152 protein-coding genes, 2 tRNA genes, 2 pseudogenes and 2 other annotated features are annotated in these 191,828 nt (G+C 45.9%); of the genes and pseudogenes, 123 read left to right on the forward strand and 33 right to left on the reverse strand.

Features of this window, described 5'->3' with window-relative positions:
- Positions 1–364: 364 nt before the first annotated feature.
- Genes B5G33_RS05180 through B5G33_RS05190 form a run of 3 tightly spaced genes read right to left on the reverse strand, consistent with a single transcriptional unit; the run spans position 365 to position 2,291 of the window.
- The gene (locus tag B5G33_RS05180) at positions 365–1,231 is read right to left on the reverse strand and encodes a hypothetical protein (protein WP_087416933.1); all 867 of its coding nucleotides are present in this window, start codon (positions 1,229–1,231) and stop codon (positions 365–367) included.
- Positions 1,225–1,923: an ABC transporter ATP-binding protein gene (locus tag B5G33_RS05185; RefSeq protein ID WP_087416934.1), complete on the reverse strand. Its 699-nt coding sequence runs from the start codon at positions 1,921–1,923 to the stop codon at positions 1,225–1,227. The genes B5G33_RS05180 and B5G33_RS05185 overlap by 7 nt, the downstream gene beginning before the upstream one ends.
- Positions 1,920–2,291 carry a GntR family transcriptional regulator gene (locus tag B5G33_RS05190; RefSeq protein WP_087270013.1) on the reverse strand — a complete coding sequence of 124 codons (372 nt, stop codon included), beginning with the start codon at positions 2,289–2,291 and terminating at the stop codon, positions 1,920–1,922. Before B5G33_RS05190 ends, B5G33_RS05185 begins: the two co-directional genes overlap by 4 nt.
- A 255-nt stretch (positions 2,292–2,546) precedes the next feature.
- On the opposite strand from B5G33_RS05190, the gene B5G33_RS05195 reads away from it, so the two are divergent.
- Positions 2,547–3,311 carry a nitroreductase family protein gene (locus tag B5G33_RS05195; protein WP_087416935.1) on the forward strand — a complete coding sequence of 255 codons (765 nt, stop codon included), beginning with the start codon at positions 2,547–2,549 and terminating at the stop codon, positions 3,309–3,311.
- A gap of 124 nt (positions 3,312–3,435) precedes the next feature.
- Here B5G33_RS05195 and B5G33_RS05200 read toward each other — a convergent pair whose 3' ends face one another.
- The 4 genes from B5G33_RS05200 to B5G33_RS05215 all read right to left on the reverse strand — a co-directional run bounded on the left by B5G33_RS05200 (position 3,436) and on the right by B5G33_RS05215 (position 7,087).
- Positions 3,436–4,761 (reverse strand): amidohydrolase, encoded by a 1,326-nt coding sequence (locus B5G33_RS05200; protein WP_158229580.1) that lies wholly within the window; start codon positions 4,759–4,761, stop codon positions 3,436–3,438.
- Positions 4,762–4,917: 156 nt separating this feature from the next.
- Positions 4,918–4,990, reverse strand: a tRNA-Gly gene (locus B5G33_RS05205).
- Between the two features lie 110 nt (positions 4,991–5,100).
- Positions 5,101–5,766, reverse strand: coding sequence for a potassium channel family protein (locus B5G33_RS05210; protein WP_087270022.1), 666 nt, complete (start codon positions 5,764–5,766; stop codon positions 5,101–5,103).
- 16 nt (positions 5,767–5,782) lie between these two features.
- Complete coding sequence (locus B5G33_RS05215; RefSeq protein WP_087270024.1) at positions 5,783–7,087, reverse strand: TrkH family potassium uptake protein; 1,305 nt, start codon at positions 7,085–7,087, stop codon at positions 5,783–5,785.
- 351 nt (positions 7,088–7,438) lie between these two features.
- Here B5G33_RS05215 and B5G33_RS05220 point away from each other — a divergent pair, with 351 nt between their 5' ends.
- The 3 genes from B5G33_RS05220 (at position 7,439) to B5G33_RS05230 (ending at position 9,317) form a co-directional block, all read left to right on the forward strand.
- A complete protein-coding gene (locus B5G33_RS05220; RefSeq protein ID WP_087270029.1) occupies positions 7,439–7,777 on the forward strand; it encodes a cyclic-di-AMP receptor in 339 nt (112 codons plus the stop codon).
- Between the two features lie 143 nt (positions 7,778–7,920).
- On the forward strand, positions 7,921–8,307 hold the full coding sequence (locus B5G33_RS05225; protein ID WP_087270032.1) for a 4Fe-4S binding protein: 387 nt from the start codon (positions 7,921–7,923) through the stop codon (positions 8,305–8,307).
- A 95-nt stretch (positions 8,308–8,402) separates the two neighbouring features.
- Positions 8,403–9,317, forward strand: a complete 915-nt coding sequence (locus B5G33_RS05230) for an alpha/beta hydrolase (RefSeq protein WP_087270035.1) — start codon at positions 8,403–8,405, stop codon at positions 9,315–9,317.
- A 144-nt stretch (positions 9,318–9,461) separates the two neighbouring features.
- On the opposite strand, the gene B5G33_RS05235 is transcribed toward B5G33_RS05230, so the two are convergent.
- Entirely contained in the window at positions 9,462–9,950 is a 489-nt protein-coding gene (locus B5G33_RS05235; RefSeq protein WP_087416937.1) for a VanZ family protein, read from the reverse strand.
- Positions 9,951–10,144: 194 nt separating this feature from the next.
- Positions 10,145–10,400 (forward strand) — a binding site (T-box leader).
- An 86-nt stretch (positions 10,401–10,486) separates the two neighbouring features.
- Between B5G33_RS05235 and B5G33_RS05245 the strand changes: the two genes are divergently transcribed.
- From B5G33_RS05245 to B5G33_RS05255, 3 genes are all read left to right on the forward strand, one after another.
- Positions 10,487–11,839: a sodium-dependent transporter gene (locus tag B5G33_RS05245; RefSeq protein WP_087417023.1), complete on the forward strand. Its 1,353-nt coding sequence runs from the start codon at positions 10,487–10,489 to the stop codon at positions 11,837–11,839.
- A gap of 83 nt (positions 11,840–11,922) precedes the next feature.
- On the forward strand, positions 11,923–12,774 hold the full coding sequence (gene thyA, locus B5G33_RS05250) for a thymidylate synthase (RefSeq protein WP_087416939.1): 852 nt from the start codon (positions 11,923–11,925) through the stop codon (positions 12,772–12,774).
- Positions 12,775–12,840: 66 nt separating this feature from the next.
- Positions 12,841–13,332 carry a dihydrofolate reductase gene (locus B5G33_RS05255; protein ID WP_087416940.1) on the forward strand — a complete coding sequence of 164 codons (492 nt, stop codon included), beginning with the start codon at positions 12,841–12,843 and terminating at the stop codon, positions 13,330–13,332.
- 68 nt (positions 13,333–13,400) lie between these two features.
- Here the strand turns inward: B5G33_RS05255 and B5G33_RS05260 are convergent, their stop codons facing one another.
- A complete protein-coding gene (locus B5G33_RS05260; protein WP_087416941.1) occupies positions 13,401–14,426 on the reverse strand; it encodes a branched-chain amino acid aminotransferase in 1,026 nt (341 codons plus the stop codon).
- 195 nt (positions 14,427–14,621) lie between these two features.
- Between B5G33_RS05260 and B5G33_RS05265 the strand changes: the two genes are divergently transcribed.
- From B5G33_RS05265 to B5G33_RS05285, 5 genes are all read left to right on the forward strand, one after another.
- A complete protein-coding gene (locus B5G33_RS05265) occupies positions 14,622–15,890 on the forward strand; it encodes a 5-bromo-4-chloroindolyl phosphate hydrolysis family protein (RefSeq protein ID WP_087270047.1) in 1,269 nt (422 codons plus the stop codon).
- 6 nt (positions 15,891–15,896) lie between these two features.
- Positions 15,897–17,039, forward strand: coding sequence for a toxic anion resistance protein (locus tag B5G33_RS05270; RefSeq protein ID WP_087416942.1), 1,143 nt, complete (start codon positions 15,897–15,899; stop codon positions 17,037–17,039).
- Between the two features lie 84 nt (positions 17,040–17,123).
- Complete coding sequence (gene ispG, locus B5G33_RS05275; RefSeq protein WP_087270174.1) at positions 17,124–18,176, forward strand: flavodoxin-dependent (E)-4-hydroxy-3-methylbut-2-enyl-diphosphate synthase; 1,053 nt, start codon at positions 17,124–17,126, stop codon at positions 18,174–18,176.
- A 19-nt stretch (positions 18,177–18,195) separates the two neighbouring features.
- Positions 18,196–22,755 carry a PolC-type DNA polymerase III gene (locus B5G33_RS05280; protein ID WP_087416943.1) on the forward strand — a complete coding sequence of 1,520 codons (4,560 nt, stop codon included), beginning with the start codon at positions 18,196–18,198 and terminating at the stop codon, positions 22,753–22,755.
- Between the two features lie 158 nt (positions 22,756–22,913).
- Positions 22,914–23,783: a phosphoribosylaminoimidazolesuccinocarboxamide synthase gene (locus B5G33_RS05285; RefSeq protein ID WP_087270056.1), complete on the forward strand. Its 870-nt coding sequence runs from the start codon at positions 22,914–22,916 to the stop codon at positions 23,781–23,783.
- A gap of 751 nt (positions 23,784–24,534) precedes the next feature.
- Here the strand turns inward: B5G33_RS05285 and B5G33_RS05290 are convergent.
- The gene (locus B5G33_RS05290; RefSeq protein ID WP_087416944.1) at positions 24,535–25,635 is read right to left on the reverse strand and encodes a pyridoxal phosphate-dependent aminotransferase; all 1,101 of its coding nucleotides are present in this window, start codon (positions 25,633–25,635) and stop codon (positions 24,535–24,537) included.
- Between the two features lie 154 nt (positions 25,636–25,789).
- On the opposite strand from B5G33_RS05290, the gene B5G33_RS05295 reads away from it, so the two are divergent.
- The 8 genes from B5G33_RS05295 to B5G33_RS05330 all read left to right on the forward strand — a co-directional run bounded on the left by B5G33_RS05295 (position 25,790) and on the right by B5G33_RS05330 (position 37,693).
- Positions 25,790–29,317, forward strand: a complete 3,528-nt coding sequence (locus B5G33_RS05295) for a DUF5717 family protein (protein ID WP_087416945.1) — start codon at positions 25,790–25,792, stop codon at positions 29,315–29,317.
- A gap of 15 nt (positions 29,318–29,332) precedes the next feature.
- On the forward strand, positions 29,333–30,580 hold the full coding sequence (locus tag B5G33_RS05300; protein ID WP_087270065.1) for a DUF5716 family protein: 1,248 nt from the start codon (positions 29,333–29,335) through the stop codon (positions 30,578–30,580).
- A gap of 12 nt (positions 30,581–30,592) precedes the next feature.
- Entirely contained in the window at positions 30,593–31,366 is a 774-nt protein-coding gene (locus B5G33_RS05305) for a DUF3808 domain-containing protein (RefSeq protein ID WP_087270068.1), read from the forward strand.
- A gap of 71 nt (positions 31,367–31,437) precedes the next feature.
- Complete coding sequence (gene purB, locus B5G33_RS05310) at positions 31,438–32,871, forward strand: adenylosuccinate lyase (RefSeq protein ID WP_087417024.1); 1,434 nt, start codon at positions 31,438–31,440, stop codon at positions 32,869–32,871.
- A 156-nt stretch (positions 32,872–33,027) separates the two neighbouring features.
- Positions 33,028–34,320, forward strand: coding sequence for a Na+/H+ antiporter NhaC family protein (locus B5G33_RS05315; RefSeq protein WP_087416946.1), 1,293 nt, complete (start codon positions 33,028–33,030; stop codon positions 34,318–34,320).
- A gap of 200 nt (positions 34,321–34,520) precedes the next feature.
- A complete protein-coding gene (locus B5G33_RS05320; RefSeq protein WP_242974510.1) occupies positions 34,521–35,033 on the forward strand; it encodes an RNA polymerase sigma factor in 513 nt (170 codons plus the stop codon).
- Positions 35,027–36,217 carry a DUF4179 domain-containing protein gene (locus tag B5G33_RS05325; protein ID WP_087416947.1) on the forward strand — a complete coding sequence of 397 codons (1,191 nt, stop codon included), beginning with the start codon at positions 35,027–35,029 and terminating at the stop codon, positions 36,215–36,217. Before B5G33_RS05320 ends, B5G33_RS05325 begins: the two co-directional genes overlap by 7 nt.
- Positions 36,218–36,412: 195 nt before the next feature.
- A complete protein-coding gene (locus B5G33_RS05330; protein WP_087270079.1) occupies positions 36,413–37,693 on the forward strand; it encodes an adenylosuccinate synthase in 1,281 nt (426 codons plus the stop codon).
- A 184-nt stretch (positions 37,694–37,877) separates the two neighbouring features.
- Here the strand turns inward: B5G33_RS05330 and B5G33_RS05335 are convergent, their stop codons facing one another.
- Positions 37,878–38,870 (reverse strand): Fic family protein, encoded by a 993-nt coding sequence (locus B5G33_RS05335; RefSeq protein ID WP_087270081.1) that lies wholly within the window; start codon positions 38,868–38,870, stop codon positions 37,878–37,880.
- A gap of 299 nt (positions 38,871–39,169) precedes the next feature.
- Here B5G33_RS05335 and B5G33_RS05340 point away from each other — a divergent pair, with 299 nt between their 5' ends.
- The 15 genes and pseudogenes from B5G33_RS05340 to B5G33_RS05415 all read left to right on the forward strand — a co-directional run bounded on the left by B5G33_RS05340 (position 39,170) and on the right by B5G33_RS05415 (position 54,957).
- Positions 39,170–40,864, forward strand: a complete 1,695-nt coding sequence (locus B5G33_RS05340) for a M14 family metallopeptidase (RefSeq protein ID WP_087416948.1) — start codon at positions 39,170–39,172, stop codon at positions 40,862–40,864.
- A gap of 220 nt (positions 40,865–41,084) precedes the next feature.
- The gene (locus tag B5G33_RS05350) at positions 41,085–42,506 is read left to right on the forward strand and encodes an ABC transporter substrate-binding protein (protein ID WP_242974511.1); all 1,422 of its coding nucleotides are present in this window, start codon (positions 41,085–41,087) and stop codon (positions 42,504–42,506) included.
- A pseudogene (locus B5G33_RS05355) lies at positions 42,427–43,089 on the forward strand (ABC transporter permease); the annotation flags it as partial. The gene B5G33_RS05350 and the pseudogene B5G33_RS05355, both read left to right, overlap by 80 nt.
- Positions 43,086–43,712: an ABC transporter permease gene (locus B5G33_RS05360; RefSeq protein ID WP_087416950.1), complete on the forward strand. Its 627-nt coding sequence runs from the start codon at positions 43,086–43,088 to the stop codon at positions 43,710–43,712. The pseudogene B5G33_RS05355 and the gene B5G33_RS05360, both read left to right, overlap by 4 nt.
- A 21-nt stretch (positions 43,713–43,733) precedes the next feature.
- The gene (locus B5G33_RS05365; protein WP_087416951.1) at positions 43,734–44,651 is read left to right on the forward strand and encodes an ABC transporter ATP-binding protein; all 918 of its coding nucleotides are present in this window, start codon (positions 43,734–43,736) and stop codon (positions 44,649–44,651) included.
- On the forward strand, positions 44,648–45,286 hold the full coding sequence (locus B5G33_RS05370) for an ABC transporter ATP-binding protein (RefSeq protein ID WP_087416952.1): 639 nt from the start codon (positions 44,648–44,650) through the stop codon (positions 45,284–45,286). The genes B5G33_RS05365 and B5G33_RS05370 overlap by 4 nt, the downstream gene beginning before the upstream one ends.
- Positions 45,287–45,379: 93 nt before the next feature.
- The gene (gene nikB, locus B5G33_RS05375; RefSeq protein WP_087416953.1) at positions 45,380–46,324 is read left to right on the forward strand and encodes a nickel ABC transporter permease; all 945 of its coding nucleotides are present in this window, start codon (positions 45,380–45,382) and stop codon (positions 46,322–46,324) included.
- Entirely contained in the window at positions 46,324–47,190 is an 867-nt protein-coding gene (gene nikC / locus B5G33_RS05380) for a nickel transporter permease (RefSeq protein WP_242974513.1), read from the forward strand. Before nikB ends, nikC begins: the two co-directional genes overlap by 1 nt.
- Positions 47,187–47,972, forward strand: a complete 786-nt coding sequence (locus B5G33_RS05385) for an ABC transporter ATP-binding protein (protein WP_087416954.1) — start codon at positions 47,187–47,189, stop codon at positions 47,970–47,972. The genes nikC and B5G33_RS05385 overlap by 4 nt, the downstream gene beginning before the upstream one ends.
- A 4-nt stretch (positions 47,973–47,976) precedes the next feature.
- Positions 47,977–48,732, forward strand: coding sequence for an ABC transporter ATP-binding protein (locus B5G33_RS05390; RefSeq protein ID WP_087270184.1), 756 nt, complete (start codon positions 47,977–47,979; stop codon positions 48,730–48,732).
- A 52-nt stretch (positions 48,733–48,784) separates the two neighbouring features.
- Positions 48,785–50,374, forward strand: coding sequence for an ABC transporter substrate-binding protein (locus tag B5G33_RS05395; RefSeq protein WP_087270108.1), 1,590 nt, complete (start codon positions 48,785–48,787; stop codon positions 50,372–50,374).
- Positions 50,375–50,388: 14 nt separating this feature from the next.
- Positions 50,389–51,060: a response regulator transcription factor gene (locus B5G33_RS05400; RefSeq protein WP_087416955.1), complete on the forward strand. Its 672-nt coding sequence runs from the start codon at positions 50,389–50,391 to the stop codon at positions 51,058–51,060.
- A 10-nt stretch (positions 51,061–51,070) separates the two neighbouring features.
- Positions 51,071–52,063: a sensor histidine kinase gene (locus B5G33_RS05405; RefSeq protein ID WP_087270114.1), complete on the forward strand. Its 993-nt coding sequence runs from the start codon at positions 51,071–51,073 to the stop codon at positions 52,061–52,063.
- A 90-nt stretch (positions 52,064–52,153) separates the two neighbouring features.
- The gene (locus B5G33_RS05410; protein WP_087416956.1) at positions 52,154–52,915 is read left to right on the forward strand and encodes an ABC transporter ATP-binding protein; all 762 of its coding nucleotides are present in this window, start codon (positions 52,154–52,156) and stop codon (positions 52,913–52,915) included.
- Entirely contained in the window at positions 52,912–54,957 is a 2,046-nt protein-coding gene (locus B5G33_RS05415; protein WP_087416957.1) for an ABC transporter permease, read from the forward strand. The genes B5G33_RS05410 and B5G33_RS05415 overlap by 4 nt, the downstream gene beginning before the upstream one ends.
- On the opposite strand, the gene B5G33_RS05420 is transcribed toward B5G33_RS05415, so the two are convergent.
- Both B5G33_RS05420 and B5G33_RS05425 read right to left on the reverse strand, forming a co-directional pair.
- Entirely contained in the window at positions 54,917–56,443 is a 1,527-nt protein-coding gene (locus B5G33_RS05420) for a response regulator transcription factor (protein ID WP_087416958.1), read from the reverse strand. The genes B5G33_RS05415 and B5G33_RS05420 overlap by 41 nt on opposite strands.
- Positions 56,444–56,447: 4 nt before the next feature.
- Positions 56,448–58,235 carry a sensor histidine kinase gene (locus tag B5G33_RS05425; protein ID WP_087416959.1) on the reverse strand — a complete coding sequence of 596 codons (1,788 nt, stop codon included), beginning with the start codon at positions 58,233–58,235 and terminating at the stop codon, positions 56,448–56,450.
- Between the two features lie 237 nt (positions 58,236–58,472).
- Between B5G33_RS05425 and B5G33_RS05430 the strand changes: the two genes are divergently transcribed.
- From B5G33_RS05430 to B5G33_RS05475, 11 genes are all read left to right on the forward strand, one after another.
- Positions 58,473–59,777 carry an ABC transporter substrate-binding protein gene (locus B5G33_RS05430; protein ID WP_242971294.1) on the forward strand — a complete coding sequence of 435 codons (1,305 nt, stop codon included), beginning with the start codon at positions 58,473–58,475 and terminating at the stop codon, positions 59,775–59,777.
- Positions 59,770–59,985 (forward strand): hypothetical protein, encoded by a 216-nt coding sequence (locus B5G33_RS21610; protein ID WP_204247339.1) that lies wholly within the window; start codon positions 59,770–59,772, stop codon positions 59,983–59,985. The genes B5G33_RS05430 and B5G33_RS21610 overlap by 8 nt, the downstream gene beginning before the upstream one ends.
- Positions 59,986–60,009: 24 nt before the next feature.
- The gene (locus tag B5G33_RS05435; protein WP_087270131.1) at positions 60,010–60,912 is read left to right on the forward strand and encodes a carbohydrate ABC transporter permease; all 903 of its coding nucleotides are present in this window, start codon (positions 60,010–60,012) and stop codon (positions 60,910–60,912) included.
- A 5-nt stretch (positions 60,913–60,917) separates the two neighbouring features.
- Positions 60,918–61,763 carry a carbohydrate ABC transporter permease gene (locus B5G33_RS05440; protein WP_242971295.1) on the forward strand — a complete coding sequence of 282 codons (846 nt, stop codon included), beginning with the start codon at positions 60,918–60,920 and terminating at the stop codon, positions 61,761–61,763.
- 9 nt (positions 61,764–61,772) lie between these two features.
- On the forward strand, positions 61,773–63,758 hold the full coding sequence (locus tag B5G33_RS05445; RefSeq protein ID WP_204247340.1) for a glycoside hydrolase family 20 zincin-like fold domain-containing protein: 1,986 nt from the start codon (positions 61,773–61,775) through the stop codon (positions 63,756–63,758).
- Between the two features lie 168 nt (positions 63,759–63,926).
- On the forward strand, positions 63,927–64,955 hold the full coding sequence (locus B5G33_RS05450) for a metalloregulator ArsR/SmtB family transcription factor (RefSeq protein ID WP_087416961.1): 1,029 nt from the start codon (positions 63,927–63,929) through the stop codon (positions 64,953–64,955).
- A gap of 323 nt (positions 64,956–65,278) precedes the next feature.
- Entirely contained in the window at positions 65,279–66,073 is a 795-nt protein-coding gene (locus B5G33_RS05455; protein ID WP_087416962.1) for a hypothetical protein, read from the forward strand.
- Between the two features lie 364 nt (positions 66,074–66,437).
- Entirely contained in the window at positions 66,438–67,691 is a 1,254-nt protein-coding gene (locus B5G33_RS05460) for an MFS transporter (RefSeq protein ID WP_087416963.1), read from the forward strand.
- A gap of 162 nt (positions 67,692–67,853) precedes the next feature.
- The gene (locus tag B5G33_RS05465) at positions 67,854–68,696 is read left to right on the forward strand and encodes an HAD hydrolase-like protein (protein WP_087416964.1); all 843 of its coding nucleotides are present in this window, start codon (positions 67,854–67,856) and stop codon (positions 68,694–68,696) included.
- 24 nt (positions 68,697–68,720) lie between these two features.
- A complete protein-coding gene (locus B5G33_RS05470) occupies positions 68,721–70,430 on the forward strand; it encodes a glycoside hydrolase family 3 protein (protein ID WP_087416965.1) in 1,710 nt (569 codons plus the stop codon).
- Between the two features lie 20 nt (positions 70,431–70,450).
- Complete coding sequence (locus B5G33_RS05475) at positions 70,451–72,733, forward strand: glycoside hydrolase family 2 protein (RefSeq protein WP_087416966.1); 2,283 nt, start codon at positions 70,451–70,453, stop codon at positions 72,731–72,733.
- 77 nt (positions 72,734–72,810) lie between these two features.
- On the opposite strand, the gene B5G33_RS22195 is transcribed toward B5G33_RS05475, so the two are convergent.
- Together B5G33_RS22195 and B5G33_RS05480 are read right to left on the reverse strand one after the other, a co-directional pair.
- Positions 72,811–72,942, reverse strand: coding sequence for a hypothetical protein (locus B5G33_RS22195; RefSeq protein WP_275532786.1), 132 nt, complete (start codon positions 72,940–72,942; stop codon positions 72,811–72,813).
- Between the two features lie 155 nt (positions 72,943–73,097).
- A complete protein-coding gene (locus B5G33_RS05480) occupies positions 73,098–73,931 on the reverse strand; it encodes an HAD family hydrolase (RefSeq protein ID WP_087274962.1) in 834 nt (277 codons plus the stop codon).
- A 59-nt stretch (positions 73,932–73,990) separates the two neighbouring features.
- Here B5G33_RS05480 and B5G33_RS05485 point away from each other — a divergent pair, with 59 nt between their 5' ends.
- Positions 73,991–74,935 carry a M14 family zinc carboxypeptidase gene (locus B5G33_RS05485; protein WP_087416967.1) on the forward strand — a complete coding sequence of 315 codons (945 nt, stop codon included), beginning with the start codon at positions 73,991–73,993 and terminating at the stop codon, positions 74,933–74,935.
- Between the two features lie 338 nt (positions 74,936–75,273).
- On the opposite strand, the gene B5G33_RS05490 is transcribed toward B5G33_RS05485, so the two are convergent.
- The gene (locus B5G33_RS05490; protein WP_087416968.1) at positions 75,274–76,101 is read right to left on the reverse strand and encodes a MerR family transcriptional regulator; all 828 of its coding nucleotides are present in this window, start codon (positions 76,099–76,101) and stop codon (positions 75,274–75,276) included.
- Positions 76,102–76,235: 134 nt separating this feature from the next.
- Here B5G33_RS05490 and B5G33_RS05495 point away from each other — a divergent pair, with 134 nt between their 5' ends.
- From B5G33_RS05495 to B5G33_RS05535, 9 genes are all read left to right on the forward strand, one after another.
- On the forward strand, positions 76,236–76,907 hold the full coding sequence (locus B5G33_RS05495) for a YitT family protein (protein WP_242974515.1): 672 nt from the start codon (positions 76,236–76,238) through the stop codon (positions 76,905–76,907).
- 74 nt (positions 76,908–76,981) lie between these two features.
- Positions 76,982–77,662, forward strand: a complete 681-nt coding sequence (locus B5G33_RS05500; protein WP_087417028.1) for a response regulator transcription factor — start codon at positions 76,982–76,984, stop codon at positions 77,660–77,662.
- 1 nt (position 77,663) lies between these two features.
- Complete coding sequence (locus B5G33_RS05505; protein WP_087416969.1) at positions 77,664–78,593, forward strand: sensor histidine kinase; 930 nt, start codon at positions 77,664–77,666, stop codon at positions 78,591–78,593.
- A 98-nt stretch (positions 78,594–78,691) separates the two neighbouring features.
- On the forward strand, positions 78,692–79,384 hold the full coding sequence (locus B5G33_RS05510) for an ABC transporter ATP-binding protein (RefSeq protein ID WP_087416970.1): 693 nt from the start codon (positions 78,692–78,694) through the stop codon (positions 79,382–79,384).
- Positions 79,368–81,884, forward strand: coding sequence for an ABC transporter permease (locus B5G33_RS05515; protein ID WP_158229581.1), 2,517 nt, complete (start codon positions 79,368–79,370; stop codon positions 81,882–81,884). Before B5G33_RS05510 ends, B5G33_RS05515 begins: the two co-directional genes overlap by 17 nt.
- 124 nt (positions 81,885–82,008) lie before the next feature.
- Positions 82,009–83,358, forward strand: coding sequence for an MATE family efflux transporter (locus tag B5G33_RS05520; protein ID WP_087416972.1), 1,350 nt, complete (start codon positions 82,009–82,011; stop codon positions 83,356–83,358).
- Positions 83,359–83,515: 157 nt separating this feature from the next.
- The gene (locus tag B5G33_RS05525) at positions 83,516–86,086 is read left to right on the forward strand and encodes a PEP/pyruvate-binding domain-containing protein (protein WP_087416973.1); all 2,571 of its coding nucleotides are present in this window, start codon (positions 83,516–83,518) and stop codon (positions 86,084–86,086) included.
- An 86-nt stretch (positions 86,087–86,172) separates the two neighbouring features.
- Positions 86,173–86,679, forward strand: coding sequence for an SEC-C metal-binding domain-containing protein (locus B5G33_RS05530; protein WP_087274954.1), 507 nt, complete (start codon positions 86,173–86,175; stop codon positions 86,677–86,679).
- A 63-nt stretch (positions 86,680–86,742) separates the two neighbouring features.
- On the forward strand, positions 86,743–87,513 hold the full coding sequence (locus B5G33_RS05535) for a YdcF family protein (protein WP_087416974.1): 771 nt from the start codon (positions 86,743–86,745) through the stop codon (positions 87,511–87,513).
- A 3-nt stretch (positions 87,514–87,516) separates the two neighbouring features.
- On the opposite strand, the gene B5G33_RS05540 is transcribed toward B5G33_RS05535, so the two are convergent.
- The gene (locus B5G33_RS05540) at positions 87,517–88,365 is read right to left on the reverse strand and encodes an AraC family transcriptional regulator (protein ID WP_242971416.1); all 849 of its coding nucleotides are present in this window, start codon (positions 88,363–88,365) and stop codon (positions 87,517–87,519) included.
- A gap of 110 nt (positions 88,366–88,475) precedes the next feature.
- On the opposite strand from B5G33_RS05540, the gene cysK reads away from it, so the two are divergent.
- The 3 genes from cysK (at position 88,476) to B5G33_RS05555 (ending at position 92,105) form a co-directional block, all read left to right on the forward strand.
- The gene (gene cysK, locus B5G33_RS05545; protein WP_087417029.1) at positions 88,476–89,405 is read left to right on the forward strand and encodes a cysteine synthase A; all 930 of its coding nucleotides are present in this window, start codon (positions 88,476–88,478) and stop codon (positions 89,403–89,405) included.
- Between the two features lie 70 nt (positions 89,406–89,475).
- Positions 89,476–89,684 (forward strand) — a binding site (T-box leader).
- A 103-nt stretch (positions 89,685–89,787) separates the two neighbouring features.
- The gene (gene thrS / locus B5G33_RS05550) at positions 89,788–91,716 is read left to right on the forward strand and encodes a threonine--tRNA ligase (protein ID WP_087416975.1); all 1,929 of its coding nucleotides are present in this window, start codon (positions 89,788–89,790) and stop codon (positions 91,714–91,716) included.
- 71 nt (positions 91,717–91,787) lie between these two features.
- Positions 91,788–92,105: a DUF1540 domain-containing protein gene (locus B5G33_RS05555; protein ID WP_087274951.1), complete on the forward strand. Its 318-nt coding sequence runs from the start codon at positions 91,788–91,790 to the stop codon at positions 92,103–92,105.
- A 70-nt stretch (positions 92,106–92,175) separates the two neighbouring features.
- Here the strand turns inward: B5G33_RS05555 and B5G33_RS05560 are convergent, their stop codons facing one another.
- Positions 92,176–93,444: a helix-turn-helix domain-containing protein gene (locus B5G33_RS05560; protein ID WP_158229582.1), complete on the reverse strand. Its 1,269-nt coding sequence runs from the start codon at positions 93,442–93,444 to the stop codon at positions 92,176–92,178.
- Positions 93,445–93,619: 175 nt separating this feature from the next.
- Here B5G33_RS05560 and B5G33_RS05565 point away from each other — a divergent pair, with 175 nt between their 5' ends.
- Complete coding sequence (locus B5G33_RS05565) at positions 93,620–95,014, forward strand: MFS transporter (protein WP_087416976.1); 1,395 nt, start codon at positions 93,620–93,622, stop codon at positions 95,012–95,014.
- A 132-nt stretch (positions 95,015–95,146) separates the two neighbouring features.
- Positions 95,147–96,952 (forward strand): beta-glucuronidase, encoded by a 1,806-nt coding sequence (gene uidA, locus B5G33_RS05570; RefSeq protein ID WP_087416977.1) that lies wholly within the window; start codon positions 95,147–95,149, stop codon positions 96,950–96,952.
- A 57-nt stretch (positions 96,953–97,009) separates the two neighbouring features.
- Here the strand turns inward: uidA and B5G33_RS05575 are convergent, their stop codons facing one another.
- Together B5G33_RS05575 and B5G33_RS05580 are read right to left on the reverse strand one after the other, a co-directional pair.
- A complete protein-coding gene (locus tag B5G33_RS05575) occupies positions 97,010–98,272 on the reverse strand; it encodes a sensor histidine kinase (RefSeq protein WP_087416978.1) in 1,263 nt (420 codons plus the stop codon).
- Between the two features lie 19 nt (positions 98,273–98,291).
- Positions 98,292–99,155 (reverse strand): LytR/AlgR family response regulator transcription factor, encoded by an 864-nt coding sequence (locus B5G33_RS05580; RefSeq protein WP_330396644.1) that lies wholly within the window; start codon positions 99,153–99,155, stop codon positions 98,292–98,294.
- Between the two features lie 92 nt (positions 99,156–99,247).
- On the opposite strand from B5G33_RS05580, the gene B5G33_RS05585 reads away from it, so the two are divergent.
- The 3 genes from B5G33_RS05585 (at position 99,248) to B5G33_RS05595 (ending at position 103,297) form a co-directional block, all read left to right on the forward strand.
- Positions 99,248–100,003: an ABC transporter ATP-binding protein gene (locus tag B5G33_RS05585; protein ID WP_087416979.1), complete on the forward strand. Its 756-nt coding sequence runs from the start codon at positions 99,248–99,250 to the stop codon at positions 100,001–100,003.
- Positions 99,990–102,107 (forward strand): ABC transporter permease, encoded by a 2,118-nt coding sequence (locus B5G33_RS05590; RefSeq protein ID WP_087416980.1) that lies wholly within the window; start codon positions 99,990–99,992, stop codon positions 102,105–102,107. Before B5G33_RS05585 ends, B5G33_RS05590 begins: the two co-directional genes overlap by 14 nt.
- Positions 102,108–102,268: 161 nt before the next feature.
- Positions 102,269–103,297, forward strand: coding sequence for a CPBP family intramembrane glutamic endopeptidase (locus B5G33_RS05595; protein ID WP_087416981.1), 1,029 nt, complete (start codon positions 102,269–102,271; stop codon positions 103,295–103,297).
- A 233-nt stretch (positions 103,298–103,530) separates the two neighbouring features.
- Here the strand turns inward: B5G33_RS05595 and B5G33_RS05600 are convergent, their stop codons facing one another.
- Positions 103,531–104,886 (reverse strand): sodium-dependent transporter, encoded by a 1,356-nt coding sequence (locus B5G33_RS05600; RefSeq protein WP_087269086.1) that lies wholly within the window; start codon positions 104,884–104,886, stop codon positions 103,531–103,533.
- Between the two features lie 401 nt (positions 104,887–105,287).
- Here B5G33_RS05600 and infC point away from each other — a divergent pair, with 401 nt between their 5' ends.
- The 7 genes from infC (at position 105,288) to B5G33_RS05635 (ending at position 111,470) form a co-directional block, all read left to right on the forward strand.
- Positions 105,288–105,782, forward strand: a complete 495-nt coding sequence (gene infC / locus B5G33_RS05605) for a translation initiation factor IF-3 (RefSeq protein WP_087269081.1) — start codon at positions 105,288–105,290, stop codon at positions 105,780–105,782.
- Positions 105,783–105,812: 30 nt separating this feature from the next.
- On the forward strand, positions 105,813–106,010 hold the full coding sequence (rpmI, locus tag B5G33_RS05610) for a 50S ribosomal protein L35 (RefSeq protein ID WP_087269077.1): 198 nt from the start codon (positions 105,813–105,815) through the stop codon (positions 106,008–106,010).
- Positions 106,011–106,072: 62 nt separating this feature from the next.
- Entirely contained in the window at positions 106,073–106,429 is a 357-nt protein-coding gene (gene rplT, locus B5G33_RS05615) for a 50S ribosomal protein L20 (protein ID WP_087269075.1), read from the forward strand.
- 621 nt (positions 106,430–107,050) lie between these two features.
- Positions 107,051–108,430: an electron transport complex subunit RsxC gene (rsxC, locus tag B5G33_RS05620; RefSeq protein ID WP_087416982.1), complete on the forward strand. Its 1,380-nt coding sequence runs from the start codon at positions 107,051–107,053 to the stop codon at positions 108,428–108,430.
- Positions 108,427–109,374 carry an RnfABCDGE type electron transport complex subunit D gene (locus tag B5G33_RS05625; protein WP_087416983.1) on the forward strand — a complete coding sequence of 316 codons (948 nt, stop codon included), beginning with the start codon at positions 108,427–108,429 and terminating at the stop codon, positions 109,372–109,374. The genes rsxC and B5G33_RS05625 overlap by 4 nt, the downstream gene beginning before the upstream one ends.
- A gap of 11 nt (positions 109,375–109,385) precedes the next feature.
- Positions 109,386–110,681, forward strand: a complete 1,296-nt coding sequence (locus tag B5G33_RS05630; RefSeq protein WP_087416984.1) for an FMN-binding protein — start codon at positions 109,386–109,388, stop codon at positions 110,679–110,681.
- Between the two features lie 18 nt (positions 110,682–110,699).
- Entirely contained in the window at positions 110,700–111,470 is a 771-nt protein-coding gene (locus tag B5G33_RS05635) for a hypothetical protein (RefSeq protein WP_087416985.1), read from the forward strand.
- 116 nt (positions 111,471–111,586) lie between these two features.
- Here B5G33_RS05635 and B5G33_RS05640 read toward each other — a convergent pair whose 3' ends face one another.
- Positions 111,587–112,621, reverse strand: coding sequence for an FAD:protein FMN transferase (locus B5G33_RS05640; protein ID WP_087416986.1), 1,035 nt, complete (start codon positions 112,619–112,621; stop codon positions 111,587–111,589).
- A gap of 508 nt (positions 112,622–113,129) precedes the next feature.
- On the opposite strand from B5G33_RS05640, the gene B5G33_RS05645 reads away from it, so the two are divergent.
- The 7 genes from B5G33_RS05645 (at position 113,130) to B5G33_RS05675 (ending at position 122,625) form a co-directional block, all read left to right on the forward strand.
- A complete protein-coding gene (locus tag B5G33_RS05645; RefSeq protein WP_087269056.1) occupies positions 113,130–114,452 on the forward strand; it encodes a replication-associated recombination protein A in 1,323 nt (440 codons plus the stop codon).
- Between the two features lie 51 nt (positions 114,453–114,503).
- A complete protein-coding gene (locus tag B5G33_RS05650; RefSeq protein ID WP_087269053.1) occupies positions 114,504–115,718 on the forward strand; it encodes an aminotransferase class I/II-fold pyridoxal phosphate-dependent enzyme in 1,215 nt (404 codons plus the stop codon).
- A gap of 26 nt (positions 115,719–115,744) precedes the next feature.
- Positions 115,745–117,163 (forward strand): MATE family efflux transporter, encoded by a 1,419-nt coding sequence (locus tag B5G33_RS05655; RefSeq protein ID WP_087416987.1) that lies wholly within the window; start codon positions 115,745–115,747, stop codon positions 117,161–117,163.
- Between the two features lie 9 nt (positions 117,164–117,172).
- Complete coding sequence (locus B5G33_RS05660; protein WP_087269047.1) at positions 117,173–117,967, forward strand: shikimate kinase; 795 nt, start codon at positions 117,173–117,175, stop codon at positions 117,965–117,967.
- 183 nt (positions 117,968–118,150) lie between these two features.
- Positions 118,151–118,621 (forward strand): MarR family winged helix-turn-helix transcriptional regulator, encoded by a 471-nt coding sequence (locus B5G33_RS05665; protein ID WP_242974518.1) that lies wholly within the window; start codon positions 118,151–118,153, stop codon positions 118,619–118,621.
- Positions 118,622–118,625: 4 nt separating this feature from the next.
- Positions 118,626–120,794, forward strand: a complete 2,169-nt coding sequence (locus B5G33_RS05670; RefSeq protein ID WP_087416989.1) for an ABC transporter ATP-binding protein — start codon at positions 118,626–118,628, stop codon at positions 120,792–120,794.
- The gene (locus B5G33_RS05675) at positions 120,787–122,625 is read left to right on the forward strand and encodes an ABC transporter ATP-binding protein (RefSeq protein ID WP_087269038.1); all 1,839 of its coding nucleotides are present in this window, start codon (positions 120,787–120,789) and stop codon (positions 122,623–122,625) included. Before B5G33_RS05670 ends, B5G33_RS05675 begins: the two co-directional genes overlap by 8 nt.
- Positions 122,626–122,895: 270 nt before the next feature.
- Here the strand turns inward: B5G33_RS05675 and B5G33_RS05680 are convergent, their stop codons facing one another.
- Genes B5G33_RS05680 through B5G33_RS05690 form a run of 3 tightly spaced genes read right to left on the reverse strand, consistent with a single transcriptional unit; the run spans position 122,896 to position 127,324 of the window.
- The gene (locus B5G33_RS05680) at positions 122,896–125,235 is read right to left on the reverse strand and encodes a transglutaminase-like domain-containing protein (RefSeq protein ID WP_158229583.1); all 2,340 of its coding nucleotides are present in this window, start codon (positions 125,233–125,235) and stop codon (positions 122,896–122,898) included.
- A 15-nt stretch (positions 125,236–125,250) separates the two neighbouring features.
- Complete coding sequence (locus B5G33_RS05685) at positions 125,251–126,357, reverse strand: DUF58 domain-containing protein (protein WP_087416991.1); 1,107 nt, start codon at positions 126,355–126,357, stop codon at positions 125,251–125,253.
- A gap of 10 nt (positions 126,358–126,367) precedes the next feature.
- Entirely contained in the window at positions 126,368–127,324 is a 957-nt protein-coding gene (locus tag B5G33_RS05690) for an AAA family ATPase (protein ID WP_087416992.1), read from the reverse strand.
- 393 nt (positions 127,325–127,717) lie between these two features.
- Between B5G33_RS05690 and aroF the strand changes: the two genes are divergently transcribed.
- Positions 127,718–128,728 (forward strand): 3-deoxy-7-phosphoheptulonate synthase, encoded by a 1,011-nt coding sequence (gene aroF, locus B5G33_RS05695; RefSeq protein WP_087269025.1) that lies wholly within the window; start codon positions 127,718–127,720, stop codon positions 128,726–128,728.
- Positions 128,729–128,739: 11 nt separating this feature from the next.
- Here aroF and B5G33_RS22200 read toward each other — a convergent pair.
- Positions 128,740–129,009: pseudogene (locus B5G33_RS22200) on the reverse strand (aryl-sulfate sulfotransferase); the annotation flags it as partial.
- A 179-nt stretch (positions 129,010–129,188) separates the two neighbouring features.
- On the opposite strand from B5G33_RS22200, the gene B5G33_RS05705 reads away from it, so the two are divergent.
- The 7 genes from B5G33_RS05705 (at position 129,189) to B5G33_RS05735 (ending at position 136,411) form a co-directional block, all read left to right on the forward strand.
- Positions 129,189–131,375: a DNA topoisomerase III gene (locus B5G33_RS05705; protein ID WP_087416994.1), complete on the forward strand. Its 2,187-nt coding sequence runs from the start codon at positions 129,189–129,191 to the stop codon at positions 131,373–131,375.
- Positions 131,376–131,563: 188 nt separating this feature from the next.
- Positions 131,564–132,925 (forward strand): citrate/2-methylcitrate synthase, encoded by a 1,362-nt coding sequence (locus tag B5G33_RS05710; RefSeq protein ID WP_087416995.1) that lies wholly within the window; start codon positions 131,564–131,566, stop codon positions 132,923–132,925.
- 67 nt (positions 132,926–132,992) lie between these two features.
- Positions 132,993–133,505 (forward strand): YqeG family HAD IIIA-type phosphatase, encoded by a 513-nt coding sequence (locus tag B5G33_RS05715; RefSeq protein ID WP_087269015.1) that lies wholly within the window; start codon positions 132,993–132,995, stop codon positions 133,503–133,505.
- An 85-nt stretch (positions 133,506–133,590) separates the two neighbouring features.
- The gene (gene efp / locus B5G33_RS05720) at positions 133,591–134,148 is read left to right on the forward strand and encodes an elongation factor P (protein WP_087269012.1); all 558 of its coding nucleotides are present in this window, start codon (positions 133,591–133,593) and stop codon (positions 134,146–134,148) included.
- 221 nt (positions 134,149–134,369) lie between these two features.
- Positions 134,370–135,254: a DUF5688 family protein gene (locus B5G33_RS05725; RefSeq protein ID WP_087416996.1), complete on the forward strand. Its 885-nt coding sequence runs from the start codon at positions 134,370–134,372 to the stop codon at positions 135,252–135,254.
- A 136-nt stretch (positions 135,255–135,390) separates the two neighbouring features.
- A tRNA-Arg gene (locus B5G33_RS05730) sits at positions 135,391–135,463 on the forward strand.
- Between the two features lie 51 nt (positions 135,464–135,514).
- A complete protein-coding gene (locus B5G33_RS05735) occupies positions 135,515–136,411 on the forward strand; it encodes an SH3 domain-containing protein (RefSeq protein ID WP_087269006.1) in 897 nt (298 codons plus the stop codon).
- 187 nt (positions 136,412–136,598) lie between these two features.
- Here the strand turns inward: B5G33_RS05735 and B5G33_RS05740 are convergent, their stop codons facing one another.
- A complete protein-coding gene (locus B5G33_RS05740; RefSeq protein ID WP_087416997.1) occupies positions 136,599–137,762 on the reverse strand; it encodes a cell wall-binding protein in 1,164 nt (387 codons plus the stop codon).
- A gap of 189 nt (positions 137,763–137,951) precedes the next feature.
- Between B5G33_RS05740 and B5G33_RS05745 the strand changes: the two genes are divergently transcribed.
- The 4 genes from B5G33_RS05745 to metA all read left to right on the forward strand — a co-directional run bounded on the left by B5G33_RS05745 (position 137,952) and on the right by metA (position 143,360).
- Complete coding sequence (locus tag B5G33_RS05745) at positions 137,952–138,746, forward strand: pseudouridine synthase (RefSeq protein WP_087416998.1); 795 nt, start codon at positions 137,952–137,954, stop codon at positions 138,744–138,746.
- Entirely contained in the window at positions 138,746–140,701 is a 1,956-nt protein-coding gene (gene ligA, locus B5G33_RS05750) for an NAD-dependent DNA ligase LigA (protein ID WP_087416999.1), read from the forward strand. The genes B5G33_RS05745 and ligA overlap by 1 nt, the downstream gene beginning before the upstream one ends.
- Before the next feature lie 82 nt (positions 140,702–140,783).
- Positions 140,784–142,343, forward strand: coding sequence for a cardiolipin synthase (cls, locus tag B5G33_RS05755; RefSeq protein WP_087268996.1), 1,560 nt, complete (start codon positions 140,784–140,786; stop codon positions 142,341–142,343).
- Between the two features lie 87 nt (positions 142,344–142,430).
- Positions 142,431–143,360: a homoserine O-acetyltransferase MetA gene (metA, locus tag B5G33_RS05760; RefSeq protein WP_087268993.1), complete on the forward strand. Its 930-nt coding sequence runs from the start codon at positions 142,431–142,433 to the stop codon at positions 143,358–143,360.
- Between the two features lie 142 nt (positions 143,361–143,502).
- Here the strand turns inward: metA and B5G33_RS05765 are convergent, their stop codons facing one another.
- Complete coding sequence (locus tag B5G33_RS05765) at positions 143,503–144,699, reverse strand: YibE/F family protein (RefSeq protein WP_087417000.1); 1,197 nt, start codon at positions 144,697–144,699, stop codon at positions 143,503–143,505.
- A gap of 4 nt (positions 144,700–144,703) precedes the next feature.
- Positions 144,704–146,332 (reverse strand): alkaline phosphatase, encoded by a 1,629-nt coding sequence (locus tag B5G33_RS05770; protein ID WP_087268988.1) that lies wholly within the window; start codon positions 146,330–146,332, stop codon positions 144,704–144,706.
- Between the two features lie 198 nt (positions 146,333–146,530).
- On the opposite strand from B5G33_RS05770, the gene crcB reads away from it, so the two are divergent.
- The 9 genes from crcB (at position 146,531) to B5G33_RS05815 (ending at position 151,342) form a co-directional block, all read left to right on the forward strand.
- On the forward strand, positions 146,531–146,896 hold the full coding sequence (crcB, locus tag B5G33_RS05775; RefSeq protein WP_087268985.1) for a fluoride efflux transporter CrcB: 366 nt from the start codon (positions 146,531–146,533) through the stop codon (positions 146,894–146,896).
- A 26-nt stretch (positions 146,897–146,922) separates the two neighbouring features.
- On the forward strand, positions 146,923–147,396 hold the full coding sequence (locus tag B5G33_RS05780) for a DUF3990 domain-containing protein (RefSeq protein WP_204247342.1): 474 nt from the start codon (positions 146,923–146,925) through the stop codon (positions 147,394–147,396).
- Complete coding sequence (locus B5G33_RS05785) at positions 147,374–147,817, forward strand: hypothetical protein (RefSeq protein ID WP_087268982.1); 444 nt, start codon at positions 147,374–147,376, stop codon at positions 147,815–147,817. Before B5G33_RS05780 ends, B5G33_RS05785 begins: the two co-directional genes overlap by 23 nt.
- 61 nt (positions 147,818–147,878) lie before the next feature.
- Positions 147,879–148,157, forward strand: coding sequence for a hypothetical protein (locus tag B5G33_RS05790; protein WP_087268979.1), 279 nt, complete (start codon positions 147,879–147,881; stop codon positions 148,155–148,157).
- 11 nt (positions 148,158–148,168) lie between these two features.
- Positions 148,169–148,699, forward strand: a complete 531-nt coding sequence (locus tag B5G33_RS05795; RefSeq protein WP_087268976.1) for a putative ABC transporter permease — start codon at positions 148,169–148,171, stop codon at positions 148,697–148,699.
- Positions 148,700–148,952: 253 nt separating this feature from the next.
- Positions 148,953–149,480 (forward strand): QueT transporter family protein, encoded by a 528-nt coding sequence (locus tag B5G33_RS05800; RefSeq protein ID WP_087268973.1) that lies wholly within the window; start codon positions 148,953–148,955, stop codon positions 149,478–149,480.
- A 73-nt stretch (positions 149,481–149,553) separates the two neighbouring features.
- Complete coding sequence (gene queF, locus B5G33_RS05805) at positions 149,554–150,051, forward strand: preQ(1) synthase (protein WP_087268970.1); 498 nt, start codon at positions 149,554–149,556, stop codon at positions 150,049–150,051.
- An 11-nt stretch (positions 150,052–150,062) separates the two neighbouring features.
- The gene (gene queC, locus B5G33_RS05810) at positions 150,063–150,752 is read left to right on the forward strand and encodes a 7-cyano-7-deazaguanine synthase QueC (RefSeq protein ID WP_087268969.1); all 690 of its coding nucleotides are present in this window, start codon (positions 150,063–150,065) and stop codon (positions 150,750–150,752) included.
- Between the two features lie 188 nt (positions 150,753–150,940).
- Complete coding sequence (locus tag B5G33_RS05815; protein ID WP_087268966.1) at positions 150,941–151,342, forward strand: response regulator; 402 nt, start codon at positions 150,941–150,943, stop codon at positions 151,340–151,342.
- A gap of 284 nt (positions 151,343–151,626) precedes the next feature.
- Here the strand turns inward: B5G33_RS05815 and B5G33_RS05820 are convergent, their stop codons facing one another.
- Both B5G33_RS05820 and uxuA read right to left on the reverse strand, forming a co-directional pair.
- On the reverse strand, positions 151,627–153,237 hold the full coding sequence (locus B5G33_RS05820; RefSeq protein ID WP_087268963.1) for a mannitol dehydrogenase family protein: 1,611 nt from the start codon (positions 153,235–153,237) through the stop codon (positions 151,627–151,629).
- 26 nt (positions 153,238–153,263) lie between these two features.
- Positions 153,264–154,343, reverse strand: a complete 1,080-nt coding sequence (uxuA, locus tag B5G33_RS05825; protein ID WP_087268960.1) for a mannonate dehydratase — start codon at positions 154,341–154,343, stop codon at positions 153,264–153,266.
- 155 nt (positions 154,344–154,498) lie between these two features.
- On the opposite strand from uxuA, the gene B5G33_RS05830 reads away from it, so the two are divergent.
- Positions 154,499–155,404: a helix-turn-helix domain-containing protein gene (locus tag B5G33_RS05830; protein WP_087268958.1), complete on the forward strand. Its 906-nt coding sequence runs from the start codon at positions 154,499–154,501 to the stop codon at positions 155,402–155,404.
- A 93-nt stretch (positions 155,405–155,497) separates the two neighbouring features.
- Here the strand turns inward: B5G33_RS05830 and B5G33_RS05835 are convergent, their stop codons facing one another.
- Complete coding sequence (locus B5G33_RS05835; protein WP_087417001.1) at positions 155,498–157,129, reverse strand: ABC-F family ATP-binding cassette domain-containing protein; 1,632 nt, start codon at positions 157,127–157,129, stop codon at positions 155,498–155,500.
- Positions 157,130–157,345: 216 nt separating this feature from the next.
- On the opposite strand from B5G33_RS05835, the gene B5G33_RS05840 reads away from it, so the two are divergent.
- Positions 157,346–157,744 (forward strand): RrF2 family transcriptional regulator, encoded by a 399-nt coding sequence (locus B5G33_RS05840; protein WP_087417002.1) that lies wholly within the window; start codon positions 157,346–157,348, stop codon positions 157,742–157,744.
- Positions 157,745–157,971: 227 nt separating this feature from the next.
- Positions 157,972–161,511 carry a pyruvate:ferredoxin (flavodoxin) oxidoreductase gene (gene nifJ / locus B5G33_RS05845; RefSeq protein ID WP_087417003.1) on the forward strand — a complete coding sequence of 1,180 codons (3,540 nt, stop codon included), beginning with the start codon at positions 157,972–157,974 and terminating at the stop codon, positions 161,509–161,511.
- A 146-nt stretch (positions 161,512–161,657) separates the two neighbouring features.
- Here the strand turns inward: nifJ and B5G33_RS05850 are convergent, their stop codons facing one another.
- Positions 161,658–162,974: a hemolysin family protein gene (locus B5G33_RS05850; protein ID WP_087417004.1), complete on the reverse strand. Its 1,317-nt coding sequence runs from the start codon at positions 162,972–162,974 to the stop codon at positions 161,658–161,660.
- A 229-nt stretch (positions 162,975–163,203) separates the two neighbouring features.
- Here B5G33_RS05850 and B5G33_RS21055 point away from each other — a divergent pair, with 229 nt between their 5' ends.
- From B5G33_RS21055 to B5G33_RS21060, 21 genes are all read left to right on the forward strand, one after another.
- Complete coding sequence (locus B5G33_RS21055) at positions 163,204–163,449, forward strand: hypothetical protein (RefSeq protein ID WP_143276498.1); 246 nt, start codon at positions 163,204–163,206, stop codon at positions 163,447–163,449.
- A complete protein-coding gene (locus B5G33_RS05855; protein ID WP_087268944.1) occupies positions 163,424–164,071 on the forward strand; it encodes a phosphoribosyltransferase in 648 nt (215 codons plus the stop codon). The genes B5G33_RS21055 and B5G33_RS05855 overlap by 26 nt, the downstream gene beginning before the upstream one ends.
- A 140-nt stretch (positions 164,072–164,211) precedes the next feature.
- The gene (locus B5G33_RS05860) at positions 164,212–167,130 is read left to right on the forward strand and encodes an insulinase family protein (protein WP_087417005.1); all 2,919 of its coding nucleotides are present in this window, start codon (positions 164,212–164,214) and stop codon (positions 167,128–167,130) included.
- 17 nt (positions 167,131–167,147) lie between these two features.
- Positions 167,148–168,053 carry a GTPase Era gene (gene era / locus B5G33_RS05865; RefSeq protein ID WP_087417006.1) on the forward strand — a complete coding sequence of 302 codons (906 nt, stop codon included), beginning with the start codon at positions 167,148–167,150 and terminating at the stop codon, positions 168,051–168,053.
- Entirely contained in the window at positions 168,053–168,796 is a 744-nt protein-coding gene (recO, locus tag B5G33_RS05870; protein WP_087417007.1) for a DNA repair protein RecO, read from the forward strand. Before era ends, recO begins: the two co-directional genes overlap by 1 nt.
- 128 nt (positions 168,797–168,924) lie before the next feature.
- Entirely contained in the window at positions 168,925–170,319 is a 1,395-nt protein-coding gene (locus tag B5G33_RS05875) for a glycine--tRNA ligase (protein ID WP_087417008.1), read from the forward strand.
- 154 nt (positions 170,320–170,473) lie between these two features.
- On the forward strand, positions 170,474–171,757 hold the full coding sequence (locus B5G33_RS05880; RefSeq protein WP_087417009.1) for a CapA family protein: 1,284 nt from the start codon (positions 170,474–170,476) through the stop codon (positions 171,755–171,757).
- 161 nt (positions 171,758–171,918) lie between these two features.
- The gene (locus tag B5G33_RS05885) at positions 171,919–173,166 is read left to right on the forward strand and encodes a 6-phosphofructokinase (protein WP_087417010.1); all 1,248 of its coding nucleotides are present in this window, start codon (positions 171,919–171,921) and stop codon (positions 173,164–173,166) included.
- Positions 173,167–173,305: 139 nt separating this feature from the next.
- Positions 173,306–175,936, forward strand: a complete 2,631-nt coding sequence (ppdK, locus tag B5G33_RS05890) for a pyruvate, phosphate dikinase (protein WP_087417011.1) — start codon at positions 173,306–173,308, stop codon at positions 175,934–175,936.
- Positions 175,937–176,184: 248 nt separating this feature from the next.
- On the forward strand, positions 176,185–176,376 hold the full coding sequence (locus tag B5G33_RS05895; protein ID WP_087266967.1) for a hypothetical protein: 192 nt from the start codon (positions 176,185–176,187) through the stop codon (positions 176,374–176,376).
- Complete coding sequence (locus B5G33_RS05900; RefSeq protein ID WP_242974523.1) at positions 176,373–176,714, forward strand: hypothetical protein; 342 nt, start codon at positions 176,373–176,375, stop codon at positions 176,712–176,714. The genes B5G33_RS05895 and B5G33_RS05900 overlap by 4 nt, the downstream gene beginning before the upstream one ends.
- A 120-nt stretch (positions 176,715–176,834) precedes the next feature.
- Complete coding sequence (locus B5G33_RS05905; RefSeq protein ID WP_087417013.1) at positions 176,835–177,662, forward strand: ParA family protein; 828 nt, start codon at positions 176,835–176,837, stop codon at positions 177,660–177,662.
- A complete protein-coding gene (locus B5G33_RS05910; protein WP_087417014.1) occupies positions 177,616–178,551 on the forward strand; it encodes a ParB/RepB/Spo0J family partition protein in 936 nt (311 codons plus the stop codon). The genes B5G33_RS05905 and B5G33_RS05910 overlap by 47 nt, the downstream gene beginning before the upstream one ends.
- Positions 178,552–178,732: 181 nt before the next feature.
- On the forward strand, positions 178,733–182,878 hold the full coding sequence (locus B5G33_RS05915; RefSeq protein WP_087417015.1) for a SpaA isopeptide-forming pilin-related protein: 4,146 nt from the start codon (positions 178,733–178,735) through the stop codon (positions 182,876–182,878).
- 151 nt (positions 182,879–183,029) lie between these two features.
- Complete coding sequence (locus B5G33_RS05920; protein WP_087417016.1) at positions 183,030–183,332, forward strand: hypothetical protein; 303 nt, start codon at positions 183,030–183,032, stop codon at positions 183,330–183,332.
- Between the two features lie 11 nt (positions 183,333–183,343).
- Positions 183,344–183,619, forward strand: a complete 276-nt coding sequence (locus B5G33_RS05925) for a hypothetical protein (RefSeq protein WP_087417017.1) — start codon at positions 183,344–183,346, stop codon at positions 183,617–183,619.
- Positions 183,609–183,755, forward strand: a complete 147-nt coding sequence (locus tag B5G33_RS21490; protein ID WP_162614062.1) for a hypothetical protein — start codon at positions 183,609–183,611, stop codon at positions 183,753–183,755. Before B5G33_RS05925 ends, B5G33_RS21490 begins: the two co-directional genes overlap by 11 nt.
- Positions 183,748–184,350: a hypothetical protein gene (locus tag B5G33_RS05930; RefSeq protein WP_087417018.1), complete on the forward strand. Its 603-nt coding sequence runs from the start codon at positions 183,748–183,750 to the stop codon at positions 184,348–184,350. The genes B5G33_RS21490 and B5G33_RS05930 overlap by 8 nt, the downstream gene beginning before the upstream one ends.
- A 1-nt stretch (position 184,351) precedes the next feature.
- Positions 184,352–185,047 (forward strand): hypothetical protein, encoded by a 696-nt coding sequence (locus tag B5G33_RS05935; RefSeq protein ID WP_087417019.1) that lies wholly within the window; start codon positions 184,352–184,354, stop codon positions 185,045–185,047.
- 13 nt (positions 185,048–185,060) lie between these two features.
- A complete protein-coding gene (locus tag B5G33_RS05940) occupies positions 185,061–185,267 on the forward strand; it encodes a hypothetical protein (protein ID WP_087417020.1) in 207 nt (68 codons plus the stop codon).
- Between the two features lie 61 nt (positions 185,268–185,328).
- Positions 185,329–191,727, forward strand: coding sequence for an LPD25 domain-containing protein (locus B5G33_RS21060; protein ID WP_143276499.1), 6,399 nt, complete (start codon positions 185,329–185,331; stop codon positions 191,725–191,727).
- The last annotated feature ends 101 nt before the right edge of the window (positions 191,728–191,828 follow it).

Genomic DNA, 191,828 nt, shown 5'->3' on the forward strand with positions numbered 1-191,828 from the left:
GAATGGCAGGGGAATCGGAGCTGCCCACAGTTCCGATTCCCCTGCCATCACCATTTTTTACATGGATATGGTGCAATACGGTTAAACAGAGATTTTCGAGATTTCAACCGTAGTTTTGAAGAAGATTGTACGGTTAAAATAGAAGATTTGAAGATTTCAACCGTACTTTAAAGAAAATTATACGGTTAGAAAGTGCAATATAGGAAATTTAACCGTAATACTACGTGGAATTATACGGTCAAAAATGGATTTTGAAGATTTTAACCGTATAGGGAGGGGAAAGCTGCGGCATTAAGCAAGATTGAAAATGCTTAATGCCGCAGCTTTTATCTAGTGCGCCTGGCGGCGCAGATTTCCAGAAGTGTTAGTCAAGATTCAGTTTCTTTGTCATGATATACCGGCTTCCCAGGTAGAAAACAATAGATAAGATCAGGTACCATGACAGCAGGAAGATTGTCTGAGCGTTTCCGCTTCCTCCTGTACTTGAAATAACCTTTCCGCTTTCAGTAGTAACGACTGTACTGATAGGACTGAGAGGAGGAATGATAAACATTAAAATCAGCATGACTATACTCTGGCCCATATTGATTCCGAAGAAGGCCACAAGAGCTCCAAGGGTCTTGTGTGTTTTAAACAGACTGCCCAGACAGATGGAGAACAAGATCAAAGCAGTAAAGTAGAAGAAGTATTGTATGAGAAGTCCGAGAACTACTCCAAGAGCTTCCAGCATAGCATTAAAGCCACCGAGTCCAAAAAGACTCCCAAAGAATGAATGAAAGCCTTCTACAATATCCGGCATTGTATCAGGATAGCTGACCAATATGAAAATCGATAGAGCTACACATAAAAAGTCAATGATTGACCAGGTCCAGAATACCAGGATCTTGGACCAGAGTATCTTGTCACAAGATACAGGAAGGGTATTGGTGAGATATCCCTCTTCAGAGAATAAGCTTTTCTGCATCCGTACGGCCAGATAGAGGATGGTAGCCAAAACTATACCGATAATAAATATAGCATAGATCATGATATAAGCTACGGCCCCCAGGCCAAAGATGGTGGTAGAAAGAGATAGGTGGGTATCGAAATTCTCCCCTCTTCCTGAGGCCATATTTTCCCCAATGGTGATGGCAAGTCTTCCGATGATACTGTAGGCCAGCAGTACCCCATGAAGGATCAGAAGGATCATGGAGACAGATTTCCAGTCATATTTATATAATTTTTTCAGCATTTAAACACCTCCCTGAACAGTGCGTCCACAGATTTTCCCTGATTGAAGCGGATATTTTCTACACTGTCAACCATACGGATATGCCCGTTCTGAATAAAAACCACATCATCCAGGATATTTTCTACATCAGAAATCAGATGAGTGGATATAATAATCGTAGCGTTTTCATCATAGTTTTGAATGATGGTAGAGAGAATATAATCCCTGGCAGCTGGGTCTACTCCGGCAATAGGTTCATCCAGACAGTACAGCCGGGCCCGGCGGCTCATGACCAGGATAAGCTGGACTTTTTCCTTTGTACCTTTTGACATAGTACGGAGTCTGTCAGAGGGATTGATATTCAATCTTTTCAGCATGTCGTAGGCTCTGGCTTTGTCAAAGTTTTCATAGAAATCCTGGAAGTAATCAATGATATCACAGACCTTCATCCAGGAATTCAGATAAGTTCGCTCAGGAAGATAAGAGACAAATTTCTTAGTCTCTACGCCCGGTGTAAGACCATCTATAAAAATGTGCCCCTCTGTAGGAACCAGAAGACCATTTAAAAGCTTGATCAGAGTAGTCTTGCCGCTGCCGTTTGGCCCCAGAAGACCGATGATCTTTCCAGGCATAAGGGAAAAGGAAATCTGATCCAGAGCGGTCTTGTTGCCGTAGCGCTTGGTAAGGTCTTTACATTCTAAAATAGGGTTCATGACTGCTCCTCCTTATCAATTTTTTCAATAAGCCGTATGGTGGCCTGTTTTGTAAAGCCGATATGCTCCATTTTTTTCAGGAATTCTTTTACCTGCTCTGAGGCGATGGTATTTTTTGTCTGTTCTATCATAACTAAATCCTCCGTGATAAAGCGTCCGCTGGTCCGCTGGCTGTAGAGAAGTCCTGTTCGTTCCAATTCGGACAAAGATTTCTGCATTGTGTTGGGATTTACCCCTGCCTCCTGAGCCAGCTCCCGTACAGAGGGAAGTTTGCTTCCAGGAGGGTATGTGCCGGAAATAATGTCCATAGTAATCCGTTCCATGATCTGGGGATAGATGGGACGGTTTGAGTCCAGATTCCAAGACATATGCGCAGCACCTCCTTTTTCTGCGTGTCTGTTGCGTGGCTTCGGTGTTTTTCCGGAACCACAAGTATATTTGGTCATCATAGTAATTGTACTACTGTACTAATTGCTTAATACAATAATACGAAAATAAAAAGAATTTGTCAATAAAAATTTTATAAAAACTTTTCGGAGAATTAAAAATTCTCTGGGAAATAGGCATTGCATTTCAAAGAATGTATGTTACAATATTGTTACACAGAGAATAAGGGTGATAATATGAATTTATACGAAGCAATTTTTCTGAGAAAATCTGTACGAAACTATGAAATGGAACCGGTAAGCGGGGAGATTCTCCAGGAAGTGAGGGAGTTTTATGGAGAGATTGAAGGACTGAATCCGGGAATCCATACAGAGATTTCTATTATAGATAATACAAAAGGAAAGAACAGGATGATGCATATACTGGGAGTAAAAGCGCCTTATTATTTGGCTTTTTATTCCGAGGAGAAGGACCTGACCCAGATGAATGCTGGATATATTATGGAGCAGATCGCACTATTTCTATGTACCAAAGGCTTGGGAACCTGCTTTCTGGGAGGAGTAAAGCCCAGGATGACAAATAACCGCAGAGGCAACCTGAAATTTATCATCATGCTGGCTTTTGGGAAAAGCAAGGGGAGCTATACCAGAAAGGCAGTAGACGCCAAGAGGATGGAGCTGAAAGAGCTTTGCGTCTACAAAGAGGTGCCCAGACAGTGGATGAAACAGCTTTTAGAAGCAGCCAGACTGGCCCCGTCCAGTATGAACAGCCAGCCATGGCGGTTTGTGGTATATGACAATCGGATCCATGTTTTTGCAAAGAAACACAATATGAATCATTTGGGGAAATTTGAAGAGCTGAATTTCGGTATTATGTTTTCTCATCTGATGGTCGTGGCCGAGGAACTGTGGCTGGATGTGGATTTGATCCGGCTGGAAGACATCACTCATAAAAATTTTCCGAACAATCAGTATGTATTAAGTGCAATTCTGAGAACCTGAGAAGTACAAAAATAAAAAGTCCGTGAAAAGTGGAAACTTGCAGTTCACTTTTTACGGACTTTTTTGCTGCTTCAGGCAGCAAGTTAAGGGAAATATCTGGCTAATGCAGCAAAAGGAAGGCCGTCTAAGGAGCTGCTGTATAGAGACCTTTGGCTTTTTGAAAGGCTTTCTGTACCTGAAGCAGAAGTCCAGGTTCCGTGAGCAGCTCTAAAGCACAGGAGGACAGGATTTTTCCTGCGGCCAACATTCCTTTATGAGCTGCAGAAGATTTTCCTTGAGCGGTTACGGTCCAGTGATGAAGAGGGGAACCGTTGGCGTAACAGCAAACCATAAAGGCAGTACAGGGCAGAATCTGACTTACATTGCCCACATCAGTGGAAATACCGGTTTTCCTGGTGGGGGAGAGGTCAGGGATATCGTCAAAGCCCCTGTCTGTTTCAGGCAGATTTCCATAAGGAAGAAAATTTCTGGCATAGGCCTCTTCACTGGGAGCGTGGACAGGGGTATAAAGCTTCAGGTATTTCAAGACAAGCTGGTCTAAGACAGGATTTGGCAGAAGGCTGTCATAGACGCAGGCAGTTTCAATGTCTACAGAAGTTCCGGTCATCAGGGCAGCTCCACGGGCGATGTCGTCCACCCGCTCTCGCAGCAGCCGGGCGTCTTCACTTTTGGGGGCCCGCACGGCATAAAAGACCTGGGACCGGGAGGGGATAATATTAGGCGCAGTTCCCCCGGCGTCAGTATAAGCGTAATGAACCCTGGCTTCATCGATCATGTGCTCCCGAAGATAATTGACTCCAACATTCATCAGTTCACAGGCATCCAGAGCGCTTCGGCCTAAATGGGGAGACTGAGAAGCGTGGGCGCTGGTACCGTGAAAAGTGTAGTAGACTCTGTGGTTGGCCAGGGCCTGATTAAAGATTCCGGATTGGTAGTGGGGATGCCAGGAAAAAGCAGCGTCCACATCTTTAAAGAAGCCTTCTTCGATCATGAAAGCCTTGCCAGCCGCGTTTTCTTCGGCAGGACATCCAAAATACAGGATAGTGCCGGGAAGCTTTTCCTGTTCCATGATATCTTTCAGGAAAAGAACCCCTGCCAGAACTCCGCAGCCCAGGAGATTATGTCCGCAGCCGTGTCCTGCAGAAGAACTTGTGGGAGCTGGAGCGGCGATATCTGCTTTCTGAGACAAGCCGGGAAGGGCATCATATTCCCCCAGAAAACCCAATATGGGTCTGCCATAGCCCCAGCGGGCAGTAAAAGCGGTGGGGAGCTTTTCAGAAGGTGCTGATATGGAAAATCCCTGCTCTTCCAGAATCGATTTCAAAAGACTGCTGGAGCGGTGTTCCTGGAAAGCAGTCTCTGCAAACTCCCAGATAGAATCTGCGGCAGAGATAATGAGAGACTGATATTTTTCAATGAGAGAAGTATAGTCGATTTTTGATATGTTCACTCTGATCGTACCTCCTTTTCAGGTATGCTATGACTACTATCATAACACATATAGATAAAAAGAGATAAGGAGCATTACAAGAAAGAGAGAATTTTTGAAAAATTTCTGGGGAAATATAGCAGAAGGAAAATAGAAAGGAAATTTGGACATGAAAAAAGCGCGAGACGGGACTCGAACCCGCGGCCTCGACCTTGGCAAGGTCGCGCTCCACCAACTGAGCCACTCGCGCATGTTACCTGTGCTCTCGTGAGCACAGGTAACAATATACTATATCTGGAATGGTTTGTCAATGTTTTTTTGAAAATTTATATTGAAAAATTTTCAGCCAATCTTTGAAGCTTAAATATCGTGTTCAAACTTCCAGATGTTATCCATTTTTCCGATTACTACCAGGATGTCCTCTTTACGGATCCGATATTCCGGAGAAATCTCTGTTTCCGTGCTGCCATCACTTTCAATGGCAATGATGTTCAGACCATATTTTTTTCGGATATCCAGACGTTCTATGCTGATCCCGGCGATACGGTCTGTAACAGGAATCTGCTGGATTTCAACCTCATTGCTCAGAGTGATAAAGTCCAGAAAATTGTTATTGGCGATCAGGCGTTTGCCAAGGCGGAGAGCCATATCCCGCTCCGGATATACTACCTCTGCACCGATTTTTTCCAGTACCGTTCCGTGGTCACTGCTGATCGCTTTGGAGATCACATGAGGAACGCCAAGACTTACCACATTTAGTGTAGTGAGAATACTGATATCAATTTTTTCACCGATGCATACGATAACAGTATCACAGTTCTGGATACCGATCTCCTGAAGCGCTTCCTTTGAAAGATTGTCTGTGACAAAAGCATATTCCGTATAGTGGCGGAGCTCTCTTACTTTTTCTTCATTGCAGTCTACTACGATGACATCTTTTCCTGCTTCAGACAGGCTCATAGCAAGAGCTGTGCCAAAACGTCCAAGACCAATTACACCAAAAGTTGAAGATTTTGTATTTTTCATAACTGTATTTTCTCCTTTAACCAATTGTAATAGATTCTTCTACATACCGGGCGGAAGGTGCCGGACGGTCTATCCACATGGAAAACAGGGTGAAAGCCCCCAGCCTTCCGATAAACATAACAAGAATAATGATAAATTTGCTCAGAGGGATCAGATTCGGCGTGATTCCTGTAGAAAGGCCTACAGTACCGAAGGCCGATACCACTTCAAACAAAATTTGTACAAAATCCAGGTCCGGTTCCAGGATACACAACAGGAAAGTGGCAATGCACACTACCAGGATGGACAGCAGGGAAATGACATAAGCCTTGCTGATTCTGTCTGCCGGTATGGAACGATGGAAGGCTTCAAAATTTTTCTTTGTCACCAGGCTGCGCACAGATTGCACCAGAACAAAGAAAGTGCTGGTCTTAATACCGCCTCCGGTGGATCCGGGGGAAGCACCGATAAACATCAGGATGATAAGGACAAAAAGTCCTGCATTGGTAAAGTCTCCTATAGAATAAGTGGAAAAACCTGCCGTTCTTGCAGAAACACTGTGGAAAAAGGCACCCAACCAGGAAATATTTTCTGTTGCTTTTAAGAGCAGGGTCCCCACTGCCAGCAGGATGACCGTAGTGGTGATCACCACTTTGGAGTGGAGCGTAAGTTTTTTGAAAGAACGGTTCTTCAATATATCCAGTATTACCAGGAAACCCAGACCTCCGAAAATGATCAAAAAGCAGGTGGTAAAGTTCAGAAGGATATCCGATTGATAGGGAATCATGTTTCGGAGTCCGCCGAAAATATCAAAGCCGGAATTATTAAATGCGGCAATGGAGTGGAAAATACTGGTACCAATGGCCCTTGGCAGAGGATAATCCTGAATGAAAACAATAAAGCTCAGCACTGCGCCGGCAAGTTCAAAGCAAAGGGTCATAAGAAGCACAGATTTTACCAGGCGTATGATTCCTTTTACTCCAGTTACATTCAGCCCCTCCTGGGCAAGAAGACGTCCCTTTATTCCAATGTGCTTTCCCACTGCCAGAATCAGGCCTACACCTACGGAAGTGACTCCCAGGCCTCCGATCTGAATGAGAAAAGCTACAACACCCTGGCCAAAAGGCGTAAAATGATCCGCAGTGTCTATGGCGATCAGGCCTGTGACACATACGGCGCTGGTAGAAGTAAACAGGGCGTCAATGAAGCTGACCTCTGCATCCGGTTTCACGGAGATTGGAAGCAGCAACAAGAACGTACCAAACAGGATTGCTGCGGCAAAGCCAAGGGTGATCAGCCGTCCTGCGGGCTGCCTTTTAAAAAAGTTAATGATGCGGTTCATGAGATTTCTGCCGTTTGCTGCGGCAAGTAACTCCTCCTCTCTGCTGTTGCATTTTTTTATGCCTGAAAGGCTGTTTTTTCAGAATCTTTCAGGATAGGACGATTATAGCAGAAGATATAAAAAACTCAAGACATAATGAGGAAAATTAACAAAGACTTTACTTTTGAATTTTTATAGATTCTGAAAAATTTTAAAAGGATGAAAAGAGGGGAAGCGGTCTCTTTACTGGGATAAAGTCTTTGCTTTCAGAATAAATTGTGCTATAATGAAATACAATAAAAATGGGGGCGAATATCAGCGCTTTCTGAATGAAAAGGCGGGGAAATCCGTTGAGAAGGAGGTTACTTGGCGATGAAAATGATTTTTGCGATTGTGCGGAAGGAAGACGAAGGTTTTGTAATAGAACGTTTGAATAAAGAAAAAATCAGCGTAACGAAACTTTCCAGTACCGGAGGTTTTCTGAGAAAGGGAAATGCTACACTTATGATCGGTACAGAGGATGATAAAGTAGACTTTGTTATAAATGTGATCAAGGAGGAGTGCTCCAGGAGACAGGAAGTTATGATCAACCCATCTTATTCTTCAGGCTCAAAAGGTCCGGTACTGGGGTATACGGCACCTCCGGTAAGCGTTGAAGTGGGGGGCGCTACGGTCTTTGTGGTAAACGTGGAACAGTTCCTGAAATTATAGAAAAAATATCTCTGGGAAACCGGCAGATTTTCCAAATGCACCTTGAGAAAATCTTTCTGAAATGATAGAATTATCTGACAGACTAATCTGTGAGACTGTGCGCTGCATAAGTCTTGAATACTAAGGAAAACGGAGGATTTTCTATGAAGAAACTGAAAGTAGTAAAGGGTGCAAAATGTATGGCCTGTCTGGAATGTGTAAGAGCCTGTTCCACAAGCTTTTATAAGGAATTTGATCCGGACAAATCCTGTATTCAGATCGTGGACAAAAACGGCGATGCCAAGCCTATGGTCTGTGTACAGTGCGGCAAGTGTGCAAAAGCCTGTCCAGAAGAAGCCATCACACAGAATGCAAAAGGTGTGTATATGGTAAACAAGAAAAAATGTACAGGCTGCGGCAAGTGCGTAGAGGCCTGTCCATTCGGCGTTATGGTAAAGGCAGAGGAATCACCGGTGAGCAGCAAATGCATCGCCTGCGGTATCTGTGCAAAAGCCTGTCCAGCAGACGTTCTGGAGATTGTAGAAGCGTAATTTCAGCAAAAGAATACATAGGAGCATGCCATATTCTCTCAGGGAATGGTATGCTCCTGAATTTTTTTAGAAAGGAAAGTGTGGGGTGAAAAGTTATGGAGAAGAAGGCAGAATGGCTTTGGTCCTGGTTTGACGGATTGAGACTGTCGCTGTTATGGACAAAACCGGAAGGCGAAGTAAAAGGTGTTCTCCAGATTTCCCATGGAATGTGTGAGAATAAAGAAAGGTATCTGCCGTTTATGGAATATCTGGCAGAAAAGGGATTCGCAGCAGTGATCCATGATCACAGAGGTCATGGGAAAAGCGTAAAGGAAAAAGAGGACCTGGGATATACGTATGGCGGCAGAGATAAGGGAATTGTGGAAGATCTTCACCAGGTAACCTGCTGGATAAAAGAACATTTTCCAGGAACCCCTGTTTATATGCTGGGGCACAGTATGGGTTCTCTTGCAGCCAGGACGTATCTCAAGGAATACGACGGAGAACTGAAAAAGCTAATACTGACAGGGCCTCCCAGTGCAAACCCTGGAGTAGATATGGGACTGGCGCTGGCTGGAATCCAGAAGAAGTTCAGGGGAGGGAGATACCGGAGCAAAGAGCTGCAGGTTCTTGCCTTTGGTCCCTATGCCGCTAAATTTCCAGGAGAGGGTACCAGTTCGGCATGGATCTGCTCAGATAAAGAAGTAGTAAAGGATTATGATGATTCAGAATACTGTGGATTTATCTTTACTGCCGACGGTTTCCAGAGTCTGTTTCTTCTCTTAAAAGAAACCTACAGCAGGAAAGGATGGAAGATGAGAAATCCTGATCTGCCTGTTCTTTTTCTGGGAGGAGAGAAGGATCCATGCATAGGAGGGGGAAGACGGTTTGTAAAACAGCTTCAGTTTCTGCAAACAGTAGGATATAGAAAAGTAACCGGAAAGATGTATCCGGATATGCGTCATGAAATCCTTAACGAGACAGGAAAAGAGACAGTTTACAAAAATATTGTATCTTATCTGAACAAATGAAATTTCTAAAACGAGACTGTCGCATTAGTCATATGTTAGGAATATTTATACATTTTATGCGAATTTGCCGAGCATAGCTTTGAGACTATAGGCTCAAAGCGGCACAGGCTGAGCAATAAAATGTATAAATATTCTCGATTTTGCTTAATGCGACGGCCCCGTAAATCCGTGACAGAAGAGCTGGACCAGAATAATACCGAAAAGAGCGCCCATACTGTCAATGGCCACGTCTGTTTTGGAAGGACCCCGTCCGGCCACGAAGGACTGGTGGAATTCATCTGTACAGGCAAATGCCACGCAGAAGAGTCCGGCGAAAATAAAAAGCCAGAAGCCTCTCAGACCATACACATACAAAGGAAAAGAAATGCATATGGCCAGAATACAGTATTCTGTCATATGGGCCAGCTTTCGTACTGGAAGTTCGATTTGGCCAGCATAGTATTCTTTGTCCGTCTCTGAAAGATTTTTTTCAAGGATCCGGTCTGCAACAGAAACAATACCGTAGCTGACTTTATAGCTGAGATTTCCAGAATCCACTCCCGTCTGGCTGGAAAAAGAGAAAATCATATACATGACCAGAAGGGCAGGGAGAAAGGAAAAAGGCTTTAAAAGATAGATGATAAATTTTTTCATACGCTTCCTTTCTGCTGCAAGAGAGAGATTATACAAAAATCCAGAACTCTTTTTGTGCAGCAATGAAAATGCCGATAGATAGATTTACTAAGAAAGAGTAACATTTTTTGTAGAAAATGTAAAGAATTCAAAAGAAGTCAGGAATGAATTGACAATATCTATTCAGAGATTTATACTGTGTACCAGAGAAAAAGACAACGGCAGTGAAGAGAAGAGTACATTTACAGGTACGTTACAGAGAGCTTCGGCAGGTGAAAGGAAGCACGGGGAAGTAAATGGAAGATGGTCTCGGAGCCTCGCACCGACTGGGGATAATTCTCCACAGGCTGCGATGGGAGCGCCCATTACAGCGCCAGGGTATAAGGAAGATTCCCGTACCCGCAGAGGTCTTTGCCGCAAGGCGGAGATAAAGTAAGGTGGTACCGTGAGGCATATGCCCTCGCCCTTATGTTTGAAAGATGTCTTTCAGATATAAGGGCGGGGGCTTTTTTGTTCCTACAGGCGAAGAACCCTGCTGCCGAAAAGGAGGAAAAGAAATGGACAAACAAGAAAAGAAAAAAACTGGGGAGGCCAAGTGGTCCGGAAGTCTGGGCTTTATCATGGCAGCGGCAGGTTCCGCCGTAGGTATGGGAAATTTATGGAGGTTTCCTATGCTGGTAGGGGAGAACGGAGGAGGAGCCTTTGTTCTGATTTATCTGATCTGTATTGTTCTGGTGGGAATCCCCATGATCATTGCAGAAGTTACTATTGGCCGGGCCGGAGGAAAAGATGCTTTCGGAAGCTATAAAGCTCTGAATCCAAAATGGGGCGGTGTAGGTATCCTGGCAGTGGTCACAAGTTTTATCGGTCTGTCTTATTATGCAGTATTAGGTGGCTGGGTAATCCGGTATATTTTTGCATCTGGGGCAAATACATCCAAAGACGGAGCAGCCTTTTTTGCAGATTTTACCGCCAATACAGAAAGTCAGATCATTTATTATCTGATATTTATGGTTCTTACTGTGCTGATCGTTGCCAGAGGGGTTCAAAAGGGAATTGAAAAGGCATGTAAGATTATGATGCCCCTTCTTCTGGTGTGTATTATCGTTGTTGCTATTCGTTCTTGTACCCTTCCCGGAGCAGGAGCCGGTATTGAGTTTTTCCTGAAACCAGATTTTTCCAAGCTGACACCGGGAGCCTTTCTGGGAGCTTTGGGACAGGTGTTCTTCTCTCTGTCTCTGGGAACAGGAGCTACGATTACTTACGGCGCTTACCTGGGAAAAGACCAGAAGATTGTCAACAGCGCCTGCTGTATTGCAGGGTGTGATACTCTGGTAGCAATGCTGGCAGGATTCGCTATCCTTCCTGCTGTTTTTGCCTTCGGATTTGATCCGGAAAGCGGTCCAAGCCTGATGTTCCAGACCCTTCCTACAGTGTTTGGTGAAATGCCGGGAGGTCAGATCTTTGGTGTGATCTTCTTTATCCTGGTGCTGTTTGCAGCAGCTACCACAAGTATTGCTTATCTGGAAGTAGTGGTATCTTTTGCCATGAATACCTTTAAGGTTTCCAGGATAAAAGCATCGGTAATTTCTGGAATCTTGATTTCTATTGCAGGAGTTCCCAGTGCTCTCAGTTTTGGCCTCTGGAGTGATATAAAGATTGCAGGAAAAGGATTTTTTGACCTGGCTGACCATCTGGTTTCCAATGTTTCCCTGCCTATCGGAGCTATTCTGGCCTGCGTGTTCATTGGCTGGGTATGGAAGACCAAGAATGCAGTGAAAGAAATTACAAACAATGGAAAAGCTGCCTTCAAGCTGGCACCGGTGTGGTCTGCTCTGGTAAAATATGTTGTTCCTGTTCTTATTGGGATCATTTTCGTTACTTCCAGCGGCGTTCTGGATATATTTTAATGTGCTTTTCCTGAAATTTTATGATATGATAGTAGGCAGAAAATCTTATTAAGGGATAAAATGATGTTAGAGAGGAGAAGCCTATGAGTTTGGCAGACAAACTGTTTATTGATATGTGCCGGGATATTCTGGATAATGGTACAGATACAAAAGGAGAGAAGGTACGGCCTCATTGGGAGGATACCGGAGAGGCAGCCTATACCATCAAACGTTTTGGTGTGGTGAATCGTTATGACCTGAGAAAAGAGTTTCCAGCTTTGACTCTGCGGAAGACAGGGCTGAAAACCTGTATGGACGAGATCCTCTGGATCTATCAGAGAAAATCCAACAATATCCACGATTTAAATGCCCATATCTGGGATGCCTGGGCAGACGAAGATGGCTCTATCGGTACCTGCTACGGAGATGTGGTGAGACGAAAATTCCTCTACAAAGGGGAAGAAGTAGACCAGATGGATTATGTGCTGAAGCAGCTGAAGGAGAATCCTTACAGCAGGAGGATCATGACCAATCTGTATCAGTTTGAATATCTTCACAGCGGCGCCCTTGACCCATGCTGTTACAGTATGACCTATAATGTGACCAAGGATAAAGATCAGGACAGACTGGTCCTGAACGGAGTGCTGAATCAGCGTTCTCAGGACGTGCTGGCGGCCAATAACTGGAATGTGTGCCAGTATGCTATCCTGCTTATGATGGTGGCTCAGGTTAATGACATGATTCCCGGAGAACTGGTCCATGTGATCGCCGACGCCCACATTTATGACAGGCATGTGCCGGTAATCGAGGAACTGATCAGCAGAGAGACCTATCCTGCTCCAAAGGTTTACCTGAACCCTGAGATTAAAAACTTCTACGACTTTACTACAGCAGATCTGATCGTGGAAAATTATCAGGCAGGGCCTCAGATTAAAAATATACCGATTGCGGTGTAAGTATGTTTTTTGAAAAAGACTGCTGAGAATACAGCAATATGGAACAGAGAACAGGAGAAAACAGACATGAATTTAATTGTAGCTGTGGATTCCAACTGGGAAATCGGAAAAGATAACAAACTGCTGGTGAGCATTCCCGCAGATATGAAGTTTTTCAGGACAACTACTACAGGAAAGGTAGTGATCATGGGAAGAAAAACTCTGGAGAGTTTTCCGAACGGACTGCCGCTGAAAAACAGAGTCAATATTGTTCTGACAGGAAATAAAGATTATAAGGTGAAAGACGCTGTGGTGGTCCACAGCGTGGAAGAAGCTCTGGAAGAAGCCGGCAAATATCCTGCGGAAGATGTATATGTGATCGGCGGCGACAGCGTTTACCGCCAGATGCTTCCCTACTGCAGCAAGGCTCATGTGACCAAGATTGATTTTGCCTACCAGGCAGATACTTTCTTCCCAAATCTGGATGAAATGGAAGAGTGGAAGATTACAGAGGAAAGTGAAGAACAGACCTATTTTAATCTGGAGTATGCTTTTGTAACTTATGAAAAGAAAGAATAAGAGCCTGTATATCAGGCAATTATTAAAAACAGGGGCCGCAGCCCCTGTTTTTACGTCAAAAGAAATGTTTACTCAATCACTTTGATCCAGCCTTCCGGTGCTTCGATCCTTCCCATCTGGATGCCGGTCAGGGTATCGTACAGCTTCTGGGTAACAGGTCCCATAGCTTCCATACCGCTTGGGAAGCAGATGTCTTTTCCGTGGTCTACAATCTTTCCTACAGGAGAGATAACGGCGGCAGTTCCGCACAGACCGCATTCTGCAAATTCCGGTACTTCTTCAAAGAAGACTTCTCTTTCTTCTACTTCCATTCCCAGGTATTTCTCAGCTACATATTCCAGAGAACGGCGGGTGATAGAAGGCAGGATACTGTTGGATTTTGGTGTTACCAGCTTGTTGTCTTTGGTGATAAAGATAAAGTTGGCGCCGCCGGTTTCTTCTACCTTTGTTCTGGTGGCAGCGTCCAGATACATGTTTTCATCAAAGCCCTGGTTGTGAGCGTCTACGATAGCATGAAGGCTCATGGCGTAGTTCAGTCCTGCTTTGATATGTCCGGTTCCGTGAGGAGCAGCCCGGTCAAAATCACAGACACGGATGGTAATGGGTTTTGCCCCGCCTTTGAAGTAAGGGCCTACCGGTGTGGTAAATACACGGAACTGGTATTCATCTGCAGGTTTAACGCCGATCACAGGATTGCTTCCGAACATATAAGGACGGATATATAAAGTGGCTCCTGATCCGTAAGGAGGCACATAAGCTGCATTTGCTTTTACAGTCTGAACCACAGCGTCTACGAAACGGTCTGCGGGGAATACGGGCATTTCCAGTCTCTTTGCGGAATTTACCATACGCTCTGCGTTTAAGTCAGGACGGAAGGTCACAATACGTCCGTCCTCTGTGGTGTAGGCTTTTAATCCTTCAAAGACAGACTGAGAATACTGGAGCACTCCTGCGCACTCGCTGATGGTTACCATATCATCCTGTGTTAAAACACCATCATCCCAGGCTCCATCTTTAAAATTAGATACATAACGGTAATCGGTCTTCATATAAGCAAAGCCCAGATTTGACCAGTCAATGTTCTTTTTTTCCATTTTAGGTTCCTCCATTCCTGCCGCCAGATTGCGGTATGTATTATTTATAGATATAGTAAATTAAGTTTTTATCATTATAAAACTTTAATGTGTGAATTGCAAGAGAAGTTCCGTTGCTTTTTTATATTCTTTCATATATAATCAAAAGTAAAAGCAGCCTTTCGGGGCGAAAATCTAAGATCAGGAAGTGAAATTATGGCTGGAAATGACTGGAACAATCTAGGACGGGAAGTAAAGGATATTGTACAGCATGCAATAGATACAGGAGACTTCGGGAGACTGAACCGGGACCTGGGCGTGACACTGGAGAATGCTCTTGGAAATGTGGCGGACAGCCTAAAAAATGCGGGACGGCGGGGAATGGGAAACTATGGGAACTATTCTCAAAATCCCGGCGGCCAGCCCTATGGACCGGGTAACGGGTACAGTACAAAATACAGTTACCGTCCCTTTGGAAGAAGCCATTCTTATGAAAAATATGACAGTTCATCCAGAAGGATGAAAGAGGCCAGAGAAGAATTTGCCCTTTTTGTAAATACGGGATGGGCCAGAGCTATGGGGATCTTGTTTACTACTCTGGGAATTGCCCTTACGCTTATGTTTGGGATAACTGTGGCATCTCTTGGGATTGCTTCTATTTTTATTGGCCCCCTGGCGGCAAAGATGGGCACAGTTCTGATGATTTTTCTCCCGGCTATGGCTATCAGCCTTATCATGGCCATTTGCGGCAATCATCTGAGAAAGAAGATAAAAAGATTCCGTTCTTATGTAAAGACCCTGAACGGAAAACCTTATGGAACCATTAAAGAACTGGCCAAAGGCGTCAGAAAATCAGAAAATTTTGTACGGAAAGATCTGAAGAAAATGATCAAAAAGCAGATGTTTCTGGAAGGCCACCTGGATAAGGGGGAGACCTGCCTGATTGCCAGTGATGATGCTTATGACCAATATCTTGCAGCGGAGAAAAACGCTCAGCAGATGAAGGAGCAGGAGGCCGCAGACCCCAGGAAAAAGCTCTCAGAAGAAGTGAAGAAAGTCATTGAAGAGGGAGATCGTTATATCGAAGAAATCCGGAGAAGCAACGACGCTATTCCAGGAATCGAGGTTTCCAATAAAATGTACCATCTGGAAAATGTGATCCGCAGGATCTTCCAGAGAGTAGAGCAGCATCCGGAGCTCATTGATGACCTGCATAAATTTATGGACTATTATCTCCCCACTACTATGAAGCTCCTGAAAGCCTACGAGGAGCTGGATAAACAGGATGTAGAGGGTGAAAATATCAAGACGGCAAAGCAGGAGATTGAAAATACCCTGGATACTATTAATACAGCCTTTGAGAATCTTCTGGACAGTTTTTATAAGGACACTGCATGGGATGTATCTACAGATATTTCAGTGTTGAAGACCATGCTGGCCCAGGAAGGCCTTACAGGAGACGATGATTTTAATAAGAAAGGATAAATAGCCATGAGTGATGAATTAAAAGATTTTACGGTGACGCCTACACTGACATTTGAACCTCTGAAAGAGGAGGCTCCTGTGGCAGAGATGAAAAAAGAAGAGCCTAAGGCTCCTGAAATGGATGACAGTATTCTTTCTCCGGAAGAGAGAAAGATGGTAGATGATTTTTCCAAGCAGATCGATATCCGTAATTCTGCGGCAATCCTTCAGTACGGAGCAGGAACCCAGAAGAAGATGGCGGACTTTTCCGAGGAAGCGCTGGATAAGGTTCGGACCAAGGATTTAGGCGAGGTGGGAGATCTGCTGGAAAATGTGGTCACCGAGCTGAAAAGCTTTGATGCTGAAGAAGAACGGAAAGGTATTATAGGATTCTTTAAAAGAGGAACCGATAAGCTGGAGTCCATGAAGAATAAATATGCCAAGGCAGAGACCAACATCAGTAAAATCGTGGAGGTCCTGGAGAAACATCAGATTCAGCTTATGAAGGATGCGGCTACCATGGATAAAATGTATGCCCTGAACCTGAATTATTTCAAAGAGCTTTCCATGTATATCCTGGCAGGAAAGAAGAAACTGGAGGAGATCCGTACTACAGAACTGCCCCAGCTTGTAAACAAAGCACAGATGACCAATCTGCCGGAGGATGCCCAGGCGGCTAAGGATCTGGACTCCATGTGCACTCGTTTTGAGAAAAAAATTCATGACCTGGAGCTGACCAGGATGATCTGTATTCAGACAGCTCCTCAGATCCGTCTGGTTCAAGGGAACGATACCCAGATGGCAGAGAAGATTCAGTCTACCATTGTGAATACCATTCCTCTGTGGAAGAGCCAGATGGTCATAGCTCTGGGAATCGCCCATTCCACAGAAGCGGCAAAAGCTCAGCGTGAAGTAACAGATATGACTAATGCCCTTCTTCAGAAAAATGCAGAGACTCTCAAGCTTGCTACAGTGGAAGCTGCCAGAGAGTCAGAGAGAGGAATTGTGGATATTGAAACACTGAAAAAGACTAACGAATCCCTTATCAGCACCTTTGATGAAGTGATGAATATCCAGAAGGAAGGACGAGAGAAGAGAAGAGCTGCAGAGGCGGAGATCTATCGTCTGGAGGGTGAATTAAAGGAAAAACTTCTGCAGATACAGAAATAAGGGACAGAATTTTGAACGGACAGGAGTTCCCCAATATTCTGGAAATATGAAATATAAGCTTTCATGGGAATGGAGGAAAAGGACATGTATCGTGATCATACCAGAGTGGTGCAGATCGGAGACAGGAAGATCGGAGGAGGAAATCCTATTCTGATCCAGTCTATGACCAATACCAAGACGGAAGATATAGAAGGAACCGTAAAACAGATCCTGGCCCTGGAGGCGGCTGGATGTGAGATTATCCGCTGTACGGTGCCTACCATAGAGGCGGCCAGAGCTGTAAAAGAGATAAAAAAACAGATCCATATCCCCCTGGTGGCAGATATCCATTTTGATTACAAGATGGCTATAGCGGCTATGGAAAACGGCGCCGATAAGATTCGGATCAACCCGGGAAATATCGGGGGAAAAGAAAAGATCAAGGCGGTAGTGGACACTGCCAGGGAGAGAAATATTCCCATACGGGTAGGGGTCAACAGCGGTTCTCTGGAAAAGGAACTGGTAAAAAAATATGACGGGGTTACGGCAGAAGGACTGGTGGAAAGCGCCCTTGATAAGGTGAAGATCATTGAAGACCTGGGGTATGACAACCTGGTGATCAGTATCAAATCTTCAGATGTGATGATGTGCGTAAAAGCCCATGAACTTCTGGCAGAGCAGACCAGCTATCCTCTTCATGTGGGAATCACAGAAGCCGGGACTCTTTATTCCGGAAATATCAAGTCTGCCGTGGGACTGGGGATTATCCTTTACCAGGGAATCGGAGATACCATCCGGGTATCTCTTACGGGAGATCCTGTGGAGGAGATTAAGTCTGCCAAGAGGATCCTGAAGACTCTGAACTTGAGAAAGGGCGGGGTGGAAGTAGTGTCCTGTCCTACCTGCGGACGGACCCAGATCGATCTTATCGGACTGGCAAATCAGGTAGAGACCATGGTACAGGAGTTCCCTCTGGATATTAAGGTGGCGGTCATGGGCTGTGTGGTAAACGGTCCGGGAGAAGCCAAAGAGGCAGACATCGGCATTGCAGGCGGCAAAGGCGAGGGCCTTCTGATCAAGAAGGGAGAAATCGTCAGAAAGGTACCTGAGGATCAGCTTTTGCAGGTGCTCCGTCAGGAACTGGAGAATTGGAAGTAAACAAAGGAGGCATTGCTTCATGGAGAAAGCATTTCTGGAGGTGTTCCGGAATCTGGAGCTTGTGGGAGAGCTGCGGGCTCTCCTGGAGGAAGTAGTGGTAACGAAAGTTTCCATTAACCAGAAAAGGGATCATGTCCGGATTTATATCCGCAGCAGGCAGTGGATTCATAAGAAATATATTTACACCCTGGAGCATACCATTGCATCCCAATGTTTTCCAGGGGTGCCTATGAAAGTGAAAATCCTGGAGAGGTTTGACCTCTCCAGTCAGTATACGCCGGAAATCTTTCTGGATGCGTACCGCTCTTCCATGGCGCTGGAACTGAAACATTACAGCATTCTGGTATTTAATATGTTCCGGAATGCTGTTATTACGTTTCCCCAGACAGATACCATGCACATGGTCCTTGAATCCAATGTGCTGGCAAAAAGCAAAGAGAATGAGCTTATCCAGTACATAGAAAAGGTCTTTTGCGAGCGCTGCGCCTTTTCTTTGAAGGTGGAGGCAGAGTACCAGGAAGCCAAAGAAAGCAAGGTTCGGAAAAACAGTGAGCTCCAGCTTCAGCAGGAGGCGGCTCATATTATAGAGATGTCCTCTTTCGGAAAGCATCAGGAAGAAGACTCCATGGAGGCTGAAGGAGAGGATATCAGGGAGAAACAGGAGGCTGCAGGGACAGAGAATAAAACTGGAGAGAAAAAAGAAAGTTCCGGAGATGGAACAAAGAAGACAGAGAAAAACGGGAAGCAGGAAAAGGAAGGAAAATCCGGGAAATCCTTTAAAGGTGATAAAGGAAGAGCCAGAGGAGACCGGAGTTTCTCTGACTTTAAGAGGAGCGTAAAGCGTTCCGACAATCCCGACGTGCTCTACGGAAGGGACTTTGAAGACGAGGCTATTCCCTTGGAAAATATCCAGACGGAGATGGGAGAAGTCTGTGTCCGGGGACAGATCATGACACTGGAGACCAGAGAAATCCGGAACGAAAAGACCATTATCATCTTTTCCATTACGGATTTCAGCGACTCTATTACTGTGAAAATGTTTGCCAGAAATGACCAGGTAGGAGAAATCCTGGAAGGGATCAAGGCCAAGGCTTTTATTAAACTGAAGGGAGTCACTACTATTGACCGGTACGACAGTGAACTGACCATTGGTTCTGTAGTGGGGATCAAGAAAATCCCCAGTTTTGAGAACAGCCGGACAGATAACAGCCCGGAGAAAAGAGTAGAGCTCCACTGTCATACCAAGATGAGCGATATGGACGGAGTGTCCGATGCAAAAGCAATCATCAAAAGAGCTTACGAGTGGGGCCATAAGGCCATTGCCATTACAGACCATGGTGTGGTCCAGGCCTTTCCGGAGGCCAACCACTGTTTCGACGCCTGGGGAGGTGTGGTTCCTCAGGATTCAGATTTTAAGGTGATCTATGGCATGGAGGCTTATCTGGTAGACGATCTGAAAGGAATCGTAGACAACAGCCAGGGCCAGTCCCTTCAAGGAACCTATGTGGTCTTTGATATAGAGACCACGGGTTTTTCTGCCATGAAAGATAAAATCATAGAGATCGGCGCTGTCCGGGTGGAGGATGGAAAAATCACAGACCGGTTTTCTCAGTTTGTGAATCCACAGATTCCCATTCCTTTCCGGATCCAGCAGCTTACCAGCATCAATGACAGTATGGTACAGGACGCGTCCACTATCGACAAGGTACTGCCGGAATTTGAACAGTTCTGCCAGGGGGCAGTGATGGTGGCCCACAATGCCGGTTTTGATATGAGTTTTATCAAAAAGAATTATGAAGACCTGGGAATTGACAGAGATGATACCATTGTGGATACTGTGGGAATGGCCCGATTCCTCCTTCCACAGTTGAACCGGTTTAAGCTGGATACAGTGGCAAAAGCTGTGGGTGTATCTCTGCAGAACCATCACCGGGCAGTAGATGACGCCGAGTGTACGGCAGAGATTTTTGTGAAATTTATTAAAATGTGTGAGGAGAGAGACATTTTTAATCTGGACCAGCTCAACGAGAAAGGGGCAGTGTCTGTCCACACTATCCAGAAAATGCCTACATATCATGCTATTATCCTGGCGAAAAATGATATAGGAAGGGTAAATCTTTATCATCTGGTATCGGATTCCCACCTGATCTACTACAACCGGAGGCCAAGAGTGCCCAAGAGCCTGTACCTGAAATACCAGGAGGGGCTGATGATTGGTTCAGCCTGTGAGGCGGGAGAACTTTACCAGGCTGTATTAAACGGCAGACCAGATGCTGAGATTGCCAGAATCGTAAATTTCTATGATTATCTGGAAATCCAGCCCATTGGAAACAACGCCTTTATGCTCCGGGATCCGGACCGTGATGATATTCAGACAGAGGAAGACCTTCAGGAAATCAACCGGAAGATTGTGAAGCTGGGAGAGTCTTTTAATAAGCCGGTAGTGGCTACCTGTGACGTCCATTTCCTGGATCCGGAAGACGAGGTATACCGTCGTATCATCATGGCAGGAAAGGGCTTTGACGATGCGGACCAGCAGGCTCCGCTATACCTGCGGACCACAGAGGAAATGCTGGAGGAATTTTCTTATCTGGGAAGAGAAAAGGCAGAAGAAATCGTTATTACCAATACCAATAAGATTGCAGATATGGTGGAGAAAATATCCCCTATCCATAAGGGAAAATGCCCGCCGGTTATCGAGAACTCCGACAATATGCTCAGAGAAATCTGCTACAATAAAGCTCATGAGATTTATGGGGAAAACCTTCCCAAGGTGGTTGAAGAGCGTCTGGAGAGAGAGTTGAATTCCATTATCTCCAACGGCTATGCAGTTATGTATATGATCGCACAGAAGCTGGTGTGGAAGAGCAACAGTGACGGTTATCTTGTAGGGTCCAGAGGTTCAGTAGGATCCTCTTTTGCGGCTACTATGTCGGGAATCACAGAGGTAAATCCTCTAAGTCCCCATTACTACTGTCCCAACTGCCACTACGCAGATTTTGATTCCGAGGAAGTCCGGGCCTACTCAGGAAGAGCAGGATGTGATATGCCGGATAAAAACTGTCCCGTGTGCGGACAGCCTTTAAAGAAAGAGGGATTTGACATTCCCTTTGAGACTTTCCTGGGATTTAAGGGAGACAAGGAGCCGGATATCGACCTGAATTTCTCCGGCGATTACCAGGGAAAAGCCCACCGCTATGTAGAGGTTATTTTCGGCGCAGGACAGACTTTTAAGGCCGGAACCATCGGCACCCTGGCGGAGAAAACAGCTTTCGGATATGTAAAGAATTACTATGAAGAACGGGGACAGAGAAAGCGGTACTGCGAGATCAACCGTATTGTCCAGGGCTGCACAGGTGTGCGCCGGACCACAGGCCAGCACCCAGGCGGTATTATCGTTCTTCCCATTGGATGGGACATTGAAGAATTTACCCCGGTGCAGCATCCGGCCAACGATATGAACAGCGACATTATCACCACCCATTTTGATTACCATTCCATTGATTCCAACCTGCTGAAGCTGGATATTCTGGGACACGATGATCCAACCATGATCCGTATGCTGGAGGACCTGACAGGGATCAATGCCAGGGAAATACCCCTGGATTCCAAGGAGGTTATGTCCCTGTTTAAGAATACAGACGCCCTTGGAATCACCCCGGAGGATATCCGTGGCTGCCCTCTTGGCTGCCTGGGAATTCCAGAGTTTGGAACAGAATTTGCCATGCAGATGTTAATTGACGCAAAGCCTACTTCTTTCTCGGATCTGGTCCGTATTTCAGGACTTTCCCATGGTACGGACGTATGGCTGGGAAATGCCCAGGATCTGATCAAATCCGGGACAGCGACCATTGCCACCTGTATCTGTACTCGAGACGATATTATGATCTATCTGATCAACAAGGGGCTGGAGCATGGTCTGGCATTTACCATTATGGAAAGTGTCCGTAAAGGAAAAGGACTGAAGCCGGAATGGGAAGAAGAAATGAAAAATCACGGAGTCCCGGACTGGTATATTGGTTCCTGTAAGAAGATTAAGTATATGTTCCCAAAAGCCCATGCGGCGGCTTATGTTATGATGGGGTGGAGGATCGCTTACTGCAAGATTTTCTATCCGCTGGCTTACTATGCGGCCTATTTCAGTATCCGGGCCACTGCCTTTTCCTATGAGCTGATGTGCCAGGGAAAGGAAAAGCTGGAATATTTCATGGATGACTATGAGAAGAGAAAAGATACCCTCAGCAAAAAGGAACAGGATACTTATAAGGATATGAAAAATGTCCAGGAAATGTATGCCAGAGGTTTTGAGTTTATGCCTATTGATATTTACAAGGCAAACGCCCACACCTTCCAGATCATAGAGGGAAAACTTATGCCCGCTCTGGATACCATAGAGGGACTGGGAGATAGGGCGGCAGACGCCGTGGTGGCTGCAGCAGAGGAGGGACCCTTCCTGTCCCTGGATGACTTCCGGAACAGGACAAAGGTGACGGCTTCTACCATAGATCTGATGAACGACCTGGGCCTTTTCGGGAACCTGCCCAAGTCCAATCAGTTGTCATTATTTGATTTCCAATAAATTTTCAGCAGCTATCAGAGAGAGCAATGCGAGAAAAGTGGGTATTGGAGATCCTTTATGTAAGAAAATCCACTTTTTTTCGCTTTTCTATTCCCTTTTTCGAGAAATTTGGTACAATAGTAGGGGTAAAAAATAAATCATAAAGAAAGGTGAATAATATGCAGGAGTACAAACCATTTAAAGAAGGAAAAGTTCGTCAGGTCTTTGATATCGGAGAAAATCTGGTAATCTATGCAACAGACAGAATTTCCGCATTTGACTATATTCTGAAGAACACCATTACAAACAAGGGCGTGGTCCTTACAAAAATGTCCAAATTCTGGTTTGACTTTACAAAGGATATCGTTCCGAACCATATGATTTCCACAGATGTAAAAGACATGCCGGAATTCTTCCAGAAACCGGAGTTTGAAGGACATGTGATGATGTGCAAGAAGCTGGAAATGCTTCCTATCGAATGTATCGTAAGAGGTTATATTACAGGAAGCGGCTGGGCCAGCTATCAGAAAGACGGCACTGTCTGCGGAATCAAGCTGCCGGAAGGTCTGCAGGAATCAGACAAGCTGCCGGAGCCTATCTACACACCAAGTACAAAGGCTGAGCTGGGAGACCATGACGAGAATGTTTCCTTTGAGGCTACTGTAGAAATCCTGGAGAAATCTTATCCGGGAAAAGGAAGAGAGTATGCAGAAAAAATCCGTGATTATACTCTTGCATTATATAAAAAATGCGCAGAATACGCTCTTACAAAGAACATTATCATTGCAGATACTAAATTTGAGTTTGGTTTAAATGAGAATGGAGAAGTAGTTCTGGGCGATGAAATGCTGACACCGGACAGCTCCAGATTCTGGCCTCTGGAAGGCTACAAGCCGGGACAGGGACAGCCTTCCTTTGATAAGCAGTATGTTCGTGACTGGCTGAAGGCACATCCGGACAGCGATTTCTTACTGCCAGATGATGTGATTGAAAAGACAGTAGATAAGTATGTAGAAGCTTACGAACTGCTTTCCGGCGAGAAATTCTAAAGAGAAAAAGTGCTTTCAATAAAAATTAAAAATGCAGAGATGGAACCCCTCGAAGGCCATAGGCCTTCGGGGGGTTCTTACATAGAAGGATATGGTAGCTGCTTTATTCTGAGCGTATGCCAGGATCTGCCCTGCGGCGGTTTTTATACCGTCCCCAAAGAAACACCAGAGTCATTCTTCCATTATGAGGGATGGGGAGTCTTTAAATCAAAAGAAATCCTGGCCGCTCAGCTCCGCAAAACAGGCCGTAGCATGCCGCTGTTCGCAAAGAGTATATCATATGCGAAACAGATTCTTTTCATTAAAATTTCTCCTATTATCTTATTTATGAAATACATATTGTACTTATTTTCCAGCTTATGCTATAATGACACCGTTGCCCCTCCTATATTGGCACAGGAAGGAGGGTTGTCATATGGGAGATTTTTTCATCACTTTTATTATCTCTGTTACGGCAGGTGTGGCTTGCCACCTCATCTGCAAATGGCTGGACAGAGATAAGAGGTAAAAGCAACCAGCCTAGGGCATAAGCCACCCTGCCAAAACGGAATAGAAAACCCTGGAGACCGCCATCTCCAGGGTTTTCATTTTGCCATATGGGCTTGGGCTTTCATCACTTTTGCCTATTGGCATTATAGCATATGTGCTTTTTCTTTGCAATATACCCTTATACTATAAAAACCCGGAAAACGCATTTATTGTAATTGCAAATTGGATGAGAAACTACTTTCTCAGATTTTTTAAAAGATATCTATTCCCCTAAAACCTCCCGAAAGGCTTCCAGCAGTTCATCATTTTTCTCCGGGCTCATGACGCAGAACCGGATATAAGAGGAATCCAGGAATGGGAAAGTTGCACAGTCCCGGATCATCAGTCCTTTACGGATACAGTGGTCGAAGATCATATCGGAAGTTACATCTTCCCGGAGAATCCTGACCAGGAGAAAGTTGGTGCAGGAGGGGTAGACTTTCACAGTTTTCCAGGAGGACAGAGTCTCATACATCCGCTGACGCTCCTCGGTAATGAGTGCTTTAGTCTTATCAATATAATCTTTATCTGAGAACATAATGCAGCCGGCGATTTCCGCCAGACTGTTGATGGTCCAGGGATTTTTCTTGGTATTGATATACTTCAGAAGATCCGGGTTTCCTGTTACCGCATAGCCCAGCCGCAGGCCGGGAGCGGCGAAAAATTTGGAGATCCCACGAAGGACAATAAGATTGTTATAGTTGTTGGTGAGAGGGATTGAGGAAATCTTGCTTCCTTCAGGAGTAAATTCCTCGTAGGTCTCGTCCACCATTACAGAGATTCCATGCTGGAGGGCGCAGTCCAGGATCTTCCGCATGTCTTTTCTGGCAACAGCGGTGGAAGTGGGGTTGTTGGGATTGCACAGCACCAGCAAATCCAGGCTGTCATTGAGCTGTCTGCAGAAATCCTCCACATCCATCTGGAAATTATTTTCTTCTTTCAGAGGATAGTAGAGAGTATGTCCCCCTTCCAGAGAAATCTCCCGCTCATATTCTGAATAGGTAGGTCCCAGGATCAGGGCTTTTTTAGGATGAGTCGTCTGGATAAAAAGGGAGATCAGTTCTGTGGAGCCGTTGCCCACGATGATGTTTTCAAAGTTTGCCCCGGTATAGGCGCAGATACTTTTCCGAAGCTGAGTGTACTCCCGGTCCGGGTAGCTGGTAATGGCATCTACATGTTTCGCCAGGGTATCCCGAAGAAGAGGGGAGATCCCCAGGGGATTCACATTGGCGGAAAAACTGGTAATATCTTCTTTCTTTATATGGTATATTTCTTCGATTTTTTCCAGGTCGCTGCCGTGGAAATGGTCTTTATGTTTCAGCATGATAGCGCCTCCCTGCAAGGTTTTTCCAAGAGCCATGTCGTGTATTCGAGTTGCACGGCAGACCTTTGTAGTGTATAATCCATAGTAGCAGAATATTGCGGAGAGTTCAATAAAAATATACAGACAGGGTAAGGGTGATAATTTGAAAGCACGAATGGAACAACTGATAAACGGAAGATTTGAATATGAAGTGCCCGGGCTCCTTCTCTCCCAGGAAAAGCTGGTGTTTTCCGTAACGCCGGAGGAAAAATTTAAAGGAGAGCTGCAGTTTGCGGCAGAAGATAAAAGAAGAATTAAGGGAATGGCCTATTCCTCTCACAGGAGGCTGCTCCTTGGAAAAGAAAGGTTCTCCGGAGAGCAGCCGGTGCTGCCCTATGGGGTAGATGCCAAAGGTTTAAAAAGTGGTGATAAAATAGAGGGGGAAATCGTTTTAAGCACCAGTATCGGAGAATACAGGGTGCCTTTTTCGATTGCGGTAAAAACCCCGGAAGTCAGGACTTCTCAGGGGGCTGTACGGACCCTGGAAGATTTCGTGAAGCTGGCAAAAGAAGACTTCAGAGAAGCCTATCAGCTCTTTGTGGAGCCTTCTTTTATCAGTCTTCTGGCAGGTCGGGAGGGTTTGCTCCCCTGTTATCGGGCTATGGTAAAAACCCCTGCGCCCTATCAGAATCTGGAAGAGTTTCTCATAAGCGGTGATTTAAAAGAACCGGTAAGTCTGAGCCTGGAAAGGGACAGTCTGGAGCTTTATGAAGTTCAGTCTTCTTTAAAGGACACCCTGAGGATACGCCGCAGCGGCTGGGGCTTTTTAAGAGCGGAGATTTCTGTAGAAGGAGATTTCCTGGAAGTAGAGAAAAAGAATATTCACGACGGGCACTTTATCGGAAGTGTCTATGAACTGGAATATATCATCCGCCGGGAGTATCTGGGAAGAGGGAATAATTTCGGCAGGATCCGGATTAAAACAGTATACCAGACCCTTACCTATGAGATTATGGCCTCTAAGGGGAAGAAGCTTCAGGTAAATGTGGCTTCTTATGAGAAGAAGAAATGTTTGGAAGCCTCCAAAGATTTCCTTATGATGCGGATTGGAAAACTGCCTCTGGAACAGTGGGGTGCCAGGACAAAGGAACTGCTGGCAGATATGAAGGATAAGGGCTACTATTCTGTGGAATGCCAGCTGTTCGAAGCTTATGCAGCAGTTCTGGATAAGCGGCCTTACGAGGCAAAAATCCTCTTGGATTCCCTGGAGAATAATCAGAGGGTGAAGAATGAAGAGATTCTGGAAGGGGCCTTTCTTTATCTGTGTGAATTGGCAGGCAGAAGCGTTCTTCCCAGAAAGGAAGTTCTGGAAAGACTCCGCCAGCTTCACCAGAGAAGAAATGACAGCTACCTTCTTCTGGCTATGATCTTTGAGCTGGATTCCCAGGAGATAAGGCCACAGTCTAGAAAGATGTTTCTCCTGGAGGAGGAGTACCGTACAGGATGCAGAAGCCCGTTTCTGTACCTGGAAGCCTGCAGTTTGGCGGCCCAGGACGGCTCTGTGTTCCGGAAGATGAACAGCTTTACCCTTCAGGTCTATATGTTCGCAAAGAAATACGGACTTCTCACAGAGGAGATGGCTTTTCGGGCAGTGGATCTGGCCGGCCAGATGAAGCATTTTTCCAGACCAGTCTATAAGATTCTGGAATACATTTATGACCTGTATCCCTCTTCCCATACTGTGTCAGGAATCTGCCAGCACATTATGAAGGGAGAGCCCAGACGGGAAGAATATTTTAAGTGGTATGAATTGGCAGTAGAAGCAGATCTGAAGATTACAGGGCTCTATGAGTATTATGTGGAGACCATGAGCCGGAACTATCAGAAAGTGCTGCCGAAGGTCATACGGCTGTATTTTGGATATAATAATACATTAAGTGATAACAAGAAGGCATTTGTTTACAGCAATGTGATCCGGAATAAGGAGCTGGATAAAGAGACCTACAACGCCTACCGGAGCAACATGGAAAAATTTGCCTGTGAAAAGATTAAAGAGGGCAGGATTAACGAAGATTTTGCTGTTGTATATCAGGAATTCTGCGTGAATTCCCAAGATGAAAATATAAGAGCAGCTCTGGCCAGAGTGCTCTTTACCTACAGACTGTACTGCGATGATCCCAAGATCCGGAAGGTGATCGTCAGCCATGGGGCTCTTAAAGAAGAGCAGGTTTATCTGTGTACAGACAGGACTGCTTACATTTCTCTGTATACAAAAGATGCAGCAGTTATTTTTGAAGACAGCAGTCAGAGACGCTATGCCGGCACAGTGGACTACAATATCCACAGTCTTTTGGACATTGAGGAGCTGGCGCCTAAACTGGCCAAAGATGGCCTTCGGAATCCGGGTATGCTGCTCCACACCTGCGGAGAATACAGCCATGAAAATCAGGTGACCAGTGAGAATATTTCCAGCTTTCAGGCAGTCCTTAACCAGGAAGTTTTCCGGGAGGATTACCGGCAGGAAATCCGCAGACGCCTTCTGATGTATTATGAGACAAATATGGATAACCGGAATCTGAGAGAGTCTCTCAGAGAAATGGATTTCCGGGGATTTGCCAGAGTAAATAAAAGCCTTCTCATCACCATCCTGGTAAAGCAGGACATGTTTGTGGGAGCCTATGACTTAATCTGTGAGTATGGTTATGAGGAAATAGAAATGCCCATCCTCCTCAGACTCTGCAGCCAGATGATCCTGAACCTGGAGTACGAATACGAGGAAGAACTGCTGCTTTTGACAGAATACATTGTAAAAAACGGGATTTACGATGAGGTGCTTCTAAGATATCTGGTAAAACACTTTGAAGGCCCTGTAGAGGAAACCCTGAAACTGTGGAAACGAGCCATGGGATTTGGGGTGGATTGTTACCAGTTAGAAGAAAAAATCCTGGTGTACAGTATGTTTACCAGGTGTTATCCCCAGGAAGGACTTACAGTTTTGAAGGAGTATATCCGTCAGGGAGGCAGAGAACAGGTGATCCTGGCCTATCTGACCTTTGAATCTTATGGATATTTTGTGGGAGGAAGACAAGTAGATCCATTCCTGTTCGAAGCCCTGGAAAAGATTACGGAAAAAGACTGGGAGAGCGATATTATCTGCCGTCTGGCCCTTTTGAAAAACTATGCATCTGAGAATGAATGGAATCAGGAAAGAAAGGAAAGGGCGGAAAAAATCCTTCAGGAATGTGCCGGCCAGCGGCTGAAATTTGCCTTTTTCAGAAACCTTCCTAAGGAGCTTCTCCAGTTCTGCCAGATGGAAGATAAGGTTTTCGTACAGTGCAAGGCAGGTCCCGGGGCTAAGGTCACTCTTCATTACTTTGTAGAAGACTCTCAGGGTACAGGAGAAGAAAGAGCAGAGCCGGTGAAAGAGAGATATCAGGGGATTTATAATAAAGAGTTTGTTTTGTTCTACGGAGAACGGCTCCATTATTACTTTGAAATCAATAGGAAGGGAGAAATTTCCCGAACACAGGAAGAAGTGCTTACTGTAGAAGAAGGAGAGACATCTGGAAGCAGCAAATATCAGATGCTCAACGCTATGCTGAAAATGAAAGACCAGGGCCGGCAAAAAGAGCTGGAAACCATGACCGCAGAATACGTAAAGAAGGAATATCAGGCTTCTGCCCTGTTTCCCCTTATGGACTAAAGGAGGCGAGAGAATATGAATGAGACAAGAAACATCATTGCAGGACTGGAAATCGGAAAAGAACAGTCTCAGCTCTGCTATTTTGACCGGAAAGAGCGGGAGCCTATCTCTGTTTCCGTAAAGGCAGGCAGCAATCAGTATCTCTTTCCGACTCTGCTGTCCAAGAGGCAGGGAAAAGAAATCTGGCATTATGGGATAGAAGCGGAATATTTTTCCAGACAGGAAATGGAACTTCCAGTAACAGGCCTGCTGGGAATCTGGAATCAGGACCAGGAAGTGGAAATAGACGGTGAAAAATATACACCGGGAAAACTGATGGAAATTTATCTCAGAGGATGCATCTCGCTTCTGGGGATCGGAGAGCCGGTACGGCAGATCAAGGCAGTGATGGTTACTGTTCCCAGGCTTTCTCCTGCTGTTATCCAGGCGGTTTATCAGGCAGGAGCTCAGATGGGATTTTCCAGAAGTCAGATCTGGGTCCAGGATTATGATGAGAGCTTTTATTATTATGTAATGAATCACAGGAAGGACAACTGGACCAGGAAGATTGGCTGGTTTCTTTTTGAAAAAGATAAGGTGTCTTTTGCCAGACTGGTGGTGGATAACCAGCGGAGACCGGCAACGGCATGGATCGAGCATGGAAAGAGCGCAGAGCTTGCCCAGGACCCTCAGGAAAGAGATGAGAATTTTTTCCGTCTGATTTCTCAGTCCTGCGGAAACGATACTTATTCCAGCATTTATATGGTGGGAGATGGGTTTGACCAGGAGTGGGCAAAACGCTCTACCCCTTATCTCTGCCGGAATCAGCGCCATGTATTTTACGGCAATAACCTTTATGTAAAAGGGGCCTGCTACGGCGGCAAGGAGAAATGCGGAGAGGAAAATCTCAAGGGATATCTTTATCTCAGCCCTTCTCTGGTAAGAAAAAATGTGAGCATGGATGTGATTACAGGGGGCTCTCTGAAATCATATCTGCTGGTGGAAGCAGGGAAGAACTGGTATGAGATCCATACCTATCTGGAGATAATCTTAGATGATAAGGAAGACTTGGAATTTACGGTGATCCCCATGGAAGGCGGCGCCAGGACCAGATTTTCCATGAAGCTGCCGGGACTTCCAAAACGCCCCAACAAGACCACCAGGATTGGCCTGACGATCTATTATGAATCAGAAGAGATGTGCGTGGTCCGGGCTGAAGATATGGGATTTGGAGACCTTTATCCTTCTTCAGGAATGGTCTGGACAGAAAAGGTATCGTGGTAAAGGAGGCGCACAATGGGAAGTTATATTTTATGTCAGGTGAAACGGGCCTCTATGCCCTATTACATTGAGAACATCAGTACAAACATCTACAGCATTGAAGAGCTGTGTTATTATTTTTACCACAATATTTATCTTTTAGATGAAACAATCTTAAATGAGCACCTGTGTGACTGGATACGGAAGGAACTGGGACTGGAAAGACTTTACCGGAGGTTGTATAAGGTGCTGGAAGACGAGGAAGGAACCTCAGAATTTATTCTGGCGGTGTTTAAAGAAATCAATTATCTGTCCCACCAGGAGTTTAAGAAGCTCAATGAAAATCTGAACCTGCTTCAGCAGCAGCCGGCAGTCCAGAGAGAGAAGAAAAAAGGAGACTATCTGGTAGAGAATAAAATGTATGTAAATGCCCTGCGGATTTACGAAAATGCGCTGAGAAAAGAGGATAAAGAAGGCCTGGGACAGCAGTTCAACGGAGGGATCTACCACAATATGGGCTGTGCCTATATGTATCTTTTCCAGTTTAAAGAGGCTTCTGAATGTTTCCTGAAGGCCTACAGGCTTCTGAACACCCGGCAGGCTCTGAAACATTATCTTACGGCCTGCTGTCTGATGGATGAAAGTTCTTTTTCCAGCATCTGCCGGGAAATGGAAGCCTCCGGGGAGCTGGAAGAAGAGGTAAGGAACAGTCTGAAAGAGGCGGGAGAACAGGCGCCGCCTCCCCAGGGAGAGCCTCAGGAACTTTTGGGACAGTTTATCCGTGATTATCACCGGAGCACAGGCTTTTAGTGTTGTGTTTTTTTCGATGATGATATATAATGCAAGAAGTTTTGAAAAAAGAAAGCAGAGAGGTAGATAGTATGAGTACAGACAGATATGTAAGTCCATTGTCCGAGCGTTATGCCAGCAAAGAAATGCAGTATATTTTTTCTCCGGATATGAAATTCCGCACCTGGAGAAGACTGTGGATCGCTCTGGCAGAGACAGAGAAAGAGCTGGGACTGAACATTACCCAGGAACAGATCGATGAGCTGAAAGCCCATGCAGACGACATTAATTACGATGTTGCCAAAGCCAGAGAAAAGGAAGTGCGCCATGACGTAATGTCTCATGTATATGCTTACGGCGTACAGTGCCCCAAGGCGAAGGGAATCATTCATCTGGGCGCTACAAGCTGCTACGTAGGAGACAATACAGACATTATCGTTATGACAGAGGCATTAAAACTGGTTCGGAAAAAACTGCTCAATGTGATTGCCGAGCTGGCTAAATTTGCCGATGCAAATAAGGACCTTCCTACACTGGCATTTACTCATTTTCAGCCTGCACAGCCTACGACAGTTGGAAAAAGAGCTACTTTGTGGATGCAGGAATTTTTAATGGATTTAGAGGATCTGGACTATGTGCTCAGCACTATGAAACTTCTGGGCTCTAAAGGAACTACAGGAACTCAGGCCAGCTTCCTGGAGCTTTTTGACGGAGATCAGGAGACTATTGACAAGATCGATCCTATGATTGCTGAGAAAATGGGATTCAAAGCCTGCTATCCTGTATCCGGACAGACTTATTCCAGAAAAGTAGATACCAGAGTCCTGAATATTCTGGCAGGAATTGCTGCCAGCGCCCATAAATTCTCCAATGATATCCGTCTTCTTCAGCACCTGAAAGAAGTGGAAGAGCCTTTTGAAAAGAGCCAGATCGGTTCCTCTGCTATGGCTTATAAGAGAAATCCTATGCGCAGCGAGCGTATTGCCTCTCTGTCCAGATTTGTAATGGTAGACGCATTAAATCCTGCGATCACCTCTGCTACCCAGTGGTTTGAGAGAACCCTGGACGATTCCGCTAACAAACGTCTTTCCATTCCGGAAGGATTCCTGGCTGTTGACGGTATCCTGGATCTGTGCCTGAACGTAGTGGACGGACTGGTGGTATATCCTAAGGTTATTGAAAAACGGTTAAGAAGCGAGCTGCCTTTCATGGCTACAGAGAACATTATGATGGATGCTGTAAAGGCAGGAGGGGACCGTCAGGAACTTCACGAAAAAATCCGTGAGCTGTCTATGGTTGCAGCAAGAAATGTAAAGGCAGAAGGAAAAGAGAATAATCTTCTGGAGCTGATCGCTGCTGATCCAGCTTTTAATATGTCTTTGGAGGACCTGGAGAAGACCATGGATCCTGCAAAATATACAGGACGGGCTTCTGTACAGGTAGACGCTTTCCTGAAGAACGTGGTAAATCCTGTGCTTGAGGCTAACAAAGAGGTCCTTGGCATGACAGCAGAGATTAATGTATAAGCAGGAAAACAGTGACCGGGATAACTGAATAATACCATCAATGAAATAAAGAAAAATGGATAAGGCTGCCTGAAGAAAAGCAGGAGAGGAAAGCAACTGGTATTTCCTTGTCCGGCTTTTCGGGCGGCCTTTTTCCTTCCAGAAAAGGAGAGAAATATGAGAGATAAAAGCAAGGGGAATCCCCGGGCACTGCTGCCCATCGGGGTGTTTCTGGTAATCTTTTTAGGCGCAGGGATTTTGTCCGGGGATTTCTATACAATGCCTGCTATTGTAGGATTCCTGATCGCCTTGACCGTAGCTTTCTGCCAGAACCGGCGGCTGCGGTTTGCAGATAAACTGACTATTATATCTAAAGGTATCGGAGAAGAAAATATTGTGACCATGTGTCTGATTTTTCTGGCTGCAGGTGCTTTTTCAGGAACTATCAGTGCAGCGGGAGGAGTAGAGAGTACCGTAAATCTGGGACTTTCCCTGATGCCTCCTTCTGTGGCGGTAATGGGGCTGTTTATTATCGGCTGCTTTATTTCCGTGTCTATGGGAACCTCTGTTGGGACCATTACGGCCATGGCCCCTATCGGTGTGGGAATTGCCCAGGAAACAGGTCTGGGAGCTCCTCTCTGCCTGGGAGCCGTGGTCTGCGGAGCCATGTTCGGAGATAATCTGTCTATGATCTCAGATACCACCATTGCGGCAGTCCGTACCCAGGGCTGTGAGATGAAGGATAAATTTAAAGAAAACTTTCTCATTGTCCTTCCGGCGGCAATTATTACTGCTATAATCTTTTTCTTTGTGGCGAGAGCCCAGTCAGGAAATCTTGTGCTGGATAAATCTTCCTATGAGTATGAGATCATAAAGGTAATCCCCTATCTGGTAGTGCTTATCGGGGCTCTTATTGGAGTCAATGTGTTTGTGATCCTTATTGCAGGAACTATTTTGTCTGCCATTGTAGGAGTGGCTACGGGAGCCTTTGCCTTTGGAGAACTGTTCCAGAAAATGGGAGAGGGCGTTACCAGCATGTATGATATTACCGTAATCTCTATTATCGTGGCGGCTATTGTGGCTCTGGTCCGGGAATACGGAGGTATTCAGTTTATTTTAAATGTGATCAAAAGCAAAATCAGCGGAGCCCGGGGAGGAGAATTCGGCATATCTGTCCTGGTGTTTTTAGTAGACTGCTGTACAGCGAATAATACAGTAGCCATTGTTATGGCAGGGCCTATTGCAAAGGAAATCAGCGACGAATTTCATATTTCCCCTAAGCGCAGCGCCTCTCTTCTGGATATTTTTGCTTCAGTAGGACAGGGTGTTATTCCTTACGGTGCTCAGCTTCTTACAGCAGCAGGAATGGCGGCTATATCTCCTGTGGAGATCATGCCTTATCTTTATTACCCCATTTTAATGGGAGTCAGCGCCGTGCTGTTTATTTTATTCAGGAGCAGGAAAAATTAATCCCTTCTGTAGTGGTGATAGAGAAAATTTTATAAAGAGAATATGAAAGCGGTCTATCTTGTAGGATGGACCGCTTTTCCATGCCTGCTGCGGGCCAGGTTAAAAATCTATAAAGATAAAATTTTCAGGGAACCTTTTTCCTTACTTATCCATCTAATCTATGTAAACAGGAAAACTGTTTGAAAATTACCTGGCCGGGTATGAAGGAAAAAGATAACAGAGGAGAGACCATGAAGAAAGAGGAGTTTATAGAAGAAGTAAGGGCGGTGGAAGAAATGCTGTATCACACAGCTCTTTCTGTTCTGCGCAATGAGACGGATACGGCGGATGCAGTCCAGGAAGCTCTTCTGAAGGCCTACGAAAATCTGCCTTCTCTCAGAGAAGAGCGGTATTTCAGAAGCTGGCTTGTGCGGATCCTTCTTAATGAATGTTACAGGATTCAGAGACATCAGAAGAAGATCTTAGCTTATGAGGAGTATATGGATCAGGAAGAGGCAGAGCAGGCGGCTTCTTATTCGGAGCTGTATCAGGCAATCCTGCTTCTTCCAAGAGAACAAAGAGTAGCAGTATCACTGTTTTATATTGATGGATTTTCTATTGAAGAAATTTCCAGGATCACGGGAACAAGAAAATCTACAGTGAAGACCCGCCTTTACAGGGCAAGAACCAGACTCAGAGAGCTTTTAGGAGATAAGGAGGAAGTGACATGCTGAAACGGGAAAAATGGAGTGGGCCAAATCCGGACGCTGCTTTTCACAGAAAATTTGAAGATATATTGGAACAAATAGAACAGAAACCAGAGCCGGTAAAGAAGAAAAATTTTTTAAAAACAGGAGCAGCCATAGGCGGAACAGTGGCAGCCTGCGGAGCGTTGTTTTTCGGAGTATGTGCGGCAAATCCTGTATGGGCATCGAATCTGCCTGTTGTGGGAAGTATTTTTAAATCCCAGGCGGAAAAGCTTCAGTACAAAGGGGATTATGAAAACTATGTAAAGCCTGCAGGAGAAGCAGGGGGATCCCTTACTGCCAGCAGTAGCGGGATTACTATGACGCTTTCAGAAACTTACTGCAGTCCAAAGGCGTTGTACATTTCCTATGTGATGGAGTCGGAGACACCTTTTGAGGAGACACGAGAGGAAAGCACAGGACCTGTATTGATTTTGGAAGGGCAGGCGGAGTACAGCTTTGAATCGGAGACGGACTATGTTTTTGCCTATCCTACAGGAGACTATGTGGATGACTACACATATGAGGGTGTGGTCCGTTTGGATCTGCCAGGCAGAGGAGCAGAAGCAGGAGAAAATATCCAGGTAGACCTGAAGATCAGCCAGGTGGTAGGAGATTTGAAAAATCCGGATACTCTTGACATAGGATATACCCAGGAGGAACTGGAAGCTATGTCGGATGAGCAGTGGGAGAAAGCAATGAAAGAGATTGAGACTGCCGCCCAAGAAGAAGGCTGGGATACCTGGCCGAATACTCATGAGCAGTGGTTTGTAGAAGGCAACTGGGAGTTTCAGATAGAAGTAAGCCCTGACGATTCCAGGGTACAGACTGTAGAGATCAATGAGACAAATGAACAGGGGATCGGCCTGGAATCTGTGATGGTAACACCTTTTGAAATTTCGGTAAAGGAACTCTATACAGGAGAAGCGGATCCGGCAGATTATTACGCTGCTCTGTTGGATGCAGAGGGCAAAATGATCCGGATGGCAGAGGGCAACTCTGAAGCCCTCCCCATATATGGCCATGATATTTCTACAGTAACTGTTTATATCTGCGATTATGTGGAATATATGGATGAGCTCAAGGGGCAGGCAGACCAGCCGGGATTTCAGGAATTGCTGGAAGAACGGGCAGTGTATAAAAAAGAAGTACATTTTGAAGAGCAGGATTAAGGGGAAAGCCATGTATAATTTTTTAAATACAGGATACCCTGAGTTGGAATAACAGAAGCAGCAGTTTAGAATCCAGATATAAGAATCAATAGCTGGCTGCTTGCAGCGAGTTATTGATTTCTGTCGGAAAATGTAGTATGATACTGTAGTAATTGATAAGATTTATCAAGTCTTGAAAGCAGGAGGAATTAAGAAATGGTAAAAGCAGTAGTAGGGGCCAACTGGGGTGACGAAGGAAAAGGTAAGATTACCGATATGCTTGCGCAGGAGTCGGACATCATTGTCAGATTTCAGGGTGGCGCCAACGCAGGTCATACGATTGTAAATAATTACGGGAAATTCGCACTTCATACCCTTCCTTCCGGTGTGTTTTACGACCATACTACCAGCGTGATCGGAAACGGTGTGGCGTTGAATATCCCGGTACTGTTTAAGGAGATTCAGTCAATTGTGGAGAAGGGCGTTCCTATGCCAAAGATCAAGGTGTCTGACAGGGCACAGATGGTGATGTCCTATCATATTAAATTTGATGAATATGAGGAAGAACGTCTGGGAAAACATTCTTTTGGCTCCACAAAATCAGGAATCGCACCTTTCTATTCAGATAAATACGCAAAGATCGGCTTCCAGGTCAGCGAACTTTTTGAAGATGAGGCAGAGCTTCGGGAGAAAGTAGAAAATGTCTGCGAGAAGAAAAATGTTACACTGGAGCACTTATATCACAAACCTGCTCTGAATCCGGACGACATTATGGAAGAACTGCGTCAGTACAGAGAGATGATTGAGCCTTACGTATGTGATGTTTCTCTGTATCTGTGGAACGCCCTGAAAGAGGGTAAGGAAATCCTTTTAGAGGGACAGTTAGGTTCTCTGAAAGATCCGGACCACGGTATCTATCCAATGGTAACCTCTTCTTCTACTCTGGCAGCTTACGGCGCCGTGGGAGCAGGAGTTCCCCCCTATGAGATAAAAAAAGTAATCACTGTATGCAAGGCATATTCCAGTGCTGTAGGAGCAGGAGCTTTCGTATCTGAGATTTTCGGAGAAGAGGCAGATGAGCTGAGACGCAGAGGCGGCGACGGCGGAGAATACGGTGCAACTACCGGACGCCCAAGAAGAATGGGATGGTTTGACTGTGTGGCTTCTAAATATGGCTGCCGTATCCAGGGAACCACAGACGTGGCCTTTACGGTACTGGACGTACTGGGATACTTGGACGAGATCCCTGTATGTGTGGGATATGAAATTGACGGGGAAGTGACTACAGAATTCCCTACAACACATCTTCTGGAAAAGGCAAAACCGGTACTGGAAGTCCTGCCGGGATGGAAATGCGATATCAGAGGCATTAAGAAATATGAAGATCTTCCGGAGAACTGCCGGAAATATATTGAGTTCGTAGAGGAGAAGCTGGGATTCCCCATCACCATGATCTCCAACGGACCAAGCAGAGAGGATATTATCTATAGAAAATAACAGCATATGCCGAGAAGAGGCAATGCAGTTTAGCTGGATAGTCATAAAACAGTAAAATTTAAAAAGAAAATTTTATAAGACTTTAGGAGAGGAGCTGCCGTATTAGTCATATGTCAGGAATATGTATAACTATTCTCGACTTTGATTAATGTGACAGCTCCTTTTATCCTCGATGGACAATGACTTAAATCTTTATATATCTTTGATTTCTGCTGTTCGGCTTATCAGGAATTGTCATCCTGATGAGATTTAATTCAATAGCAGGATGCAGATAATTTCTGCGGAAGCCCTCTCTGGATTTTAGCCCCAACTTTTCCATAAGAGCTTTACTTTTATAAGGAATATCATATTCCATGACTTCAAGCAGCTTTTTAACCTCTTCTGAAAGATGTTCGTTTTCTTCACTGATCTGCACGGAAATTTCATCCAGAATCGCATCAATTTGAGACAACATAAACTCGATAAAAATTGTAGATTCTCCAGCAACATGACACTTAGCAATGGCTTCGTAGTATTCGTCCTGGAACTTCTCAACCTGGCTTTCAATGGGAATATATTCAAATATTGGTTTCCATTTGGAAAGAATAGCCGTGTGCCACAACCTTGCCATTCTGCCATTACCATCTGAAAATGGATGGATAAATACAAACTCATAGTGAAATACGCTGCTCAAAATCAATGGGTGAACATCCTTTCGTGCAGCGTTCATCCAGAAGAACAATTTCTCCATAAGCTGTGGAACAAACTGTGCCGGAGGAGCCATGAAGATGCATTGATCGCCGTTGAAAACACCTTCTTCGCCCGAACGAAAATCACCGGACTCCTCTACAAGGTACTTAGTCATAATCCCGTGGAACTGTTTCAAATGCCGAATATTATAGGGATCAATTTGTGAAAGCCGTTCATACGCAGCATAGGCATTCTTTACTTCTTGGATTTCTTTTTGCTCACCCAGTACAGCCCTTCCGTTGATTACATCTCTGACCTGTCCCAAAGTCAGAGAACTGGCCTCGATCTTCAAAGAGGAATGAATCGATTTGATTTTATTATTCTTTCTCAAATGCGGTTTTGCTTCCAGATTGTTAGTAGCTGTTATGCGCCCTATTTTTTCAGAAATAGATGATACATATGACAGTATTTCATTTGTTATTGTAAAAGGCGGCTTATATTCTCCCATAAAAACACCTCCACAGTCTTACGTATTATCTTGCGTACTATCTTTCTTTATTATACAAGTATCTTAAGAAGATTTCAATGTTCATATCGAATTATATATTTTTCTTTTCCGTTACCATTAGAGAAAAATAATTGATCGGAAATTTATATCCCCCTGCCGGGCTTGTAGGACTGTTAATTTTTTGATAAACTAACCCTCAGTATAGGAGGAGTGTCTGAACCTTTATACACAAAAGAGGGGACAGTCCCTTGCCAAAAACTTGTATTACTTTAGGATAGAACAGAGATAAGGACGGAGAAATGAGCGAAAACGGAATTTTTCAGTTAGGAACTTTCAGTGTAAGACCAGGAGAAAAAGCCAGTGGATTCCTGTCTGTGGCAGATGGAGAATTTCAGCTTCCTGTTACTATTTTAAACGGAGAAGAGCCGGGAAAGACGGTACTGATCACTGCGGGGATCCATGCAGAAGAATATGTAGGGATCCAGGCGGCTGTAGAACTGGCCGACAGGCTGAAAACAGAAAAAATTGCAGGAACAGTAGTGATCGTAAAGGTTATCAACCGGGAAGCTTTTGAAAACAGAAGCGGCAGTTTCGGATATGAGGACGGGAAGAATCTCAACCGGGTATTCCCTGGAAACAGGGAGGGAACCCAGATGGAGCGGCTGGCCTGGGGAATCGAAAAGGAACTTTTTCCTATAGCAGATTATTATATTGACCTTCACAGCGGAGACAGCTATGAACAGCTTGCCCCCTATGTGTATTATGCAGGACAGGCTTCAGAAGAGACGGTAAAAATCTCCAGGGAGATGGCCCAGCAGGTGGACGTACCCTACATGGTCTGCTCTACAGTGGCCAAGGGAGGCTGTTATAACTATGCGGCTTACGCCTACGGGATCCCCAGTATTCTCATTGAAAGAGGAGGCATGGGAGCCTGGACCAGAGAGGAATCCCATTCTACACGGAGGGACGTGCGGAATATCCTCTGCCATCTGGGGGTTTATCTGGGACAGAAAGACTATAGGATCTATTATCCTCTGGAAGTAAGGGACATTATTTACCAGTCTGCTTCCCAGAACGGCCTGTGGTATCCAAACAAAATGCCGGGAGATATGATCCGGGCAGGCGAGGTCCTGGGAATGGTCAAGGATTATCAGGGCCATATTCTGGAAGTGGCTTATGGAGAAAACGATGGGGTGATCCTCTACCAGACAGGAAGTCTTCAGGTAGAAGAATCCGGCCCAATGATCGCCTATGGAAAGATTTCCCGGGAGAAGGATAACCGGAAAGAGCGGATCACCAACTATTGGACAAAACGCAGCAGCGGCTTTAAGGAACAGAGGAAGGCGGAGCTCCATGATCCCATTGCCGAAAGATGGCAGGAAGAGATTGAAAAGTATCTTCCCCAGGGGAATCTGCGGATTCTGGACGTAGGCTGCGGCACAGGATTCTTTACGATTCTTTTGTCGAAAATGGGACACGAGGTTACAGGAACAGACCTGACTCCGGATATGATCCGCTATGCCAGAGAACTGGCGGAAGAAGAAAATGCCGGCTGTCAGTTTCTGATCATGGACGGGGAAAGTCTCGACTTTGAGGACGAGACTTTTGACGTTGTGATATCCAGAAACCTTACCTGGACTTTGCCGGATACGGCCAGGGCTTACAAAGACTGGCTGCGGGTGCTGAAAAAAGGCGGGATCCTGCTGAACTTTGATGCTAACTACGGGGCGGTAAATTTTGCAGATACTTCTAAACTTCCCAAAAACCATACCCACAATAAACTGGGACTGGATATGATGGCAGAATGTGAGGAGATTAAGCGCCAGCTTCCTATCAGCAGCCGTGTCCGTCCTGCCTGGGATGTGGAGACCCTGGGAAACCTGGGGGTGGAGCAGTTGTCTGTAGATTTCGGCGTCAGCAGGAAAATCTATACAGTAAAAGATGAATTTTATAATCCGGATGCGCTGTTTGCCCTTTTTGCAGTAAAGGCATAAATGAAAAAACTGAGCATCTTAACGGGGGGATGGGGTTATCTCCCCGTATTTTTTTTGCCTGAAAGAAAAGAGAATAGAGAAAAAAGCCGGGATTTCAGGGATCTGCAGGCAGGACCGGACAGACACAAAAAACTGAAAAACGGAACCCCTGCCCGGGCTTGTGGCGAAAAAAAGCAGATGCTATACTCCTTCCATACTTAAGAAAGCGAGGAGAAAATGTATGAAAAAGAAACTCATTGCTGCTTTATGCACCCTTGCTGTAAGTGTCGGACTTTTGTCAGGCTGCAGTCAGGGGGCTGAATCAGATGCTGGAAGGGAGACATCTGCACAGGAAGAAACAGCCGGAGGTGCAGCAGAGGAGAATACACAGAAGGAAGAAGTAGTGGTTACTATGCCCGCAACTTCAGAACCGGAATCCGGCTTTGACCCGGCTTTTGGCTGGGGGGCCGGAGAACACGTTCACGAACCTCTGATCCAGAGTACGCTGACGGTTACTACCCAGGATCTGCAGATGGATAAGGATCTGGCCACAGATTACAGTGTCAGCGAAGATGGTATGACCTGGACAGTGACCATCCGGGACGATGTAAAATTTACAGACGGGGAGCCCCTTACCGCCCGGGATGCAGCCTTTACTTACAATAACTGTAAAGAAAAAAGTTCAGTAAATGACTTTACCATGCTGGAAGAAGCTGTGGCCGTAGACGATACTACAGTAGAGTTCCATATGACCAGGCCCTATTCCATCTGGCCTTATACCATGGCTATCGTAGGAATCGTTCCGGAACATGCCTATGATGAAAATTATGGACAGAACCCCATAGGTTCTGGCCGTTACATCATGAAGCAGTGGGACAAAGGACAGCAGGTGATTTTTGAGGAAAATCCAGATTATTACGGAGAGGAGCCGAAGATCAAAAAGCTGACAGTTCTCTTTATGGAGGAAGACGCAGCCCTGGCTGCGGCTATGGCCGGAGAGGTAGACGTAGCCCATACGGCGGCTTCTTACAGCGACCAGAGCGTGGAGGGATATGAGCTTTTCAGTGTGCAGACCGTAGATAACAGAGGTTTTAACCTGCCATGCAGTACGCCTCAGGAAAAAGACGGCGTTACCTATGGAAATGAATTTACCTCAGATGTAAATGTAAGAAGAGCCATCAATATCGGCATTGACCGCCAGGAGATGATAGACAATGTATTAAACGGCTATGGAACCGCTGCCTATAGTGTATGCGACAAGATGCCCTGGTATAATCCGGAAAGCGAAGTAGAATATGACCCGGAAGAAGCAAAGAAGATCTTAGAGGACGCCGGCTGGAAGAAAGGTACTGACGGAATCCGCAAGAAGGATGGAGTAAGGGCGGAATTCACTCTGATGTTCAGCAATGGAGATTCTGTACGCCAGGCTTTGGCGGAAGATACGGCCAATCAGCTCCGGGAACTGGGAATTGAAGTGACCACCGAAGGAGCAGGCTGGGATGTGGCTTATGACCGGGCAGAATCAGAGCCTCTTATGTGGGGCTGGGGAGCCCATACGCCTATGGAACTTTATAATATTTACCATACCCTGGGTGATTTCCGGGATCCTGGGCCTTTTTCTGGGTGTAGTGGCAGGTATGAACCGGGGGAAACTGATAGATAAAGCAATCCAGGGATACTGTCTGGTGATTTCCAGTACGCCGGCATTCTGGCTGGCGCTGCTGCTCCTGCTTGTTTTCGGAGTATGGCTTCGTCTGTTTCCCATTGGCCTCAGCGTGCCTATCGGAGTGGAAGCCAGCGGAGTGACCCTGGCAGACCGGATCTATCATGCCATACTCCCGGCGCTGACCTTAAGCATTACAGGTGTCTCCAACATCGCCCTGCACACCCGGGAAAAAATGGCGGATATCATGGAAAGCGATTATGTTTTGTTTGCCAGGATGCGGGGGGAGAAAGGATGGCGCCTGTTTAAATATTACGGGTTCCGGAACGTGCTCCTGCCTGCCATTACCCTCCAGTTTGCCTCCATCAGTGAGATATTCGGAGGCTCTGTGCTTGTGGAACAGGTATTTTCCTATCCGGGTCTGGGACAGGCGGCGGTAGCTGCCGGCCTTGGGAGCGATATGCCTCTGCTGATGGCGATTACCATTGTCAGCGCCCTTTTTGTCTTTGGAGGAAACCTGGCGGCCAATATACTTTACGGACTTATTGATCCCAGGATCCGGAGAGGGGGTAAGGTAAAATGAAGATGTGGAACCGGAGACAGAGAATTCTGATAGGACTGGGCTTTTCTGTTGTTTTTCTGGCAGTAATCTGCATATGGGGAAGCATGAGCACAGAAGAAGCCAGGGTGACAGATTTTTCCAGGAAGAATATAGCCCCCTGCCTGGAATATATTTTCGGCACCGACTGGCTGGGAAGGGATATGCTGGCAAGGACGCTGAAAGGCGTGGTCATAGGCGTGGCCCTTACACACTGGCCTTCCCTGGCCAGACTGATACGGGCGGAAGTGATCCAGCTCAGGGAGAGCCCTTATATCCAGATTTCCCGCAAACTGGGGAAGAGCAGCTGGTATATTGCCAGGAAACATATGCTGCCTCATCTTGTGCCTCAGTTTATCGTAGGCCTGGCACTGATGTTTCCCCATGCGATCCTTCATGAGTCCAGCATTACTTTTCTGGGATTCGGCCTGTCTACGGAGCAGCCGGCCATTGGTATCGTACTTTCAGAGGCCATGCAGTACCTGATCACAGGAAAATGGTGGCTGGCTTTATTTCCCGGGCTTTTGCTGGTATTTACCGTGGTACTATTCTATATCCTGGGAGAGAGCCTGAGGAAAATGCTGGATCCCGGAAGTATCCATCAGTAAAGAAGCCAGGAGGAGAAAAGCATGGAAAAAGAGACAGTCCTGAAAATCGAACATATGAATATTGTTTTTACCCAGTATGACAGAGGAATGCATCAGACAGAACTCCCGGTCATCCGGAACCTGGACGTAGAAGTCCGAAGAGGAGAAGTGGTAGCGGTGGTAGGCTCCAGCGGATCCGGGAAAAGTCTCCTGGCCCATGGGGTAATGGGAGTTCTGCCCTATAACGCCCGTATGGGAGGAGATATCCAGTATCTGGGAGAGAAACTTACCAAAGAAAGGATAGAAAAACTCAGAGGAAAGGAAATCGTTATGGTACCCCAGAGCATTTCTTCCCTGAATCCCCTGATGAAGATCGGACCTCAGATACGGAAAGGGAAAAAAGATCCGGCGTCCCAAGAGAAGCTGAAAGCTATTTTCAGACGTTACGATCTGGAAGAAAAGACAGAGGAGCTTTATCCTTTTGAGCTGTCCGGAGGGATGAACCGGAGAGTGCTGATCTCTACGGCAGTGATGGAAGAACCCAGACTGGTCATCGCTGACGAACCTACTCCGGGTCTGGATAAGAAAACAGCAAAACGTGCCATGGAACATTTCCGAAATCTGGCGGACATGGGCGCTGCCGTTCTGGTGATCACCCATGATCTGGAACTGGCTCTGGAGACCGTGGACCGGATTGCGGTATTTTACGGGGGAACCACTATTGAGGAGGCCAGGGCAGAAGACTTCCAGAGAGAAGAGAACCTTCGGCACCCCTATACGAAAGCCTTATGGAGGGCTATGCCCAGGCATGGATTTCAATATATTGAAGGAAGCCAGCCTTATGTGAAAAACCTTCCCAAAGGGTGTATCTTCAGCCCCAGGTGCAGCCAGTGCCAGGAGGCCTGCAGAGGAGAAATCCCCTACCGGGAAGTAAGAGGCGGAAAGGTGGAAATAAGATGAAACTGGAAGTCAAGAATCTTTCTTATCAATATACAAAGAAAGGGAGAAAAATCCTGAAGGACTTCAGCCTGACTGTAGAAAACACAGAGCGGGTAGGGCTGGCCGCACCAAGCGGATATGGGAAAACCACTTTGTGCAAGCTTCTTTCCGGATACCTGGAGCCGGATCAGGGGGAAATCCTTCTGGACGGAAAGCCTATATCCTCCTATGGAGGCTACTGTCCGGTGCAGATGATCTGGCAGCAGCCGGAGTTTGCCCTGAATCCCAGACTGCGGGTCAAAGAAGCCATCCGGGAGGGAGATCAGATAGAAGAAAGAATCCTTCGGGAACTTGGGATAGAAGAAGACTGGATGAATCGTTTCCCTGCAGAATTGTCCGGGGGAGAGCTGCAGCGGTTCAGTATTGCCAGGGCCCTGGGAAAGAGGACCAGATTTTTGCTGGCGGATGAGATCACGACTATGCTGGACCTGATCACCCAGAGTCAGATATGGCACTTTTTGCTGAAAGAGGCAGAGAAGCGGAAAATCGGACTGATCGTAGTCAGCCACGATTCGGAACTGCTGGACCGGGTATGTACCAGGATCATACCTCTGGAAGAGGAAAAGGGAGAACAAAGTGGGCAGGCCCCCTCTTAAATAAAAAACAACCCCCCATGGGGCTTGTGAGAATTTTTTGAAGGTTTTATACTTTAAAAAGTGAATTTACAAAGCTGATAAGGGTGGTAAAGAATGAAAAAATACGCAATAAGACGATTTATACAATTAATCCCGATTCTCCTGGGCATTACCCTGCTGTCCTTCATTCTGACGAATATAGGTACTACAGACGTGATCGATACCATGGAAAGCAATCAGGGCGTGGTCATGTCAGAAGAAGAAAAAGATCAGCTCCGCCAGGAGATTGGCCTGGACAAGCCTCTGGCTCAGCAGTATGTTATCTGGCTGGGTAATGTACTGAGAGGAGATATGGGAGAATCTTTTGTATCCGGGAAAGATGTATTCGACACATTTATATCAAAACTTCCGGCGACGATCTACCTGACGGTCACGTCCATCTTTCTGACCGTATTAATCTCTATACCTCTGGGAATCCTGTCAGCAGTAAAACAAAATAAATTTCTGGATTATCTGATACGGTTTTTGAGTTTCATCGGGAATTCCCTGCCGAACTTTTTTGTGTCTCTGCTGCTGATCTATTTCTTTTCCCTGAAGTTGAAGCTCCTTCCTGTAATGGGAAATAACAGCGGATGGAAAAGCATTATCCTTCCAACCCTGACTCTTGCCATAGCCATGTCCTCCAAATATACCCGGCAGGTAAGAGCCACGGTTCTGGAAGAATTGAACAAGGACTATGTGCAGGGCGCCAGAGCACGGGGGATCCGTGAGAATAAGATATTGACTTTCAGTGTGCTGAAAGCCTCCATGCTCACTATCGTTACCCTGCTGGCCCTGTCCATCGGATCCCTTCTGGGAGGAACGGCCATTGTAGAATCCATCTTTATGTGGGACGGGGTGGGGAAAATGGCGGTAGACGCCATCACCATGAGGGATTATCCCATCATACAGGCCTACGTGATCTGGATGGCGGTCATTTATGTGGTAGTGAATCTGATCACAGATCTGATCTATCATTATCTTGATCCAAGGATCCGTCTGGGACAGGAGGAAGCATAGTGGAAGAAAAGAAGATTACTGTAAGAAAACAGAAAATAAAAAAAGACTATACAAAGATAAAACTGGCCGTTTACGGCGCATTGACTCTTCTGCTCATTCTGGTGGCAGTCTTTGCGCCTTATATAACGCCCTATGATCCTTATGAACAGGACCTTGGCAATGCCCTTCTGGCTCCATGCAGGGAATATCTGCTGGGGACAGACCGGTACGGAAGAGATATGCTCTCCAGGGTGATCATGGGAGCCAGATCCTCTATTTCTTCAGCGGTGCTTCTGGTGGTGATCATCACAGTTGCAGGAAGCATCGTGGGGATTCTCTGCGGCTACTGCCAGGGAAAGCTGGATTCCTTTCTCATGCGTCTCTCAGATATTTTCCTGGCCTTTCCGGGAATGGTCTTTGCCATTGCCGCAGCCAGTGTCATGAGCGGAGGCATCATGAACGCCGTAGCAGCCCTGGCCTTTATATCCTGGCCAAAATATGCAAGGATTGCCAGAAGTCAGGTGCTGACTATAAAGAATGCGCCCTATATTTCGGCGGCCCGGCTGGCAGGTTCCGGGACAGGGAAGATCATCTTAAAACATATTGTCCCCAATATCGCCGGTCCGGTGATCGTAACGGCGGTTCTGGATATCGGGACCATGATGATGGAAATCGCCGGACTGTCGTTTCTGGGTCTGGGAGCTACGCCGCCTACTGCAGAGTGGGGTTCCATGATGAGCAATGGAAGAAGTATGCTCCAGACGTCTCCATGGGTGATCCTGGCTCCCGGCTGCGCTATTTTTCTTACGGTTATGGTCTTTAACCTTCTGGGAGATACCGTAAGGGATATATTAGATCCCAGACAGAGCAGGAGGAACAGATCATGACACAGCCATTATTAGATATGCAGCATGTAGACATCAGTTACGGAGGAAAGCCGGTAGTCCAGGATCTGTCTCTTCAGATGGCACCAGGAGAGATCCTTGGAATAGTAGGAGAATCCGGCAGCGGAAAAAGCACGGTGCTCAAGGCGGCTATGGGGCTGCTGGAAAACTCCGGAGCCGTGACCAGAGGCGATATTTACTATAAAGGACAGAATGTCACCGACAGCAGAGAAAATGAACTCCGAAAGCTCCGGGGACCTGAAATGGGCATGATTTTTCAGAACACAGGGGCCTCCATGTGCCCGATCCGGACCATTGAGGACCAGCTTTATGAAAGTGTTCTGGAACATGAAAAGATCAGCCGTAAAGAGATTAAAGAAAGGGCCCTGAAATTATTTGAGACTATGCGTCTTACAGACGGAGAAAGAATCCTGAAAAGTTATCCCTTTGAACTGTCAGGAGGAATGAATCAGAGAGTGGGGATCATGATGGCCATGGTGCCAAATCCCCGGCTTCTGTTGGCCGATGAGCCTACCAGTGCCCTGGACGTTACTGTCCAGGCCCAGGTGGTGAAAGAGATGATGAAAATGCGGGAGCTCTATGGGACAGCCATTGCCATTGTTACCCATAACATCGGCGTTGTAGAATATATGGCGGATAAAGTGGCTGTCATGTATCAGGGAAAGCTGGTAGAATACGGCAGGAAAGAAGATGTGATCCGCCATCCCCGGGAACCCTATACCAGGAAGCTTATCGGTGCGGTTCCCCGGCTGGACAGAGGATAAAGCTATGGAAAAAATATTGGAAGTAACAAATCTGAAAAAAACATTTTATAAGAATAAAACGCCCTTTACAGCAGTAAATGAGATCAGCTTTACTCTGAACAGAGGCGAATGTCTGGGGCTTGTAGGAGAAAGCGGATGCGGAAAAAGTACTACAGCAAAGATGATCACCCGGCTTTTGGAGCCGGACAGCGGCAGTATCCGTCTGGACGGAGAGGAAATCCTGGGACAGAAAGGGAAAAAGAAAAAAGAACTGTATACAAAGATGCAGATGATTTTCCAGATTCCCCAGGATTCCTTTGATCCCCGCTGTACTTTGGGAGACGGGATCATGGAGAGCATGCGCAATCACGGCATGAAACGGAAAGACGCCAGAAAAAGGATGTATGAGCTTCTGGAACTGGCAGAACTGGACAAAAGTTTTGTTTCCAGATATCCCCATGAGGTAAGCGGCGGGCAGTGTCAGAGAGCGGCCATAGCCAGAGCTCTGGCTGTAGATCCCAGGATTCTGATCTGTGATGAGGCTACCAGCGCTTTGGACGTTACCATACAGGCCCAGATTATGGATCTGCTCAGCAGACTTCAGAGAGATAGAGGACTGTCTATCCTTCTGATCTGTCATGACCTGGCTCTGGTGCAGAAGCTCTGCCAGAGAGTCCTGGTGATGTATAAAGGCAGTATTATAGAAACGGGTATGACAGATGAGGTGATACGGCATCCCAGGGAAGAATATACAAAGAGCCTTATAGATTCTGTATTTTAAAGTCCAAAGTTTTGCAAAAATCAGCGGAAGGATTATCAGGAAAGGAGAAAAAATGAAACCAAAAAACATATGGAAAAAGGCGTGGGGTGCTGTTCTGGCGCTGACTATGAGCGCCGGACTGCTGGCAGGCTGCGGTTCTTCCGGGGAGGAGGACAGCCAGGATAGATCACAGTCTGAGTCCTCTTCAGGAGAAAAAGTTTTTTATTACGGAGACACCACTTTTAATGCGGAAAATGACGAGTCTGATGTGAACCCTCACAACGGATATTCAGGCTGGGCCTGTATCCGCTATGGCATAGGGGAAACCTTATTCCGCTATTCCGATACCATGGAGCTGGAGCCCTGGCTGGCCACAGAATATGAGAATGTAGATGAAAATACCTGGAGGATTACCCTGAGAGACGGGGTAACCTTCACCAGCGGCAGGGAACTGGATGCCCAGGCCGTGAAGGAATGCCTGGAGCATCTGGTGGAGGTTCATGAGAGAGCTAAAGGGAATCTGAAGATCCAGGAGATCACAGCAGACGGGATGACTCTGACTATCAGGACTACGGAGCCGGTACCGGCCCTGATGAATTATCTGGCCGATCCCTACGGCTGCATTATTGATATGGAAGCCGGCATTACTGATGACGGAAACGTAGTGGGCACCGGTCCATATATTGCCACAGAAGTGGTTACAGATCAGGGACTGACTTTGGTAAAAAATGAAAATTACTGGGATGGGATGCCGAATCTGGACACCATATATGTACAGACCATCAGTGATGGAGATACCCTTACTATGGCTCTTCAGTCAGGAGAGCTGGATGCGGCTTACGGTCTTCCTTACTCCAGTTTGTCCCTGTTCTCAGAAGAGCCCTATACGATTTCTTCTGTAGAAACCTCCAGATCTTTCTTTGCACAGATGAATTATGCCACAGAGGCTCTCCAGGACGAAAGAGTAAGAGAAGCCATTGCCTGCGGCATTGACAAAGAAAGCTTTACAGAGGTACTGATGGAAGGCAACGGTTCCGCCGCTGTAGGCCCTTTCCCGTCAAACTTTACTTTTGGGGACGATGCAGTTACCGCACCGGAATATGATCCGGACAGGGCTAAAGAACTTCTGGCGGAAGCAGGATGGACAGATACGGACGGAGACGGTTATGTGGACAAGGACGGAGAGAACCTGACTATTCGCTGGCTTACTTATCCCAGCCGTCAGGAACTGCCCCTTCTGGCAGAAAGCGTTCAGGCAACTCTGGGAGAGATTGGCATTGACGTTGAAGTAAACAGTACGGCAAATCATCTGGATGTTATTGAAACCGGCGAGTGGGACATCTACGCCAGTGCCTTTGTCTGCGCACCTACAGGAGATCCGGAATACTTCTTTACCACCCACTGCCTGGATTCTTCCACCCACAACAGAGGGGGATATCACAGTGACAGACTGGAAGAGCTGGAAGCCCAGATGAGCACTACTTTTGACGCAGAAGAGAGAGCTTCTCTGGCTGTGGAAATGACTCAGACGATTCTGGACGACAATGCTTTTATCTTTGCTTCCCATCTGCGGATGTCTATTGTTTCAGGAGAAGGGGTCACAGGTCTGGAGGCTCATCCCTGTGACTATTATGAGATAACTGTGGATCTGGATAAAAATTAAAAGGGGCTAATCATATGTACCGTATATTTATCATAGAAGATGATCCGGGGATCGCCCGGGGGATCCAGAAGCAGATGGAGTCCTGGAACCTGGAAGCCCGGTGTGCCTCAGATTTTGAAAAGATCATGGAGGAATTTTCTGACTATCACCCTCATCTGGTCCTGCTGGATATTTCTCTGCCTTTTTACAATGGCTATTACTGGTGCCAGGAGATCCGGAAGATTTCCCGGGTGCCGGTGATCTTTATCTCTTCCGCCTCAGATAACATGAATATTGTTATGGCCATGCAGATGGGCGGGGATGACTTTATTGCCAAGCCTTTTGACCAGATGGTGATGACCGCCAAGATCCAGGCTGTGCTGAGGAGAACTTATGACTACGGAGGAGAGCAGGCTTTTCTGGAACATAAAGGCGCTGTTTTAAATATGGCAGACGCTTCTCTATCCTATGAAGGGGAAAAGATCGATCTGACAAAAAACGAGTACCGGATCCTTCAGACCCTTCTGGAAAACAAGGGAAAGATCATCAGTCGGGAGCGGCTTATGGAGAAACTCTGGGAAAGCGACAGTTTTGTAGATGAAAATACTTTAAGCGTGAATGTAAACCGTCTGCGGAAAAAGCTGGAGAAGGCAGGCCTGACAGATTTTATTACCACCAAAATTGGCATGGGGTATCTGATCGGATAAGGAGAGCGGTATGAAAGTTTTGACTGCATATATAAAACAGCACAAAAGAACTGCGGCCTTTTATTTTATAGCTATGGCAGTGTTTTTTGTCCTTTTGTTTTTCTACAGGCTGCCGCCGGCAGCCTGGGCTTACGGGGCAGTGCTCTGTTTGTTTTTTGGTCTGGTCCTGGCAGTGCCGGATTACCTGAGATTCCGGAAAAAGCACCGGGAACTGAGACAGATGGGAGAGCAGCAGGAGATAACCGGTGCAGAACTCCTGCCGGTACCGGAAGGCCTTCTGGAACAGGATTATCAGGATCTGATCGCCAGACTTTGGGAAAAGGAGAAAGATACCCAGGACAGGCAAAACCGCCGGTACCAGGATATGAGCGATTACTATACCATGTGGGCCCACCAGGTGAAAACCCCTATTGCCGCATTAAAGCTGAGCCTGGAAAATGAAGACAGTACCCTGGCCAGAGAAGTACGGGGAGAGGTAGTCCGGATCGATCAGTATGTGGATATGGCCATGTGCTATCTCCGGCTGGATTCTGAGACAACAGATTACGTTTTTGAAGAGTGTGAGATGGATCAGATCCTCCGCCAGGCAGTGCGGAAGTTTTCCTCTTCTTTTATCCAGAAGAAGATCCGGCTGGAATATGAGCCAATGGACTGGAAGGTAGTTACCGATGAGAAATGGCTTCTTTTTGTTATTGAACAGGTACTTTCAAACAGTTTAAAATATACCAGGTCCCAGGGAAAAGTTTCTATAGAAAGAGAAAAAGAACAGATTCTTTGTATCCGTGATAACGGTATCGGCATTGCCCCGGAGGATATTCCCAGGATCTTTGAAAAGGGCTATACCGGCTATAACGGCAGAAGCGACAAAAAAGCCAGCGGCCTTGGCCTGTATCTCTGCCGCCGGATCTGCAGCAATCTGGGGTACCGGATCTGGGCCTCTTCCTCTGTGGGAGAGGGCACTGCAATTTATATAGATCTTAAGAGGCGTCTTACAAAAATGTAAGACCATAACAGGGAAATGTAAGCTGAATCGATGGCGGCACATTTCCCTTAATTGCTATAATGGCCTTGTAAAAAACAAGGAGGAAACAACATGGCGATATTAGAAGTGATAAATCTAAAAAAAACCTATACCACCCGTTTCGGCGGCAGTCAGGTGCGGGCGTTAAAAAACGTAAATTTTACTGTGGAAAACGGAGAATACGCAGCAGTGATGGGCGAATCCGGTTCCGGAAAGACGACTCTGCTGAATATCCTGGCGGCTCTGGACCGGCCCAGTTACGGTACCGTGCTCCTGGACGGACGGGATATTACCAAGCTGAAGGATAAGGAGCTGTCCGGTTTCCGGAGAGATAATCTGGGATTTGTATTCCAGGATTTTAACCTTCTGGATACCTTTTCTGTCCGGGACAATATTTATCTGCCTCTGGTACTGGAAGGAAAACACTACCGGGAAATGGAAGCAAAGATCCTTCCTGTAGCCCGGAAGCTGGGAATTGCAGACATACTGGAGAAATATCCCTATGAAATCTCCGGCGGACAGAAACAGCGGGCGGCAGTGGCCAGAGCGCTGATCACCAATCCCCGGCTGATCCTGGCGGATGAGCCTACAGGAGCCCTGGACTCCCGATCTACAGAGGAACTTTTGGACCTGTTCTCTGCCATACATGCCGAAGGGCATACCATTCTTATGGTGACCCATTCGGTGAAAGCAGCCAGCCGGGCTGGCCGTGTGCTCTTTATAAAGGACGGGGAGGTCTTCCATCAGTTATATCGGGGAAACAGTACCAATCAGGAGATGTATGAGAAAATTTCCAATACACTGACTGCCCTGGCGGGAGGTGAAAGACTGTGAAAAAGAGACTTTATCCCCGGCTTGCCTGGCAGGGAATCTGTAAAAACGGAAAGATTTATTTTCCGTATCTGGCAGCTGGCATTTTTGTGGTCATGGTTTTTTATCTCATCGGCTTTCTCTCCAGCGACCCGGTGGTCCGGGAAATGGACGGAGGAGAACAGATGCAGATTGTTCTCTCACTGGGAACAGTGGTTATGGGAATCTTCTCTGTTATCTTTCTCTTCTATACCAATTCTTTTCTCATGAAGAGAAGAAAAAAGGAACTGGGCCTGTATCATGTTTTGGGCATGGGAAGAAGGAATATCGGGATTGTACTGATCTGGGAAAACCTTATGACAGGAGGCATCTCTCTGGGAGCGGGACTCCTTGGAGGAATTCTGTTTTCTAAGGTGGGACAGCTTGCTATGATCTATCTCCTTGAAGGAGAGGTGAACTTTTCTTTTTCTGTAAATACAGAAATCCTTTTCCTTACCCTGAAAGTTTATGGAGCTATCTTTTTCCTGATTCTGGTATACGGAATCCTTCAGATATTCAGGACCAAACCTCTGGATCTTCTGAAAAGTGAGAGCCTGGGAGAGCGTCCTCCTAAAGCCAATTGGCTGACTGCAATCCTGGGAACTGTTCTTCTGGCAGGGGCCTACTTCCTGTCCATAACGGTGAAAGAGCCTGTAGCCATTGTCTGGCTTTTCTTTGTGGCGGTGATCATGGTAATCGGGGCCACTTACCTGCTCTTTATGGCAGGATCCGTTACCCTGTGCAAAATACTGAAAAAGAATAAGAAATATTACTATAAGACGAACCATTTTGTATCCCTGTCTTCTATGATGTTCCGTATGAAAAGAAACGGAGCCGGTCTTGCCTCTATCTGTATCCTGTCTACCATGGTCCTGGTCATGGTGTCCGGTACAGTCAGCCTGTTTCTGGGAACAGAGGACAGCCTTCGCTCCAGATATCCCAGAAACCTGGTGGTAAATACTCCGTCTCTGGAAGAAGGGGTTGTAAGTCAGGTAAGCCAGATCGTAGAAGGAGCTTTGAAAAAATATGGAGTTCAGGAAGAAAATGTTCTCCACTACCGACAGCTTGTAATGTCCGGTATGGTAGAAGAAAACCAGGTGATCCTGGACTACGCAAATAAGGGGAAATTCTCTTACACAGAATATGAGAATGTCCGTCAAATTATTGTGGTGCCTGTGGAAGACTATAACCGGATCATGGGAACAGATGAGACTCTGGACAGACAGGAAATCCTGGTGTGCAATACAAAGTCAGGCTTTAAGGAAGATTATCAGGAACTGACCCTGGAAGGACTGGGGACCTGGAAGATCAAAGACCAGGTAGATTTTGTAGACAACGGAGTAGACGCCATGCAGATCATTCCTACCACCTATCTCTTTGTATCGGATGTAAGTGTGATGGTGGAAATGTATCAGAGTTATCCTAAGGCCGGGGAAACGTTTGAATTCTGGAATTACTATGGAACAGATCTGGACTGCAGCGATGAGACCCAGAGCCTTATTGCCCAGGAGATCAGCGCAGGACTTCAGAGCCTGGGAGAACAGGATCCTGCTTTTTCCGGAACTACTGTAGAGTGTGTAGGGGTAGAGCGGATGGATTTTTATTCTACGTATGCAGGACTGTTCTTCCTGGGGATCCTGCTGGGCATCGTGTTCCTTCTGGGGATGGTGCTGATCATGTATTATAAGCAGGTGTCAGAAGGCTATGAAGACCAGAGCAGATTTGAGATCCTCCAGAAGGTAGGCATGACCGAAAGGGAAATCCGGAAAAGCGTCAATTCTCAGGTCCTTACGGTGTTTTTCATGCCTCTGATCTGGGCGGGGATCCACACAGCCTTTGCTTTTCCGATGATCTACCGGCTGCTGCAGCTTTTCAGTCTTCACAATATGTGGCTTCTTATCGGAATCACCGGAGGATGCTTCCTGGGATTCGGACTGGTGTATGTGCTGATGTATCTGCTGACGTCAAAAAGCTATTATAAGATCGTCAGGGGCGGAAGTTTTTCTTCACGTAGGCAGAGGGGGTAAGCCCCGTACACTTTTTAAAGATTTTACTGAAATAATACGGGGTGTTTCCGCAGCCAACCAGCTCGGCAACATCCTGTATTTTTTCGCCTCCGCTGGAAGCCAGGATTTCCTTTGCTTTCTGAACACGGAGATTCATAAGAAAACCGGAAAATTTTTCGCCGGTTTCTTTTGTAAAGCAGCGGCTGACATAACTGACATTCATGTAAAGATAGTTTTCCGAGATCCATTTCAAGGTCAGATCCGGGTTCTTGTAATGCTCCTGGATATAGTCTATGAGTTTCGTAATAAAAGGGCTGTACTGCCGGGAACTGAAAGAAGAAACGGATATGACTTTCTGGATATAGTCCAGGACCAGAACCGGGATTTGTGCCATATTTTCTTCTTTGTGCAGGTTGTAAAGGAAATCTGTGATCTCAGGAAGGATCCCGGAGGGCAGATGGGTTCCCAGGGAAATAATAATATTATCTGCAAGCTGCAGGAGAAAATCCTTGTTGGAGACGGAGGTCAGAATGCTTTTCAGCTCCCGCAGACTGCTTTCACGTTCCTCGGAATTTCCGGCAGAGAGCAGAGGAACAAGATGGTTTATCTTTTCCACAATCTGTCCGTAGTTAAAGGTGGGAACTTTTCCGGTGCCTTCAATGAAATACATGGTGTCATAGCGCTTTATTCTTTTGATCAGCATAGTCAGCAGAGATTTCAGATCCGGGTATTTCTGCCGCTGATAATCAACGGAAACGGTCTCGCCGGGAAAGGATACCGACTGAAAATAAGCATCCAGTTCCTCATAGGAGGATTCTCCGTTAGTAAAGAAAAACAGAAGAATATTTTTGATATATATGAGGTAAACCTCTGTATCCGGCATACTTTCCTGGCGGAAAGTATGGAATTCTTTCAGACAGAGATCCAGATTTTTTTCTTCCAGGTAATAGACACAGCAGAACTGATAAGGGACATTTGTCAGATCCAGATAATGCTCGTAGGACTCAAAAAAAGAATCCGACAGAGAGATTAAAGATACGCCTTCCCGGATCATGTTCTGGATCAGTGTTTTATGGAGATCTTTCAGTAAAGCTCCGTTTGGACCTTTTTCACTGTCTCGCTCAGAGACTGCCTGATAATAATCCCTGGTTACATCCTGGATACAGTCAATAATCTGCTCTTCCGTGCAGGGCTTCAGCAGATAATGACGAACGCTGCATTTCATGGCTCTTTTTGCATAGTCAAATTCTCCATAGCCGGACAAGATGATAAACTGGGTATTAAGATCTGTACGGCTGATCCGTTCAATCAGCTCCAGTCCTGAAATGCCTGGCATCCGGATATCGGTCATAACAATATCCGGACACTCGTCCAGAATGGTATGATAGGCGTCTACTCCGTCGGTACAGGTGCCGATAAGCCGGATATCATATTTTTCCCAATCAATAATATTGGCAATAGCCTGGCAGATCATTTCTTCATCATCTACAATCAGCAGTTTTAACATATTCTTACTCCTTCTTTTTACAGGGAATGCGGATCTCAGCTACCGCACATTCTTCATAGGTTTCTTCATCTTCAATATTATAAAGCAGCAGTCCGTAGGGCTCTCCGTAAGTCAGCTGAAGCCTGCGGTGGATATTCAGGATACCGATACCAAATCCGTGAGGCTGTATTTCGCCGCTCTGCAGTTTCTCCATGCAATTTTCTTCAAAGGAAGATCCGGTATTGGTGATCCGGATGATCAGCAGCCCCAGGACTTCCCTGCAGACAATGGAAATATAGCAGGTTTCTGAGGATTCTTCCAGGCCGTACCGTATGGCGTTTTCCAGCAGAGGCTGAATGGTGAATTTGGGTATGAAAACTCCCAGGAGATCGGAAGGCACATCTGCGGAAAAATCCAGCCGGCGTTGATAGCGGATTTTCTGTATGGTAATATAGTTGTTTACGATCTGCATTTCCTGATCCAGAGTAAAATCTTCAGAATTTTTTCCAAGAGAGAAGCGCAGCAGACTGCCCAGAGCTGTGGTGATCTGAGAAATTTCTTCGGACTTGATCATTTTCGCTCTCCAGTTAATGGATTCCAGAGTATTGTAGAGAAAATGAGGATCCATCTGGCTTTCCATAGCTTTTAGCTGGGCTTCCTTTTTTAAAATCTCGTTTACATAATTTTCCTGGATCAGAGTCTGGATCTTTTCTACCATAGAATCAAAATTTTTATAGAGAAGGCCGATTTCATCTTCCTGGTATTTTCTGGGCGCCTCCGGCACCTGATAGTTTCCTTCTCCAAAACTTTTCATATTTTCCATCAGCCGGTCAAAGCGATAGAAGATGGCAAGTATGACTTTTACAGCCAGATAGCTGACCACAGCCAGAGCAGCCACCATAATAAGCAGGAAGAGCCTTCCTGATAAAGTGACGGTTTTGTAAACAGAACTGTACGATACGGTAGAAATATAATCCCAGTCATAGAGAGGGATTTTTCCCCGGACGGCGAATAAGGTCTCTTTGCCGGCTTTTTCAATTCCGTAATCTCCCGACAGATCTTTGGAAAGTTCCACTGCCTGACGGTCGGAGAGTGTGCTTCCATTATAGATCAAAGCATCGCCGTCAAACAGGAGACAGGACATATCATCATAATCTGAGTGGGAACTGACTGCCGTCTCAGTAAGAGCGGCGGGGTTCAGAGAAATGATCAGAACTCCTAAAGGCTCCAGGCTCAGTTTGTCGATTTTTCGCAGTTCCTTTACAATAAATATTCCATACTGGGATCCGAAGTCGGGTACCACAGTAGTAGCTCCCTCCCGGCTCTGGGCTCTGGCGATCAGGGAGGAGCGGAGCTGGTAGGGAACTTCCATAAAAGAGGACAGGGAAGTGGAAATGATCTCCTGATCCTGGATAATGGACATATAGGAAATAGAATCATTCTGAAAGGCAAAGAGATAGCCGGATAATTCATTATAGATCCTGGTGTTGTATATCTGCCGCTGTGATCCCTGCTCTAATTCTTTCATTTCTTCCAGATTGGTCTGGATCACCTGGCTGGCTAAAATCGAGTCTATGATGGAATCCACAGACTGAAGCTGACTGGAGATATCCGAGGCTGCATAGGTCATGGAAGCAACAATAGACTGATACAGCCTTTTTTCATAAGATCTGGATGTAAAGGCCATAGTCGCCAGTCCGGAAAGAAAAAGAATAAAAAATCCGGAAAATATAACAATCAGTATTTTGTATTTCAGACTCAGGTCATAGAAGCACCTGTCAAGAGTTTTAAAGGGATTTTTGCGTATGTTCATCAGTATTTTCCTCCACTGAAATTATAGATTATGAAAAAAGAAAGCACAATTCTTTTCAGTTCCGGGGAATAAATAAAGTAATGAAATTACCGGAAAAGTCATTTTCTTACAGGCAGCAGTAAAAAAATTGCGAAAGAAAGTCATGTTTCTAAATTTCTTTTCGTCATTTTTTTGCTTATAATTGGGTTATCCAAAAACAAAGATGCATCTTGAACAAAAATTATGGAGGAATGTAAAGTGAAAAAGAAATCTTTAAAGAAAGCAGCAGTTCTTGCCATAGCAGGCGCTATGGCGGTAACATCCCTGGCAGCATGCGGTGGCTCCGGCAGCGGAAAGGATAGCGAAGGAGGAAGTTCTGATTCCCTCACAATGGCATGGTGGGGCAATCAGGTAAGAAATGAGCGCACCCAGCAGGCTCTGGACGCATACAAGGAAGAGAGCGGCATAACAGTAAGCGGTCAGTTCTATCAGTGGGGCGATTATTGGAGCAAAATGGCAACCTCTGCAGCAGGAAAGAAGATGCCGGATGTGATCCAGATGGATATGTCTTACATTCAGCAGTATGTAGATAAAGGACAGCTTCTTGATCTGACACCATATATTGAAGACGGAACCCTGGATACCTCCAATATTTCAGAAGACATTGTGAATATGGGTAAAGTAGGAGACGGTATCTATGGCATTGCTGCCGGAACCAGTGCTTCCTGTATGTTTTATAATAAGACCCTTTTAGACGAGCTGGGAATCACCATTAATGACAACATGACTTTGGACGAATTTATTGATATTTCTAAACAGGTATATGAGGAGACCGGATATCGTTCCAACCTGTACCACTATGGCCTGTATATGGATATGTATGCAAGAGCCAACGATATCCAGGCCAGCGACAAATTAGGGGGCGACAGCGCAGATGACTATCTGCCATACTTTGAAACACTGGAGACCGGCATTAAAGAGGGATGGCAGATCTCTCCAAGCCAGGCGGCAGATACAGACAGTGTAGAGGAAGATCCTATGGTATACGGGTCAAATCCGGATAACATGACCTGGTGCACCATTAACGGTTCTGCACAGCTTACCGCATATCAGGCAGCAGCACCGGAAGGAACAGAGATTGCTCTGACGACTATTCCTACAACCGATCCTCAAAAATCTAACTATGTAAAACCTGCTATGTACTTTTCTGTAAGTGCAGATACAGCCAATCCGGAAGAAGCTGTAAAACTGCTGAACTATCTGACCAACTCTGAGACAGCCTATGATATTCTGCTTGCAGAAAGAGGCGTACCTGCTTCCACAGCTATTTCTGAGGCGATCATGGACAAATTAAGTCCTGCAGAGCAGGAAAATGCAAACTTTGTAAATAATGTGATCGCACCGAATTCCAGCCCGATGCCTCCGTTCCCTGTAGAAGGAAGCACAGAGGCCCAGGATCTTTTAAGAAAACTGGAAGAAAAGGTAAAATACGGAGAATATACAGCCCAGCAGGCTGCAGATGAATACTTCACAGAAGCGAATAAAATGCTTCAGGGTGAATAAAGAAAACCAGGCTTGGAGCCGCTGCCCTTTGCATAAGGCGGCAGCGGCTCTTTTTGTGCGATACGCCCGGCAAGCGGCTGCCGTGCTTGCACGAGCAGACATTTGCAGGGCAACGGACAACGAACGGCTTTGCCGTGAGCTGGCAGCGATACGCCCGGCAAGCGGCTGCCGTGCTTGCACGAGCAGACATCTGGTAAAACTCCGATGATGAGAAAGGAGAAATGGTTTTTTCATGAATAAAAGCAGTAAATTTTATCGGTTTATAAATAAAGAAAAAAATGTAGGCGTGATCTTCTGCCTGCCCTTTATTGTCGGCTTTCTGGTATTTCTGATCGTACCTATGGGAATCTCATTGTATTATTCCTTCTGCGATTACGACATACTGTCTCCGCCGGAATTTGTGGGATTAAAGAACTACATAGAAATGTTTACCCAGGATGAAGTATTCTGGCACTCTGTAAAAGCAACCTTTTATTTTGCTCTGGTATCTGTGCCTCTTCGTCTGATCTTTGCGCTGCTGGTAGCCATGATCCTTGTACGGCCCACGAAAGCAACAGGATTTTACAGAGCTGCCTATTATCTGCCTTCGATCATCGGGGGTTCTGTTGCTGTGGCGATCCTGTGGAAAAGAATGTTTGCACCGGACGGCGTGATCAACAGCCTTTTAGGACTGATCGGAATTGATACAAACTTTGCATGGCTCAGTGACACAAGAACAGCAATCTGGACTCTGATCATTCTGGCTATCTGGCAGTTCGGATCTTCTATGCTGATCTTTCTGTCTGCTTTAAAGCAGATACCCAAAGAATTATATGAAGCGGCTGATGTAGATGGCGCAAATAAGTTCACAAAATTTTTCAAGGTTACCCTGCCTCTTCTGACACCGACGATTTTCTTTAATCTGGTTATGCAGATCATCAACGGATTCCTGGCCTTTACCCAGAGTTTGATCATTACCCAGGGAAAACCTATGGATACCACACTTTTCTATGCGGTATATATGTATCAGCAGTCCTTTAATTTCAATCAGGCGGGATATGCATCTGCAATGGCATGGGTAATGCTGCTGCTGATCGCAGTGATCACCTTTATTTTATTTAAGACCAAAAGATTCTGGGTTTATGAACAGGAGTGATAGAAGTGAAAGCGAAAAAAAGAACAGGTACGATTATTTATCATATTTTAGTATGCGGTTTCGGACTGCTGATGCTTTATCCGCTGTTTTGGATGTTTATGAGTTCTTTTAAAGACACCAATACCATCTTTACAACAGCCAGAAGTCTGATCCCGGATCCTTTTACTCTGGAAAACTATGCAAATGGATGGAAGGGATTTGCGGGGGTATCTTTTGCTACCTTCTTTAAAAATTCTCTTTTTGTAGCAGTTTTAGGCACGATCGGTACGCTGGCTTCTTCTGCCTGTGTGGCCTTTGGTTTTGCCAGATGTCAGTTCAGGGGGAAGAAACTTCTCTTTGGCGCTATGCTGGCTTCTATGATGCTGCCGGGACAGATCCTGATGGTTCCCCAGTATCTCTGGTATGAGAAACTGGGCTGGGTAGGAAGCTTTGCTCCACTGATCGTTCCTTTCTGTTTTGCGATTCAGGGATTCTTTGTTTATCTGATGATGAACTTTATTCAGGGTATTCCGAGAGAGCTGGACGAGGCGGCAAAGATCGACGGCTGCTCTTATTATGGGATCTTCGGAAGGATCATTCTTCCGCTGATGTCCCCGGCTCTTATTACCGGCGCTATTTTCTCCTTTATGTGGAGATGGGATGACTTTATGTCTGCTCTGCTTTACATTGATGATCCGTACAAATATCCGGTGTCTCTTGCACTGAAACTGTTCTGTGATCCGGGTTCTTCTTCCGATTACGGAGCAATGTTCGCTATGGCTACTTTGTCCATTATTCCCATTGTACTGATCTTTATTTTCTTCCAGAAATATCTGGCAGACGGAATCGCTACATCAGGCTTGAAAGGATAATATCATATTATGAGAAATTGGGAACAGGCGTGGCTGGCTTATCAGCCCAATGAAGACTATAGAGATAAGAATATTTTCCGTTCCTATTATACAAAGGAGTACGGAAACTGCTGCAAAAGAGCAGAAGAGGAGATAAGTATCGCTTCAAAAGCTCTTTTTGGTACAGAATCAGAAAAAGTTTCAGAAAAGGAAGAAGCAGGGATCGTCCTGGAAAAAAATCCTGGGCTGTCAACGGGAGAGGAAGGCTATTTTATACAGGTATCAGATTCTCAGGCAGTGATTCAAAGCGCAGGAGAAAAAGGAATTTTATACGGGACTTTCCGCCTTCTTTTCATGGCTTCTGCAGGTGAAAGCATCCGTGGTCTGGAAATCAGAGAGAAGCCGGAAAATCCTTTTCGGATGCTGAACATGTGGGATAATATAGACGGTACTATAGAGAGAGGTTATGCAGGGAACTCTTTTCTCTATGAAAAAGGAGAAATCCAGATCACGGACAGGACCAGAGATTTTGCCCGGCTTATGGCCTCTGTGGGAATCAATGCCATTGCTATCAATAATGTAAACGTGAGAGACGGGGCAGAGTGGCTGATCACCCAGCGCCACAGAGAAAAATTAAAAGCCCTGGCTGAAATCCTGGGAGACTATGGGGTATCCATGTATCTGTCCATTGATTTTGCGGCGCCTATGACTATAGATGGCCTGGCGCTCAGTGATCCGTTGGATTCCCAGGTAAGACAGTGGTGGAAAGAGAAAGCCAGAGAACTGTTTGAGGATATTCCCAATCTGGGGGGATTTCTGGTGAAAGCAGATTCCGAAGGCCGTCCCGGACCTTTTGCCTATGGAAGAAACCATGCAGATGGGGCCAATATGCTGGCAGAAGCCGTACAGCCTTATGGAGGAACTATTATCTGGCGGTGCTTTGTATACAACTGCCAGCAGGACTGGAGAGACGAGAAGACAGACAGAGCAAAAGCGGGATATGACAATTTTGCTCCTTTGGACGGAATGTTTGCAGATAATGTGATCCTTCAGATCAAGAATGGTCCTATTGATTTTCAGGTAAGGGAACCGGTCCATCCTCTTTTCGGCCATCTTTCCAGGACAAATCAGATTCTGGAAGTTCAGGCAGCCCAGGAGTATACAGGACAGCAGATCGATGTGTGTTACCTGGTTCCTATGTGGAAAGAAGTTTTGGATTTTACTACCGGATGTGGAAAGGAACAGGATACGGTAGCAGACATTGTGTCGGGCAGGACTTTCGGACAGGTACGCTGCGGCATGTCGGCAGTATCTAATACAGGAAAGGATCCAAACTGGACAGGCCATGACCTGGCTGGAGCCAATTTCTTCGGATTTGGCCGTCTGGCCTGGAATTCTTCTCTTGACAGTGGAGAAATTGCCAGAGAATGGACGAAACTCCAGATCACCAGAGATCCTCAGGCTGTGGAACTGATCACAGGAATCCTTCTGCGGTCCAGAGAAGTGTATGAAAAATACACAGCGCCTCTGGGAATCGGTTTTATGGTGAATCCCTCCTATCACTATGGACCAAATCCGGAAGGGTATGAATATTCTCCCTGGGGAACTTATCACCGGGCGGATCATCTGGCTATCGGTGTGGACAGAAGCGATACAGGAACCGGATACAGTGAGCAGTATTTTGAGAAAAATGCCTGTGTTTATCGGAACAAAGAAACCTGCCCGGAGAATCTTCTCCTGTTCTTCCATCGGCTGCCCTATACCTATCGGCTCTCTTCGGGGAAAACTCTGATCCAGCATGTGTATGATATCCATTTTGAAGGATATGAGGACGTAGAGAAGATGGAACAGGAATGGATTTCTCTGGAAGGAAAGATCCCGCAAAAGATATATGAAAGAGTGAAAGAGCGGTTTGACCGCCAGAAAAAGAACAGCAGAGAATGGCGGGATGTGATTAACAGCTTTTTCTACCGCAAGTCCATGATTCCTGATGAAAAGGGACGGAAATTATATTAAATAAATGATACAGAATGCTCTCATACAGATTTTGGCCAGTCTGGATGAGGGCATTTTTTCTTTTGGGGGAAATATATATCTTATGAATAGTCGCTGCAGGATACTTGTGTTATACTTAAGGCTATATGAGAGATATGATAAAGAATCAGACAAGGAGCGTATCAGCTTATGACAGTCACTATGGTAAAAAAACTGAATCCATATTTTGAGATCATCGGCCTTCTCTATGACAGCGTCCGTCCGGAATCTGCGGAAGAAGAAGCATGGAAAAAGTCTGCCCGGAACCGGGGACTAAATCCGGAAGAGCTTAACAGGAAGATAGGACCTGTTATAAGAAAATACCATGCCGCTTTTCAAAAATACAGGACAGGCAGGGAGATGGAAGACTTTGACTTTTTCTTTATGCATGAGGAACCGGAGTTTGCCCTTTTTTTCCAGAGTATCTGCGGAGAGCATCCGGAATGGTTTGAAGGGGAGCTGAAAGAAGAGCAGAAAGGAGAAGTCCAACTGGCTTTCCTCCGGGAATTTTCAGAAGAAGAGCAGATCACAGAGCCGCCGGCCTTTGAGAAAATGGTAAGAATCCTGGAAAGGGCCGGTTACAGCGGCGGCCTGGGATGGAAGTTTCTGCTTTTTCTCCAGGAGCCGGTGAAAAAACTGCAGAATCTTTCCCGGATCTTAAAGGCAAACTTCTCTGCATTTGAAAAAGCAAAAGAAGCCGTTCAAAAGCCGCTGGAAAAGTTGATGGAAGATTTTCAGAAAGGTATGGAAAAGGAGTATCTGATCGCTAAAATTTCCGGGGATGTTACAGCTTTTCCAACCTTGGTATGCTCGGGAGCAGAGGTCATCAGTTCAAATCCGGAAAGCACCACGGCCTATATCGGCCTGTTTGTAAAGGACATTTATAAAATGCTGGAAAAGAGCAGAAACAACAGAAAACACCTGCTCCCTGTGCTGAAAGCTCTCAGTGACAGCAGCAAATTTGAAATCCTTCAGTCTCTGCTCATATCTCCAAAATACAATCTGGAGATCGCAGAGGAATTAAAACTATCGCCCCCTACTGTGTCCCATCATATGAGCGTGCTTTTGGAAAACGGACTGGTAGATGTAGAGAAAAAAGAGGGAAAAGTATATTATACTCTTTCCAAAGAAAGGCTCAGAGAAGCGGTGGGAGAACTGGAGAAGATTTTTTCTATATGATGAAGAGGCCCCGTAACTGACAAAAGAAGCAATGGCGGGGCCCTCTTGTAACAAATGGACAGGGGAAAGCAGCAGATAATATCTTGCAGCAGGTCTTGTCGGGCCAGCAGGCACCTCGGCTGTACCATTCAAAGCGAGAGTACGGTTCAAATCCCAGAAATCCAATCTTAACCGTTCAAATATGTTTATTAGTACGGTTCCAACACAAAAAATCAAATCTTAACCGTCCCAATTATAAATAGGTACGGTTCTATAGTCAAAATGTATTTTCCAACCGTAATTTTTTAAATATGAAACGTGTTTTAGCAGAAAGGGGAACTTATATGGCAAATCTTAAAGAGAGCTTACTAAAAGAGCAGAACAGACTGGAGAAAATATTAAGAAAAGCGGAGAAACAGTTGAAAGATGCTCCTCAGGGGACAATGCGTCTGTCCAGCAGTAAGAAACAGGTTCAATATTATCACTGTATGCCGGGAGAAAAGAAAAATGGCAGGTATCTTCCGAAAACAGAAGAGCAACTGATCCAAAGGCTTGATCAGAAATCTTATGATGAAAAGGTGGCAAAACTGGCAGGAAAAAGACTGGCGCAGATCAGAAGAATAACAAAAGATTATGAGGAAGACGAGATTGAAAAGCTGTTTTCAGATGAACATATAGAAAGAAAAAAACTGATCAGCCCCATTGTGCCTACCTGGGAACAGCGGGTAGAAAAGTGGGTATCTGAAGATTACATAGGGAAAGAATTTCAGGAAGGTACGCCTGTGATCCTGACGGAGAAAGGCGAGCGTGTACGTTCTAAGTCCGAAAAAATACTGGCGGACTATTTTTACCGGAACAAGATCGCCTATAAATATGAATGTCCCCTTCATCTGAAAGGATATGGGATGGTTTATCCGGATTTTACATTTTTATCAAGAAAAACAAAACAGGAAATTTATTGGGAGCATGACGGCAGAATGGATGATTCTGTGTATGCCCAAAACGCAGTCCGAAAAATCCTGGCATATGAGGAAAACGGAATATATCCCGGTGAGAGCCTGATTCTTACTTTTGAAACAGAAAAAAACGTATTGAATACAAGAATCATAGAAAGGCTTGTTCACAGATATTTATTATGACCTATGAAGAAGCGAAGGTTGGCGTGCTGACGACCACAATTCAACGAATGACTTGTCGGAATTTCCATCTGTGACATTGTTGTCAGTCAGCGCAGCCACCGCTACGTTTCCTTCTGCTGCCTTGCAGACTGGAAAATTCATTCAGTGTTATGAATTTGAACGTAATCGTGGCAGCATACTGGCATGGAAAATATTTGACATATATCTAATTTTGTCCTATCATATATTTTATGAATATCTAATTGAAAGAATACGCACAAACCTGCAGACTAAAATATACAAAGGGGAAGTTCCTACGGATTTGTGTGTTTTTTATTCTTAATAAATTAGATAAATATAAAACATATTAGAAAGGAATAAAATTATGAAACCAAAACTTTTCCACAGAAATTTTTCTCTTCTCATAGCCGGACAGGCCAGTTCCCTTCTGGGAAACGGGATCCTGGATTTTGCCATGTCCATGTATGTCCTGGAGAAGACCGGATCGGCGGCGGTATACGCAGGGTTTCTCACAGCTTCTATGATCCCCTCCATTTTATTTTCTCCTCTGGGAGGGATCCTGGCGGACCGGGGTAACAAACGGAATATTATGGCTGGCCTGGATTTTCTGGCCGGTCTGGGCGTACTGACAGCAGCGGTATTTATGAGAGAAGAAAACAGTCTTGCCATGATCTGCGGCCTTTTACTTTTTGAATCTGTACTTGGCGCCTTTGAGACCCCTGCAGTCCAGTCCTGTATCCCATTTATGCAGAAAGGAGAAAATCTGGTCAGGGCAAATGCGGTGGTGATCCAGATCAATGCCTTGTCGGCTTTCTTTTCTCCTATACTGGGAAGCCTGGTCTACACGGCTTTTGGTCTGAAACCGGTGCTGTACGCCGGAGTGGTCTGTTTTCTCTTTACCGCATGTTTTGAATGCTTTATAGAGATTCCCGGTCCAAAATATGAAAAACAAGGACGGGAAAATCCTCTGCTGCTGGTGAAAGAAGATTTTCTGGACAGTCTCCGGCTTATAACCAGGGAGCGGCCGGCCATTCTGAAAATGCTGTTGGTGATCAGTGTGGTCACATGTCTGCTCCAGGGGGTAAGCGCAGTGGGATTCCCCTATATTATCCGTAATGTCCTGGGATTGAGTTCTATTTACTATGGGTTCTCGGAAAGCGCTGTGGGCCTGGCAGCCATAGCAGGAGGAATCCTGGCCGGTCTGGCGGCTTCAAAAATCCACGGGGAAAATATTTACCTGATCATAGGCGCCCTGGGATTCTTTCTTATCCCGCCGGGAATTTTATTCCTTCTATCAGGGAATCCTTATATCCGATATGGAACCCTGGTGTTGTTTTCTGTGCTGCTCCAGCTGGCTGCCTGTGGTTTTTCCATTTTTGCCACCTCTCTTATCCAGAGACTGACTCCGGGAAATATGATGGGAAAGGTTTCCGCATATACAAGCGCTTTTACCCAGTGTATCCAGCCCCTGGGGCAGATCCTGTACGGATTTCTTTTTGACAGTTTTTCCGGAGGCGTTGCCTGGATCCTCATCCTTACCGGAACCATTCTGGGAGGCTTTGGACTTGCTGTAAAAGGATTCTTCCGGAAAACGGAAAGAGAATTTGCTGAAAATTAACATTGTACGAGGAATCTATAGAGCAACTAAATATTATCAGAAAAATAGTATAAATTAACTCTGGTTTTTCTTTGAAAAAATGGTAAATTTTAAGTATGGGGCAGAGGAGAGAGAAATAGTTCTCTGTAGCTCTGCACAAATTTCAGGAAGGAGCGTGATACTATGAGCGACCCATTTTCCGGGTTTGAGAAAAAAAGAGATTATCTGATCTGCATCGATTCAGACGGCTGTGCCATTGACAGTATGGATATTAAACACTTCAGGTGTTTTGGTCCCTGCATGGTAAAAGAGTGGGGGCTGGAGGCTTATGAGAAGGAGCTTCTGGAAAGCTGGAATGAGGTAAATCTCTATTCCATGACAAGAGGGATCAACCGTTTTAAAGGACTGGTGAAGGCTCTCACGGAAGTACAGGAAAAATACCAGTCGGTAGAAGGACTGGAAACATTGGTGAAATGGGTGGAAGAATCCGATGAATTGTCCAATCCGGCTTTGGAGAAAGCAGTAGAAGAGACCGGAAATATCTGTCTGAAAAAAGCCCTGGCCTGGTCTCAGGCGGTAAATGCCTCCATTAAAGAGCTGCCAAAGGAAGAGGTAAAGCCTTTTGAAGGTGTGAAGGAAGGTATAGAAATGCTCCATGAGAGTTGCGATATTGCCATTGTATCTTCTGCAAATTATGAGGCGGTTAAGGAAGAATGGACCAGATTCGGATTGATCGATCATGTGGATGTGGTTCTGGCTCAGAATGCAGGCTCAAAGAAGAGCTGTATCGAGAAGCTTCTCACATACGGATATGATAAAAATAAAGTAATGATGACCGGAGATGCGCCGGGAGATATGGATGCAGCAGATAAAAACGGAGTATTTTTCTATCCTATTTTGGTAAAAAAGGAAAAAGAAAGCTGGGCCAATATCGGAGAGGCAAAAGACAGGCTCCAGGCAGGAACTTTTGCAGGAGAATATCAGGATGCATTAAAAGAAAAATTTGTAAAGAATCTTACGAAATAACAGGAATATCAGGAGGAAAGCAAAATGGTGAATTTAAGAGAGAAACCTTATTACCTTAACGACGAGCAGATCCAGTGGGTGGAAGATACCATTGCAGGTATGACCATCGAAGAGAAAATCGGTCAGCTGTTTGTCAACATGGTAGGGAACGCTGAGGAGAGAAAACCGGAGAATATCAAGAAAGTACTGGATACCTATCATCCCGGCGCTATCCGTTATCATAATGCTCCAAAGGAAGAAATCTGGGCTATGGCAGACTGCCTTCAGAAGACTACCAAGATCCCTCTGCTGATCGCTTCCAACTGTGAGGCCGGCGGAAACGGCGGAACCGGCGGGGGAACACCTATTGCCAACGGTGCAGCTATGGCAGCCATTGATTCAGAAGAGGCGGTAACGGAAATGGCCACGATCTCTGCCAGAGAAGCTGCAGCGGTAGGCTGTAACTGGAATTTCGCCCCTATCGTAGACCTGACTTACAACTGGAGAAATACCATTGTCCAGTTAAGAGCTTTTAACGACAATCCTGAGGATGTTATCCGCTATGCAAAAGCCTTCTTCAAAGGAATGAAAACACAGAATATCGCCACCTGTATGAAACACTTCCCGGGAGACGGTACAGAGGAAAATGACCAGCATCTGATCATGGGCGTCAATGAATACGACTGTGATAAGTGGGATGCTACATTTGGAAAAGTATATAAAGAACTGATCGATGCAGGAGTTATGACTATTATGGCCGGCCACATTGCCCTTCCTGCTTATTCCAAGAAACTGCGTCCAGGAATCAAAGATGAGGATATCCGCCCTGCAACACTGGCTCCGGAACTGATTACAGATCTGCTGAAAGGCCAGTTAGGATTTAATGGTCTGGTAGTTACTGACGCTTCCCATATGATCGGTATGTTCGGCGCTACCATTCCGAGAAAAGAGCAGGTTCCCCAGGCGATTGCTGCAGGCTGCGATATGTATCTGTTCTTTAATGACAGAGAAGAAGACTTTGGCTATATGATGGAAGGCTATAGAAACGGAACTATCACAGAGGAACGTCTGAATGATGCCCTTCACAGGATCCTGGGCGTAAAGGCAGCTCTGAACCTCCATATCCTTCAGAAAGAAGGAAAGCTGGTAGCTCCTAAGGAAAATCTGGCCGTAGTAGGCTGCGAAGAGCATCACAAAGCATCCAGAGAGTTCGCAGACAAATATGTAACTCTGGTAAAAGACCGTCTGAACTATCTGCCTATGACCCCGGAAAGATATAAGAGGATCAAACTGATGTACATCGGCTCTGAGGCAGTGGTAATTGCCGGAACCAAGTTTAAATCCAATGATGAAAATATTATCAAAGATATTGTGAGCCAGTTAGAGGAAGCAGGATTCGAGGTTGACGCAGAAGTTCCTTCCGCTAAAGGCAAAATGGAAGACTTCAAGAAGAAATATGATTGTGTGCTGCTGATCCTTAACGTACAGGGATTTGCACAGTTCAATACTATGAGAGTAAAATGGGACGAGCCTACAAAGCAGCCATGGTATATGTCTGAACTGCCGACCTTTGTGGTATCCTTAAGCTATACTAACAATCTTATCGATGTTCCTATGGCAAGATGCTACATTAACTCTTACATGGATCACCATGAAAGCTTTGCAGCCACTCTGGAAAAGATGATGGGCAAGAGCGAATTCAAGGGAAGATATAACGAGAATGTATTCTGCGGAAGATGGGAAACCAGATTCTGAAAAGGAGTTAGATCAAGATTATGAGATTTTATGAATCATTAAATGAGGACTGGAAATTTGCCAAGACTGATCAGGTGCCGGATAAAATGCCCTGTCATGGAAACGACCAGGACTGGGAGTGGGTAGACCTGCCTCATACCTGGAATAACTGGGACGGCCAGGACGGCGGGGGCGACTACTACAAAGGAAAAGGCATCTATTTAAAGACCATTGAAAGACCTGACGTACCTGCAGATTATAAAATCTATCTGGAATTTGAAGGAGTAAATTCTGTCGCAGAGGTTTATCTCAACAACGAAAAAGTCTGCGAACACAAAGGCGGGTATTCTGCCTTTCGTGTAGACGCAACAGAGGCTCTGAAAGAAGGAAAAGCTTATCTGGCTGTAGTGGCGGACAATAAGAACCGGACAGACGTATATCCCCAGATGGCGGACTTTACCTTTTATGGAGGCATTTACCGGAATGTGACCATGATCTGTGTGCCTCAGACCCATTTCTGTCTGGATTATTTCGGATCTGCGGGAGTGGCTTTTGATACCAAACTTCAGAGTGAAGACGCTCTGGTAAATCTTTCTGCCTGGGTAACAGAAGCTCAGGAAAGCGATATGGTGCAGTTTGAGATCATGGATGAAGATGAGTCTGTGGTTGCAGAAGCTTTCGCTCCCGCTGCCTGGGAGACAAAAGCTACTGCCTGCATAGAAAAAGCTCATCTATGGCAGGGAGTAAAGGATCCCTATCTGTATACTGTGACGGCCAGAATTGTACGCCACAATGAAGTCCTTGATCAGGTAGAGGCAAGCCTTGGTGTAAGAGAGTTTTATGTGAATCCGGAAAAAGGATTCTTCCTAAACGGTATTCCAACACCTCTCAGAGGTGTATCCAGACATCAGGACCGTCTGGGACAGGGAAATGCGCTGACCGAAGAAGATCATTTAGAAGACGCTTATATGATCGCAGAGCTGGGAGCCAACACGGTCCGGCTGGCCCACTATCAGCATAACCAGGCATTCTATGATGCCTGCGACGCACTGGGTCTGGTAGTATGGGCGGAGATTCCTTTTATCTCGGTTATGAGCAAAGATCCTAAAGGTCATGACAACTGCCGCCAGCAGATGAAGGAACTGATCTATCAGAACTATAATCATCCCTGTATCTGCTTCTGGGGAATCTCTAATGAGATTACCATCGGCGGAGACCGTCCGGGACTTCAGGAAAATCTGGAAGATCTGAACAAACTGGTGAAAGAGCTGGATTCCACCAGACTGACTACTATGGCACAGGTATCTGCCCTTTCGAAAGAGTCCAGACACAACCAGATCACAGATGTGCTCAGCTATAACCATTATTTTGGCTGGTACGGCGGGGACTATACCCAGAATGAAAAATGGCTGGATGAATTCCATCAGATGTATCCGGACAGACCTCTGGGTATTTCCGAATATGGCTGCGAGGGCATTATCAGCTGGCATACAGACGATCCAAAATGCAAGGACTATACAGAGGAATATCAGGCCGAGTACCATGAACATATGGCAAAAATCATCGATGAGAGACCATATCTTTGGGCTACCCACATCTGGAACATGTTTGACTTCGGCTGCGATGCCAGAGATGAAGGCGGCGTAAAAGGAAGAAACAATAAGGGACTGGTAACTCTGGACAGAAAGGTGAAAAAAGACGCCTACTACATTTATAAGGCATACTGGTCTGAAGAACCCTTCGTTCATATTACCGGAAGAAGATATGCCCTTCGTCCTTATGATCATATGACTGTTAAAGTATATTCCAACCAGAAACAGGTAACCCTGTATGTGAACGGCAAGAACGCAGGCACACAGGAAGGAAATAAGATTTTCCTGTTCGAGAACATTGCTCTGGATCAGGATATCAATGTGATCACTGCCAAAGCAGAGGGCTGCCCTGCAGATACGGTTACCTTCACTAAAGTATCTCAGCCATATGCCGGATACGTAAGACCGGTAGATGAAGAAGATGAGGGCGCTGGAGTGAAGAACTGGTTTGAAGGAGTGGACGAAAACGGAGAACTTCCGGAAATGACCTTTAACGAGGGTTACTACAGTGTCCGTGATTTTGTCAGTGAGATCCTGACAAATGAAGAAGCCGCAGAAATCCTGGTAAGCGCCATTAATACCTACGGAACGATGAAGACAAAACGATCCATGCTGGGAATCCTGTCGGGCGTACCGGTAGAGGATCTGGCGGAGATGTATGCCAGTGACAAAGAAAAGAGAGAACGGCTTCTCAGACTTGCAAATGCAGAACTTCAGAAGGTAAAGAAATAGTTAACAGAGAAAAAAGCCCCTCTGCCTTCAGGTTTTTTCTGAAAGGCAGGGGGACTTTTTTCCTTTAAAGAAATGATTTACTCTAAAGGAATAATCCAGTTTTCCGCATCTACGATAACTTCCATATCTACCAGCTCTGTAATATCCCAAAGGGCCTTATTTTCATCAGCGACCATATAACAGTAGTTGCCATCTTCAGGAATGTCCACCTTGATATCCTCTCCCTGATAATCCAGGATTTTCCAGATTTCACGTTCCCATGTATCTATATCATATCATGGAAAACAGAAAAAAAGAAGAGACAGTCTCACAGAAATTCCGGGCTTTCTATATGCCGGATTTCTGTGGGAGCGTCTCTTCTCTCTTATTTGACACCGAAATCTGCTAACTGGCGCATAGCGCTTTTTCTGCCGGTGAAGTGTACGGCGTGGAGCCCCTGGGCTCTGGCCTCTGCCACATTGTCCAGAAGGTCATCGATAAAGACTGCCTTAGAAGGCTCAATATCAAAATCTTTTATCAGCTTCTGATAGATCTTTGGATCAGGCTTTAAGCAGTGGATCTGCCAGGACATATAGCCTCCATCCATAAAATCCAGGAACTTCATTTCTTTCTGACACCGGTCAAAGAGGGGCTTTGAGAAGTTAGACAGGATATAAAGCTTATATCCCCGCTTTTTAAAATATGTCAGCCAGCTCTTTGTGTAAGAATAAACACGAATGGTCTCTCCCATCCGTTCAAATGTCTCTCGGATCTGTTTTTCATGAGCAGGATCATTATTTATGAAAGCCTGCAAAAGCTCTTCTTCTGAAAGGATTCCCCGGTCACCCTCTGTCCAGGTGTTACTGAGAAATACAGCTTTTGCCACAGCCTGGGCTGTTTCTTCATCATATTTCAGATCCCGCAGTAATTTCTTCCAGTCATAGCGGACAAGAACTTTGCCAATGTCAAAGATCAGCGTATCGATTTCGGAAGTTTCCGCCAGGATCTTTGGAATCACTTCATCTTCCGGACGGGTCCACTTGTATACCAGAAGTATAGCGTAGATCAACACTGGTATGATCACCGTTCCGAAGAGAGAAGCCATCAGCATATTGCCTGCAGCAGAATTATCCGTCAGGGCAAAGATCAATGTAAGGACATACATGCCTGCCAGAAGGATAACTCCTATGAGTGCAAGAAGTCGTTTCAGGTTCTTCACTTCTTAATCTCCCTTGTCTAGAATATCTATTATTATAATAATTTTTGAGGTATCCGTCAATGTATAAACAACTTGGCCGCAGATTTTGGGGATATACTTATCAGGAAATGGAAAAAGACCTGGAAATATTCGCCAGGGCTTTTCCGGAAACTATGAAGTTGAAAACTCTGGGAAAAACGGCAGATAAAAGGGAAATTTACTGCTTTATACTGGGACGGGCGGACGCCGGGGAAAAGATTTTCTTATTCGGCGCTATTCACGGAAGAGAATACATGACCAGCCAGCTTCTTATGGAACAGACTGCCGAATTTCTCACAAAACTGTACCGGGAAGAAACTTATAAGGGCCATTCCTATAAAGAACTGCTAAGGGGGAAGGCTGTCTATGTGGTGCCCATGGCCAACCCCGACGGGGTTACCATCAGCCAGCAGGGCCCCAGAGGGATTAGAGATCCCGAACTTCAGAAACAGGTATGGAAGATCGGGGAGAGAGAAGGGGGGAGAATGCCCTGCGGCCCCTATTACAGAAAGTGGAAGGCCAATGCCCGGGGCGTGGATCTGAACCGGAATTTTCAGGCTTTCTGGGAAGAATACCATGATCTGAAGGGACAGCCCTCCAGGGAAGGATACAAAGGTCAGGCCCCGGAGGATCAGGAAGAGTCTAAAGCACTGGCAGAGCTTACCAGGCAGGAAAAGTTTCAAAGGACAGTCAGCTATCATTCCTCTGGAGAAGTCATTTACTGGGATTTCGGACAAAAAGGAGAATTCCGGAGAATATGCCGCAACTTTGGAGAGCGGATACAGCGGATCACAGGATACGGCCTGCCGGAAGGCTGGGATTACCTGGACCCGGCAGGCTACAAGGACTGGGCCGTAAAAGAAAGGAAGATCCCCAGCCTCACCATTGAAATAGGAAAAGCAGAGTCTCCCCTGCCCCCTTCCGCCTTCCGGGAGATCCTCAGAAGGAACCGGGGCGTCTGGGAGGAGACTCTGCTGTCCCTGTAAAAAGAGTTTTAATGGTTTCTGCTATGTACGAAGGCTGCTGCGGTAAAGGTATCTTACTGCCGTACTCCCTTACCGTGACAGCCTTGTTAAAAGGGGAGGATAAAGTATTTCTACTTTTTCTTTGGTCGTCTGCGGAAAGCGTCACCTCTTTGTGCCATCCCTCCGTGGACTATTTCTAGTATTGCCGGGAGAGAAAAATCTATACATATTTCAGAAAAATTTTGTGGACTGTTATAAAAATAGCGATTTTGCAGGAAAAACGGAATTTAAAAATAGCGATTCTGTAGGAAAACGCCTTGATAAAAATAGCGATTTTGGGTAATGGCAGAGTTCCTTTTCTAATTATCAGAAGTTACATAAAATAAGATCTTGGTAATATACTCACTTTCGTCATAAGAGGTAATATAGTCATTAATACAGAATTCGTAGGAATCTGAGCAGATCTTCAGGTTATGGCTCCGGCAGTACTCCAGGATCTTTTCATAGGAGCGTCCAATAGACAGATAATCTCCCACATGATAGATCCCTGCGCATTTCCCCGCGGGAAGCTTACGGATATTTTCGGCTTTGTCGGTTTTCTCTATGGGAAGAAAAGCGTGGGAAGCCTCTGTATAACGACCTTCCAGGATACGCTCCAAAGGGACGACTACCCCGCATTGAAAAAATACAGGAAGCTGTTTCTGAAAAGAATCGGAAAAGCACTGTTTGGTGGCAATGCTGATCTCCCGGAGAGTGTAAGGCTCTTCTACAGACTGGACCAGGATGTATTGGGAGCTGATATCTTCCAGAAACACAGAGCTTTCTTTTCCCCGGAGCCCCCTGGTTTCTTCCATCTGCTGGCAGCGGTTCACCAGACGGCTCCGGATCATGAACAGTTCCTGGATCCGGCTGTCAATGACAGAGAGCTGGTTTTTCATGGCAGCCAGACTGCTGTCAATGGTGTAGTGCTGCATATGCTCTTTGATTTCGCTGAGAGAAAAACCGATTTTCTTCATAATGAGAATGGTATCCAGGTAGTCAAGCTGTTTGGCGCTGTAGTACCGGTAGCCGTTGTTGGGATCCACATAATCGGGACAGAACAGGCCGATCTTGTCATAGAAGATCAGGGTCTGCTTTGAAATTTTCTGATATCTGGCTACTTCGCCGATGGAAAATAAATTCTCCATGCTGCCTCCTTTGAACAAAATAATCCAGGATGGAAACACTGACTGTGCAAAATTTATCCAGGATCTCTTGACATTATAGTTACTATATCCTTTATTATAAAGTTCCAGAAGAGAAAACACAAGGAGGCGTTTTTGTGAAGACAAACTGGTTGTTGACTATAAGAAATAAGCTCACAGAGGGACTCACCTGGAAAAAAATCCTTTTGATCATACTTGGGGCAGGAATCTGTACCTTTGGCATACACAATATCCACCAGCGCACGGGGATCACAGAAGGCGGGGTTATCGGTATGATGCTCCTGGTAGAACGGTGGCTGGGGATCTCCCCTTCGGCTATCACTTCGGTTCTGGATATTTCCTGTTATCTGCTGGCTTTTAAATATCTGGGAGGACAGTTTATCAAGATTTCCATGATCTCTACGTTAAGTGTATCCCTGTTCTATAAATTCTGGGAGTTGTTTCCTCCTATGCTGCCGGATCTGTCCGAATATCCCCTGGCGGCGGCTGTGGCAGGAGGACTTTTCGTGGGGATCGGCGTAGGGATCATTGTCCGTCAGGGAGGCTCCAGCGGCGGTGACGACGCCCTGGCCCTGACCATATCCAGAGTGACCCGCTGGCGGCTGTCCCGGTCCTATCTTTTTACAGACCTGGTAGTCCTGGGACTTTCCCTGACTTATATTCCGGTTTTACGGATTGCTTTTTCACTGATTACAGTTACGATCTCTTCTTTCCTTATCGATCTGGTACAGAACTTCGGGAAGAACAAGGTATCCGAAACATCCAAGGTCCAGGCTCAGGGAGAGTAGAACAGAAATTTATCCTTAAAAATATCTTGCCTTTTCCATGAGAACTCCCATAATAGTAGTTGGAGGAAAAGGAGATTATGAACAAGATTCTGATTTTAGAAGATGACAGAAAATTAAATGACGGGATCCGGCTGGCTCTTAGAAGGGAAGACTGTACTTTTCTCCAGTGCCAGACCATAGAAGAGGCCCGGGAACTGCTGAAGAAAGAAAAAGTCCGGCTGATTCTTCTGGATCTGAACCTTCCGGACGGAAACGGACTGGATTTTCTTCAGGAGATCCGGGCAAAGAGCGCCGTGCCGGTGATCATCATTACCGCCAATAACATGGAAACGGATATTGTTATGGGGCTGGAGCTGGGGGCCAATGACTATATTACCAAGCCTTTCAGCCTGATGGTTTTAAGAGCCAGGGCAGGAGTACAGTTAAGACAGCAGGATATGTCCGGGCAGACCCTGTATCAGGAAGGCCCTTTTTCCTTTGATTTTCAGCGGCTGGTCTTTCAGGTAAGAGGCAGGGAAGTAGAGTTCAGCAAGACAGAACAGCGGCTTCTGAGAAAATTGCTGGAGAACAAAGGCGCTACTTTAAAGAGGACCTATCTTATTGATGAAGTATGGAGCGGAGATACAGAATTTGTAGATGAACATGCCCTGACAGTGGCTATCAAGCGGCTGAGGGACAAGATCGAGGAAGACAGTAAAAATCCCAGATACATCAAAACGGTATACGGGATCGGATATACCTGGGCGGCACAGTGATATGGAAATGATAATATTTGGAACAGGAATGCTTGTTTTGGCAGCAGGGGTCTGCCTTTATGGAAGACAGAAAGAGCGGCGGCTTCTGGAACGGCTGGAGTCTATGCTGGAAAAGGCCAGGAGCGGAAGCTTCCGCCAGGAAGAGATCGACGAGACTATGGTATCCTCTGTGGAAAATTCCATGGCCCGTTTTCTGGAGGACAGCAGACTGGCAGAAGAAAACATGAATCAGCGCAAAGAGCGAGTACAGACTATGATATCGGATATATCTCATCAGACGGCTATACCTATTTCCAATATCCTGGTATACAGCCAGCTTCTGGAAGAGGACTGTACAGATCCTCAGATGAGAGAATACGGGACGGTGATCCGCCAGCAGGGAGAAAAGCTTCAGTTTCTCCTGGATTCCCTGGTGAAGATATCCAGGCTGGAAAACGGGATCATACAGACAGTCCCTCAAAAGGGGGAGCTGGGTGAACTGGCCTGCCAGGTAAAAAGCCTTATGGAACAGAAAGCCGGAGAGAAACAGATATCCCTTGAGGTAAAGCCAGGGAAAGAGAAAGTCTATGCCTGGTTTGACCGGAAGTGGACCAGGGAAGCCCTGATGAATCTGGTGGATAACGCAGTGAAATATACGCCGTCTGGTGGAAAAGTTACCCTGGAAGTGGTTTCTTACAGCCTGTTTTCCAGGATCGACGTCCGGGATACGGGGATCGGAATAGAAGAGGAAGAACTGCCGGAGATCTTTCAAAGGTTTTACCGGAGCCGGGACGTCCTTTCAGAGGAAGGGGTAGGACTGGGCCTGTATCTGGCAAGAGAAATTGTCAGAAGCCAGGGAGGATATATCAAGGTTTCTTCAAAGAAAGGGGAGGGAAGTGTCTTTTCCGTATTTCTTCCCAGTGAAAAAAGAGAAAATGTCTCCAGACTGTGATATTTCAGAAACGGTCTGGAGATTTCTTTCTGCTATCCTGTCCTTAAAGAAATCCGGGCCTTTGAGTTTGAACAGGATACCGGGGAAAAGGAGGCATTATGAAAATACTGGAAGTAAAAGATCTGAGAAAAATATACGGAAAGGGAGAGACTCTGGTGAAAGCCCTGGACGGGGTCAGCTTCTCTGTGGAGAAAGGAGAATTTCTGGCAGTGGTGGGAACCAGCGGCAGCGGAAAGTCCACCCTTCTCCATATGATGGGAGGGCTGGATATTCCTACCGGCGGAAAGGTACTGATTGATGGAAAAGACCTGTCTTCCATGAAGGAGGAAGAGCTGACTATCTTTCGGAGGAGGAATATTGGCTTTGTATTCCAGAGCTATAATCTGGTCCCTATGCTGAACGTTATGGAGAATATCACCCTGCCCCTGGGGCTGGACGGCAAAAAGCCGGACAGGGAGTATCTGGAAAATGTGATCCGCATGCTGGGCCTGGAAAAGAAGAAAAACAGTCTTCCCAGCCAGCTTTCCGGAGGGCAGCAGCAGAGGGTGGCCATTGCCAGGGCTCTGTCGGCAAAGCCGGCCATTTTGCTGGCTGACGAGCCCACAGGGAACCTGGACAGCCGGACCAGCCAGGATGTGCTGAGTCTGCTGCGGATCACCTGCCAGCAGTTTCACCAGACCATGGTGATGATCACTCATAATGAAGAGATCGCTCAGACAGCGGACCGGATCTTGCGCATTGAAGACGGAAAACTGGTGAAGGGAAGTGATGACTATGGTATTGGTGAATAGCAGAAAGACCATCTGGCTTCTGACCAGGCGTTTTCTGAAGATTAACCGGGGGAGAAATATCATAGCGGTCCTGGCAGTGATTATGACTGCAGTAATGTTTACCGCTTCTTTTACGGCGGCAGTTTCTGCGCTCCGCTCCACTATGAATCAGGAGATGCGGACCAGTATGGATTCCAGCCAGATTTCTGTTCAGGACCTTACAGAAGAACAGTTTCGCCAGATCAGCCAGTATGACAAGATCAAAGAGATGGGCTACACGATTTTTCTGTCGGTGGCGGAAAATGAAGAGCTGCAGACCATCTCCACAGAAATCCGTTATGCAGATGAAAACGGGGCCAGGAGTTATCAGTGCCTTCCTACCCAAGGAACACTCCCCCAGGGGGAGAAGGAGGCGGCTGTCAGCACTATTGTTCTGGATCTGCTGGGTGTACCTCATGAGATCGGCAGTACCGTGACTCTTACCTATAGTGCTTCGGGAAAACAGATTACAGAGGATTTCCGGCTCAGCGGTTTCTGGGAAGGAGATCCCCTGCCAAGGGGCCAGATGGTGTGGATTTCCAGAGATTACTGTCTGGCCCATATGAAAACCGCCACAGAGGAGTCCATTGCAATGGGAGATTTTGAGGGGGACTATAATCTGAGCCTGTGGTTTGACAATATCTTTAAGCTGAACCAGTATAAGGAAGAGATTGAGGAACTTTATCATGTGTCCGATACTCCCGCCAGGATGGATATTCCCCCGGCTTATGACAGGCTTTTCGGAGAAGACGGTTTTCCTTTTGCCACGGTAGGGGCAGTGGTTTTTCTGGTCTTTCTGTCCGGTTATCTGATCATTTATAACGTGTTTCAGATCTCGGTAAAAAACGATATCCGGGCCTATGGGCTTCTGAAGAATATCGGGACTACGGGAAGGCAGTTAAAGGGGATTGTTCGAAGGCAGGCACTGCTCCTGTCCGGAATAGGGATTCCCATTGGCCTGCTCCTTGGGTGGCTGGCCGGCAGGGCCATGGTGCCTTATCTTCTGGAATCGGATCTGGGGGCAGAATCCCCGGAAGTTCTGGTCAGCACCAGTCCCTGGATCTTTCTGACTGCCGTTCTTTTCTCCCTGGCTACGGTCTATATTGCCTGTATGCGTCCCTGCCATATTGTAGCGAAAGTGTCTCCTGTGGAAGCGGTGCGGATGACGGAAGGGTCTGCCCGGAACCGGGAGAGAAAAGGCCATAAGGTCACTCCGGGGATCATGGCCCTGGAAAATATGAAAAGGACCTGGAAGAAATCTGTACTGGTGGTGTTCTCCCTGACCCTTCCCATCTTCCTTCTGAACTGTATCTATACAATACAGAAAGGGTTTGATTTTGACATTTATATAGATACTTATATTTCTTCGGACTTTAAAATCACAGGATCCGGAACTATGGCTCAGTATGCCGATCTGAATGCACTGACTCCCGAGATATTGGGGGATATCCGGAGTCAGGAAGGCATAGAAAGCCTGGCCTGTGTCTATGACACAGAGGAACTCCATCTCCTGAGCGAGAAAGAGTATAAGATTCTGGAAAATATGATGGATCTTGCAGAAAAAGAAGAAATTTACGACAGTACTTGGGCCCAGGAAGAGAGAAAGCGCCTGGAAAGCAGACAGATACCTTCCCATGTACTGGGAATCAACCAGGCGGCCTTTGAGAAAATGGAATTTCTGGACAGCTCCTGTACCTGGCAGGAATTTACACAGGGAGACTATGTGATCGTTTCCGCCAGTACCGATGGCTTTGGGGGATATTCAGAACCGGGGGACAGGATCGCCCTTGAGATCGAAGGACAGAAGAGAGAGTTCCAGGTCCTGGGGGTGGGGGCCGTGCCTTATGATCTGGAGTATCCTTTTGGAGCAGGTACTTATTATGATGTTTCTTTTTACCTTCCGGAAGAGACTTATCTTCAGATGGGAGGAAATCCGGGGGCTATGACTGTGGGGATCGAGGCAGAGGAAGGAGAGGAGAAAGCACTGGGAAAATGGCTGGAAGACTATCTGACTGATAAGCCTCAGCTTCTCATGGACTCCCGCATGGAACTGGAGCAGCAGTGCAGCCAGTTTGCCGGAAAATATATGTTGATCCTGGGTCTTTTGTGCGGGGTGCTGTTTGTGATCGGCGTACTGAACTTTTTCAATACTTCGGCGGTGTCTGTGATCAGCAGGAAAAAGGAGCTGTCTTTGCTGGAAGCGGTAGGAATGACCAGAAAGCAGGTTCTGAGAATGCTGTGTACCGAAGGAGGGATCTATTTCCTGGCAGCCCTTGGGCTGGCGGATACGGCAGGGATACCTCTTATGCGAGCAGTGATCGCAAAGACCGCAGGCAGGAGTTTCTTCTTTACTTATCACCCTTCCATAGCGGTCAGCCTTCTGGCCATTCCCATTCTGGCCCTCATAGCCTGGGGAGTTCCCAGATATCATTACCGGAAAATGTGCCGGGAGACTGTTGTGGAGCGGATCAGGGAAGAGTAGGTCCTGTAGTTTTCCGTGCTTGGCATGTCCTGGATCTTTTGCTATACTTTTATACAGAATGCAGATTTTGCAAAAGTTTTGGCAAAGTATGCTGCAGCAAGGAAAAACAGGAGGAACTTTGAAAATGAAAGAAGACAGTAAAAACGACTTATTTGAGAAGGCGCCTATTCCCAGGGCCTATTTCACTTTTGCCCTGCCGGTGGTGTTCAGCATGGTGGTTTCCCTGGTCTATAATATGGTGGATACCTTTTTTATCGCTCAGACCGGAAATACAGATCTGGTGGCGGGAGTTTCTTTAAGCGCTCCTGTTTTTACATTGATGATCGCTCTGGGGGATATTTTCGGACTGGGGGGAAGCTCGGTGATCTCCCGGCTTTTCGGGCAGAAGTTGGATAAAGACGGGAAGCGTCTCAGTGTGTTTTGCTTTTACGGCGCTATTGCCTGCGGAATCCTGGTGACTGTGCTTCTTCTGCTATTTAGAGGGCCTGTACTTACTCTTTTAGGGGCGGACAGGGATACCATGACCTATGCCTCCCAGTACTATACCTACATTGCCCTGGGCGCTCCCTTTATCATTGTGTCCTATACACCCCTGAACCTTCTGCGGACAGAGGGATTTGCTACTGCTTCCATGGTGGGAAGTATCCTGGGAGCTGTGGTGAACATGATTCTGGACCCGGTCTTTATCTTTACCCTGGGGATGGGGGCTGCAGGTGCGGCCATCGCCACAGTGATCGGCAATATTTGCACAGACCTGTTTTTTCTGTGGTTCCTTCTGAAGAAAAGCAGGCGGCTGTCTGTGGATCCCAGAGGATTTCATATCCAAAAGGGAGAACTGGGACAGATCTTTGCCATTGGGATTCCGGCTTCTGTTACAAATTTAATGCAGAGCCTGGGAATGGCCCTTACAAACCGTTTTCTCCTCCCCTATGGAAATGACGCTGTGGCGGCTATGGGGATCGTGATGAAGGTAAACCTCATCGCAGTGCTGGTACTGGTGGGACTGGCTTTTGGCGTCCAGCCTCTCATTGGCTACAATTACGGAGCGAAAAACAGCAGTCGGCTGAGGGATATCCTGAAATTCAGCTATGGATTTGAATGCGGGACGGCGGCGGTCCTGGCGCTGCTTCTGTCCGTGGCGGCTCCGGCACTGATCAGGATCTTTATGCAGGATCCAGGGATTATTGAGCTTGGGGTTCCAATGCTCCGCTTCCAGCAGGCGGGAATGATCTTTATCGCCGTGGTGCTGGTGACCACAAGTACTTTTCAGTCTGCGGGAAAAGCTCTGGGGGCCTTCCTCCTGTCTGTGAGCAGACAGGGTGTGATCTTCGCTATTGTGATCTTCCTGGCTTCAAAAACTTTTGGCTACAATGGCGTCCTGGCTTCTCAGGCAGTTTCAGATTGCCTCACTGCCATCCTGGCGGCAGTGCTTCTGTTTCGGTGGATACGGGAAGAAAAGGGAAGCGTCTTTTAAAAATAGAAAAGAGATATAGCCATAGAAAAAAATATCTGTTATACTTATATTCAGAAAGTAAAATATCCCGCTGAGAGCGGGAGTCAGGGATTCAGCAAAGGCGCTGACGGAGAGAGAACTCTGTCAGCGCCTTTCAATTTTTATCAGGAGGTTATTTATGGGAGCCTTTGACAGAGTTTTAAGCGGTATACCAGGTCTGGATGATCTGCTGGATTATATCCGTATGGGAGACAACGTAGTGTGGCAGGTGACAGATCTGGAGGAATTCCGGTATTTTATGGAGCCTTTTGTAGAGCAGGCCATTGGTGACAGGAGAAATCTGATCTATATGCGGTTTGCAGACCATGAGCCCCTTCTTTCCCCCAGAGAAGGGCTGAAGATCTTTGAGTTTAATCCGGATAAAGGATTCGAGGCTTTTACTGTAGATATTTATAATCGTATTACTATAGAGGGAAAAGATGCTTTCTATGTTTTTGACAGCCTGTCTTCTCTCCAGTCTGTCTGGTATACGGATCTGATGATGGGGAACTTTTTCCGGGTGACCTGCCCTTATCTGTTTAAGCTGGATACAGTAGCCTATTTTCCCCTTCTCAGAGGAAGGCATTCCTTTGACGCTGTGGCCAGGATCCGGGATACCACCCAGCTGCTTTTAGACGTCCACACAGGGGATAAGCTTTATGTCCATCCCTTAAAGGTGTGGAACCGGTATTCTGCCAAAATGTTCCTTCCTCATTCCTGCAGTATGGATCTGGAAGATTTTAAGGCGGTAGACGGAGGCGTGGCTTTAAGCCGGTACTATCAGATCCTGGAAGAGGAAGAGGCCCAGAAGCAGGACCAGAACTTTGACAGCCATGACCGGTTCTTTTCCATGGCGAAGCTGGAGTATCAGCAGGGAAGGTTCCGGGAAGAGACGGAAAACCAGATTCTGGAAAGTACCATGACCAAGGATAAGCGACTTCAGGAAATGCTGAAGAAATATTTTAAACCCAAAGATTATTTCAAACTCCGGGATCGGATGATCGGCAGCGGCGCTATTGGAGGAAAGGCTTGCGGTATGCTTCTGGCCAGGAAGATTGTGAATACCCTTCTGCCGGAATACCGGGCCCACAGGGAGGCCCACGATTCCTATTACATTGGTTCGGATGTATTTTATACCTATATTGTATCCAATAACTGCTGGGAGACCAGGATCGCCCAGCGGACAGAAGAAGGCTATTTTGAGAAAGCCGGACAGCTTCAGAAAGCCCTGCTCTCCGGAGAGTTTCCTTCCAATATCCGGGAAAAATTCCGCTCGGTACTGGAATATTTCGGACAGAGTCCCATTATCGTCCGTTCTTCCAGCTTCCTGGAAGACGGATTCGGCAACGCCTTTGCGGGAAAATATGAGTCTGTGTTCTGTGTAAATCAGGGAACACTGGAAGAGCGGCTGAAGGTCTTTGAGGATGCAGTGCGGAGAGTTTACGCCAGTATTATGGACATATCTGCCTTGGAGTACAGGAAGCAGAGAGGTCTGGAGCACCAGGACGAACAGATGGCTGTGCTGGTCCAGCGGGTTTCCGGCTCTCACTGGGGAGATTATTTCTTCCCTGCGGCGGCAGGAGTGGGATACAGTTACAGCGCCTATAAGTGGAGCAAAGACATGGATCAGAGTGCCGGAATGCTCCGGCTGGTGGCAGGCCTTGGGACCAGGGCCGTAGACCGGACGGAGAACGATTATCCAAGGCTGGTAAATCTGGACCGTCCCGCCGTATCTATGCAGACCAATGTGGCGGATAAACACCGGTTTTCCCAGAAAAATGTGGATGTGCTGGACACGAAGAAAAACCACCTTCTCACCAAAAGCACAGATTCTCTTATGGAAATCCTGCCCCTGTGGTATAAAAGGGCGGTAATGGAGAGAGACTATGAGGCAGAAGATGCCCTGAACCGTATGGGACGGTGGCGCCAGGTGTGGTTTGTTACCTGCCAGAAGCTTTTGGAGAACCGGGAGTTTACCGGACTTATGCAGAAGCTTTTGAAGACCCTGGAACAGGTCTATGGAAATCCGGTGGATATTGAATACACAGTAAATATAGATGAGGAGGGGGACTTTGTGGTGAACCTTCTTCAGTGCCGGCCTCTATTTACGGGAAGCAGAGGGGGAAAAGTGGAAATTCCCAGTCTTTCAGAGGGAAAGACATTTTTCCATCTGAAGGATTCCTCGGTAGGCAATTCCCTGAAAAAACAGATCCATGTGGTTATACAGATCGAGCCGAAATTATATTATGAATATCCTTACGGAAAGAAGCACCAGGTGGCAGAAGCTGTAGGAAGGATTAACCGGTATTATAAAGGATCGGGGAAAAATCTTCTTCTCATGACTCCCGGCAGGGTAGGAACATCCTCTCCGGAGCTGGGGGTTCCGGTAACCTTTGCGGATATTTCTGCTGTCTCCGGGATCTGCGAGGTCTCTGACAGCCGGGCCGGCTATATGCCGGAACTGAGCTACGGAAGCCATATGTTCCAGGACATGGTGGAGGCGGAGATCTTTTACAGTGCCCTTTGGGAAGATAGGAGAAAGCTGTCTTATGATCCGGAACTCTTTGCAGAAGAGGAAAATCTTTTCCCACAGATCTGTCCGGATATGGAGGAACTTTTCCCCATGTTCCGGGTTACGGAACTGGAAGACCTCTATTACTGGAACGATGTTATGTCCGGGGAGACTCTTTGCCAAATTGCCGAAAGTTAGGATTGAAAAATAATCAGATATCGTATATACTGTACCTGTTAAATTAAAACAAGAGAAATATAAAAGATAAAAGGCAGGTAAGATATATGGCGTTATTACAGGAATGGAGAGACAAAGCGTACTCCCAGCAGGCAGACAGAGGCCAGCTGCAGAAATTCTGGACAGATTATTTTTTGATTGAAAAGGGAATTTATGAACAGCTTCTCAGCAATCCTGACGAAGTGGTAAGAGGTACTGTAAAAGAGCTTGCAGAAAAATATAACGTAGATGTTATGACAATGGTGGGCTTCCTGGACGGAATCAACGACAGTCTGAAAGTTCCAAATCCTATTGAAGAGATGGAAGAAGATACAGAGGTAAATCTGGGCTATGATCTGGAGACTCTGTACAAGAACATGGTAGACGCAAAGGCGGACTGGCTGTACGAACTGCCCCAGTGGAATAACATTTTCTCTGAAGAGAAGAGAAAAGAATTATACAAGGAGCAGAAGAAATCCGGAACTGTTGTAAAAGGACCGAAAATCGGACGGAATGATCCATGTCCATGCGGAAGCGGCAAGAAATATAAACACTGCTGCGGCAGAAATAAATAGGAAAGAACAAAGGAACCTTTTGCCGGATGAGGGCAGAAGGTTCTTTTTTCGGAAAGGAGAGTTATGCCGGAAATCATCTTCCTATGGCTGGGACTTCTGTGCCTGGGCTATTTTGTGGGAATTGCCAGATACGTGGGCTGGACTTCCAAATTCCCTATAGTCTGGGCTGGTTTGGGAGCGGGACTGCTGTTGACAGGTATTTTGATCCTTACAGAAAATCTTTCCAAAAAGGCAGAGCTGCTCTGCTGTGCTATGGGAATCCTGCTTCTGGTTTCCGTGGTGGTGGTAGTGGCTGTGATTGCTTCTGTTATGTTTCTGCCTGTTGAGCCAGACCTGGATTATCTGGTGGTTCTGGGGGCCCAGGTAATGGGAACTAGGCCCAGCCTGTCCCTGCAGTACAGAATAGACAGTGCCTGTGAATATCTGAAAGAAAACCCCGGAACCAGGGCAGTGCTTTCCGGGGGAAAGGGACCTGACGAAGGGATCTCAGAGGCCAGGTGCATGTATGAGGAGATGCTCCGCCAGGGAGTGGACCGGGAGCAGCTGATCCTGGAGGACCGGTCTGCCAGCACCAGCCAGAATATTGAATTTACCCGGAATCTTTTGAAAGAAAAAACAGAAAGAGAAGAGGGGACAGAAGGGAGAGCACGGCGCCTGAAGGTGGGGATCGTGACCAATGGTTTTCACCTGTTCCGGGGCATGGCCATTGCCAGAAAGAAAACAGACTGGCAGGTCTATGGGATTGGAGCAAAAAGCAATGCTTTTCTTCTGCCCAATTATCTCTTTCGAGAATTTTTCTGCGTGATAAAAGATAAACTGGTGGGAAATCTGTGATTTTTAATTCAGCTTCCGAAACTGCAGGGGAGTAACTCCAGCGGTGCGTTTGAACATGGTAATAAAATGACTGACGCTGGAGAAACCAGTCAGCCGGGCAATATCCTGTATTTTTAAGTGCGGGTCTGTGATGAGCAGGCCCTTTGCTTTGTTTATTCGGAAAGAAGTCAGATACTCATAGGTTGAGCAGCCTAAAAAACGTTCAAAAAGCCGGGACAGATATTGAGGGGTGATATACACCAGATTGCTGAGCTCTTCCACAGTAAGTTCCAGACTATAGTGATTTTCTATTTCTTTCATTACCGGCTCTACATATCGCTTATACAATTCCTCCTTTTCAAGATCATGGGTGTAGCCTCCTTCTACAAATTCCAGAAGAAGGTTATAGCAGCACACAGACAGAGCCTTTTCGTCTGTAGGAGGATTTTGATATTGGAGGATCGCAGATTGGATAATATGGACAATCCGTTCTCCCTGAGAGGTATCGGTGAAGACAAAGGGGCGTCCCCCAACCATTTTCGTAATGCTGTCTTCTGCAGTACCGGTGAAGGTGGCAAAGCAGGTCTGCCAGATTCCTTCCAGTCCTTCATAGGAATGCTCCAAAAACGGAGAGAGCAGAACGCCTTCTCCCGGATTTAAAATATAAGATTTTCCCTGGATTTTAATCTGCCCCTTTCCAGTCTCTGTCTGAAGATAGTGAAAGAGCGGATATCCTTTCGGACGGCACATAGGGTCCTGAATCCACTGGTTTCCTATAGAATCAAAAGCAAAAGGCTGCCGCACTGGTGTGCTGCGGAAAAAAATCGACATAAGATCACCTGTTTCAAAATATGATATTTTTAAGTCTATCATAGGATATCTGCTTCTGTCACTGAAAATTTCGCAAAAATCAGTTGAGGCTCTTCCGGTATCGTAATATAATAATTGAATGAAATGATTTTCGGAAAGGTATGGAAATAACAGTGATTTATAATAATATTCTTGAGGCAATGGGAAACACGCCGCTGATCCGTCTGGAGCGGATGACAGAGGCAGGAAGTGCACAGATTCTTGTGAAATTTGAAGGGCTTAATGTAGGCGGCTCTATTAAGACCAGGACTGCCTATAACATGATACGTGATGCAGAGGAAAAAGGACTTATTAATGAAGAAACGATTATTGTGGAACCTACCAGCGGCAATCAGGGAATCGGTCTGGCACTGGTAGGGGCAGTCCGTGGGTATAAAACCAGGATTATCATGCCTGATTCTGTCAGTGAAGAGCGGAGAAAACTGATGAAGCATTATGGTGCGGAAGTAGTTCTGGTACACGATGCAGGCAATATCGGAGAGTGTATTGAAGAATGTCTGAATACAGCTCTGAAAATGGCAGAGGAAGATCCTCGGGTTTTTGTGCCTCAGCAGTTTGAAAATCCTGCAAATCCTGCAGTGCACAGAGCCCAGACCGGAATCGAAATCCTGGAGCAGGCGGACTGTCCCATTGACGGCTTCTGTTCTGGAATCGGTACTGGCGGTACCATTACGGGAATCGGTGAAGTTCTTAAAGAGAAAAATCCTCATATAGAAATCTGGGCAGCAGAGCCAGAGCATGCGGCAATCCTTTCTGGGGGCTCCATTGGCACACATCTCCAGATGGGGATCGGGGACGGTCTGATTCCGGCAATCCTGAATACGCAAATTTATGATAATATCTGTATCGTAACAGACGAGGAAGCTATCCAGACATCCCGCGACCTGGCATCAAAGGAAGGAATTATGTGTGGAATCTCATCTGGAACCAACGTGGCGGCAGCTATGAAGCTGGCAAAAAAATTGGGTGAAGGAAAAACGGTAGTGACCATTCTTCCGGATACAGCAGAGAGATATTTCTCCACGCCTTTGTTTGAAGAATAGAAACAGACAGGGGACCGGCTAAAAAACAGTTGACAAACCTCTGAGGTAAGATATAATATGGAACAAGAAAGTCAACACGTTGAAGAGAAGAGTAGGATGTGAAAGGTCCCAGAGAGGGAGGCATATGCTGGAAGTCTCCTGTCGCAGAAGCATTTGAAAACTACCTCGGAGTGGCCCTAATCCGGTCCGGTGATTCCGTTATCATCAAATGAAGTGGTTCCGGCAGAAATGCCGGTTCAATCAGGGTGGAACCGCGAGAATATATGCCTCGTCCCTTTTGCCAAAAGGCGGAGGGAACGGGGTTTTTCTTTTTGTATAGAAATTTCGTTCCCCGGCAATAAAAAGGCAAGAAAATCAGAAAATTAACAGGAGGAATAGAATTATGAAAATTACTTTAAAAGACGGCTCTGTAAAAGAATACGCAGAAGCAAAATCTGTTATTGAAATTGCAGCAGATATCAGTGAGGGACTGGCCAGAGCTGCTACAGCAGGAGAAATCGACGGAGAGATCGTAGACCTGAGAACTCCTGTGGAAAAGGATTGTCAGTTAAATATCCTTACCTTTAATGACGATAAGGGAAAGGGCGCCTTCCGCCATACAGCTTCCCATATCATGGCCCAGGCTATTAAGAGACTGTATCCGGAGACAAAGCTGGCCATCGGTCCTTCTGTGGCAGACGGTTTTTACTATGATGTAGACAGAGAGACTCCATTTACAGCAGAAGATCTGGAAAAAATTGAAAAAGAAATGAAAAAGATCGTAAAGGAAAATCTTCCTCTTACCAGATCTGAAAAGCCAAGAAACGAAGCTATCGAATATTTTAAAGAAAAAGACGAACCCTATAAGGTAGAGCTTATCGAAGACCTGCCGGAAGATGCAGTGATCAGCTTCTATAGCCAGGGAGAGTTTACAGATCTGTGCGCAGGCCCTCACCTGATGAGCACAAAATATGTAAAAGCTTTTAAGCTCACCAGCCTGGCAGGTGCTTACTGGAGAGGAAATGAAAAGAACAAAATGCTCCAGAGAATCTACGGAACTGCTTTTCCAAAGAAAGCAGAGCTGGAAGAATATATCCATATGCTGGAGGAAGCGAAAAAACGTGACCACAGAAAGCTTGGAAAAGAATTGGGACTGTTCATGATGAGAGAAGAAGGTCCTGGATTCCCATTTTTCCTGCCTAATGGAATGGTGCTGAAGAATCAGCTTCTGGACTTCTGGCGTGAAATACACCGGAAAGCAGGATATGTAGAGATTTCTACACCAATCATGTTAAGCCGTCATCTCTGGGAGACTTCCGGACACTGGGATCACTACAAAGAAAATATGTATACTACAGTTATCGATGATGAGGATTTTGCCATTAAGCCTATGAACTGTCCGGGAGGCATCCTGGTTTATCAGTCAGAGCCACGTTCCTACCGTGACCTGCCTATCCGTATGGGAGAACTGGGAATCGTACACCGTCATGAAAAATCAGGACAGATGCACGGACTTATGCGTGTGCGCTGCTTTACCCAGGATGATGCCCATATTTTCATGACACCGGAACAGATTAAAGATGAGATCAAAGGCGTGGCAGACCTGATCGACAGTGTGTATAAGCTGTTTGGCTTTAAATATCATGTAGAGCTTTCTACCAGACCGGAAGACAGCATGGGAAGTGATGAAGACTGGGAGATGGCTACAGAGGCTCTTCAGGGAGCATTAGACGACCTGGGGCTGCCCTATGTTGTAAATGAAGGAGACGGAGCTTTCTACGGACCCAAGATCGATTTCCACCTGGAAGATTCTATTGGAAGAACCTGGCAGTGCGGAACTATCCAGCTTGACTTCCAGCTGCCGCTGCGGTTTGAACTGGAATATACAGGAGCAGATGGAGAGAAGCACAGACCCATCATGATCCACCGTGTGGTATTCGGTTCTATCGAGAGATTTATCGGTATCCTTATCGAGCACTTCGCTGGAGCTTTCCCAACCTGGTTGGCTCCGGTACAGGTGAAGGTGCTGCCCATTTCCGACAAACATCTGGAGTATGGACAGAAAGTACTGGAAAAACTGAAAGAGGCAGGAGTTCGGGCTGAAATCGATACAAGAGCAGAGAAGATCGGTTATAAGATCCGGGAAGCTCAGATGAAAAAGATTCCTTACATGCTGGTAGTGGGAGCAAAAGAGGAAGAGGAAGAAAAAGTATCTGTGAGAAGCCGTTTCCAGGGCGATGAAGGCCAGAAAGGACTGGAAGAATTTATAAAAGACATCCAGGAAGAGATTGCTTCAAAAGAAATCCGCAAGGCTGAACAGGAAGAAAAGTAATTTTCCATGTATAAGAAATAAAGAAATGGCACATATTATCTCTGATAAATCTATTTTAGGAGGTAATATGTATGCCATTATTAAGCTGTACAGCAAGAACCTGTCTGTATAACAAGAATGAATACTGTTCTAAAGGGGATATCCAGGTAGACGGACCAAACGCTCAGAGACCGGATGAAACCTGCTGCAAAAGTTTTGTAGAGAAAAAAGAAGGCGCTATGAACAGTATGGAAACAGGTACAGCCACTCAGACTATCCAGGTGGCCTGTAAAGCCTGTGAGTGTACCTACAACGATCAGGAAAAATGTGACGCTGCAAAAATCACCATTGCAGGAACAAATGCCTGCAGATGTGATGAGACTATGTGCGGAAGCTTTTACAAAAAGTAAATGATCAAGCCCCGGAAATTATTCGGATCCCTTTCGGACCAGAAAATTTCCGGGGCTACTTTACACTTTTCTAACGAGGCGGCGTCTGAGAACCTGCATTTACCTGTTCATCGACATCTTCTGCTTTTCGGGTGATCAGCTCCCGGTACTTGGTGGGAGTCATTCCCTTTGCCTTTTTAAACAGCTTGGTAAAATAGGTAAGATCCGGAATTCCGCAGAGAATAGCGATATCCTGGATAGAATCTACCTGAGTATTCAAAAGATATACTGCCCTGTCGATCCTCTTGCTGTTTACATAGGAAGTAAGGGTGGTCCCTGTCTCTTTCTTGAACATGGCGGAAAGATAGCTGCTGTTCAGAGAAAAAATAGAAGATAGATTCTTCAGTGTGAGATCAGAAGCCAGATTTAAGGCAATATAATTTAATACCTTCTGGATAATGGGAGAGAACCCCTTGGTGGAGTAGGTCTTTACTAAAAAGCAGTACTTCCGGACCATTTCCCGCCTGAGAGGATCTACTTGGGATACAGAGGTAATATTCTCAATCTTTGCTGCCATTTTACTGGACAGCTCGTCCAGATAGATAGGATGTACCTTTCCTCTCTGGGCAGCCTTGCGGAAAAGGGTGTTGCCGATGATCAGATAGTTTTTCTGATCCCGGATAGTGTCTGAGAGCCGCTGCTCCAGATCTGAGAGATAGGAAGGGCGGTACATATAGGTCTCTGCAGTTTCATAATCTCCCCGGGCAATACATTCCATGATGGCTTCTTCGTTTTCATAGCGGTTTTCCATGCTTTTGATGGTATCCAGACTTGGCTCCGGTTCCAGAGCTTCGTCAAAATGAAAATCAAAAGAACTTTGATTTTTCAGACGGCGTATCTCATATTTCCCCGGTCCATAGACCTGGTCAGCCAGACATTTTACATAGCTTCCCAGGAAGCTTTTGCTTGGAACTTTGGGCAGGGTAGAGAAATACTGCTTGATATAAGTGTGATACGTCCCTGATATTTTCAGCTTTTCGCAAAGCTCCATGAGATCTCCCACCACAGAAGGCTCAAAGATAAAAGGACCGGCCAGAAAAAGCTGTGAGGGATTCAGGGGAAGTATCAGATAACAGCAGGTAAATAAATCCTCGCCGAAGATGATCTCCACTTTATCGCCAAAAAGATTATCGAAATCCAGAAAGGTATCCTTTAAAATATTGCTGGGATCTTTCACAAGAGTTTTTCTCAGCCCCAGGTCGAACTGGTCATCCCATTGGAAGGGAAGAGTAAGCGTATGTGCAGGAATCCGTAATTCGCTGAACAGTTTCCTCGTAAAATCTATAAGAACATTATCCATAAACATATCTCCACTGGTAATATTTTTATTTATTATAGTATAATTTTTATGCAATTTCAACCCACACAAAAATTGTACCGAAAAACATAAAAAAAGTCTTAACGTTTTTATAGAAAATTAATATATAATGAATACTAACGACTTACATATGTAATGTAGAAGGAGGTAATTTTTAATGAGTAACACTACGAACAAAGTCCAGCCTTTCGGTATGAGGGACAAACTCGGTTACATGTTCGGTGATTTTGGTAATGACTTTACCTTCATCCTCTCATCAACGTTTCTGATGAAATTTTACACAGACGTTATGGGTGTGAGCCCCGTCATCGTTGGTATGATGATGATGGTGGCCAGATTTGTGGATGCCTTTACCGATGTAACCATGGGACAGATCGCTGACCGCAGCCGTCCTACGGCAAAAGGAAAATTCCTTCCCTGGATCAAGAGAATGTGCGGACCTGTGGCCTTGGCATCTTTCCTGATGTATGCAGTATGGTTTAAGGATATGCCTATGGCGTTCAAGATCGTATGGATGTTTGCAACCTACTTGCTATGGGGAAGTATCTGCTACACAGGAATCAACATTCCTTACGGTTCCATGGCATCTGCAATTTCCGCTGAAGCAAAAGATCGTTCAGAGTTGTCCAGCTGGAGAACTATTGGCGCAACTTTAGCAAGTATGTTCATCGGTGTTGTTCTTCCTATGATCGTTTACTATGAAGATGCAGAAGGACATACTTTGATTTCCGGTACAAATATGGCAATCGCAGGAGCAATCTGCTCTGTTTGTGCTGTTATCTGCTATCTGATCTGCTATAATCTGACTACAGAGCGTGTAAAGATTGAGAAAAAAGAAGAAAAGTTCAGCCTTATCCATCTGCTGAAAACATTGATTTCCAGCCGTGCTCTGATCGGTATTGTACTGGCAGCTTTGCTTCTCCTTCTGTCACAGCTTACATTAGGCAGTATGGGACAGTACATCTTCCCGAACTACTTTGGAAGTAAAGAGGGTGTATCAATTTCTGGCTTCTGTGCAAACATCCTGGTTATTGTACTGGCCTTTATTGTACCGACTCTGGCAGCTAAAGTTGGTAAGAAAGAATTATCTGCTTTCGGCGGGATTTTAGGAGCAGTGGTATTTTTCATTGCTTTTATTCTCCATACAGATAACCTGTATCTGTTTATCGCCCTTTATACCATTGGATATCTGGGAATCGGTTTCTTCAATGTAAACTGCTGGGCTATGATCACAGACGTAATTGATGATGCAGAGGTGAGAGAGGGAGAAAGATCTGACGGTACTTTCTATTCCGTGTATTCCTTTGCACGTAAAATGGGACAGGCTGCTTCTTCAGGACTTTCAGGAGCTCTTCTGGGTATTGTAGGATATACAGAGGCAACAGCCTTTGATCCAGATGTTTTAAACGGAATTTATGATATTTCTTGTCTGGTTCCTGCAGCAGGCTTCCTGCTGATGGCTCTTGCCCTGATCTTTGTATATCCGCTGGGCAAGAAGAAAGTTGACAGCAATATCGCAGTGCTGAAAGCAAAAAGAGAAGGAAAGAAATAAGAAAATATAATTTAAATAAGCAGTAAGTGTACAGTGCCGGCAGGGGAAACTTTACCGGCACTGTTTCTTAATTAAGCGGTGAAATGGGAATAAAAATTACAGAGCTGTGCTCTGAGAAAAAGGAGGAATTTTATGTTATACCCAATTTTAACACCATCCAGATTATTAAGCGACTTAAGCGGCGTATGGGACTTCAAGCTGGACAATGGAGAAGGCTTTGACCAGGAGTGGTACAAGGCTCCCCTGGAAGATCCTATGACTATGCCGGTGCCGGCTTCCTATAATGACCTGAAGGAAGGCATTGACTTCAGAGATCATTACGGCTGGGTATTCTATCAGAGGAAGATTTCCATGCCTTCCTTTGTGAAGACCCAGAGAGTCATGCTCCGGTGTGCGGCAGTTACCCACTATGCAAAAATTTATTTGAACGGAGAACTGATCTGCGAGCATAAGGGCGGCTTCCTTCCTTTTGAAGTGGAGATTACAGAAAAGCTTCAGGACGGAGACAACCTTCTGACCATTGCCGTAAATAATGTGATCGACTATACCACCCTTCCTATCGGAGGAAAATCCAATATGATGAACGGCATGGGAGGCTTCGGCTCTTCCAGCTCTGCAAAACCACAGAACAATCCCAACTTCGACTTCTTCAACTACTGTGGAATTACAAGACCTGTAAAAATCTATACGACACCAAAGGACTACATTGAAGATATTACTCTGGTTCCTGAGGTGAGCGGAACTACTGCCAGAGTTTCCTACAAGGTAGATACTGTGGGAACAGGAGACTGCAAAGTAGAAGTTTTTGATAAAGAAGGAAATCTGGTAGCGCAGGGTCAGGGAACCCAGGGCGTTCTGGAAATTGAAAATGTGCATCTGTGGCAGCCTCTGAAAGCATATCTCTATGATGTGAAAGTGACCTTCGGGGAAGACGTTTACACACTGCCTTACGGTGTAAGAACAGTAAGAGTAGAGGGGACCAAGTTCCTGATCAATGAGAGACCGTTCTATTTCAAAGGCTATGGAAGACATGAAGATACCTTCCCTAACGGAAGAGGCATGAACCTGCCGATGAACACCAAGGATATGTCTTTGATGAAATGGCAGGGAGCCAACAGCTTCCGTACCAGCCATTATCCATACAGCGAGGAAATGATGCGTCTCTGCGACGAAGAAGGCTTTGTAGTCATTGACGAGACCACGGCTGTAGGCGTAAACCTGGATTTCGGCGGCGGCGCAAACTTCAACGGACAGAAAGTCAGCACCTTTGATAAAGAACATGGTGTACAGACCCAGGAACACCACAAAGACGTGATCCGTGACCTGATCTCCAGAGATAAGAACCATGCCTGTGTGGTTATGTGGAGTATTGCCAATGAGCCAGATTCCTACAGTGAAGGTGCTTATGACTACTTCGCACCTCTTTATGAGCTGGCAAGAGAGCTGGATCCTCAGAAACGTCCCTGCACATTGATCAGTGTACAGATGGCGCCTCCTGAAAAAGACTGCTCTGCAAAACTCAGCGATGTGATCTGCCTGAACCGCTACTATGGATGGTACTTTGGCGGCCCGGATCTGGAACTGCCGGAACAGGCCCTCAGAAAAGAATTAGACTACTGGAAGACCATCGGAAAACCAGTGGTATTTACCGAGTACGGTGCAGATACAGTTATGGGTATGCATGATACCACACCGGTCATGTATACAGAGGAATTCCAGGTAGAATACTACAAGATGAACAACAAAGTTTTCGATGACTATGATTTTGTAGTAGGCGAGCAGGTATGGAACTTTGCAGACTTCGCTACCAGCCAGAGCCTGCTGAGAGTCCAGGGAAATAAGAAGGGAATCTTTACCAGAGACAGAAAGCCGAAATTAGTGGCTCATTACTTCAGAGACAGATGGCATAAGATCCCGGACTTTGAATACAAAAAATAAAAATTGAGAGACTGCCCTATCGGTATTGGGCCGGTAGGGCAGTCTTTTACTGTTTTATCAGAGGAATATTGTAAGGCGGAACTCTTTCTCAGTGTAAGAGATGTCCAGGGTTCCGCCGTTTTTTTCTATAATTTCCTGAACGGAGGCGATTCCCAGGCCGTGGGAGTGGGGATCTTCTTTGTCTGTGAGGAAACGTCCTTTTCTTTTCTGTACCTCATTTTCCTTTGTGTTTACAATCTCATAGCTGAAGTATCCCTCTTTTGTATAGCGGGCTTTAGCGGAAATCTTCCGCTGTTGTCCGGAGGGGATCTTGCTGCAGGCTTCTATGGCGTTGTCTAAAGTGTTAGCAAAGACGGAACACAGGGTAATATCATCCAGTTTTGTAAAACCGTCAATGCTGATGCTGAAAAAGCAGTCAATGTTTTGCTCAGAAGCCTGGTTATACTTTGCATTCAGAAGAGCGTTTACAACACTGTTTTTACAAAATGGACGGTTTCCCGTCTCTATGTATCCCATAAGTTTTTCCAGGTATTCCAGAGCTTCTTTTATATTTCTGTCTTTTAACAGACTGTCCACTACAGCAAAATGACTGTTCATATCATGGCGGAGCCGTCGTATCTGAAGCTGGTTTTTCTCCAGCTCCTCGTAATAGTCTTTTTGAAGCCGGAGATTTTTCCGCTCCATGTCTGCCTGGATGGTATCTGCCAGATAAGAGGCCAGATAAATACTGGTAAAGTTGGTGGCGATACAGGCCAGCATACAGGGATAAGCCGCAGGGGCCAGGTTGGGGGTAAAGCAGACCAGACTGACTACTGCTGTAAGAGAAGCCAGGCAGATCAGGCTGAGAAACAGCCAGGAACGCCGGTCCAGAAGCTGGCGGGCTTTCAGAAGCCTTCGGTTCATGGACCGGTAAAAAACAAACCAGAAGAGCAGGGGTACAATTTCCGCCAGATTGGAGAACAGCAGATTGGTAAATCCCATTCCGCCCCAAAAAGTAAAGAAAATCCAGGTCCCGATATTATTCAGGAGAAAATTCAGAGCTGTGGCAATGGGATAGAGGATCATTACAGCAGAAATCTTCAAATACCAGGGTCCTTCAAAGAAAAAGGTAGTCCCAAAGAAAAGGCATAATACAACCAGGATATTAACCGGGTCCTGGGCGAAAATAACTACAGAGGACACCAGGGTACAGAGCATCCAGGCTAGGATCTGTAAAAACCTGGGCTCTCTGGGCTTCAGAAGACAGGATACGGTTTTAAAGAAGAAATATCCCTGTACAAAATTACAGGAAGTTCCGATAAGGCTGATGAGATTTTCCATAGGATCCCTGCTTTCCAATTTAAGAGTGAAGAAGTTTTCTGGCAAAGGCTGCGGCCAGTTCCTGGCGGCAGGCCCTGCTTACAGGAAGCTGCTCTTCGCCGCACAGGCAGAAGGTGTTTCCGATCCTGGAAACATGGCTCAGGTTTACCAGGTAGCGGTTATGTATGCGGATAAAGCCTGTTGGGAGTTCTGCCTCAATATCTGAGAGCCTGGCATAAAATACTTCCTGGCCTTTTACGGTGACTGCAGTTACCTTTTTCCGGTCACTTTTAAAATAGAGGATTTCCTTTAAAGGAAGGCGAAGAAGCTGGCCTTTCTGCTTTATATAATAAAATTGCTCTTCCATCCTGCGGCTTTCCTCTACGGCCAGTCCCAGAATTTCCCGGATTTTGTCTTCCCGGTAAGGCTTCAGTATATAGCGGAAGGCCCGGACCTCATAGCCCTGAAAGACAAAGTCCGGATAAGCGGTGATGAAGATAATTACAATATGGGGAGAAATCTTCCGAAGCTGGGTGGCCGTATCTATGCCGTTTAAACCTTTCATTTTGATATCCAGAAAAAGGATATCCCCGTCTTCCTCTTCTAATCCTTCCAGCAGAGCGTTTCCGGAGTCAAATTCCCGGATCCTGCAGGGGATTCCCTGCAGCTGCAGTTCGGTTTTTATTATTTTAGAAAGAGACTTCCGCAGCTCTTTTTCGTCATCACAGATACAGATTTCCATGATTTTTGCAGCTCCTTTTGACTGTGATAGTTTGATCTGTGACAGCGTCTTTCTTCCTGACGGACAGGCCTGAAAGCCGATATCAATAATATTATATAGGGTTTTCTGAAAATTTGCCAGCAAGAGGGATGATTTTGCCGAACTTTCCCAAAATTCTGTCAAACTTACCTATTTCCTGAATATCCCTTTCAGGAGAGAAAAATTATAATAATGATTGCCTAAAATTTATACACAGAAATGGGGAGGTAGACCAGATGTTAAAAGTTGAAAATTTGAGAAAAACCTATAAGACAGGGAACAATTCCTACCTGGTATTGAAAGATTTGTCTTTTCAGGTGAAGAAAGGAGAATTTGTGGCGGTTATGGGGCCAAGCGGTTCGGGAAAGACGACTCTTTTAAATTGTATTTCCTGTTTTATCCCTCATGACCAGGGAAAAATCCTGTTAAATGGGAAGGATCTGTCAGGCCTTGGACAGAAAGAGCTTGCAAAAGTCCGGAATCAGCACCTGGGTTTTGTATTCCAGGATTTTATGCTCCTGGACGGACTGACGGTTTTTGAAAATATTTGTCTTCCTCAGGTCATAGCAGGAAAGCCGGTGGGAAAGATGGAAGAGAAAGCCCGGAAGTTCTGCAAGGCCTTTGGAATCGAGAAGATACAGGAAAAATATCCCGCAGAGATTTCAGGAGGAGAGAAACAGCGTACAGCAGTGGCCAGATCTATGATGAATTCTCCTTATATTTTGCTGGCGGACGAGCCTACAGGAAACCTGGACAGCAGATCCTGCAAAGCAGTCATTGATGCTTTTCTTCAGGCAAAAGAACAGCTTGAGGCTACTGTTTTCATGGTGACTCATGACAGCTACGCAGCTTCTTTCTGTGACCGTGTCATCGTGCTCCGGGACGGTGCCGTACATACAGAACTGACCCGCCGGGGTTCCAGAAGAGAATTTATGGATGAACTGCTGGATGTACTCCGGGAACTGGGAGGTGACAGGGATGACCAGGAATAAGATTTTTGCCAAACTCCGGAGAAAGAATAAAGGGCAGTATGGGATCCTTGCCTTTTGCATCTTCCTCTCTGTGCTGCTGCTTACAGCCTTTGCCCTGATGTATTTCGGACCTACGGTACAGGAATTTCTTCCTGAGGGCGGAGATACACGAAAACTGGCTATTCTGCTTTTAGGAGCTACGGCGGTAGGATGTGCTATTTTCACCCTCTATGCTTCCATACTCTTTTTTCGGTATAAAAGCAGAGAATACGGTATTTTTCTGGCTCTGGGAGAGCAGAAGAAGACCCTGGGGACTATGCTCTTTAAAGAACTGGCTCTGCTTACAGGGGCGGCTGCAGCCCTGGGATTACTGGGAGCCATACCTCTGTCCTGGCTGATCTGGAAGCTTTTTGAATCCTTTCTGGTTTCTACAGAGGAAATGGAATATCACTTTGGAATAGGCGGACTTCTGGTGGGGCTGGTCTTTGCCATTATACTGGCTATTCTTTTAGGAGCTGCCGGAAGGAAATTTGTAAAAAAGACCAATGTTATGGATATCCTGCGGACCCAGCACCAGCCGGAAATGGTGAAGAAGATTCCTGCCTGGACATTTGGGGCCGGCATGGGGATGATACTGGGAGGGCTTCTTCTGGCTATGGGGCTGCCCAGGATCTTTGTCCATGTCTTTCATGTAGGTCCCCCTTCTGTTCTGAACCTTTTTTATTTTCTGGCAGTGGCAGGCATCTATCTGGTGCTGCTCAGTATAGTAGGGCAGAACCGGAAAGGAAAAAATAGAAAGAAGTATTACAAAAATCTGGTGTCTGTAAGCCTTATGCGGTTTTCCGCCAAATCTACCACACGGAATATGTGCGTGGTCGTCCTTCTGCTGTTTGCAGGAATTTTTGCTGTCTATTATGGGCTCCTGTATTCCGACAGTGCCGGATATATTGATAACGGGACTACCAGAGACTTTGTTCTCCACTATCCGGCTCAGGAGAAACAGGTGACGAAAGAGGAGATCCGGAAGCTGGCAGGAGAGTATTCTGTGGAAATCCAGGATTACACAGAGGGGGAAGGAGCCAATCTGGTGATCACCTATAAAATGACAGATTATACAGAGGACAATGAATATGTGACGGTTACCAGAGAAAAAGGAAAAACGGCTCTTTTTTTCTCCGGAAAAACCTATCAGCAGCTTACGGGAGAAGACCCTGGGGTGGCTCCCGGAACCTATAAGACCATAACGGAGGCAGGGCATCAGGATAATATCTGGGATTTTACAGACGGTCTGTCAGAAGTTTCCAATCCGGACATAGGGACAGAGACTGGCCTGACTTTTGGAGGAACACTGGAATATAACAGTCTGTCAGATATGTCTGAGCCTTTTGCTTATGTGCTCAATGATAAAGATTATGAGACTCTGACAGAAGGTATCGGACAGGAGTGGATGGAGCATCTGGTCTTTTTTGACGCTGCCGACCCGGAAGCCTCTTATCCTTTTACCAGAGCTTTGTATGAGGAATATGTGAGCCGGGCTACAGACCTTTCTGCTCATATGGGAAATTATGACCGGTGGGAAGAGCTTCAGGCCAAAGCCAATGGGGAAGAATATATGTATGGGGATAAGGTTGAGATGAACCCGGAGGATACCCAGCTTCTTGTAAACTGGAGATACGGGCCGCAGTTTCAGATTCTGAACAGCCAGGAATGGATGCAGTTTGTTGGGGTCTATGTGATGCTCTGCCTGTACATTTTCATCATCACCCTTTCCACAGTGGCTATTATGACTTATGTAAGAGGTGTCTCTGTGGCTGCGGACAACCGGGAAGTTTTTGTAAGTCTGGAGCGGCTGGGGGCAGACAGTGAGTATCGGAAGAAAGTTTTAAAAGCTCAGCTCAGGAAAATTTTTATTTACCCGACAGTTCTGGGCTGTGGGGTAGGATTGCTTTTCAGCATAGGAATGAACTATATGAATGACGGAAGACTAACCGCTGCTGAGCTTCGGAGTCTGATGATAGTTCTGGGAATCAGTCTTCTTATCTTTCTGTTTCTGTGGGCCGTTTACCAGGCAGCCAGGAGAAAGGGAGAAAAAATCCTGGGAATCTTCAGGGAAAAGCAGAGATAGGTTGTGGAAAAAATAGAAAAGTAAGAATATTTGCTTGGATAGGTATTTTTTGAAAAATATTCATATCTTTTTATATACAAAAAATGTATTTTTCAGTATAATCTTTGTGGTGAAAATATAAGGCTTAACAAAGAATAAGCTGAAAAAGAGAGGAAAAAGAGATGAGATTTTCAGAAACAGAAAAGAGACAACTGATCATTTTTGCAGCACTGGCCTATGGGATCACTTATGTCCTGGGACTGCTGATGTGGTATGGAAACAGCACAGGAGCAGATCTGAGTGTATTTCCCAACGCCCAGATGCTTTATCCGGCGGCGGGAGTTATGATGGCTTATCTGCTTACCAGGAAAGGAGACCAGAAGGTGCCCAGGATTTTTTATGTGACCTTCCTTGTGATTACAGTCCTGATGATCCTGTGTGCCCTGGGTTCTGTATTTCTGCCTCAGAGTATACAGGCAGGACAGATGGAAATGTCAGTATGGATGGTGCTTGTACAGGTGGTATTGATCCTGGGAAGCATTGTATTTTGGATCACCCTTCTGGTCTCGGGAAAAGAGAGGCGGGAAGCCTGCGGTCTGCGGTGGAGGAACTGGAAAAAGTCGGTTTTGTGTATGCTTTTGTTTTTTTTGCTTTACAGCCTCCGTATGGGGATTTCCAGTGCTCTGGGAGGACAGATGGGAGAATTTATCCAGCTGTGGGCTTTGCCTTCTACCTGGTTCTATCTGGTTACATTGGTCCTGAATTTCTTCCTGGTAGTAGTGGCCTTCTTCGGAGAGGAATACGGATGGCGGTATTATCTCCAGCCTCTCCTGCAGAAAAGATTCGGACTGAGAAAGGGCGTACTGCTTTTAGGGGTGATATGGGGACTGTGGCACCTGCCGCTGGATTTCTTCTATTACACCACGCCGGATATGGGCGTGATCTATGTGGCGTCCCAGATCGTTACCTGCGTCTTTATAGGAATCTTCCTGGCTTATGTCTATATGAAGACCAGGAACATCTGGGTAGCCGTGGCTGTCCACTATATGAATAACAATCTGATCCCTATGTTTGTTGGAAATTATTCTGCAGATGTACTCCAGGGACAGACCATTGCCTGGGGGGACGTACTGGCTTCTCTGATTCTGAACCTGGTAATCTTTGGATGGTTTATCTTCCTGAAGCCATTTCGGGAGAAAAAAGAAGCCTGAGAAGATCTCCTGGCCATAGATAACACAGAAAAAAGGACTCTTTTTGGAACTGTCGTAAAACATATGTCAGAAATATTTATACATTTTATGCGAATTTGTCGAGCATAGCTTTGAGACCATAGGCTCAAAGGGTTGCAGACTGAGCAAGAAAATGTATAAATATTTTCGATTTTGATTTTCGACAGCTCCAGAAGAGTCCTTTTTAGTTTCCTAAGGCGGTGAGCCAGGGGATGTTATACAACGATCCAGCCCATTGTTTCAGAAATCGCAAAGATCAGGATCAGGGCCAGGAAAATGGGAGCGATCCATTTCAGCATGATCCGGTAGAACTTTTTAATCTTGAAGGGACCGTTAAGTTCCACTTCATCCTCAATAACCTTGGGTCCGATAAAATGCCCCACGCAGATACAGGTGAGAATAGCCACAATAGGCATGAGCACACTGTTGCTGATGAAGTCAAAGAAATCCAGCAGTCCCAGTCCCAGAAGCTGGATAAAGCTCAGAGGTCCGAAGCCCAGAGAGACGATGGTTCCCAGTATCAGGACATAGATGGTGATCAATATCGTGGATTTTTTTCTGCCCCATCCGGTCTTATCCCGCAGAATGGAAACCGCAGTCTCCATCAGGGAGATAGAAGAAGTCAGGGCTGCGAAAAGCACCAGCAGGAAGAACACTGCTCCGATCACTCCCCCAAGGGCCATATCGTTGAAGACCTTCGGCAGAGTAATAAACATCAGGGAAGGTCCTTTGCTGAGGGCAGCTTCATCTCCTCCTGAGAAAACAAAGACCGAAGGCACGATCATCAGACCTGCCAGGAAGGCAACTACAGTGTCAAAGACTTCAATCTGCCGCACAGAAGCTTCCAGACTGCTTTCTTTTTTCATATAAGAGCCGTAAGTGATCATAATTCCCATAGCCAGAGACATAGAATAGAATAGCTGCCCCATGGCCGCCAGTACAGTGGTAGCGGAAAATTTGGAAAAGTCGGGGAAGAAGTAATATTTTACACCTTCCATAGCGCCAGGCCGTGTAACACAGTAAATGCTGATGCCTACGATCATGACGATCAGCAGGGGCATCATAAAGCGGCTGGCTTTCTCAATTCCTTTTTCAACGCCCATGATCACTACAATGGCGGTGAGAAGAACATAAATGCAGAACCATACTACCGGGGAAACCGTCTGGCTGGTAAAAGCGGCAAAGTATTCGTCCCCGGAGGCAAGTCCGCCGTCTCCGGTAAGGAAGGTGACAAAGTATTTGATCACCCAGCCTCCGATAACACAGTAATAAGGGGTGATGATAAAAGGTACGGCGCAGGCCAGATAGCCTACGAAACCGAAACGCTTATCCAGTGACTGGAAAGCGCCGATGGCGCTGAGTCTGGTCTTTCTGCCGATGGCGATTTCTGTGACCATCAGTGTGAAGCCGAAGGTCACTGCCAGGATCAGGTAGACCAGCAGAAAAATACCCCCTCCGTATTTTGCAGCCAGGTAAGGGAAACGCCAGATGTTTCCAAGGCCCACAGCCGAACCTGCAGCAGCCAGAACAAAGCCCATCTTGTTTGTAAAAGATCCTCTTTTTTGTTCCATATTTTTCTCCTTTGTATTGTGTGTAAGGTATGTAGGCATAATTATGCCATTTCTTATAAGAAAAAACAAGGGATTTTTTATACAAAAAAGCTTGACTTTGTGTTTTAGCTATGCTATATTACAAAAGTCTGAAGAAGAAAAAGAAAGCAGAGTATCCACTCTCACCTTAGCACAAATGGGTGACTAACGGTTTATAGAATGCAGTGAAGCGCACAGCGTTTTCATATGGAGATATCAGGTGGATAGTGTCTTTTGCTATCCGCTTTTCTTTTGCTCTGTAGATTCTTATTCATGACCATGAAAGCCGGAAGGCTTACGTGTTCTTTTCTTAAAGGAAATGGCCAAGGGGGCCCAAGAGTGTTTTATCAATATTATGGAGGTGCACGACTATTAGCGATTTAATGATCAACGAACAAATCAGAGACAAAGAAGTACGTCTTATTGGAGCGGATGGACAGCAGCTGGGAATCATGTCCGCAAGAGAAGCCCAGAAACATGCAGTGGAAGCCGGACTGGATCTGGTAAAGATTGCTCCCACAGCGAAGCCGCCGGTTTGTAAAATTATTGACTATGGCAAGTATAAGTACGAATTAGCCAGAAAAGAGAAGGAAGCTAAGAAGAAACAGAAAACCATAGAAATCAAAGAAGTGCGTTTATCCCCTAATATTGAGGAAAACGATTTGAAGACCAAGGTCAACAACGCCAGAAAATTCCTGCAGAAAGGAAACAAAGTGAAGGTGACTCTGCGTTTCCGGGGAAGGGAAATGGCACATATGCAGAGCAGCAAGCACATCTTAGATGAGTTTGCGCAGATTCTGTCCGACATTGCGGTGATCGAAAAGGCGCCTAAGGTGGAAGGCAGAAGCATGACTATGTTTTTGACAGAAAAACGTTAATAAGAAAAAGAGTTTAAGGAGGACATAAACATGCCAAAAATGAAAACTACCAAAGCTGCTGCAAAGCGCTTCAAAACAACAGGAACAGGTAAATTAAAAAGAAATAAAGCTTACAAGAGCCATATCTTAACAAAGAAATCTCAGAAGAGAAAAAGAAATCTCAGAAAAGCAACTATCACAGATGCAACAAATGTAAAGAGCATGAAGAAAATCCTGCCTTACATGTAATCTGGACAGTCGGCAAAGTTTCATTGAAAAAAGATTATCTTTAATATAGGAGGAAATTAAGAATGGCAAGAATTAAAGGCGGATTAAACGCTAAGAAGAAACATAACAGAGTATTAAAAATGGCTAAGGGCTACAGAGGAGCCCGTTCCAAACAGTATAGAGTAGCAAAACAGTCTGTAATGAGAGCTCTGGCAAGCTCCTATGCAGGAAGAAAACAGAGAAAACGTCAGTTCAGACAGCTTTGGATCGCTCGTATCAATGCTGCTGCAAGAATGAACGGTTTATCCTACAGCAAATTCATGCACGGCTTAAAGCTGGCGAACGTTGACCTGAACAGAAAAGTTCTGGCTGACATGGCTATCAACGATGCAGAGGGATTCGCAACTCTGGCAGAACTGGCAAAGAGCAAATTAGCTTAATAGATTTTTCAAGGGGTTGTTGCATTAGTCATATTTTCGATTTCGACTAATGCGATAGCCCCTTTTCGTATTTGACAAATTAGGGCATTTTGACTATAATATACTTAACAAGGGAGCCGGAAGGTGACTGCACTTCACCCGACCCGGCGTAATTTAAGATTTAGCTATAAGAGATAGCCGTTCCTAAACTTTGACGAGAGCAGGACGGCTATTTCTTATGGGTATAATTAAGAATGGCGATAATCAATAAAGCAGCGTTTACGATTAGACTCAATTCTTCATATGTACTCATAATAATCACCACCCTCCGTAAGGTCTCGGATTGGGTGAGAGCACGTCCCCCAGCTCCCTGGGTAAATATACGATCTTATCTTGAATACAGTATAAATATCTTTTTCCAGCAAGTCAATAACACCGTCTAGGAAGAATATCTATTCCCATCTATCCTAAATTTCATAAAAACTTAAAATCCCGTGTAAAAACCGCAGATGTCCGCATACTAATTTTGGCAGCTATTCAGTTCAGATTTTAGAAAGTTAATCTTGCGAAATTAACTCCAGTATGTTATGCTATTCGGGCATGTCAATTTATTAACAAACCTTTAATGGAGGAAAACAAAATATGCACAGAAATGAGACAAAAGGATTTCCGGGGGGGATTCATCCCACAGACGGTTACGATAAGTCTCTGACTATGGACATTCCGGTGCGGGAATACTGGCCGGAAACAGTGACGATTCTGGCAGAACAGTCTTTTCGCGCCCTCTGCGGCCTGAAGGTCAGGCCTTTGGACCATGTGCAGGAAGGAGAGCGGATCGGGGATCCGGAAGCCTTTATGGCGGCCCCTCTTCATGCCAGCGTCACCGGAGAAGTGATAGGGATCAAAGAGGCAGAGAATCAGGGGAGGGCTGTGACGGCCTGTGTGATCCGGCGGCTGGAAGACCCAAAGAGAGAGACCATGTCTTATGAAAAAGAGGGCGTCTCCCTGTCTGAAGTTGATTCGGAGAAGATTTTGGAAGGGCTTCGGGAAGGCGGACTTACCGGCATGGGAGGCGCAGGCTTTCCTGCATTCCGAAAATACGAAACGGATAAGCAGATAGATACTTTGCTGATCAATGGTGCGGAGTGCGAGCCTTTTTTGACCTGTGATTATCGTCTGATGCTTGAACAGGGACCTGCTCTGCTTAACGGTGTCCGGCTTCTTCTGAAAGCTTCCGGCGCTGGCAAGGCTTATGTATGTATTGAAGATAATAAGCCGGAGGCCATTGAGAATCTTCGGAAGATTTTGGAAAAGATGAGAGAGCAGGGGATTTTAGACCAGGGAGAAGAACTGGAAATAAAAGCTCTTCCTACAAAGTATCCCCAGGGCGGTGAGCGCCAGCTGATACAGAGTGTTTTAGGGAGAGAAGTTCCTATGGGAGGGCTGCCTGCCGATGCAGGAGTGATTGTTTCCAATGTGGGAACTGCCAAAGCCGCAGCAGATATGGTTCTGGGGAACAGACCCCTGACGTCCAGGATCGTTACGGTAACAGGCTGTGTGAAAAATCCGGGGAATTTCCTGGTTCCTATAGGCACTTCCGCCAAAGAACTGGTGGAACTATGCGGAGGAGTCACCACAGAAAAGAATCGGATCATTGGGGGAGGCCCTATGACAGGTCCCTGTGTGGCTTCCGACTGGAAGGGGGAAGAAGAGCTGTTTTACATTACCAAGAGCACTTCCGGTATCCTGGTCCTTCCGGACAGTCATTACGAAGAGCAGCCCTGTATCCGCTGCGAGGCCTGCAAAAATGTCTGCCCTGCAGGGCTTACTCCCTACCAGATTGATTTTGCCTTTTTAAAGGAGGACTATGATCTGTGCCAGAAGCTCTATGCCAGCGAGTGTATCGCCTGCGGCTGCTGTTCCTACATCTGTCCGGCCAAAAGAGAACTGACTCTTCGGAACAGACTGGCGCGAGATTTAGTGAAGCAGCGAATGAGAGAAAAGGCGGTGAAGAAATCATGAGTCCCACAAAAGTGATAAACGGTCCTCATCTGAGGACTGCCCAGACCACCAGGAACATCATGCTCCATGTTTCTATTTCCCTGGTTCCTGCTCTTCTGGGAGCAGTGTATTATTTTGGAATCCGGGCCCTTTATCTGACTGCTTTTTCTGTAGCAGTATGTGTACTGACGGAATTTCTGTGGCAGAAGATAACCAAAAAGCAGGTAACAGCAGGAGACTTCAGTGCGGTAGTTACCGGAATGCTCCTGGCCTTTAATATGCCTGTGACAGTGCCTGTCTGGGTACTTGGAGCGGCTGCTGTCTTCAGCATTCTGATCGTAAAGCAGATGTTCGGAGGCATTGGAAGTAATTTTGCCAATCCGGCCCTTATGGGAAGACTGATGGTCATGGTCTTATGGCCGGGGACAGTTATGGGATATACAGCTCCCAGAACACTGGCAGCAGACGCTGTTTCCCAGGCTACAGTTCTTGGTACGGTAAAAGCAGGAGGAGGGACGGGATATTCCTATCTTCAGATGTTTCTGGGAGAAGTTCCCGGCGCTATGGGAGAGACCAGCAAGCTTCTTCTCCTGGCAGGATTTGCCTATATGTGTTACATGGGGGTGGTGAATGCAGAGGCTGCCCTTACCTATATTGCTACAGTGACAGTCCTTACCTTTATTTTCGGTCCCAGCGGTCTTTTTACCGGAGACATTCTGGCCAACCTTTTTGGCGGCGGACTGATCATGGGAGGCTGCTATATGCTGACAGATTATGTCTTTGTATCCAGAAGAGGAAAACTTCTGTATGCTCTGGCAGCAGGTATCATTACGGCTGCCATCCGTATTTTCAGCACATATCCGGAGGGAATCTGCTTCGGGATCCTGACGGCTAACTGCCTGGCAGGAATTCTTGCCCTGCTTTACCGGCAGCAGGTATATGGAACAAAGAAAAAGGTGATTTAAAGGAGACGAATATGAAAAATAAAAATGTCAGAGGAATTCTTGCGTTGATCATCGTAACTGCTCTGTCCTTTGGAGTGATCGCAGGCTCTAAAGCTTTGGCAAAAGACCAGAGTGCGGACCAGGGACAGGACAAGGCCCAGATAACAGAGGAACTGGATGTGACAGAGACCGAAAATATCCAGTCAGCTGCCAGGACAGAGGATGGCTATCTGGTAACTGTGACAGAAGCCGGATACGGCGGCGATATTGTTCTGGAGGTATCCTTTGGGGAAGATAAGGCTACTGTGACAAATGTGGCAGTGACAGAACAGAATGAGACAGAAGGCGTTGGCTCCAAGATTACAGAAGAGGAATTTTTGAGTCAGTTTGCAGGGGCAAAGGCTCCGGTTTATCTGCCAGGTATGACACTGGAAGAAGATGCTGCCTCTGTTCAGGCGGAAGACCTGGAACTTCAGGACGGAACCTATGAGGCAAAAGCAGAGGCTCCTGACAATAATGGCTATACTGACCAGATGACGATGACTGTGTCTGAGGGAAAGATCACAGAGGCTGTATGGGATGCTGTAGACGGAGACGGAAATAAGAAAAGCGAGCTTTCTGAAAACGGTCAGTATGTTATGACCGAGGACGGACCTACCTGGGCGGAACAGTCCAAGGCTTTAGGGGAAGCGCTGGTTGAAAATCAGTCCCTGGCCTTTCTGACTATGGATAATCAGGGAAAAACAGATGCAGTATCCGGCGTGAGCATTTCTGTAGGGGGATTTGCCAAGCTGGCTCAGCAGTGTATCGACCAGGCATCCGGAAAAGCAGTCCTGGTGTTACAGGATGGAACCTATGAGGCTAAGACAGAAACTCCTGACAGCAATGGATACACGGATCAGGTGACCATTACAGTTGCTGACGGAAAGATTACAGAAGCTGTATGGGAATCTGTAGATGCAGATGGAAACAAGAAAAGTGAGCTTTCTGAAAATGGCCAGTATGTGATGACCGAAGACGGACCTACCTGGGCAGAACAGTCCAAGGCTTTAGGGGCAGCACTGGTAGAAAATCAGAATCTGGATTTTCTGACTACAGACAATCAGGGAAAGACAGATGCGGTGTCTGGCGTAAGCATTTCTGTAGGCGGATTTGTGAAACTGGCTCAGCAGTGTATTGACCAGGCTGGGGGAATGGAAAGCCAGGGAGGATCCGAAGGCCCACAGGAAGGAACAGAGGTAGATGGAGTATCCGGCGCCACCATTTCCTCCACAGCGGCTGTGAAAGGCATCAATGCAGCTTATGAATTTTTACAGACCATAGATTAAAGAAACGGGGGAACAGACATGAAATTAAAATATCCGGCAGAAGCCTTTGCTCTGGGTATTGTGCTTTTTTCCCGGAATATGAAGGAGGCCTTTGCAGGGGGAGTACTGGTGCTCCTGGCTGTGGTTTTCGCTGAATTTCTGAAGAATCTTTTAGAAAACTGGATACCTGTCTGGAGCCTCAGACTGTGTGTACTGATGGGCACAGGAGCTGTTACCGCCAGTGCTTTCCTGCTGGGCTTTACAGCCCTGGGGATCACTGTGGATAATGGTACATGGCTGATGACCGCAGTAATCGGGCTGTTAGCCGGAAAAACCGCTCTTTTCGGAAATCTGGAGGCAGATTACGGAAATATCTTTTATGAGTCCGGGATCCTCTGGGGATTCTGGATCCTGCTGGGAATCCTCAGGGAGTTCCTGACTCAGGGAACAGTCTTTGGAAACCTTCTTTTAGAAGAAGCACCTTTCTTTTCCCAGAGCTTTCAGGGAACTGCCCTGGGCTTTCTGGCAGCAGGATTGGCCCTGGCCTTTGCTAATGGAATCCTGAAGAAAAAATCTTCGGGAACTCAGAGCCTATTACTGGTGATTCCGGTGATCCTTTTTGCAAGGCCTTTTGAGATGGTTACCTTCGGAGGGATCGTTGCCTTTATCTGGACAGTAGGGGTTTCTGTACTTCTTTACATTTCCGTACAGAAGATTCTGCGGTTTTCCAATCCGGGACCTTATTTCAGAGGACTTCCTCTGGAAATGCTTTCCATGAGCTTTATTTATTTGATTTTGAGTATTTATTAAAAAAGGACTCTTCTGGATACCTTTTGGCATAGATGCCATCTAAGGGACCAGAAGAGTCCTTTTATATTCTATAGGACAGTCCGGAGGACTGTCCTATAGAATATAAAGCCCTCATACTATTTTGCAAGAGTGATCTCCTTTTCGAAATCTTCGCTGTAGTGGAGCTGGTAATCCTCTGTGATAAAGACTGCATGTACATCAGGGAGACTGTTGATCAGCTCCATGCCCTTGTCCAGACCCAGAGCAAAACAGGTGGTGCTCAGACCGTCTCCGTCTACAGACTCATCAGAGATGATAGTGACTGAGACCAGATTATTTTCATAAGGATATCCGGTGGAGGGATTTAAAATGTGGTGATACAGCACCCCGTCCTGTTCAAAGTACCGCTCATAAATTCCAGAGGATACCACGGACTTATCGGAAATTTCCATAACAGCCGCTGTTTCGCTTCGGTCTGCGAAAGGCATCTGGACGCCGATGCGGAAGGGGCTTCCGTCTGGCCGCTGTCCAACGCAAAGTACATTTCCGCCCAGATCGATAATGGCGCTTTCTACTCCCTCTTCCAGAAGATAATCTTTCATTTTGTCAGCAATATAACCTTTAGCAATGGCTCCAAGGTTGATTCCCATTCCTTCTTTTTCAAAACGGATACGATTGCCTTCCAGAGTAATATCCTCATAATTGATAAGAGGCAGAGCAGCCTTAATGGCTGAACTATCGGGAACGGTTCCCTCTCCCGAGGTGAAATCCCACAGAGAGGAAAGAGGCTCTATGGCAATATCAAAGGCTCCCTGGGACAGCTGGCAGTAGGAAAGTCCCCGGGAGATCAAATTGGCAGTTTCTTCCGACAATTCATAAAATCCCTCTTCATCCTGGGAAAGTTCGCCGTGATTCAGTCGGTACAGCTCACTGGTTTCTGTGGTAGGGCTAAGAAGATTGTCATATTTCCTGCATAATTCCAGGGCGCCGTCCAGAATGGATTCGTCCTGAGAGTCATAAAGGGTTACTGTAACAATGGTATTCAGTAAGTAATCGGTTTTGCTTATGGGCTCTGTTTCCCTCTCTCGATTTTGATATACCAGGGCAAAAGCCAGAAGCACTAAAAACAGAAGAATGACAGCCAGGACTGCCCGCTTGCTTTTTGTATTCATATAAGCTCCTTTAGTAAAAGATTCTGTTGACTTGTATTTACGGGACTTATTTTACGGGAAATGGAGGAAGTGTGTCAAGAATGGAGTTTGACAAACGAATGGCTTTGACATATAATATATTTAACAAGACAGCCGGAAGATAGAGCACACCTATCCGCCCGGCAAAAAATATCTAGCTTAGTAAGCCGCCTATCTTTTCCAGGGACAGGGCGGCTTACTTATTCCTCAAATTCAGGATTGCAACTACAAGTAATGCGAATGTAAGTAAAATCTGCATTTCCTCATATGTATTCATAAGCATCATCCTCCTGTCAAGACTCAGGCGGATGATATGCACGCCCCTCCGGCTGCCTGGGTAAGTATTATAGCATGACAGTATAATATAGACAAGAGAGACTACAAAACGAATAAGAGTCCTGGTATAAATATCCTGGAAACACGGGTGACGGAAGAAATCGGAACATAATAAGAGGCAGAGAGGTGATAGCAGAAAATAGGAGTAAGATTTATGGACTTATTTGATTATATGAAGGAACAGAATCTGGAACAGGAGGCCCCCCTGGCCTCCAGGATACGCCCTTCCACTCTGGAAGAAGTGGTGGGACAGGAGCATATCATCGGAAAGGATAAGCTGCTTTACAGAGCCATCAAGGCAGATAAATTAGGCAGCGTTATTTTTTACGGCCCTCCTGGAACAGGAAAGACCACCCTGGCGAAAGTGATCGCCAATACTACCAGTTCCCGGTTCCGGCAGATCAACGCTACAGTAGCCGGGAAAAAGGATATGGAGGAAGTAGTAAAAGAAGCCCAGAACTATCTGGGAATGTATGGGAAGAAGACCATTCTTTTTATTGATGAGATCCATCGGTTCAATAAGGGGCAGCAGGATTATCTCCTGCCCTTTGTGGAGGACGGTACTCTGATACTTATCGGGGCTACTACAGAAAATCCTTATTTTGAGGTAAACGGCGCTTTGATCTCCAGGTCCATTATTTTTGAACTGAAGCCTCTTACAAAGGAGAATATCGAAACCCTTCTGGACCGGGCAGTGACGGACAAGGAAAAGGGAATGGGCAGCTACAATGCAGTTTTGGAAATGGACGCCAGAGAGTTTCTGGCAGATATTTCCGGAGGAGACGCCAGAGCAGCCCTGAATGCTCTGGAACTGGGAATCCTGACTACAAAAAGAGGGGAAGACGGAAAGATCCATATTGACCTTGAAACGGCTTCCCAGTGTATCCAGAAGCGGGTAGTCCGCTATGATAAGACAGGGGACAACCATTATGACACCATCTCTGCCTTTATCAAGAGCATGAGAGGCTCTGACCCTGACGCCGCAGTATTTTACCTGGCAAAAATGCTCTATGCAGGAGAGGATATTAAGTTTATTGCCAGAAGAATTATGATCTGCGCCGCAGAAGATGTGGGAAATGCAGACCCTCAGGCTCTGGTAGTGGCTGTAGCGGCAGCTCAGGCAGTAGAACGGCTGGGAATGCCCGAAGCACAGATCCCTCTGGCTCAGGCCGTGACTTATGTGGCCAGCGCACCAAAGAGCAATGCTGCCTGTATGGCGGTCTTTGATGCTATGGAAGCAGTGAAGAGCACCAAGACTACCGTGCCTTCCCATCTTCAGGATGCTCATTATAAAGGCTCAAAGAAGATGGGCCATGGCGTGGGATATCTCTACGCCCACGATTATCCAAATCATTACGTGGAGCAGCAGTATATGCCTTCGGAGCTTTTGGGAAAGAAATTCTATCATCCTACAGAGAACGGATATGAAAAGAACATACAGGAATATTTTCGGAAAATCCATGGGGAAACCGATTGAAGTTAATAGAGTAAAGTGATAAAATCTGTAGTTAAGAATGGGGGTAAAACTATGAGAACCTTTCAGAAATCGTCAAAGTTAGAGGATGTATGTTATGACGTCCGGGGACCGGTGCTGGACGAGGCCAATCGTATGCAGGAGAGAGGGATCGATGTATTGAAACTGAATCTGGGAAATCCTGCGCCTTTTGGTTTTAACGCTCCGGAGGAAGTAATCCTGGATATGATCTATAATCTCCGGGAATCCCAGGGATATTCAGATTCTAAAGGGATTTTTTCCGCAAGAAAAGCAATTATGCAGTACTGCCAGTTAAAAAAGATCCCAAATGTGACCATTAACGATATTTATACAGGAAACGGAGTCAGTGAACTGATCAGCATTGTGACCCAGGCCCTTTTGGATACTGGAGATGAGATCCTGGTGCCTTCACCGGATTATCCGCTGTGGACCGGCTGCGTTTCTCTGGCAGGAGGAAAACCTGTTCATTATATTTGTGATGAGGAATCAGACTGGTATCCGGATCTAGAGGATATAAAAAGTAAGATTACAGACCGGACCAAAGCCATTGTGATTATCAATCCCAATAATCCTACCGGTGCAGTGTATCCGGAAGATGTTCTGCTGAAAATTGCAGATATTGCCAGGGAACATGAACTGATGATATTTTCAGATGAAATCTATGACCGGCTGGTGATGGACGGAATCAAGCATACTTCCATCGCAGCCCTGGCTCCGGATCTGTTCTGCATTACCCTGAACGGTCTTTCCAAGTCCCACATGGCTGCAGGATTCCGGGTAGGCTGGATGGTATTGAGCGGGGCCAAGGAGAAGGCGAAAGATTATATAGAAGGGCTGAATATGCTTTCTAATATGCGTCTGTGCTCGAATGTACCGGCTCAGTCCATTGTCCAGACGGCGCTGGGAGGATACCAGAGCGTAAACGAATATCTGGTGCCGGGAGGCAGGATCTACGAACAAAGAGAATTTATTTATAAAGCCATTAATGACATTCCGGGGCTTTCAGCAGTAAAGCCTAAAGCAGCTTTTTATATTTTTCCGAAAATTGATGTAAAAAAATTTAATATCTATGATGATGAGAAATTTGCCCTGGATTTCCTCAGAGAAAAGAAGGTTCTGGTCACACATGGAAGAGGCTTTAACTGGGGAGCGCCGGACCACTTCCGGATCGTATATCTGCCCAGGGTAGAGGAGCTGAAAAAAGCCACGGATAAGCTGGCAGATTTCCTTAAGACCTATCGCCAGTAAGAGAAAAGAAAACAGGGAGTTGGATCATGCATTTGTTTAAAAATCATCATGAGGACAGAGAAGAAGAACATGATTTTTCCAAGGGAAGTGTGGCAGGGACCATTCTCCGTCTGGCTCTTCCCTTGATCGTGGCTCAGTTTATTAATGTATTGTATAATATCGTAGACAGAATTTATATCGGAAGGATTCCCGGAGCCAGTTCGGCAGCCCTTACAGGAGTAGGGGTTGCTTTTCCAATTATAACGGCAATCACGGCCTTTTCCAATTTGATAGGCACCGGTGGTCCGCCTCTGTGCTCCATCGCCAGGGGAAAAGGCGACGAGGACCGGGCAGAGGGAATCATGGGGACTTCTTTTACCCTTACCCTGATTACCGGGGTACTGCTGATACTGGTGGGAATGGCGGTAAAGGATCCCCTTCTTTACGCCCTGGGCGCCAGCGATGCTACCTTTAGATATGCAGATGATTATATCAGCATTTACCTTCTGGGCACTGTTTTTGTTATGATCAGCCTGAGCATGAACGGCTTTATCAACTGCCAGGGATTTGCCAGGACCGGTATGCTTACGGTGCTGATCGGAGCTGTGATCAATATTGTGCTGGACCCGGTCTTTATTTTTGTATTTGGCATGGGAGTGAAAGGGGCTGCCGTTGCCACAGTCATATCCCAGGCTGTTTCCGCCATATGGGTGGTAAAGTTCCTTACAGGGAAACATACCCTCCTTCGTATCCGGTTTTCCAGAATGAAGCCGGATTTCAGATATGTAAAAGAAATCCTGGCTCTTGGCCTTTCCGGATTTATCATGGCGGCTACCAACTGCGGCGTCCAGATTGTCTGCAATGTGACCCTTCAATCTTTTGGAGGAGACGCTTATGTGGCGGTTATGACCATTGTAAATTCTGTAAGAGAAGTATTAAGCGTTCCGGTAAGCGGACTGACTCAGGGTTCTCAGCCTGTGATCGGATTTAACTATGGAGCAGGAGAATACAAGAGGGTAAAAGCAGGAATCAAGGTTATGGCGGCCATTGGCATTGTGTATACCACACTGGCCTGGATCATTACCATGCTGATACCGGGAGTCTTTATTGCTATGTTTAACGGAGGAGAGGAGCTGATGGAAATTGGAGTTCCCTCCATGAGGATATACTTTTTCGGATTCTGCTTTATGTCCCTGCAGTTTGCGGGGCAGAGCGTATTTACGGGGCTGGGAAAAGCCAAACATGCAATTTTTTTCTCACTGCTGAGAAAAGCGGTCATCGTGATTCCTCTTACCCTGTGGCTGCCCCATGTGGCAGGGCTGGGTGTAAATGGAGTTTTCCTTGCAGAACCCATTTCTAATTTTATCGGAGGCACCGCCTGCTTTGTTACCATGCTTTGTGTGATGTGGCCTGCTTTGGCAGAGGAAAAAGAGCGGGAAATAAAAAGAAAAAAACAGATTGGATAGGGAGAGATTATGGACCAGTTAGAAAAATACAGAGAAGAACTGATGGCCTGCAATGAGAAAATTCTGGAGGGACTGCTGGAGAGAAACCAGGTTGTGGAAGAGCTGATGGCCTATAAAGAGAAAAATAAAATGCCTATGCTTCAGCCTGACCAGGAAGAGAGGCAGCGGGTCTGGCTGGAGAGAAAGCTGGAAGGCCACAGACACAAACAAGAAGTAGAGGATGTTTTTCAGGCAATCCTGAAAAGTAGTAAGAAGATACAGGCCAGAAAGCTGTTTTCCTACAATATTGTGCTCATCGGATTTATGGGTTCTGGAAAATCTACGATTTCTGAGTATCTTCATACATTGTTTGACATGGAAATCATAGAAATGGACCAGATGATCGCCAAGAGAGAGGGAATGAGTATTTCTGACATCTTTGAAACAAGGGGAGAAGAATATTTCCGGAACCTGGAGACCAGCCTGCTTATAGAAATGCAGGAACGGACCAATGTGGTGATCTCCTGCGGCGGCGGCGTTCCCCTGAGAGAGCAGAACGTAGTGGAGATGAAGAAAAACGGAAGGGTTGTCCTTCTCACAGCCAGTCCTGAGACAATTCTGGAGAGAGTAAAGAACAGTCATGAGCGCCCTCTTCTGGAAAATAATAAAAATACAGAATTTATTGCCGGACTGATGGAGGAACGCCGGGAAAAATATAAGGCTGCAGCGGACATTATTGTGGCTACAGACGGAAAGTCAGAACTGGAAATCTGTGAGGAACTGGTAAAGAAGCTGCTGAAATTTGACAAAAACTGTAATTATTGACAGAAAATCAGCATAGGTCGGTATCAACCGGCCTTTTGTTATTTTGCACAAAAGTTAGCTGACTAATTAAAGTTTTGTGAGTTTTTTATAAAATAATTTTAAAATGGCACAAAAAGGGTTGATAAATTAAGGAAATTGCCATATTATAAGTTAGCCGACTAACTAATGGAAGGAGATGAAAAAATGGAAACAGAGAAAGCAGAGGAAGGGATGCAGAGTCTGTTTATCAAACTGACCCATCTCTATTTTAAGAAAGCCTTTGCCCTGGTAAAGGACACTGGTATCCATCCGAAGCAGGCTCCTCTTATCGGACTTTTGTCCTGCCGGGAAGGAATCAGTCAGAAAGAAATTTCTCAAACTCTCAGGATCAGTCCTCCTACAGTGGCTGTCTCTATTAAAAGACTGGAAAAATCCGGAATTATTGAGAGGAGAGATGATGAGAAGGACCAGCGGCTAAGCCGTATATACCTTACAGAAGAAGGTAAAGCTGTAACCAGAAGAGTGAAGGACTGCATTAAAGAAAAAGAAGAAGCAGTGTTCCGGGGATTCTCTGAAAGTGAACTTTGTCTCCTTCGACGTTTTTTCCTTCAGATGATCCAAAATCTGGAGGATGACGGCAATGAAAATAACATAGAAAGACAAAATAAGGGGTGACAGTATGTTAAAAATGTTTCGCTACATGAAGGAGAGATGGTATTATCTTATGATGATCCTGCTCCTTTTGTTTGTTCAGGCTTTCTGTGACCTGTCTCTGCCGGACTACACATCGGATATCATCAATGTGGGAATCCAGCAGAAAGGCGTGGAAGACGGAGTGCCTGAGACGATCCGTGAAGAATCCATGGAAAAACTTTTCCTGTTTATGGATGAAAAGGACCAGACGCAGGTTTTAGACAACTATGATCTGTCAGATGGGATTTATGAATTAAAAGACCTGGATTCTGAAGAAAGGGAAGAGCTGAATAGTATTCTGGGAATTCCCGAACTGATCGTAACAGGGCTTTCAGACCAATCTTCTCAGGAAGTGTCTCAGCTCAGAGAACAGATGGGAATCCCTGCAGAAGCAGATATCTTTCAGGTGCTGGAACAGCTCCCAAAGGAACAGCTCACTCAAATGCTTTCTGGAATGAAAGAACAGTTTGAAGAAATGCCAGACTCGATAGTAACCCAGTCTGCGGTACTTTATGTTCAGGAAGAGTACAGTGCCCAGGGAAAAGACCTGGATCAGATGCAGATGGAATACATCCTTTTTACCGGAGCAAAAATGCTGGGCCTGGCCTTTCTGGGAATGGCAGCGGCCATTACCGTTACCTTCCTTTCCGCACAGGTTGCAGCTACACTGGGAAGAAATCTGAGGAACAGTGTGTACCGGAAAGTAATTACTTTCTCCGGAGCAGAGCTGAATAAATTTTCCACAGCCTCCCTGATCACCAGGAGCACCAACGACGTACAGCAGATCCAGCTTCTTTTTGCCATGATCTTCCGTATTGTGCTGTATGCCCCAATTCTGGGTATCGGCGGAGTATATAAAGTTTTCCAGACGGACGCTTCTATGACCTGGATTCTGGCTCTGGCAGTGGTAGTGATCATGCTTTTTGTAGCCTTACTGTTTAAGATTGCCATGCCGAAATTTACGAAGCTGCAGTATCTCATTGACAATCTGAACCTGGTTGCCAGGGAAATCCTTACCGGCGTTTATGTAATTCGGGCCTTCAGTACGGAGAAACACGAGGAAGAGCGTTTTGAGGACGCCAACAAAAAACTGATGAAAACGAACCTCTTTGTTAACCGGTGTATGACCTTTATGATGCCGGTGATGATGCTGATCATGAATGGCATTACCGTACTTATCGTCTGGAACGGTTCTCATGCTGTAAATGACGGAACCATGCAGGTTGGGAATATGATGGCCTTTATGCAGTATGCTATGCAGATTATCATGGCATTCCTGATGATCACCATGATGTCTATTATGATACCAAGGGCCAGTGTTTCTGCAAAACGTATCAATGAAATTATGGAGACAGAAGTAAGTATTCAGGATGGAGAAAGTCATACAGAGCCTTCTGCCGACAGAAAGGGTGAAGTGGTCTTCGAGAACGTGGGATTTGCCTATCCGGGAGCAGATGAAGAGACGATTTCAGATATCAGCCTTACAGCGAAAAAAGGCGAAACGGTAGCCTTCATCGGAAGTACCGGAAGCGGTAAGAGTACGCTGGTCAACCTGATCCCCAGATTTTTTGATGTGACAAGAGGACGGATCCTGGTTGACGGGGTGGATATCCGGGAAATGGATCTGCACAGCCTCCGTGAGAGGATTGGTTATGTGCCTCAGAAAGGCGTGCTTTTCTCTGGAACGATAGATTCCAATATCCGTTATGGAAATGATGAGGCAGCTCCTGAAGAAGTGGAGAGAGCGGCTAAGATTGCTCAGGCCTGGGAGTTTATCCAGGAAAAAGAAGACGGACTGGAAGATGCCATTGCTCAGGGCGGAACGAATGTGTCCGGAGGACAGAAGCAGCGTCTGTCCATAGCCAGAGCGATTGCCAAGAATCCGGAAATCTATATTTTTGATGACAGCTTTTCAGCTCTTGACTATAAGACCGATGTAGTCTTAAGAAGAGCGTTGAAAAAGGAAACTAAGGATGCAACGACTCTGATCGTTGCCCAGCGTATCAGCACCATTCTTCATGCAGACAGGATACTGGTACTGGATGAAGGACGTGTGGTTGGTCAGGGAACTCATAAAGAGCTTTTAAAATCCTGCGACGTATATCGCCAGATTGCCATGTCACAGTTGTCAGAGGAGGAATTAGCCAATGAGTAATGGAAGACCAAGAGGCCCCATGGGCGGACATGGAAGAGGAATGTCCGGTGAAAAAGCCAAAAATTTTAAAGGGGCAATGAAAAGACTTTTTATCTATATGGAGAGATACCGTATCCAGCTCTTTGTGATGATGCTCTTTGCCATAGGAAGTACCGTATTTAACATTATCGGCCCGAAGATTTTGGGTAAGGCCACTACGGAACTTTTCAACGGACTTGTGTCAAAAATCGGAGGCGGGACAGGAATTGACTTTGAAAAGATTGCACAGATCCTTGCCGGAGCCATGTGTCTGTATGCGGCTAGTGCTGTGTTCTCCTTTGTCCAGGGCTTTATTATGTCAGGAATCTCCAATAATGTGACTTATAACCTGAGAAAAGATATCTCTGGAAAGCTGAACCGTCTTCCTCTGAAATATTATGAGAGCAAGACCCATGGAGAAATCCTTTCCCGTATCACTAATGATGTGGATACTCTTCAGACCAGTATCAACCAGAGTTTTACCCAGCTGATCACCTCTGTGACCACATTGATCGGTGTCTTTGTGATGATGCTGTCTATCAATGTATGGATGACTCTGGCGGCTCTTTTAATCCTGCCGGTTTCTATGTTCATCATTGGGAATGTAATGAAACATTCCCAGAAATACTTCCGGGACCAGCAGAAGTATCTGGGTGAGGTAAATGGTCAGGTAGAAGAAATCTACAGCGGCCATAATGTAGTAAAAGCTTTCAACAAAGAAGACGATGTGGTCCGTGAATTTGAAAAGACCAATGACATGCTTTATACTTCCGCCTGGAGATCCCAGTTTTTCTCCGGTATGATGATGCCTATTATGCAGTTTGTGGGAAATCTGGGCTATGTGATGGTGGCTCTTTTAGGAGGATATATGGTTATACAGGGAAATGTTGCCGTAGGTGATATCCAGGCATTCTTTCAGTATATCCGAAACTTTACTCAGCCTATCCAGCAGATCGCTCAGGTAACGAACATGCTCCAGTCCTCAGCGGCTGCCGCAGAGAGAATTTTCGAGTTTCTGGATGAGGAAGAAGAAGACCAGACTGTGGAGAACCCTGTGGATATCCATACCCTCAGCGGAAATGTAGAAGCTCGTCATGTAGCTTTCGGTTATAATCCGGATCATATGATCATCCATGATTTTAACACCAAAGTAAAGGAAGGACAGAAAGTAGCCATTGTAGGACCTACTGGTGCAGGAAAGACTACTATGATCAAACTGCTGATGCGGTTCTATGACGTAAATTCCGGAGAGATTCTTATTGACGGTCACAATGTGAAAGACTTCAACAGAAGCGAGTTAAGAGAAATGTTCGGAATGGTGCTCCAGGATACCTGGCTGTTCCATGGAACTATCATGGAAAATATCCGATACGGACGGCTGGATGCTACTGACGAGGAAGTGATTGCTGCGGCTAAAGCGGCTCATGTCCATCACTTCATCATGTCCCAGCCGGGAGGCTATCAGATGGTCTTAAATGAAGAGACTAATAATATTTCCCAGGGACAGAAACAGCTTCTGACTATTGCCAGGGCAATTCTGGCAGACAATAAGATCCTGATCCTGGATGAGGCAACATCCTCTGTAGATACCAGGACCGAGGAACGGATACAAAGTGCTATGGATAACCTGATGAAGGGAAGGACCAGCTTTGTTATCGCCCATCGTCTGTCTACCATCCGGGATGCAGACCTTATCCTGGTAATGAATGAAGGAGATATTATTGAACAGGGAACCCATGAGGAACTGCTGGCTGCCGGCGGGTTCTATGCAAATCTCTATAACAGCCAGTTTGAAAAGGCGGAGGCGATATAAGCCTCTTCCGGGGTGGAAAAGCTCTCAGGAATCGCCGTTTGTTTTATTGCTCAGCCTGTGCAGCTTTGAGCCTAAAAGTCTCAAAGCGTGCTCGGCGAATTCGCATAAAACAAACGGCGATTCCTTTAGTGTTTTGGAGCCAGAAGAGTTTATATCGGCAGTAAGAATGAGGGGAGAATCGCTGTTCATTTTATTGCTCAGCCTGCGCAGCTTTGAGCCTGAAGTCTCAAAGCGTGCTCGGCAAATTCGCATAAAATGAACAGCGGTAGGTCAGAGGAAAAGGCTTATGAGGAGTATGCGGAGTTTTTCAGGGCCTTTTTTGCCGGACAGGTAGTTTTTTCGCTGGGCCAGATAGAAACGGCGGAGGTTTCGGAGCTTTTTGGGGGTGGTTTTTTCCTGCCCATAGGCCAGAGCCTCAGCTTCGGCATAGAGGCTGGTAAAATCTTTTTTCTGAGATTCAGGCAGTTTTTCTGAAAGAAGCCGGAAATATTCACGTTCCAGGGGATTTTCAATTTTTATGGAGAATTCCAGCTCCCACAGTTTTATAAGGTTTTTGAAAACAGTCAGGTAGGCCTGTGTGGGATTTCCGGCGTAATATCCCAGACGGAAACGGAAGAGCAGACGGTGGATAAACAGCAGAACCAGGAAAATAATACCCAGGAATAAAGCTGAAAAAAGAAGTCCCTTTATAATCTTTGCAGCAGTGCCAAGAAGGCTGGCATTTTTACTGCCGTTTTCTGCATCAGAGGCCGGTTCTTCCTGATTGTTTTGGGGGGAAGGGCTTTCTTCCGGAGTTTCCTCAGGCATTGGAGTTGTTTCCGGTGCAGAGAAAGAGGCCCCCGGCGTTACCTCCACAGGAACCCAGCCGGCGTTTTGCGTATAGATCTCCACCCAGGCGTGGGCACGGGAATCACGAACTTCTCCGATAAAATTCCCCTGACTATTTTCTGAGAGGCTATCTGGGAGAACTGCATAACCGCTGACATATCTGGCGGGAATTCCGTACATTCGGAAAAGCTGGGCGCCTACAGTAGCAAAATGTATACAAAAGCCAGCCCTTTGTTCATATAGAATCTCCTGAGCCAGAGGCGTGTCTGAAGAAAAAGGCTCCAGCGCCAGGCTATAAGTGGCATGGCTCCAGAGAAAATTCTGAATTTCTTCTGCGGCATTCTGAATATCCTGGTCAGTAGGAGCTTCCGGCATAGAAGAATAAACAGGAAGCTGGTTCAGCTCTTCCAGCACACTTCCCATTTCATTTTCGTCCCAGGAGGTATAGCGGCTGCGGCAGAAGGATTCATAGGCGTTCACCAGTCCCCGGCTGCTCTGAGAAAAATTTTCCAGAGATACCATACCCATGGTATCCAGAGTAAGAGGAAAGACTTGACCAGTGACCCGCTGGGAACTTCTGCCAGACAGGCGGTTGCTTTCGGAGAGAGAAATACTATCTCCCTGGCCTGCCAGGGGCAGATAGGTAAATGCCGGAGCTGAAGGAAAGTCCATAGAAAGCTCCAGAACGTTTTCAGCAGAAACAGCAAATACAGGAAGGCTGTATATGTCCTGGGCCTGTTGACGAGAGAATCCCATGGATTGGGCATAGGTAAACCATTCTTCATCTCCAGGAGGATTCCACTGAAAACTTTCATAGTCTGCACCTACGAATCCTCTCAAATAGAGAGTCTGAGAAACAGTCTCGCTGAGCTCTATGGACAGGACTGTCTGGGAAGTATAGACAGGAGGATTGCTGGTAATAGACTGGCTGTCTGTCTGAGGTTCATAGGAAAATCCACTGGTGGTTGTTTCATTTCCCTGTGCGGAGGATACAGAGGGAGCGGATCCTTCTCCGAATAGAAGCTGGTTTCCCACTGCATTGATCCGGTCAGAGAAAGCTTCGCTGGACTGGAAAAGCCAGGGAGATACCATAGGGGTAAAGAGCCAGGCTGCTGCCAGGAAAAGAATACCCTGCAGAGGAACCGTAAGAAGCCACAGCCGGGATACGCTCTGGGGAGAGACCGCACCTCTCCAGAGCAGAAAAGCGCCCAGGGGCAGGGCGAAAAGCATAAGGGGCATATTGACTTCCAGAAGATAGGAACAGAGAATGGGAACTCCCAGAAGAAGAACAAAAAGTGTACGTTTTTTCCAGAGCATTGTCAGAAAGAGCAGAAGGAGATAAAATGCAGCAAAAAAGAAGCAGAGAATCCATTTATCCTTTACTATATCCTGGTATCCGGGAAAGAGGCGGAGACCATAAACAGCATTGACCAGTTTTTCTACAGCCCCTGCGGCACTGAAAAACTGCCGGGAAAAATCTTCCCGGAGGAGAAAAAGCGCCAGCAGCAGTATTCCCCATGCTGCCAGAAAGAGCAGGGCAAAAGAGCTGTTCTTTCGAAGGCTGAAAAGGAGAGCTCCTGAAAGACCAAAGAGTGTACATAGCCCTGCCATGGACGGAAAGGAGAAATCCGGAGAGAAAATGAGACAAAAGTTCAGAAGAAAACTGCCGCAGGCAAAAAAGAACAGAAGAAAAGAGCAGAAAAATCCAAAAAGATATGCCCTTCTGTTCTGGATGGCGGGGCCAGTCTTTATAGTAAGCTGAAAATGCTGTTCTTTTTTCATATTCATCCTCCAAAGTTATAAAGTGAGTTCTGTCAGCGCCATATCTTCTTTCCATTTATCCTGGCTGGAGGAAACTAACTTTCGGTCCTCCTGCCAGAGCGTGAGACTGGTGTCCAGTAAAAGCCGGGAAGCCCAGGTATCCGTAGGATATTCCCGAGAATAAAGAGAGAATAGCTCCTTAGAGTCTGGATAAAAAGCTCCGTGAAGAAGACAGTACAGAGCAAAATTCAGCTCTTCTTCGTTCCGGACAGGAAACCGCCGAAGACACTGCTCTTTCAAGTCAAACCAGATCATCAGATGGGCGCATTTCAGCTCCAGCATGCTAAAGGAGAGAGAAGCTGCCCATTGGAAAAATGCACTGATCTGTCCCACAGAATCTGCAGGACCGGGGGTTTTTAATTCCAGAAACAACAGGACAGAAAATCCTTCCCCGGAGGCGGGAAAACGCACCAACAGTTCGTCAGTTCTGGCGCTAAGCTTCCAGTGCACCAGCCCAAGACGGTCTCCCGGCTGATAGCTGTGAATATCATCCTGGAGACTTCCGGCAGCAGAAGCAGCCAAAAAAGGCGTTTCCAGAGACTCTTCTCCTTCTGGAGCGAAATACCGGGTCTTTTCACTGATCTTAAGGGGAACAGGAAAAGGCTGGGGAAAGAAGACAGCTTCCCCCATCAGGCGGGTTTTTACAGGCAGCCATGCAAGAGATAAGAAGCTGTAAAGCCGGAGACTTTTTAATTGTATCTGGAATCTTCCACAATAGGGAGAAGAAAAAGTCAGAGAATATTTTCGACGGCTTTTGGGCCCAAGAGAGAGGAAAATCTTTTTCTCTTCTGCCTTATTGCCATTCTGATCCAGCAGCAAAAGCCGGAGCCGAATTCCAGATACAGGGAGGACTCCCTGATTTTTTATAGTGAAGGTAAAAACAGCCTGACTTTCTTTTGCACCAGTGTGAGCAGAAAAAGGGAAATCCACCTGAACCTTTTTTCGGCTGTACAAAAGCTGGAACACCGAGGCAGCAGCCCAGAAAAGGAAAAGCAGGCACAGAGCCAGGGATGAGCTGCTTTTATACAGCACGGACATATAGAGCAGAAAAAGGAAGAGTAAAAGAAAAAATGGACTTATCATAAATCTCACCTCAGGATCTGCGAAGAGAAGGTCCGGGAACTGTTTTCAGGATTTCTTCTAAAACAGCGGCAGGAGTCAGATGGCTGATTCTGGCTTTTCCATTCAGAAGGATACGGTGGCCGCATACATCCATGAATATCTCCCGAATATCATCAGGGGTAACATAGGTTTTACCGCGGAGATAGGAGCTGGCCTGAGCCATTCTGGCAAGTGCCAGAGAGCCTCTGGGGCTGACGCCCAGCTCTATCATAGGATGACTCCTGGTAGCCTGGACCAGATTTCCAATATACCGGTAGATACGGTCATGGATAAAGACTCCACGGACTTCTTCCTGCATCTGCAGCAGGCAGGGCCCGTCTGCTGCAGACCGGACCTGTTCAATGGTATTTTGGGCAATGCGGCCTTTGAGGATAGCGATCTCCTCATCCATATCCGGATATCCCATGGTGAGACAGACAGTGAAACGGTCAAGCTGAGACTGGGGGAGAAGTTGTGTTCCGGCAGAGCCGGCAGGGTTCTGAGTAGCAATAACAATAAAAGGTTTTGGGAGCGGATGGGTCACACCGTCTACACTCACTTGTCCTTCTTCCATAACTTCCAGAAGAGCAGACTGAGTTCTGGGGGAAGTACGGTTGATCTCGTCCCCCAGGAAAAGGTTGCACATAACTGCTCCCGGCTGATAGTAGAACTTTCCAGTTTCTTTTCTGTACATGGTGAATCCTGTAAGATCCGCAGGCAGGACGTCGGGGGTAAAGGTAAGGCGGTTTTCTTTAAGGTTCAGGGCTTTGGAAAAAGCCAGGGCCATGGTTGTTTTTCCAACACCTGGGATATCCTCCAGAAGTATATGCCCGGAACTTAAAATCGCCATCATCACTTTCCGGATACATTCGTCCTTTCCAAACACTGCTTTCTGTACTTCACGGATTACCTGATGAGCCTGTTGGTTGTGGGATTCTTGGCCGTTCATGATGGGATCTCCTTTATAATTAAAATAAAAAGACAATACATATTCTAAATTTATTATAAAAGACATGTCAGAGACTGACAATTCTTTTTTTGTTAATCTTGATTAAGAATTCACTGCTTTACTTTAAATTGCTAAAATTTATCGTTGACAAAAAAGGATTCTCAGGATATTATAAACATAACCTAAAAGAAAACAGAAAGGCTGGTACAGTGAAATGACGCAGCAGAATCTCAGTGGAAATAAAAATTTTTATTTTTATTACTGCTTCCTGGGCTTTTATAGCGCAGGCTCTTTTTGCTGCAGAATAGTTTCCTGAGGGAAAAGTGCTGTCCATAGAGATAAGCCGGTGTCTGCAGCAGACACCGGCTTTTTCAATTATAGGGAGGAAAAAATATGATTCTTGTATTAAAAAACAACGCAGACCAGAAAAAAGTAGAGGAACTGAAAAAACAACTGACAGATATGGGACTGAAACTTCATCTTTCTGAGGGGATGAATACATCGCTCATTGGGCTTATCGGAGACACCACAGAGGTAGATGAAGAGTGGCTGGGAGCTTTAGAAGTTGTTGAATCTGTAAAAAGAATCAATGAGCCTTATAAAAAGGCAAATAAAGCCATGCATCCTAAAGATACTGTGGTAGAAGCTGGAGGGGAAAAAATAGGAGGAGGATATTTTCAGGTAATTGCAGGGCCTTGTTCTGTGGAAACCAGAGAACAGATGACAGAAGTTGCCTTAGATGTACAGAAGGCTGGAGCAGGGCTCTTAAGAGGCGGCGCCTTTAAGCCAAGAACTTCCCCCTATTCTTTTCAGGGCCTGGGCAGCGAAGGACTGAAAATGCTTCTGGAGGCCAAGAAGACTACGGGACTTCCCATTGTGACCGAGATCATGAGCGCAGAACATCTGCCCCTTTTTGAAGAGGTGGACGTGATCCAGGTGGGAACCAGGAATATGCAGAATTTTGAGCTTCTTAAAGAGCTGGGGAAAATCCGTAAGCCCATTCTTCTAAAGAGAGGCATGGCAAATACCCTGGAAGAGCTTCTCATGAGTGCAGAATATATCATGGCAGGAGGAAATGAGCAGGTGATCCTCTGCGAAAGGGGTATCCGCACCTTTGAGACTTCTATGAGGAATACCCTGGATATATCTGCCATTCCCATGCTGAAGTCTAAGACACACCTTCCGGTGATCGTAGACCCCAGCCATGCGGCAGGCATCCGTTTCATGGTAGAGCCTCTTACCATGGCAGCTATTGCCGCAGGAGCAGACGGGGTCATGATCGAAGTACACAACAATCCGGAAAAAGCCCTCTGTGACGGAAAACAGTCCCTGACACCACAAAGCTTTACTGACCTGATGGAAAAGGTAAAGAAGACAGCGGGATTTTTTGGCAAGATTATGTAAAAATCAGTCTGTCAGCCGGTAAACCAGAAACCAATGTAGTCATACTTGAATACCCGGTACCACCAGGTATCTCCAGTTCCCTTCAGAGTCTGAATGATTTGGTTATTTTGGTCCAGCTCCACGGCAGTGAAGGCGCTCCCGCTGTCTATGAGCAGAGTATTGTTCAGCTCCTGGACAGAGCTGACATAGCCGGAGTATGTTACAGGAATCCTTTCTATGAGCTGGTAGGTACCCTTTTCTTCATTTACAAGGTACTTGACATAGTAGGATTCCGACCCTTCGGTGCCGCTGTAAGTCCCGGTATAATTTTCGTCCTGTGAATAATCGTAATCCCTTTTTTGAGCCTTTTGTGAAAATCTTCAAACTACGAAAAGGTTGATATAGAGGTTCACGGTATAGGCAGACCTATGTTATAATCAGCTATGACGACAAGAAATTTTTGAGAAATGGAGAGAAATATATGAAATCTCTGGTTTTAGCAGAAAAACCTTCGGTAGCCCGGGATATTGCCCGGGTATTAAAATGTGGAAAAAAGCTGAACGGAGCCCTGGAAGGAGAAAAATATGTGGTAACCTGGGCCCTGGGTCACCTGGTGACTTTGGCGGACCCGGAAGAATATGACAAGAAATATAAAGAATGGAAAATGGAAGACCTGCCCATGATGCCGAAAAAAATGGAGCTGGTGGTGATCAAACAGACAGCAAAACAGTACCAGGCTGTCAAGACCCAGCTTTTTCGAAAGGATGTCAGTGAGATCATTATTGCCACTGACGCAGGCCGTGAAGGAGAGCTGGTAGCCAGATGGATTTTGGAGAAAGCCCACTGTACGAAGCCAGTGAAAAGACTCTGGATTTCTTCTGTTACAGACAAGGCCATCCGGGAGGGATTCGCGCATCTGAGAGACGGAAAGGACTATGAGCCCTTATATGACGCCGCTGTGTCCAGAGCCGAGGCTGACTGGCTGGTAGGTATTAATGCTACCAGAGCTCTCACCTGTAAATATAATGCCCAGCTTTCCTGCGGACGGGTCCAGACCCCTACTCTGGCGATGATCGCAGCAAGGGAAGAGGAAATCCGGCAGTTTACCCCCCGGGAATACTATGGACTGACTCTTTTGGCCGGAGGAATCCGCTTTGCATGGCAGGAAGAAAAAAGCGGAAGCCGCCGTTCCTTTTCAAAAGAACGGATCGAAGAGATAAAGGCAAGAGTTGGAAATGGTCTGCTGGAGGTTACAGAAGTGGAAAAATCCGGAAAAAAGACTTATGCTCCCGGCCTCTATGACCTGACAGAACTTCAGAGAGATGCCAATAAAAAATTCGGATTTTCTGCCAAAGAGACCCTGAATATTATGCAGCGGCTCTATGAGAATCATAAGGTACTGACTTATCCCAGAACGGATTCCAGATACATCGGCAGCGATATCGTACCGACTATCAGAGAACGTCTGAAAGCCTGTGCTGTAGGGCCCTATAGAAAAATTGCCGGTTCTCTGTCCATGAAGCCGGTAAAGGCAAATAAGTCTTTTGTAGATGACAAAAAAGTCAGCGACCACCATGCTATTATCCCTACAGAGCAGTTTGTCCAGCTTGACCATATGACAAATGAAGAAAGAAAAATTTACGATCTGGTGGTAAGGCGGTTCTGCAGCGTTCTTTACCCTCCTTTTGAATATGAACAGACCACGATTAAAGGCCAGGCAGGGGGAGAAATCTTCACTGCGAAAGGAAAAATCGTAAAAAGCCAGGGCTGGAAGGAGGCCTATGAAGGAGACTGGACAGAAGAGGAAGAAGAAGAGTTTCAGACTCTGAAAGAACTGGAAAAAGGCCAGCGACTGAAAATAGACAGGACAGATATGACAGCAGGAAAGACTCAGCCGCCAGCTCATTTTAATGAGGCTACGCTCCTTTCTGCTATGGAAAATCCGGTGAAATATATGCAGACGAAGGATGCAAAGGCGGTGAAAACACTGGGTGAGACAGGAGGTCTGGGAACAGTAGCCACCAGAGCAGATATTATTGAAAAATTATTCAATACCTTTCTCATGGAGAAAAGAGGAAATGACATTCTCATTACATCCAAGGCAAAGCAGCTTCTGGAACTGGTGCCGGAAGACCTGAAGAAACCGGAACTTACGGCAGACTGGGAAATGAGGCTTTCCAGGATTGCCCAGGGAAAATTAAAGAAAAATGTCTTTTTGAAAGATATTAAAAACTACACAGAAGAAATCATCGGTGAGATCAGGGCCGGAGAGGGAACCTTCCGCCATGATAATCTGACAAATACCAAATGCCCGGTATGCGGAAAAAGGATGCTGGCAGTAAACGGAAAAAACAGCAAAATGCTGGTATGTCAGGACAGAGCCTGCGGACACAGAGAGACCATATCCAGGCTTACCAATGCCCGATGCCCTAACTGCCATAGAAAAATGGAACTGTACCTGAAAGGGAAAGAAGATACCTTTATCTGCTCTGCCTGCGGCTATAAAGAAAAACTCTCCAGCTTTCAGGCAAGAAGAGAAAAAGAGGGAGTAGGAGTCAGCAAAAAAGATGTCCAGCGGTATCTGAACAAACAGCGTAAAGAGGCCCAGGAACCTATTAACAATGCATTTGCTCAGGCCCTGGCCAAGATAAATCTTAAAGAAGACTAAAAAACTGACGGAGCTGCAGCATTAAACATTTAGGATCTTTGTTTAGTGCGGCAGCTCTTTTTATATCTGGCTGATCTGGAGTTCATAAATTCTTTAGAAAAAATTGTCTTGTCACTATATAAGCGAGTGTGATAAGATATTATCGTGCTAAAGTGATGAAAGCTGAAGAAAGAAAAGGGGGAATTTAAATGTCAGGATTTAATATGAAAGTTACACCTCAGTTAGAAGCTCTTACAGATATCTGTAAAGAGAACAGTAAGATTGATGTTGATTTATATGGAAAATATGATGTAAAACGGGGACTTAGAGATATAAACGGAAAGGGCGTTCTGGCAGGACTGACCCAGATTTCCAACATTGTTTCCAGCAAAGTTGTAGATGGAAAAACCGTTCCCTGTGAAGGAGAATTATATTATCGGGGAATTAATATAGAGGAACTTACCCAGGGATTTTTATCAGATAAACGATTTGGGTTCGAAGAGACTACATATCTTCTCCTTTTCGGAAAACTACCCAATAAACAGGAACTGGAAGAATTTAAAGGTATTCTGGCCGCCCAGAGAAGCCTTCCCAGAAATTTTGTAAGGGACGTTATCATGAAGGCGCCCAGCAGAGATATGATGAATACCCTATCCAGAAGTGTTCTTACCCTTTATTCTTATGACGCAGATCCGGAAAATATCGAGTTATCCAATGTACTTCGTCAGTGTATCAATCTTATCAGCGTGTTCCCAATGTTATCCGTATATGGTTATCAGGCTCACAGACATTACAATCTGGGGAAAAGTCTGTACATTCACAATCCGGAGAAACATCTTTCCACTGCAGAAAATATTCTGCTGATGCTCAGGCCGGATAAAAAATACACGCCTTTTGAAGCTACCATACTGGACCTGGCTCTTGTGCTCCATATGGAACACGGCGGCGGTAATAACTCCACCTTTACCACACATGTGGTTTCCTCTTCAGGAACAGATACCTATTCCACTATTGCAGCAGCTTTAGGCTCCCTGAAGGGACCGAAACACGGAGGCGCCAATATTAAAGTGGTAAGCATGTTCCATGACATGAAGAGACATATTAAAGACCCTAATGATGAAGATGAGATCAGAGACTATCTGATCAAGCTGCTCCATAAAGAAGCATTTGACAAGAGAGGTCTGATCTATGGTATGGGACACGCAGTATATTCTATTTCTGATCCCAGGGCACAGATTTTTAAAAAATTTGTAAAACAGCTGGCAATTGAGAAGGGAAGAAAGAGAGACTATGAACTCTATGCCAAGATTGAACGTCTGGCGCCGGAAGTTATTGCTCAGGAACGCCGCATTTACAAAGGTGTAAGCGCTAATGTGGACTTCTACAGCGGCTTTGTGTACAGCATGCTGGGTCTGCCTCTGGAGCTGTATACACCGATGTTTGCCATTGCCCGTATCGTAGGCTGGAGCGCTCACCGGATGGAAGAGCTTATTAACACAGATAAGATCATCCGTCCTGCATATAAGAATGTTTTGGAAGAGCAGCCTTATGTATCTTTGGAAGAACGCTGAGTTTGACAAAATGCTCCGGTACTGTTACCATAGGTTTTAAATACCAGACAGAAAGGAACCAGGTAATATGCTGGAAAAGTTTTTTCCCGACGAATATCTGGATTCTACCTACAGCATTGATTTTGAAAGGCTGTACAGGGAAGGAATCCGAGGGATTATTTTTGATATTGACAATACTCTGGTACCCCACGGGGCGCCGGCAGATGAAAGAGCAGAAGGGCTGTTCCAGCGTCTGAAGGAAATGGGCTTTTCCTGTTGTCTGCTCTCTAACAACCAGTTTGAACGAGTCAGTTCCTTTAATAAAAATATCCAGGTCCATTTTATTGAAGATGCCCATAAGCCAGGAAGAAAAAATTACTTAAAAGCCATGGAACTTATGGGGACCAACCTGGAGAATACGATTTTTATCGGAGACCAGCTTTTTACAGATGTCTATGGAGCCAAAAGGACCGGAATACGCAATATTCTGGTAAAGCCCATTCATCCAAAAGAGGAGATTCAGATCGTGCTGAAGAGAAAACTGGAAAAAATCGTCCTTTATTTTTATGGGAAACAAAAGAGAAAGGGAAAAAACAGTTGAAAAATACCCGGATGTATTATAGAATAAAGTACAGCGGAAAAATTGTGGTTTTTCCCCAATGGACGAAATAAGGAGGAATATCATTATGATATCAGCAGGAGATTTTAAAAATGGTCTCACACTGGAAATTGATGGTAATGTAGTACAGATTATGGAATTCCAGCACGTTAAACCGGGAAAAGGTGCTGCATTCGTTAGAACAAAATTAAAAAATGTGATCAGTGGAGGCGTTGTGGAGAAAACTTTCAGACCAACTGAAAAATTCCCACAGGCTCGTATTGATCGTGTAGATATGCAGTATTTATACAACGACGGTGATCTGTATAACTTCATGAATAATGAAACCTATGACCAGATTGCTATTGACAAAGAGACAGTTGGCGATTCTCTGAAATTTGTGAAAGAGAATGAAAGTGTAAAAGTATGTTCCTATAACGGAAGTGTTTTTGCTATTGAGCCACCACTGTTTGTAGAGCTGGAGATTACAGAGACAGAACCTGGATTTGCTGGAAATACAGCCCAGGGTGCTACAAAACCTGCAACTGTAGAGACTGGCGCAGTGGTATATGTACCGCTGTTCGTAAACCAGGGTGATGTGATCAAGATTGATACCAGAACAGGAGAATACCTGTCCAGAGTATAATCCCGCCGGGCAGATGCCCCAAATCTTACGAAAGAGAACTGCTGCAGAGAAAGATGACTTTGCAGCAGTTTTTTCTTCTTAATACATTTCCAGTATTTCATATCCCCATTCTGGGGAAAGATCCAGGAAAAGCAAATTTGAATCAGAATAGAAAGAGATATTTCTGCAGGGAATCTGTGCTCTGCAAAATATAAATAAATTTTAAGAAAGGATGGATGCCTATGGGATATGAGTCATTCAAAGAGGAACTTCTGGACACCCTCCGGCAGAAAGCAGGAGAAGGGAAAAAGATCATGGTCCGGAAAGTGGAAAAGAACAATGGTATTGAGGAAGAAGCTGTCATGATACTCAGCAAAGGCGGACGGATCGCACCGGCTATTTATCTCAGAGAGTTTTTTGAAAGCTGGGAGAAGGCGGGAGAAAGTACCGAGGAGATCGCCGGAGAAATTCTTGCGCAGAACGCATATCAGGAAAAGGAGGTGGATTTTTCTTTGGATTGTTTTGATAATTATGAAAAGGCCAGAGGACAGGTGTATTTTAAGCTGATCAATTATGAGATGAATAAAGTCCTGCTGACAAAAGTGCCTTATATTGCATATCTGGACCTTGCTATAGTTTTCTATTACCGGCTGGAGAGGGGGAAGTTTCAGGGGGCCTCAATGCTGATACATAACTGTAATCTGGAGGCATGGAAGATCAACGCCAGGCAGCTTCTGGAGGATGCAGTGATGAATACCAGCAGAAAGCTTCCCTATACTTTCCAGGGGATGGATGCACTTATCCGTGAACTTTCCGGTGAAGATGAGGGACTATACACAGGAGAAGAGATTATGTATGTGCTTACAAATCAGGAAAAATATTTCGGAGCCGCTGCTTTGCTTTATCCTCATGTCTTAAGCCATATTTCTAAAATTCTAAGATGTAATTTCTATGTACTGCCCAGCAGTGTCCATGAATGTATCCTGGTCCCGGATCAGGGACAGTATTCCCGTTTTGAACTGGCCAGAATGGTCAGAGAAGTGAACCAGACACAGGTAGAGGAAGACGAGATACTTTCCTACCAGGTCTACTATTATGACTGCCAGAAAGAGAAGCTTATGATGTAAAAGGTGGGGAATACTGCCTGATTTTTGAGAGAAAACAGGTGGTATTTCCCAAAAAAATCGTTAAAATGACGGAAATAGGGCTAGTGCTTTACAAGTGGAAAAAAATGTGATATGATATCCAAGATGTAATGATTAAGCACCCGTAGCTCAGGGGATAGAGCAGTGGTTTCCGGTACCATGTGTCGGGGGTTCGAATCCCTCCGGGTGTGTTTTGTGCTTTGGGGAGAGCATGGAATAAGGGAATATTAAGGAGGACAGGTATGTTAGACAATTTCAGAGAATGGCTCTCAGATAATCTGAGGTATATTCTTCTGGGTCTGGCGATTCTGGCGGTTCTGCTTATCCTGTTTTTCGGAGGCCGTGCGCTGATTGGAGTTTTACGCAGTGAGCCTGCACAGGAAGAACAACAAACAGAACAAGAGAGAAATTCTTCGGAAGATACAGGATCTGAAGAAGTGGAAGAAACAGATACCAACGCTCTTGAAGAAAATGCGTACCCTGAAGTAAATACCTTGATTGAGTCCTTTTATGATGCGTGGGGACAGAAGAATGTAGATGCCATGAGAGAACTGACAGATAATTTCAGTTCTACAGATGAAGCGAAAGTTGTCAATGCAACCTATATAGAGAGCTATGACAACATTCAAGTCTATACCAAGAAAGGTCTGGATGATAACAGTTATGTGGTATTTGCAGCTTATGATCTGAAATTTCAGGGAATAGATACGCCGGCGCCGGGATTGTCCGAGCTGTATGTAATGAAGGATGAGAGCAATAATTGGCTGATTCATAATGACGAATCCGACCAGGAAGTTCAGGAGTGCATTGAGAAGACAAGACAGGAAGATGATGTTCAGGAACTGATTTCTCAGGTGGAAGAAAATTACAACCAGACTGTAGAGTCCAATGAAGAATTGAAAAGTTATCTGGAACAGCTTGGGGAAGAGACGAATACAGCTCTTATGGCAGACGACGGAGATATGCTTACAGCTGCAGAAGATTGTAATGTACGGGCAGATGCCAATACTTCTTCTCAGATATTAGGAAGACTTCAGGCAGGAGACCAGGTGAAAAAGCTGGAGAATGCTGGAGACAGCTGGATCAAAGTAGAATATAACGGACAGGAAGCTTATATACACAGTGACCTGCTGCAGTAAAAATTATGAAAAAAGAGGGTTATGGAATATTCCGTAACTCTTTTTTTCTATAGGAGAGTCCTTTGGACTGCCTTATGGAATAAAAAAGTCTGCCCCATGAAACATATGCCAGGAACATCCTGGGTTTCTGCTTCATGGGGCAGCTTTTAAATAAGAATACAGATTCAAAAATTTCAATAGTGGATTTTTACGGAGTCGTGGCTGCAGATTCCGTTGTTGTATCTTCCTTCATTGCAGAAGTATCCAGGCTTCCATCTTCTTTCAGAAAATAAGATTTTCCTTCTATGGTGATCCATCCGGTAGCCATGGAGCCGTCGCCGTTAAAGTAATACTGCTTATCTCCAATCTTTCGCCATCCGGTCATCAGCTGGCCGTTTGCCAGATAGTACCGTTTTCCCTGGCTCTCTACCCAGCCTTCCTGAAGTTTTCCATCTGCAGTGAGATAATACCATTTTCCTTCGCTTTGGAAAAGACCAGTTTTTGCGCTTCCGTCTGTATCTATAAAATACCATTTATCATTTTGCTTCATCCATCCAGGATCTGCCAGGATTCCTTCTGGCGTAAGAAAATAACGCTTTCCATTTACTGTGATCCAGCCGGTCTGCTCTTTGCCGTCTGCGCCTACATAATGACGCTGATTTCCTTCATCTACCCAGGCGTTGGTTACCATGGCGCCGTCCTGTCCCATATAACGGCGGCTTCCATTATTAGTGATCCAGCCTGTAGCCATAGAGCCGTCTTCCCGGAAGAAATATGTCTTGCCGTCGATTTCCTTCATACCTGTGGAAACAGTTCCATTTTCATCCAGGTAGTATCGCTTGCCGTCTTTGTCTGTCCATCCTGGAGATACAGAACCATCATCCATGAACAGATGCTGCTGTCCGTCAATTTCTGTAAATCCTGTTGCCATTACACCGGTAGAAGAAAAATAATATTTTTTTCCATCAATATCGGCCCATCCAATCTTAGGAGAGCCATTTTCGTCCAGATAATATTTCCCACTTTCATCTTCAAACCAGCCGGTCTCAGGAGTTCCATCAGAATCCCGGTAATAAAGAACGCCTTTTTCCTGAACCCAGCCTGTCCGGACATAACCCTGTTCGTCAAAGTAATAAGTTACGCCATCTATTTCCTGACTGGTATTCTGGATAAAAGAACCGTCGTGATATTCAAAACGTCTTCCTGTGCTGTTATATACCCAGTGATCTTCCTGACGGCTGACCTCTCTGTTTTCCCGGGCAATGAGATAATTTTTAACTGTGCCCATAATAAAGGAAGGGAGGAGCAGCAGGAGAAAACCTGAGAAGATAACGAGCAGGGTAAAACATACGCCTTTTACTGTGAATTTCATAGCTTTATCCTCTTTGTATATTTTTGTCTTTTTATTATACATTGAATACCGTCAGTGTACAAGGGGGGAACAAATGTGTTATACTAGCTCCATAGCGGCTAGTCGCCAAATGAGTATAAATGCTCGCCTGGCTTGCTGCTCTATGGTGTAAGGATAATTTACCAGAAGAAGACGGAAGGATAGAGAAGTATGCGTTTAAATAAATATCTCAGCGACAGGGGAATCTGTTCCCGGCGGGAGGCAGACCGGCTCATAGAAGCCGGAAGAGTGGAAGTAAATGGGGAGAAAGCAGTTCCCGGCATGCAGGCAGACCCTACCTGTGTGATACGGATTGACGGTAAAAAGATCGAGCCCACAGAAAAGAAAGTCCTTCTGGCTTTTTATAAACCGAAAGGCGTGGAGTGCACCACAGATACAAGAGTAAAAAATAATGTGATTTCTTATATCAATTATCCTGTCCGGGTATATTATGCAGGAAGGCTGGACAAAGATTCCCAGGGGCTCCTTCTTCTGACAAACCGGGGGGACCTGGCCAACGAGATGATGAAGGCAGGGAACTTTCACGAAAAAGAATATGAAGTAACGGTAGATAAACCAGTTACAGAGGGATTTATACGAAAGATGAGTCAGGGAGTTCCGATTTTGGGAACCATCACCAGAGAATGCAGGGTGTGGAAGACTGGAGAGAAATCCTTTTCTATCGTACTGACCCAGGGACTGAACCGCCAGATACGGAGAATGTGCGAATATCTGGGATATCAGGTGGTCAATCTTAAAAGAGTGCGAATCATGAATATCACTCTGGGAGACATGACTGTGGGAGCCTTAAGAGAGATCCAGGGCCAGGAACTGGAGCTCCTTGAAAAAAAACTGAAGGAGAAGCCTCCTGTCCGGGAAGTGTTCCGGGGAGGAAAACCTGTAAAAAATCCGGGCAAATATCGAACTCCCGGTAAGAAAAAGAAAAGCTGGAGGAAAGATTCCTGATGGATAAGATTGAAAGAATGAAAGAATTGATACCTGTGCTTCAGAAGGCTGCCAAGGCCTATTATCAGGAAGACAGGGAAATTATGAGTAATTTTGAATATGACAAACTGTATGATGAGCTGGAAGCCCTGGAAACAGAGACAGGGGTGACTCTGGCAGGAAGTCCTACAGTATCGGTAGGCTATGAAGCCCTGGAGGAGCTGCCAAAGGAGGCCCATGAAACCCCTATGCTTTCTCTGGACAAGACAAAAGATGTAGAAGCTCTCCGGGATTTTGTGGGGGATCAGAAAACCCTGCTTTCCTGGAAACTGGACGGTCTTACCATAGTCCTTACCTACGGAGATGGAAAACTCCAGAAAGCAGTTACCAGAGGAAACGGCGTAGTGGGAGAGGTTATTACCAATAACGCCCGGGTTTTTAAAAATATTCCCCTTCAGATTTCTTTTAAAGGAGAGCTGGTCCTCAGAGGAGAAGCGATCATCACCTATTCAGATTTTGAAAAGATCAATGAAGAGATCGAAGATGTAGACGCCAGATATAAAAATCCCCGGAATCTCTGCAGCGGTTCCGTACGGCAGTTAAATAATGAGATCACAGCCAGGAGAAATGTTCATTTTTATGCATTTTCTCTTGTGAGAGCCCAGGGGGTGGATTTTCAGAATTCCAGGGAAAAACAGTTTCAGTGGCTGAGGGACCAGGGATTTGATGTGGTGGAATACCGGATGGTAACAAGAGATACTTTAGATAAAGCCATGGACTATTTTGCAGGGCAGGTGGCAAAAAATGATTTTCCTTCAGATGGACTGGTTGCACTGTATGATGATATCGCATACGGAGATTCCCTGGGAAGTACGGCGAAATTTCCCAGAAATTCCTATGCTTTTAAATGGAAGGATGAGACAAGGGAAACTACTTTGAAAGAGATTGAATGGAGTCCTTCAAGAACAGGGCTGATCAATCCCGTAGCAATCTTTGAGCCTGTGGAGCTGGAGGGAACTACAGTGAGCCGGGCCAGTGTCCACAATATCAGTATTATGAAAGAGCTGCAGCTGGGAATCGGAGACAGAATCCAGGTTTATAAGGCAAATATGATCATCCCTCAGATTGCGGAGAATCTTACTCGCAGCGGAAAGCTGGAAATCCCGGATACCTGTCCGGTGTGCGGAAAGGAAGCCAGAGTGGTCAAAACCAACGAGGTAGAATCTCTTTACTGCATGAATCCGGACTGTCAGGCCAAGAAGATTAAATCTTTTACCCTTTTCGTCAGCAGGGATGCTATGAATATAGACGGTCTGTCTGAGGCTACCCTGGAGAAATTTATCCTGAAAGGATTTATCAAAGATTTTGGAGACATTTTTGAAATCGGAAAGTTCCGGGAAGAAATCGTGGAAATGGACGGATTCGGGGAAAAATCCTTTGATAACCTGATGGCCAGCCTGGAGAAGGCAAGGCATACCACACTGCCAAGACTTCTTTATAGTCTGGGGATCGCCAATATAGGACTGGCCAATGCAAAAATGATCTGCAAAGAATTTCACTATGATCTGGAAAAAATGGTCCAGGCTACGGCGGAAGAAATCAGCAGTATAGAAGGAATCGGCCCAGTTATCGCAAAGACTTATACAGAGTATTTTTCTGATGAAGAAAACATGAGAAAATTCCGCCATCTTCTTTCTCATCTGGAACTGGAAGAGGTAAAACAGGAGAGCCGTCTTACCCTGGATGGCAAACAGTTTGTGATCACAGGCAGTGTGAACCACTTTGCCAACAGGGCTGAATTGAAGGAATATATCGAGCAGCGTGGAGGAAAGGTAACGGGAAGCGTTACTTCCAAGACAGATTATCTCATTAACAATGATGCGACTTCCAATTCTTCTAAAAATAAAAAGGCCAGAGAACTGGAAATCCCCATTCTTTCAGAGGAAGATTTCCTTCATATGGCAGAAGAGCAGTAGAAGGATACAAAAGAAGCAGGCAGATAACAGAAGGGGAATTTAGCAGGAGCATTCCCACTTTCATATAAAGGACGGGAGACAGATGCAGAGAAAAGAAATCAAAGAAGAGGGACTAAAAAAGGTAAGAAAAATTATCTACGGCAGGACTCTGGTGGTGGCGGCAGCCTTTCTCATACAGTTTGCTCTGCTGTTAGGCGGATTTATACTTCTCAGTGACTACAGCTATGCGCTGTATGGATTTTTTCTTATTATCAGCGCCAGCGTGGTGATCTATATCTACAATGCCAGAGGAAATCCGGACTTTAAGCTGGTCTGGATGCTGCCCATTGCAGTACTCCCGGTAGTGGGGGCCCTTCTCTATGTATATTTTACCAGCCAGCCGGGCACCAGACTGATCTATAAGCGGCTGAACGTTCTGGCAGAAGAAACCAGGAAATATGTGGTCCAGGAGCCGGAGGTGAAAGAGAGGCTTCGGGAAAGAGACCGGCAGATGGCCCATATGGCAGATTATCTCTCAGAGTATGCAGATGCGCCGGTGTATGACCATACTTCTGTGAAATACTATTCTCTGGGAGATTACCAGTATAAAGATATCCTTTCCCAGCTGAAAAAGGCTGAAAAGTTTATTTTCCTGGAATTCTTTATTGTTGCAGAAGGAGAAATGTGGGAAAGTATCCTGGACATCCTGAAACAGAAAGCAAAAGAAGGTGTTGAGGTCCGGGTGATGTACGACGGTACCTGCGTACTGTCCCTTCTTCCTTATTTCTATCCGGAGCTTCTGGAAAAAGAGGGGATTTCCTGCAAAATGTTTGCCCCTATTAAGCCTATATTTTCTACCCATTATAATAACCGGGATCACCGGAAGATCCTGGTCATTGATGGAAAAACTGCGTTTACCGGCGGAACCAATCTGGCAGATGAATACATTAACAGAAAGATTCGGTTCGGACACTGGAAGGATACAGCGGTGATGATAAAGGGAAAGGCTGTGGAAAGCTTTACCTATATGTTCCTGGAAATGTGGAATGTTTCGGAAAAAAGACCGGAGGATTATCTGCGGTACAAAACGCCCCGGGAATTTTCTATGGCAAATGACGGCTATGTGATCCCATATGGCTCCAGCCCTTACGGCAGTGAGCGAGTGGGAAAACAGATATATATGGATATTCTCAACACAGCCAGGGACTATGTTCATATTATGACGCCCTATCTGATATTAGATCACGAATTCCTTATGACGTTGGTCTACGCGGCAAAACGTGGGGTAGAGGTGCAGATCATCATGCCGCATATTCCGGATAAAAAGACAGCATTCTCCCTGGCTAAGACCTATTATAATGAGCTTCTGGAGGCCGGTGTGGAAATTTATGAATATGAGCCGGGATTTGTTCATGCCAAAGTTTTTGTGTCGGATGATGAAAAGGCAGTGGTGGGAACGGTGAATCTGGATTATCGAAGTTTTTACCACCATTTTGAATGCGGGCTTCTGATGTACCGAAACTCACAGATCCCCTATATAAAGAAGGACTTTCAGGAAACATTGGAAAAGAGTATAAAGATTCAGATTTCAGATTATAAAAAGCTGAAATTAGGTACAAGGGTTCTGGGAAAGGCCTTAAGACCTTTTGCACCGTTAATGTAAAAATCTTGCAGGAAAGCCCTGTTGGTTGTAGAATAAGATAATATGGAGTATTACTCGAAAAAGGATACAGAAAGGTGAGGAGAAAAGATGCCGATTAAAATACAAAGCGATCTTCCGGTAAAGGAAATCCTGGAAAAAGAAAATATATTTGTAATGGACGAAAACCGGGCGGTACATCAGGATATCCGTCCCATACAGATTCTCATTCTGAATCTGATGCCTTTAAAAGAGGAGACGGAGCTGCAGCTCCTCCGTTCTCTTTCCAATACCCCTCTCCAGGTGGATGTTTCTTTTATGATGGTAAAAAGCCACACTTCCAAAAATACAGCCACCAGCCATCTGAATAAGTTCTATCAGACTTTTGATGAAGTGAAAGAGCAGAAGTACGATGGAATGATCATCACCGGAGCTCCGGTGGAGCAGATGGAATTTGAGGAAGTAGATTACTGGGAAGAAATGAAAGAGATCATGGAGTGGACAAAAGAGAATGTCACCTCTACCATATATCTTTGCTGGGCTGCCCAGGCAGGTCTGTACTATCACTATGGACTGAAAAAAAAGATGATGGATCATAAAGTTTTTGGACTGTTTCCTCATAAGGTCATGAACCGGAAGATCCCTCTGGTAAGGGGATTTGACGATGTATTTTTGGCACCTCATTCCCGTCATACAGAAGTGCCTGCAGAGGATATCCATAACTGTAAAGCTCTTACTGTTCTGGCAGAGTCAGAAGAGGCAGGCGTGTTCCTGGCTATGGCCCAGGAAGGACGGCAGATTTTTGTCATGGGACATCCGGAATACGACAGGGTAACCCTGGACCAGGAATATAAGAGAGATCTGGGCAAGGGGCTGCCTATCGATATGCCAAAAGCCTATTATCCCGACGATAACGCAGAAAATAAGCCCCTCCTTTTGTGGAGAGCTCATGCCAACAATCTGTATACCAACTGGCTGAATTACTATGTATATCAGGTAACGCCCTATGATATGGCAGGAACTCCTGATTTTACAAGATAGTAAGAATATATGGCAAAGGTCAGAAGATATCTGAAAATCGATAATTAAAAGTATAGCCGCTGCCTCCCTTTGATGAAGAAAATCTTCTTTCATCAAAGGGAGGCAGCGGCTGTTTAAAAAAGGATTCAATAGAATAGATTATTTATTCTAAAGAGCCGATTGCTTTTTCAGGCTGTATACTTTCTTCGGTCTGTTCCTGAACCTCATGTTTTTTTCTGGTAAGAAGGATTCCGGCAGTCAGCGCTGTAAAGGGGGCGACTGTTACCAGACCAAAGCTTCCCACGACGGTATCCAGAATTTCTGCAGACACATATTTATAATTCAGGATATGGTCAATCGGGGTTCCCTGGGCCATAAAGACCATAAGCAGGGTAATATATCCTCCTGAGTATGCCAGGAGCAGGGTTGTCGTCATAGTTCCCATGGCTGCGCGCCCTACGTTCATGCCGGATTTGGCTGCTTCTTTCCAGGAAATATCCGGCTTTTTCTCTACCACTTCATAAATTGCCGAGGTGATATCCACAGACAGATCCATCATAGCGCCGGAAGCTCCGATGAAAATACTGCTCATGAAGATAGCAGTCAGATCCAGATGCTGAAATCCACTGTAAAGCAGAGACTCTGAGTCAGGCATTACCGCTCCATTGATATGGAATAGATCGGTAAAGAGCATTCCCAGAATACAGGTGGCCAGGATTCCCAGAAGAGAGCCCAGGGACGCTGTTACTGTTCTTTTGTCCACACCGTATACAAAAAATATGATCATAAGGGTAAGGAATACGGTAATCCCAATTCCCACCCAGATGGGAGAATATCCCTTTAGATAAGCTGGGACCAGAATTTTCCATATGGTCAGAATGGTAATGGCAAAAGAAAAGATTGCCTGAAATCCGTTCTTTCCTGTAACTGCGATCAGAAAGACGGCAAAGACTGCCAGCAGGATCAATTCTTTATCCAGGCGGAAGTGGTCTGTGATCACCGCAGAAGAAATTTCATCTCCATTGAGACTGATGGTTAGAAAGGCCTTGTCCCCCTCTTTAAAAATCTTATCCTTTTCCAGAGAACCGCTCAGAAAATTCACTCCTGTGATTTCCTGGCCCTGAAAGGGACCGTTTTGGATTTCCATTACACAAGTCTGCTCTCCGGACTGGATCAGTCCGGAACTTTTAATCGCCGAATTATCCACTTCTGTTACAATTCCCACTGCACGTTCCGACCCCTGATAAATCAAAGCATCCTCATAGCCAGTTGGAATGGCTATGAGGACAGCAATCATAAGTATTCCTATGATGATCGTCAGGAGCATATTTTTCTGTTTATTGAAAAAAATACGCTTCATTCGTTTACTCTACTCCTGTCAAAGATGCTACTTTTTTATAGATATCTGTATTATCGTAATATCCGTCAAATTCTTCCTGTCCCACACCCTGTGCGAAAACTTCTACCGGAAGACCTGTATGAGCGTAGGAACCAAAGTTTACACCGCTCTTGTTATTCAGGATATGTGTGATGGTAACGGTAAGAGGCTCATAGCTTCCGTATTTCACATATTCATCCTGGCCGAATTCTTCCTCTTCTCCGGTTCTGCTCATGGTGGTGTCATATGCTTCTTTCAGCTTATCATACTCATACTGGGTCATAACAAGACTTCCGTCATTGGTGGATTCCGGATGCATATCTGCACTGTCTTTCTGCTGGGTAGCAGTATCGTCAGAAACAGGAGCCTGAAGACCGAACAGTTCTGTTACATCTTTCATAACTGTATCAAAATCGGTTTTGTTTTCTTTATATCCTGCCACATAGTCAGAATCAAATTTAGCATAGGAAATCTTCTGGTTATTAAAATTCTGAAGGAAGGTATCATAGTCAGTTCCGGCATAACCAATGGTAAGACCACCTGTTTCATGGTCACCTGTTACCAGGATCAGAGTTTCGTCCGGATGCTCATTGTAGAAGTCCACAGCCTCTGCAACTGCATCATCCAGAGCAATGGTATCGCTGATAGTTGCTGCTGCGTCGTTTGCATGACATGCCCAGTCAATCTTTCCGCCTTCTACCATCATGAAAAATCCATTTTCGTTATCCAGCATTTCGATTCCCTTGTCTACATAGTCTGCCAGGGCCCACTGTCCATCCTGGAGATCCATATCATAAGGCATAGCATCACTGTCAGCCAGGTGTTCTTCAACGACAATGGTTTTTCCGTCATCTGGAGTCAGCGCTTCAGCCTCGGCCTGAGTTCTGACAACTTTGTATCCGGCTTCTTCTGCTGCTGTGTAAAGATCTTTCTGATCTTCATTTTCCCCTGTAGGCTGTAGAAGAGCTCCGCCGGCAAAATAATCAAATCCGCTTTCTACAAGTTCCAGACCGATATCATAGTAATCGTTTCTGGAAGCCTGATGCGCATAGAAGGCTGCCGGAGTGGCATGATTGAGGTTTACGCTGGAAATTACGCCGATCTTGTAATCTTTCTGGGCTTTCAGTTTTTCTGCGATGGTTTCATATTCCTGTGAGAAATCTTCACTTACGTTGATGCTTCCGCTCCAGGTCTTGTATCCAGTTGCAATAGAAGTTGCTGTTGATGCAGAGTCCGGAGCAAAAGAGGTGCTGTCATAAGTCTGAGCAGAGCCTGCAACCGGGAAGTTCATCATATTCAGGTTGTTCTGGCTGCTCAGTACAGTCTGCTCTTCCCCTTCTACCGTAACTGTCTCTGCATTTTCTGCTGAAGCATTTGCACTCTTAAAATAATTTGTCAGCTGAATCTGCGGATAGCTCATACCGTCTCCGATAAACAAGAAGACATATTTAGGCGTTTTTCCTTCTGTCTGAGCAGCCGCACTGGTTTCTTCTGCTGCAGCTGTCTCCTGAGTTTCTGCATTCACTTCTTCTGTTGCTGTGTTTCCGCAGCCGGCTAAAAGACCTGTTGCCAGCATCATAGAAGCCATAGTCAGACAAATAATTTTTCTCTTCATAAATTTCCTCCTGAGTTGTTTTGTGTTTGCGCGATTTAATATATCATAAAGAGCTAAATACCAACTATCGCTGTTATAATAATTTTAAGTAAAATCTTTGTGAACTATAACAGGGTATAAATACAGGCTTTGAATTGAGTTTTTAAGGGTTTCAAGGTATAATCGGTGATATAGACAAACTTGAGAGAGGAGAGAAAGATGATCGAATGTATCGTAGTAGGCGCCGGAGGCTTTATCGGGGCAGTCTGCCGTTATCTCATAGGACTGATACCGGTAAATGAAAACCTGGATTTCCCTGTTAAGACATTTGCCATAAACATACTGGGCTCTTTTATCATAGGCATGATCGCCGGGCTGGCTTTGAAGAATAATGGCCTGAATCCCAGAGCAGTGCTGTTTTTGAAGGTTGGAATATGCGGAGGGTTTACCACATTTTCTTCCTTTGCTCTGGAAACAGGAGATTTGCTCAAGGGTGGCAATACAGTAACGGCGCTGCTGTATGTGAGCTTAAGTGTAGTGTTAGGTATATTGACAGTGTTTGGTGGGCAGGCTGTGGTACGGTGAAAATGAGGAAGGAGTGAAGCTTCATTATGATTTTGTATCATGCCAGTAAAGAAGTTGTAGAATTTCCAGAAATTCGTAAGACAAGATACACAAAAGATTTTTCTTGGGGATTTTATTGTACAAATAATTTAGAGCAGGCAATTAGGTGGGCAAACAGAGGAGAGGGGACTCCGATTGTTAATTATTATAATTATACTTTAGACGAATCTCTTTCTATTCTAAAATTTGAAAAGATGTGCGATGAGTGGCTGGATTTTATAGCAGAATGTAGAAGTGGGAAAATACATTCTTATGATATTGTAGAGGGACCAATGGCTAATGACACTGTTTGGAACTATGTAAATGACTTTTTGGCAGGAAGGATTACAAGAAAGCAATTTTGGGTTTTGGCAGAGTTTAAATATCCCACACATCAGATCAGTTTTCATACTTTATCGGCTTTAAATTGTTTGTCTTTTGAGAGGAGTGAAATAATCTATGACAGAAAAAGAAAAAAATGACTTTTTTTACGTGTGTGCTCTCATAGAATTTACGGCAAGAAAGACCAGAAATAAAAGAGGAGTCATCGTCCGTGCTATGGGCGAAGAAGGTGTGAAGAAAGAACTGTATGATGCAGAAGTAAACCACTGTCTTTCTTTTGAACAGGTCAGTGATGAAATTATAGACCGTTATAAAATTCCGACAGGAAATTTTGACACGATATCGGATAGTCAATATTCGATTCCAAGTTTTCTGGATATAGGACGTTTATATAGTATTATGATAGAAGACTGTGCAAAACCGGGAGAAGAAGTTCAGGAATTGATAAAAATTTTTACTTCTTTTATCAGTGATGAAATTTCTGATTTCAGTACGGATTTGTATTATCAAAATCCCAGCTATTTGGAATGGTCTTATCGGGAGGGAAGGCTTTTAGAATAAATTGCCTTGCTGAAGTTAATTTACGAGATATAAGAAAGAAAATGATACAGGAGGGGCATATATGGATTATCAAGATTATGTGAAAATGGGACTAGAAGGAGAAGGAAGACTGAAACTGATCTTATGTGGCAGCGTAGAAGAGGAAAAAGATGGAAAAACAGGAGTAGTATCTGTGGTCTTTGCCACAGAAGAGAAGGAGCTTGCAAGAGAGAAACTTCAGGAGTTATTGGAGGAAAGTCCTGAGAATTATTATATGGTTTACAGTGTACCTTTAGATACTGATTTGACGGAACTGGCTCACTATCCGTCTATAGAAATTACCAGAGAGGATTTGCAATAAGGAGAAAAAGAGTGAAAAAGTTACAGGAATATTTTTTATACTTTATGTTTTATTCTATTATCGGCTGGTGCTATGAGGTGTTTTTGGAGGTAGTAGTTTACAGATGGGGATTTTCTAACAGAGGTGTACTTTTCGGCCCATACTGTGTTATTTATGGTTTCGGGGCGCTGATCCTGATTTTTTCTCTGAGCTGGCTCATGAAGAAAAAAATCAGAGTATGGAAACTGAATATTACCCCAATCCTGGTTTTTCTGGGAATTGTGGTGATTACTACAGTAGTAGAGTTGGCGGCCAGCTACATCATGGAAGCTACAAGAGGGGAATGGATGTGGGATTACACCAGATTTGCTTTTAACTTCCAGGGAAGAGTGGCCCTTAACCCCAGCATACGCTTTGGGATCGGAGGAATGATTTTTCTCTATATCCTTCAGCCTCTTTTTGAAAAAGGAGTCAGAAAAATGCCGGAGAAAGTCATTCAGGCGGCGTCTGCTATTCTGGCGATTCTGCTGTGCGCAGATGTGATTTATCTGTTTCTGAAGTAAGGATTTACAAAAGGCTTGAAACAGATAGAAAAATCCGGTATAATGTTTTTCGTCTGAGATACAGACATAAGTTACTTCCAGATATGGAATTGACAGTTCGAGACCATCCTGTCATTAAACAAAACTAGGGACAACAAGAAAGAATTATGAAGTTGTTGACGCAGGACTGTCACATATGAAATCCAGATATAGAAAAATATCCTGGATTCTGTTGTGTGGCGGTTCTGCTTTTTCTGTTTGGAGGTGAACGAATATGGATAATCCTGCAAAAATGAGCCGGGTGCAGAAAATGACTTTTTCTGCAATGGTCATGGCAATGTATATTGTCATTCTCTATTTTACCCAAAGTTTCTCTTTTGGCGCATATCAGATCCGCATCGCTACGGCTCTGTATGCTCTTGCATATCTGTTTCCGTTCCTGGTTTTACCCCTTGGTCTCGCCAATTTTATATCGAACATGTTATTCGGCGGATTCGGCATTATTGATATGCTGGGCGGCTGCATCGTAGGAATGATCGCTGCAGCCTGCATTGTATTGATCCGCAGGAAAAACTGGAACCAGGTACTGATCACAGTTCCCATTGTACTGGTGCCTGGGCTGGGAGTGGCTACCTATCTGTCTTATTTTCTTTCCATGCCATATCCTCTTATGGCGGTGAATCTCTGCATAGGGCAGCTGATCCCCTCTATCGTGGGAGTGGTCATGGTTAAAGCTCTGGAGAAAGTGCTATATCCGGGAAGAACAGCCGGTATAACAGGAAAGCAGAGGACAGAACACTGAAAAATCCAGCCGGGAAGCATGGCTTCTGCGGCTGGAAAGTTTATAAGATTCTTTATAAAGGAGTAAATGAGAAATGAGCGGAAGAACAGAGAAAGAACTGGAAGGAGTTTCTCTTCTGGGAAATCAGAAAGTCTCTTATCCATCGGACTATGCCCCGGAGGTGCTGGAAACATTTCCAAACAAGCATCCGGAAAATGATTACTTTGTGAAATTTAACTGTCCGGAGTTTACCAGCCTGTGTCCTATGACAGGACAGCCGGACTTTGCCACTATTTATATATCTTATGTGCCTGGAGAGAAAATGGTGGAAAGCAAGTCTCTGAAGCTGTATCTTTTCAGCTTCAGGAACCATGGAGATTTTCATGAGGACTGCGTAAATATCATTATGAAAGACCTGATAAGGCTGATGGATCCAAAATATATTGAAGTATGGGGGAAATTTACCCCCAGAGGGGGAATCTCCATTGACCCCTATTGTAATTATGGGAAATCAGGCACAGTCTGGGAGAAAGTGGCCTTTGAACGGCTGACTCATCATGACCTGTACCCGGAAAAAGTGGATAACCGATAGGAGGAGCAGACATGGGAGATAAAGCAATGGTTTTATTCAGCGGCGGTATTGACAGCACTACCTGCCTGGGCCTGGCTATAGAAAAATACGGAAAAGAAAATGTGATTCCTCTTTCTGTTTTTTATGGACAGAAACATGAAAAAGAAGTGGAGGCAGCCAGAAAAATTCTGGAATATTATGAAATCAAGGGCATGGAAATGGACCTGTCTTCAATTTTTGCCTACAGTAGCTGTTCCCTTCTTGCCCATTCCCAGGAAGAGATACCAGAGTCTTCTTACGGAGAGCAGCTGGCACAGACAGGCGGAGCGCCGGTATCTACCTATGTACCTTTTCGAAACGGGCTTTTCTTGTCCTGTGCCGCCAGTCTGGCTCTTTCCCTGGACTGCAGCGTGGTCTATTATGGCGCTCATCGGGATGACGCTGCAGGAAATGCCTATCCGGACTGCAGCCGGGCTTTTTACGACAGTATGAATCAGGCGGTTTATGAAGGCAGCGGAAAAGCTCTTTACATAGAGGCGCCCTTTATTGATAAAAATAAAGCTGAAATCGTGGCGGAAGGTCTGAGATTGAAGGTCCCATATGAGTTTACATGGAGCTGTTATGAGGGAAAGGAATTTCCCTGCGGAGTGTGCGGTACCTGCATTGACCGGCAGAAAGCTTTTGAGGCAAATGGAATAAAAGACCCGGCTTTGGGGGAATAATCTTAAATGCAGAATGTTTTCAGAAAGTTTACAAAATCATGATTTTTTTCTTTACAGTAAAGCATTAGAATGGTAGATATGAGATAAGAGCCGGAATATGGAGCAGATTGGGAGACAGGCAATAGATAGAACGGCTAAGGATCTAATCATAATTGTGAAATACTATGAAAGGATAGGAGAGGAAAGCCGTGGTTTACTGTATTGAGCCTAAGGGAGAATTCCGAAAATCTCTGATGCATATACTGGAATCTTGTGGTTATGCGTCAGAAGCAGTCCCCTCAGGAAAGGAACTGCTGGAAGTTTTAAAACAGCATCGTCCGGAACTGATTCTTCTGGACTATGATCTGCCCGGGGAAAAAGGGCTGGAGATTCTGGATGTGCTAAGAGATTCTTTTGAATATGTCCAGATTCCCGTTATCATGGTTTCAGATACAAATGAGGGATTCAGAAAAGCCCAGTGCTTCGACCATGGGGCAGATGACTATCTGTCTGGAACTATGGGAAGAGTGGAAATGATGGCCAGGATTCGGGCAGTGCTCCGCCGGGCGGAGAGATATAAATATGGGGACGAGTGTGTCCGGATACAATAATAGAAAAGGTTCAGCAGGAATAGAACTCCAGAAAGGTGGAAGTCAGATTTGAATCAAATCTGACAAGGGATAAGGTCGAAAGATTAAGAAATTGAATATAAACCGTAGGATTCGGCAAGGAATACGGCTTTATATTCAAGAAGTCGGATTTAAACCGTAGAAATTCAGTAAGAAGTACGGATATAAACTTAGAATGTTGATTTATAACCGTACCAAAGGCAGTCAAAAGCGGGGCAGCCCCACGAGAATTTTATTTCTCGTGGGGCTGCCCCTTTAAGATTGGATTAATCCATGTATTTTTTCAAAGTAGCTCTTACGGCACCAGGTCCGGCAATCTCTTCTTTGAACATTTCCTCGATCTTATCGCCGATACCTGCCTGATACAGGTCGATTCCAAAGATGTTGGCGTTGGAAAGAATAGACTTTAACTGTCCGGTGTAAGTTTCCGGTTTGCCTACCTCAATGCCTTCCAGTACTTTAGACAGTTCAGGAAGCATTGGGTCAGCGGAAAGCTCGAATTTCTCGCCTTCGTCATTTACGCCCAGGAGATATCTGCACCATCCTGCAATAGCCAGAGGAATTGCAGTGAGCTTTTTGGCATCGCCGTATTTTTCCACATAGGATTTAATGGTTTCGCCATAGCGGATGCCTACCTTCTGTGAAGTATCTGTTGCGATACGCTGTGGTGTGTCAGGCATAAATGGATTTGGAATTCTTACGTTGATAACTTCGTCAACGAAATCAGCAGGAGAGAGGATGCCAGGATCTGTAACAACAGGCATGCCTTCTACGGGACCGATCTCATGAACCAGTTTATTTAACTGAGAATCTTTCATCTCATCAGCAATCAGTGTGTAACCCAGTACACAGCCGTATACAGCCAGTGCTGTGTGGAGAGGATTCAGGCAGGTGGTAACCTTCATTCTCTCTACTTTATTAACCGTGTCTCTGTCCGTCATATATACGCCGGCTTTTTCGAGAGCAGGTCTTCCGTTGGGGAACTTGTCCTCGATAACCAGATACTGAGGTCCTTCTGCATTTACAAAAGGAGCGATATAGGTTCTCTTGGAGGTGATAACAGGAGCAATGTCTTCCACTCCGGCTTTCTCCAGATCTGCACATACGGAATCTGCAGGTCTTGGTGTGATTTTGTCGATCATGGACCATGGGAAGGAAACCTGTTTCTCATCAGAAATATAGTCCACGAATCCCTGATCTACAAATCCTTTTGCCAGCCATTCTTTTGCCATGGTGGTGATAGAGTTCTGGAGTTTCTCGCCATTGTGAGAGCAGTTATCCATGGAAACTACTGCCAGAGGATATTTTCCGGCTTTGTAACGCTCAAAGAGAAGAGCACATACAACTGCCATAGCAGCGCCCGGTTTCTCCGGACCGTTGTCGATGTCGGCCTGAATAAATGGGAAATAATTTCCGTCAGCGCCTTTTAAAGCATAGCCTTTTTCTGTGATGGTGAAAGAGATCATCTGAAGACCCGGATCAACAAAGATTTCTTTCAGGCGGTTCCAGTATTCCGGAACATTGGACTGAGCTTTGATGGCCTCTGTAAGAGATCCCAGAACCTTCTTGTCTGTGGAGCCGTCAGCCTTTAAAGTAACAGCTAATACCAGATTGTCGTAAGGCACGTAGATTTTATCTACTACGTCGAAGTCGAAAGTTTCCACACAGGTGATACCTTTGTCAGCTGCACCATTGGAAATCAGTGTGTCAGCCAGACCGCCGATGAAGATACGGAAGATATTTCCTGCTCCGAAGTGTACCCATACAGGAGCTTTCTTTGTGTTTTCAGCTACTTTTGCAACATCATAAGATGGAAGAGCGATACCGGCTGCTTCCCAGTCCTTTGTGTTTTTCAGACCTTCTAAAGTCAGTTTCATAATCTACACACGATCCTTTCTTTTTATTATTTTGCTTCTTTTGCCTGTTTCTCTACAGATTCCCAAAGTCCGCAGATATAAGCGGCGCCAAGGGCACGGTCATAAAGTCCATATCCTGGCATTGCCTTTTCGCCCCAGATCATACGTCCGTGGTCAGGACGGATAGGTCCTTCAAATCCTGATTCATACAGAGCTTTTACTACTGCGTACATATCGAAAGTTCCGTCGGAGCTTAAGTGAGCGCTTTCCTCGAAATCTCTCATGCCGTCGTTGAAACGAAGGTTTCTTACATGAGCAAAGTGGATTCTGCCTTTCAGCATTTTAATAGTGGCGATCAGGTCGTTGTTTAAGTTGGTTCCATAGGAGCCCATGCAGAAGGTTACACCGTTGTGTTTATTTGGAACAGCGTCCATCATTCTTTTCAGTTTTTCCTGAGAAGAAATGATACGGGGCAGTCCGAATACGCTCCAGGAAGGATCGTCTGGATGAATAGCCATGTTGATGTCGTATTTGTCACATACCGGCATAATGGCTTTCAGGAAGTATACCAGATTGTCAAAAAGTTTTTCTTCATCAATGTCTTTATACAGAGCGAAGAGTTCTTTTACTTTCTCCATACGTTCCGGCTCCCAGCCTGGCATTACAGTACCGTTCATGTCATTTTTGATGCTGTCGAACATCTTTTCCGGATCCATGCTGTCAATGGTATCCTGGCTGTAAGCGAGAACTGTAGAACCATCGTCTCTCTTACGCTCCAGCTCTGTTCTTGTCCAGTCGAAAACAGGCATGAAGTTGTAGCATACCATATGAACATCAGCTTTTCCCAGGTTTTCCAGGGTTTCAATGTAAGCTTCGATATCTTTATCACGTTCCGGAGCTCCTGTTTTAATAGCATCGCTTACGTTTACGCTTTCGATACCTGCAAGATGAAGACCGGCGTCTTCTACTTCTTTCTTCATTGCCATGATCTCGTCCAGAGTCCATACTTCACCGGGCATTTTGTCATACAGAGTGGTGATGATTCCCTTTACATAGCAGCTCTGACGAATCTGTTCCAGAGTTACAGTGTCGTGGTCTTTGCCGTACCAGCGCATTGTCATTTCCATAATAAATACCTCACTTTCGATTTATGATTTTATTATAATGGACGAGGGAAAAAAAAGCCAATTGATAAGTTTGTTGTATACATTGCAAAACTTGCGGTTTTGTACTAAAATAGATACAGAAATCTATATAAATTCATAGGGAGAAAAAGAAAATTATGAAAAAAAACCTGAAAACTCAGTTTTTGACTCGACAGTATATGCTTTCAAGGGATTATGAACTATACTATTACAGTGACAGCCACATGGCAAACGTAGACAGTCATGCCCATGATTACTATGAATTTTATTTTTTTCTGGAGGGAACTGTTTCCTACCTTATTGAAGAACAGCTTTACAGTCTAAAGGCAGGGGATGTAGTGGTAATCCCTCCGGGTATTTATCATAAAGCAGTTATTCATGACTCAGAGAAGCCCTACAGCCGTTTTGTCTTTTGGATCAGTATGGACTATTATGAGAGAATCCGTCAGATGTCCGAAGAATATTTCTATATTATCCGTCTTGCCAGGGAGAAACCGCAATATGTTTTTCATAATGATGCAGTGGACTTCAGCAGTATCCAGTCCAGAATCTTTCATTTGATTGAGGAGATACACTGGGACAGGTTTGGAAAAGAAGAAAAAATTTTTATCGGTATCTGCGATCTTTTTCTCCACCTCAGCCGAATGGCCTATGAGAGAACGCATCCAAGAAGGCTGAAGGAGGATCAGAACTTGTATGAAAATATCATCCAGTATATAGATACCCAGTTGGACCAGGATTTATCCCTGGAGTATCTGGCTGGAAAATTTTATGCCAGCAAGTATCATATTGCCCATATTTTCAAGGAAAATACAGGAATATCCATACATCAGTATATTATGAAAAAGAGACTGGCTGCCTGTCAGGACGCCATACTCAGTAACATCAGTATAACCAAGGCTTATCTTATGTTTGGCTTTAAAGATTATTCCAGTTTTTACCGGGCATTTAAAAAGGAATATGGGATTTCTCCAAAAGAATACCGGGATATGAAGATACAGCTTCAGCAGCGAAGTCCCCAGAAAAAGGAAAACGTTCCCTGAAAGCCTGTTAGAATTTTCTAGAAAAAAGAGAACCGCTGTGTTTGTGGAATTTCCTCAATGCAGCGGTTCTTTTAGGACAGGTCAATAAATAATTTAGTTATCTTCCTGGGTCATGGTGTATACAGTACGTTTCCTTGCCATTTCATCATTGGCCAGGTATTCATCATAAGTGGTGATCTTGTCGATCATAGTGCCGGTTGGCAGGATCTCCATGATACGGTTGGCAGTAGTCTGGACAATCTGGTGGTCATGAGAAGCGAAAAGGATCACGCCGGGGAATTTGATCATACCGTTGTTCAGCGCTGTGATAGACTCCATATCCAGGTGGTTGGTAGGTTCATCAAAAATCAGCACATTAGCACCGGAGATCATCATCTTAGAGAGAAGACATCTTACCTTTTCTCCTCCTGAAAGTACCCGTACTTTTTTCACACCGTCTTCTCCAGGGAAAAGCATACGTCCCAGGAATCCACGGACATAGGTGGCGTCTTTAATCTCAGAATAGCCTGTAAGCCAGTCTGCAATAGTCAGATCATTGTCAAATTCCTTGGTGCTATCCTTGGGGAAGTAAGACTGGGATGTGGTAACGCCCCATTTGTAAGTTCCTTCGTCTGGTTCCATTTCTCCCATGAGGATCTGGAAGAGTACAGTTTTGGCTCTTTCATTGCCGCCTACAAAAGCTACTTTGTCTTCTCTTCCGAGAGTAAAGGAGATATTGTCCAGAATCTTAACGCCGTCAATGGTTTTGGAAAGTCCCTCTACCATCAGTACCTCATTTCCGATTTCACGATTAGGGCGGAAATCGATGTAAGGATATTTTCTGCTGGAAGGACGGATCTCGTCTAACTGGATCTTTTCCAGAGCGCGTTTTCTGGAAGTAGCCTGCTTGGACTTGGAAGCATTTGCAGAGAACCGGGAGATAAATTCCTGGAGTTCTTTGATCTTTTCCTCTTTTTTGCGGTTGGCTTCCTTCATCTGTTTGATCAGAAGCTGGCTGGACTCATACCAGAAATCATAGTTTCCGGCATAGAGCTGGATTTTTCCATAGTCAATATCTGCGATATGGGTACATACCTTATTCAGGAAATAACGGTCATGGGATACCACGATCACGGTGTTATCAAAATTGATGAGGAATTCTTCCAGCCATTCAATGGCGTCCAGATCCAGGTGGTTGGTAGGCTCGTCCAAAAGCAGGATATCCGGATTTCCGAAAAGGGCCTGGGCAAGGAGTACTTTGACCTTCTGGCTTCCGTTTAAATCTGCCATCTGGGAATAGTGAAGATCTGTTTCGATGCCCAGCCCGTTTAGAAGCATAGCTGCATCAGATTCTGCCTCCCAGCCGTTCATCTCAGCAAATTCACCTTCCAGTTCGCTGGCACGGATACCATCTTCATCGGTAAAGTCTTCTTTGGCGTAGATGGCCTCTTTTTCTTTCATGATATCATAGAGGCGCTGATTTCCCATGATCACGGTATCCAGTACCGGATAAGCGTCATATTTAAAATGGTTCTGCTGCAGGAATGAGAGACGCTGACCAGGAGTGATGGAGATATCTCCTTTGGTGGTCTCTAGCTGCCCGGAGAGGATTTTCAGGAAAGTAGACTTTCCTGCTCCGTTAGCTCCAATCAGGCCGTAGCAGTTTCCTTCTGTAAATTTAATATTGACATCCTCAAACAGTGCTTTCTTACCAATACGTAATGTAACATTATTTGCTGCAATCATTTCTTTAATTTCCCTCACTTTTCTCTTGTTAAAGAATTGTTAGTGCGTAATCTCTTCTATTTTACCGTAAAAACGGGATTTTGCAAGCCTTTCTTGCAGAAACTTAGAACAAAAATATCTTGATAATTACGGTACAGATTGGTATAATATTTTACAAAAGTCCCGGATGCCAGTTCGGGAAGTCTTGAATGAAAACCACAGGGAAGGAAAGTATTCATGTTAATTACAAGAGAGTGCGACTATGCAGTGCGGATCGTCCGGGCTCTGGCAGGTGGAGAAAAGCTCTGTGTGAACCAGATCTGTGAAAAGGAAGATCTGACACCGGCATTTGTCTATAAAATATTGAAAAAACTGGAGAAAAAAGATATTGTGAAAAGTTTCAGGGGCAGCAATGGAGGATATGCCCTGAAAAAGTCTCTGGAAGAACTTACGCTTCTGGACGTATATCTGGCTGTGGAGCCGGATTTTTATATGATCGAGTGCATGAACCCGGATAAGGCCTGCGTTCATAATCAGTCAGACTGCGGCTGCAAAGTACACAGCGAATTATGCAGGATACAAAACACATTGGTGAATGAACTGCGGGCTCATACCATAGCAGAAATAATGGAATAGATATAGGATGACAATAGATAACGCCTTTTTTATTATAGAAATACCGGTACCGGCACCTCGGCAAAATGTCCATAGCCCAGGTGCCGGTATTTGTTTTTTTGTAAAAACATTGGATTTTCTCTGATTTTATAAATAGACATGCCTGTTAAATCGTGCTATAATTCTCATAGACTTCAGGTTAGAAGTGGAATATTGTTCAAAACAATTTTCAAGGAGGAAAAAATCAAATGGCTAGAAAGATGAAAACCATGGATGGTAATCATGCAGCAGCTCATGCTTCCTACGCATATTCAGATGTTGCAGCTATCTATCCAATTACCCCGTCATCTGTAATGGCTGAAGCCACAGACGAATGGGCAACACAGGGAAGAAAGAACATTTTCGGACAGGAAGTTCAGGTTACTGAAATGCAGTCTGAAGCCGGTGCAGCCGGTGCAGTTCACGGTTCTCTGGCAGCTGGTGCCCTGACTACAACATATACTGCATCTCAGGGCCTTCTGCTGATGATCCCAAATCTTTACAAAATCGCCGGTGAGCAGCTTCCGGGCGTATTTAACGTATCCGCTCGTGCTCTGGCAAGCCATGCATTATCTATCTTCGGTGATCACTCCGATGTTTATGCATGTCGTCAGACAGGCTGCGCTATGCTGTGTGAATCTTCCGTACAGGAAGTTATGGACCTGACACCAGTTGCACACTGTGCAGCTATCAAAGGAAAAGTTCCATTCATTAACTTCTTCGACGGATTCCGTACATCTCACGAGATCCAGAAGATCGAGACATGGGATTATGAAGACTTAAAGGATTTAGTAGATATGGATGCTGTTGATGCATTCCGTAAACATGCATTAAATCCAAATCATCCATGCCAGAGAGGTTCTGCTCAGAACCCTGATATCTTCTTCCAGGCAAGAGAAGCATGTAATCCATACTACGATGCTCTGCCGGCAATCGTACAGGAATACATGGACAAAGTAAATGCTAAGATCGGAACAAACTACAAACTGTTCAACTACTACGGAGCAGAAGACGCAGAGCATGTGATCATCGCTATGGGTTCTGCATGTGAGACAATCGAGGAAACCATCGATTACTTAATGGCTCAGGGCAAAAAGGTTGGTCTTGTTACTGTTCGCCTGTACAGACCATTCAGCGCTGAAGCACTGGTAAATGCGATTCCTGATTCTGTAAAACAGATTTCCGTATTAGACAGAACAAAAGAGCCAGGTTCTCTTGGCGAGCCTCTGTACTTAGACGTTGTAGCAGCTCTGAAGGGAACAAAATTCAATGATGTACCTGTATTCACAGGCCGTTACGGATTAGGTTCCAAAGATACAACACCTGCTCAGATCGTTGCTGTATACGAAAACACAACAAAACAGAAATTCACAATCGGTATCGTAGATGACGTTACAAACTTATCTCTGGAAGTTGGCGCTCCTCTGGTTACTACACCGGAAGGAACCATCAACTGCAAGTTCTGGGGATTAGGAGCTGACGGTACTGTTGGAGCAAACAAGAACTCCATCAAGATCATCGGTGACAACACAGATATGTACGCTCAGGCATATTTTGATTACGACTCTAAGAAATCCGGCGGTGTTACAATGTCTCACCTGCGTTTCGGTAAGAGCCCGATCAAATCCACATACCTGATCAAACAGGCAAACTTTGTAGCATGCCACAATCCTTCCTATATCAACAAATACAACATGGTACAGGAACTGGTTGACGGCGGTACATTCCTGCTGAACTGCCCATGGGATATGGAAGGCCTTGAAAAACATCTGCCAGGACAGGTGAAATCCTTCATCGCTAACCACAACATCAAGTTCTATGTGATCGACGGTATCAAGATCGGTAAAGAGATCGGACTTGGCGGACGTATCAATACAGTTCTTCAGTCTGCATTCTTTAAACTGGCTAACATCATTCCGGAAGAGCATGCTATTGAATTAATGAAAGCTGCTGCAAAAGCAACATACGGAAGAAAAGGTGACGCTATCGTTCAGATGAACTATGACGCTATCGATGCAGGTGCAAAACAGGTTGTTGAAGTACAGGTTCCGGAAAGCTGGAAGAGCTGTGCAGATGAAGGTCTTGTAATGGCACATGCTGAAAGCGGACGTGAGGACGTTGTTGAATTCGTTAATACAATTCAGGCAAAAGTAAATGCTCAGGAAGGAAACTCTCTGCCAGTATCTGCTTTCAAAGATTATGTAGACGGTACAACTCCATCCGGATCTTCTGCATATGAAAAACGTGGTATCGCTGTGGATATCCCTGTATGGAATCCAGACAACTGTATCCAGTGTAACCGCTGTGCATATGTCTGCCCACATGCAGTTATCCGTCCGGTAGCCCTGACAGAAGAAGAAGCTGCTGCAGCTCCAGAAGGAATGCAGACACTGCCTCTGACAGGTATGAAAGAATACAAATTCACTATGACTGTATCTGCTTACGACTGTACAGGATGCGGTTCCTGTGCAAATGTCTGCCCAGGTAAGAAAGGTGCAAAAGCCCTTACTATGGAAAACATGGAAGCAAATGCAGGGGTACAGAAATACTTTGACTACGGCGTAACATTACCTGAAAAAGAAGATGTTATCGCTAAATTCAAAGAGAATACAGTAAAAGGTTCTCAGTTCAAACAGCCTCTCCTTGAGTTCTCAGGAGCTTGTGCAGGATGTGGTGAGACACCTTACGCAAAACTGATCACACAGCTGTTCGGTGACAGAATGTACATCGCAAATGCTACAGGATGCTCCTCTATCTGGGGTAACTCTTCACCATCCACACCATACACAGTAAATGCGAAAGGACAGGGTCCTGCATGGTCCAACTCTCTGTTCGAAGATAATGCTGAGTTTGGTTATGGTATGCTGCTGGCTCAGAAAGCAATCCGTGGCGGATTAAAGGAAAAAGTTGAGTCTGTAATGGCTAATGAAAATGCTTCTGAAGAAGTAAAAGCTGCATGCAAAGAGTGGCTGGATACATTCAACAGCGGAATCACTAACGGAGCTGCTACAGATAAATTAGTAGCTGCACTGGAAGGTGTTGACTGTGACGTATGCAAAGACATTGTTAAGAACAAAGACTTCCTGGCTAAGAAATCTCAGTGGGTATTCGGCGGTGACGGCTGGGCATACGACATCGGCTTCGGCGGTGTTGACCATGTACTGGCTTCCGGACAGGATATCAACGTAATGGTATTCGATACAGAAGTTTACTCCAACACAGGTGGACAGTCTTCTAAATCTACACCTACAGGTGCTGTTGCACAGTTCGCTGCAGGCGGTAAAGAGGTTAAGAAGAAAGATATGGCTTCTATCGCTATGAGCTATGGTTATGTATACGTAGCACAGATTGCTATGGGTGCTGACTTCAACCAGACTGTTAAAGCAATTGCAGAAGCAGAAGCATATCCGGGACCATCTCTGATCATCGCTTATGCTCCATGTATCAACCATGGTATCAAGAAAGGTATGAGCAAAGCTCAGACTGAGGAAGAACTGGCAGTTAAGTGCGGATACTGGCACAACTTCCGCTTCAATCCTGCTGCTGAGAATAAGTTCACACTGGATTCCAAAGCTCCAACAGCTGATGATTACCAGGCATTCCTTGACGGAGAGGTTCGTTACAATTCTCTGAAACGCTCCAATCCTGAAAAGGCAGCAAGACTCTTTGCTAAGAACGAGGAAGAAGCAAAAGAGAGATATGCATATCTCCAGAAGCTGGTTACTCTGTACAGCAAAACAGAAGAGTAAGCTTTATCATAGAATAATAGAATTATAAATGTGTCCAAACAGAAGAGAAGGCGTCTGTACCGGTTTTCCGGGACAGACGCCTTCTTTGTGCATAGAGAACTCTGTTTCCTATACGCGAAAAGACAGACACAGCAGTATAATGGACTTTATTCGTCTTCTTCCTCTGGTTTTATCTTTTTGATCACAGTGCTGTCTCCGATACGGTGGTTTACCACACTATGTACCTGAATGCTGAGATCTTCCGTTTCACAGGAGAAGGTCTCTCCGTTTGCAGGAACACGTCCGATTACATCGCAGACATAACCATTATAAGTATCGAAATCTTCCGTAGGAAGCTCAATGTCCAGAGCCTCGGCTACGTCTTCCAGATCTGCGGAACCCTGAATCTCCCAGGTGTTTTCTCCGATCTGCAGGATATCCGGAGACTGTACGGCGTCCTCTAATTCATACAGATCGCCTACCAGAGCCTCGATCAGGTCATGAAGTGTGATCAGACCGGACATACCGCCGTATTCATCAATCAATACGGCAATGTATTTTCTGGAAGTTTTCATATTCTGGAAGAGAACATTTGCTTTCATGTTTTCTGGTACAAACCAGGGTTTATCAATAGCATTCTTTACAATTTCCTCTTTCGCCTTGTTTTCCATGCGGAAGTAATCCTTCGTATTCAGGATTCCTACGATATTATCTGTGTTTTCCTTGTATACAGGATAGAATGTGTGCCGGCTTTCAAAAATAATTCCCTGCCAGGTTTCCAGACTATCGTTGATATCCAGAGAAGTTACATCAATACGATGAGTACAGATCTGCTCCACGGATATATCATTAAAATCAAATACATTCTGGATCATTTCCGTTTCACTCTGATCAATGGTGCCCTGCTGGCTTCCCTCGGAGAGCATCATACGGATTTCTTCTTCTGTAACCTGTTCTTCACTTTCATTTGGATCGATGCCGAGAAGCCTCAGCACACCGTTGGTAGATACTGTAAGAAGAAATACCAGGGGAGTGAAGATCTTGGAAATCGTGTATAAAGGACCAGCCAGTGCCAGGGAAAGGGATTCTGTCTTTTTCATGGCAATACGTTTGGGAACCAGCTCACCGAAGACCAGGTTAAAATAGGAAAGGATCACGGTGATAATAATAACGGAAACCGAACTTAAAACACTTCTGGGAATGGGTACGCCCAGACCTGCAAACAGATCTACAAGAGGATCTGCAAAATAGTCTGCAGCAAAAGCACTGTTCAGAAATCCGGCTAAGGTAATTACAACCTGTATGGTAGCCAGAAATCTTGCAGGCTGTTCGGTCAGCTTTGTCAGTTTAATAGCCTTTTTGTTTCCCTCTTCTGTGAGCTTTTTCAGTTTTGCATCGTTCATGGAAATTACAGCAATTTCCGCACTGGCAAAAATAGCATTTAAAAAAATCAATACAATTAATAGAATAATCGAGCCAATCATAATTTATTATTTTCCTCCAATGTTATATTATTAAGAAACGCAAAAAGGGACGGTCACACAAAAAAGAACAGAAAAACCTTCTGTTTACTCCCTGTGTAACTGCCCCGTTATGTATTCATAATAATAAACATGGATTGGCAGAATTTCGATATTTGCAACTACAAGTGTCAGGATCTCCGTCCATGTAAATATTCACTTCCTTTCTGATTTGCTAATAAAATTATCATATATGGCGGAAGTTGTCAAGAAAAACCTCTTTTTCAGCAGGGAGAAGTACAAGGTTTTTCTTTCTTTTATGGGAAAAGAGTGCTATAATAATTATCAGAAAATTGTTCGTGAGTCTAAAGACCCTTGCGGCAGTCGCCAAATGGACATGCAAGCATGCCCCCTTGGCTCGTTGCTCGCAGGAATAAAGAGATTAACAGAAAATCTCGAGAGGAGGCATGGTTATGGAATTAGAAGCAAGGATGTTTAAAGTCTATGCAAAAGGAGATGAAAGGATTCAGTTAAAGATTATTCCGGGGCACTTTGTTACGTCCCAGTCTCATATCAGTCACTATCTGGATATGACAACTATGAAGACGAGATGTGCAGAGGCTGCCAGGATTGCAAAACTTCTTTCCAGCAGATATGAAACCACAACGCCGGTAGATTCTATTATCTGCATGGACGGTCTGGAAGTGATCGGAGCCTTTCTGGCAGAGGAACTGGCAAAAGCAGGGGTATTATCCATGAATGCCCATAAGACTATCTATATTGTAACTCCGGAGTTTAATTCCAATGGCCAGATGATCTTCCGTGACAATATCCAGCACATGGTACGGAACCGGAATGTGGTAATCCTTATGGGTTCTATCACCACGGGCGCCACTCTCCGTCAGTGTATGGAAAGCGTATTATACTATGGCGGCGTTATTCAGGGGGTTTCTGCAATATTCAGCGCAGTGACCAAAGTAGCAGGTCTGGACATCAATTCTGTATTTTATAAGCAGGACATACCAAACTATGAGTCTTATCCTGCTGAGCAGTGCCCTATGTGCAAAAAGAAAGAAAAAATCGACGCCATCGTTAATGGATACGGGTATTCAAAACTCTAAACATTTGAAATGCCCCTATCATCTTAAGGGAAAATGTGCTATATTAATAGCCTGGACAGATTTGTCTGTCCGGGCTATTATTGTATAAAAAGAGGCCCTGAGAGAGGGGCCGGATATAAAATACATCAGGAGGAATGATTATGAAATTGGAAGCAGTACCTGGATACCAGCTGATAATGCAGCAGGAAATCCCCGATATTCATTCTCAGGGATATCTGCTGAAGCATAAAAAAAGCGGGGCCAGAGTCATGGTGCTGGAAAATGATGATAACAACAAAGTCTTTAATATTGCCTTCCGGACTCCTCCGGCGGACAGCACAGGAGTGGCTCATATTCTGGAACACAGCGTATTATGCGGCTCAGAACATTTCCCTTTGAAGGATCCTTTTGTAGAGCTGGTGAAAGGCTCTCTGAATACCTTTTTAAACGCAATGACTTATCCGGATAAGACTATGTATCCTGTTGCAAGCTGTAATGACCAGGATTTTAAAAATTTAATGCATGTATATCTGGATGCGGTATTTTTTCCGAATATTTACAAGAGGGAAGAGATTTTCCGCCAGGAAGGCTGGCACTATGAAATGAAGGACCTGAACAGTCCTGTTACTATAAACGGCGTAGTATACAATGAAATGAAAGGGGCTTTTTCTTCTCCGGAAGATGTGCTGGACAGGGAAATTTTCAATTCTCTGTTCCCGGATACCCCCTACGGCGTAGAATCAGGGGGAGATCCTCAGTATATTCCGGATTTGAAATATTCCCAGTTCCTTTCCTTCCACAGCCGGTATTACCATCCGGCCAACAGCTATATCTATCTCTATGGAGATATGGATATGGAAGAAAGGCTGAACTGGATGGACAAGGAATATCTTTCAAAATATGATGCTATACCGGTAGACTCCGCCATACCCAGACAGAAGTCCTTTGACAAGGCAAAAGAAATCGAGATGGAGTACCCTATATCAGAAAGTGAGCCTGTGGAAGAAAACTCCTATCTGTCTTATAATCTGGTGGTCGGAGACAGCCTGGACGTAGAGAGATGCACTGCCTTTGAGGTGCTGGACTATGTGCTTTTAAGCGCTCCGGGAGCCCCCCTGAAGCAGGTGCTTCTGGATGCAGGCATCGGTAAAGATATCCTGGGCTCTTATGAGGATGGAATTTATCAGCCGTTCTTTTCCGTTGTGGCCAAAAATGCCAGACCAGAGGATAAGGAGAAATTTATTTCCCTGATCCGTGAGACGCTGGAAAAGATTGTGAAAGAAGGAATCGATCAGAAGGCCGTGGCTGCCGGTATCAATTATATGGAGTTTCGGTTCCGGGAAGCAGACTATTCTTCCTTCCCTAAAGGACTGATGTATGGAATTGATGTATTTGACAGCTGGCTTTATGATGACAGTAAGCCCTTTGACCATTTAAAACGTCTGGGTATTTATGAAAAATTAAAGGAAAAGGCTGAGACTGGATATTTTGAAAAATTAATTCAGGAATTTCTTCTGGACAATACCCATGCTTCTGTGGTAGTGGTAAATCCAAAGAGAGGACTGGCTGCCCAGAGAGAGGGAGAGCTGGAGAAAAAGCTGGCAGACTACAAGGCATCTCTTTCCCAGGAGGAACTGGAAAAACTGGTAAAAGATACGGCTCATTTAAAAGAGTACCAGGATGCTCCGGAAACAGAAGAGGCCCTTAAGACCATTCCTCTTCTGAAGCGGGAAGATATTGGAAGAACCAGCGGCAAGATTTATAATACAGAAAAGCATTCCGGAGAAACACTGATCCTTCATCATGATCTGTATACAAATGGCATCGGCTATCTGAACCTGCTGTTCGATACTAAGAAAGTACCTTCCAGACTGGTTCCTTATCTGGGAATCCTGAAGTCTGTGCTGGGCTATGTAGGTACAGAGAACTATACCTACGGAGAGCTGTTTAATGAGATTAATGCTAAGACTGGCGGGATTTTCTTTGGCATTCAGGTGTTTGGCAATGCCAAAGACAACCGGATCACTACCCACATGATGGGGATAAAGGCTAAGGCCCTGTATAAAGACCTGCCTTTTGTCTTCCGGATGATAAGGGAAATTCTCTGCACTTCAAAACTGGATGATGAAAAGCGGCTGTATGAGATCATCGCCAAGATGAAATCCAGAATGCAGATGAGTATGGTTTCTGCAGGCCATTCTACGGCGGTGAACAGAGCTCTGTCTTATTTCTCTGAAAATTCTTATTTCCAGGAAAAGATTGCAGGAATTGATTTTTATAATCTCATTGATGAACTGGAGAAAAACTTCCAGGAGCGGAAAGCAGAGATCATAGACAATCTGAAAGAACTTATGGAACTGGTATTCCGCAGAGAAAATCTTGTTGTCAGCTATACAGCGGACCAGGAAGGATACGGCTATCTGGAAAAAGAAGTGGAAGGGCTGAAGGAAGTTCTCTGGAAAGGAGAACTGGAAGATGCCCAGTTAAATCCAGCATTTGAAAATAAAAACGAAGGCTTCCAGACCTCAGGCCAGGTTCAGTATGTGGCCGTGGCAGGAAACTTTGCCGAAGGAGGATATGAGTATACGGGAGCTCTCCGGATTTTAAAAGTAATGCTTAGCTATGAGTATCTGTGGACTAATATCCGGGTAAAAGGCGGAGCTTACGGCTGTATGAGCGGATTCCGGAGGACCGGAGACGGATTTCTGGTATCTTACCGGGATCCTCACCTGAAGAATACCCTGGAGGTGTTCCAAAAGACAGGAGACTTTATCCGTTCCTTTGACGCAGACGAGCGGGAGATGACAAAATATATTATCGGAACCATCAGTGAGATAGACGCGCCCCTGACTCCTTCAGCCAAAGGTTCTATGTCTTTGAATGCCTGGTTTTCAGGGATCACCAGAGAGGATATGGAAAAAGAACGACAGGAAATCTTAGACGCTCAGCCTGAGGATATCCGGAATCTGGCAGGAATCGTAGACACTATTGTAGGCCAGAACAGGATCTGCGTGATCGGAAGTGAAGAGAAACTTCAGCAGGATAAAGAAGTATTTAAGGAAATCAAACATCTGCTGTAGAGAAAAGAGGAGAATATATGAAGGAAGATTTTAAATCAGGATTTGCGGCTATTATCGGCAGGCCTAATGTAGGAAAATCCACGCTGATGAACCATCTGATCGGCCAGAAGATTGCCATAACATCTCGAAAGCCTCAGACTACCAGAAACAGGATCCAGACGGTATATACCAGTGAAAGAGGACAGATTGTGTTTCTGGATACCCCTGGAATACACAAGGCAAAAAATAAGCTGGGAGAATATATGGTAAATGTGGCCCAGAGGACCTTCCAGGATGCAGATGTGATCCTCTGGCTGGTGGAAGCCTCTGATTATATCGGAGCAGGAGAGAAGCATATTGCCCAGCAGCTTCAGAAAACAAAGCTGCCGGTGATCCTGGTCATGAATAAAGTGGACAAAGTGGAGAAAAAACAGGTGGCAGGGTTTATAGAGGCATACAGAAAGCTTTATGACTTTGCGGAGATCGTGCCGGTGTCTGCCCTGCGTTCCGTAAATCTGGATACCCTTTTAGAGTGTATATTTAAATATCTTCCTTACGGCCCTCAGTTTTATGACGAGGATACGGTAACCGACCAGCCCCAGAGACAGATCGTGGCAGAAATGATACGGGAGAAAGCCCTCCGCTGCCTGGAAGAGGAAATCCCCCACGGTATTGCAGTAACTATCGAGAGAATGAAAGAACGTCCTCAGGGGAATATGGTAGATATTGACGCCACCATTATCTGTGAAAGAGATTCCCACAAAGGAATTATCATAGGCAAACAGGGCGCTATGCTGAAGAAGATCGGCAGTCAGGCCAGAACAGAAATTGAAAATATGTTGGAAACAAAGGTAAATCTGAAGCTTTGGGTAAAAGTGAAGAAAGACTGGAGAGACAGTGATTTTCTTATAAAAAACTTCGGATATGACAAGAAGGAAATCTGATGAGCGATTTGATAACAGTCACTGGCATGGTGTTGTCTGCCACGCCGGTGGGAGATTATGACAAAAGGCTTGTGCTCCTTACCAGAGAGAGAGGGAAGATCACAGCTTTTGCAAAAGGTGCCAGACGGCAGAACAGTTCTCTTCTGGCAGCGGCCAATCCTTTTGTTTTTGGCGCTTTCTTTTTATACGAGGGAAGGACTGCCTATCAGATGCGCTCTGCCTCAGTTATCCATTATTTTTCTGAACTGGCAGGAATCCAGCCGGGAGTGTATTATGGATTTTACTTTCTGGAGCTGGCAGACTATTATGCAAGGGAAAATGCAGATGGAAAGGAAATGCTGAATCTGCTGTATGTGACCTTAAAGGCGCTGATCAAAGGACAGGTGGACAATGTGCTGATCCGGTATATTTTTGAGCTGAAGCTCATGACTATCAATGGAGAATATCCTTCGGTATTTACCTGTGCAGGCTGCGGCACAACTGAAAACATAGAATGGTTTTCTGTGGAAGATTCCTGCGTCTACTGCTCTTCCTGTGGAAATGTGCAGAAAGGCCTGATCCATGTAAGTCCCGCTGCTCTGTATACCCTTCAGTTTATTATTGCCGCAAAGCTGGAGAAGCTTTACTCCTTTACTGTGACCAGAGAAGTCCGGGAGGAAGTGGGAAGGGTGATGCGGGCTTATATGAAAAGGTACATAGACCGGGAATTTAAGAGCCTGGAAATCCTGAAAATCATGGATTAACAGGGAAAAACAGCCTTTTAGTAGTTGAAAAGAATGTTTGCAGCAGTTATAATATGGCTTATCGGTGAGACAATCCCAGGAATCCCACGGAGTTTCTGAGGAAATATTGTAACAGAGGAGATCATACAATGGAAAAGACAATGGAAAAAATCGTAGCCCTGGCAAAATCCAGAGGTTTTGTGTATCCAGGTTCCGAAATTTACGGCGGCCTGGCAAATACATGGGATTATGGAAACCTGGGTGTGGAATTAAAGAATAATGTAAAGAAGGCCTGGTGGCAGAAGTTTGTTATGGAAAGCCCTTATAATGTAGGGGTTGACTGTGCCATCCTCATGAATCCTCAGACCTGGGTAGCATCTGGTCATCTGGGAGGATTTTCTGATCCTCTTATGGACTGTAGAGAATGTCATGAGAGATTCCGTGCAGATAAGATCATTGAAGATTACTGTGCAGAAAACCACATCAAGCTGGAAGGCAGTGTAGACGCCTGGAGTCAGGAAGAGATGAAGAACTTTATTGAAGAGCACAATATCCCCTGCCCAAGCTGCGGAAAGCATAACTTTACAGACATCCGTCAGTTTAACCTGATGTTCAAAACTTTCCAGGGCGTTACAGAAGACGCGAAAAATACCGTATATTTAAGACCTGAGACTGCTCAGGGAATTTTCGTAAACTTTAAAAATGTCCAGAGAACTTCCAGAAAGAAACTTCCATTTGGTATTGCTCAGATTGGAAAATCTTTCAGAAATGAGATCACTCCCGGAAACTTTACTTTCCGTACCCGTGAATTCGAACAGATGGAACTGGAGTTCTTCTGTAAACCGGACACAGACCTGGAGTGGTTTGCCTACTGGAAACAGTTCTGTCTGGACTGGTTATACAGCCTGGGATTGAAGAAAGAAGAAGTCCGCTATCGTGACCATGATAAAGAGGAGCTGAGCTTTTACAGCAAGGCCACCACTGACGTAGAATTCCTCTTCCCCTTTGGCTGGGGCGAGCTGTGGGGAATCGCTGACAGGACTGACTATGACCTGTCCCGTCACCAGGAAGTATCCGGACAGGACCTGACTTACTTTGATGATGAGACAAAAGAAAAATATGTTCCTTATGTAATCGAGCCTTCACTGGGAGCTGACCGTATGGTTCTGGCTTTCCTTTGCAGCGCTTATGATGAAGAGGTTCTGGACGCAGAAAAGAATGACGTCCGGACAGTTCTTCATTTCCACCCGGCTCTGGCGCCAGTGAAAATAGGTGTGCTTCCACTTTCTAAAAAGCTGGCAGAGGGAGCGCAGAAAGTTTATCAGCAGCTTTCCAAGAAATATAACTGTGAATATGACGACAGAGGAAACATTGGAAAACGTTATCGCCGCCAGGACGAAATCGGTACTCCTTTCTGCATCACCTATGACTTTGACTCTGAAAATGACGGGGCAGTTACCGTAAGAGCCCGTGATACTATGGAACAGGAAAGAGTAAAGATTGAAGATCTGAAAGCCTATTTCGAAGAGAAATTTGATTTTTAATCTCAGGGGCAGATTTAAGACCCAGGAGAATATCTGACTCCGGCAGCAGAGCCTGGAAGGGCAGGTTAGCTGCCAGAACCAGGCTGACAGAACAGAAAAAGACAGCAGAACCAGAGCGTGTGAAGCTCTGGTTCTTTTTATGAGGAGAATGGAAATGGACGAAAGAGAAGAGCTCTTAAAGAGAGACCGGGAAAAAGAGAAGAGACGGGAGCAGCGGAGGCTGGAGAGGGAACAAGAGCTGAGAAAACAGATGGTGATGGGTGCAGGCGTTCTGGTGGCTCTGGTGGTGGTCCTGATCATCAGCATTACTGTGGGAATAAACATTTCAAGGAGGGCAAAGGCGGAGGCTGCAAAAGAAAAAGCAGAACAGGAAAGATTGGCCCTTGAAAAAGAACAGGAAGAAAATACGATAGAACTGCTGGCAGTAGGAGACAATATTGCCCACCAGACTATACGTGAGGTGGGGATGACTGAATATGGCCCCTGGAATTATGATTCTGTTTACCAGTATGTAAAAGAAGATGTAGAGGCAGCAGACCTGGCTCTGGTAACCCAGGAAACAATTTTTGTGGAGGATCGTGAGGATGTTTCCGGCTATCCTTCCTTCGGCACCCCGCCGGAGTTTGGAGATGCCCTGGTAAATACAGGGTTTGATGTGATCGCCAGTGCTACCAACCATGCTTTGGATAAAGGCACGGATTCTATAGAATATACTCTGAACTGGTGGGAGGAGAACCATCCGGACATTTCTGTGCTGGGGCTTTATGACAGTGAGGAGGCAGCAGAAGAAATCCCGATTATTTCTTGTAAAGACCTGAAGCTTGCCATGCTGGATTATACATATAGCCTGAATGGCCTGGAACTCCCCTCAGATCAGGAATATATGGTAGACGTTTTTGACGAGGAAAAGGCGAGAGAAGACATCCGCCAGGCAAAAGAACTGGCAGATGTGGTAATTGTAGTCATGCATGTGGGAAACGAATATGAGCAGGATGTAGACCAGGAGACTCAGGAATGGACCGATATTTTCCTGGAAGAGGGTGTAGACATTGTGATCGGTTCTCATCCCCATGTGGTCCGGACTATGGAAACTCTTACGGGAGAGGACGGACATAAAATGCTGGTGTACTATTCTCTGGGGAATTTCACTTCCACGCAGACGGATCTTCCCAGCCTTATGGGAGCCATGGCAAAGATTACCGTGAGAAAAAACATTGAGACTGGAGAGATTGAAATACCTGAACATGAATTTATACCTTTACTCATGTATTATAATAAGGAGATTCCTCAGGCAGCTATTTACAAACTGGAAGATTATCCTCAGGAACTTATACAGCAGCATTTTGTCTATGAGGAAAATCCAGAAGAGTTTTCCCTGGAATATTATCAGCAGCTTTTTGAGGAGACAAAAGCAAAAGGAAATGATGAAGATATCTGAATTTTCTTAATTGTATAAAATGCACAAACAAATATAAATTTTAAGAGAAACTATATGCAAAAAATCCATGTCGCTATTGCTGGCATGGATTTTATTTGTTATAATATTCACCATAAGACCGCAGCCAGTGGTATGCTGAGTCAAAAGGAGGAGAAGACATCATGGCAAAAAAGAGAAATATTATCGTAGGACAGTCCGGCGGACCAACCGCCGTAATCAATTCAAGCCTTGCAGGAGTATATAAAAACGCCATAGAGCGTGGATTTGATAAAGTATACGGTATGCTTCATGGGATCCAGGGGCTTTTAGATGAGCAGTATGTAGACCTTTCCACCCAGATTCATTCAGAATTGGATATCGAGCTTTTGAAAAGGACTCCCTCTGCATTCCTGGGCTCCTGCCGTTTTAAACTGCCGGAAATCCATGCAGATAAGGATATTTATGAGAAAATCTTTGGAATTTTAAATAAACTGGACATTGATACCTTTATTTATATCGGCGGCAATGATTCTATGGATACGATTAAAAAGCTGTCAGATTATGCGATCCTCACCGGACAGCCCCAGAAATTCCTGGGAGTGCCAAAGACCATAGATAATGACCTGGCTCTTACAGACCATACCCCGGGATTTGGAAGCGCTGCAAAATATATCGGAGCATCTACTAAGGAAGTTATCCGTGACGCTCAGGGCCTGACCTATAAAAAGAATATGATCACCATTATGGAGGTCATGGGAAGAAATGCAGGATGGCTTACAGGAGCAACAGCTCTGGCAAAATCAGAGGACTGTGACGGACCGGATCTGATCTACCTGCCGGAAGTTCCTTTTGATATCGATAAATTCCTGAAGAAAGTGAAAGAACTGCTGAACAAAAAGTCCTCTATTGTCATCGCAGTTTCCGAAGGAATCAAACTGGCAGACGGAAGATACGTGTGTGAACTGGGCAATGCGGGAGACTATGTAGATGCCTTTGGCCATAAACAGCTTCAGGGAACTGCCACCTATCTGGCAAATTTCCTGGCAGCAGAGTGCGGCTGCAAAACAAGAGCCGTAGAACTTTCTACTCTTCAGCGCAGTGCCTCTCATATGGCTTCCAGAGTGGACATTGACGAGGCATTCATGGTAGGAGGGGCAGCGGTAAAGGCTGCTGACGAAGGAGACACAGGAAAAATGGTGGTTATTGACCGTATTTCTGATGATCCTTATATGAGTGCTACAGGCATCTATGACGTGCACAGAATTGCCAATGAGGAAAAGCTGGTTCCCCGTTCCTGGATGAACAAAGAAGCTAACAATGTGACAAAAGATTTTGTGGATTATATCAAGCCTCTGATCCAGGGAGATTACCCACCTATCATGGTTAACGGCCTGCCAAGACATTTGGTGCTGAAAATGAAGAGAAAATAAGGAAAACTTCAAAAAACTTGCTTGACTATCAGAGGTCTTATGTTAAAATAATACTGTGCAGGCAAACTCTGCCTGCACCGGGGAAAATATATTATGAACAGTATATTTTCTAGTATCTACTTTTAGGAGGAATGTTCAAATGGCAAAATGGGTTTACTTATTTAGTGAAGGAAACGCCAACATGAGAGAACTCCTGGGTGGAAAGGGAGCCAACCTGGCAGAAATGACCAACTTAGGCATGCCCATTCCTCAGGGATTCACAGTAACAACAGAAGCTTGCACAGACTACTACAATAACGGCAAGAAGATTTCTGAAGAGATTCAGGGACAGATTTTCGATGCATTAGCAGAGCTGGAAGAAATCCAGGGCAAAAAATTCGGTGACACAGAAGATCCGTTGCTGGTTTCTGTTCGTTCCGGAGCAAGAGCTTCCATGCCTGGTATGATGGATACTATCCTGAACCTGGGTCTGAACGATGTGGCAGTTGAAGGCTTTGCTAAAAAGACAGGCAATCCAAGATTCGCATATGATTCTTACAGACGTTTTATCCAGATGTATTCTGACGTAGTAATGGAAGTTCCTAAATCTTTCTTCGAGAAGATCATCGACGAAGTAAAAGAAGCTAAGGGCGTTCACTACGATACAGAATTAACTGTAGATGATTTAAAAGAGTTAGTTAAGAGATTCAAAGCTGTTTACTCTGAAGAGATGAACGGCGAAGAATTCCCACAGGATCCTAAGGAGCAGTTAATGGGAGCAGTAAAAGCTGTATTCCGTTCCTGGGACAACCCACGTGCTATCGTATACCGTCGTATGAACGATATTCCAGGCGACTGGGGTACTGCTGTAAACGTACAGGCTATGGTATTCGGTAACATGGGCGAAACATCAGGTACAGGTGTTGCATTTACACGTAACCCATCTACCGGTGAAAAAGGTATCTACGGTGAATACCTGATCAACGCTCAGGGTGAAGACGTAGTTGCCGGTGTTCGTACACCTCAGCCAATCAGCAAATTAGCTGAAGACCTTCCAAAATGCTACAAACAGTTCATGGAACTGGCTATGAAGCTGGAGAACCACTACCGTGATATGCAGGATATGGAGTTCACCATCCAGGAAGGTAAATTATACTTCTTACAGACACGTAACGGAAAGAGAACAGCTCCGGCTGCTATCCAGATCGCCTGCGACCTGGTAGACGAAGGTATGATCACACCGGAAGAAGCTGTTTGCCGTATCGAAGCAAAATCTCTGGATCAGTTACTGCATCCAACCTTTGACGCTGAGTCTCTGAAAGCAGGAGAAGTGATCGGTTCTGCTCTTCCGGCATCTCCAGGTGCTGCTGCAGGTAAAGTTTACTTTACAGCTGAAGAAGCAAAAGCTGCTCACGAAGCAGGAGAAAGAGTTGTTCTGGTTCGTCTTGAGACATCTCCGGAAGATATCGAAGGTATGCATGCTTCCGAAGGTATCCTGACAGTCCGCGGCGGTATGACATCTCACGCAGCTGTTGTTGCCCGTGGTATGGGAACCTGCTGTGTATCCGGATGCGGCGAGATCAAGATCAACGAAGAAGAGAAATGGTTTACATTAGGGGGCTATACCTTCCATGAAGGAGATTACATTTCCTTAGATGGTACAACAGGTAAGATCTACAAAGGCGATATCAAGACTGTAGAAGCTTCTGTAGGCGGAAACTTTGGCCGTATCATGAGATGGGCTGACCAGTTCCGTAAATTACAGGTTCGTACAAATGCCGATACACCTGCTGACACAGAGAACGCTGTTAAATTAGGCGCTGAAGGTATCGGACTTTGCCGTACAGAGCATATGTTCTTCAACGAAGACCGTATTCCGAAGATCCGTAAAATGATCCTTTCTGATACAGTAGAGCAGAGAGAAGAAGCTCTTAACGAGCTGATTCCATTCCAGAAAGAAGACTTCAAAGCTATGTACAAAGCTCTGAAGGGTCGTCCAATGACCGTTCGTTATCTGGATCCGCCTCTGCATGAGTTCGTTCCTACAGATCCTGATGATATTGCAGCTCTGGCAAAAGATATGGGTCTTACAGCAGAAGAAGTACAGGCTCGCTGCGATGAACTCCATGAGTTCAACCCAATGATGGGACATCGTGGATGCCGTCTGGCTGTAACATATCCGGAAATCGCTAAGATGCAGACAAGAGCTGTCATCGAAGCTGCTATCGAAGTAAAAGATGAAATGGGCTATGACATCGTTCCTGAGATCATGATCCCATTAGTAGGCGAGAAGAAAGAGCTGAAATATGTAAAAGATGTTGTAGTTGCTACAGCAGAAGAAGTTATGAAGGAAAAAGGCGAGTACATCAACTATCATGTTGGTACTATGATCGAGATTCCTCGTGCAGCTCTGACAGCAGATGAAATTGCTGAAGAAGCAGAATTCTTCTCCTTCGGTACAAACGACTTAACACAGATGACCTTCGGTTTCTCCCGTGACGACGCTGGTAAATTCTTAGGTTCTTACTATGAGAACAAGATTTACGAGTCTGACCCATTTGCAAAATTGGATCAGAAGGGTGTTGGCCAGCTGGTTAAGATGGCAGCAGAAAAAGGACGTTCTACAAACCCAACTCTGAAGATGGGTATCTGTGGAGAGCACGGCGGAGATCCTTCTTCCGTAGAGTTCTGCCACAAAGTAGGTCTGAATTATGTTTCCTGCTCACCATTCCGTGTGCCAATCGCAAGACTGGCAGCCGCACAGGCAGCTATCAAAAGTAGGGAGGCTTAATCTTTCCTTTGATTTACCGCTATCTTTTGAGCAAGCGGCAGCCTATCGAAAGGCTAACGGGCAGTATGTTCGTAAAAATCAATGGAGGGAAACAACCATTACTGCGTTGATAGACCTTGAATAGAAATTAAATGAAGATAAGCGTATCATTAGAGATAGTGATACGCTTATTTTTTTGCCAAGATTGCACATTTGAGCTGTTCTCCGTTCCTACATATAATGAAAGTGAAGAAACGGAGGTGGCTCGTATGAGAGAACAGAAATTCCATATTTATCTGGATAGCCACGAAAGGACAATCCTGCTACATAGCCTTGTGGAACTGAAAAATCAGCTCCTTGCGCAAGGCAGATATGCGGACTGCGTTGACGAACTGATTTTTAAGGTTACGGGCGCACCGCTGAAAAAACTCAAAGTACAACACGATTGCGGGAGGGTATGATGGATGGCATAGAATTTAAAGAACTGTTCAAGGTAGCTGTGGAAACACTGAGGGAAAAGACAATCACTCCGCTGTTGGAAGCAGATGCAACCTATCAGGAGGACTCTGATAATGAGGGGATTGCGGAAATGCACTATCTCCAGTTGGATTTGACGGAGGAACAACGGAGAGTCTGTAACCGCCTGCTTGAGTGCCGGGATAAACAAGATATTGAGTATGCTACCCACGCATATATCGCAGGGCTGTATGACGCTTTCCGCATAATGGCGGTACTGTTCCCTGATAAGTGGGACACAGACGATATACGGGAGCTGCTTGCAGCAAAGGTCAACAACTGAATATTGAAGATTTTACATAGCCGATTGGTATCAAAGCCAGTCGGCTTTTTTGCGTTCTGCGGAACTTTACATAGCCACCCTGACAAAGTGGCTAAATTTATGCGAAAGGAGGACGCATCTATGTCAAACTGCAAAGTGATTGCTCTGACAAACCAGAAAGGCGGTGTCGGCAAGACCACCACAGCGGTCAATCTGGGCGTGGGACTGGCACAGCAGGGGAAAAAGGTGCTGCTCATCGACGCCGATGCGCAGGCAAACCTTACAATGGCGTTGGGATATAACCGTCCTGACGACCTGCCCTTTACCCTCTCCACCGTGATGCAGGACATCATCGACGATAAAACAGTTGATGTCTCGCAGGGGATTATCCATCACAAGGAAGGCGTTGACCTTATCCCGTCCAACATTGAGCTGTCTGGTCTGGAGGTAAGGCTGATCAATGCCCTGAGTCGTGAGAGTGTCCTGAAAACCTATGTGAATGAGGTCAAAAGGGATTACGACTTTGTGCTGATCGACTGTATGCCGAGTTTGGGAATGATAACCATCAATTCTCTGGCGGCGGCTGACAGCGTGGTTATCCCGACGCAGCCCCACTATCTTTCTGCAAAAGGTCTGGAGCTGTTGCTTCGCACGGTGTCAAAGGTCAGGCGGCAGATAAACCCCAGAATGCGGATAGACGGTATCCTGATGACGATGGTCATGCCACGGACAAATATCTCCAAAGACATCATCTCATCCGTCAAGAGTGCATACGGACAGAAAATCAGGGTGTTTGATACCCAGATACCCCACTCCGTCCGTGCTGTGGAAGCCACCGCAGAAGGCAAGAGTATTTTTGCCTATGACAAAGGCGGCAAGGTTGCCGCTGCCTATGAGCAATTCGCAAAGGAGGTGGTAGAGATTGGCGAGAAGCAGAGAAAACAAAATCGGGCTGACCGCTTACGATGACCTCTTTGAAACAGACGAAAGCCGTGCGGAGGCTGCCTTAAGCAAGATACGGGAAATCCCCATATCGGAGATTGACGAGTTCCCAGACCATCCGTTTAAGGTCTTAATGGATGAAGATATGGAGCAGCTTGTTGAGAGTATCAAACGCAATGGCGTGATGACCCCGGCGACTGTCCGGCTCAAGGAGGACGGACGGTATGAGCTGATCAGCGGACACAGGCGCAAAAAGGCGTGTGAGCTTGCGGGACTGGAAACCTTAAAATGCGAGGTCAAGGAGCTGACCCGTGATGAAGCAATCATCATTATGGTAGAGAGTAACCTGCAACGCTCCACGATCCTGCCGAGTGAGAAAGCCTTTGCCTACAAAATGCGGCTTGAAGCGATGAATAGGCAGGGACAGCGCACCGACTTAACTTCCTGCCCAATGGGCAATAAGTTGACAAGTGCTTCTGAGGTTTCAAAAGAAGTTGGCGACAGTGAACGACAAATTTTTCGCTATATCCGCCTAACTGAGCTTGTTCCTGAAATCCTGCAAATGGTTGATGAAAGGCAGATTGCGTTCCGCCCTGCGGTGGAAATCTCCTATCTGTCCGAGGAACAGCAGTACACTCTGCTCGAAGCGATGGAATACAACGACGCTACCCCGTCACTGGCGCAGGCTGTCAAAATGAAGAAATTTATGCAGGACGGAAAGCTCACAGATGAGGTTATCCAGTCCATCATGCAGGAGGAAAAGCCAAACCAGAGGGAAAAGCCCGCTTTCCGTGATGAACGGATCACCAAGCTTATCCCTAAGACTGTCCCTAAAGGGCAGGAAACCGATTTTGTGGTCAAGGCGTTGGAGTTCTACAACCGCCACTTGCAGCGGAGCAAAGACCGTGAACGATAGCCACACACCGAGGGCGAGGTCTGTCCATTGGAGGATAGCCATTTTTTCCGCTTCCCCCTCTCCACACCTCTCCCCCTTAACTACTGCCAGTTACTGTCCGAAGAAAGAAAACTATTGAGCTGCCATAAGGCGGCTTTTTCTCGGTCAGTAAGGCATATTCAATCAAAATCAGGAGGTAACTATGAAATTCCCTAAATTATTCAAAAGGGCTGCGGCTGTTCTGATGGCTGCGGTCACAACGCTGTCCGTACTGCCTGCGACCACGGCGTTTGCTGCAGGAGATATAGGCACGATTTCCTTTACCCACACTTATGACAGGAACGTAAATGCGATGCGGTACAATTCCAGTGCAGTCTTTGACGGATACACCGCAGGCGGCACTGGAAATTATAAATACCGTATGTATGTGGATGGCGATGATGCGTTCTGTATTCAGCCGGGTGTCCCGTTAAGAACGGGAAATACCTTAAAGAAAAATTCATCCGAGACTTGGAACGCCCTCTCCGCCAACCAGAAAAAAGCGGTAGGGCTTGCCCTTCTCTATGGGTATCAGGGCAACCGTAACAACCTTTCCGGCAGCGATGATGAAAAGTGGCTTGCCACCCAGACCCTCATCTGGGAGTTTGTGACGGGATGCAGGGAGTCTACCGGCTCTTATCAGCAGACGAGCCAGAAAGCATACAGCCTGCACTTTGGCTCGAACTACCCTAACAGCGGTGCTGTGGAGGTCTACAACCAGATCGTGTCCCTGATGAGCAGGCACAACACCATACCGAGCTTTATGTCGGGCGGTGCAAATGACATCACAAAAGAGCTTTCCTATCAGGATGGGAAATACACGCTGACCCTGACCGACAATAACGGTGTACTGTCCGAGTATTCCTTTGCTTCGTCCGACAGCAAGGTAAGCGTGGCGAAGTCCGGCAATCAGCTCATTATCACATCGGAAACCGCCTTTGACGGGACGGTACGCATTACTGCCACAAGGAGCAATGTGCCGACCGTCAGCAGCAGCGCAAAGATGATCGCCTATGGCGACCCCAGCCTGCAGGATGTAGTCACGGGCGTGGAAAATGCCGACGCTGTGCGGGCATATTTGAATGTGGAGACGCCCACTGGCACGATTGCCCTGAAAAAGACTTCCGAGGATGGCGTGGTTGCGGGCATTTCCTTTGTCATCAAGGGCGAAAAGAACTTTAACAAGACTGTTACCACGGACGAGAATGGCAACATTACTGTGGAGGGCTTATTCCCCGGCACTTACACCGTGACGGAGCAGTCCATTGACAAATATGAGCCGCAGGAAACCCAGACCATCACGCTCATCGGCGGCAAGACCACCACGGTCAACTTCAATAACACCTTGAAGCGTGGCAGCCTTGAGGTGGTAAAGACTTCCGAGGACAGCCTTGTGGAAGGCGTGACCTTCCATCTGTACGGAACTTCCTTAAGCGGACTTGCGGTGGATGAGTACGCTGTGACCGATGCGGATGGAGTGGCAAGGTTTGAGAATGTCCTCATCAGCGGCAACACCCCGTATGTCCTTGAGGAAGTGGATACCGCTGTCCGCTATGTCGTTCCCGCATCCCAGACCGCACCCATTGAGTGGAACAAGGTCACGGAGCGCAGCTTTACTAACATCCTCAAGAAATTCAATGTGACCGTGACAAAGACCGATGCGGAAACGGGAACGCCGCAGGGCGACGCTTCCCTTGCGGGCGCAGTTTACGGTATCTATAAAGGCGAGGAACTGATTGACACTTATACCACGGACGAAAACGGGCAGTTTACCACCGACTATTATGTGTGCGGCGATGACTGGAGCATCCGTGAAATCAGCCCGTCCGAGGGATATTTGCTCGATGAGACGATCCACCATGTGGGCGCTGAGCCAGAGCTTTACACGGTGGAACGGAACACCACGAAAAACGATGTGAATGAGCAGGTCATCAAGGGAAATATTGCTATCATCAAGCACACGGATGACGGGGAAACCCAGATTGAGACACCCGAAGAAGGCGCAGTTTTTGAAGTCTTTTTGAAATCCGCAGGCAGCTATGGGGACGCAAAGGAAAGCGAGCGTGACATCCTGACCTGCGACGAGAACGGTTTTGCCCAGACAAAAGACCTGCCTTACGGTATCTATACCGTGAAGCAGACTTCTGGATGGGAAGGTCGTGAGCTGATGAAGCCATTTGATGTGTTTATCAATTCTGACGGTCAGACCTACCGCTACCTGATCAACAACGCCAACTTTGAGAGTTATATCAAGATCGTGAAAAAGGACGCCGAAACGGGCAACACCATCCCCTATGCCGGGGCAGGCTTCCAGATATACGACCCCAATGGCGAGCTTGTAACGATGACCTACACCTACCCCGAAGTGACGACCATTGACACTTTCTATACCACAGCGGACGGCGACCTTATCACGCCCCAGACTCTGGAATACGGAAAGGGATATTCTCTTGTGGAGGTGCAGGCTCCGTATGGATATGTGCTGAACTCCGATCCAGTCTATTTTGATGTGGTGCAGGAGGACTCCGCTGAGGAAAGCGGCATCACAGTTATTGAAGTGGTACGGGAAAATGTAGCGCAGAAAGGCACGATTACCGTGGAAAAGACGGGCGAGATATTCTCAACCGTAGCAGGCGACAAAGGGCTGTATCAGCCAATCTTTTCCGCCAGTGGGCTTGAGGGAGCTGTCTATGAGATTACCGCAGCCGAGGACATCTATACTCTGGACGGGACACTCAGGGCTTCTAAAGGTGAAGTCGTAGACACGATTACCACAGGTGCGGACGGTACAGCAAAGAGCAAGGAGCTGTATCTTGGCAGATATGAAGTCAGGGAAACCAAAGCCCCGTATGGCATGGTGCTGAACGGGGAAACGCATACCGTGGAGCTTGTGTACGCAGGTCAGGAGGTTGCGGTCACAGAAACTTCCACGAGCTTTTACAATGAGAGACAGAAGGTGGAAATCGACCTCATAAAGAGCCTTGAGGTAGACGAAGCCTATGGCGTAGGCAATAACGGGGAAATCTTTGATGTTTCCTTTGGACTGTACGCTGCGGAGGAACTGACAGCCGCCGACGGTACTACAATTCCCGCTGACGGTCTGATTGAGGTCATTACCCTCGACGAGAACGGTCACGGGAAAGCTATCAGCGACCTGCCGATGGGCAGCTACTATGTGCAGGAAATCAGCACGAACTCCGCTTATCTGAAAGATGATACCAAATACCCCGTTGTCTTTGAGTACGCAGGTCAGGAAACCGCACTGGTGTCCATCACTGCCAACGAGGGCGAAGCCATTGAAAACGACCTGATTTATGGCGCAGTCAGCGGTAAGAAGTACGATGAGGACGGGAACGCTTTAGGCGGTGCGCTCATCGGTATCTTTAAGACGGGTACGGAAGAATTTACAGCCGAAACAGCGATCCAGACGACCACATCAGCCGATGACGGTAGTTTTTCTTTTGAAAAAGTGCCTTACGGGGCTTGGATTATCCGTGAGATTGAAAGCCCGACAGGTTTTGTACTCTCCGATGAGGAAATCCCCGTGACCATTGGCAGCGTGGACGAAGTTGTGGAAGTCGAGCTTGTCAATGAGTTCATCACGGGCAGCATCGAACTGACCAAGGTGGACGAGGACTATCCCGACAACAAGCTGACGGGTGCGGTCTTTGAAGTCTATGCTGACAAGAACGGGGACGGGAAACTGGACGATGGCGACGAGCTTTTAGGAGAAATGGCGGAGCTTGGCGATGGCGTGTACCAGATGAGCGACCTGCGCTATGGCAAGTACCTTGTCCGTGAGACAAAAGCTCCCGAAGGCTTCCTGCTCGATACCAATGTCTATCCCGTATCCATTGAGGAAGATGGGAAGATTTATACAGTTGAGAATGAGGCAGGCGTCGGCTTTATCAATGCAGCCCAGAAAGGCTCTTTAAAGATCGTCAAGACTTCCTCTGACGGTAAGGTGGAGGGCTTCTCTTTCCGGGTAACTGGAAAAGATTATGACCAGACCTTTACAACCGATGCCAATGGCGAAATCCTCATTGAAGGCTTGCGCATTGGCGAATACACCGTGTCCGAGGTCAGCGACGATGCTTCCGCAGGCTATATCCTGCCCGCCGAAAAGCAGGCAACCGTCAAGACCGATGCCACGACCATCGTGGAGATGCACAATGAGCTGAGGGAAACCCCGAAAACGGGCGATGACTTCAACCCTGCGCTCTGGGCAGGTCTGGCGGCTGTTTCCGCGATTGGCGCAGGCGTTTTAGGATTTGTCGGCTTTAAGAACAGAAAGAAAAAGGAGGACTAAGGAATGGACGCTAAGACCATCATTGCCATCGTGCTTGTGGCGTTTATCGTAGGCGCAGCCATATGGCTCAATATCCGTAACAGAAAGAAGAAGTAAGTGCGAAGGGGGCGGCGTTTTCATGCCGCCCCTTTCCCATATATGGAGGTCAGAAATGAGATACCTGAAAACCATTGAACGGAAAGTCAGGACGATTTTGGCGAAGAATGAGGACGCCCGGAATGACGATATGGTGCTGTACCTCGTTTTGTGCAATGCCTGCCTGAAAGATGCGGGAGCTTTGCCCCTTGCGGAGATTATGACGCAGTACAAATATCTGGGGCTTCCGAGCTTTGAGAGTGTCAGCAGGACAAGGCGGAAGCTGCAGGCACGGTATCCAGAGCTTGCGGGGAGCCGCCCCGTGCGCAAAAAACGCAGCGCAGGCGAACACGATTACCGCAGATACGCCAAAGAATAAGGAGGCTGCCTATGGACGAAGAAAAACGCATAAATGGCGGTTATGAAATCATGGAGAGTTGTAAAATCGGGAACAACGAGCTTGTCATCGGTCATAACGCCAAAGCCCCCAACCCGTATGTGTGTTGGTACTGCAAAGACGGATCGGATTATTTCTGGGGATATTACTGCAATCAGCTATCCGAAGCAAGGGAAAAGCTGATAGAGCGATACCAGAGGGAGTGCCGCCTGCCCTATAACAATCCCCCGTCCCAGAAAGAAAAAAGCGGGGATGACCGTGAGCGATAAGAAACGATATGACTGTACGACCTGCCCTTATCCCCGATACAAGGACGGGTCAGTGATCTTTTGCGATGTGTGTATGCGCAGGATTTTAGACGAACAGAAAGCAAAAAAGCAAGGAAAGGAGCAGCGTGATGAGTGAAGAAAAACGGATGGTCGGCTCTTACGAGGTGGAGCAAAGCATCTTTATCGGAGAAAAAGAAGTGCTGTTTGGCGTCAGCAAAAAGGAGGAATACCCTTTTATGGTCTGCTACTGCGATTACAACAATCCCCTCTCTGCCCCGTGGTACACGGAAGCAGTCGGGACAGATGATTATCTGGAAGCAATGGAGCTTTTCTGTGACCGGGTGCAGGCTCAGATTGTCCTGACCCGTAGTGAGCAGGAGAAATTTAAGTTTGATAAAACACCGTTTACCGCCGCTGACTGTATCCCGGATAAGAAAAGCGAGAGCATCATCGGGAAAGTCGTCGTGATAGACGCTGAGCCGAAACGGTATGAATACCGACACGCCGCCTATCAGCTCGTCCTTGCCGATGGCGGCAACGGTGCGTCCGGCGGCAGAGGTCAGGCGGTCTTTGGGACTTACCTTGCCACGGGCGAACGCAGCCGATGGGAACGGTATGATGTCCTCGGAGAAATCCGCCCGGAGCGTATGCCGCAGTGGGCGAAGGAAGCCCTGAACGCCATACAAAATCAGGAAAAGGCGAAAAAGCCCCACAGCAGGGAGGAACGCTGATATGGAGATACGCCCCCTGACCTTATCCGAACAGAAATACACCTATGCCCAGAGTACGCAGATCAGCGGGCAGACGGGAAATATCGGGCATCTCCGTGGCGACTTTGCCCACTCCGGCTATGGTTTTTATACCACTTGGTTTGATAACCGGGCACAGTGGAAAACAGATGAGTTTAAGTCGGGGCTTGATGCGGTTATTAACGGGCTGCGTGAGGATAAGATGCCCCTGCACAACCGCTATGATCTGACTGACTTTTGCAGGCAACATAAAGACAGTGCCTTTCCGGGGAATTACTGCACGGAGTATGGCTTCCGGGTGGATACGGAAAAACATGCTTTCCTCTTGCGGTGCAACCCCTCAAAGGGCGATTACAATTTTTACTGCTTCTGCTATGTGAAGGACTGGCTTGACAGACACATCGGGAAAGCCGAGCAGGGTATCCGCTTTATCGACCCTAATTACAAGGAGCTGTTTCGCATCCCTGATGGCGGGAAAATCGTCATCACGACCTCATGGGGAGAAAAGATGGAGCGTACCTGCCGCTTTATTGACGAGTACCATACGGAAATCGGCGGCAACCTCTACCATATCTGCGAGTTTGCCGAGCGTATGGCACACAACGGGGCGACCTATGAGCCGAAGCAGGCGGATGCGCCGCCCCGGAAAGAAGCAAAACACAAGGACTATGAACGATAAGGAGGATGGAAAAATGGCAGTCAACCCGAAAGCCATTAAAGTCTTGAATAAGGTCTTGGATGCGGGATTTACTGATGAAAAAGCCATTGCCGCCATGACGATTGACGACATTTTGAACATGCAGGGCGTCACGGTTGCGGACATCAGTATCATCAACGAGCTGCAGAAAAGCATTAAGGCGAACAAGGTCATCTCCTTTCTGGGAGGTGGCGGACAGTGAGTACGGAGCTGATCGACCGTATAACTATTAATAATTTAGAACGATAAGGAGGTGCAGATAAATGGCTGCGAAGTATCAGCTCATCACGGAGCTGTATCAGCGTACAAGCGCAGGTATTGCCAGAAATGCGCAGGCGTGGCAGGGCTTTTTAGCCTCTGCCTGCCGCAATTATAAGTGCCGCTTTGACGAGCAGGTTTTGATTTATGCGCAGCGCCCTGACGCCACTGCTGTCGCAAAACTGGAGACTTGGAATACCATGTTTAAGCGGTGGGTCAACAAGGACAGCAAGGGCATCGCTGTATTCGACCCGAAGGGACGCAGGAATACGCTGAAATACTATTTTGATATTTCCGATACCCACGAAGGCTATTATGGCAGCCGCCTCGTTCCCATCTGGCAGATGGATGAGCGATACGAGCAGGCTGTTATCGAAAGGCTCTCTGACCGCTTTGGGGATATTGAGGGAAGCGACCTCGCTTCTGCCCTGATGGAGACATCAAAGAACGCTGTGGAGGATCACCTGCCTGACTATCTGGAAGAACTTAAGAACTGGAGAACGGACAGCTTTTTAGAAGAACTGGACGACCTCAATCTGGAGGTCAGTTACAGAAGGCTTGCCGAAAACAGCGTTGCTTTTATGCTGTTTACCCGCTGTGGTCTGGATACGGAGCTGTTCTTTGAACGGGAGGACTTTGCGGACATCGTAAATTTCAATACGCCCGCCACCATCAATGCCATAGGCATTGCCACGAGCGATATAGCGGAAATGGCACTGCGGGAGATCTCCCTGACCATCCGAACTGTGCAATTAGAGGAAAGACAGCAAAACCGCACATTTGCAGACCCCGGACAGAGCCACTATGATAGAAGCAGGAAACAACCCGAAAGGAGCGATGATAATGAACGAAATCACTTACAGCAGGGAGGGCGATTATCTTATTCCCGACCTCACATTACCGACAGAGCCAGAAATTCCGCTTGGCAGATACGCTATGATGCACCGGGATTATCTGGAGCAGCACAGACGGGTAACTTATCTCAATCTGCTGACCTCGAACAGCCTGAACAGCCACCTGCACGAAGTGGAACAGACCGCACTGGCGAGACTGGAGCTTCTGACGAAGCAGCTCTGCAGGGAGCAGGGCGTGACCGAGGAACTGAAAGAGAAAGCACCGATGCAGTGGGTCGGGCTGATGAACAGCATCCGCAGTCAGGCGGAGGAAGTCATTTTGAGCGAACTGATTTACGCCTGACACCGCAGGAAGCTGAGCCTTCCGGGGACAGTCAGGAAAGTATTGCCAATGAGGAAGAAGTCAGGGCAAATCTCCCCACCGTAGAGGAACAGATGGACGCAATAGCGCAGGCAGAGGACGAAACATCCTCTGCCTTTTCCATTTCTCAGGAGGACATAGACGATGCTCTCCAAAGCAACAGCACAGACAGCAAATACTGCATCTATCGTCAACTGACACATAGTGGGGATAAGAAAGAAAGCATTGCGCTACTAAAGGAGATATATGGTATCGGTGGGCACAGTCACACCTTCCCTGATGGCGTCGGCGGTCACATCACATACCGGGGCAACGGAATTACCCTTGACCGAAACGACAGTGACCAAGAGCTTACCCTGAGCTGGTCTAAGGTGGAAAAGCGTCTGCGGGAGCTGATCAAGGCAGACCGCTACCTCAACCCGAAAGAAAAAGACCACTATGCCGATTATCTGGAGCGTATCGAAGCCCCGCAGTATGAAGTGGACAGCCAGAGGAAAATGGCAAGGCAGCGTTTTATTGAAAGCAAACGGGAACTGCCCCCTGCGGATAAGCGGGACAGCCTTGCCCTGCGGCTTTCCGATTTTATCCGTGACCTTGACCGATACGAAAAAGACCTGCTCGATGAAGTGAGCCGCCCCGATCTTGCCGATATGACCGAAGCGCAGATGGAGCAGGCTCTTTCAGAGCCTTCCACTGTGCAAAACCTCATCGACTTCCTTGCTCTGGTGCAGCGTAAGACTGCCAGTGTTTACAGCCGCAGCAACGGGTATCGGTTTTCACAGGAGCTGACGGAGCTGTACCCTGTCCGCTATGTGTTCCACGAGGACGACCGGGTATTCCTCGGCGCAGATGAGTATGAGGTCATGGCGTTCTCCGAGGACGCTGTTTCTTTGCGTAATGTGGAGTTCCCGCTGTTTGGCAAGGAAATGAGCCGGACGGATTTTGAGGAAAAGCTCAGGGAAAACCCTGCCAACGACCATCTGAAAGTCATCGTGACTGAGAGCCAGAAAAAAGAGACACCTGCCGAAAAGCAGCCGGACAGCCTTACCTTTTCCATTGGTTTTTCCGAACACCCTGCTTTTTATGACCGGGAACTGAATGACCGCTATACGGATTTGAGTTTTGCCCTCGGAAACCGTCTGCTCGGTATTCTGGACGAAAAGCAGCACAGGGAAAGACAGGACGAAAGCAAGGAGGTTGGTTGGTATCATAAGACCGACTTTGCAATCAAAGCAGTCATTAATGGAGAGGAATTTAACTATGATGGACGCTTTGACATTGGCGATGGCGAAGGCGACCTGATCGCCCATATCCGAAACTTTTACGAATATTCCCTCTCCCCTGACTGCCCCTTTATCCCAGAATGGAAACGACAGGGCGAGGATTACTACCGGGAGCATATGGAAAGCCTGCGGTGGGGACGGGATGTGTTCATCCCCTATTTGGAGCAGCATACGGAGTTATCCCAAGAGGACGAAAAGCTGCTTGCTGAGATTATGGCGACAGAGGGCGAATGGTTCAGAGTCCCGGAGGATACGGAAACCGACCTTGAGCTGACACAGCCGGAACAGCCGACCAATGCCGACCTGATCGGGACGGAGCTTACCATAGACAACCGCCGCTATCGCATTGAAAGCGTGGGAGAAATCAGCGGAGATGTGTCCATGCGTGACATCACATTCCAGAATGAGGCAGGCTTCCTCGTCAACCGGGTGGAGAAAATCAGCTATATCCGCAGACTTTTAGAGCAGGCGCAGCCGCAGGAAGAATGGATGCGTCAGGCGAAAGACCTGATTGACGCTTTTCTCCGTGAGGAATATGACAGCGATGTGGGGGCAGATTACCATAACCTGTCCCGTGTGGATATTGCCTATACCACTTCTTCTGACGATGTGCATGAGCTACAAATCAGCGCAGACCTGCTTCATTTCAGACTGGACACCTATATCGACAACCGTCTGTCTGCGAGTAAGCAGTACCAAAGCCTTGAGGATATGGTAAAAAATTGTCTGCCCCATCTGGACTTTAGCGAGATGGTTGCCGATGCGGAAATTCTGGCAGAGGCGTTGGAACAAAAAGAAACGCAGGCACAGTTACCACCCGAAAAAGAAAAAACGGAGACGCCTGCCAATCTGCGCAGGAATTACCGCATTACCGACGACGCTTTAGGTGTTGGCAGCGCAAAAGAAAAGTTCCGCAATAATATGGCGGCTATCCGCCTTTTGCATGAGCTTCAGATTGAAAACCGCCTTGCCACGCCGGATGAGCAGGAAGTCCTCTCAAAGTATGTAGGCTGGGGTGGGCTTTCTATGGCATTTGACGAGCATAATGCGGCATGGGCGTCGGAATATCAGGTGCTGAAAGCGGAACTGTCCGATGCGGAATACCGTGCCGCTATGGAGTCTACCCTGACTGCCTTTTACACCCCGCCTGTGGTCATCAAAGGAATGTATGAAGCCCTTGACCGTCTGGGATACGACAAAGGAACGATCCTTGAGCCTTCCTGCGGGACGGGCAATTTTTTTGGTCTGCTTCCTGAAAGTATGGGAGCAAGCAGGCTGTATGGTGTGGAGCTTGACCCGCTGACGGGCGAAATTGCGAAGCAGCTCTACCAGAGAGCGAGTATCGCAGTGGAGGGCTTTGAAAAGACCAACCTGCCTGATGACCACTTCGATGTGGTCATCGGCAATGTTCCCTTTGGGGAAATCCGGGTGAATGACAGCCGCTACAACGCCCAGAAATTCCTTATCCATGATTACTTTTTCGCAAAAGCTCTGGATAAGGTACGCTCCGGCGGTGTGGTGGCGTTTATCACTTCTAAGGGAACAATGGACAAGGCAAGCCCGGAGGTACGGAAGTATATTGCCCAGAGAGCCGAGCTTTTAGCGGCGGTCAGACTGCCGGACAACACTTTTAAGGCAAACGCAGGCACGGAGGTCACGAGTGACATCCTCTTTCTGCAGAAGCGTGACCGTGTGGCGGATGTGGAGCCGGACTGGATTTATCTGGATACGGACGAGAACGGTATCACGATGAACAGCTATTTTGTGCAGCACCCGGAAATGGTACTTGGCACGATGCGGATGGAAAGCTCCCGGTTTGGTATGGACTCCGTCTGCAAAGCGGACAGCGACAGACCGTTGTCCGAGCTTCTTGCGGAAGCAGTACAGCGGATAAATGGGGAGATCACAGAGCCAGAAAACGGGATTGACGAAATCTCAGATGAGCAGGACGCTTCTATCCCCGCCGACTCGAATGTGCGCAATTTCTCCTTTGCCCTTGTGGACGGAAAGGTCTACTTCCGAGAAAATGACCGTATGCACCCTGCCAATCTTTCCATGACCGCAGGCAACCGTGTCCGGGGGCTTGTGGAAATCAGGGATTGTGTGCGCAGACTTATCGAATACCAGACCGAGGACTATCCAGAGGAAATGATCCGCACCGAGCAGGAAAACCTGAACAGACTGTACGACGCTTACACGGAAAAGTACGGGCTTATCAATAACCGGGGGAACTACCTTGCCTTTGCGTCGGATGAGAGCTACTTCCTCTTATGCTCCCTTGAGGTATTGGATGACGAAGGGAATTTCAAGCGGAAAGCAGATATGTTTACGAAGCGGACGATTAAGCCCCACCGTGAGGTGGTGTCCGTGGAGACTGCCAGTGAAGCCCTTGCCCTCTCTATCGGGGAGAAAGCCCGTGTTGACCTTCCCTATATGGAGCAGCTTACGGGCAGACCGCAGGAGGAACTTATCGGGGACTTGCGGGGCGTCATCTTCAAAGTGCCGAACACCGAGCCCGCCCGCTATGTGACCGCAGACGAATATCTTTCCGGCAATGTGAGGTACAAGCTGACCGCCGCAAGGATAGCGGCAAAGGCAGACCCGGAGCTTTCCATCAATGTGGAAGCTCTGGAAAAGGTCATCCCGAAAGACCTGCCCGCCAGTGAAATCGCTGTCCGTCTGGGGACGACTTGGATACCGCAGGAGGATATTCAGCAGTTTATGATGGAGCTTCTGACCCCGTCAAGCTATGCGGCGCAAAGGCTGAAAGTGCGTTACACCCCGATGAATGGCGATTGGTTTATCGAAAATAAGAACTCAGATGTTGGAAATGTCAAGGCGGACAGCACTTACGGTACGAAACGGGCATCCGCCTACCGTATCATTGAGGACACCTTAAACTTAAAGGACACCCGTATCTTTGACTATATTTATGACGAACACGGGAACAAAAAGGCGGTACTCAACGCAAAGGAAACCACAGCGGCGCAGGCAAAGCAGGAAGTCATCAAGCAGGCGTTTGCCGACTGGATATGGAAAGATGCGGAGCGCAGGAGCCGCCTGACCCGTTACTACAATGACACCTTTAACAATACCCGTCCCCGTGAGTATGACGGAAGCCACATCGTGTTTGGCGGTATCAGCCCTGAAATCACGCTGCGTCCCCATCAGGTCAATGCGATTGCCCATATCCTATATGGCGGGAACACGCTCCTTGCCCATAAGGTAGGCGCAGGGAAAACCTTTGAGATGGTAGCCGCCGCACAGGAAAGCAAGCGGCTTGGGCTTTGCCAGAAGTCCATGTTTGTCGTGCCAAATCATCTTGTCGGGCAGTGGGCGTCGGAGTATTTGCGGCTCTATCCGAGTGCCAATATCCTTGTGACCACCAAGCAGGATTTTGAAACGGGAAATCGAAAAAAGTTCTGTGGCAGGATCGCCACGGGGGATTACGATGCGGTCATCATCGGACACAGCCAGTTTGAAAAGATACCGATGAGCATTGAAAGGCAGGAACAGCAGCTCATGCGTCAGCTTGACGACATCGAGCGTGGTATTGATGAGGTGCAGTCGTCCCACGGGGAGCAGTTTACCGTCAAACAGCTCATGAAAACCCGCAAGGCGATTATGACAAAGCTCGAAAAGCTTAATGACACCAAGCGCAAGGATACGGTCATCGACTTTGAACAGCTTGGCGTTGACCGTCTCTTTATCGACGAGAGCCATTTTTACAAGAACCTGTATCTCTACACCAAGATGCGAAATGTCGGCGGGATTGCCCAGACCGAAGCCCAGAAGTCCAGTGACCTTTTTATGAAATGCCGCTATCTGGATGAGATAACGGGCAACCGGGGCGTGATTTTTGCCACAGGGACGCCGATCTCTAATTCAATGGTGGTGCGCCCGTAAGGGGCTGTAATAATCTTACCTTGAGCAAGTAATAGGGCAAGGTATCAAAGCGGAATAATCCGCACCCTATCGTCACCCGACTTATCCAAAAGGGGAAACCC

It is taken from the genome of Blautia sp. An81 (genome assembly GCF_002161285.1).
GTDB classification, from domain to species: Bacteria; Bacillota; Clostridia; order Lachnospirales; family Lachnospiraceae; genus Blautia; species Blautia ornithocaccae.

Coding starts and splice junctions, on each gene's coding strand:
- B5G33_RS05280 (WP_087416943.1), top strand. CDS start 18,196: ATGGAGAAAGCATTTCTGGAGGTGTTCCGGAATCTGGAGCTTGTGGGA.
- B5G33_RS05320 (WP_242974510.1), top strand. CDS start 34,521: ATGAAGGAAAAAGATAACAGAGGAGAGACCATGAAGAAAGAGGAGTTT.
- B5G33_RS05930 (WP_087417018.1), top strand. CDS start 183,748: ATGAGTGAAGAAAAACGGATGGTCGGCTCTTACGAGGTGGAGCAAAGC.
- B5G33_RS05325 (WP_087416947.1), top strand. CDS start 35,027: ATGCTGAAACGGGAAAAATGGAGTGGGCCAAATCCGGACGCTGCTTTT.
- B5G33_RS05180 (WP_087416933.1), bottom strand. CDS start 1,231: ATGCTGAAAAAATTATATAAATATGACTGGAAATCTGTCTCCATGATC.
- B5G33_RS05685 (WP_087416991.1), bottom strand. CDS start 126,357: ATGATAAGTCCATTTTTTCTTTTACTCTTCCTTTTTCTGCTCTATATG.
- queC (WP_087268969.1), top strand. CDS start 150,063: ATGGGAGATAAAGCAATGGTTTTATTCAGCGGCGGTATTGACAGCACT.
- B5G33_RS05915 (WP_087417015.1), top strand. CDS start 178,733: ATGAAATTCCCTAAATTATTCAAAAGGGCTGCGGCTGTTCTGATGGCT.
- B5G33_RS05315 (WP_087416946.1), top strand. CDS start 33,028: ATGAGAGATAAAAGCAAGGGGAATCCCCGGGCACTGCTGCCCATCGGG.
- B5G33_RS05830 (WP_087268958.1), top strand. CDS start 154,499: ATGAAAAAAAACCTGAAAACTCAGTTTTTGACTCGACAGTATATGCTT.
- B5G33_RS05425 (WP_087416959.1), bottom strand. CDS start 58,235: ATGAACATACGCAAAAATCCCTTTAAAACTCTTGACAGGTGCTTCTAT.
- rpmI (WP_087269077.1), top strand. CDS start 105,813: ATGCCAAAAATGAAAACTACCAAAGCTGCTGCAAAGCGCTTCAAAACA.
- crcB (WP_087268985.1), top strand. CDS start 146,531: ATGATCGAATGTATCGTAGTAGGCGCCGGAGGCTTTATCGGGGCAGTC.
- B5G33_RS05185 (WP_087416934.1), bottom strand. CDS start 1,923: ATGAACCCTATTTTAGAATGTAAAGACCTTACCAAGCGCTACGGCAAC.
- B5G33_RS05655 (WP_087416987.1), top strand. CDS start 115,745: ATGCATTTGTTTAAAAATCATCATGAGGACAGAGAAGAAGAACATGAT.
- B5G33_RS05475 (WP_087416966.1), top strand. CDS start 70,451: ATGAGATTTTATGAATCATTAAATGAGGACTGGAAATTTGCCAAGACT.
- B5G33_RS05270 (WP_087416942.1), top strand. CDS start 15,897: ATGAGTGATGAATTAAAAGATTTTACGGTGACGCCTACACTGACATTT.
- B5G33_RS05645 (WP_087269056.1), top strand. CDS start 113,130: ATGGACTTATTTGATTATATGAAGGAACAGAATCTGGAACAGGAGGCC.
- ligA (WP_087416999.1), top strand. CDS start 138,746: ATGGATAAGATTGAAAGAATGAAAGAATTGATACCTGTGCTTCAGAAG.
- B5G33_RS05305 (WP_087270068.1), top strand. CDS start 30,593: ATGGGAAGTTATATTTTATGTCAGGTGAAACGGGCCTCTATGCCCTAT.
- B5G33_RS05390 (WP_087270184.1), top strand. CDS start 47,977: ATGGAAAAAATATTGGAAGTAACAAATCTGAAAAAAACATTTTATAAG.
- B5G33_RS05525 (WP_087416973.1), top strand. CDS start 83,516: ATGGGAGCCTTTGACAGAGTTTTAAGCGGTATACCAGGTCTGGATGAT.
- B5G33_RS05235 (WP_087416937.1), bottom strand. CDS start 9,950: ATGAAAAAATTTATCATCTATCTTTTAAAGCCTTTTTCCTTTCTCCCT.
- B5G33_RS05625 (WP_087416983.1), top strand. CDS start 108,427: ATGAGTCCCACAAAAGTGATAAACGGTCCTCATCTGAGGACTGCCCAG.
- B5G33_RS05265 (WP_087270047.1), top strand. CDS start 14,622: ATGGCTGGAAATGACTGGAACAATCTAGGACGGGAAGTAAAGGATATT.
- rplT (WP_087269075.1), top strand. CDS start 106,073: ATGGCAAGAATTAAAGGCGGATTAAACGCTAAGAAGAAACATAACAGA.
- B5G33_RS05885 (WP_087417010.1), top strand. CDS start 171,919: ATGGCAAAAAAGAGAAATATTATCGTAGGACAGTCCGGCGGACCAACC.
- B5G33_RS05360 (WP_087416950.1), top strand. CDS start 43,086: ATGAAGATGTGGAACCGGAGACAGAGAATTCTGATAGGACTGGGCTTT.
- B5G33_RS05405 (WP_087270114.1), top strand. CDS start 51,071: ATGAAAGTTTTGACTGCATATATAAAACAGCACAAAAGAACTGCGGCC.
- ispG (WP_087270174.1), top strand. CDS start 17,124: ATGTATCGTGATCATACCAGAGTGGTGCAGATCGGAGACAGGAAGATC.
- B5G33_RS05465 (WP_087416964.1), top strand. CDS start 67,854: ATGAGCGACCCATTTTCCGGGTTTGAGAAAAAAAGAGATTATCTGATC.
- B5G33_RS05330 (WP_087270079.1), top strand. CDS start 36,413: ATGGTAAAAGCAGTAGTAGGGGCCAACTGGGGTGACGAAGGAAAAGGT.
- B5G33_RS05490 (WP_087416968.1), bottom strand. CDS start 76,101: ATGGAGAATTTATTTTCCATCGGCGAAGTAGCCAGATATCAGAAAATT.
- ppdK (WP_087417011.1), top strand. CDS start 173,306: ATGGCAAAATGGGTTTACTTATTTAGTGAAGGAAACGCCAACATGAGA.
- B5G33_RS05800 (WP_087268973.1), top strand. CDS start 148,953: ATGGATAATCCTGCAAAAATGAGCCGGGTGCAGAAAATGACTTTTTCT.
- B5G33_RS05470 (WP_087416965.1), top strand. CDS start 68,721: ATGGTGAATTTAAGAGAGAAACCTTATTACCTTAACGACGAGCAGATC.
- B5G33_RS05190 (WP_087270013.1), bottom strand. CDS start 2,291: ATGTCTTGGAATCTGGACTCAAACCGTCCCATCTATCCCCAGATCATG.
- B5G33_RS05680 (WP_158229583.1), bottom strand. CDS start 125,235: ATGAAAAAAGAACAGCATTTTCAGCTTACTATAAAGACTGGCCCCGCC.
- B5G33_RS05860 (WP_087417005.1), top strand. CDS start 164,212: ATGAAATTGGAAGCAGTACCTGGATACCAGCTGATAATGCAGCAGGAA.
- B5G33_RS05485 (WP_087416967.1), top strand. CDS start 73,991: ATGTATAAACAACTTGGCCGCAGATTTTGGGGATATACTTATCAGGAA.
- B5G33_RS05540 (WP_242971416.1), bottom strand. CDS start 88,365: ATGATAGACTTAAAAATATCATATTTTGAAACAGGTGATCTTATGTCG.
- queF (WP_087268970.1), top strand. CDS start 149,554: ATGAGCGGAAGAACAGAGAAAGAACTGGAAGGAGTTTCTCTTCTGGGA.
- B5G33_RS05395 (WP_087270108.1), top strand. CDS start 48,785: ATGAAACCAAAAAACATATGGAAAAAGGCGTGGGGTGCTGTTCTGGCG.
- efp (WP_087269012.1), top strand. CDS start 133,591: ATGATATCAGCAGGAGATTTTAAAAATGGTCTCACACTGGAAATTGAT.
- B5G33_RS05725 (WP_087416996.1), top strand. CDS start 134,370: ATGGGATATGAGTCATTCAAAGAGGAACTTCTGGACACCCTCCGGCAG.
- recO (WP_087417007.1), top strand. CDS start 168,053: ATGAGCGATTTGATAACAGTCACTGGCATGGTGTTGTCTGCCACGCCG.
- B5G33_RS05245 (WP_087417023.1), top strand. CDS start 10,487: ATGGACAAACAAGAAAAGAAAAAAACTGGGGAGGCCAAGTGGTCCGGA.
- B5G33_RS05445 (WP_204247340.1), top strand. CDS start 61,773: ATGAGAAATTGGGAACAGGCGTGGCTGGCTTATCAGCCCAATGAAGAC.
- B5G33_RS05365 (WP_087416951.1), top strand. CDS start 43,734: ATGGAAAAAGAGACAGTCCTGAAAATCGAACATATGAATATTGTTTTT.
- B5G33_RS05920 (WP_087417016.1), top strand. CDS start 183,030: ATGAGATACCTGAAAACCATTGAACGGAAAGTCAGGACGATTTTGGCG.
- B5G33_RS05650 (WP_087269053.1), top strand. CDS start 114,504: ATGAGAACCTTTCAGAAATCGTCAAAGTTAGAGGATGTATGTTATGAC.
- B5G33_RS05520 (WP_087416972.1), top strand. CDS start 82,009: ATGAAAGAAGACAGTAAAAACGACTTATTTGAGAAGGCGCCTATTCCC.
- B5G33_RS05400 (WP_087416955.1), top strand. CDS start 50,389: ATGTACCGTATATTTATCATAGAAGATGATCCGGGGATCGCCCGGGGG.
- nikB (WP_087416953.1), top strand. CDS start 45,380: ATGAAAAAATACGCAATAAGACGATTTATACAATTAATCCCGATTCTC.
- B5G33_RS05460 (WP_087416963.1), top strand. CDS start 66,438: ATGAAACCAAAACTTTTCCACAGAAATTTTTCTCTTCTCATAGCCGGA.
- B5G33_RS05630 (WP_087416984.1), top strand. CDS start 109,386: ATGAAAAATAAAAATGTCAGAGGAATTCTTGCGTTGATCATCGTAACT.
- metA (WP_087268993.1), top strand. CDS start 142,431: ATGCCGATTAAAATACAAAGCGATCTTCCGGTAAAGGAAATCCTGGAA.
- B5G33_RS05565 (WP_087416976.1), top strand. CDS start 93,620: ATGAGTAACACTACGAACAAAGTCCAGCCTTTCGGTATGAGGGACAAA.
- B5G33_RS05940 (WP_087417020.1), top strand. CDS start 185,061: ATGGCAGTCAACCCGAAAGCCATTAAAGTCTTGAATAAGGTCTTGGAT.
- thrS (WP_087416975.1), top strand. CDS start 89,788: ATGAAAATTACTTTAAAAGACGGCTCTGTAAAAGAATACGCAGAAGCA.
- B5G33_RS05665 (WP_242974518.1), top strand. CDS start 118,151: ATGGAAACAGAGAAAGCAGAGGAAGGGATGCAGAGTCTGTTTATCAAA.
- B5G33_RS05530 (WP_087274954.1), top strand. CDS start 86,173: ATGGCGTTATTACAGGAATGGAGAGACAAAGCGTACTCCCAGCAGGCA.
- B5G33_RS05715 (WP_087269015.1), top strand. CDS start 132,993: ATGCTGGAAAAGTTTTTTCCCGACGAATATCTGGATTCTACCTACAGC.
- B5G33_RS05835 (WP_087417001.1), bottom strand. CDS start 157,129: ATGATTGCAGCAAATAATGTTACATTACGTATTGGTAAGAAAGCACTG.
- B5G33_RS05410 (WP_087416956.1), top strand. CDS start 52,154: ATGGCGATATTAGAAGTGATAAATCTAAAAAAAACCTATACCACCCGT.
- B5G33_RS05350 (WP_242974511.1), top strand. CDS start 41,085: ATGAAAAAGAAACTCATTGCTGCTTTATGCACCCTTGCTGTAAGTGTC.
- B5G33_RS05590 (WP_087416980.1), top strand. CDS start 99,990: ATGACCAGGAATAAGATTTTTGCCAAACTCCGGAGAAAGAATAAAGGG.
- B5G33_RS05435 (WP_087270131.1), top strand. CDS start 60,010: ATGAATAAAAGCAGTAAATTTTATCGGTTTATAAATAAAGAAAAAAAT.
- B5G33_RS05255 (WP_087416940.1), top strand. CDS start 12,841: ATGAATTTAATTGTAGCTGTGGATTCCAACTGGGAAATCGGAAAAGAT.
- B5G33_RS05785 (WP_087268982.1), top strand. CDS start 147,374: ATGACAGAAAAAGAAAAAAATGACTTTTTTTACGTGTGTGCTCTCATA.
- B5G33_RS05670 (WP_087416989.1), top strand. CDS start 118,626: ATGTTAAAAATGTTTCGCTACATGAAGGAGAGATGGTATTATCTTATG.
- B5G33_RS05900 (WP_242974523.1), top strand. CDS start 176,373: ATGATGGATGGCATAGAATTTAAAGAACTGTTCAAGGTAGCTGTGGAA.
- B5G33_RS05335 (WP_087270081.1), bottom strand. CDS start 38,870: ATGGGAGAATATAAGCCGCCTTTTACAATAACAAATGAAATACTGTCA.
- era (WP_087417006.1), top strand. CDS start 167,148: ATGAAGGAAGATTTTAAATCAGGATTTGCGGCTATTATCGGCAGGCCT.
- B5G33_RS05420 (WP_087416958.1), bottom strand. CDS start 56,443: ATGTTAAAACTGCTGATTGTAGATGATGAAGAAATGATCTGCCAGGCT.
- B5G33_RS05600 (WP_087269086.1), bottom strand. CDS start 104,886: ATGGAACAAAAAAGAGGATCTTTTACAAACAAGATGGGCTTTGTTCTG.
- B5G33_RS05195 (WP_087416935.1), top strand. CDS start 2,547: ATGAATTTATACGAAGCAATTTTTCTGAGAAAATCTGTACGAAACTAT.
- B5G33_RS05660 (WP_087269047.1), top strand. CDS start 117,173: ATGGACCAGTTAGAAAAATACAGAGAAGAACTGATGGCCTGCAATGAG.
- B5G33_RS05895 (WP_087266967.1), top strand. CDS start 176,185: ATGAGAGAACAGAAATTCCATATTTATCTGGATAGCCACGAAAGGACA.
- B5G33_RS05705 (WP_087416994.1), top strand. CDS start 129,189: ATGAAATCTCTGGTTTTAGCAGAAAAACCTTCGGTAGCCCGGGATATT.
- B5G33_RS05875 (WP_087417008.1), top strand. CDS start 168,925: ATGGAAAAGACAATGGAAAAAATCGTAGCCCTGGCAAAATCCAGAGGT.
- rsxC (WP_087416982.1), top strand. CDS start 107,051: ATGCACAGAAATGAGACAAAAGGATTTCCGGGGGGGATTCATCCCACA.
- B5G33_RS05880 (WP_087417009.1), top strand. CDS start 170,474: ATGGACGAAAGAGAAGAGCTCTTAAAGAGAGACCGGGAAAAAGAGAAG.
- B5G33_RS05575 (WP_087416978.1), bottom strand. CDS start 98,272: ATGGAAAATCTCATCAGCCTTATCGGAACTTCCTGTAATTTTGTACAG.
- B5G33_RS21055 (WP_143276498.1), top strand. CDS start 163,204: ATGGCGGAAGTTGTCAAGAAAAACCTCTTTTTCAGCAGGGAGAAGTAC.
- thyA (WP_087416939.1), top strand. CDS start 11,923: ATGAGTTTGGCAGACAAACTGTTTATTGATATGTGCCGGGATATTCTG.
- B5G33_RS05595 (WP_087416981.1), top strand. CDS start 102,269: ATGAGATTTTCAGAAACAGAAAAGAGACAACTGATCATTTTTGCAGCA.
- B5G33_RS05290 (WP_087416944.1), bottom strand. CDS start 25,635: ATGCTGAAACATAAAGACCATTTCCACGGCAGCGACCTGGAAAAAATC.
- B5G33_RS05560 (WP_158229582.1), bottom strand. CDS start 93,444: ATGGATAATGTTCTTATAGATTTTACGAGGAAACTGTTCAGCGAATTA.
- B5G33_RS05515 (WP_158229581.1), top strand. CDS start 79,368: ATGGTATTGGTGAATAGCAGAAAGACCATCTGGCTTCTGACCAGGCGT.
- B5G33_RS05790 (WP_087268979.1), top strand. CDS start 147,879: ATGGATTATCAAGATTATGTGAAAATGGGACTAGAAGGAGAAGGAAGA.
- B5G33_RS05905 (WP_087417013.1), top strand. CDS start 176,835: ATGTCAAACTGCAAAGTGATTGCTCTGACAAACCAGAAAGGCGGTGTC.
- B5G33_RS05450 (WP_087416961.1), top strand. CDS start 63,927: ATGACAGTCACTATGGTAAAAAAACTGAATCCATATTTTGAGATCATC.
- B5G33_RS05455 (WP_087416962.1), top strand. CDS start 65,279: ATGGCAAATCTTAAAGAGAGCTTACTAAAAGAGCAGAACAGACTGGAG.
- B5G33_RS05300 (WP_087270065.1), top strand. CDS start 29,333: ATGAATGAGACAAGAAACATCATTGCAGGACTGGAAATCGGAAAAGAA.
- B5G33_RS05285 (WP_087270056.1), top strand. CDS start 22,914: ATGCAGGAGTACAAACCATTTAAAGAAGGAAAAGTTCGTCAGGTCTTT.
- B5G33_RS05770 (WP_087268988.1), bottom strand. CDS start 146,332: ATGAAGAGAAAAATTATTTGTCTGACTATGGCTTCTATGATGCTGGCA.
- uxuA (WP_087268960.1), bottom strand. CDS start 154,343: ATGGAAATGACAATGCGCTGGTACGGCAAAGACCACGACACTGTAACT.
- B5G33_RS05675 (WP_087269038.1), top strand. CDS start 120,787: ATGAGTAATGGAAGACCAAGAGGCCCCATGGGCGGACATGGAAGAGGA.
- B5G33_RS05925 (WP_087417017.1), top strand. CDS start 183,344: ATGGACGAAGAAAAACGCATAAATGGCGGTTATGAAATCATGGAGAGT.
- B5G33_RS05260 (WP_087416941.1), bottom strand. CDS start 14,426: ATGGAAAAAAAGAACATTGACTGGTCAAATCTGGGCTTTGCTTATATG.
- B5G33_RS21060 (WP_143276499.1), top strand. CDS start 185,329: ATGGCTGCGAAGTATCAGCTCATCACGGAGCTGTATCAGCGTACAAGC.
- B5G33_RS05295 (WP_087416945.1), top strand. CDS start 25,790: ATGGAACAACTGATAAACGGAAGATTTGAATATGAAGTGCCCGGGCTC.
- B5G33_RS05210 (WP_087270022.1), bottom strand. CDS start 5,766: ATGAAAAATACAAAATCTTCAACTTTTGGTGTAATTGGTCTTGGACGT.
- B5G33_RS05735 (WP_087269006.1), top strand. CDS start 135,515: ATGTTAGACAATTTCAGAGAATGGCTCTCAGATAATCTGAGGTATATT.
- B5G33_RS05555 (WP_087274951.1), top strand. CDS start 91,788: ATGCCATTATTAAGCTGTACAGCAAGAACCTGTCTGTATAACAAGAAT.
- B5G33_RS05220 (WP_087270029.1), top strand. CDS start 7,439: ATGAAAATGATTTTTGCGATTGTGCGGAAGGAAGACGAAGGTTTTGTA.
- B5G33_RS05850 (WP_087417004.1), bottom strand. CDS start 162,974: ATGATTGGCTCGATTATTCTATTAATTGTATTGATTTTTTTAAATGCT.
- B5G33_RS05535 (WP_087416974.1), top strand. CDS start 86,743: ATGCCGGAAATCATCTTCCTATGGCTGGGACTTCTGTGCCTGGGCTAT.
- B5G33_RS05710 (WP_087416995.1), top strand. CDS start 131,564: ATGTCAGGATTTAATATGAAAGTTACACCTCAGTTAGAAGCTCTTACA.
- B5G33_RS05505 (WP_087416969.1), top strand. CDS start 77,664: ATGGAAATGATAATATTTGGAACAGGAATGCTTGTTTTGGCAGCAGGG.
- B5G33_RS05340 (WP_087416948.1), top strand. CDS start 39,170: ATGAGCGAAAACGGAATTTTTCAGTTAGGAACTTTCAGTGTAAGACCA.
- infC (WP_087269081.1), top strand. CDS start 105,288: ATGATCAACGAACAAATCAGAGACAAAGAAGTACGTCTTATTGGAGCG.
- B5G33_RS05765 (WP_087417000.1), bottom strand. CDS start 144,699: ATGAAGCGTATTTTTTTCAATAAACAGAAAAATATGCTCCTGACGATC.
- B5G33_RS05385 (WP_087416954.1), top strand. CDS start 47,187: ATGACACAGCCATTATTAGATATGCAGCATGTAGACATCAGTTACGGA.
- B5G33_RS05510 (WP_087416970.1), top strand. CDS start 78,692: ATGAAAATACTGGAAGTAAAAGATCTGAGAAAAATATACGGAAAGGGA.
- purB (WP_087417024.1), top strand. CDS start 31,438: ATGAGTACAGACAGATATGTAAGTCCATTGTCCGAGCGTTATGCCAGC.
- B5G33_RS05585 (WP_087416979.1), top strand. CDS start 99,248: ATGTTAAAAGTTGAAAATTTGAGAAAAACCTATAAGACAGGGAACAAT.
- nifJ (WP_087417003.1), top strand. CDS start 157,972: ATGGCTAGAAAGATGAAAACCATGGATGGTAATCATGCAGCAGCTCAT.
- B5G33_RS05225 (WP_087270032.1), top strand. CDS start 7,921: ATGAAGAAACTGAAAGTAGTAAAGGGTGCAAAATGTATGGCCTGTCTG.
- B5G33_RS05840 (WP_087417002.1), top strand. CDS start 157,346: ATGTTAATTACAAGAGAGTGCGACTATGCAGTGCGGATCGTCCGGGCT.
- cls (WP_087268996.1), top strand. CDS start 140,784: ATGCAGAGAAAAGAAATCAAAGAAGAGGGACTAAAAAAGGTAAGAAAA.
- uidA (WP_087416977.1), top strand. CDS start 95,147: ATGTTATACCCAATTTTAACACCATCCAGATTATTAAGCGACTTAAGC.
- B5G33_RS05690 (WP_087416992.1), bottom strand. CDS start 127,324: ATGAACGGCCAAGAATCCCACAACCAACAGGCTCATCAGGTAATCCGT.
- B5G33_RS05640 (WP_087416986.1), bottom strand. CDS start 112,621: ATGAATACAAAAAGCAAGCGGGCAGTCCTGGCTGTCATTCTTCTGTTT.
- B5G33_RS05215 (WP_087270024.1), bottom strand. CDS start 7,087: ATGAACCGCATCATTAACTTTTTTAAAAGGCAGCCCGCAGGACGGCTG.
- B5G33_RS05635 (WP_087416985.1), top strand. CDS start 110,700: ATGAAATTAAAATATCCGGCAGAAGCCTTTGCTCTGGGTATTGTGCTT.
- B5G33_RS05740 (WP_087416997.1), bottom strand. CDS start 137,762: ATGAAATTCACAGTAAAAGGCGTATGTTTTACCCTGCTCGTTATCTTC.
- B5G33_RS05745 (WP_087416998.1), top strand. CDS start 137,952: ATGCGTTTAAATAAATATCTCAGCGACAGGGGAATCTGTTCCCGGCGG.
- B5G33_RS05820 (WP_087268963.1), bottom strand. CDS start 153,237: ATGAAACTGACTTTAGAAGGTCTGAAAAACACAAAGGACTGGGAAGCA.
- B5G33_RS05935 (WP_087417019.1), top strand. CDS start 184,352: ATGGAGATACGCCCCCTGACCTTATCCGAACAGAAATACACCTATGCC.
- B5G33_RS05370 (WP_087416952.1), top strand. CDS start 44,648: ATGAAACTGGAAGTCAAGAATCTTTCTTATCAATATACAAAGAAAGGG.
- B5G33_RS05780 (WP_204247342.1), top strand. CDS start 146,923: ATGATTTTGTATCATGCCAGTAAAGAAGTTGTAGAATTTCCAGAAATT.
- B5G33_RS05230 (WP_087270035.1), top strand. CDS start 8,403: ATGGAGAAGAAGGCAGAATGGCTTTGGTCCTGGTTTGACGGATTGAGA.
- aroF (WP_087269025.1), top strand. CDS start 127,718: ATGATTCTTGTATTAAAAAACAACGCAGACCAGAAAAAAGTAGAGGAA.
- B5G33_RS05855 (WP_087268944.1), top strand. CDS start 163,424: ATGGAATTAGAAGCAAGGATGTTTAAAGTCTATGCAAAAGGAGATGAA.